The following is a 227,682-nucleotide window of genomic DNA, read 5'->3' on the forward strand; positions in this document are numbered from 1 at the left end:
GTCTGAGTGGAGTCGCGCGGCCCGCCCCCGGTCAGCACCAGCCCGAGCGTGAACAACTGCAGCCCCGCCGCGACGGTGGCGAGCGCGACGATCCCGGCGACCGCGAGCATGGCCGGGGTGACGGTGCCGCCGCGCAGGGCGGGCAGGAACGCCAGGACGGCCAGCGCGCACACCACGCCGAAGGTGGCCGCGGCGACGATGAGCCGGAGCGTTCCCGGGGCGGTCGCCGGTTCGGCGAGGGAGCGTGCCATGGCCGTCAGGCCCTCGGCGTCCGGCCGGAGCCCGCGCAGCCAGGAGACGGCGACGGCGGCCGGCGCGAAGGTCACCAGGGACAGCGACAGCAGGATGCGCCCGGCCCGCCTGACCCAGGCGCCGCCCCGGTCGAGGGCGAGCGCCAGCAGCGGCGCGACCACCAGGGCGACGAGCAGCGGCATGATCGTCACCGACAGGGTGAAGCCGAGCGCCGGCCAGAACGAGTCGTCGCCGAGCAGCCGGCCGTAGTTGCCGAGCCCGGCGGACGCGCTCGGCCCCACGAGCCCGCCCGAGCGCAGGCTGAAGCCGATCGTCAGGACCGTGGGCAGGAGCAAGGTGATCAGCATGCCCAGCACGGCCGGCATGAGGAGCAGCCAGCCCAGCACCGGGGCCGGAGAGTCAGGAGTGCGGGAGGTCACGACGCCCGACCCTATGCCGATTCCGGCCCGCCCTGCTACGCGTCCGGGAACGTGCCGAGCGGGAACGACGCCCCCCTGGGACGGCCCTCAGGAAGCCGCTGACGGCACGCTGTGAGCCCTCGGCTACCCAGGCCGGACGACGCGCCCGCCTCCGCGCGACGGCGCGCTGAGCGCCCGCGAGGAGCAGGCTCGCGACGGCGGCCCGTCAGGCGTCGAGCTTCTCCATGACCTCGTCGGAGACGTCGAAGTTGGCGTAGACGTTCTGCACGTCGTCGCTGTCCTCGAGCGCGTCGATGAGCCGGAACACCTTCTTGGCGGCCTCCTCGTCGAGAGGCACGCTCATCGTCGGCAGGAAGCTGGAGTCGGCCGAGTCGTAGTCGATGCCGGCGTCCTGCAGCGCCTTGCGCACCGGCACCAGGTCGCCCGCCTCGCACACCACCTCGAACGACTCGCCCAGGTCGTTGACCTCCTCGGCGCCCGCGTCGAGCACGGCCATGAGCACGGTGTCCTCGTCGAGCCCGTCGCCGGGCACGATCACGACGCCCTTGCGGTTGAACATGTAGGACACCGAGCCGGGGTCGGCCAGCGAGCCGCCGTTGCGGGTCAGCGCGACCCGGACCTCCGAGGCGGCGCGGTTGCGGTTGTCGGTCAGACACTCGATGAGCACCGCGACGCCGCCGGGGGCGTAGCCCTCGTACATGATGACCTGGTAGTCGGCGCCGCCGGCCTCCAGGCCGCCGCCACGCTTGCGGGCCCGCTCGATGTTGTCGTTGGGGACCGAGTTCTTCTTCGCCTTGAAGATCGCGTCGAACAGCGTGGGGTTGGCATCCGGGTCAGGCCCCCCAGTCCTGGCCGCCACCTCGATGTTCTTGATGAGCTTCGCGAACAGCTTGCCGCGCTTGGCGTCGAGCGCGGCCTTCTTGTGCTTCGTCGTCGCCCATTTGGAGTGGCCGGACATCGCCTATAGCTCCCTCACCATGTCTACGAAGTATCGGTGCACGCGCGTGTCTCCCGTCAGCTCGGGATGGAACGACGTCGCGAGCAACGGCCCCTGTCGGACCGCGACGATCCTATCCCCAGGCTCGGCCCGCCCCAGCACGTCGACTCCCGGCCCGACCGATTCGACCCAGGGGGCGCGGATGAAGACGGCGTGCACGGGGGCGCCGGCGAAGTCGAGGCCGGCCTCGAAGGAGTCGACCTGGCGGCCGAAGGCGTTGCGCCTGACCACCATGTCGATGCCGCCGATCGTCTGCTGGCCGGCGACACCGTCCTCGATGCGGTCGGCCAGCATGATCATGCCGGCGCACGAGCCGTAGGCGGGCATGCCTTCCTTGACCCGCATCCGCAGCGGTTCGAGCATGTCGAAGGTCTCGGCGAGCTTCCACATGGTGGTCGACTCGCCGCCGGGGATGACCAGGGCGTCGACGGCGTCGAGCTCGGCCGGCCGGCGCACGGGGCGGGCCTCGGCGCCCGCCTCCTGGAGCATGCGCACATGCTCACGCACGTCGCCTTGCAGAGCGAGTACCCCGATTTCGGGCACGGTCGTCCTTCCGTCAGCTTCAGGGTGTCGTCCGTTCAACACCGCACATACCTGACATCTTCCTACAGAGCCAGTTCGGCGTAGAGCGGCCGGTGATCGGAGAGCGTGACGCCGTGGCCGACGTGGCAGCGGCGGACGGCGCCGGGCGGCGCGAACACGTAGTCGAGTTTCTTGCGCCTGCCGCTGCCCAGGTGCGTCCATCGTCCGGTGCGGTCGCCGCCGCGCTGGTCGCACTCCTGGTGACGCCGGTAGGCGGGGGCGACCGCGCGGCGGCCGGCGGCGGCGCCGGTGCGGCTGTCCGGCGGCGCGGCGTTCAGGTCGCCGCCGAAGACGGCCCGGTGGCCCTCCTTGGCGGCGACGTCGAGCAGCCTTCTTATCTGTTTGGTGCGGTAGGGGGCGCCCGGCTGCCTGTCGTCATACGGGGTGCCGGCCGACAGGTGGGTGTTGCAGGCGTGCACGCGGATGGCCCGAACGGTGGCGCAGAGGACGGCGCGGCGTACGTACCAGGGCGGGGAGGGCAGCGGGTGGACGCGGAAGTCGGCGTCGTGGCGGGCGACGGCGACGGCGACGCTCTGCGCGCCGCGCGGGCGGCCGAGGCGGTCGGGATGGCACGGGTACGGGACGCCGGCGGAGTCCAGCAGGCTCCAGGAGCCGACCGTCCAGGCGCGGCCGGTGCGGATCTCCAGCGTGCGTTCGAGGGTGTGGGTCGCGCCGGAGCAGAACTCCTGCAGGAAGATCACGTCCGGGCGGACGGGGGCGCCGATCACGTGCCCGCTGATGTTCCAGGCCAGCTCCTGGGCTCCGGCCCGGTAGAGGGCGCACGCCGCGTTCGTGCCCGCGCACACGTTCCAACTGAGCGCCGACAACCGGACCCGCCCGTCCGCCGCGACGCCCGTGACGGTCAGGGCCAGCGTGAGGATCAGCCGTGCGACCACGAACGCATCCAACCAGATGGCCAGACTCCCGCGGATCCCGTACGAGCAGACAGCAACCCAGCCCCACCCCGGCGAAACGGAACCTGGGAACCCCCCGGCCCCGTCACCGGGCGAGACCCGCAAGTCCCGCTTCCGGGACGACGCCACGAGCGAGAGTCCGCGAACCCCCGACACGAACGTCACGAACCAGAGTCGGGAAAACCTAGTCTCGCGCGAGTGTCACCAGCCAAGGCCCGAAAACCCCGCCTTGGCACGGACGTCACAACTGCGGTCCCAGCCCACCTCCTGCGCGCACCATCACAACGCGCCCCAAAACTCCACCTCACGCGGTCATCACAACCGTCCGCGGCCCGAGAACCCTCCCCGCGCGAGCGTGACGCGCCAGACCCGAAAACCCCCACCTCGCGCGCGAGCGCCACGGGGCGATCCCACCTCCTGGAGGACCTCACGGGCGAGGCTCTGGGATCCGCGTCGGCGGAGAACGCCGCGCTCAGGATCTGCGGGTAACAGACCTCAGGCCTCACGGGCCGGCGTTGGGAATCCGCGTTGGAGGGAACGCCGCGCTCAGGACCCGTGGGGGCCAGCCCCCGGCCGCACGGGCGAGCGCCCGGGATCCGGTCGTCACGAAGGTGGCCTTGGTGTACGCCTCCGCGCCGGGTTCGCGTACGGTCGGCACCACCTTGCGGAGTGCGGCATCCCACCTCCTGGGAGGACCTCAGAGGCGAGGGTCTGGGATCGCCACGCGGGTAGCCGTCTCCGGGAGAGGAGGGCTGGGGGCGAGGTTCCACCCCCAGGAGGTTACGGGCGTTCGGTTTCCCAGCGGACGGTGTCCTCGGCCGTCATCTGGCCGCTGGAGCGGGCCGACGGGTCGAGCGGGCGCAGGTAGGTCTGCTGGACGCCCGGGACCCGGTCCTCGATCACGAAGGTGGCCTTGGTGTGCGCCTCCGCGCCGGGCTCGCGTACGGTCGGCACCACCTTGAAGTCGGCGGTGAGCCGCTCGCGCTCGACCCGGGTGATCACGTAGCCGCGCTGGTTGTTGTAGAAGCGCAGGTGGGGGTTGATGCCCAGGAAGGGGTGCGTGGCGGGGTCGGAGTCGGCGCCGTCGCCGCCGCTGGTGATGGAGGTGGCGACGAGTTCGGAGCCGACCGAGGGCCCGGTCGGGTCGTCGTAGTCGAGCTTGAGGTCGGCGGCCCAGTGGGCGTGCACGTCGCCGGTGAGCACGACCGGGTTGCGCACGCCGGCGTCGATCCAGCCCTGGGTGATGCGCCGCCGGGAGGCGACGTAGCCGTCCCAGGCGTCCTGGCTGGTGACCTTGGCGGGGCCGGCGTTGTTGTCGCGCTGGGCGAAGAACACCTGCTGGCCGAGGACGTCCCACTGGGCGCCGGAGCGGCGGAAGCCGTCGAGCAGCCACTCCTCCTGCCGGGCGCCGGTGATGGACCTGGCGGGGTCGGTGGCGTCGGGGCAGTCGCGGTAGCCGTCGCCGCAGCCCTGGTCGTCGCGGTACTGGCGGGTGTCGAGCATGTGGAAGGTGGCCATCCGGCCCCACCGCACCCGCCGGAACAGCTGCATGTCGACGCCGCGCGGGATGGAGTCGCGGCGCAGCGGCATGTTCTCGTAGTAGGCGCGGAAGGCGGCCTCGCGCCGGGCGAGGAAGTCCGGCTGCGGCCGGTCGGGGCGCTCGGGGATCTCGCCGGCCCAGTTGTTGTCCACCTCGTGGTCGTCCCAGACGACCAGCCACGGCGCGGCGGCGTGCGCGGCCCGCAGGTCGGGGTCGGTCTTGTACTGGGCGTGCCGGAGCCGGTAGTCGGCGAGGGTCTCGGTCTCCGGGCCCTCGTGGTCGCGGACGTTGCCGCCGGGGGCCTCGTAGCTGTTCCTGGCGTACTCGTACTGGTAGTCGCCCAGGTGCAGGATGAGGTCGGGGTGCTCCTCGGCGAGCCTGCGGTAGGCGGTGAAGTAGCCGTGCTCGTACTGGCTGCAGGAGACGAAGGCCATCGCCAGCGGGCCGCCGTAGGAGTGCGGGTGCGGCGCGGTGCGGGCGCGCCCGACAGGCGAGACGTACGGGCCGGCGCGGAAGCGGTACCAGTAGTCGCGTCCGGCGCTGAGGCCGTCCAGCTCGACGTGCACGCTGTGACCCCATTCCGGCGCGGCGACGGCGACGCCGGAGCGGACCGGGCGGCGGCAGCGCTCGTCGGCGTACACCTGCCAGCGCACCTGGACGGGCCGGGCCGGCATGCCGCCGAGGCCGTCCTCGGCCAGCGGCTGCGGGGCGAGCCTGGTCCACAGCACGAAGCCGTCGCTGCCGGGGTCGCCGCAGGCGACGCCGAGGGTGAAGGGATCGGTGCGCGGATCGCGTGAGGCGAGGGCCTGCGCGGTCCCTGGGTCCGCGTGCGCGGCGGCGGGGACGGCGGCGGGCACGGCGGCGGCCGCGCCGGCCGCCAGACCGGTGACGAGGAAGTGCCGGCGGTTGAGCTCGGGCATGGGAGGCTCCTGAGGAGGCGATCATGGCCAGGGGGACGTCCGTATCCTGACTGGTGATCCTGACTCCCGAGTGAACGCCGATCAACACAAAAATGGCGACATCCTTCGCGGATGTCGCCATTCTCGGAAATAAGCACCCACTGTACGGGTCACCCGCCGGACAAGATCGTCTCATCCGGCGGGCCCGGACACGGGGTGCGACGCGCCGGTTACCAGCCGCGCTCGGCCAGGCGGTGCGGCTGCGGGATCTCGTCGACGTTGATGCCGACCATGGCCTCGCCCAGGCCGCGCGAGACCTTGGCGATGACGTCGGGGTCGTCGTGGAAGGTGGTGGCCTTGACGATGGCGGCGGCGCGCTTGGCCGGGTCGCCCGACTTGAAGATGCCGGAGCCGACGAACACGCCCTCGGCGCCGAGCTGCATCATCATCGCGGCGTCGGCCGGTGTGGCGATGCCGCCCGCGGTGAACAGCACGACCGGCAGCTTGCCGGCCTTGGCCACCTCGGCGACCAGCTCGTACGGGGCCTGCAGCTCCTTGGCGGCGACGTACAGCTCGTCCTCGGGCAGCGAGGCGAGGCGCTTGAGCTCGCCGCGGATGGTGCGCATGTGGGTGACGGCGTTGGAGACGTCGCCGGTGCCGGCCTCGCCCTTGGAGCGGATCATGGCCGCGCCCTCGGTGATGCGGCGCAGGGCCTCGCCCAGGTTGGTGGCGCCGCACACGAAGGGCACCGTGAACTGCCACTTGTCGATGTGGTTGGCGTAGTCGGCCGGGGTGAGCACCTCGGACTCGTCGACGTAGTCGACGCCGAGCGACTGCAGCACCCGCGCCTCGAGGAAGTGGCCGATGCGGGCCTTGGCCATGACGGGGATCGAGACGGCGTTGACGATCCCGTCGATCATGTCGGGGTCGCTCATCCTGGAGACGCCGCCCTGCGCGCGGATGTCGGCGGGCACGCGCTCCAGGGCCATGACGGCGACCGCACCGGCGTCCTCGGCTATCTTCGCCTGCTCGGGGGTGACGACGTCCATGATGACGCCACCCTTGAGCATCTCCGCCATGCCTCGCTTGACGCGGGCGGTGCCGGTGCCGGTGGTCGACGGGGTTTCGGGCGTGCTGGTGGACAACGGTCTTCCTCACGAGCTAGGGGGGAACGGTAAGTTTTCAAACCCATCGTAGGTCCTGAGGCACTTCTCCCCCGCATGCCACCATGTCACGAATGGCGCGGAGTTTTGTACGTCACGGCGTCACGGGCTTGCGGCTGGCGAGCGCCACCCAGACCTGACCGGGCGCGAAGTTCATCGGCTCGCCGCTCTGTGTGGTGAACGTCGTGCCGCCCTCTTCGGATTCCCGCTCCCACCTCGCCTTGTACGCCTTGCCGTCGCGCAGCACGATGGCCGAGCCCTTGCCGACGGTCTTCACCAGCGGGGTGTAGCTCTGGTTGGAGTCGTGGAACTCGGAGCGCTCGGTCTTGGTGTACTGGATGACGACCGTGGACGCGCCGAGCTGGCCGCCCTCCGCCGCCACGTCCTTCTTGCCGTCCTGCCAGATCAGCCACTGCTTCTCGTCCTCCGACCAGCGGAAGGTGAAGCGGGCGGCGGGCCACTTGACGGTGTACGACGTGCGGTCGACGCCGCCCTCCGCGGGCGGGTCGCCGAAGGTGAAGCCGATGTCGCCGGCCTTGCTCGCCTGGCGGGCGGCGGCCAGCAGCTTCTTGGGCCTGGCGAACAGGTTGTAGGGGGCGTAGCGGCCGGGCTCGCGGTAGTAGGCGCCGGGCACCCGGCTGTCGGAGACGTCGTGCAGCGACGCCTCGGCGATGAACGGCAGCATCTTGGTCTGCGCGCCCGAGTACGCGAACGCGGGCTCGCCGAACATGGGCGCCACGTGCAGGTCGGTGATGCGGGCGCTGCGGACCGGCCCGATCTTGGCCGGGATCTTCGAGGAGAAGACCGCGATCAGGCGGGTCAGGCCGGCCTCGACCTGCGTGACGTACACGATGTCGGCGCTCTTGAGACCCATCTGCGGCTTGCCCGCCGCGGTGTTCTCGATCTTGACGGCGAGCACCGGCTTCATCTTGTCGGCGGGCTGCCCGGTGAAGGGATGCAGGTTCTCCGGCGTCGGCTCCTCGGTCGGCGTGGCCGGCTCGCTGGCCTGCGGGGCGGCGCCCCCCGCGGGCTCGTCCGACGAGCAGGCCGTGACGGGGAGCAGAACAGCCAGCCCGGCCAGCGTCACGGTGATCATCCGGGGTAGCCGCACCTGTACACTCCTCCGCTTTTGCCCAGAACGGATGGAAGCTTACCGGTCTCCCTCAAACCGGGTCATTCAGTTGCCATCGTCGCGGGCGGATTGTCATCGATCTCGAAGAATTGCGGATACTCCGTATGACCCGCCAGGCGCAGCGTGCGCGCCAGCCACCGCCGCTGCGCCGCCCGCGTGACCGCGACCGCGTTGTTGTAGAAGCGGCGCGAGTAGACCACCTTGGCCACCGCGGCGTCCAGCTCCTCCAGCAGGTCCTGGCCGCCGGGCGACTCGCCCAGCCTCTCCCTGAACCGCTCCTGGTCCACCACCGCGCGCAGCGCCCCCGACAGGTCGCTCTCGGCGTGCTCGCGCTCCTCGGGGCCGGCCATCCTGGCCTCGTGCGCGGCCGCCGCCAGCACCAGCGAGGTCGCCGGGTCGAGCAGCCGGGAGCCTGCCAGCTCCAGCACCACGGCCCGCCGCCGCACCAGCGCCGCCTCCAGCGCCTCGCGGGCCAGCTCCAGCCGGATGTGCAGCCGGTCCAGGCGGCCCGCCCGCCAGGAGATGTAGACGGCCGTGAGCACCACGACGATGCCCACGACCAGGACGATCATCGTGGGTGTCACAGGTCTTCCTCCACGCCGGCGCCGGCCGCCGTCACCGTCTCGTAGACGCGCACCACGTCACGCGCGACCGTCGACCAGTCGTACTTCATGACCGCGACCAGGGCCTCCTCGGCGAGCTTGGCCCGCCGGTCCGGCGCGTCGAGCAGCGCGCCCGCCTCGCGCGCCAGCGAGGCCGGGTCGCCGTTGGCGAACAGCGCGCCGGCCTGGCCCTCGCCGAGCACCTTGCGGAACGCCGGGATGTCGCTGGCCAGCACCGTCGCGCCGGAGGCCATGGCCTCGGCGAGGACGATGCCGAAGCTCTCGCCGCGGGTGTTGGGCGCGCAGAACACGTCGACCGAGTGGTAGGCGCGGATCTTGTCGGCCTCGCTCACCATGCCGAGCACGGTCACCCGGTCGCGGAACTCCTTGCGCACCCGGTCGTAGACGTCGCCGGTGTCGCCGGGCCCGGCGATCAGCAGTTTGACGTCGGGCCGCTCGGCCGCCAGCAGGTTGAAGGCGTCGAGCAGGATCGGCAGGCCCTTGCGCTCCTCGTCCATGCGGCCGAGGAAGCCGATCGTGGCGCCGCCGGGCCCCCAGCCGTCGAGCGGCTCGGCGTCGGTGTAGCGGCTGACGGTCACGCCGTTGGGGATCACCACGGTGTCGCCGCCGAACTGCTCGACCAGGCTCTTGCGGGCGGCGTCGGAGACCGCGATGCGGCCGCTCAGCTTCTCCAGCGCGCTCTGCAACAGCGGCTCGGCCATCGCGATCGCCCGGGAGCGGGTGAAGGAGGCGTGGAAGGTGGCCACGATCGGCCCCTTCGCCGCCCAGCAGGCCAGCACGCCCAGGCTGGGGATCAGCGGCTCGTGGATGTGGAGCACGTCGAAGCGGCCGTTGCGCACCCAGCGGCGCACCCGGGCGGCCGACAGGAAGCCGAAAGACATCCGGGCCACCGACCCGTTGTAGGGCACCGGCACCGCGCGGCCGGCGCCCGTCACATAGCCGGGAAGCTCGTCGTCGTCACTGGCAGGCGCGATGACGGAGACCTCGTGGTCCTGCGCCATGAGCGCCTGGGCCAGGTCGTCGACGTGCTGCTTGACACCGCCGGGCACGTCCCACGAGTAGGGGCAGACGATGCCGATCCTCACCGCGGGTCGTCCAGCCACAGGCGCTGCAGCATGTGCCAGTCTTCGGGGTGTTCGGCGATGCCCTTCTCGAAGACGTCTGCCAGGCCCTGCGCCACGGCCGCGACCTTCTCCTGGCGGGTGCCCTCCTCGGGCACCGGCACCTCCTCGTGGATGTGGATGCCCCAGTCGGCGCCGTCGAAGTAGACGACGGCGGGCAGCAGCGCGGCGCCGGTCTGCACGGCCAGCAGCGGCGGGCCGGCAGGCACCTTGGTGGTCGCGCCGAAGAACTGCACCTCGACGCCGCTCTTGGTGAGGTCGCGCTCGGCCGGCAGGCACACCACGCCGCCCTTGCGCACCCGGGAGGCGAGGGTGCCGAAGTTGTGGCCGTCGCCGCCGGTCAGCGGCAGCACCTCCATGCCCAGCCCTTCGCGGAAGCGCACGTAGCGGCGGAACAGCGACTCGGGCCGCAGCCGCTCCGCCACGGTGGTGAACGGATGGCCGACGCCGACCAGCCAGGCGCCCGCGGCGTCCCAGTTGCCCATGTGGGGCAGCGCCAGCACCACGCCGCGGCCCGCGGCGACGTTGCCGTGGACGTGTTCGGCGCCGACCACGTGGGTGCGCCGGACGATCTCCGCGCGGTCGATGGAGGGCAGCCGGAAGATCTCGTGGAAGTAGCGGAAGTAGGACCGCATGCCGGCCCTGGTGAGCTCGCCGAGCTCGCCGCTGCCGGGCCGCAGCCCGGTCACCCTGGCCAGGTTGGCCTCCAGGCGGCGCACCGACCTGCCGCGCCGCCGCCACACCCGGTCGGCCAGGAACCCGAACGCCGCGGCCGTCGGGCGTTCGGGCAGGTAGGGGACCAGCGTCCAGCCCGCCGCGAACCCCGCGGCGACGACGCGATCGGTGACTGACGGCTTGCCGCTCATCGCTCCCTCGTCTGCCGGTGGACATGGACCACGCGCTGTACAACGGTGACGGCTCCGGCCGCCGCGAGCAACCACATGCCGGCCGCCAGCAGGTAGGGCACCCCCAGCCCTGAGAAGCAGGCGGCGACCAGGACCACCACCAGCCGCTCGGGACGCTCGGCCAGCCCCACGTCGCAGGTCAGCCCGAGCCCTTCGGCCCGCGCCTTCGCGTAGGACACCAGCAGGCCCGCCACCAGGGCGAACAGCGTCACGCCCGCCAGCAGGGCGTCACCGTCGGCGATGAAGTAGAGGATCAGCCCGGAGAAGATGGCCGCGTCGGCGACCCGGTCGAGCGTGGAGTCGAGGAACGCCCCCCACGTGCTGCCCCCTCCCCCGCCGAGCCGCGCCACCACGCCGTCGAGCAGGTCGAACAGCACGAACACGGTGATCACCAGGGCTCCGGCGGTGAGCAGGCCCATAGGGAAGAAGAACAGGGCGGAGACCACCGTGCCGAGAGTGCCGATCGCCGTGACGGCGTCCGGGCCGATCCCGCGGCGGACCAGTGCCCTGCCCAACGGGGTGAGTAGCCGGGTCACGGCCGGGCGCAGGAGTTTCAGCATCGCGATGTCGATCGTAGGCCATCCCGGCACCGGCCACTTTCTTTGCCCCGGCCCCCTTGTGATATCCGCCACATGGGTATTTGGTGAACACACCGCGTCCATGCGGTTTTCTCACTCCCCGCGCGGGCGCGGCGTTGGCACGCAAACCGACGACGCGGGAGGCGTAGTGGCGGACAAGAACGCGGGCGGGGCCATGGGAGCCGCGGGCAGGGCACCAGCGGCCGACAAGGCGGATGCGATACGCAATGTCGTCCTGGTCGGCCACTCGGGAGCGGGCAAGACGACCCTGGTCGAGCAACTGCTGGCGGCGACCGGCACCATCCAGCGGGCAGGCCGGGTGGAAGACGGCAACACGGTCAGCGACTTCGACGAGGTGGAGGTGCGCCAGCAACGCTCGGTCAACCTGACACCGGCGCCGCTGACCTTCAACGGCATCAAGATCAACCTTCTCGACACCCCCGGCTACGCGGACTTCGTCGGCGACCTGCGAGCCGGGCTGCGCGCCGCCGACGCGGCGCTGTTCGTGGTGTCGGCCACCGACGGGATCGACGGGCTCACCCAGATGCTGTGGGAGGAGTGCGCCCAGGTCCGCATGCCCAGGGCCGTGGTCATCACCAAGCTCGACCACCAGCGGGCCGACTTCGACGGGGTGCTCGCCACCTGCCAGGAGGTCTTCGGCGACGGGGTCGCTCCCCTGTATCTGCCGGTCATCACGAACGGGAACGTGAACGGCCTGATCGGGCTGCTGACGCAGAAGTTCTACAACTACGCGGGCGGCACCCGTACGGAGAAGGAGCCGGGAGCGGAGTACGAGGCCCGCATCGAGGAGCATCGCGGCGTCCTGATCGAGGGCATCATCCAGGAGAGCGAGGACGAGTCGCTCATGGAGCGCTACCTCGAGGGCGAGCCCATCGACATCAAGGTGCTCGTCCAGGACCTGGAGAAGGCGGTCTGCGAGGGCGACTTCCACCCGGTGCTCTGCACCGGGCTCGGCGTGGGCGCGATCGAGCTGCTGGAGCTCGTCACCCAGGGCTTCCCCGCGCCCCACGAGCACCCGATGCCCGAGATCACCACCCTCGACGGCAAGCCGGTGGCGGACATCGCCTGCGACCCCGACGGCCCGCTGGTGGCCGAGGTCGTCAAGACGACCAGCGACCCGTACGTGGGCCGCATCAGCCTGGTGCGCGTCTTCTCCGGCACGCTGCGGCCCGACATGACCGTGCACGTCTCCGGCCACGGCCTGGCCGAGCGCGGCCACGAGGACCACGACGTCGACGAGCGCGTCGGCGCCCTGAGCTGCCCGCTCGGCAAGCAGCAGCGCCAGACCGCCAAGGGCGTGGCGGGCGACATCGTGGCCGTGGCCAAGCTGTCGCGGGCCGAGACCGGCGACACGCTGTCGGAGGTCGAGCGGCCGCTGCTGATGACGGCCTGGGACATGCCCGAGCCGCTGCTGCCGGTGGCGATCCGCGCCAAGTCCAAGGCCGACGAGGACAAGCTGGGGCAGGCGCTGGGCCGCCTGGTGGCCGAGGACCCGACGCTGCGCCTGGAGAACAACGCCGAGACCCGGCAGCTCGTGCTGTGGTGCATGGGCGAGGCGCACACCGACGTGCTGCTGGACCGGCTGGCCAAGCGCCACGGGGTCGAGGTGGAGCGGATCGCCCTGCGGGTGCCGCTGCGGGAGACGTTCGGCGGCCGGACGCAGGCGATGGGCCGCAACGTCAAGCAGACCGGCGGCCACGGCCAGTACGCCATCTGCCATCTGGAGGTGGAGCCGCTGCCGTCGGGCGGCGGGTTCGAGTTCGTCGACAAGATCGTCGGCGGCGTCGTGCCGCGCCAGTTCATCCCGTCGGTCGAGAAGGGCGTGCGGGCCCAGATGGACCGGGGGGTGCGCGCCGGCTATCCGGTCGTTGACGTCCGGGTCACGCTGTACGACGGCAAGGCGCACTCCGTCGACTCCTCCGACATGGCGTTCCAGATCGCCGGTCAGCTGGCGTTGAAGGAGGCGGCGTCGAAGGTGCCGACGCTGCTGCTGGAGCCGGTCGACGAGCTGTCGGTGCTGGTCTCCGACGAGCACGTGGGCGCCGTGATGTCCGACCTGTCGTCGCGGCGCGGGCGGGTGCTCGGCACCGAGCCGGTGGGCCGCGGCCGCACCCTGGTCAAGGCGGAGGTGCCGCAACTGGAGGTCACGAGGTACGCGATCGACCTGCGCTCCATGTCGCACGGCACCGGCACCTTCCAGCGCGCGTTCCTGCGCTACGAGCCGCTGCCGCCGCATCTCGCCGACAAACTGGCCGCGGAGTCGGGCTAGGGTCCCCGCCGGGTCGCCGGGAGGGCAGCCCCTCCCGGCCCACCGGTCACAATGGTGTCACGAGTCGATTTCTTTTTTCCGTACGGAGCATGCCGGCTCCGATGCGAGACTGGTTGGCACTATGCGAACCGGACGCCCACTCCTCGCCGCCACCGCCCTCGCCGCCGTGGCCGTCGGCGCTGCCTACACCTTCGGGCCCGCCGAGGCCGGCCAGCGCAAGGCGGAGGCGGCCAAGAAGAAGTCGACCGAGAGCGCGGTGGTCACCGCGGCGTGCACCCCCGACCCGCGCCACCCGAAACGCCAGTTGCGCGGGGTGTGGATCGCCACGGTCAACAACATCGACTGGCCCTCGCGCAAGGGCCTGTCGGCCGACCGGCAGCGGGCCGAATACACGAGGCTGCTCGACGCCGCCGCCAAGCGCAACTTCAACGCCGTCTTCGTCCAGGTCAGGCCGGCGTCCGACGCCCTCTACAAGTCGTCGATCGAGCCGTGGTCGCAGTTCCTCACCGGCACCCCGGGCAAGGACCCCGGCTGGGACCCGCTGCCGTTCCTCATCAAGGAGGCGCACAAGCGGGGCCTGGAGTTCCACGCCTGGTTCAACCCGTACCGCGCCGCCTACGACGCGAGCGTCGCCGAGCTGCCCGCCTCCCACCCGGCGCGCAAGAACCCCGGCTGGACCGTCAAGTACGGCGACCGCCTCTACTACAACCCGGGCCTGCCCCAGGTGCGCCGCCACGTGGTCAAGGTCGTCACCGACGTGGTCGAACGCTACGACGTCGACGGCGTCCACTTCGACGACTACTTCTACCCCTATCCCGCGCCCGGCAGCACGTTCGACGACCGCGCGGCCTTCAAGAAGCACGGCAAGGGCATGAAGCTGGCCGACTGGCGGCGGCAGAACGTCGACAAGCTCGTGGCCGAGGTCGACGAGGCCGTCCACGCCGCCAAGGGACACGTCAAGTTCGGCATCAGCCCGTTCGGCATCTGGCGCAACAAGGCGCAGGACCCGTCCGGCTCCGACACCTCCGGCATGTCCGCCTACGACTCGATCTACGCCGACGCCAAGGCGTGGATCGAGGCGGGCACCGTCGACTACGTGATGCCCCAGCTCTACTGGTCGCGCTCGCACAAGCTGGCCGGCTACGGCAAGCTGGCGCCGTGGTGGGCCGACGCGGTCGAGGGCACCGACGTCCACCTCTACATCGGCCAGGCGCTCTACCGGGTCGGCGCGAAGGACGAGGCCGCCTGGACCAAGCCGGGCGAGCTGCCGGCCCACCTCACGCTCAACCGCAAGCTCGACCGGATCAGCGGTGACGTGTACTTCAGCGCCAAGCAGCTGCTGACCAACCCGCTGGGCGCCATCGACCGGGTCGCCAAGGCCCACTACGCCCGCCCGGCGCTGCTGCCGCTGATGGAGGAGCGCGGCGGCGCCGCCCCGGCGAAGCCGTCGGGCGTCAAGGCGGCCGGCTCCGCCGTGTCGTGGGCACCGGTGAAGGGGGCCCGCGCGTACGCGGTCTACCGGGTGCCGAAGTCTGGCGACGACTGCCACACGACCGACGCCCGCAACCTCGTGGCCGTGGTCTCGGACCCGTCGTTCACCGCGAACTCGGCCGGCACCTACCTGGTGACCGCGCTCGACCGGCTCCACAACGAGAGCGGCGCGGCCCGGGTGAAGGTCGAAGCCGGCTAGTCGCGCCACGCGTCGGCGAGGAGCCGGCGGGTGTCGCGGAGCAGCTGCGGGAGCACCTTCGTGCGCGCCACCACGGGCATGAAGTTGGTGTCGCCGCCCCACCGGGGCACCACGTGCTGGTGCAGGTGGGCGGCGATGCCCGCGCCCGCGACGTGGCCGAGGTTCATGCCGACGTTGAAACCCTGGGCGCCGCTGGCCTCGCGCAGCGCGCGCAGCGCCCGCTGGGTGAACTCGCCCAGCTCGACGATCTCGGCGGCGGTCAGCTGGTCGTAGTCGGAGACGTGACGGTAGGGCACGACCATCAGGTGGCCGGAGTTGTAGGGGTAGAGGTTGAGCACCGCGTACACGACCTCGCCCCTGGCGACGACCAGGCCGTCCTCGTCGCTCATCTCGGGGATGGCGTCGAACGGGCACCCGTCGGGGCTGGTGTCGATCGGCTTGTTCTCGCCCTTGATGTAGGCCATGCGATGCGGGGTCCACAGACGCTCGAAGTTGTCGGGCTCCCCTGCCCCTGCCTGATCGTGCATATCTAGCAGCATAGGGCCCCCGTGCAACGGACCGACGAGGTGCTCATCAGGCCGGCTCCACGCCCTTCTAGCGGGTGTCGCGGATCCGGTCGGCGAGGTCCGTGACGGCGCCGACCATCCGGGGCCCGGACAGGAACACCGGGTCGTTGTGCCCGGCCCCGGCGATCTCGACGACCGTGACCGGGCCCGCGGCGGCCGCGGCGACCGCGCGGCTCTGGCCGGCCGGCACGATCGTGTCGGCGGTCCCGTACACCACCACGATCGGCGCCCTGATGGCCGCGACCCGCTCCGCGACCGGGAAGCGGTCGCGCAGCATGGCCCGTACGGGGAGGAAGGGGTAGTTGGCCTGCCCCGCCGCGGCCAGGTCGGTGAACGGCGAGCGGAGCACCAGCCCGTCCGCCGGGCGCTCGGCGGCGAGCCCGGCCAGCACGGCCGCGCCGAGGCTCTCGCCGAAGTAGATCACCGGCACCTCGCCGAGGAAGTCGCGCGCCGCCAGGACGTCCAGGCGCAGCCCTTCCTCGGTGGGGCTGCCGGGGTTGCCGCCGTAGCCCCGGTAGTCGACGAGCAGCACCGGCAGCCCGCGGGCGGCGAGCGCGCGGGCCAGCGGCGCCCGGTGCAGCCGGTTGCCGGCGTTGCCGCCTGCCACCAGCACGGTCACCGGGTGGTCTCCCGGCACGTGCCAGGCGCCGAGCCGCAGCCCGTCAGCGGTCGTCAGCGTCACCTCGCGCGCCCCCGGCACGACCTGCCCGGCCGGCGGCACCGGGGCCGGGTCGGGCAGGTAGATCAGCCGCCGCTGGAAGACCCACAGCAGCCCGAGCAGCAGCACCGCCACCACGAGGACCACGAGGGCGGCGCGCAGCGCGCCGGGCAGGTTCACGGGGCCAGTCCACCACAGGTGAAGCGGTCACTTCACCCGGGTCATGTTGGACTCGTAGCCGCCTCCGCCCGGGTAGACCCAGGCGCCGGTGACGGAGTCGCCGTCGAACGTGCCCCGGTAGTAGGCGGGCGAGCCCTTCTCGCCGCCCCAGATGGTGAGCGTGTCGCCCGCCATCTCGTAGACGTAGTCGAAGGTCTCGCCCTGGCTGCCGTAGTAGCGGGACTTGACGTCCTCGCCCGGCTCGCCGCCGAAGGGCCGCTCCCTGCCGATCATCTCCACGCCCTTGACCGCGTGGCCGTCCTGGACGAGGTCGATCTCCTGGATGAGGAAGAAGCCGCCGTCGAGCCAGCGGTACGTGACGGTGCCCTCGCTGCCGCCCGTCACCCGCCAGGTGCCGACCAGCCGGTCCAGGGCCTCAAGCTGCTTGTCGCCGGTGTTCATGTCGCCGTCCTTCACAGGTCGTCGTCGGTTGTGCCCGTATGACGGCGGTGGCGCGGAAAAGGAATCGGCGGGACTCAGATTTTCTCCGGAAGCCCGAAGGCGGCGAGCACCTCGGGCCCGAACGTGGTGATCTCGGCGATCAGGCCGTCCTCGATCCGCAGCACGTCGAGGTTGACCGCGGCGAACGACGTCTCGCCGGGGCGGCGCACGTAGCTCGCCACGGCGGGCTGCCGGTTGGCCCCGGTCTCGATCAGCCGCCACTCGCCCCACGCCTCGGGGCCCTCCATGACCGGGCGCCACATCTCGAGGATCGCGGCGCGGCCCGCGTACAGCAGGGTCGCGGGCGGCATGGCCTGGCGGGCGTCCTCGCGCAGCAGCGCGGCCAGCGTGTCCAGGTCGCCCTTCTGGGAGGCCTTGAGGTAGCGGCGCAGCACCTGCCGCTCCTCCGCGCTCGGTTCGGTGGCCGGCTTCCAGTCGGCGCGGCGTTCGGGCAGGTGGACGCGGAGGGTGGCGCGGGCCCGCTGGAGCGCGCTCTTGACCGCAGGCACGCTCAGCTCCAGCGCGTCCGCGGTCTCCTCGGCCCGCCATCCGGCCACGTCACGCAGGATCAGCACCGCCCGCTGGCGCGGCGGCAGATGCTGGATCGCCGCGAGGTAGGCGAGCTCGATCGTCTCCCGCGCGGCCGCCACCGCGTGCGGCTCGCCCTCCCCCGGGGCGGCCAGGTCGAGCACCCGGTCGGGAATCGGGCGCAGCCACGGCACCTCGGCCTGCGCCGACCGCTCGCCGCCCGCCATCGCCATGACCACCTCGCGCGAGCGGGCCGGGCCGGACAGCGCGTCGAGGCAGGCGTTGGTGGCGATCCGGTAGAGCCAGGCGCGCGGCGTGGCGCGGCCCTCGAACGTCTCGCGCCGCCGCCACGCCCGCAGCAGCGTCTCCTGCACCATGTCCTCGGCGTCGCTGTAGGACCCGAGCATGCGGTAGCAGTGGACCTCCAGCTCGTGCCGGTGGCGCTGGGCCAGCGCGGCGAACCGCTCCTGGTCGCCCGCCCGGATCGCCTCCGTCACCTCGCCGGTCTCGCTCACCGCTCCTCCCCTCGTCGCGCGGGTCATCGTACGCGCCGCCGCCGACAATCCGGGCGCCCGGCGTCTAGGGTGGCGGGCATGGCCGATCAACTCGAACCCATGCCCACCGACTGGCAGCGGGCGCTCGCCGTGGTGGCCCATCCCGACGACCTGGAGTACGGCTGCGCGGCCGCCGTCGCGACCTGGACCGCGGCGGGCCGCGAGGTCGCCTACCTGATGGCCACGCGCGGAGAGGCGGGCATCGACACGCTCGCCCCGGCCGAGGCGGGTCCGGTGCGCGAGCGGGAGGAGCGGGCCGGCGCCGCCGTCGTGGGCGTGACCACGGTGGAGTTCCTCGACCACGCCGACGGGGTGATCGAGTACGGTCCGGCGCTGCGCCGCGACATCGCGGCGGCGATCCGCCGTCACCGTCCCGAGCTGGTGGTGACCCTCAACTTCGACGACACCTGGGCCGGCGGCGCCTACTGGAACACCCCCGACCACAGGGCGGTCGGCCGGGCCGTGATGGACGCCGTCGCCGACGCCGGCAACCGATGGATCTTCCCCGACGCGGGCGAGCCGTGGGGCGGCGTGCGCTGGGTGGCGGTCGCGGGCAGCGACTCCCCCACCCACGCCGTCGACGTCACGGACGGGCTGGAGGCCGGTGTGCGCTCACTGGTGGCGCACCGCGCCTACATCGAGGCGCTCACCGGCGACGACCCGGAGAAGTACGCGCGCGAACTCGTCGAAGGCTTCGCCCGCGAAAGCGCCACCCGCTTCGCCGGCCGCCCCGCGATCCCCTTCAGACTGTTCAACCGCTGACCCGGACACTCCGACGCCTGCACATCCGGACACGTCCCGTGCGCGTCCGGGGTAAGCCGGACGCGTCCGGGGTTGGGTGTCAGACCTGGATGCGGCGTTCGATGGCGTCGGCGATCTCGGCGACCGCCCGGTCGACCGGTACGCCGTTGTTCTGCTCGCCGCTGCGGTAGCGGAAGGACACCGCGCCGCCCGCGACGTCGTCGTCGCCGGCCAGGAGCATGTAGGGCACCTTGGCCTTCTGGGCGTTGCGGATCTTCTTCTGCATGCGGTCGTCGGAGGCGTCGACCTCGACCCGGATGCCGCGCTCGCGCAGCTTCTTGGCGACGTCCTGCAGGTAGGGCACGTGCGTGTCGGCGATCGGGATGCCGACCACCTGGACGGGCGCGAGCCAGGGCGGGAAGGCGCCCGCGTAGTGCTCGGTCAGCACGCCGAGGAAGCGCTCGATGGAGCCGAACAGCGCCCGGTGGATCATGACCGGGGTCTGGCGGCTGCCGTCGGCGGCCTGGTATTCGAGCCCGAACCGCTGGGGCTGGTTGAGGTCGAGCTGGATGGTCGACAGCTGCCAGGTGCGGCCGATCGCGTCCTTGGCCTGCACGGAGATCTTGGGGCCGTAGAAGGCCGCGCCGCCCGGGTCGTCGACCAGCTCCAGGCCGGACTCCACGGCCGTCTCGCGCAGCGCCTCGGTGGCCTCGTCCCAGTGGGCGGGGTCGCCGATGAACTTCTCGGAGTCGTCGCGGGTGGACAGCTCCAGGTAGAACTCCGACAGGCCGAAGTCGCGCAGCACGCTGAGCACGAAGGTGAGCAGGCTCTTGATCTCGCCGACCATCTGCTCACGGGTGCAGTAGATGTGGGAGTCGTCCTGCGTCATGCCGCGCACCCGGGTCAGGCCGTGGACCACGCCCGACTTCTCGTAGCGGTAGACGCTGCCGAACTCGCACAGCCGCAGCGGCAGCTCGCGGTAGGAGCGCCCGCGGGCCCGGAAGATCAGGTTGTGCATCGGGCAGTTCATCGGCTTGACGCGGTATTCGACGCCCTCCAGCTCGAAGGGCGGGAACATGTCGTCGGCGTACCACGGCAGGTGGCCGGAGGTCTCGAACAGCGTCGACTTGGTGATGTGGGGGGTGTTGACGAACTCGTAGCCCGCCTCCGCCTGGCGGCGGCGCATGTAGTCTTCCATCTCCTTGCGGATGATGCCGCCCTTGGGGTGGAAGACGGGAAGGCCGCTGCCCAGTTCGGGCGGGAAGCTGAACAGGTCGAGCTCGGCGCCGAGCTTGCGGTGGTCGCGCTTCTCGGCCTCCTCCAGCAGCTTGAGGTATTCGTCCTGCTTGTCGCGGGACTCCCAGGCGGTGCCGTAGATGCGCTGGAGCTGCGGGTTCTTCTCGCTGCCGCGCCAGTAGGCGCCGCCGGAGCGCATGAGCTTGAACGCGGGGATGGACCGGGTCGACGGGACGTGCGGGCCGCGGCACAGGTCCTTCCAGTGCAGCTCGCCGGTCTTGGCGTCGAGGTTGTCGTAGATGGTGAGCTGGCCGGCGCCGACCTCGATCGACTCCTCGGCGTCCGCGCCGCCCTTCAGGCCGATGAGCTCCAGCTTGTAGGGCTCGTCGGCCAGCTCCTCGCGGGCCTCGTCGTCGCCGACGGGACGGCGGGAGAACAGCTGGCCCTGCTTGACGATCTCGCGCATGCGCTTCTCGATGCGCTTGAGGTCGTCGGGGTGGAAAGCCTCGGCCACGTCGAAGTCGTAGTAGAAGCCGTTGTCGACCGGCGGGCCGATGCCGAGCTTGGCCTCGGGGAACAGCTCCTGGACGGCCTGGGCCATGACGTGCGCGGTGGAGTGGCGGACGATCGCCCGGCCCTCCTCGCTGGAGATCTCGATCGGCTCGACCACGTCGCCGTCGGCGAGCGGGCAGGCCAGGTCGCGCGCCTCGCCGTTGACCCGGGCGGCGATCACGGTGCGGCCGTCGGCGTCGAGCGCCTGGCCGGCCGTCGTGCCGGCCGCGACCACACGCTCGGCTCCGGCGAGGGTGATGCGTAGCTCGGCTGACACGATGGCTCCCTTGGATAGCGCTCGTCGGTGACGGAAAACGATGCTATCGCGGGTCGAACCCCATCCTGGTCAGCCTTCTGCGGCTGCCCAGGAACACGTTCCGGTCGATCGGGCTGTTGGCGTGCTGGTGGATCGACCAGTCCCGCCACGGCCCCGGCACCGCAGGCCGGCCGCGCGGGCGGTGCGGGCTGGCGATCCACAGCGGATACTCGCCCAGGCCCGCGCAGTTGCCCTCCTCGGCGAAGGACTGGAAGGTATAGACGAACGGCCGCGTGCCGGTGCGCGCTTCCACGTACCGGCACCAGAGGCGGGCGAAGGCGGCGACCCGCTCGGGCTTGATGCCGTCGTCGGTCTCCAGGTCGAGCGCGATCAGGTCGCCCCGGCGCAGCCCGCCCGCCTCCCTGATCGTGCGCAGGAAGTGGCGCGCCTGCTCCACGGGATCACCCTTGGGTCGCGCGAAGTGGTAGGCGCCGCAGACGATCCAGTTCTCCCGCATGCGGTCCCAGTTGCGGGAGAACCAGTGATCGGTCCAGTCGCCGCCCTCGGTGGCCTTGGCGAAGGCGAACGCCACTCCACTGCGCGCGTGCTCGGCCCAGTCGACGGATTTCTGCCAGTTGGACACGTCGATGCCGTGCAGCAAGCGCTTGTCCATGTCGGAGTACACCCTGCCGGAGTTTATGGCGACTCCGGCTGATCAGCCCTTCGACGCGCCGATGAGCAGCTTGTGCGCGCGCTCGCGGTCGCCGTAGACCGCGGCCACGAAGTCGGTGACCCCGGCCTGGGCCAGGGCGTCGATCTGGGCGCGCACCGCGTCCTCGTCGCCGACCACGGCGACGCCGCCGGGGTTCTCGACGCCCTCCCTGTCGAGCATGGCCCGGTAGGACGGGAGCTGCCCGTACATGACGAAGATCTCGTCGGCCTTGGCCCTGGCGGCCTCCGGGTCGTCGGTGACGCAGACGGGCAGGGTGCAGACGACGCGCGGCGCGGGCCGGCCCGCCTCCTTCGCGGCGGCGGTGATGGTGGGCACGATGTGCTCGGCGACGGTCTTGCGGCCGGTCATCCAGAGGACGGTGCCGTCGGCGACGGTGCCCGCCAGCTTGAGCATGCGCGGGCCGAGTGCGGCGACCAGCACCGGCAGGCCGGCCCCCGGCGTGCTGAGCCGCACGTTGGCCTTGAGCGTCTCGCCGGTGTAGTCGACCTGCTCGCCGCGGGTGACGGGCAGCAGGACGTCGAGATACTCCTTCATGTGCCGGGCGGGCCGGTCGAAGCTGTAGCCGTACATGCCCTCGATGACGACCTGGTGGGACAGGCCGATGCCGAGGGCCAGCCGGCCGCCGAGCGCGGCGTTGACGGTCATGGCCTGCTGGGCGAGCACGACGGGATGGCGGGGGTAGGTCGGCACGACGCCGGTGCCGAACTCGATGTCGCGGCCCCCGGCCAGGGCGGCGCTGCCGGCCACGGCGAGCGAGGTGAGCGCGTCCAGCCCGAAGATCTGGGACATCCAGACCGAGTCGAAACCGTCGTCGGCCGCGCGGGCGATCCGGTCGCGCAGGTCGGGGAACGGATCCTGGCCGTTGGGCTCGTTGATCAGAAGTCCGAATCGCATGCTGACAGAACTCCATTCTAGTCGGCTGGGGCGAGTGTAACCCCGGTCGCGCCGGGTGGTGCCGAGGCCGGGCCGTACCCCCTTTGTAAAGTGGCTTCATGACCCACGAACGTGCGGGACAGCCCGCTCAGCCCGCGGATCTGGTGGACGTGGCCCGGCTGGTGACCGCCTACTACGCGTTGCGGCCCGACCCGGGCGACCCGGGGCAGCGGGTGACGTTCGGCACCTCGGGCCATCGCGGGTCGTCGCGGGCCTCGGCCTTCAACGAGGCCCACATCCTGGCCACCACCCAGGCCATCTGCGAATACCGGCTGACGCAGGGCACCGACGGCCCGCTCTACCTGGGCATCGACACGCACGCGCTGTCGGAGCCCGCGCGGGTGTCGGCGCTGGAGGTGCTCGCGGCCAACGACGTGCGGGTGCTGATCGACTCCCGCGACGGCTACACGCCGACGCCGGCCGTCTCCCACGCGATCCTCACGTACAACCGTGGCAGGAAATCGGGGCTCGCCGACGGGGTGGTCATCACGCCGTCGCACAACCCGCCGTCCGACGGCGGCTTCAAGTACAACCCGCCGAACGGCGGCCCGGCCGACACCGAGGCCACCACGTGGATCCAGGACCGCGCCAACCGGCTGCTGGCCCAGGACCTCGCCGGGGTGCGCCGGGTGCCCTACGCCAGGGCGCTGGAAGCGGCGGGCCGCTACGACTTCCTCGGCTCGTACGTGGACGACCTGCCCTCGGTCGTTGACCTGGACGCGATCAGGGCGGCCGGGGTGCGGATCGGCGCCGACCCGCTCGGCGGCGCCAGCGTGGCCTACTGGGGCGAGATCGCCGAGCGCCACCGCCTCGACCTGACCGTGGTCAACCCGCTAGTCGACCCGACGTGGCGGTTCATGACGCTCGACTGGGACGGCAAGATCCGGATGGACTGCTCGTCGCCGTACGCGATGGCCTCGCTCATCGACGGCCGCGACCGCTTCCAGATCGCCACCGGCAACGACGCCGACGCCGACCGGCACGGCATCGTCACCCCCGACGGCGGGCTGGTCAACCCGAACCACTACCTGGCGGTGGCGATCTCCTACCTGTACGAGCACCGCGACGGGTGGCCGCGAGACGCCGGGGTCGGCAAGACGATGGTCAGCAGCGGCGTCATCGACCGGGTGGCCGCCGCGCTGGGGCGGCGGCTGTACGAAGTGCCGGTGGGTTTCAAGTGGTTCGTGCCGGGGCTGCTCGACGGCTCGCTCGGGTTCGGCGGCGAGGAGAGCGCGGGCGCGTCGTTCCTGCGCCGCGACGGCTCGGTGTGGACCACCGACAAGGACGGCCTCATCCTGGCCCTGCTGGCGGCCGAGATCCAGGCGGTCACGGGCAGGTCGCCGAGCGAGCACTACCGGGGCCTGACCGAGCGGTTCGGCGAGCCCGCCTACGCGCGGGTGGACGCGCCGGCCACCCGCGACGAGAAGGCGGTGCTCGGCAGGCTGTCGGCCGACCAGGTGACGGCCTCCAGCCTGGCCGGCGAGCCGATCACGTCGGTGCTCACGGCCGCGCCGGGCAACGGGGCGTCGCTTGGCGGCGTCAAGGTCTCCACGGAGAGCGCCTGGTTCGCCGCCCGGCCGTCGGGCACCGAGGACGTCTACAAGATCTACGCCGAGTCGTTCCGCGGCCCGGACCACCTCGCCAAGGTGCAGGAGGAGGCCCGGTCGCTGGTCTCCGCGGCGCTGGGCTGATCAGGACCCTTCAGGACTTCGCGAGCACCCGGCCGTCGTCGTCGATGGCCGGGAACGCGCCGGTGTCGACGATGCCGTGCTGGTGGTAGAGCTGCTCGATGAGGGCGTGGGCCGCGGGCTCCAGCTTCCACAGCGCGCGCCACTCCCGGGCGACGGGCACCGGGATGCCGATCTCCTGGGCGATGTCCACGGTGCGCGGCACGATCCCCTTGGCGATCTGCCGGTTCCAGTAGGCGCGGGCCTGGCGCATGAGCACCGCGCGCTGGGCGGTGTCGACGATCTGCGGGGCCGCGTCGATGACCGCGATCTCCTCGTCGTCCTCCTCCCGCACCAGCTCGGCGAGCGCGGGCGGCAGCTCGGGCCTGGCGGGCACCGGCCGGTGGTCGCGCTCGGGCTCCCAGGGCACCCGCGGGTCGGCGTCGATGAGCGCGGTGGTGTTGTAGAGGGCGGCGATCTGGGCGAGCAGCGCCTCCTGGCGGCCCTGGTCGACGGCCAGGCCGGTGTGCTCGACCGCCTGGTCCATGGCCTTGTCGAGCTTGGCCAGGGCGGCGCGCATCTTGCGGTCGGGGGCGCCGGCCTCGCGCAGCGCCTTGGCGCGCTTGGCGGCCAGCGCGACCCGGGTGAGCCTGCGGTGCGCGTCGACCTCGCTGGCGGTGCGGTCGCTGACCTCGGCCAGGCCGAGCCGGACGAGCAGCCGCTCGGGGGTGAGCCGCCAGTTGATGCGGCCGGTGCCGCGGATGCGGTGGCGCTCGATGGCCATGCCGCGCTCCCAGAGCCAGGCGGCCACCAGCGGCGCGGCGAGCCGGAAAACCGCCTCGGGGAAGCTGCTGGCGTCCATGCTGGACAGCACCGCGGTCAGGCAGGTCAGCGCCCACACGGCGATGCCGTCGATGCCCGCGGAGAAGTTCTCCCGCATGTTGCGGCGGGCGCGCACGGCGGAGGTGATGATGGCCACTTCGATGAAGGCGAACAGCAGCAGCCTCAGCGGGCCGTCCAGGCCCAGCACGTCACCGGAGAAGCGCCACATGCCCTGGGCGGACACGCCCGTCGCGATGGAGGCGGCCACGATGGTCAGCACGTCCTCGATGGGACGGTTGGCGACGTAGCGGGCGAACAGCCAGGCGGTGACCCGCCAGGCGACGCGAAGCACCAGGAAGGCCAGGATGAGCCCGGCCAGGCTCAGCAGCGCGATCACGGCGGTCGCGAGCGGCTTCTCGGTGATGAAGGTAGTGATTTCCTCAAATGTGGGCATCAGTCACTATCCGTTGAGGCTCAGTCTCGGGGGGCTCGATGACGAGATCATCGCAGACTGTAGCCACCTTGTACGCCAAACTCCGGCTGCTGCCCAGTTTGCACTGATTTCCCCATACGTCCCACCAGCACCGGAGCTGTCGGGGAACGCGCCAAACGGACCCGGAGTGGTCAGTCCCGTGGACGCCACGGCGTCTCCCCGATCCTCACGGAGCGCACCCGGCTCGCCACCCGCTTACCCGGCGGTCGGGGCTCCGTCCGCGAACCCGCCCGTCTACGCTCATCACCGGACGGTTCCGCCCTGGGGGCGAGGTGACCAGGGCTCTTACCTGAGGCTGAGATGAAATCTCGTCCTTCGGGAGGTCACCAGCACGGCTTCCAGGATGGGACCATCTAGCGAGGGATTTATCCCAGCATCGTGCGATGTATCCCAGCAGGACGGAATCCATGTCAGAGTCAGAAGAGTTTCCTCTCGTCCAGTTCATGCGGGAACGGTTCGATCCAGCGGATGAACTGCTCCGCATCCAGGCGGATCACCCCGTCTACCCGATGGAGATCCCCGGCGGGCAGACGGTCTACCTGGTCACCCGCTGGGACGACGTCCGCGGCGTGCTCGGCGACCACGAGCGGTTCAGCAACGACTTCGCCGGCGTCATCGGCCTCGGCTCGAACCAGGAGGACCCGGGCGGCCTGGGCTTCCGCGACCCGCCCGAGCACACCCGGCTGCGCAAGTTCCTGACGCCGGAGTTCACCATGCGCCGGCTGCGGCGGCTGGAGCCGCGCATCGAGGCGCTGGTCACCGAGTGCCTGGACCGGATCGAGGCCAAGGGCTCCCCCGCGGACCTGATGGAGGACTTCGCGCTCCCCATCCCGTCCCTGGTGATCTCCGAGCTGCTCGGGGTCCCGTACGACGAGCAGGCCGACTTCGTCAAGGTGAGCACGAACCGGTTCGACTTCACCGCCGGGCCCGAGGCGTCGCTGCAGGCGATCAACGACGCGATGGCGTACCTCACCGACCTGGTCGCCCGCGAGCGGCGCGACCCCGGCGACGGGCTGCTCGGCCAGCTGCTGCGCGACCACGGCGACGCGCTGGACGACCGCACCCTGGCCAGCATGGCCGACGGCATGCTCACCGGCGGTCACGACACCAGCACGAGCATGCTCGCGCTCGGCTCCCTCTGGCTGCTGGAGAACCCCGACCAGGCCGCCAAGGTGCGCGAGGTCGACGGCTACATCGACGAGGTGATCGAGGAGCTGCTGCGCTACATGACCGTGGTGCAGGTGGCCTTCCCCCGCTTCGCCCGCGACGATCTGGAGCTGCACGGGCAGCAGATCAAGAAGGGCGAGCTGGTGCTCTGCTCGCTCGCCGCCGCCAACCGCGACCCGAACCTGGGCGAGGACATGAACCAGGTCAAGCCGGGCCGCCACACCGCCGGCTCCCACCTGGCGTTCGGTCACGGCATCCACCGCTGCATCGGCGCGCCGCTGGCGCAGATGGAGCTGCGCATCGCCTACCCGATGCTGCTGCGCCGCTTCCCGACGCTGCGCCTGGACGGGGAGATCCCGTGGCGCAAGCTGGCCATCGTCTACGGCGTGGAGAAGCTACCCGTGGCGTGGTGAAGCGGTTACGTTCGCAGGGTGAACGAGCTTGTCATCGACCTGAGCGCGATCGGCGCCGTGGTGTTCGACACCGACGGCACGGTCACCGACACCGCCCGCGGGCACGCGGCCGCGTGGAAGCACGTGTTCGACGGGTTCCTGCGCGGCCGCTCCGCGCCGTTCGAGCCGTTCGACGTCCGGGAGGACTACCTGCGGTACGTCGACGGACGGCCGCGACTCGACGGCGTCCGCGCCTTCCTGGCCTCACGGGGCCTCACCGCGCCGGAGGGCGCGCCGGACGACGAGCCTGGCGCGCCGACCGTGCACGGTCTCGGCCGGGCCAAGGAGCAGCTGTTCATGGAGCAGGTGAGGCTGCACGGGGTGGCCGCGTTCCCCGCCGCTGTGGCGCTGCTGCACGAGCTGCGCAACCGGGGCGCCCGCACCGCCGGGGTGTCCGCCAGTCTGCACGGGCGCACGCTGGTGGCCGCGGCGGGCGTGCTGCACCTGTTCGACACGCTGGTCGACGGCGGCGACGCGGCGCTGATGAACCTGCCGGGCAAGCCCGATCCGGCGCTGCCGCTGGAGGCGGCCCGCCGTCTCGGCGTGCCGCCCGGCAGGACCGCCGTGGTCGAGTCGGCGCCGGCGGGCGTCGAGGCGGGCAGGAAGGGCGGCTTCGCCCTGGTGATCGCCCTGGCGCCGGCCGGGGAGGGCGCCGACCTGGTGGTGAAGGACCTCGGTGAGCCGGTCGTGCGCGGCCGCGTTCTACCCTTGACCTCGTGACGGTGCTCATCGATCCCCCGCAGTGGCCGGGGCCGCGCGGCCTGATGTGGTCACATCTGGTCAGCGACACGTCCCTGGACGAACTCCACGTTTTCGCCGCCCGGCTGAGCGTGCCCGTGCGCGCGTTCGACCGCGACCACTACGACGTGCCCGAGACCGTGCACGCGTTCGCCGTGTCGCTGGGCGCGCAGGCGGTCACCTCCCGCGAGCTACTGCAGCGGCTGGTCGCGGCCGGGCTCCGCCGCCGGAAGGTGCACGCCGTACGCGCTGGGGAATGACGCCCCGCCCAGAGAGGCGTACGCGTCCTCGGGCACCGGCTCCTCTTCCTCACCCGGCTCACCCGACCCGAGCAGGGTGCGGGTCAGCGCCGCGCGCTCGTGCAGCATCCCGTCGAGCGCCCGGTTCAGCAGGTCGCCGGTGATCGCGGGCGTCCCGCCGTCGTGCGCGAGCGCGTCCAGCACGGCCCGGCGCAGCAGCTCCTTGAAGAACGAGGCGGTCGCGCCCTCGGTACGCGCCACGATCGGCTCCAGGTCGGCCCGCAGGGGCAGGTCGCGGGCGTAGAGGCGGAGCAGCGCCGCCCGCCCGGCGGCGTCGGGCCTGGGGATCTCCACGGCCAGGTCGACCCGGCCGGGACGGTCGGCCAGCGCGCGTTCGAGCACGTCGGCCCGGTTGGTGGTGAGCACGAACGTCACGTCGGCGTCCGCGCCGACCCCGTCCATGGCGTCGAGGAGCGCGAACAGCAGCGGGTTGCCGTCGTCGCTGAACGACCGGTCGCGCGCCACCAGGTCGACGTCCTCCAGCACCACGATCGCCGGCTGCAGCCGCCTGGCGAGCCCGGCCGCCTGCGACACGAACCGGATCGCCCCGCCGGTCATCACGATCACCGTGCAGCCGGTCATCCTGGCCATGAGGTAGCGGACGGTGTGGGTCTTGCCGGTGCCGGGCGGGCCGTGCAGCAGCAGGCCGCGCTTGAGGTGCTGGCCGTGCGCGCGCAGCCGCGGCGCCTGCTCGGCGACTCCGACGATGTGCCGTTCGATCGTCTCCAGCACGCCGTCGGGCAGCACCACCTGGCCGGGCCTCAGGTCGGGGCGGGGCAGGAAGGTCACCAGGTCGTTGCCGCGGTACTCGCTCCACGCGAACGACAGGATCTGCCCCCGGTAGACGTCGTGCTCGCGCATCAGGCGCTCGATCTCGTCGCGCGACTCCTTGGCGGCGGCCCTGTCCGGCGCCAGCACGACCACCTGGCAGTCGGTCGACATGTGCTCCTGGGCGCCGCGCAGCGCCAGCACCACGGGCGTCCCGCCGGGGGCCCGGGTGAGCACCATCCCCAGCGAGATCACCTCGGTCGTCTCGTCGGGGCCGATCGCCACGGCCTCGTAGTCGACCGCGCCCGGCTCGTACCGCTCCCAGCCCCGGGCGGCGCGGGCCAGCATGTTGACGATGTCGTCGTGCTCACGGCCCTGACCGGCGATGCCGAACCACTCGGCGCCGGGGGTGTGCGCGGCGAGGTAGGCGTCGACGCCGCGCTGCAGGTTGACGTGCTCCCAGCCGGGGAACGCGGCCACCACGTTGACCACGTGTCTCAGCTCGCAGCCGAGGTGGCCGGTCACGCGGGTCACCAGCTCGGGTGGCGTGTCGAGGGCGAGGGTGTGGTGGGCGTCCTGGATCAGCTCTCTCAGCGACCGGGCCAGTGACCGGGCGTCGTCGGTGTCCATGACCGCCCACACTGACAGATCGCCGGGCCGCGCGCCGCTCCTTACCCGTCAAGCGCGGTCATGCCGCTCGTCAGCGCTCCAGCTCGGCCAGCTCCGCGCTCACGGCCTCCCGGGCGCGCGCCTCCCACAGCTCGCGCGCCGGCGGTGTCCTGTAGAGCCGGGGTACGGCCAGCAGGCGGCGGAGCACCTGGGCCCGGCCCCGCCTGAACAGCTCGCCGGGGACGTGCGCGTACTCCTGCCTGATCTTGGCCGCGTAGTCCGCGTACCCGTCGCCGCCCAGCACCGCCAGGTCGGCGTCGCAGAGCACGGCCCCGTCGCGGTCTCCCTCGGCCAGCGTGTCGTGCGCCGCGGTCAGCCGTACCAGCCTGGCCACCTCGGCCACCCGCCGCGCCGGCACGCCGCAGCGGGGCAGGCGGGACCGGGCGAGCTGCGCGCTGCGCTCCTCGTCCCACCCGGGCCTGCCGTCGTAGACGGCGTCGTGGAACCAGGCGGCCAGGCGCACGGCCACGGGGTCCGCGGCCCACTCCTGGATCAGGCCGACGGCGCGCAGGACTGCCCGCAGGTGGTCGAGGTCGTGGTAGCGCCGGTGCGGCTCGGACCACCGGGCGACCAGCTCGGCTCCCACCGCGTCCCCGGCCCGGGACCCGCCCACCAGCGCACGCCACTCCTCCAGCACCCGGCCACCCTAGCCGCGCGCCGTGACCGCCGGGAAGGTTCACGGGTCGCCGCCCGCTTGTTAGCGTGGCGGCATCGAGCAGGGTCAGGGTGCGGGCCGGCGGCTGCCGCGGTGGCGGGAGCTGCGCGCGTTCGTGCCCCGGAGGCGGGCGCGCGGCGGGCTGGCCGGGGCGGCTGACGTGGCTGACGTGCGCCGGCTGGCGCGGCGGCGGGCGCCCCGGGTGGTGTTCGACTACGTCGACGGCGCGGCCGAGGGCGAGCTGTCGACGGCCAGGGCGGCGGAGGCGTTCGCGGGGGTGGAGTTCCGGCCGCACGTGCTGCGGGACGTGTCCCGCGTCGACACCGGGACCGAGATCCTGGGGCGGCGGGTGGCGATGCCGGTGGTGCTCGGGCCCACCGGGTTCACCCGGATGATGCACCCAGCCGGTGAGCGGGCCGTGGCCAGGGCCGCCGCCCGCGCCGGGGTCCCGTACGCGCTCTCCACGATGGGCACCACGAGCGCCCGGGACGTGGCCGCGGCGGCGCCCGGCGGGTGGAACTGGTTCCAGCTGTACGTGGTGCGTGACCGGGGGCGGGTCAGGGAGTGGCTGCGGCAGGCCCGTGAGGCGGGCATGGACGTGCTGGTGGTCACCGTGGACGTGCCGGTGGCCGGCGGGCGGCTGCGTGACGTGCGCAACGGCATGACCATGCCGCCGTCGCTGCGCTGGGGCGGGCTGGCGCAGGCGATGACCCGGCCGGCCTGGTGGTTCGGCTTCCTGACCGGCGAGCCGTTGCGGTTCGCGACGGTGGAGGGGGCGCCGGACGACCTGGCGGGGATCACGAACCTGATGTTCGACCCGGCGGTGACCCTTCGCGACCTGGAGTGGATCCGCGCCGAGTGGGGCGGGCGGCTGCTGGTGAAGGGCGTGCAGCGGGTCGACGACGCCGAGGAGCTGGTGGCGGCGGGGGTGGACGGCCTGGTGGTGTCGAACCACGGCGGCCGGCAGCTCGACCGCTCCCCCACGCCGCTGGAGCTGCTGCCGGAGGTGGCGGCGGCGGTGGGCGACAGGACCGAGGTGTTCCTCGACGGCGGCGTGCGCAGCGGCGCGGACGTCGCGGCGGCGGTGGCGCTGGGCGCGCGGGCCTGCCTCGTCGGCCGCGCCTACCTGTACGGCCTGATGGCGGGCGGGGAGGCGGGCGTGGACCGGGTGCTCGCGATGCTCCGCGGCGAGCTGGTGCGCACGCTCGCGCTGCTGGGCGCGTCCGGGGTGGACGGTCTGGACGCGGACGTGGTGCGGCTGCGCTGAGCCTGGGCGGACTACCTGAGCCGGGACAGCCGGTGCTCCATCAGCTCGTCCTCGGCCTGCTCGGCGGCGGTCCGCAGCTTGCGGACCGCCCGCAGCGCCTCCTCGACGCCGGTGCCGCTCCGCTCGACCTCCGCGGCCGCCTCCCGGACCCGGCGGAGCGTGGTGGCGATGAACGTGTCATTCATGACCCGACGGTACGCCGGACATATCTCCCCGAACAGGGCCCCTAGGCGGGCTGTTGAACCCGGGCCGCGCGCTGCGCGTATCCCCGCGTGTGAGTGGTGTTCGCGCACGCGGCGCCCGGGAGGCGCAGGCGATCGGCCGGTCCGCCGTGCGGCTCCTGGGCGCCGCCGTGTTCGCGACGGTCTGCGTGTACGCGGCGCTCGGGACGCACGTGCTGGCCGGTGGTTCCGGGGCCTCCCTGGGGGTGGTGGCCGCGACGACCGTGGCCGCCGGGGCGGGCGCTTACCTGCTGGGCCGGCGCCGCCGGGGCAGGGGTGTGCTGGTGGCGGCCTCGTTCGCCGCCCAGTACGGCATGCACCAGGTGTTCAGCGCGGACATCCCCGGTGCGGCGCACGTCCTGGGCCACGACGCGGGCCACCATGGCGGGGGCCCGCTGCCCGGGGTGGCGATGCCGCTCGCGCACGTGCTGGCCGCCGTGCTGTGCGCCTGGTGGCTGGAGCGGGGCGAGACGGCGCTGGTGACCGTGCTCGTCCTGCTGGGCTGCTCGCTGGCCGGGCTGTCGCGGCCGTCGCCACGCGGCCCGCTGACTCCTGCGCCTCTCCGGATCGTGCCCGCCGCCGGAGAGCCACCGGTACGCGGGCCACAGGTGCTCGCGTGGGCCGTGAGCCATCGGGGACCGCCCCGCTAGAGCAGGGAAAGACATCGTCCGCCGACGGTGCCGCGCCCTGACCACGGCGACGGAAACCCGCCGTCGGTCCATCGCGCCGTGATCACGGCGCCGGAACCGCCGTCGGTCCGATCGTGCCGCGGGATGCCCGCCGCTGTGACCGGTCGCCGTCGCGCGGCCTGATCGTCATGGCCGGATGCCGGCCGTGGCGGCCCCCCTCGCTCTCGTTCTTCCGGAGTTGACCATGACCACTGTCCACGCGCGCCCGGAGACCGTCACCGTCCGGCCCGCCCCGTCCTCCTCCCGGCGGTACCGCGCCTTCTGGCGCTGGCACTTCTACGCGGGCCTGTTCGTCGCCCCCGTCCTGCTCGTCCTGGCCGTCACGGGGTCCGTCTACCTGTTCAAGGAACCGTTCGAGGAGTGGCGCTACCAGGACGTGCGCACGCTCGCCGAGCCCGTCACCACCGCCCGCCCGCTGTCGGAGCAGATCACGGCCGCGCAGCGGAGCATGCCAGGCGCGCCCGTCATGTCGGTGATCCCGCCGGCCGCTCCCGACCGCACGACCCGGATCATCTTCCAGGGCGAGGACGCCGGCCCGTGGGCGGAGGGCGTCTCGGTGTACGTCGATCCGGGGTCGGCCACGGTCGTCGGCACGATCGACGACGCGGCCACGTTCATGCGGGTGGTGCGCACCATCCACGGCGAGCTGATGGCGGGCACCGCCGGCGACCGGGTGGTGGAGACCGCGGCGTGCTGGTCGCTGATCCTCGTCGCGACCGGCACGTACCTGTGGTGGACCAGCCGCGGCAGGCGCCCGGCCCGCTCGCCGAGGGCCAGGCTGCGCCGCGTGCACGCGCTGACCGGGGCGGGCGCCGGCGTCGTCATCGTGTTCCTGGTGATCTCGGGCCTGCCCTGGTCGGGCGTGTGGGGTGACGTACTGCAGCGGATCCAGGAGCGGACCGGCTCCACCTACCCCGACGCCGGCGACTACCCGAACCGTTCGGCGGACCTGTCGGACAACCCCGACGCCAAGGTGCCGTGGGCCGCGGAACGGCTGCCGGTGCCGACCTCCCAGGACGGCGGGCACGCGGGCCACGACACGGGAGGCGGAAGCGCCTTGCACCCGGACGCGCTCCCCCTGGAGCAGGCGCTCGCCGCCGCCCGGCCGGCCATCCGGGACTGCTCGCCGGCCGAGTGCGACCTGAAGATCCTCCTGCCGAAGGACCACGAGGGCGTCTACACGGTCGTCACCGCCCCGCGCCGCGACCCGTCGGCCGCCCAGACCCTGCACGTGGACCAGTACAGCGGCCGCGTGCTCGTCTCGTACGGGTGGGACGAGTACGGGGTGCTGGCCAAGGCGGTGGAGCAGGGCGTGGCGCTGCACGAGGGCCGCCGCTACGGCACGGTCAACCTGCTGGTGATGCTGGGCGCCTGCCTGGCGCTGATCACGCTGGTCGTCTCGGGGGCGTGGATGTGGTGGAAGCGCCGTCCGAAGGGCCGGATGGGCGCGCCCGCCCGGCCGATGGACAGGCGCGCCGCGTACGGGGTGACGGCGATCATGGTGGTGCTGGGGGTGATGTTCCCGCTGGCGGGCGTGACGATGCTGGCGGTGCTGCTGCTGGACCGGCTGGTGCTGCGCCGGATCCCGCGCCTGGCCGAGATCATCGGCTGACGGCGCGGGCCCGTCCGGGCGCTCAGCCTCGGCGGACGGGGACTTCCAGCCGGGCGGCCAGCTCGTCGAAGCCGATGCCGTACGTCTCCGCCACCGTGACGCCGTCCGGGCCGAGGTGGAAGATCGCCTGGTCGGTGTAGAGGCGGCTCACGCAGGCCAGGCCCGTCAGCGGGTACGTGCACTCGGGGACGAGCTTGGCCGTGCCGTCCTTGGCGAACAGCGTCATCATGACGAACACCTGCTTCGCCCCGATGGCCAGGTCCATGGCGCCGCCGACGGCCGGGATGGCGTCGGGGGCGCCGGTGTGCCAGTTGGCCAGGTCGCCGCGCCGCGACACCTGGTAGGCGCCGAGCACGCACACGTCGAGGTGACCGCCGCGCATCATGGCGAAGGAGTCGGCGTGGTGGAAGTAGGACGCCCCCGGCAGCTCGGTGACGGGCAGCTTGCCGGCGTTGATGAGGTCCGGGTCCACCTCGTCGCCCTTGGCGGCGGGGCCCATGCCGAGCATGCCGTTCTCGGTGTGCAGGATGACGCCCGAGTCGGCCGGCAGGTGGTCGGCGACCGTGGTGGGCTGGCCGATGCCGAGGTTGACGAACGCGCCGCGCGGGATGTCGCGGGCGACCACGGCGGCCAGCTCCTCGCGGCCGAGCGGGCCGCGGCCCAGATGCTCGACGGTGCTCATGCTGCCTCCCCCGCCTTCGTGTCCAGGATCCGGTCGACGTAGACGCAGGGGGTGACGACGGTCTCGGGGTCCAGGTCGCCGACCTCGACCACGTGGCTCACCTGCGCGATCGTGAGGGCGGCCGCGGTCGCCATGACCGGGCCGAAGTTGCGCGCGGTCTTGCGGTAGACGAGGTTGCCGAGCCGGTCGCCGGCGTGCGCGGCGATGAGCGCCACGTCGCCCTTGATCGGGTACTCCAGCACGTGGTCCCGGCCGTCGATGGTGCGCGTCTCCTTGCCCTCGGCCAGCGGCGTGCCTGCGCCGGTGGGGCAGTAGAACGCGCCGATGCCGGCCCCGGCGGCGCGCATCCGCTCGGCGAGCGTGCCCTGCGGCACCACCTCCAGCTCGATCTCGCCCGCGCGGTAGAGGCCGTCGAACACCCACGAGTCGCTCTGCCTCGGGAACGAGCAGATCATCTTGCGTACCCGGCCGGCGGCGAGCAGCGCCGCCAGGCCGGTGTCGCCGTTGCCCGCGTTGTTGCTGACCACGGTCAGGTCCTTGGCGCCCTGCCGGATCAGCGCGTCGATGAGCGTGACCGGCATGCCGGCCATGCCGAAGCCGCCGATCAGGACGGTCGAGCCGTCCTCGACGCCCGCGAGCGCCTCGTCCGGGTCGGTGAGTATCGCGGTCATGCGGCGCTCACGTTCTCCAGGACGACCGCCAGGCCCTGGCCGACGCCGATGCAGATGGCGGCGACGCCCCACCGCTCGCGCCGCTCGCGCAGCACGTGGGCGAGGGTCCCGAGGACGCGGCCGCCGGAGGCGCCCAGCGGGTGGCCGATGGCGATGGCGCCGCCCTTGACGTTGACGATCTCCGGGTCGATCCCCCAGGCGTCGACGCAGGCCAGCGACTGCACGGCGAAGGCCTCGTTCAGCTCGACCGCGCCGACGTCGTCCCAGCCGATGCCGGCCCGTCTCAGGGCCTGGTTGGCGGCCTCGACCGGCGCGTACCCGAACGCCTGGGGTTCGAGGGCGGCGGCACCGCGGCCGGCGACGCGCGCGATCGGCTCGGCGCCCAGCCGCCGGGCGGCCGTCTCGGAACCGAGGACCAGCGCCGACGCGCCGTCGCTGAGCGGAGAGGCGTTCCCTGCGGTGATCGTGCCGCCGGGCCGGAAGGCGGGCTTGAGCCCGGCCAGCACCTCGGGCGTGGAGCCGGGCCTGACGCCCTCGTCGCGCGCGAGCTCTGTGCCCTCGACCGGGACCGCCAGGTCGTCGTAGAACCCGGCGCTCCAGGCGGCGTCGGCCAGCGCGTGCGAGCGGGCCGCGAACGCGTCCTGCCGCTCCCTGGAGATGGAGAACTTCTCCTGCAGCTGTTCGTTGGCCTCGCCGAGCGAGACCGTCCACTCCTTGGGCATGCGCGGGTTGACCAGGCGCCAGCCGAGCGTGGTCGACACGGCGGTGACGTCGCCGGCGGGGAAAGCCCGCGACGGCTTGGGCAGCACCCACGGCGCCCGCGTCATCGACTCCACCCCGCCGGCCACCACGACGTCGGCGTCGCCGCTCTCGATCGTGCGCGAGGCCATCATGGCGGCGTCGAGGCTCGACCCGCACAGCCGGTTGACGGTGGTCGCCGGGATCGTCACCGGCAGCCCCGCCAGCAGCACGGCCATCCGGCCCACGTTGCGGTTGTCCTCCCCGGCGCCGTTGGCGTTGCCCCACACCACGTCGCCGATGCCGGCCGGATCCAGCTCGGGCACCCTGGCCAGCACGCCGCGCAGCGCGGCGGCGGCCAGGTCGTCCGGTCGGACACCGGCGAGCGCGCCGTTGAACTTGCCGAACGGCGTGCGCGCGGCGGCGTAGACGAAGGCCGAACCCATCACGTCCTCCCCTTCTGTTCGCTATACGAACACACGTTCCTTATGCGAACAGTGTGTAGCTTAGCGCAGCACCCGCACCTACCGAAGAGGCATGAGATGTTGCCTTTGTCAGGGTGTCCGCACTTCCCACCGCGGCACCAGAGGGAGCGCGACACAGTGATCTGGGACGGCATCACCCTCCGGCCGGGCCACCACGAGGCCGGGGAACGCGACGCGCTCGCCGACGCCGCGCGGCACGGCGACTGGGACGCGGTCTTCGCCCTGCTCGGCGAGCACCCCGGCTGGGTGAACAGCGGCAGACCCGGCGGCGCGGCCTGGTACGCCCCGTTGCACCAGGCGGCCTGGCGAGGGGCCGCGCCGGAGGTCGTGGAGCGGCTGGTGGCGTTCGGCGCCTGGCGGACGCTGCGCACCGCCAGCGGGGAGCGTGCCGTGGACGTCGCCCGCCGTAAGGGGCATCGGCACCTGGTCGAACCGCTCACGCCCGCGATCCTCCACCCGGTGCCGGAGGGCACGCTGGCGACGATCCAGCGCCACTTCCACGGCCTCATCCGCCAGCGCGCCGAGGACCTGGTCACCCTCCACCGGCTCCGGCTGCCCGAGCTGGAGCCGCTCACCGAGCAGGCGGACCCGTCCTGCTGGTTCCCCGTGCCCGGCATGTACGGCGGGTTCGGCTACCGCCTGGAGCCGCCCGGGCTCGTCGTGGAGAGCTGGTGTCGCGTGGTGGGCGGGTCGGGGCAGAGGCACGCGATAGACGAGGGCGGCGTACGGCTCCTCGACGAGGGCTTCGTCTGAGGCGGTCAGGGCTTCGCCGAGCCCGCCAGGGCCGCTTTGTCGACCTTGCCGGTGGCGTTGCGGGGCAGGGTGCCGACCAGGACGATCTCGCGGGGCACCTTGAAGCCGGCCAGCCGCTCCCGGCAGTGGCCGATCAGGTCCTCCGGCGTGACGGCCAGGCCCGGGCGGGGCACCACGTAGGCCCGCCCCACCTCGCCCATCCGCGCGTCCGGCACGCCGGTGACCACGGCTTCGGCGACCGCGTCGTGCCCGGCCAGCGCCTGTTCGACCTCGGCCGGGTAGACGTTGAAGCCGCCGGTCACGTACATGTCCTTGGAGCGGCCGGTGATGGTGAGGTAGCCGCGCCCGTCGAGCCGGCCGCGGTCGCCGGTGACCAGCCAGCCGTCCCGCACGGCGTCCGCCGTGGCGGCCTCGTCGCCGAGGTAGCCGAGCATCACGTTGTGGCCGCGCACGAGGATCTCGCCGTCCTCCCCCGCGGGCACCGGCTCGCCGTCGGCGCCGGTCACCCGTACCTCGACGCCCTCGATGGGCCTGCCCGAGGTGGTGGCCACGGTCCGGTCGTCGTCGTCCACGGAGCAGGCGGTGACCGTGCCGCACGACTCGGTGAGCCCGTACGCGGTGACGACCTCGGGGAACAGCTCGGCCCGCATCCGGCGGACCAGCGCGACCGGCACCACCGACGCGCCGGTGACCGCGAGGCGCAGCGACGACAGGTCGTGCCGCGCGCGTTCCGGGGCGTCGAGCATGGTGATGTAGATGGTCGGCGCGCCGGGCAGGACGGTGATCCGCTCGGCCTCGATCAGCCGCATCGTCTCGCCCGCCTCGAAGACCGGCTGCAGCACCATGGTGGCGGCCCTGATCAGGCAGGCGAAGACGCCGGCCTTGTAGCCGAAGGAGTGGAAGAGCGGGTTGACGATCAGGTAGCGGTCGCCGTGGCGCAGCCCGGTCCTGTCGGCCCAGGCGCGGTTGGTCCTGACGTCCTGGGCGTGGGTGCACATGGCGCCCTTGGAGCGGCCGGTGGTGCCCGAGGTGAAGAGGATGTCGGCCACGTCGCCGGGCCGGACGGCGGCGGTGCGGGCGTCCAGTTCCTCGTCGCCGGCCGAGGCGCCGGCGGCGAGGAAGTCCTCCCAGGTGGTGGCGCCCGGACGCGGTCCGGCGTCGTACGTGACAGCGGTCAGGCCGGGCGGGGCCGGGACGTCCGCGCCGGGCGTGAGGCCGAGCATGGCGAGATAGCCGTTGCCGAGGAAGCCGTCCTCGGTGAAGAGCAGCCGCACGCCGCCGCGGCCGAGCATCCAGCGGGCCTCGTCGCCCTTGTAGCGGGTGTTGACGGGCACGACGACGGCGCCGGCGGTCAGCGCGCCGAGCGCGGTCACCACCCAGCGGTGGCTGTTGGGCGCCCAGATGCCGATCCGGTCGCCGTGCCGGACGCCGGCCGCGACGAACGCTTTGGCCGCCTCCCGCACGCGGGCGCCGAGCCGGGCGTAGGTGAGCCGGACCGGGCCGTCGACGACGGCCTCGGCGTCCGGGTGCTCGCGGACCGCCCGGGCCAGGACGCCGGGGATCGTCAGGTCCTCGTTCATCGGTCCGTTCCCAGCATCAGGCCGCTGGTCGGCACGCCGGTCCCGGCCGTGACGAGGACGTGCCGTACGGACGGGGGCTGGTTCACGGAGGTGCCGCGGACCAGCCGCACGCCCTCGGCGATGCCGTTCATGCCGTGGATGTACGCCTCGCCGAGCTGGCCGCCGTGGGTGTTGACCGGCAGCCTGCCGCCGACCTCCAGGTGGCCGTCGGCGATGAAGTCCCGGGCCTCGCCCCTGCCGCAGAAGCCGAGCTCCTCCAGCTGCGGCAGCACCAGCGGCGTGAAGTGGTCGTACAGGACGGCCGCGTCGACGTCGGCGGGGCCGAGCCCGCTCTGCCCGTAGAGCTGCCGTCCGACCAGGCCCATCTCCGGGATGCCGGTGATCTCGGGACGGTAGTAGCTGGTCATCATGTGCTGGTCGTCGCCGGAGCCCTGGCCGGCCGCGAGGATGAGCGCGGGCGGGTGCGGCAGGTCGCGGGCGCGTTCGGCGGAGACCACGACCAGGGCCTGGCCGCCGTCGCTCTCCTGGCAGCAGTCGAGCAGGCGCAGCGGCTCGGCGATCCAGCGCGAGGCCTGGTGGTCGGCGAGGGTGATCGGCCGCCCGTAGAACCAGGCCGCCGGGTTGGTCGCGGCGTGCTTGCGGTCGACCACGGCGACCCGGCCGAAGTCCTCGCCGGTGGCCTTGTACTCGTGCATGTAACGGCGGGCGAACATGGCCACCCACTGGGCCGGGGTGAACAGCCCGAACGGGCTGACCCAGGCGAAGGCGGCGTCGTCGGCCCCGGCGCCGGAGGGCGCGTCGGCCCTGCCGAGTCCGAAGCGCTGACCGGACCGTTCGTTGAAGGCCCGGTAGCAGACGACCACCTCGGCGACGCCGGTCGCCACCGCCATCGCGGCCTGCTGGACGGTGCCGCAGGCCGCGCCGCCGCCGTGCGGGACGCGGGAGAAGAACCTCAGCTCGCCCATGCCGGTGCTGCGGGCGATGTGGATCTCGGAGCTGGAGTCGGCGGTGAACGTCACCATCCCGTCCACGTCGGACGGCCGCAGCCCGGCGTCGGCGACGGCGGCGAGCACGGCCTCGCAGGCCAGCCGGAGCTCGCTGCGGCCGGAGTCCTTGGAGAACTCGGTGGCGCCGATCCCGGCGATCGCCGCCCGCCCGGACAGCCCGCTCACGACTCCGCCCCGCCCGGCAGCCGCACCGCGACGGTGCCGGTGACGTGCGCGCCGAGGCGGTTGGCGCCGCGTACGGCGATCTCGACCCGGCGGTCCTCGTCGTGCTTGGCGGTGACCGTCCCGGTCAGCACCATGGTGTCACCGGGGTAGTTGGGCGCGCCGAGCCTGATCTTGATGGCCTTGACCTCGGCGGCCGGTCCCGCCCATTCCGTGACGTACCGGTCGATGAGGCCGTTGGTGGTCAGGATGTTCATGAACACGTCCGGGGAGCCGCGCTCGGCGGCCAGGCCGGGGTCGTGGTGCACGTCCTGGTAATCACGACTGGCGATCGCCGTCGCCACGATCAGCGTGCGGGTCAGCGGGACGGGCAGCTCGGGCAGCGTCTCGCCGACCGTCACCTCGTCGTACGCGCGGCTCCTCATGCCGTCACCGGCCGGAACACCGGGAGCGACAGCTCCGGGTCCGGGTCGAGCCATTCGAGGGCGACCGGCATGTCGATCTCGACCTCCTCGGGGGCGACGCCGACCAGGTTGGTGACGAGCCTGGTGCCTTCCTCCAGTTCCACGAGCGCAACCACGTACGGGGGCTCGAAGGCCGGGTGGCGCGGGTGGTGGCTGACCACGTAGCTGTAGACGCGTCCCCGGCCGGACGCCTCGGCGGTGTCCCATCCGTACGAGCCGCACCGCGGGCAGCAGGGGCCGGGCGGGTGGCGCAGGGCGCCGCAGGCGTCGCAGCGCTGGATGACCAGGCGGTGCTCCCGCGCGGCCTCGAACCAGAACGCGTTGTCCCGGTTGACGGCGGGCCGCGGGCGCAGGGCCGCCGGCTCCCGGCCTCCGGGCGGCGTCCGAGCGGGGCGGAACCACAGCATGCGCCAGCGCTGGACGGCCACGGTCTCGCCGTGCTGGTCCAGGTACGTGCGCTCGGTGGTCACGAAGCGCCCGGCGCCGAGCGCGGTCTTCTTCTCCGGCGAGATCGACTCGATGATCTCACGCACCCCGACGTGGTCGCCCACGGTCAGCTCCCGGTGGAAGGCGAACTCCGAGTCCGTCGCCACCACCGAGGTGTAGCCGCCCTCGGCCAGCAGCGCGATCAGCTCGCCCAGGCCGGACCCGTCGTCCTGCCCGGCGGTCGCGGCGGCGTACCCGCGCATGGTCCAGGCCTGCATCATCGAGGCGGGGGCGACGATCCCGGCGCGGCCGGTCCGGCGGGCGGCCTCCTCGTCGAGGTAGACGGGGTTGCGGTCGCCCATCGCCTCCACCCAGTGGCGGATCATCGGCACGTTGACCGGGTCGGGTCCGGGCCGCGGCGGCGCCGCCTCCCGGCCGGCGAACTCCCCCAGCCGTTTCTCGTAACCGTCCTGCTCTGTCTGGGCCAACGGGGTCCCTCCCTGAGCAACGCCTGCCGGCCTCCGACGTTAACCATCCGGGAGCCCCGGCAGGAGGGCGAATCCCGCTGAACGGGAGCGACGTCAGGCGTTCGAGCGACCGGCGAGCAGGAGGCGGCAGGCGATGCGCAGGTCGCCCTCCATCCGGGGGATCGGCAGCCGCCCGTTGAGCCCGGACTGCAGCACTCCGTACCAGCACTGGACGAGCAGCCGCACCAGCGTGACGTCCATCGGGGTGGGCTCGTCGACGGCCAGCGTCCGTAGGATGATGTCGCGGGAGGTGTCCTCGACGCGCGCGGCGTCGGCGACCACGGACGGGTTGGCGGTGCTGGCCGACTGGAGCATCGCGGCGGCCAGCGCGGGCCGGCGCAGGAGCTGGCGGCTGGCCTGGACGAGCACGTCGGCGACCGCGTCCTCGGGGCTGGTGGCGGGCTCCGGGCGGCCGATGCTCTCGCTGAACCGGTCGATCTGCTCGGCCAGCACCGCGGTGAACAGGTGGGTCTTGGACGGGAAGTAGCGGTAGAGGGTGGCGATGGCGACCCCAGCCTCCTTGGCCACCTCGTGCATCTGCACGCGCTCCAGGCCCCTGTCGGCGCCGATCCGCGCCGCCGCTCCGAGGATGCGCAGGTGGCGGGCCCGCTGCTCCGGCGAGCTGGGCTCGGCCGGTGTCCTGACCTCGGCGATCCTCGGCACCTTCGCCCCCCGACCGGTCTGTGGGATGGCACGACCCTACACACCCGCGCGCCCGTGGACCTGGGAGTCTTCCACTCAACGGGATCCCGGGGGTGGAATGCCGGAGGGGGGTTTGTAGGTTCGAGTCGTCAAGCGCACGTTGAGGGGAAGCGATGACAGCCGAGTTCGCCGACGCCGAACCCCTGATCGACCCACCTACCACGGCCGAGTTCCGCAGGGCGATGGGCATGTTCGCCAGCGGGGTGACCGTGGTCACCGGCCTCGACGACGGCGAGCCGGTCGGGTTCACCTGCCAGTCGTTCGCGTCGGTGTCGCTGGAGCCGCCGCTGATCCTGTTCTGCGCCGATCACCGGGGGCGCGCCTGGCCGCGCATCAGGAAGAGCGGCCGCTTCTGCGTGAACGTGCTGGGCGAGGACCAGGTCGAGCTCTGCGGCCGGTTCGGGTCCAGCACCGGCGGGAAGTTCGACGGCCTCGGCTGGGATCTGTCCCGCTGGGGCGTCCCCGCCCTGCGCGACGTGCTGCTGCGGGTGCACGGCGAGGTGCGCGACGTGCACGTCGCGGGCGACCACGACGTGGTCATCGGTCTGGTACGGGAGCTCGAACCGGTCACCGAGCAGCAGCCGATGCTGTTCTACCGCGGCCGGTTCGGTCTCGGCGAGCGCCGGCCCGGTGAGCCCGGCGCCAACCTGTGGAGCTGGGGCGACTACTGAGTCCGGCCCGCGAACCCCTGGACAGGAGCAAGGACCGGCGCACGACGACCGTTCGGGCAGGAGCGTGGGCTGCCGCGGGGATCAGGATCGGTCGCCTCGTCCGGCGGTGAGCAGCCGGTCGATCGGTCCGGGGAGCCGTCCCCGGTGCGGCACGCGGGCGGCGTGCCGGAACGGCTCCGGCTCGGGGAACAGCGCGCGCGACGTCTGACGCGCGGCGTCGCGCACCAGCGGCGCCACCCGCTCCAGCGGCGCGCGGGAGTCGCCCGCCAGCGAGATGGCCGCGACCGGCCCCTCGGGCCCGCGGATCGCCGCCGCGACCGACGTGATGCCGGGGAAGCAGTCGCCGCGTTCGAAGGCCAGCCCGCGGCGCTGCCGGACGCGGTGCAGCTCCTGGTGCAGCGAGCCGGGGTCGCCGATGAGCGCCTCCACCCGTTCCGGCTCCAGCCAGGCGAGGATCGCCCGGCCGAGCGCGGTGGCGCGGGCGGGCGCCCGGCCGCCGACCCTGGACGGCACCGACCGCGCGAACGGGCCGCCGGCCTTGTCCAGGAAGCGCACGTCGGCACCGTCGAGGACCGCGAGGTGGACGACCAGGCCGGTGCTCAGCTGGAGCTCGTGCAGCAGCGGCGCGGCGGCCTCGCGGATCCGGCCGTGGCCGCCGTCGCCGCCGAGCCCGAGCGCGCGCCGGCCCAGGCGGTAGCCGGACGAGGTGTGCTCCAGCCAGTCGAGCCTGACGAGCTGGTCGAGGATGCGGTGCGCGGTGGAGCGCGGCAGCCGGGTGCGGCGGGCGACGTCCTCCAGGGTGAGGAGGGCGGCGCGGCCGGCGAACGCGTCCATGATGAGCGTCATCCGCTCGACCATGGACGGCGGCGGCTCCGCGCCCGCGTTGAGAGGGGTCATCACACCTCCCAAATCTGAAATGAATTCTTGCGTGGACCCTAACAACGGGACGTACCCGTGGGAAGGCCCGGCGCCGTCACGCGCCGGGCCCGGGACACCCGTGGGGTCAGGAGGCGCTGTGGCCCACCGCCCTCGCGTAGAACGAGCGGTCCACGTACCGGTCCTCCGCGATGACGTCCGCGTACTTCACGGTCTTGAAGGCGATGAACACCTTCTGCTCCGACTCGCCGGTCCCCTGGCGGATCTCCCAGTCGAAGGTGAGCGACGGCGTGCGGGTCAGCGAGTCGCGCGGCTGCTGGGTGCCCTCCGCCATGGCGTCCAGCACCTTGTCGTCCTTGATGTAGTCGCCGTCCAGGTAGGTGTTGACCGTGCGGATGTACGCGCGGACGAACGCCTGGAGCACCTCGGGCCGCTCCTCGATCATCGACTTGCCCGCGTAGAAGCCGCCGAGCGTCTCGCCCGCCGGCTGCCCGCCGACGAGCACGTAGCTGTCCGGCTGGTCGGCCGCGGTCAGCCAGTACGGGTCCAGCAGCCAGGCGGTGTCGATGGCCTTGTTGGACAGCGCGGTCATCAGGTCGGCGGCCGGGAGCTGCTTGATCTCCATGTCCCCCAGCGTGATGCCGTGCTCGCGCAGGGCCTTGTCCATCGGGTAGGCGATCGCGGAGGCGGCGCCCACGGTGGAGCCGAGGGTCTTGCCCTTCAGCTCCTTCAGGTCCGGATCGGCCGGATCGGAGAAGATGTCGCGGCGGGCCCACAGCCCGGTCTGCGGCTGGGACAGGTCGGCCGCCTTCGGCTCGACGAAGTTGCCCAGCACCCACTTGATGTCCAGCCCCTGGCTGACCGCGTTGAACAGGCCCGCCTCGGTGCCGCCGTACGAGACGTCCACCCGGCCGGCGGCGAGCTGCGGCATCGCGTCGGCGAACGGCAGGACGGAGAACTCGATCTTCAGGTTCTCCTTCTCGAACTCGCCCTGCGCCATCCCGACGAAGATCGGCGCGAGGCTGCTGGAGCGGGACGCGGAGGTCATGCGGATGGTCGCGGGCTCCTTGAGCGGCTGCGCCTCGGGAGTGCCCGCCTCGCACCGGGCGATCTTGCGGTCCGGGCTCAGGTCGGCGGGGTCGACGTACGAGTCCGGCCCGCAGCCCTCGACGGGCACGACCGCGCCGAGGTCGGTGGCGGGCGCGGCCGACGGCTCCCCGCCGCCACCGCCGCACGCCGCGGCGGACAGTAACAGCAGCGCGGCGCCCAGGACGCGGAATCTGGACATGGGTTCCTCCAGGATGAACATGCGGAAGGGGGGGTCAGGTCGGGATGATCGCGTTGTCGTCGGACGTCCACCGGATGAACAGCCGGCCGATGGCCTTCACCAGGAGCGCGAACAGGTAGCCGATGAGGGCGACGAGCACGATGCCGACGTAGCTCTGCTCCAGCAGCAGCAGGGTGCGGCCCTGCTCGATGAGATAGCCGAGACCCTGGTCGCTGATCACGAACTCGATGCCGACGAGCATCAGGACGGAGACGCCGGCGGAGATCCGCAGGCCGACGAAGATCTCCGGCAGCGCGGCGGGGAGCAGCACGTGGCGGAACATCTCCCACCGGTTGGCGCGCAGCATCAGCGCGGCCTCGCGGTAGCCGGTGGGCACCGCCATGACGGCCGACATGACCGAGATCCAGACGAAGAAGTAGACGGTCGCCGCGATCAGGACCACGACCGAGGTGTCGCCGAAGCCGAAGATGGTCAGGAAGATCGGCAGCAGCGCCAGCTTGGGCACGGTGTACCAGGCCCAGGAGAACGGTTCGAGCGCCGCGCGCAACACCCGCGACATGCCCATGAGCAGGCCGACCACCAGCCCTCCCGCGGCCCCCAGCAGGTAGCCGAGTATGACCCGGCGGACGCTGGTGACGGTGGCCTCGACCAGCTTGCCGTCCTCCCACAGCGCGACGAGGCCCGGGATCAACCGGCTCGGCGGCGGGTAGAGGAACGGGTCCACCCATTCGAGCACGGCGCTGAGCTGCCACAGCACCACGAACCCCACGGGCACCGAGACGCCGAGCACGACCTTGGTCGCGTTCCAGCGGCGGCGGGTCCGTACGGGATGCAGTTCGGCCACCCCGGGACGGCGGTACAACGTCGTGCTCATCGCGGGTCCTTCCCGGCGTCGAACTGGGCGACGACCTCGGAGTGCAGGCTCGACCAGAGCTCGCCGCGCAACTTGGCGAACAGGGGATCGGTGCGGATGGCGCTGGAGCGGGGGCGCTCGAACGGGACGTCGATGTCGGCGATGACGCGGCCGGGCCGCGCGCTCATCACGACCACCCGGTCACCGAGCAGCAGCGCCTCCTCCAGGCTGTGGGTGACGAACACGACCGTGCGCCGCCTGGCCTGCCAGATGGCCAGCAGCTCGTCCTGCAGCACCTCGCGGAGCTGGGCGTCGAGCGCCGCGAACGGCTCGTCCATGAGCAGGACCTCGGGGTCGATGGCCAGCGCGCGGGCGATGGAGACGCGCTGGCGCATGCCGCCGGACAGCGCGCTGGGGTAGACGTCGGCGAAGTCGGTCAGCCCGAGGCGGCCGAGCCAGTCGTCCACCGCCTCACGCCGTTCGGCGGGAGGCCGGCCGCTGAGCCGGAGCCCGAGCTCGACGTTGGCGCGGACGGTCTTCCACGGGTAGATGCCGTAGTCCTGGAAGACCATCGCGATGGGGATGCGGTTGTCTCCGGAGATCTCGACCGCGACCTCTCCCGAGGACGGCGCCAGCAGGCCCGCGATGATCTTCAGCAGGGTCGACTTGCCGCAACCTGACGGCCCCACCACGCAGAGGAACTCGTCATCGCCGATCGACAGGTCGACTGGTCCCAGGGCGTGCACGGTCGAGCGGCCGGTCGTGACGAAGGAGCGGGTGACGTCGCGGGCGGCGATGCGCCGGCCAACGTGATCCATGGGTCTCCCTGTCGGCGAGGGGATATTAGATTTAGCATTGCTATTATTTACAAGATAGTAATGAGAATAGAGACAAGTCAACGATCAGGAGGCAACGTGGCGGTCCGGCTGCTCGAAGGTGTCCGCGTGGTGGAGTTCGCTCTCCTCGAAGCGGGGGGTGTCGGCACCGTCCTCGCCGACCTCGGCGCCGACGTGGTCAAGGTGGAGCGTCCCGGCGGGGGCGACTACATCCGCCGGGTCGGGTGGCCGTTCGTGAACGGCGTCTCCCTCATGCACCACCACCTCGGCCGGGGCAAGCGCAGCCTCGCCCTCGACATCCAGCGGCCGGAGGGCGCCCGGCTGGCCGCCCGCCTCGTCGAGGCGAGCGACGTCGTCATCGAGGGCATGCGGCCGGGCGTGCTCGCCCGGCGCGGGCTCGGCTCGGCCGAGCTGCGCGAGCGCCATCCCGCGCTGGTGTGGTGCACGGTCTCCGGGTACGGCACCACCGGCCCGTACGCCGGGCTGGCCGCGCACGGGGTGGCGTTCGACGCCTGGGCGGGCGGGCTGCGGCTGGGGACCGACGAGCGGGGGTTCGCCTCGGCCGAGCTGAACGTGCCGCTCGGGACCCGGGTGGCGCCCCTGCTGGCGGCGAGCGCCATCCTGGCCGCGGTGCTGCGGGCGGCGCGCACCGGGCGGGGGTGCGCGATCGACATCGCCCAGGCCGAGGCGGCCGCGTCGGTGGACTGGCTGACGATCGAGGGGCACCGGGCGCATCTGCGGCCGGCGACCGAGGTGACCGGCAACCCGTCCGACGGCGGGGTGCGCCGCGAGCCGGGCACGGCGGGGATGGGCGACAGCGTGCGCTACCAGGTGTACCCGAGCGCCGACGGGCACGTCCTGATCATGGCGACGGAGCGGAAGTTCTGGGAGCGGTTCTGCCACGCGGTCGAGCGGCCCGACCTGCTCGGCGACACCCCTGGCGGCGAGGTCGCCGACCACGCGCTCGGCGACCACCGGCTGCGCGCCGAGCTGACCGAGATCTTCCGCACCCGTGACACGGCCGGCTGGATCCGGCTCGGGCTGACCGCCGACGTGCCGATCGCGCCGGTGAACTCGCCCGCGACCCTTCCCGCCGATCCGCACTTCGCCGCCCGCACCCCGTGGCTGCCCGCCGCCGAGTACGGCGCCGACCTGCTGCCGCTCCCCGTCCACCTGGAGGACGAGGAACTCGCCCGCCCTTCCCCCGCCGCCACCCCCGGTCAGCACACGGACGAGGTCCTGACCTCCCTGGGCGTCCCGGCGTCCGAACTGGCCGAACTCCGCGAAGCCGGCGTTCTGGGCTGACCTCCAGCGGTCCCTGAAGACGACGCACCGCGAAACCGCCACCCTGGGTCTATTCAGGGCGGCGGACCGCGCCGTGAGGTCGGGGCGTCGTGGCCGGCGGTGACGGAGCCCGCCTGATCTGGACGCCCTTGCTCGGCGAGCTCAGAGCACCTCGATGGCCGCCAGGACCGGGTCGCCCGTGCGGCAGACCTGGACGTCGATCTGGACCGCGCAGGCCGGGCAGTAGAGGCGCCGCAGGACGAAACGGTCAGCGCCCTCGTACACGGCGCCGAGCGGGCTGCGCTCGGCCGGGGACGCGTCGGACACGACAAGGTGCTCGTGCACGTTCCCGGCCGCGCCGCACAGCACGGTGCCGCACCGCCCGCACGCCACGACACCCTCCCGGTGCGGCGCGTCGCCGGCCGGTGGGAGGAGGTCGAGGACGGCCGAGAGAGGACGGCCCTGGCGGGAGGGGGCAGGGGGCGCGGGCGGGCGGCCGATCCTGGCGTGCCTGCGGTCGTCGCGGCACCGGGACGTGGCGGGATCGTCGACGCGCAGCCCGTCCGGCCGCCGCGGGTCGCCGGTGACGACGACGCCGTAGTCGCGCAGCGCGCCGCGTACCGACACCAGGCCGTCCAGGACGTCGTCCAGCACGGCGGCCGGGTCGCGGTCCAGCGGGTCGCCCAGCCCGCCGCCGCCCTGGGAGACGGAGACCAGCAGCTCGCCCGTCCGGATCGGCACGGTCGCCGACGGCATGGGCAGCCGCCGCTCCCCTTCGTCCGCCAGCCCCGCGAGATCGGGCACGACGGCCACGACGCTCTGCCCGCCGTACTCGCCCCCGCACACCCCCGCCGCCAGCGGATGCTGCAACCCCTGGCCGAACGACATCATGGTCATCGAGGCCCCGTCCCCGTGCGGGGTCAGCGCGTGCAGGGTGCCGACGCCGCCGCGGTGCCGGCCGGGTCCGCCGGTGTCGGCCAGTTCGGCGCGCCGCTCGTACAGCAGCGGCAGGTACGCCTCGTTGACCTCGACGTTCGCGCACGAAGCGCCGGGCGAGGTGGTGTAGCCGGAGGAGTCCGCGCCGTCGCCGGACCAGGTGGCGCCGCCGCCGCCGGTGATCTCGTCGAGCGTCATGGTGGCGTACGAGGTGCCGTCGCCGCGCTCCCCGTGCACCGTCCCGCCCCCGCCGCCCGCGGCCTGGCAGCTCGCCATCACCAGGTGCGCCAGGTCCCGCGACGCCTCCAGCATCCTGGCGAGGCACGCGTTGACGGAGACCCGGACCGCCTGACAGGTGGCGGCGGTGCTCATGGCCACCCCGGCGGGCCACCGGGCGTGCACGACGGTGCCCTCGCGGCTGCGGATCCGCACGACCGGCCACACCCCGCCGGGCACCCAGGGCAGGCCGCCGCACAGGTAGATGAGCACGCCGCCGATCGCGAACCCGGCCAGCGCGGGGTAGGCGGCGTTGATCGTGCCGGGTGCCTGCGGGTCGCTTCCGGTGAAGTCCAGCTCCAGGTCGTCGCCGCGCTTGGTCATGGTCAGCCGCACCGCGTACACGGCCTCGGTGGTGCCGCCGTGCGGGCGGTACTCGACGTAGGCGACGTGCCGCCAGCGGCCGTCCGGCAGCGCGCGCAGCCGCTCGCGCAGCAGCGCCTCGGTACGCTCCAGCAGCCGGTCCATGACGGCCGCCACCGCGTCCGCGCCGTACTGCCCGCACAGCCGGCCCACCTCGGCGGTGACGCTCCGGTTGGCGGCGACCTGGCCGACCAGGTCCAGCCGGTTCAGTTCGGCCGTACGGGAGCGTACGAGATATTCGCGTTCGAGGTCGCGGCGCAGCCGGCCGCCCTCGACGATCCGCACCGGAGGCATGGGCACGGCCTCGTCGAAGATGGAGCGGGCGTCATACGTGATGCCGCCCGGGTTGGGGCCGCCCACGTCCGCCTGGTGGGCGGTGGAGCCGCACCAGCCGACGAGCTCGCCGTCCACGAAGATGGGCGCGACCACGACCACGTCGGGCTGGTGCAGGGTGCCGATGTAGGGGTCGTTGGTGACGAACTGGTCGCCGGGGCCGAAGCCGGGGTTGTCCGCGTAGTTCTCCAGGATGTCCCGGACGACCAGGTGCATCGAGACGACCTGGGCGAGCACGTACCGGCCGCAGCAGACGACCCGCCCGTCCGGCGCCATGATCGCGGTGTTGAGGTCCCTGGCCTCGGCGGCCAGGTGCGAGCCGGACAGCCGGGCCAGCACCGCGGCCGCGTCGTCGTTGATCGTGTCGAGCCGGTGCCTCAGCACCTCGAACGTGATCTCGTCGATCATCGCTGTTCCTTGTCAGCTCGGGGATCAGGTCAGGTGGAGGTGGCCGCCGGCGTCCATGCGCGCCCGGCGCCCCGGGGGGAGCACGACGGTGGTCTGGCCGGACTCGACGAAGGCGGGCCCGGTGATCTCGCAGCCGGCGCTCAGGCGGCGCCAGTCGTAGACGGCGCAGCGGTGCTCGGCTCCGGCGAACCAGGCGGCCCGCTCGTCCACCGGCTCGGCCGCGCCGCCCGGCCGCGTGACCGGGGGCGGCACCGGCACCGGGGCCACCAGCTCGACCCGGACGCCGACCGCCTCGACCGGGGTGCCGTCGGCGGCGGTGCCGGCGCCGACGATCTCCTCGTACCGCTTGCGGAACTCCGACTCCAGCCGCGCCAGCTCGGCGGCGTCCACCGGCACGGCGACCGGCAGCTCGATGCGGCGCTGCTGGCGGTAGAAGCGCAGGGCCACGGTGTGGCGCAGGACGGGGGCGCGGCCGGACACCGCCGTGACGCTGTCCACCGCGCCGGGCAGGTCCGCCTCGATGCCGCCGGCCAGCTCCGCCAGCGTGGCCGCGACGGCCGGGCCGGCCTCGGCGACGGGCCCGGGGACGAGGCCGCGCTCGACGCCGATGCTCAGGTCGCTGGACACCGCTCCGTACGCGGACAGCTCGGCGGCCAGGTTCGGGATGATCACATCCGTCGCGCCGAGCCCGTCGGCGTACCAGCTCGCGTACTGCGGCCCCGCGCCGCCGAAGGCGACCAGCGCGAACGCGGACGGGTCGTGCCCGCGCTGGATCGTGGTGCGGCGGATCAGGTCGCGCATCTGGTCGGCGGCGATGCGGACGATCCCCTCGGCGGCGGCCACGACGCCGATGCCGAGCGGCTCGGCGATGTGCGCGCGGATCGCCTCGCGGGCGGCCGCCACGTCGAGCGGCATCGACTCGCCGAGCCTGCTCAGGTAGCCGAGGACGGCGGAGGCGTCGGTGAGCGTCGGACGGGTGCCGCCCCGGCCGTAGCAGGCCGGTCCTGGGTCGGCGCCCGCGCTGCGCGGGCCGACCCGCAGCGCGCCCAGTCCCTGGTCGAGCCAGGCGAGGCTGCCGCCGCCGGTGCCGATGGACTCGACCTCGACCACCGGGATGGCCAGCGCGTGCCGGTGCACCATCGGGGTGCTCGCCCGCTGCATGGCGCCGCCGATGACGAGCCCGACGTCGAAGCTGGTGCCGCCGACGTCGGTGGCGACGACGTTGGCGTGCCCCAGCTCGGCGGCGAGCGCGGCGGTGGCGGCGAGCCCGGCGACGGGGCCGGAGCGCAGGGTGTTCACCGGGGCGCGCAGGGTGTGCTCGACGGGTTCGGCGCCGCCGCCGGTGCGCAGGATCATCAGCACCCCGCCGAAGCCGTCCTCGCGCAGCCGTTCCTGCAGCGCGCGCAGGTAGGTGGCGACGACCGGGGCCACGTACGCGTCCAGCACGGCGGTGGACGTGCGCTCGTACTCGCCCACCACCGGGGCGATGGCGGAGGAGCAGGAGACGTGCACGCCGGGCAGTTCCTCGGCGACCAGGGCGGCCAGCCGCCGCTCGTGCCCGTCGTTGACCGGCGACCAGAGCAGGCAGACGGCGACCGAGTCGGCGCCGCGCGCGGCGAGGCGCCGGATGGCGGCCCGGGCCTGCCCCTCGTCGAGCGGCCGCACGACGGCGCCGGACACGTCGACGCGCTCGCTGACGCCGGCGATGCGGGCGCGGGCGACGAGCTGGTCCGGCTTGCGCCAGCGGACCGGCATGGTGACGTCCAGCTCGTCCAGGCCGTGCAGCTTGTTGGCCTTGGCGATGGGCAGCGTGGACTCGAACCCGGCGGTGGTGAGCAGGCCGACGCGGGCGCCGCCGCCGGTGAGGAGCGCGTTGAGCCCGACCGTGGTGCCGTGGGTGAGGATCACCGTACGGGACAGCAGTTCGGACAGGGTGAGGCCGAGCGCGGCGGCGGCCTGCCCGATGGAGTCGAGCACGCCCTGCTCGACCCGGCCGGGGGTGCTGAGCGCCTTGCCGACGCCCAGGCGGCCGTCGGAGAGGGTGACCACGGTGTCGGTGAAGGTGCCGCCGGTGTCGACGCCGATGAACGCCTTGACGCCGCTCGTCTCCGTCTGGATCATGCGGCGGCCCCGCCCGCGACCGGGAGGTTCACTCCGCTGACGAACGAGGCGGCGTCGGACACGAGGAACTCGACGGCGGCGGCCACCTCGTCCGCCGACTGGCCGCGGCCGAGCGGGATGGTGCGGGCGAGCCAGTCGGCCAGCGGGAGCCCTTCGCGTTCGGCGAGCCTGACCAGGCCGGGGTTGGGGAACCGGGGGTCGCCCGGGTGGACGCCGAGCGGGCAGACGGTGTTGACCCGGATGCCGAGCGGGCCCAGCTCGCCGGCGAGCGCCGCGGTGAGGTGGTTGACCGCGGCGCGGGCCACGCCCACCACGCCGGCGTCGGCGACCGGGGTCAGGCCCGCGTACGAGGAGAGGGTGACGATGGCGCCGCCGCCGGCCGCGGTGAGCGGGGGCACGCAGGCGCGGGCGATGAGCCAGGCGGCGGTGAGGTTCCAGTCCAGGCCGCGCTGCCAGGCGTCCGGGCCGGTGGCCGCGAGCGGACCGTCACCGAGCGCCGGGCCGGTGGCGCCGACCAGGTTGCAGCAGGCGTCGAGGCGGCCCAGCTCCCCGACGGCACGGGCCACGAGCTCCTCGACCGAGGCCGGGTCGGTGGGGTCCACCGGGAACGCGGCCACCGGCCGCCCGGCCGCCTCCGCCACCTCGGCCGCGACCTCCTCCAGCTTCGCCGCCGCCACCCTGCCGGTGCCCGCGTCTCCCTGGGACACGTCCACGGCGTCGGCGAGGACCAGCCGCGCGCCGGCCCTGGCCAGCCGTAGCGCCGTGGCCCGGCCGATGCCGGGCGGGCGGGCCGCTCCCACCACCAGGATCGCCTTCGCGCTGAGGTCCATGCCACCTCCACTGATATTATTGTCTTATCAATCTTAACCATGATTGCTCTCTTTGAGCTAGGCTTGATCACATGACTTCACCCCCACTCGACGTCAGCGGCCGCCCGCTCGCCCTGCGGGCCATCGACTGGGACCCCCTGTTCGCCCCGCGCTCGGTCGCGGTCATCGGGGCCACCGACACCGAGGGCAGCCCGCAGCGGGCCCAGTGGCGCCAGGCCAGGGAACGCCTGCTCGCCAGGGGGGCCCACGCCGTCCACCCGGTCCACCCGGTCAAGCCCGCCATCGACGGCGTCCCCGCGTACCGCAACGTCCTGGACGTCCCCGGCGACGTCGACGTGGCGATCGTGCTCGTCCGCGACCCGCTGCCGGTGCTGGAGGACTGCCTGGCCAAGGGCGTGCGGTTCGCGTACGTGTTCGCGGCCGGCTTCGCCGAGCTGGGCACCGAGGAGGGGCACGCGGCGCAGCGGCGGCTGGAGGAGGTCGCCCGCGGCCCGATGCGGATCATCGGCCCCAACACGAACCTCAACCTCATCGAGCCGTGGCGCGAAGGCCTGCCCGGCCGCAAGCTCGCCGTGGTGACCCAGTCGGGCAACCAGGGGCGGCCCGTCGTGCAGGGGCAGGAGCTGGGCATCGGCGTCCACGCCTGGGCGACCGTCGGCAACGAGGTGGACCTGGAGTTCGCCGACTTCGCCGCGCACTTCGCCAGGACGCCGGGCGTCGGCGCCATCGCCGCGTACGTCGAGGGCTTCGTCGACGGCCGCACCATGCGGCTGGCCGCCGACGAGGCGGTGCGCGCGGGCGTGCCCATCGTCTGCATCAAGGTCGGCCGCAGCGACCAGGGCCAGGCCATGGCCAAGGCGCACACCGGGCACCTGACCGGCCCCGACGCGGTGCACGACGCCGTGTTCCGCCAGTCCGGGGTGATCCGGGTGGACGACATCGACGAGGCGATCGAGGTCTCCGGCGCGTTCTGCCACACGCCGCCGCTGGCCGGGGACCGGGTGGCGCTGTGCGTCATGTCAGGCGGCACCGGCTCGCACGTGGCCGACCTGTGCGGCCTGGCCGGGGTGCCGCTGCCCCGGCTGGAGGAGCGTACGATCGCCCGGCTGCGCGAGCTGCTGCCCGGCTACCTGCACCTCGGCAACCCGGTCGACACGGGCGGCGTCGCGACCGCCCGGCCCGAGGGCCGCAAGGTGCTGGAGGCGCTGATCGAGGACGCGAACACCGACGTCCTGCTCGCGCCGATCACCGGCGTGTTCCCCGGCATGAGCGACGCCATCACCCGCGACCTGATCGCGCTGCACGAGCGGGGCGGCAAGCCGATCGTGGTCGCCTGGACGTCGCCGATCAGGGACGCCGACCATCGGGCGCTGTGCGAGGCGGGCATCCCGGTGTTCCACTCCTTCCGCACGGCGGTCCGCGGCATCCGGGCGATGGCGGACTTCTGGGCGCTGCACCGCGGCTACCGGGGCCCGTTCGCGGACGCGCCGCGCGAGCCGTCCGCCGCCTTGGCCGCCGTCCGTGACCGGCTCGTGCCCGGCTCGACGCTGGACGAGGTGGCCGCGAAGGACGTGCTGCGCGCGTACGGGATCCCGGTGGTGGAGGAGGCGGTCGCCGCGTCGCCGGACGAGGCGGTGGCGGCGGCGGCCCGCTTCGGGTATCCCGTGGTGCTCAAGGCGCTCGCCGACGGGCTGGCCCACAAGTCCGACCTCGGGCTGGTCCGGGTGGGGCTCCGCGACGCGGACGGGGTACGGGACGCGTACGCGGAGATCGTGGCCGGGGCCTCGGGGCTGCGGCTGACGGGGGTGGTGGTCCAGCCGCAGGTGACCGACGCGGTGGCCGAGCTCATCCTGGGGGTCAGCCACCAGGCGCCGTTCGGGCCGACGCTCACGTTCGGGCTGGGCGGGGTGTTCACCGAGGTGGTGCGGGACGTGTCGTTCCGGGTGCCGCCGTTCTCCCGGGAGGAGGCGCTGCGGATGATCGGCGAGACCCGCGCGCCGGCGCTGCTCGCCGGCGTCCGCGGCCGGCCCGCCGGCGACCTGGACGCGGTCGCCGACGCGGTGATGCGCCTGCAGACGCTGGCGCTGGAGCTCGGCGACTCCATACGCGAACTGGACGTCAACCCCCTGCTGGTACGGCCGGGCGGCCTCGGAGCGGTGGCCGTCGACGCCCTGGTGATCACGTCCTGACGTGAACCCCCGCACGACGCGGGGCCTGGCCGGGCTCCCACACCCGGCCCGGCCCCGCGCACGGTGCGGCGGCCTGGTCTGGTTACTCTGCCCAGTCCTCGGTGCGGTCGGAGCGGGCCGGTTGGCGGCCGATGCGCATGGGGGACAGCGGGGCGTCGACCAGGAGGATGCGCTGGAAGGACCGGGCCGTGTCGCGGAGGCGGGTCTTCCAGCCGCCGGAGGCCCGGTCGGCGTCGTTCGCGGCCTCGAAGGCGGCCCACCGCTCGTAGTCCGGCACGGCCCAGAGCAGGAAGCACTCGGAGTCGTCGCCGAGCGCGGTCCGCCAGGCGCCGGCCAGGTCCCAGCCGAAGCGCCCATAGTGCGGGACGGCCTGGTCGCGGACCCGTTCCAGAAAGCCGGCCGCGTCCCCCGGCGGCACCGTGATCCGCTCGTGCGCGTACACCTCGCCGCGCACCCCGTCGGCGCACAGCTCCTCGATGGTGCGCGTCCACGGCGCGGGCAGGAGCAGGCGGTCGACGCCGCCGGAGCGCATCTCGGCGGCGGCCGCCCACCAGGCGGCCAGCTTCGGGTCCTGCAGCGACGGGTGGCCCAGCTCGTGCCGGAACGACGACGCCAGGCCGTCCCACCCGTCCTCCTCCCAGAGGTTGACCACGCCCGGCCACCAGGCGGTCGAGCCGACGACGCCCCACACCCCGAAGCAGAGCTGGTCGCGCTCCTCCTGGGCGATGGGGCTGAAGTTGGCGGTCATGTGGTGCATGTAGCGGGCGCGGTTGTGGCCGGTGACGTCGATGAACTCGTGGATGTACATCTTGTCGTTCACGGGGACCCTCCGGAGGTTCAGGCGCTGAGGCGCATGGTCTGCTCGGCCACCCCGGCCAGGGAGGCGCCGTCCTGCCACAGCGCCACCCGGCCGGCGGCGGTGCGGCCGGCGCGGGCCACCAGGCTCACGTCGAGCAGGACCCACTCGGCGACGGGACCGCCGAACAGCCGGAGCGACGCGCTGACGGTGGTCACCCGGGGCCGTTCCGGCAGGGTCCGGCGCAGCAGATAGGGGACGTGGTCGCTGACCACCGCGAGCCGCACCTCATCAGGCACGTCGCAGAGCACCCGCGCCCACAACAGCACCGACCCGGGCGACCCACCGGCCACCCGGACATCGAGCATCATCGCTGCACCCGGCCCGGACTCGTAGGACCGCTCGGGACACTCCAGCGGCCCGGGAACCTGCGGCGGGCGAGCGACGCCGCCACCCGACGCCACCGCCTCAGAGCCCGCGACCTCAGAACGCGCGACGCCGTTCGGGGTCACCGTCCCAGGGCGCGCGACGACCCCGCCCGGGGCCGCCGTCTCGGGTGGCGCGGCGGGGGCCGCCTCGACCACGGCGGTGCCGGTGAGGGCCGGCCGGTCGCCGTCGGTGGCGTCGAGGCGGCAGTGGGACAGGGCCCGGCCCTCGGTGAGCACGTCGCACCGTACGGAGAGCCGGGCGCCACGCGCGACGGGCCGCAGGAAGGCCGCGGACAGGTCGCGCAGCCGCCGCCCGGTAGCGCGCTGGGCGGCGTCGGCGAGCAGCCCGAGCCCCCAGCCGCCGAAGAGCGCGCCGGTCCCGGAGCAGATCTCGCGGGACACGGGCACGTCGGACGGCGGGCCGCCGAGCGGCCAGGTCATCGCCTGATCACGGGTTTGGTCACCGAGTTGGTGCCGCCGAAGCAGAACTGGCTGCGCCCCGCCTTGGCCCCGACCACGAACAGCTCGAAGCAGTCGGCCGACGGGTTGACGGTGACCGGCGTCTCGGGGGCGTCGAGCAGCCAGCGCAGCTCGGGGTGCGAGGTCTCGAAGGCCGGCATCGACTGGTTGAGCATGAGCTGGCGGAAGGGCAGCTTGGTGCGCCGGTGGATGGCCTCCTTGATGTCGGCGGGCGTCCACCCGGCGGCGGCGAACGCGGCGGCGTGGTCGGGCGCCATCAGCAGCAGGTTGGAGAACGTGCCGTGGAACGGGTAGCCGGCCTCCAGCGGCGCGTCCTTCTTGATCAGCCACGCCCCTGCGGACGGGGTGCCGACCGCGTGGGAGGTGAGCGTGGACCAGCTCTCGATGAGCTTCTCCGGGTCGGAGTTCTGGAAGTCGAAGAACTCGGTCATCCCGTACGGCACGTTCACGGTGACCGTGGATTCTTCGAGGGAGTGGCCCTGCTGCACCCGCCACGGCGCCCACGGGGTGCGCTCCTCGTTCTCCGCCACGCAGGCGGAGAACTTCATCGGCGTGCCGATGGTGTCCATGTCGGTGATGCCGGGGTAGGACAGGCCGACGTTCATCATGATCAGCCGCAGGGCGCGGCCGATGGCGACGTTGACCTCGGAGACGGAGCCGGGGCCGAGGGCGCACATGCCGCGGTTCATGCCGATCTCGTCGGCGATCGGGCCGGACACCAGCACCACGGGCGCCTGCGGGCCGGTGGACATGGCCCAGGTGCGCAGCCCGATGGACGGGTCCAGCACGCACTCCATCATGGCCATGATCACCGGCATGGTCTCGGGCCGGCAGCCGGCCATGACCGCGTTGGCCGCGATCTTCTCGACCGTGCCGATGCCGAAGCCGGGGGCGAAGTCGCCCACGACGTGGCCGCCGTCCAGCCCGGACGCCGCGACCATGGCGTCGACCTTGGCCCGGGTGGGCGGCACCAGCGGCATGCCGTCGCTCCAGCCGTTGGCCACGAACCGGCGCTGCATCTCGTCGAACGCCTCCAGCAGGTCGCCGCCTCCGTAGTGCAGCTCGGGGGCGCTCTCCAGGACCATCGAGGCGAACTCGGGCAGCACGTCGAACACCGGCCGCGGCTTGGTCAGGCACTCGACCACCTCGGCGAACGACTCCTCGACCATGCGGTGGATCTCGGCGGTGTCCTTGTTGGAGAAGCACTCGGGCACGATGACCGGGCAGGCCTCGGGCACGCCGAAGGTCTTGGCGCTGAACCGGGCGTCCTCGTCGAAGATCGCCGCGGTGTAGCCGATCGCCGGCACGCCGCGCCGCTCCACCTCGCACAGGTCGCGGATCAGCCAGGAGGTGCAGCTGCCGCAGTCGGCGGAGGTGCCCACCAGGGCGTCGACCTTCTCCTCGATGAGCGTGAGCTGCTCCTCCGACAGGTAGCGGGTCGTGCCGCCGAGCGCGCCGGTCATCTCGACGAACGTGACGTCCTCGTACGCGGCCTCGATCAGCTCGCGGGCCTTGACCAGCGCGTCGAGGCCGTTCTGCTTGCCGTTCCAGTAGAGCGCCACCGTGGCGCCGTCGAGCGTCTCCGGCCGCGGCGCGGGCGGGAACCGGTCGCCGTCGGCGTGGGAGCGTGGCGTGGCCACCGGGTTGACGATGCTCAGCCGGGCACTCATGTAAGGACCTCCACCACGATCTCCGTTCCTGGGCTGCGGCGGCGCAGTGTCTCCGCCATGAGCTGGCTCAGCTCGTGCTGCGGCAGGACGCACACGTCGTCCGCGCAGTCGGGACCCGCGCTGCCGGGCCGGTAGCCGACCCGGATCGTGCCGGCGTCCTCCGCCAGCAGGACGAGCTCGCCGCCGTCACGGCTGACCATCCGCTCGAACTCCGCCACCAGCCGCGCTCCGGTCGACGTCACGGCCATCACCACCCTTGCTTCCATAACCAGGTACCTAGTCTTACAGCCCGTCCGAGCGGCCGACAAGAGACCTGAAGCGAATTCAGGTACCTAGTTTTTCTCAGCTATGTTTTCTATCATTGCTACGATAAATTGAAACGGTGGCAACCCTCAAGCGGGTGCGCGCGGGAAAGTCAGGACGGCTCGCGCACGTCCGACCAGTCGATCACCTGGGCGATCTGCCGGGGGTAGCCCTCGCGCAGCCGCCGCCCGAACTCCTCCTCCAGCTCGCGCATCGCGTCGCGGGCCGCCTGCGCGTCACGCGCCGCCACCGCCGCGTGCACCGTGCGCAGCCGGCCCAGCACCTGCGCGCGGTAGCGCTCGTCCGGCACGAACCCGGCGCTGTTCACGATCGCCCGCAGGGCCGGGCTGAGGAAGGCGAACAGCTCGTTGTGGCAGCTCTCGGCCAGGTGGCGCCAGTAGGACTCGTAGGCCGCGGAGAAGGCCCGGTAGGAGCCGAGCCCGCGCTCGATCGCGTCGAGGTCGCCCGCCATCGCGGCCAGCTCCTCGTCGGTGGCGTTGCGCGCGGCCAGCTCCGCCAGGCCGGGCTCGATCATCACCCGGGCGTCCAGCACCGAGCTCAGCGGCGCCCCGGCGAACTGCAGCAGCAGGGCGACGGTGGAGGCGAGGTTGGGCCAGCCGGGCTGCACGATCTCCGGCCCGCCGTTCGGCCCCGGCCGCATCACGATCAGCCCCTGGTGCTCCAGGAACCGGAGCGCCTCCCGGTAGGTGCCCCGCCCCACGCCGTGCCGCCGCATCGCCTCGGCCTCCGGCAGGTAGCGGTCGCCCGGGCCCATGCCGCTGTCGCGCATCGTCTCCACGATCTGCCTGGCGACCTCGAGAGACAGCTTCGGTCGGCGCTCACCGGGATCAACTCGCACCCGCAGATTGTACGCAGCACGCACAGGAGGACCCGATGACCGATCTCGGCCTGCTCGGACTGTGCCACGTGGGCATCGCCGTGCCCAGCGTGGCGGAGTTCACCCGTACCTGGGGCACGCTGCTGGGCGTCTCCGACTGGCTGGTCACCGAGATCGACCAGCCGGCCGGCCTCCTCCAGCTGCACGGCGAGCGGCAGGGCCCGTCCCGCTCCAGGATCGCCATGGCCCGCCTGGCGGACACGGCGATCGAGCTGGTCGAGCCGCTGGAGGGCCGCACCCGCACCTCGGCCTGGCTGGAGACCCGCGGCCCCGGCATCCACCATCTGGCCTTCTGGGTGCGCGACCTGGACCACGCCGTCGCCGCGCTCGCCGACCACGCCGACGTCACCTACTCCCCCGCCGCCCGCCTCCGGCCCGGGCCCGCCGGGACGCCGGTGTCCGCGGTGGCCCGCGGCAGCGGCCCGCTTCCCGTCGATCCGGGGTTCTGGCTGTACTCGGAGTCGCGTGACGCCCAGGTGCCCTGGTGCCTGGAACTCCTGGACGCGCGCCGGGCGGACGTGGTGCGCGCCGCCTTCGGCGACCACGTCGTGTACCCCTCTTGATGATCGGCCGCACCAGGGTCTTGCCGGAGGTGTGACGTAGGCGACAATATAAGTCGCTATACGTCTAACGACGCGCCCCTGGCACCAACGGAGGTGGCCTGTGACGATGATCGGCTCGGCAGTACCACGCAAGGAGGACGCCGCGTTGCTCACCGGGCGCGGCACGTTCGTGGACGACATCCATCGTCCCGGGCTGCTCCACATGGTCTACGTGCACAGCACGGAGGCCCACGCGCTCATCACCGGCGTCGACGCCGAGGAGGCCCGCTCGCTGCCCGGCGTGGTCGGCGTCTGGACCGCGCGGGACTTCGCCGGCCTGCCGCCCCGCCCGTCCGTGCCCGGCCTGGAACGCGGCTACCTGGCCGCCGGCAAGGTGCACTACGTCGGCGAGCCGGTGGCCGTCGTCGTCGCCGCCGACCGGTACGCCGCCGCGGACGCGGCGCGCGCCGTGCGCGTGGCGTACGAGCCGCTGCCGGTGATGGCCACGGTGGCCGACGCGCTCGCGCGGGACTCGGTGCCCATCTTCGCGCCGCTGCCCGGCAACCTCGCCCTGGAACAGCAGGTGACACCGGACGACGTGACGGCCGATCTGGAGGCCGCCCCGCACCGGCTGCGCGCCCGCCTGGTCAACCAGCGCTGCGCCGGCGCGCCGATGGAGCCGTACGGGGTGCTGGCCGACTGGACCGGGGCCGGGCCGACCGTGTGGGCCACGGTGCAGGCGCCGCACCGGGTCCGGGCGGAGATCGCCGAGCGGTTCGGGCTCGCCAGGCACCTGGTCCGGGTGGTCGCGCCCGACGTCGGCGGCGCCTTCGGGGTGAAGTCGTCGTTCATGCCCGAGCTGTTCCTCGCGCCCGAGCTGTCGCGCCGGCTCGGCCGGCCGGTCAAGTACGTCGAGACCCGCGGCGAGCACATGGTGCACACCTACCACGGCCGCGACCAGCTGCAGGACGTCGAGGTGGGCTTCGACGACGAGGGCCGCATCCTCGCCCTGGACGTGACGCTCACGGTCAACATCGGCGGCGTGCCCGACCCGGTGGGCATCGGTCTCGCCACGCTCACCTCGTACATGCTGGGCGGCTGTTACAAGATCCCGAAGATCGCCGCGCGCTACCGGAGCGTCGTTACCAATACCACGCCTACCGCGTCCTACCGGGGAGCGGGACGGCCCGAGGCGAGCTTCCTGATCGAGCGGGTGGTCGACCTGGTCGCCCGCGAGCTCGGCAGGGACCCCGCCGACGTCCGGAAGGCGAACCTGATCCAGCCGGGCGAGATGCCGTACCAGACCCCGTTCGAGGGGATCGTGTACGACGAGGCCGACTACCCGGCCGCGCTGGACCTGCTGCTGGACCGGCTCGGCTACGCCGGGTTGCGCGAGGAGCAGGCGCGGCGGCTCGCCGACCCGCGCGCGCCGCTGCTCGGCGTCGGGCTGTCCACGTTCGTGGAGATGGGCGGGTTCGGGCCCACGCCGCTGTTCGAGCAGTTCGGCTACCTCGGCGGCTGGGAGTCGGCGAACGTCCGGATGCAGCCGGACGGATCGGTGATCGTCCTGGTCGGCACCGCCCCGCACGGGCAGGGCCACCAGACCGCGCTGGCCCAGATCGCCGCCGATCAGCTGGGCGTGCCCTTCGACGCCATCAGCGTGCTGTACGGGGACACCGCGGTCGTGCAGGAGGGCACCGGCACCATGGGCAGCCGCGGCATGCCGGTCGCGGGCAACGCCGTGCGGATGGCCGCGGTGGAGGTGGCGGACAAGGCCAGGCGCGTCGCGGCCCACATGCTGGAGGCCGACGCGGACGACCTGGTGCGGATCGGCGACGGATTCCAGGTCAAGGGCGTGCCCGACGCGACGGTGACGCTGGCGGAGGTGGCGGAGCGCGCCTTCAAGCCGCACCTGCTGCCCGAGGGCACCGCGCTCGGCCTGGAGAACACCTCGTACTTCGAGCCGAAGAACCTCAGCTACCCGAGCGGGGCGCACGGGTGCGTGGTGGAGATCGACCGCGACACCGGGCGGGTGTCGATCCTGCGGTATGTCTGCGTGGACGACTGCGGCACCGTCATCAACCCGATGACGGCCCGCGGGCAGATCCACGGCGGGGTCGCCCAGGGCATCGCGCAGGCGCTGTTCGAGAAGGTCGCCTTCGACGCCGGCGGCCGGCCGCTCACCGCCTCCTTGGAGGACTACATGGTGCCGGGCGCGCTGGACCTGCCCCCGTACGAGACCCACCACATCGAGACGAGGTCCAGCTTCAACCCGCTCGGCGCCAAGGGGCTCGGCGAGGCGGGCGCGACGGCGGCGCCGCAGGCCGTGGTGAACGCCGTGGTGGACGCGCTGGCCCATCTCGGCGTGCGCGACGTGGAGATGCCCTGCACGCCGGAACGAGTCTGGAAGGTCATGCACGATGCGAGTTGAGATCACCGTCAACGGGCAGGCGCACAGCCGGGAGATCGAGCCCCGGCTGCTGCTCGTCCACTTCCTGCGCGACACGCTGTCCCTGACGGGCACGCACGTCGGCTGCGACACCTCCAGCTGCGGCGCCTGCACGGTCCTGCTCGACGGCGAGGCCGTGAAGTCCTGCACCGTCCTGGCGGCGCAGGCCGACGGCCTCGCGGTCACCACGGTCGAAGGGCTGGCCGGTGAGGACGGGCTGTCGCCCGTGCAGGAGGGCTTCCGGCAGTGCCACGGGCTGCAGTGCGGGTTCTGCACGCCGGGCATGGTGATGGCGGCCACCGCGCTGCTCGCCGAGAACCCCGACCCGACGGAGCAGGAGATCCGCGGCGGGCTCAAGGGCAACATGTGCCGGTGCACCGGCTACCAGATGATCGTCGAGTCGGTCCAGTGGGCGGCCGCGAACGGAGGCGCGAAGTGATCCCGGCCGGCTTCTCCTACGTGCGCGCCGGCTCCGTCGAGGAGGCGCTCGACGAGCTCTCCCGGCACGGCGGCGCCGCCAGGCCGCTCGCGGGCGGCCACTCGCTGCTGCCCGCGATGAAGCTGCGGCGGGCCGAGCCGGGCGTCCTGGTCGACATCGGCCGGCTCCGCGAGCTGTCGTACGTCAGGGCGGACGGCGACCGGATCGCGGTCGGCGCGCTCACCAGCCACCGGACCCTGGAGCGCGACCCGGTGGTGGCCGCGCAGGTGCCGTTGCTGGCCGCCGCCGCGCGCCGGATCGGCGACCCGCAGGTGCGCAACCGGGGCACGATCGGCGGCTCGCTGGCGCACGCCGATCCGGCGGCCGACCTGGCCGGCGCGGTGCTCGCGCTGGACGGGGTGCTGGTGGCGCGCGGCCCTGCGGGCGTACGGGAGATCCCGGCGCGGGAGTTCTTCACCGGCCGGTGCCGTAACGCGCTGGCGCCGGGCGAGCTGCTCACCGAGATCCGGCTGCCGGCCGCGCCCGGCCGGTCGTACGCGTTCGAGAAGTTCAGCCGCCGCGCCCTGGACTGGGCCGTGGTCGGGGTCGCGGCCCAGGCGCGGCCCGGCGGGGGCGTGGCGATCGCGCTGATCGGCATGGGGCCGACGCCGGTGCGGGCGACGGCGGTGGAGGAGGCCCTGGCGGCGGGCGAACCGGCCGCCGAGGCTGCCCGGCTGGCCGCGTGGGGCTGCGAGCCGCCGGACGACGCGGTGGCGAGCGCGTCCTACCGCACCCACCTCGCCGAGGTGCTGGTGACCCGCGCCCTGGCCGCGCTGTAGAAGCCCCGGGGCCCTGTCGGACCCGGGGCCTTCGTGCTCGCCTATGTCTGCTAGCGCAGCGCTAGGTGGCGAACGGTCCGACCGATGGGTCCGTCGCCATACCAAAACAGGAACGCGGTGCGCATAGTGCCGCAATAGTACCCCACCTCGACCCGCTGCCGAGCCGCACACCGACCGGTGGGAGGATGGCACCCGACCGCGATACCGGTGAGGGGAGCAGTAATCGTGGAGGAGACGCGCCTGCCGCCAGGCCAGTACGTCCCCCGCGGCCTACCTGTGATCCACTACGGCCGGGTGCCCCCGTTCAAGCCGGAGTCGTGGGACTTCCAGGTGTTCGGCGCCACCGCCTCGGGCGAGGAGCGCCGCTTCGGCTGGGAGGAGTTCGCCGGCCTGCCCCGCGTGACCCGGGTCGCCGACTTCCACTGTGTGACCAAGTTCTCCGTGCCGGGCCTGGAGTGGAGCGGCGTGCCGCCGGCCGCCCTCGCCGCAGCCGTGCCGCCCGACCCGGGCGTGCGCCACGTGATGATCTGGGCCGAGTACGGCTACAGCGCCAACCTCCGGTGGTCCGACTTCACCGCGCCCGCCACGCTCTTCGCCACCGAGCTGGCCGAGAAGCCGCTCTCCGCCGAGCACGGCGCGCCCGTCCGCCTCGTGGTGCCCCATCTCTACGGGTGGAAGAGCGTCAAGTGGGTGCGCGCGATCGAGTATCTCCTGGAGGACCGCCGGGGCTTCTGGGAGGAACGCGGCTACCACAACGTCGCCGACCCCTGGCGCGAACAGCGCTACTCCTACCAGGAGGATCCGGGCGACGGCCCCCCATGAGGTGACCTGCGGGTTTCCGCCCACGCCTGGGTGGTTGTTGGCTACGGTTGCCCGCATGCTGACCACCGCCTGCGTGGTGCTCCCCTGTCTCGCCTTCATCCTCGGCCACACCCTTGCCCGGCGCCGCGCCGTGCCCGAACGCCGCCCGGACCGGGAGGCGACCTTCACGACCCTGCACCTCGCCGCCCTGGCGGCCCCCGCCCTGCGGGCCGGGCTCAACCGCGACTCCGCGCGCAAGGCCGTACGCCATCTGCACGCCCTGCTCGGCACGTACGCGGTCGCGATCACCTCCACCGAGGCCGCGCTGGCGTGGGACGGCCCCTGCACCGACGAGGTCCTCACCTACGCCAGGTCGGCGCTCGCCTCGGGGCGGGTGCAGGTGTTCGCCGGCGAGCCGTACGGCGCGGTCGTGGTGCCGCTGACCGTCGACGGCAGGATCGTCGGGACGCTGGCGGCCTTCGACGACGAGCTCAGCGCCGGCCTGGTGCGCACCGTCGGCGAGGTCGGCCGATGGATGTCGGGCCAGCTGGAGCTGGCCGAGCTGGACTCCTCGCGGCGGCGCGCGCTGGAGGCCGACAGGCGGGCGCTGCGCGCGCAGATCTCGCCGCACTTCGTCTACAACGCGCTCACCACCATCGCCTCGTTCGTCCGCACCGACCCCAAGCGCGCCCGGGAGCTGCTGCTCGACTTCGCGGACTTCGCCCGGTACGCGCTGCGCCGGGCGCACGACTTCACCACCCTCGCCGACGAGCTCACCTGCGTCGACCGCTACCTGCTCCTGGAACGTGCCAGGTTCGGCGACAAGCTGCGCTTCAGCCTCCAGGTGGCGCCCGAGGTGCTGCCCGTGCCCGTCCCGTTCCTGTGCCTGCAGCCGCTGGTCGAGAACGCCATCAAGCACGGCATGCGGGGCCGCGCCGGCGAGGTGCGGATCGTCGCCCGCGACGCCGGGCCGGAGGCGCACATCACGGTCGAGGACGACGGCGCCGGGATGGACCCCGAATGCGCCAGGCGCGTCCTGGACGACGACCCCGGCCGCGAGGGCACCGGCATCGGCCTGGCCAACGTGGACCTGCGCCTGCGCCAGATCTACGGCGACGGCTACGGGCTGGTGGTCGAGACGGCGCTGGGCGCGGGCACGAAAGTGCGGCTGCGGGTGCCCAAAGCACAGTTGACCTCTCTGTGACGCAATTGTGACGCAGCGTGTTCTTGGGCCTTGTGGGGCTGGCGTTTCTGGTGCAGCGTAGTGACATGCTTCGTGTTCTGGCCGTCGACGACGAGGTGCCCGCGCTGGAGGAGCTCGCCTACCTGCTGCGCCAGGACAGCCGCGTCGAGCAGGTGCTGACCGCCTCCGACGGGGTCGCGGCGCTGCAGGACATGGTCCAGATGGTGGCCTCGGGCGAGCGGCTCGACGCCGTGTTCCTCGACATCCGCATGCCCGGCCTCGACGGCCTCGACCTGGCCCGGCTGGTCGGCGGCTTCCCCAGCCCGCCGAAGCTGGTGTTCGTCACCGCCCACGACGAGTGCGCGGTGCAGGCCTTCGAGCTGGAGGCCGTCGACTACCTCCTCAAGCCCGTCAGGGCGGAGCGGCTGTCGGAGGCGGTGCGCAGGCTGGAGGTCTCCTCCTCGCCGCCCGCCGACCCCTGCCACGACGACGTGATCCCGGTCGAGCTGGGCGGCCGCACCCGGTTCGTGCCGCAGCAGGCGGTGCGCTTCGCCGAGGCGCAGGGCGACTACGTGCGCCTGCACACCGTGGACGGCAGCTACCTCGTCCGCATGTCCCTGGCGGCGCTGGAGCGCCGCTGGGCGGACGCCGGGTTCATCCGGGTCCACCGCAGCACACTGGTCTCCAGCCGCCACGTGAGCGAGCTCCGGTTCGAGGGCGGCCGCGTCACCCTGACCGTCGGCACCGAGACCCTCCAGGTCAGCCGCAGGCACAGCAGGCAGGTCCGCGAGCAGCTGGTCCGCCAGCACCGCGGCGTCATGTCCTGACCCCCCGCTCGTCCCCGGGCGGGCGTGAACGAGGAGCCGCCGCACACCCGTCCGCCGGGCTGCCGGGGTCCGTTGACGATCGTGATTTCCCAGGTCACACGGCCTCGCGCGGCCTCATTGCGGATCCACCGGGAACCCCAGGGGAGACCCGGGGCGGGCACGGAGCGACCGCTCGGCGCGCCCCGGTGACCGCTCGTCGTGTGCGCACTCTCCGCACATCGATGGCTACACGCCGTTCAGCGAGCTGTCAGCCAAGGGGGTTTCCCCAGGTAGATCACGACCGTAGTGTTTCGGCATCGGAAGCCACCCGGCGCATCTGGGGGGACGAGCCGGAAGGCTCACCGCATGTGCCGGATCCATGGTGACCACCAGGTCACCTCGGCTGTCGGGCCCTCAACCGGGGGGTTGGGCCCGCCGGCCGGACACGTGCAGGGGCGCCCGCCGGGGCCGCGGCCAGACCGCGATCCGGCCACACGGGGGCGGCCGGATCCCACCGGCGGGCGCCCCTTGCACGTAAGACGCCCCTCGTCAGCCCTCGTCGCGCAGGCGCTTCAGAGTGGCGATGTCCTCGCGGTGCTTGTCGGCCTTGCCGGGGGTCTCGATGCACAGGGGCACGCCCGCGGCCGCCGGATGACGCATCAGCTCGGCGAAGGGGCGGGTGCCGATGTGGCCCGCGCCGATGTTCTCGTGACGGTCCTTCTTGGCGCCGCACGCGTCCTTGGAGTCGTTGGCGTGGACGAGCTTCAGCCGGCCGGGCGCGATCTTGTGGAGCAGGTCGAGCGTGGCGCCGACGCCGCCCTCCGCGGCCAGGTCGTGGCCGGCGGCGAAGGCGTGGCAGGTATCGAGGCAGACGCCGGCCCGCGGATGCCAGTCGAGCGCCGCCAGGTAGGGCTCCAGGTCGTCGACCGTGGCGCAGAGCATCGCACCCTGCCCCGCCATCGGCTCCAGCAGCAGGTCGGGACCGCCGTCGGGGATCTCGTCGAGCAGCGGCAGCAGGTGCTCGCGGAGCTGGCGCATCGCGTCGTCGCGCGGCTGCGACACCGCCGACCCGGTGTGCACCACGACGCCCTTGGCCCCGATGTCGGCGCCGCGCCGCAGCGTGTGGCGGACCACCGCCACCGAGTTGGCCAGCGTCTCGGCGCTGGGCGAGCCGAAGTTGGCCAGATACGGGACGTGGACGAAGGTCTCGACACCGGACTCGGCGAGCGCCGCGTCCTGGTCGGGCTTGCCGGGATTGAGCGCCCAGCCGCGCGGGTTGGTGACGAAAACCTGGATCATCTCGGCGCCGATGTCGGCCATGTAGGCGAGGCCGCCCTTGGCCAGGCCGCCGGTGACGAGCACGTGGCCGCCGATGAGAGAGCGTGAGGTCATGATGCCCCCAGTCTACGGGCGGGGGGAGTCCGCGCTGGTCAGCGGCCACGAGCCCGCCGGGGTTGGAGCATGACACGAAAAGTCTTGGCCAACCCGGGCGCCGGTTCGGAGTTCTCGCGGATGGACCGGGCACGACCGGCGTGTGTGTACTCGTCTCATGCCGCACACGCCCGCGGGTCTGGCCGCCTTCAACGCCCTGGACCGGGAGGGCGCGGAGAAGGAGCTGCTCGCCTGCTGCGCCTCCCGCGCCTTCGCCCGGGAGGTCGCCGCGGGCCGCCCGTACCCGGACCAGGACAGGCTGGCCGACGCCGCCGGGCGGGCCGTGCTGGCGCTCGGCTGGCCCGACGTGCTGGAGGCGCTGGGCGCGCACCCGCGCATCGGCGAGCGGCCGGCCGGCGACTCGCGCGAGGCCGCCTGGTCCCGCCGCGAGCAGGCGGGGGTCGAGGACGGGCTGCGCGCCACGCTCGCCGAGGGCAACCGCGCCTACGAGGACCGCTTCGGGCACGTCTACCTCGTCTGCGCCACCGGCCTGACCGGCGCCGAGATGCTCCGGCTGCTGCGCGAGCGCCTCGGCCACGACGAGGAGACCGAGCGCCGCACCGTACGGGAGGAACTCGCGAAGATCACCCGGCTGCGGGCCGGCAAGCTGGCGGAGGGCGTCCGATGAGCTTCTCGACGCACGTGCTCGACGCGACGACCGGCCGGCCGGCGGCCGGGATGCGCGTACGGCTGGAGCACGAGGGCGCGGTCGTGGCCGAGGGCGTCACCGACGCCGACGGCCGGATCAAGGGCTGGCAGCCGGGGGCCGGGGTGCACCGGGTGGTGTTCGACACCGGCGCACACCTGGCCGACACCTTCTACCCGGAGGTCGTCATCACCTTCACCGTGGCCGACCCCGGTGACCACTACCACGTGCCGCTCCTGCTCAGCCCGTACGCGTACTCGACCTACCGAGGGAGCTAGATGGCGATCGTTCTCGGACCCAACCGCTACGGCAAGGCGGAGACCAGGCTGGTGCGGGTCGTCAGGGACGGCGGCGTCCACCACGTCAAGGACGTCAACGTCAGCACCTCGCTGTCCGGCGCCATGAGCGAGGCGCACCTCACCGGCGACAACGCCGCCGTGCTGCCGACCGACACGCAGAAGAACACCGCGTACGCCCTGGCCCGCGAGCACGGCGTCGGCCAGATCGAGGACTTCGCCCTGCTGCTGGCCCGCCACTTCACCGGGCACGACACGATCCACCACGCCAGGGTCGCGGTCGAGGAGTACGGGTGGAACCGGATCGGCGGCACCGGCCACTCCTTCGCCCGCGACGGCGGCGAGGTGCGCACCTGCGTGGCGCACCACGACCGCGACGGCCGCGCCAGCGTGGTGTCCGGGCTGACCGGGCTGGTGGTGATGAACACGACCGGCTCGGAATTCCACGGCTTCCTCACCGACCCCTACACCACGCTGGAGCCGGCCACCGACCGCATCCTCGCCACCGCCGTGGACGCCCGCTGGCGGCACGCGGGCACGAGCGCCGACTTCGCCGCGTCCTTCGCGCTCGTACGCGGCCGCCTGCTGGAGGCGTTCGCCGGCACGCACAGCCTGTCGTTGCAGCAGACCCTGTACGCGATGGGGGAGCGGGTGCTGAACGCCTGCCCGGACATCTGCGAGATCAGGCTCACCCTGCCGAACAGGCACCACTTCCCCGTCGACCTGGCCCCGTTCGGGCTGGACAACGAGAACGAGATCTTCTACGCGGCCGACCGGCCCTACGGCCTGATCGAAGGCACGGTGCTGCGCGACGACGCGCCCGGCGCCGGATTCGCCTGGGAGTGAGAGCGATGGAATTCCTGCGCCCCACCACGTGGGCCGAGGCGCTGGCCGCCAAGGCGGACCAGCCGGACGCGGTGCCCATCCAGGGCGGCACCGACGTCATGGTGGAGATCAACTTCTCCGTGCGCCGCCCGCCGGCCCTGCTCGACCTCACCGCCGTGCCCGAGCTGGCCACCTGGTCCCTGGACGGGGGCCGGTACCGGATCGGCGCCGCCGTCCCGTACAGCACGATCATCGGCGAGCTCGGCGGCGCGCTGCCGGGGCTCGCGCAGGCGGCGCGGACGGTCGGCTCGCCGCAGATCCGCAACCGGGGGTCGGTCGGCGGGAACCTCGGCGCGGCCTCGCCGGCGGGCGACAGCCACCCGCCGCTGCTCGCCGCGGGTGCCGCCGTCGAGGTGGAGTCGCGCGGGCGCGGCGTCAGGATGATCCCCGCCGACGCGTTCTACCTGGGCGTCAAGCGCTCCGCGCTGCTCCCGGACGAGCTGATCAGGGCCGTGCACGTCGAGCCCGCGGCCGGGCCGCAGTACTTCTCCAAGGTCGGCACCCGCAACGCCATGGTGATCGCCGTCTGCTCGTTCGCCGTCGCGCTGCACCCGGACGAGCGGCGCGTCGGCACCGGGCTCGGCTCGGCCGCGCCCACCCCGCGCCGGGCGCGGGAGGCGGAGGAGTTCCTGGCCGCCGAGCTCGACTGGTCGGCGCCGCTCCAGCCGGCGCTGCTGGCGCGGTTCGGCGAGCTGTGCGCGGGCGCCGCCGCGCCGATCGACGACGTGCGCGGCACCGCCGGCTACCGCCGGCACGCCATCGCGGTGCTGGCCCGCCGCACGCTCACCTGGGCGTGGCACGACCATCTGGAGAGGAGGGCGGCCTGATGAGGGTGACGTTCACGGTCAACGGCCGCGAGGAGACGGCCGAGGACGTGTGGGAGGGCGAGAGCCTGCTGTACGTGCTGCGCGAGCGGCTCGGCCTGCCCGGCTCCAAGAACGCCTGCGAGCAGGGCGAGTGCGGCTCCTGCACGGTCTACCTCGACGACGCGCCGGTGTGCGCCTGCCTGGTCGCCGCGGGTCAGGCCCAGGGCCGCCGGGTCCGTACCGTCGAGGGCCTGGCCGAGCGGGGGCTCGACCCGGTGCAGGAGGCGTTCGTGGAGACCGGCGCGGTGCAGTGCGGCTTCTGCACGCCCGGCCTCGTCGTGCAGGCCCACGACCTGCTCGAACGCGTCGAGCGGCCGTCCGACGCGGAGATCCGCGAGGCGCTGGCCGGCAACCTGTGCCGGTGCACCGGCTACGAGAAGATCCTCGACGCCGTCCGGCTGGCGGCCGAACGCAAGGCGGCGGCCCGGTGAGCATCCTCATCGAGAACGCGTACGTCGCCCCCGTCGCCGGCCAGGAGATCGAGCGCGGCTGGATCCTCGTCGACGGCGACCGGATCACCGCGCTCGGCCCCATGGACCGGCCGCCCGCCGCCGACGGCGCGACCAGGATCGACGCCACCGGCTGCCTGGTCACCCCCGGCCTGGTCAACACCCACCACCACCTCTACCAGTGGGCCTCACAGGGGCTGGCCCAGGACGCCACCCTGTTCGAGTGGCTGGTGGCGCTCTACCAGGTATGGGCCGCGATGGACGCCGAGGTCGTCAAGGGCGCCGCCGGGGCCGGGCTCGGCTATCTCGCGTTGTCCGGCTGCACCACCTCCAGCGACCACCACTACGTCTTCCCCAAGGGCCGCGGCGACCTGCTCGCCGCCGAGATCGAGGCCGCCCGCGAGCTGGGCATCCGCTTCCACCCGGCCCGGGGCTCCATGGACCGAGGTCAGTCGAGGGGCGGGCTGCCGCCGGACGTGGTCGTGGAGGAGCTGGACGAGATCCTCGCCGCCACCGCCGACGCCGTGGACGCCTACCACGACCCGTCCCCGTCCTCGATGCTGCGGATCGCGGTCGCGCCCTGCTCGCCGTTCTCCGTCAGCGGCGAGCTGATGACCGAGGCCGCCAGGCTCGCCCGCGACAAGGGCGTGCGGCTGCACACCCACCTGGCCGAGACGCTCGACGAGGAGGAGCACTGCCTGGCCCAGCTCGGCATGCGCCCGGTCGACTACATGGACAAGCTCGGCTGGCTCGGCCCCGACGTGTGGGTGGCGCACGCCGTGCACCTCAGCGACGCCGACATCGCCAAGCTCGCCGCCACCGGCACCGGCTCCGCCCACTGCCCGTCGTCCAACGGCCGGCTCGGCGCCGGCATCGCCCGCGTGTCGGAGATGCTGCGGCGCGGCGCCAACGTCGGGCTCGGCGTCGACGGCAGCGCCTCGTCGGAGCTGACCGGCCTGGCCGGGGAGATGCGCCAGGCGCTGCTCTTCCAGCGGGCCCGCTACGGCCCCGCGGCGCTCACCGCCCGGCAGGCGCTGGAGATCGCCACCCTCGGCGGCGCCCGCAACCTCGGTCGCCAGGACGAGCTCGGCACGCTGGAGCCCGGCAAGCTCGCCGACCTGGCGCTGTGGCGGGTGGACGGGCCGTTCACCGCCGCCGTGGCCGACCCGGTCTGCGCGCTCGTCTTCGGCCCGCAGCCGCCGCTGGCCCGGCTGCTGGTCGGCGGGCGCACCGTGGTCGAGGACGGCGAGCTGCGCACCGTCCCGCACGACGCCACCGGCCGGGCCGGCGCCGACGCCCACCGCCGCCTGCTGCGGATGGCGCGCGAGCAGGGCTTCGCCGCCTCGCGTGAGCTCCCCGGCGCGCGGATGTGATGGCGGATGTGATGATGGTGGATCTCGCCGCCATGTCGCCCAAGACAGGAGTTCCCCAGTGGTCCAGCACGTCCTCGTCGCCCCGGACAAGTTCAAGGGATCGCTGACCGCGGCCGAGGTGGCCGCGACCGTCGCCGCCGCTCTCGGCGTCCCCGCCGTCGAGCTGCCCGTCGCCGACGGCGGTGACGGCACCGTCGACGCCGCCGTGGCCGCCGGGTTCGACCGCGTGACGGTACGGGTGACCGGGCCCACCGGTGAGCCCGTCGACGCCTCGTACGCCAGGCGCGGCGAGACCGCCGTCGTCGAGCTCGCCGAGGCGTCCGGCCTGCGCCGCCTCCCCGCGGGGCCCGAGCCGCTCACCGCCACCAGCCACGGCACCGGCGAGCTGATCGCCGACGCCGTCAAGCAGGGCGCCACCCGGGTCGTGCTCGGCCTTGGCGGCAGCGCCTGCACCGACGGCGGCGCGGGCATGGTCCAGGCGCTCGGCGCGCGCCTCCTCGACGCCGGTGGCCGCGAGCTGCCGCGCGGCGGCGCCGCCCTGCGCGACCTCGACCGCGTCGACGTCTCCGGCTTCCTCGACGTCTCCGGCGTCGCCTTCGTGGTGGCGAGCGACGTCGACAACCCGCTGCTCGGCCCGCACGGCGCCGCCGCCGTCTACGGGCCGCAGAAGGGCGCCACCCCCGAGCAGGTCACGCTGCTCGACGCCGCGCTCGGCCGGCTCGCCGCCGTCGCCACCCGCACCCACGGCCTGGCGGGGGCCGTCGAGCACGACGACACGCCGCGCGCCATGGGCGTCGCGGGAGCGCCCGGCGCGGGCGCGGCCGGCGGCGTCGGCTTCGCCGCGCTCGCCTTCCTGCACGCCGACATCCGGCCCGGCATCGACTACCTGCTCGACCTGCTCGGCTTCCACCAGCACGTCAAGGGCGCCCGGCTGGTGATCACCGGCGAGGGGTCGCTCGACGAGCAGACCCTGCGCGGCAAGGCCCCCGCCGGCGTCGCCCGCGCCGCCGCCGCGGCGGGCGTCCCCGTCGTGGCCGTCTGCGGCCGCCGCACCCTCACCGACGAGCAGCTGCGCGAGGCCGGCATCGAGGCCGCGTACGCGCTCGCCGACCTGGAGCCCGACCTCGGCCGCTCCATGGCCGAGGCCCGCCCGCTCCTCGGGCGCCTCGCGGCCCGGCTGGCCGCCGACCGGCTCTCCTGAGGCGGGCCCGGCAGGAGCCCGCGTCCAGGGAGCCCAGAACGAGCCCAGAACGAGCCCAGAACGAGCCCAGAACGACCCCAGAACGAGCACAGGACGAGCAGCGAACGAGCGCTGAAGGAGCACGCCCGTGTACGACCTCGTGGTCCGATCGCGCAGGACCGTCACCCCGGACGGCGAACGGCCGCTCGCCGTCGCCGTCCGCGACGGCCGGATCGCGTCCCTGCACGACCACGCCGCCCCGCTGGACGCCGCCGAGGACGTCGACCTGCGCGACCTCGCCCTGCTGCCCGGTCTCGTCGACACCCACGTGCACGTCAACGAGCCCGGCCGCACCCACTGGGAGGGGTTCGCCACCGCCACCAGGGCCGCGGCGGCCGGCGGCGTCACCACGATCGTCGACATGCCGCTCAACGCGCTCCCGCCCACCGTCAGCGTCGCCGCGCTGGAGGCCAAGCTGGCCGCCGCCGGCGGGCGGTGTCACGTCGACGTCGGCTTCTGGGGCGGCGCCGTGCCCGGCAACCTCAAGGAGCTCCGGCCGCTGCACGACCGGGGCGTGCGCGGGTTCAAGTGCTTCATGTCGCCGTCCGGCGTGGACGAGTTCCCCGAGCTGGGCCTCGGGGAGATCCGGCAGGTCATGGCCGAGCTGGCCGGGTTCGGCGGGCTGCTGGTCGTGCACGCGGAGGACCCCGCCCTGCTGACCGGCTGCGCCGGGCCCGGTTACGCCGCGTTCCTGGACTCCCGGCCGGAAGCGGCCGAGCGCGGCGCCGTCGAACAGGTCGTCCGGCTCGCCCGCGAGACCGGCGCCCGCGCGCACATCCTGCACGTCTCCGGCGCCGGCTGCCTCGACGTGCTGGAGGCCGCGCGGGCCGAGGGCCTCCCGGTCACCGCCGAGACCTGCCCCCACTACCTGACCCTCACCGCCGAGGACGTGCCCGACGGCGACACGGCCTACAAGTGCTGCCCGCCCATCCGCTCCGCCGCCAACCGCGACCGGCTCTGGGACGGCCTCGCCCGGGGCGTGCTCGACTGCGTCGTCACCGACCACTCGCCGTCCACGGCCGACCTCAAGGTGCCCGACTTCGCCGCCGCCTGGGGCGGGGTCTCCTCACTCCAGCTCGGGCTGCGCGCCGTCTGGACCGAGGCGTCCCGGCGCGGGCACGGCCTCGGCGACGTCGTGCGCTGGATGTCGGCCGCCCCCGCCCGGCTGGCCGGGCTGCGCGGCAAGGGCGGCATCGAGCCCGGCAACGACGCCGACCTGGTGGCCTTCGATCCCGACTCCGCCGAACCCGTCGACGCCCGGCGGCTGCACCACAAGAACCCCGTCACCCCGTACCAGGGACGCCGCCTCAGGGGCGCCGTGCTCACCACCTGGCTGCGGGGCAGGCCCGCCGACGACGTCCCGCACGGGACCTTCCTGCTGGGAGCGTAGATGCGCGACTTCACCCGCCTGCCCGACCTCGCGCTGCGCCGCCACGGCGGGTCCGTGATCGCCGCGAGCGACGAGTCGTTCGCCGGGAAGGAGAACCTCATCCGGCCCGGCAAACCCGCCTTCCAGCCCGCGACGTTCGCCGGCACGGGCCAGGTCTACGACGGCTGGGAGACCCGCCGCCGCCGCGGCCCCGGCCACGACTGGGCGATCGTCCGCCTCGGCCTGCCCGGCGTGATCCGCGGCGTGGTCGTCGACACCGCCTGGTTCACCGGCAACCACCCGGCGCACGCCGCCGTCGAGGCCGCCCACGTGCCCGGCCACCCGTCCGCGGCCGAGGTGGAACGGGCCGGCTGGGTCACGATCGTGCCCATGAGCCCGCTCAAGGGCGACAGGGAGCACCCCTTCGAGGTGGCCGATGAGAGCCGCTACACCCACGTACGGCTGAACATGTATCCCGACGGCGGCATCGCCCGGCTGCGCGTGCACGGTGAGGCCCGCCCCGACCTGTCCGTGTGGGACGGGCTCGGCCTCGACCTCGCCGCGCTGGAGAACGGCGGGCTGGTCACCGCCTGCTCCGACGAGTTCTACTCCTCACCCGGCAACGTCATCGCCCCCGGCACGGCCCGCAACCAGGCCGAGGGCTGGGAGACCGCGCGCCGCCGCGACGGCGGCAACGACTGGCTTGTCATCCGCCTGGCCGGACGCGGCCGCGTCAGCCTCGCCGAGATCGACACGACGAACCTGGTCTTCAACGCGCCCGCCGCCGTGACGCTCACCGGCCTCGACGGCGACCGCGAGGTCCCGCTGCTGCCCGGGACGCCGCTCCGGCCCGACGCGCCGCACCGCTTCCGGCTCGGCCCGCACGACCCCGTCGACCACGTACGCGTCGACATCCACCCCGACGGCGGCCTGGCCCGTGTGCGGCTCTGGGGCCACCTGGCCTAGTGCCAGAGGTGGACCTCCGAGCCCGGCGGCCGCTCGGAGTTGGGCCCCGGGCGCTGGAACCGCACCACGCCGCTGTTGGACAGGTTGTGCACCCGCACCCGGAAGCCCTGCGCCTGCAACTCGTTCTTGGCGTCGTTGATGCCCTTGCCCATCACGCCTGGCATGATCCGGAACTCCTGGTCGTCGCGGGCCTCGTTGTCGCCCCGGAACCAGTGCCAGAAGTCCGTCTCGCAGCGCGCCACCGTGACCATCGCCGGGATGCCCTGGTCGACCTCGGACTTGGGCTTCGGCGACTGCGCGATCACGGTGCACGGCTCGGCGTCGTCGTCGACCTCGTTGACCTGCACCTGGAAGCCCTGCTGCGTCAGGAACGCGGCCGCCTCGTCCTTCGGCATGCCGGACACGTCGGGCATGACCAGGCCGGCGCTCACGTAGATGTCGACCTTGGCGCCTTCCTTGACCTTCTCGCCCACCTGCGGTGAGGTGCGGATCACGTGGTTGCGCTGCACCTCGAGGTTCTTGACGCGGCGCATCTTGCCGACCGTCAGCCCGGCCTCGCCGATCGCCGCCCTGGCGTCGTCCTGCGTCAAACCGGCGGTCTTCGGCACCAGCACCCGCTTCGGGCCCAGCGAGGGCACCAGCGTGATCGTGGTGCCGGCCTCCACCTCGGTGCCGTGGACCGGCTCCATGGCCAGCACCGACCCTTCGGCGACCTTCTCGTCATGGCGGCCCTCGACCCTGGCCACCTGGAAGCCCTGCGCCCTCGCGCTCTGCTCGGCCACCGCGAGGTTCTTGCCCACGAGATCGGGCACGATCTTGTAGCTCTTCTGCGCGAAGTAGAGCCCGGTCGCCGCCACCGCACCCACCATGATCACGGCCAGCGCCGCCAGGAACCAGACCGGCTTGACCCGGCCGCCCCGCGAGCGCGCCGGCGGAGGCGTGGGGACCTCCGCGCGCGGCTGGATCAGGGTGTGGGCCGGAGCCGCCGGCGGGCTGGTGAACGCGCCGGTCGGACGCGCCTGCTGCGCGCCCGACAGCCTCGGCAGCGTCCGGTGCGCCTCCACCGCCTGCACCAGCATCGCCGTCGCGTCCGCGGGGCGGTCGTGCGGCTCGCGCGCCGTCGCCTGCGCCACCAGCGTGTCGATCAACGCCGGCACGTCTGACGCCAGCGACGACGGCGCGGGCACCGTGTCGTGCACGTGGCGGTAGGCCACCGACATCGGCGTCTCGCCGTCGTACGGCTGCCGGCCCGTCACCAGCTCGAACAGCATGATGCCGGCCGCGTAGACGTCACTGCGCACGTCGGCGCCGCCGGTCGTCACCTGCTCGGGCGACATGTAGCCGATCGTGCCGATCATCACGCCGGTGCGCGTCTGGTTGGTCGCCTCGATCGCGCGGGCCAGGCCGAAGTCGACCACCTTGATGCGGCCGTCGTCGGCCAGCAGCACGTTCTCGGGCTTCACGTCACGGTGGACCATGCCCGCCTGGTGGGCGGCGCCGAGCGCCGCCAGCACCGGGATCATGATCTCCAGGGCCTCTCGGGCGGGCAGCCTGCCACGGTCGCGCAGCACGTCACGGAGCGTCTTGCCGGGCACGTACTCCATCGACAGGTAGACGACGTCGCCGTCGGTGCCCTGATCGAAGACGTGCACCACGTTCGGGTGCGAGAGGCTGGCCACCGACTTCGCCTCGCCTATGAACCTGCGCACGAACGCCGGGTCGTCGGCCAGCGAGCGGTGCATCACCTTGAGCGCGACGGTCCGGTCCAGCCGGATGTCGAGCGCCAGGTAGACAGTCGCCATGCCACCCCGGGCGATCCGGGACTCGACGCGGTAGCGCCCGTCGAGCAGCCGACCTACCAGAGGGTCCGCAGTCGTCGTGTCCACCCGGCTGAGTTTACGGGCGTTTCGCCCCCGGGAGGGCCTGACCATCCGAAAGTGATGCCGACCCGTGCCGTTCCGTGACGCAAGCGTACTCCTGGGCCGGTGGAGAACCGCATTTCCGGGGCTCGTACCGCTCCCGGAAGTCCCTGAGAAGAAGTTCTCCTGGAAGGCCCGTGGGCTTTCCAGGAGAACCGGCACCGTCAGGGAGACATCGGGGACGAAGCCTCCGCGTACCGGCGGCGGGGGATCCGGCCCGCTAGCCGGGCCGCCCGCCCGGCCTGGACGGCCGACCGCATCGCCGAGGCCATCAGCCCGGGCCGCTGCGCCCGGGTGACCGCCGTCGCCAGCAGCACCGCGTCGCACCCCAGCTCCATCGCCAGCGCCGCGTCGCTGGCCGTGCCGATGCCCGCGTCCAGGACCACCGGCACCCCGGCCGCCTCCACGATCAGCTCGATGCTGTGCGGGTTCCTGATCCCCAGCCCGGAGCCGATCGGCGAGCCCAGCGGCATCACCGCCGCGCACCCCGCCTGCTCCAGCCGCCTGGCCAGCGCCGGGTCGTCGCCGATGTACGGCAGCACCACGAACCCGTCGGCCACCAGCCGCTCCGCCGCGTCGAACGTCTCGATCGGGTCCGGCAGCAGCGTCCGCTCGTCGGCGATGACCTCCAGCTTGACCCAGTTCGTGCCCAGCGCCTCGCGCGCCAGCCGCGCCGTCAGGACGGCGTCGCCGGCGGTGAAGCAGCCGGCCGTGTTGGGCAGCACCTTGATGCCGCGCCGGCGCAGCACGTCGAGCACCGACCCGCGGGCGTGCGGGTCGAGCCGCCGCATCGCCACCGTGGTCAGCTCGGTGCCCGACGCCTCCAGCGCCTGGTCCAGCACCTCCAGCGAGGGGGCGCCGCCGGTGCCCATGATGAGCCGGGAGCCGAACTTCTCCCCGGCGATGACCAGATCATCCACCTTGCACCGCCGTCAGCACCTCCACGCGGTCGCTGTCGCGCAGCGCCGTCGTCTCCCACGCGCTGCGGGTGACCACCTCGTCGTTCACGGCCACCGCCACGCCGGTGGCGGACTCGGTCAGGGACCGTACGGCCTGCGCGACAGTCATGCCCTCGGCCACCTCGCGGGCGGCCCCATTGATCATCACATTCATGAAACATCCTTGAATCTCGCCGGTGAGCACAATGTCGCGAGGTCGGCCTCCTCGCCTTCGAGGATCGCGGCGGTCAGCGGCGTCAGCAGCACCCCGCCACGATGGTGACCGGTCGCCAGCACCAGCCCCGGGATCCCGCTCGGCCCGATGACCGGCAGGTTGTCCGGCGTGCCGGGCCGCAGCCCCGCCACCACGTCGGCCACCTCCAGCTCCGTGACGCCCGGCACCAGCTCCCTGGCGTCCCGCAGCAGCTCGTAGACCCCGCCCGCGGTCACCCTGGTGTCGAAGCCCAGCTCCTCCTGGGTGGCTCCGACCACCAGCTCCCCGTCGCCCCGCGGCACCAGGTAGACCGGGTTGCCGTGCACGGTCCCGCGCACGCACCGTCCGATCAGCGCCTGGGGCGACCTCAGGCGCATGATCTGCCCCTTGACGGGCCGTACCGGCACATCCGCCAGCTCCCCGCTCCACGCCCCCGCCGCCAGCACCACCCGCTCCGCGACCAGCGTCTCGGGCTCCCGTCCGCGCGGCACACCCGGCGAGATCCCGGGGACTGCGCCCGACTCCGGAGGGGTCAGCCGTACGCCGGACACCCGGTCGCCGTCACGCAGCAGCTCGGTCACCCGGGCGCGCACCACCGGGACGCCGAGCCGCTCCAGCGCGGCGAGCAGCGCCGCGGTGACGCGGCGAGGATCCACCCACGCGTCCGTACGGGCCAGCAGCCCGCCCCGGACGGAGGGCGCCAGCATCGGCTCCAGCCGCCGGCACCCGCGCCCGGTCAGGCGCTCGACCGGCAGCCCCAGCTTCTCCATGAACCCGGCCTGCTCGTCGAGCATCGCCAGGTCGTCGGGACCGAACGCGACGTCGAGCGTCCCGTCGTCCCGCAGATCCAGCCCGGCCCGCGCGGCCGCCAGCCGTTCGCTCCCCTCGCCGGATTCCCCGAACCCCCAGGGTGACGCGGCGGCCCGCCCGTCCTCGCCGCCGGCCGACGGACGCCTCCCGCCGGCGGACGAGGGGTCGAAGGCCGGGAAGCGCCCGTCGCCGGGGACGGCGGACGCAGCCGCCGGGCCGGCGCCCGTGGGCGCGGAACCGGCGTGCCCCGTCTCGCCGTGAGGGGCGGCCACGTGGGTGCTCGCGGGAGGAGCGGCGGAGCTCGTGCGCCCGGTCTCGCCGTGAGGGGTGACCACGTGGGTGTTCGTGGGAAGCGTGCCCTCGGCGGGGACGGCCGAGCCGGACTGCCCGGCGTAAGTGTTCGGGGTGGTGGTCGTCCGAGGGGCGGAGACGGTCGTGTCGGACTGAGCGGTGAGGGTGGTGGCCGGTCCGTCGGATCCGGGAGCGGTGAGTCCGGCGTCGGCGGCGAGGGCGGCGGCGAAGGCGGGCCAGCGGCGCAGGGAGGCGACGCCGAGACGGAGAAGGGGCTCTTCGGTGTAGGCGACCTCGCTGATCGGGGCCAGCATGCCCGCCGCCGCGTAGGAGGCGCCACGGGCGGGGGACGGATCCACCACCACGACCTCGCGGCCCTGCCTGGCCAGCCGCCAGGCGATCGACAGGCCGACGACGCCGCCTCCGACGATCACATCCATGTCCGCTCCCTTCGCCGGCATGATCCGGATCAGGTGTCTTGCGGTCGAAGGCCCGGTGAAGCCTTCCTCTCAGCCCGGTGACGGCCGGACTCCCGCGCGTCGTGCACCCCCACCTTACGACCTCCCACGACAGACCGGCACGCCGGTGCCGCAGGAGGTCGCCCCACCCGCGCGCCGCCACCGCCGAGACCGCGAAGATCGCAAGCGGGCCCCTCGGAGAGGCGCCGGGTGCCTAGGTCCCGCCCCTCACCGACGGGCGGCCGACCGGCCATGGATCCACCGGGTGCGGATCTACCGGGCGCGGTTCCACCGGGCGGGCTACCCACGCTTTCCGGGCGGTCCCGGGCCTTTCGGGTGGTCCCGGGCCCTTCGGGTGGTCTCGGGCCCTTCGGGTGGTTTCGGGATCTCGTGGGGATATCGGAGCTTCTCGGGCGGCACCGGCGTTCTTCGGGTGGGTCCTGCGGCAACCCTCGGCTGGGCTACTCCGGCAGGGCGCGATCACGCTCGCGGACGTAGGAGAGCGGGTAGCTGTCCCGAACCGCCCCCTACCCCCGCGAGTTCCGTGGGTGCGTATGTCGTCCGTCCAACCGCCACGGATGATCTTCGGTGGCGAGGAGGTGGAGCGCCAGGTGGGGGAGGAATCGGGGCTCGGGGCGACGCTGTGGGGCGGCCCCCGTTATGGTCGCTTACGTGAATCATGTCGTGGTGGTGGGAGCCGGACTGTCAGGCGTCAGGAGCGTCGAGGCACTGCGCGCACGCGGGTTCGGCGGCAGGATCACGCTGATCGGGCAGGAGCGCCACCGGCCCTACGACCGGCCGCCCCTGTCGAAGTCCGTGCTGCTGGGCGACGCCGACTCCAGCTTCGTCGACTCCGACCTGGCCGCGCTCGAAGTGGACTTCTGGCCGGGCGTCGCCGCCAAGGCGCTGCGCGAGGGCGCCGTGGAGACGACCGAGGGCGAGCTGGGCTACGACGGGCTGGTCATCGCCACCGGGGCCGAGCCGATCCTGCTCCCCGGTGACGGCCCCCAGCACGTCCTGCGTACCCTCGACGACTCGCTAGAGCTGCGCGCCCGGCTGGTTCCGGGCGCGCGGGTGGCGGTCATCGGCGCGGGCTGGATCGGCGCCGAGGTGGCCACCGCCGCACGCCGGGCAGGCTGCGCGGTGACGGTGGTAGAGGCCGGCCCCGCCCCGCTCACGCACGCCGTCGGCGCCGAGCTCGGCGCCCGCACCCAGCACTGGTACGAGGGCATCGACCTGCGCCTGGACACCATGGTCGCCTCCGTCGAGGAAGGCGGCGTGTCGCTGGTCGGCGGCGGGTTCGTGGACGCCCACGTGGTGGTGACCGGCATCGGCGTCCGCCCGGCCGTCGAGTGGCTCGCCGACGCCGACCTCGACCTGCACAACGGCGTCGTCACCGACGAGCACCTGCGCACGTCGCTGCCGAACGTGGTCGCCGTCGGCGACTGCGCCGCCTGGTGGTCGCGCCGCTTCGGCACGCGGCTGCGGGTCGAGCACTGGGACACCGCGCTGGGCGCGCCCGAGGTGGCCGCCGCGACGCTGCTGGGCGAGGAGGCGGTGTACGACCCGGTCCCGTACTTCTGGTCGGAGCAGTTCGGGCACATGGTCCAGTACGCCGGCCACCACCAGGCCGGCGAGCGGCTGGTCTACCGGGGCGAGCCGACGGGCAAGTGGTCGGCCTGCTGGCTCGCCGGCGACGACACTCTCGCCGCGGTGCTGGCCGTCGACCGGCCGCGCGATCTCGTCCAGGGGCGCCGGATCATCGAGGCGGGCCACCGGCTCGACACGGAACGCCTGGTAGATCCGGACGTGCCCCTACGGGATTGTGTTGTTTGAGCAAGCGCGGCATGTGGTAGTTGTGGTTTCGTGACGCTTTCTGTTGCACAGATCGACCGGGAGACCGATGCCCTCGTCGACGAGTGGCTCACTCTCCCCGAAGTGGCCGACCGCATGGGTCTCACCATGGGTCGCGCCAAGCAGCTCCTCAAGGACCACAAGCTCCTCGGCGTGCGCCGGGGCAGCGGCGGGCCACAGGTGCCCGCGGTGTTCCTCGACGGCCGAGATGTCATGAAGGGTTTGCCTGGCACACTCACCGTCCTGCAAGACGCGGGCTACGACGACGTCGAGTCGCTGCGCTGGCTCTTCACCCCCGACGACTCACTGCCAGGCTCGCCCGTCGAGGCGATCAGGGCGGGCCGCCACACCGAGGTCAAGCGACGTGCCCAGGCCCTCGCTTTCTGACGCCCGCCTCTACCTCTGCACCGACGGACGGCGCGAGCGCGGTGACCTCGCCGAGTTCCTCGACGTGGTGCTCGCCGGCGGCGTGGACATCGTCCAGCTCCGCGAGAAGGGGCTGGAGGCCCGCGAGGAGCTGGAGCTCCTTGAGGTGTTCCGCGACGCCTGCGACCGCCACGGCAAGCTGCTGGCGGTCAACGACCGGGCCGACATCGCCTACGCCGCCCGGCCCGACGTGCTCCACCTGGGGCAGGACGACCTTCCGGTGACGGTCGCGCGAGAGATGCTTGGCGACGACATCGTCATCGGCAGGTCCACCCACTCCGTCGCCGAGGCTTCCGCCGCGGCGGTGGAGGAGGGCGTCGACTACTACTGCTGCGGCCCCATCTGGCCCACGCCGACCAAGCCCGGCCGTCACGCGCCCGGCCCGCCGCTGCTCCGGCACGCGGCGTCGCTCGGCGCGGATCGGCCGTGGTTCGGCATCGGCGGCATCGACCTGGCCAACCTGGACGAGGTCATGTCGTACGGGGTCAGGCGGGTCGTCGTGGTGCGCGCGATCACCGACGCCGAGGACCCGGGCGCGGCAGCGGCCGAGTTCGCCAAGCGCCTGACCGACGGCCCCGGCTGACCCCGGCCGGCGCTCTCGCCGGGTCATGGCTGGCGTGTTCGGCCTGGGCCGGGAGGCTCAGGTTTTGCGCGCGGTGGCGGCCACGGCCAGTTCGGACAGGGCTGTGCGGGCCTCGGCGATGATCGGCGCCTGCTCCAGCGAGGCCAGGGCCTCACCGAGGTAGTCGGCGATCATGTCTTCGCACTCCCGCAGCGCGCCCGTACCCTCGATGATGTCGCGGAGGGCGGCGACGCCGTCGCCGTCGAGCCCGGGGTCGCCGAGCAGGCGCCGCACGGTCGCCGCGCCGGCCGGGGAGGCGGCCGCGAGCGTGCGCGCCACGAGCATCGTCCGCTTGCCCTCGCGCAGGTCGTCGCCGGCGGGCTTGCCGGTCGTCGCCGGGTCGCCGAACACGCCGAGGATGTCGTCACGCAGCTGGAAGGCGATGCCCACGCGGGTGCCGTACGTGGTGCAGAGCTCGTCCACCCACGGCACCCGCCCGCCGGCCGCCAGCACCAGGCCGAGCCTGAGCGGCTGCTCGACGGAGTACTTGCCGCTCTTGTAGAGGGCGACCCGCAGGGCCGAGTCGAAGGTGTTCTCGCCGTTCGCCTGCTCCAGCAGGTCGAGATACTGGCCGCACATCAGCTCGGTGCGCATGTGGTCGTGCACCGGCTGGGCCGCCGCCAGCGCCCGCGCGGGGAGCCCGCTGGTGCGCCACATCTCGCCCGACCAGATCAGCAGCAGGTTGCCCAGCAGGATCGCCGCGCCCTCGCCGAACTGCTCGGCCGACCCGTGCCAGGCCGACTTCTCGTGCAGCGCCTGGAAGCGGCGGTGCGCGGCCGGCATCCCGCGGCGCAGGTCGCTCTTGTCCATCACGTCGTCGTGCACCAGCGCGCTCGCCTGCAGCAGCTCCAGCGAGGCGGCGGCGGAGAAGACGCCGGGCTCGTCGCCGCCGCCCGCGGCCCGCCAGCCCCAGTAGCAGAAGGCGGGGCGCAGGCGCTTGCCCCCGGCCAGCAGGTCCTCCGCCGCGTCGCGGAGCGGCCGGAAGTCGGGCTCGCCGTCGGAAGGGAGGCGCCGTTCGACGAACTCCCTGAGGCGGAGGTCCACCTGGGATCGCAGGTCGTCCATGCTCGCGGCGTCAATGGTCATGCTCTGAAGACTAGTGGCCCAGCAGGGAAAGGCCAGCGACCAGGTTGGGGCGGGTCACGAGTGGGCCTGCGGGTACGCTTGGGCCATGGCGCTTGGTCAACCCTCCATCCTGCCCGGCCGTGTCCCCACCGTCCGCGAGTTGCTCGCCTCCGGTGGCCGGTCGTTCTCCTTCGAGTTCATGCCGCCGAAGACCGACGAGGGCCAGCGGCAGCTGTGGAAGGCGATCAGGGAGCTGGAGTCGCTGCGGCCGACGTTCGTCTCGGTGACCTACGGCGCCGGCGGCTCCAGCCGCGACCGCACGGTCGACATCGTCGAGCGGCTGGCGCACGGCACGACGCTGACCCCGGTCGCCCACTTCACCGCGGTCAACCACTCGACGCGCGAGCTGCGCCACCTGATCGGCCGATTCGCCGACGCGGGCGTGCGCAACATCCTCGCCGTGCGCGGCGACCCGCCCGGCGACCCCACCGGCGAGTGGATCCCCCACCCCGACGGCGTCCTGTACGCGGAAGACCTGGTCAGGCTGATCCGCCAGTCGGGCGACTTCTGCGTGGGCGTGGCCGCGTTCCCCTACAAGCACCCGCGCTCTCCGTCGATCGAGTCCGACACCGAGTACTTCGTGCGCAAGTGCCAGGCCGGCGCCGACTACGCGATCACGCAGATGTTCTTCCGCGCCGACGACTACCTGCGGCTGCGCGACCGGGTCGCGGCCCGCGGCTGCGACACCCCGATCATCCCGTGCGTCATGCCCGTCACGCAGATGAGCACGATCGCCCGGTCCGAGCAGTTGTCGGGCGCGCCGTTCCCGCCGGAGGTGGCCGCCCGGTTCGAGAAGGTCGCCGACGACCCGGCGGCGGTGCGCGCGCTCGGCATCGAGCACGGCGCCGAGCTGTGCCAGCGGCTGCTCGACGAGGGCGCGCCCGGCATCCACTTCATCACCTTCAACCGGTCGAGCGCCTCGCGGGAGGTGTTCCAGCGGCTGCGGCACGCACCGGCCCTGACCGTCTGACGCGCGGGCGCGACGGGTGTTGACTGGGAGCGTGATCGCCGACTTCTGGTTCGACCCGTCCTGCCCGTACACCTGGCTGACCTCGCGGTGGCTCCTGGAGGTGACCGGGGTCCGCCCGGTCGAGGTGCGCTGGCACGTGCTCAGCCTCGCCGTGCTCAACGAGGGCCGCGACGACGATCCCGAAGGTGACCCGGAGGGCTACCTGTGGGTGCCGGCGCGGATCGCGGCCGTGGTGGCCGACCGCTACGGCCAGGAGGCGCTCGGCCGCTTCTACACCGCGCTGTGGACCACCGGCGGCGCCGACCAGGACTGGATCGGCGACCTGCGCACGGCGCTGACCTCCGCGGGCCTGCCCGCCGACCTGGCCGAGGCCGGGCTCACCGGCGAGCACGACCATCTGGTACGGGCCTCCCACGCCGAGGGCATGGCGCTCATCGGCGGCGAGGCCGGCACCCCCGTGGTCGCGGTCAGCGGGGCGGGCCAGGACCGGGTGGTGTTCTTCGGCCCGGTCATCTCGCGGGTGCCGGAGGGCGAGCAGGCGGGGCGGCTGTGGGACGGCACGCTCCTGGTCGCCGGCACCCCGCACTTCCACGAGCTGAAGGGCCTGCCCCACGAGGAGCCCGCCACCTCATGACCTACGAGCCGACGCTCCCGCCGGAGCACGTCGAGCGCATCCGCCGCTGGCACGAGCGGGCCTACGCGGCCGCCAGGGCGGAGGCCGGCGACGACGGCCGGACCTTCCACCATCTCGGCCTGACCCTGCACGTGCCCCCGCAGGTCCAGCCGATCGCCGGCATGTCGCACCCGCTCGGCGAGGCGGTCCTCGCCGAGGCGCGCGACGGCGACCGGGTGCTCGACATGGGCACCGGCTGCGGGGTCAACGCCATCCTGGCCGCCTCGCGGTCTCGCGACGTGGTCGCGGTGGACGTCAACCCGCACGCCGTCGAGGCGGCCCGGGGCAACGCCGCGCGCAACGGCGTGGCGGACCGGGTCACGGTGCTGGAGAGCGACGTGTTCGCTGCCGTCGAGGGCGACTTCGACCTGATCGTCTTCGACCCGCCGTTCCGCTGGTTCGCGCCCCGCGACCTGCTGGAGAGGGCCACGACCGACGCGGGCTACGCCGCGCTGACGAGGTTCTTCCGTGACGTGCGGGGATATCTGCGGCCGGGCGGGCGGGTGCTGCTGTTCTTCGGCACCACCGGAGACCTGCCGTACGTGCGGCGGCTGGTCGGCGAGGCGGGGTTCGCCGCCACGGAGGTGAGCCGGGAGGAGCTCGTCAGGGACGGCTGGCGGGTGGAGTACGTGACCTTCCGGCTGACTCGGGACGCCACCCGCCCGCAGGGGGACCGAGCGGGTGGCGTCGGGGATGGGTGTGCGGAAGGTAGCGGGTGAGTAACTTTCCGTAAAGGTCATGCCCTCCGTAATGACCCGCAAAACCTCAGGTCATGACCCGGTCAGAGGGAGTCGCCTGCCGACGATCGCGTACTCCTCGAACCCTCCGGGGAAGACGAACCGGGACAGCAGGTCCATGAACCCCATGGACGCGTAGAGGTGGCGGGCGATCGTCGGCCGGTCGTGGGTGGAGAGCACGGCCGTGCGTTCCGCCCGGCCCGCGCACAGGGTGGTGATCATGGCGCGGCCGATGCCCTTGCGCTGGAAGTCGGGATGCACGTGGATCTCGGCCAGCTCGAACGCGTGGCCCAGCCACGCGTCGGCCGCGTCGACGCCGGCCCGGTCGGCCAGCGCGCGGTGGACGACGTCGTGCCACCACTGGCCGGGCGCGCCGCGGAAGCCGTACGCGAAGCCGACGATCTTCGGCCCCTCCGGAGCGTCACGCCATTCGGCGAAATAGCACTGGAAAAATGGATATGTCCCGTGATTGCGCATGATGGCGGTACGACCGGCGATCTGTTCCTCCGGCGTGCGCATGGCGGCGGTGTAGATGTCGATCACCGTGTCCAGCCGTTCGGTGAACTCGGCGGGTCCCGCGCCGCGAAACTCGATCACCGTCGCACCCTATTCCCTGCCGCCCACGGTCATTCCACATCCACGGGCGTGCCGCCGGTGATTCGCAGGAGCTCGTCGAACGTGGTCGGGAAGACGGTATGCGGATGGCCGCCGGCGGCCCACACCACCTCGTGCTTCTCCAGCCAGGTGTCGACCAGTGTGCGCACCGGCGCCGGATGCCCCACCGGGGCGACTCCGCCGATCGGCTGCCCGGTCGCCTCTCTGACGAACTCCGGCGTCGCCCGCCGTACCTTCGAGACCCCCGCCGTGCGGGCGACGAGTTCCACGTCGACCCGGTGCGCGCCGCTGGTCAGCACCAGCAGCGGCGCCCCGTCCGCGTCGAAGATCAGGCTGTTGGCGATGGCGCCGACCTCGCAACCGAGCTGCGCGGCGGCCGTGGCCGCGGTGGGCGCCTTCTCGGGCAGCACCACGATCTCGCCGGTCGCGCCCAGGCTCCGGAGAACGTTTTCCACTCTTACCGCGTTGGCGGGCAACTTCTCGGGCATGCGGACACTCTAAACAGATTGACTCCCGCATTACCCCGTTGAGCGGTGGTGTAGGGTCTTTTGATTCGCTTGTTACCTGCTTGAGAGGTGATACCGGTGAGGGCTCGACGGCTTCCGGGAGTGCTCGCCCTCCTCACCGCCGGGGCGGTCGCGCTCGCCGGTTGCGGAGTGGCACCCGCCGAGACGGCGTCCCACTCGATCACCGCCGCCGCGGGCCGGCTCGCCGAGCCTCCCCCGGCCGTGACCGCGCCGGACAAGAAGCTGAAGCTGGGCGCCAAGGGCAAGGCGGTCGTCTGGCTGCAGAAGCGGCTGCGCGAGCTCGGCTACCGGCCGGGCAAGGCCGACGGGCGCTACGGCGGCACCACGCTCGGCGCCGTGTGGGCGTTCCAGAAGGTCAACGGCATCAAGCCGACCAGCACCATCGGCAAGGCCACCTGGCGGGCGCTGGAGCAGCCCAGGACCCCCAAGGTCCTGGCCCGGAACGGCAAGCGGACCCGCGCCGAGGTCAACCTGAGCACGCAGATCATGACCCTGTACGTCGGCGGCGAGCTGAAGCTGATCAGCCACATGTCGTCCGGCAGCGGCGTGCCCTACTGCGAGACCACCGTGTGGCAGGGCAAAGAGCAGCGCTTCTGCGGCTCGGCCACCACGCCCACGGGCACGTACAAGACCACCTGGCGGCGCGACGGCTGGCACAAGTCCTACCTCGGCGAGCTCTACAACCCGATCTTCTTCAACGGCGGCATCGCCTTCCACGGCGCGCTCTCGGTGCCGCTGTATCCCGCCTCCCACGGCTGCGTGCGGCTGCCGATGAACGTGGCGGAGGAGCTGCCCGGCCTGCTGGGCACCGGGGTCCCGGTCCACGTGCGGGGGAAGTTCAGGCGGTGACCGCGCCGGGCCCGTCGGCTCAAACGTTCGACAGCCCGCGCATCGAGATCTCCGCAGCGGCCGTGATGGCCTCCCACACCTGTTCCTGCGAGTCGCCCCTGGTCAGGCTCATCACGGCGGTCAGCTTGACCGCGCCGACCAGCGAACCCACCATGGCGGCCGCCTCCAGCGCGCCGAGCTCGCCCTCGTAGGCCCGCTCCACCGCCTCGGCGAGCTGGAGCTGCTGCTCGAACAGCACATGCAGGGCGCGTGCCTGCAGCGAGGGCACGGTCAGCATGAGCTCCATGCGGGCCGCGGCCTCCGCCAGGTCGAAGTTGCCGGGGTCGACGGCCCATTCCAGGCTCGCCCGGATCACCCGCACCAGCAGCTCGGCCACCGGCTCGCCGGGCCGGCGCCCGGCCACCAGGCCGAGGACGTAGCGCATCCGCTCCGGGCCGTCATAGAAGATCACGTCTTCCTTGCTGGCGAAGTAGCTGAAGAAGGTGCGCGCCGACACCTCGGCCCCGGCGGCGATCTCAGCGATCGTCGTCTCCTCGAACCCCTTCTCCTGGAACGACCGGAGCGCGGCGGTCACCAGCGCCCGGCGCGTGCGCTGCTTCTTGCGCTCCCGTAGCCCCGTCATGCACGAAAGGATACCTCTGCTGCACACATTGCAAAATTGCATTCAATGAGGTTTTCTTGGTGGCGTCCTGGAGAAGGAGGCAGCCATGACCGACCTGACCCTGACCACGCGGCGGGAACGCCCGTTCGATCCGCCCGAGACGTACGCGAGGCTGCGCGAGCGCGGCGACGTGCACCGGATGAGGTACGCCGACGGCCACGAGGGCTGGCTCGTGACCGGCTACGCGGCCGCCCGCGCGGTGCTGGCCGACCAGCGCTTCAGCAACCGGCCCGAGCTGGCGCACCCGCCCCTCGCGGCGCGCGCCGACCTCGCCGAGGAGATCCGCTCGCAGGAGTTCGAGGTCCCGCCCGGGTTCTTCCTGCGCACCGACGCGCCCGAGCACACCCGCTACCGCAAACTGCTCACCGGGCAGTTCACCGTACGCAGGATGAAGCAGCTCGAAGCCAGGATCGAGGAGATCACCGAGGCCCGGCTTGACGAGATGGAAGCCTCGGGCGGGCCGGTCGACCTCGTCGACGCCTTCGCGCTGCCCATCCCCTCACTGGTCATCTGCGAACTGCTCGGCGTCCCGTACGAGGAGCGGGCGGCCTTCCAGGAGGACACCAAGATCCTGGTGAGCCTGGACGCGCGGGCCTCCGACGCCCTCGCGGCCATCGGCCGCGTCTTCACCTATCTGTACGGGCTCGTCTCGCGCAAACGCGAGCACCCGGGGGAGGACCTGCTCAGCGGCCTCATCGAAGGCGGCGAGCTGACCGACGACGAGCTCACCGGCGTCGCGTTCCTGCTCCTGGTCGCCGGGCACGAGACCACCGCCAACATGCTCGGTCTCGGCACCTACGCGCTGCTCGCCGACCCCGCCCAGCTCACCGCGCTGCGCGACGACCCGTCGCTGATCGGCAACGCGGTCGAGGAACTGATGCGCCACCTCACGATCATCCACGTCGGCCCGGTCAGGACCGCCCTGGAAGACGTCGAGATCGACGGCCACCTCATCAGGAAAGGCGAGTCGGTCACCCTCCATCTGCCGGTGATCAACCGCGACCCGTCCCGGTTCCCCGGCGGCGACCGGCTCGACGTCACCCGGCCCGCGACCGGCCACCTCGGCTTCGGCCACGGCATCCACCAGTGCCTCGGCCAGCAGCTCGCCCGCGCGGAGATGCGGATCGGGTTCGCGGCCCTGCTGCGCCGCTTCCCCGGCCTGCGGCTCGCGGTGCCGGCCGACGAGGTGCCGCTCAGGGCGGACATGGCCATCTACGGCGTGCACCGGCTGCCCGTCACCTGGTAAGCAGGGATTCATGAAGATAGAAGCCGACACGAACGTGTGCATCGGTGCGGGCATGTGCGCGCTCACCGTGCCAGAGGTTTTCGATCAGAGCGAGGAGGACGGGACGGTCGTGCTCCTGCAGCCCGTGCCGCCCGCCGAGCTGGAGGAGGGGGCTCGGCGAGCCGTGACGCTGTGTCCTTCGGGCGCGCTCAAGGCTGTCTGAGAGCGTAGACGCGGGTCGTGCCGAACACGCCGTCGCCCGTCCCGCGCCGCACCGTCCGCACGTGGCGGAAACGGCCCGTGCCGAGCAGGCAGGCATCCTCGACGGGGTTGAAGTAGACGACGGTGACGGGGCGCGGGCTGCGGTCGGCGGAGGCGATCAGCCGGTCCACGGCGGCGGCGAAGATCCGCCCGCGGAACGGGTTGTTCAGGAACACCACGCTGACGTCGTCCGGGATGTCGTACTCCAGCACGTCCGAGTGCACGAACTCGACACCGCCGGCACGCAGCCGCAGCCGCGTGCCGGCCAGGTTGGACCGCGCGATCTCCGTCAGCTCGGGCGACAGCTCCACCCCGATCACCCGCCCGAACGGGTAGCGGCTGGCGGCCTCCAGCGCCATCCGGCCCTTGCCCGCGCCGAGATCGAGGAACACGTCGTGCTCGCTCACGTCGCTCACGGGCAGCGCCCGGCGCAGCGTGCCCCAGTGGGCGGGGGAGTAGTAGACCCGTTCCGGGTGATCGAGGCCGAACTCGCTCAGGTCGGCGAAATCTGCCGTGTTCACCCCGTACCGGCCGTCGTACACCAGCCGCGCCAGCTTCTGCCGCAGCCCCCGCAGGACGACCGGGCCGCCCACGTGCAGGACGTCTTCGCCCAGCGGCAGTTGCGCCTCCCACGCGAACCCGACGGCGGCGGCCGCCCCGGCGACCAACGCCACGGGCCGCGCCACCCACCCGAACGACCCACCGCCCTCCCGCGTTCCGGCCTCGACGGTCTTCCGTCGTCCGCGACCGCCTTGCGCCTGGCCGAGGCGGTGTTCTGAGGGGCCGGGGAGTCGTTGTGGGAGGAGTGCCGGGGCTGCGCCGGCTCGGCCGATCATGCGGGCCGGCCTGCGAGTTCGCGGTTCACGCGTGCGGCCACGCGGTGAGCGCGCCAGCCGATCAGGCCCAGTCCGCCTATGAGCAGCCCGGCCTGCGCCAGGATCGTGGCCACCTGGACACCCTCCGGCAGCCCGAGCGCCAGCTCGGCGGCGGCTGACACCACCAGCACCCCCGCCATGGCCGCGGCCAGCATGCGCATCGGGACCTTGGCCCAGGTGTGCGCCGCGTCCCATGCCTCGCGCGAGGCGAGCGTCTCCCGAGTGCGCAACCCGGCCAGGCCGTTGCGGCTGTCGACGGCACCGGATTCGTCATGGAACGGGATGAGGAGGAGCGCCAGGGCGGGAGCGGTGAGGATGGCGTTGATCAGGATGGGCCCCATCCCGCCATCGTAACCATGACCCGCGATCTCGGGAACGCCGCCGGAGCGGGCTCTCTTCACTTGCGAAACGGCGCTGAGCCGACTCCTCCCGCTCCGAAAGCACGACCCCGTCCACCTCGTACACCTGCCCGAACATCCCGCCGTCTCCGTAGTGCAGGTCTTGAAGTTTCCGTTGAGAACGCCCTGTGGCATGCCGTCCGCGGCCAGGAGCGGCGGCGGGTCGGAAACCTCGGATGCGCCGGAGGTGCGGTGGTTCCGGGGCATCGACAGGTGAGGTGAGCGGCGTTGCAGCCCGCCGGTGACACCGTCATGGTCATCGAACCTGTGTTCGTGGAAGCAGTTGACACCGCGCGTGATCGAAATTATGTTCGACCATGTGACGTGAGGCTCGCGGCTCACGTCGGAAGGACCTGGTCGCGGGCCATGCGCTCCCCCAGCGCGGACCCGCGGTCAGGCTCCGAGGGCGAAGGGCGCGTCCTCGTCGTCGGCGGAGACGAGTGGGCGCGTCCTGGCCGGACGGGGAGAGGGGAAGCTCCTCGTCCGGCCGGCCCGGCGGAAATGTCGGTGGGGTCTGCGATCGTTGACCTCAACGGCGGACACGCCGGGAGTCGCCACGACTCTAGGAGGCGAACGACATGGCACCACGGCCCAGAGAAACGCCCGGGCCCCGGCTATCGCCTGCGGTTCGGGCTCACCTGACGGATTCACGTTCCTGCCTGGCGGAGGCGGCGACGGCTCGCTCCCCGGCATCGCGCTACGTGTCGGCCCACCTGGCCGCCCTGCGCGCCGCCGCGGCGATCCTGGCCGCCCGCCCGCAGCCCACCCAGGGTCGCAGGCGCCGCCTGCGGAGCGCATGGGAGCTGCTGCCCGAGACCGAGCCGTCGCTCGCCGAATGGGCGGCCTACTTCGCGGCCAGCGCGGCCAAGCGGGCCGCCGCCGAGGCCGGCCTGGTGCGCGGCGTCAGCGCCGCGGACGCCGACGAGCTCCTGGCGGAGGCCGAGACCTTCGTCTGCACGGTCGAGGACATCCTGGGCGTCCCTGCCCAGCCCCAGCTCCCCGTGGACGTGCCCCTGGCGGGTTGACATCCCACCCACCCCCTACGAGCGCCCCGGTCTCCCTGCCGTCCACGCCCTCGCAGAAGGAGACGTAACGGGGCCAGGCGCCGGCCGTTCCGGCGGTCACCGCGCCGGTGGGATGTCCGCCGCTCTTTCCGGCACGTTGCTCGCCTTGCCGAGCCGCAGCCGGCCTGCTGTGGGTCCCGAGCCCGCAGTCCCGCGTCCTGCAGACGCCCGCAGTCTGCGTCCCGCAGACGCCCGTTGAGCTGGAACGCCCCGGTGCCCTGCGCTGCGCACGCGAGCTGCTCGATACACCCGATGGCGGCGAAACCCGCCTCCTCCGCCGTCCGGACGACCCGGCGCATCCCGTAGGGGCGGACGAGGGCGGTCGTAGCGCGCGTGTTGAGGGGGTAGCGCCTGCCGACGCCCGTGAGCCGACGCCCGTGAGGCGTCCCCGCGTCGCGACGCTCGTGGGTCGACGCTTGAGCCCGGGACGGGCAAGCCCGATGAAGACACCCCAGATGGGCGGCTCCTGCCAGGCGCTCGCCGAGGTCATAGGCATGTGGTGCCTCATCCTGCTCTGCGTCGGTGTCGTCGAGCCGATGTCGCGGCGAAGCTGTGACGAAGGCGGCCCTGGTTACCGTGTCGGCTTCGAAAGGGGAGCCGCATCGCCGGAAGCGTCGGCGGTCATGAGCAGGGAGACAGTATGGGAAAGCGCAGAGCCGGGTTCGCCACCGCTGTGGCGGCCACCGTCCTGGTGGCCGGAGCGGTGTTCCCGGGCGCCGCGCCGGCGGCGGAGCCCGTCGTGTGCACGTACAAGATCACTGCTGGTCATTGGTTCGTGGACCTGGGCAGGAACAAGGTCCGCTGGGCCGTGAAGGGCCGGTTGGAGTCCGGCTACCGGTACAACACCCGCTACTTCGGGTCGGTGCTGTACCGCGCCATGAGGATGAGCCCGGTGTGGGGAGAGGCGGCCAAGATGTCGCTGCAGGCGGGCTCCTGCCGTGAGTAGCGGCACTTCTCCCGTCTCGCGCCCGGGTGGCGATGGCCCGGCGCCGTGGCCGCCGGAGGGCCGCGTTTCCCGCGCCCCGCACGGGAGCGCGAGGTTGACAGGCGAGTGAAGGGCCCCGGGGACTAAACACGAGGTTTGTTGGATTATCGAGAACCCCGCTGAGGGAATGGCGGCGGACCGCTTTTGGGCCCGGCGAAATGTCTGTTGTGCGGGGCTTTGTCAGAAAACAAGCAAGGGGCACGCCCGGATGGGCGCGCCCCTTGCCGCGGCTGTGGGAGCCGGGTCAGAACGTCTCGACCGCCCGGCGGGCCTCGGCGTCGAGGACGCCCCAGCTGATCAGCTCCTCGGTGAGCTCACTCGGCGACTTGTCATAGATCACGGCCAGGGAACGCAGATCCTCCTGGCGGATCGACAGCACCTTGCCGTTGTAGTCGCCCCGCTGGCTCTGGATCGTGGCGGCGTAGCGGGCCAGCGCCCCCGCCTTCTCCTTGGGCAGCGTGGCCAGCCTCTCCAGGTCGATCACAAGCTTGGGCGTCGGCCCGAGCGGGCTCGGCGCGGCACCGCCGGGCAGCAGCTCGGAGACGGGCACCCCGTAGAAGTCGGCAAGCTCGGCAAGCTTCTGCACCGTGACCGCACGGTCGCCGCGCTCGTACGAGCCCACGACCACGGCCTTCCACCTGCCACGCGACTTCTCCTCGACTCCATGCAGGGACAGGCCCTGCTGGGTGCGGATCGCGCGGAGTCGTGCACCAAGCGACTTTGCGTACTCAGACGGCATCCTGTGGCCCCCCGGCTCCTCGTATCTATAGCTCTCAGTAGATTGTGCTCCCTTGCGGCGAATGCCGTTGCCACCGGGGGTCCGATGCCGCTCGGGCACCAATCGGTAGCGATGGCCCTGGGTCCACCCCAGGACGCCGCGCAGGTGCTGGTTACGCACAGTGACGGTAAAGGGGTCGACGCCTAAGGTCAAGCTGATTGGAAAAAAGATGCCGAATCCGGTCCAGCATGGAACGCCTCATTAGCCCCTTCTGTCCCCGTAGTAACTGTACTTCGTCATAGTTTGCCGAGTAACCACAGCGGTTTCGGCACCGGGGGCGAAGAAGTCAGGCCTGGCGTGTCAGAACCAGGACGGGACAGGTCGCCGCCCGTACGATCTTGATGCTGGTGTCGCCCAGGAACACCCGCCTGAGCGGCCCGGTGCCGCTGGAGGCGCAGATGATCAGCTCGCCCCGCTCCCAGGTGCCCGCCCGCATGGCCGCGGCGACGCTCCGGCCCTCCAAGACCTCCACGTCCACGCGGGTGCGCAGCCGCTGCCCGCGGGCGGCGGCGGTCAGGTCGGCCATGGCCTGGTCGCGCATCCCCGTCAGCATCTCCTCGCCCAGCGGGTGCCGGCGGTGAGCCGCCTCGACCAGGGTGACCAGCCGCAGCGGCAGGTCCAGCGCGGCCGCGATCCCGGCCGCCCCCTTGACCGCCGCGTCGGCGCAGCGGCCGCGCCGGTAGGCGAGGGTCAGCCGGGTCAGCTCGGCGGGCGGGTCCTCGGCGTACCCGCGCGGAGCCAGCAGCACGGGCACCGGCGAGGAGTGCAGAAGCTGGTCGGCGGTGCTGCCCAGCGAGATGCGACCCCGCCGGCCGCGCGGCGCCGAGCCGATCACCACCACGTCCGCGCCGCGCTTGCGGGCCAGCTCCACCAGGCCGCGCCCGCTGCCCCGATGGGTGTAGGCGACCAGGCCCGCTTCGTCGCCGGCGAGCTCGGCCGCCTGCGCCAGCGTGGCCTCGGCCTGCTCCTGGAGGAACGCCGCCCACGCGGTCGCCTCCGCCCGGGCGGGCCCCGGCGTGCTCCACGCGGGCGCCTTCACGAACGCCACCTCCAGGCGGGCGCCGGCCTGCCGGGCCAGCAGTACGGCCACCGCCAGGCCGTCGCGGCCACGAGGCTCGGGGACGAACCCGCTCAGCACATTCTCGATCTTCATCTAGGGCACCTCGGCGTTCAGCCGCGAGTGGCGGTAGCCGTACAGGAAATAGCAGAGCAGCCCGGCCAGCATCCACAGCCCGAACGCGACCCAGGTGACGCCGGCCAGCCCGCCCATCACCAGGAAGCAGAACACCACCCCCAGCGCCGGGGTGACGGGGAAGAACGGCGTGCGGAAGCCGCGCGGCAGGCCGGGGCTGCGGTAGCGGAGCACCAGCACGCCCGCGTTCACGATCGCGAACGCGAACAGCGTGCCGATGCTGGTCGCCTCCACGAGATGGCCGAGCGGCAGAAGCCCGGCCAGCACGCAGACGAAGGCGGTGACGATGAGGGTGTTGGCCGCGGGCACCTGCCGCCTGGGGCTCACCCGCTGGAACACGCGCGGGACGAGCCCGTCGCGGGACATGGCGAACAGGATGCGCGTCTGCCCGTACATGACCGTGAGCACCACGCTGGCGATGGCGATGACCGCGCCGAAGGAGATGATCAGGCCCGCCCAGGTCGAGCCGGTGGCCAGGTCGGCGATGAGCGACAGGCTGGCCTCTGTGCCCTCCGGGTTGAAGTCGGTCCACGGCATCGCGCCGATCGCGGCCACGGCCACCAGCACGTAGACGACGGTCACGATGACCAGCGACAGCACGATGGCCAGGGGCAGGTCGCGCCTGGGGTTCCTGGCCTCCTCACCGGCCGTCGAGGCGGCGTCGAAGCCGATGTAGGAGAAGAACACCTGCGAGGCGGCCGCCGTGATGCCGGCCACGCCCATCGGCGCGAACGGCGCGAAGTTCCCCGCGCTGAAGCCGGTGAACGCCACCAGGCAGAAGAACAGCAGCACCGCTATCTTGATCAGCACGAACACCACGTTCGCCGCCGCGCTCTCGGAGGCCCCGCGCAGCAGCACCCAGGTGGCCAGCACCACGATGAGGATGGCGGTGAGGTTGACCACGCCGCCGTCCTGGCCGGGTGACCGGGTGATCGCGTCGGGCAGCGTCCAGCCGGCCAGGCTCCGCAGGAACGCGTTGAGATACTCGCCCCAGCCGACCGCCACGGCCGCCACCGAGACCGCGTACTCCAGCATCAGGCACCACCCGCACACCCAGGCGACCAGTTCGCCCAGCGTCGCGTACGCGTAGGAGTAGGACGACCCGGACACCGGGATGGTCCCGGCGAGCTCCGCGTACGAGAGCGCGGAGAACAGCGCGGTGATCGCGGCCAGCACGAACGCCAGGACCACCGACGGGCCCGCCTTGGGCACGGCCTCGCCCAAGATGACGAAGATGCCGGTGCCGAGGGTGGCGCCGACGCTGAACAGCGTCAGCTGCCACAGCCCCATCGTGCGGCGCAGCTCGCCGCCCTCGCCGCGGCCGCTCTCGGCGACGAGCCGCTCGGTGGGCTTGGTCCTGAAGAGCCGTCGCACGACCGCCATGGCTGCCTCCTAGAGTGTGCCGGTCCGCGGCCAGCGCGCGTTGGGCGTCACGATCGTGCCGGCGTCGCCGGCCAGGATCCGCTCGGCCTGGTCGAGCCGGCCGATGGCGGCCATGTCGCCGGTGTGCTCCACGAACCGGCAGGCCGCCTCCACCTTGGGGCCCATCGACCCGGCCGGCAGGTCCAGCGCGCGCAGCTCGTGCGGGGTGGTGTGCGCGATCCCGGACTCACGCGGGGTGCCGAAGTCGCGCATCACGCGGGGCACGTCGGTCAGGCTCAGGAACGCGTCGCACTCCAGCGCCTCGGCCAGGAGCGATGCGGTCAGGTCCTTGTCGACGACCGCCTCGACGCCGGTGAGCCGGCCGCGCTCGTCGCGGATCACCGGGACGCCGCCACCGCCCGCGCAGACCACCACCACGCCCTCGCGCGCCATCCGGCGGATCAGCCGGGTCTCCACGACCCGTTGCGGGGTGGGGGAGGGGACCACCCGCCGCCAGTGCTCCCCGTCGGGCTTGACCGTCCAGCCGTGCTCGCGGGCCAGCTTCTCGGCCTCGTCCCGCTCGTACACCTGCCCGACGAACTTGGCGGGGTCGCGGAAGGCCGGGTCGACGGCCGACACGAGCGTCTGCGTGACCATGGCGATGACCTGCCGGCCGGGCAGCGCGTTCTGCAGGGCCTGCAGGATCCAGTAGCCGATCATGCCCTGGGTCTGCGCGACCAGCGTGTCGAACGGGTAGGGCCGGCTCAGGCCGGGGTCGGCGGCGCTCTGCAGGGCCAGCATGCCGACCTGGGGTCCGTTGCCGTGGGTGATGATCAGCTCGTGCCCGGCCGCGAGCCCGGCCAGTGTCCTGATCGAGGAGTTCACCTCGGCGATCTGCGTGTCGGCGTCGGGCCGCCGCCCTCGCCGCAGGACCGCGTTGCCTCCCAGCGCGACGATGACCCGCACGGCTCAGATCCCGTCCCGTTCGAGGGGGCAGCTCATGCAGCGCGGGCCGCCCCGGCCGCGCCCCAGCTCGCTCCCGCGGATGGTGATCACCTCGACGCCGTTCTGGCGCAGGTGGTTGTTCGTGGTGGTGTTGCGCTCGTACGCGATCACCACGCCGGGCTCGACGGCCAGCACGTTGCAGCCGTCGTCCCACTGCTCCCGCTCGGCGGCGTAGACGTCCTGGGTGGCGGTGAGCACCTTGATGTCGTCGAGGTCCAGGGCGCGGGCGATGGCCCGGTGCATGTCGCGCGGCGGGTGGTCGGTGACCTTCAGCTCCTTCTCGGTGTCGCCGGGCTCGATCGTGTAGGAGGGCAGCATGCCGAGGCCCGCGTACTTGGTGAACACGCCGACGTCCACCATCGTCATCACCGTGTCCAGATGCATGAACGCGCGGGTGCGGGGCATCCGCAGCGCCACGATCCGGCTCGCCGAGCCCGTCCGGAACAGCCGCCTGGCCAGCATCTCGACCGTCTGCGGCTGGGTGCGCTCGCTCATCCCGACCAGCACCGCGCCGCGCCCGATCACCAGCACGTCGCCGCCCTCGATCGTGGCCGGCGCGATCGCCTGCCCCGGCAGCCAGACCCGGAAGCCGCCCGGCCGGTCGAAGCCGGAGGCGAACATCGGGTGGAAGGCGTAGACCGCCTCCATGTGCACGGTCTCGCGCATCCGGGCCTTCTTGCGCATCGCGTTGACCGACACCCCGTCGTACACCCAGCAGGACGGGTCGCGGGTGAACAGGTGGTTGGGCAGCGGCGGCAGCACGAAGTCGTCGTCGTCGAGCGAGTGGTAGGCCACCGACGTGGGGTCGCAGTCGCGTTCGAGCAGGTCCCGCTTGGTGATGCCGCCGGTCAGGAACAGCTGCAGGGTGGCCGCGTCCATCGCGTCCAGCGTGTTGCGCACGTCGTCGACCGCCAGCGGGCCGAGGAAGCGCTCGTCCACGGTCTTGTCCAGGATGTGGCGGCGCGCCTCGGGGATCTCGACCGTCTCCCTGATCAGCTCGTCCAGCAGATGGACCCGCACGCCCCGCTCGCGCAGCACCCGCTGGAACTCCTCGTGCTCCTCCACCGCCCGCTGCACCCACAGCACCTCGTCGAACAGGAACGCTTCCTTGTTGGAAGGCGTGAGCCGCTTCAGCGCGAGGTCGGGCCGGTGCAGCAGCACCTGCCGGAGGGCGCCCACCTCGGAGTCCACATGGAAGGTCATTGTGTCTCTATCCCCAGGCTCGTCCCGGGATCACCTCGATCGGCGGGGTGGGGCGTCCCGTTCCGGCAGGTGGCGCCTGGTACTGTGTGTCGCGACCAACACCCTTTAAGACCCGTCCAGTGAGGCGGGAAAGGTGGTGAGATTCCGGCATGTCCGAATCCAGGGCCGTTCTCGAGGGCCCGGACATCCATCGGGCGCTGACCCGCATCGCCCATGAGATCCTCGAACGCACCAAAGGCGCCGACGAAGTCGTCCTGATCGGCGTCCCCACCCGCGGCGTGACCCTCGCCCGCCGGCTCGGGGAGCGCATCGAGCAGTTCGAAGGGGTCAAGATCCCCGTCGGCTCGATCGACATCACGATGCACCGCGACGACCTGCGCCAGGGCCCCGCCCGGCCGCTCGGCCGCACCGATCTCCCGCCCGACGGCGTCGACGGCAAGATCGTGGTGCTCGTCGACGACGTCCTTTACTCCGGCCGCACCGTCCGCGCCGCGCTCGACGCGCTCAGCGAGTTCGGGCGCCCGGCCGCCGTCCAGCTCGCCATCCTGGTCGACCGCGGCCACCGCGAGCTGCCCATCCGCGCCGACTACGTCGGCAAGAACCTTCCCACGGCCAAGAGCGAGAAGGTGAAGGTGTCCCTGCGGGAGACCGACGGACGCGACGCCGTGATCCTCAGGAAGGGGGACGCCAGGTGAACCGCGACCTCATCTCCGCCGGCGACCTCACCCGTGACGACGCGCTGCTCATCCTCGACACCGCCGAGGAGCTGGCGAGGGTCTCGGAACGTTCCATCAAGAAGCTGCCCACGCTGCGCGGCCGCACGGTCGTCAACCTGTTCTTCGAGGACTCGACCCGGACCCGCATCTCCTTCGAGGCGGCGGCGAAGCGGCTGTCCGCGGATGTGATCAACTTCTCGGCCAAAGGGTCCAGCGTCTCCAAAGGAGAGTCGCTCAAGGACACCGCGCTCACCCTGGAGGCGATGGGCGCCGACGCCGTCGTGATCCGTCACGCCGCCTCCGGCGCCCCCCACCGGCTGGCCACCTGGGTCCACGGCAGCGTGGTCAACGCCGGCGACGGCACCCACGAGCACCCCACCCAGGCGCTGCTCGACGCCTTCTCGATGCGCCGCCGCCTGGGCGGCCTCGACGGGCGCAAGATCGCCATCGTGGGCGACGTGCTCCACAGCCGGGTCGCCCGCTCCAACGTGCTGCTGCTGCACACCCTCGGCGCCGAGGTCACGCTGGTGGCGCCGCCCACCCTGCTGCCCGTCGCGGTCGACATCTGGCCGTGCGCGGTCTCGTACGACCTCGACGCCGTGCTGCCCAAGTCCGACGCGGTCATGATGCTGCGGGTGCAGAAGGAGCGGATGAACGCCTCCTACTTCCCGAGCGAGCGCGAATACTCCCGCCGCTACGGCCTCGACCGCGACCGGTTCGCCAAGATGCCCGACGACGCCATCGTGATGCACCCCGGCCCGATGAACCGGGGCATGGAGATCGCCGCCGAGGTGGCCGACTCGCCGCGCTCGACCATCGTCGAGCAGGTCGCCAACGGGGTGACCATCCGCATGGCCGTGCTCTATCTGCTACTCGGGGGAGACACAGCGTGAGTGAGCGAAGCGAGCGAACAAATAGGCACAGCATCATCATGATCGTCGTGCCGACGAAGGAGGCATGATGATCATCCGTAACGTACGCATCCTGGGCGGTGAGCCGGTCGACGTCCGCGTCGGCGACGGCGTCATCGCCGAGGTCGGCGCGGGCCTGACCGGCGGGGGAGAGGAGATCGACGGCGGCGGCGCGATCGCCCTGCCCGGCCTCGTCGACCTGCACACCCACCTGCGCGAGCCCGGCCGCGAGGACGCCGAGACCGTCGAGACCGGCACCCGTTCGGCCGCCCGCGGCGGCTACACCGCCGTGCACGCCATGGCCAACACCTCCCCGGTCGCCGACACGGCCGGCGTGGTCGAGCAGGTGTGGCGGCTCGGCCACGAGCACGGCCACTGCGATGTGCAGCCCGTCGGCGCCGTCACCCTCGGGCTGGAGGGCCGCCAGCTCGCCGAGCTGGGCGCGATGGCCGACTCCGCGGCCCGCGTCCGCGTCTTCTCCGACGACGGCAAGTGCGTCTCCGACGCGGTGCTCATGCGCCGCGCCCTGGAGTACGTCAAGGCGTTCGACGGAGTCGTCGCCCAGCACGCCCAGGAGCCCAGGCTCACCGAGAGCGCGCAGATGAACGAGGGCGTCGTCTCCGGCCGGCTCGGCCTCACCGGCTGGCCCGCCGTCGCCGAGGAGGCGATCATCGCCCGCGACTGCCTGCTGGCCGCGCACGTCGGCTCCCGCCTGCACGTCTGCCACGTCTCCACCGCCGGGTCGGTCGAGATCCTGCGCTGGGCCAAGTCCAAGGGCTGGGACGTCACCGCCGAGGTGACCCCCCACCACCTCCTGCTCACCGACGAGCTGGTCGAGGACTCGCCGGTCGGCGCCTACAACCCCATCTACAAGGTCAACCCGCCGCTGCGCACCCGCGCCGACGTCGAGGCGCTGCGCGAGGCCCTCGCCGACGGCACGATCGACGTCGTCGCCACCGACCACGCCCCCCACCCGGTGGAGGACAAGGAGAGCGAGTGGTCGGCCGCCGCCATGGGCATGATCGGCCTGGAGACCGCGCTCAGCGTGGTGCAGGAGACCATGGTCGACACCGGCCTGCTCGACTGGCCCGGCGTCGCCGAGCGCATGTCGTACGCTCCCGCCCGCATCGGCCGGCTGACCGGCCACGGCCACCCGATCGAGGCCGGCGCCCCCGCCAACCTCACCCTCTACGACCCCTCCCACCGCAGCCCGGTGGACCCGTCGTCCTTCGCCTCCAGGAGCCGCAACACCCCCTACACCGGGCTGACCCTGCCCGGGCGGGTGGTGGCGACGTTCCTGCGCGGCAAGCCCACCGTCCTCGAAGGGAAGCTGGTGTGACCAGAGCCGTGCTCGTACTGGAGGACGGTCGCGTCTTCCACGGAACCTCCTACGGCGCCGAAGGCGAGACGTTCGGCGAGATGGTCTTCAACACCGGCATGACCGGCTACCAGGAGACGCTCACCGACCCGTCCTACCACCGCCAGATCGTCGCCATGACCGCCCCGCACATCGGCAACACCGGCGTCAACGACGAGGACCCGGAGTCCGGCCGCGTCTGGGTCGCGGGTTACGTCGTGCGCGAGCCGTCGCGGGTGGTGTCCAACTGGCGGGCCACCCGTTCGCTCGGCGACTACCTGAAGGACCAGGGCGTCGTCGGCATCGCCATCCCCGGCACCCGCGCGCTGACCCGCCACCTGCGCGAGCGCGGCGCCATGCGGGCCGGCATCTTCTCCCGCCCGGCGAGGCCGGTCGAGGAACTGGTCGAGCGGGTGCGCACGGCGCCTTCGATGGTGGGCGCCGACCTGACCGGCGAGGTCGCCACCACCGAGCCGTACGTCGTGCCCGCGATCGGGCCGAAGCTGTACACCGTGGCCGCGATCGACCTCGGCATGAAGGCCATGACCCCGCAGCGGATGGCCGAGCGCGGCTGCGAGGTGCACGTGCTGCCCGCCACCGCCACCTTCGACGACATGATGGCCGTCGGCCCCGACGGCGTGTTCTTCTCCAACGGCCCAGGCGACCCGGCGACCGCCGACGTGAGCGCGCTGCGGAAGGTGCTGGAGGCGAAGGTCCCGTTCTTCGGCATCTGCTTCGGCAACCAGCTCTTCGGCCGGGCGCTCGGCCTGTCCACCTACAAGCTGCGCTACGGCCACCGCGGCGTCAACCAGCCGGTCCAGGACGTCCGCACCGGCAAGGTGGAGATCTCCTCCCACAACCACGGGTTCGCCGTCGAGGCGCCGCTCGGCGGGCCGTTCGAGACCCCCTACGGGCTCGCCGAGGTCAGCCACGTCAACCTCAACGACCGCTGCGTGGAGGGCCTGCGCCTGCTCGACGGGCGCGCCTTCAGCGTCCAGTACCACCCCGAGGCCGCCGCCGGGCCCCACGACGCCGCTTACCTGTTCGACGAGTTCTGCGAGGTCATGAACCGTGCCCAAGCGTGACGACATCAGGTCCGTGCTGGTGATCGGCTCCGGGCCGATCGTGATCGGGCAGGCGTGCGAGTTCGACTACTCGGGCACCCAGGCCTGCCGCGTGCTGCGGGCCGAGGGCTTCCGGGTGATCCTGGTCAACAGCAACCCGGCCACGATCATGACCGACCCCGAGTTCGCCGACGCCACCTACGTCGAGCCGATCACCCCCGAGTTCGTCGAGAAGATCATCGCCAAGGAGCGGCCCGACGCGCTGCTGCCCACCCTCGGCGGCCAGACCGCGCTCAACACCGCGGTCGCGCTGCACGAGGCGGGCGTCCTGGAGCGCTACGGGGTCGAGCTGATCGGCGCCGACTTCGACGCCATCCAGGCGGGCGAGAACCGCGAGCGGTTCAAGGAGATCGTCGCCAAGGTCGCCGCCGAGCGCGGCCTGAACGCCGAGTCGGCCCGCTCGGTCATCTGCCACACCATGGACGAGGTGCTGGCCGGGGCCGGAGAGCTGGGCTACCCGCTGGTCGTGCGGCCGTCGTTCACCATGGGCGGCGCCGGGTCCGGGTTCGCCTACGACGAGGCGGGCCTGCGGCGCATCGCCGGGGCCGGGCTCGACGCCTCCCCGACCACCGAGGTGCTCCTGGAGGAGTCCATCCTCGGCTGGAAGGAGTACGAACTTGAGGTGATGCGCGACAAGAACGACAACGTGGTCATCGTGTGCTCCATCGAGAACATCGACCCGATGGGCGTCCACACCGGAGACAGCGTCACCGTCGCGCCCGCGCTCACCCTCACCGACCGCGAATACCAGAACATGCGCGACGTGGCCATCGCGGTCATCCGCGAGGTCGGCGTCGACACCGGCGGCTGCAACATCCAGTTCGCGGTCGACCCGCGCACCGGCCGGATGATCGTCATCGAGATGAACCCGCGCGTGTCGCGCTCCTCGGCGCTGGCCTCCAAGGCGACCGGCTTCCCGATCGCGAAGATCGCCGCCAAGCTGGCCATCGGCTACACGCTCGACGAGATCCCCAACGACATCACCAAGGAGACCCCGGCCTCCTTCGAGCCCACCCTCGACTACATCGTGGTCAAGGTCCCCCGGTTCGCGTTCGAGAAGTTCAGCGGCGCCGACCGCACCCTCACCACCCACATGAAGTCGGTGGGCGAGGCCATGGCCATCGGCCGCTCCTTCACCGAGGCGCTGCAGAAGGCGCTGCGCTCGCTGGAGAAGAAGGACTCCTCCTTCTCCTGGACCGGCGACCCCGGCGCCAAGGACGAGCTGCTGGCCGCCGCCGGCACTCCGCACGACGGCCGGCTGCGCACCGTGCAGCAGGCCATCAGGGCCGGCGCCACGGTGGAGGAGCTCTACGAGTCCACCGGCATCGACCCGTGGTTCCTCGACCAGCTCTACCAGCTCGACGAGCAGGCCCGCGCCGTCGTCGGCGCGCCCGAGCTGACCGCCGACGTGCTGGCCACGGCCAAGAGCCACGGCTTCAGCGACGCCCAGATCGCCGAGATCCGGGGCATCGACGAGGCCCGCGTCCGCGACCTGCGCCACGCGCTCGGCCTGCGGCCCGTCTACAACACCGTCGACACCTGCGCCGCCGAGTTCGCCGCCAAGACGCCCTACCTCTACTCCACCTACGACGAGGAGAGCGAGGTCCCGACCGGCACCCGGCAGAAGGTGATCATCCTCGGCTCCGGGCCCAACCGCATCGGCCAGGGCATCGAGTTCGACTACGCGTGCGTGCACGCCTCCTTCGAGCTGTCCAGGGCCGGGTTCGAGACCGTCATGGTCAACTGCAACCCGGAGACCGTCTCCACCGACTACGACACCTCCGACCGGCTCTACTTCGAGCCGCTCACCCTGGAGGACGTCCTGGAGGTGGTGCACGCCGAGCAGCAGACCGGCCCCGTCGCCGGCGTCATCGTGCAGCTCGGCGGGCAGACGCCGCTCGGCCTGGCCCAGGCGCTCAAGGACGCCGGCGTGCCCGTCGTCGGCACCTCGCCCGAGTCCATCCACCTGGCCGAGGAACGCGGCGCGTTCGGGCGGGTGCTGGCCGAGGCCGGGCTGCCCGCGCCCAGGCACGGCGTCGCCACCACCGTCGCCGGGGCCGTCGAGGTCGCCGCCGACATCGGCTACCCGGTGCTCGTGCGTCCCTCGTACGTGCTCGGCGGCGCCGGCATGGCCATCGTGTACGACGACGAGACGCTCACCCGCTACATGGCCGCCCAGGAGGGCGGCCACCCGGTGCTCGTCGACAAGTTCCTGGACGAGGCCGTCGAGATCGACGTCGACGCCCTCTACGACGGCGAGGAGCTCTACCTCGGCGGCGTGATGGAGCACATCGAGGAGGCCGGCATCCACTCCGGCGACTCGGCGTGCGCGCTGCCGCCCATCACGCTGGGCAGCGCCGACATCAAGCGCATCCGCACCGCCACCGAGTCCATCGCCCGCGGCGTCGGCGTGCGGGGCCTGCTCAACGTCCAGTACGCGATCTCGGCCGGGGTGCTGTACGTGCTGGAGGCCAACCCGCGCGCCAGCCGCACCGTCCCGTTCGTGTCGAAGGCGACCGCGGTGCCGCTGGCCAAGGCGGCGGCCCGGATCATGCTCGGCGCCACGCTGCGCGAGCTGCGCGCCGAGGGCATGCTCCCGGCCGGGGGCGACGGCGGCACGCTCCCCCTGGACGCGTCCATCGCGGTCAAGGAGGCGGTGCTGCCGTTCAACCGGTTCCACGGCGTCGACATCGTGCTCGGGCCCGAGATGCGCTCCACCGGCGAGGTCATGGGCATCGACGCGTTCTTCGGCGTGGCCTTCGCCAAGTCCCAGGCGGCCGCCTACGGCGAACTCCCGACGAAGGGACGCGCGTTCGTATCCGTGGCCAACAGGGACAAGCGTGCCATGATCTTCCCTGTGAGGGCGCTGGCCGACCTCGGTTTCGAGATCCTCGCCACCGAGGGCACCGCCGAGGTGCTGCGCCGCAACGGCGTCCATGCCAAGATCGTGCGCAAGCACGGCGAGGGGACCGGTCCAGGAGGTGAACCCACCAGCGTGCAGGCCATCCTCGACGGGGAGATCGACCTGATCGTCAACACCCCGTTCGACAGTCCAGGCCAGGCCGGGTCGCGGCTCGACGGCTACGAGATCCGCACGGCCGCCGTGCTGCGCGGCATCCCGTGCATCACCACGGTGGCGGGGCTCGCCGCCGCCGCGGCCGGCATCCAGGCCATCGTGCGGGGCGACGTCGGCGTACGGTCCCTCCAGGAGCACGCGAAGGCACTACGGGGCTGACACCCCCGGGAGGTGAAGCAGACTGGCCGGCACTCCGGTGCAGGTGACGGGCACGGTGCTGACGACGCGCCGGGTCGACGCCTACCATGCGCTGACCGTGGTGGCGCCCGGCATCGCCGAGCGTCACCGCCCCGGCCACTTCGTCTCCGTCGCGGTCGGGGGCGCGCACTCGTCCATGGTGACGCGGCGCGCCCTGACCGTCCACGACGTCAAGGCCGACTACGGCGGCACCGTCGAACTGGTCTTCACCGTGCGCGGCCCGGGCACCGCGTGGCTGGCCGAGCGCCGCGCCCGCGACACGCTCGACCTGGTCGGGCCGCTCGGACGGCCGTTCCCGCTGCCGCGCGACCCGGTCCACTGCGTGCTGGTCGGCGCCGAGTACGGCTCGGCCGTGCTGTTCCCGCTGGCCGACATGCTGCTGGAGCGAGGCTGCCGGGTCGACTTCGTGCTCGGCGCGGCCAGCGCCGACCGGGTGTTCGGGGCCATGCGGGCCCGGCGCCTGGCCGAGACCACCACGCTGACCACCGAGGACGGCTCGCTCGGGCTGCGCGGCAGGGTCACCGACGCGCTCCCGTCGGTGATCGCCGACACGCGGGCCGACGCCGTCTACGCGTGCGGGCCGATGGAGTCGCTGCGCGCCGTCACGGCCGTCGCGATGGAGTTCGACATCCCCGTCCAGGTGGCGGTCGAGGAGTCCATGGCATGCGGCATCGGCGTCTGCATGACGTGCGTGCTGCCGGTCATCGGTGACGACGGCGCCACCCGGATGGTCCGCGCCTGCGCCGAGGGCCCGGTGTTCCGCGGTGAGCGGGTGCGCTTCGAGGACGTCGGGACGATCCCGTTCGACGCGCTCGGCGCCCCCGGAGGCGGTGCCCGCCATGCCGGATAGCGGGTGATGGCCGTGGCCGTCGACATGCGCACCTTCCTCGCCCACGTGGAGCTGGCCAACCCGGTCACCACGGCGGCGGGCTGCGCCTCAGCGGGCCGTGAACTGGCCCAGTTCTTCGACCTGCACCGGCTGGGCGCGCTCACCACGCGCTCGGTCACCATGGCGCCGCGCGCCGGGCGGCCCACGCCCCGGATGGCCGAGACGCCCTCCGGCATGCTCAACGCCGTCGGCCTGCAGGGGCCGGGCATCGACGTCTTCCTCGAACGCGAGCTGCCCTGGCTGGCCCAGCGCGGCATCAGGACCATCGTGTCGATCGGCGGCGGCTCCGTCGCCGAATACTCCGAGCTGGCCCGCAGGCTGGCCGACGCGCCCGGCGTGACCGCGCTCGAGGTCAACCTGTCGTGCCCCAACATGGAAGACCGCGGCCGCGTCTTCGCCCGCGAGGGCGGCACCGCCGCCGAGGTGATCGCCTCCGTCCGGTCGATCATGCGCTACGACGTCCCGGTCGTCGCCAAGCTGGCCCCCGACGTGGCCGACATCGTGGCCGTCGCCCGCTCCTGCGTCGACGCCGGCGCCGACGCCCTCTGCATGATCAACAACCCGCTCGGGATGGCCATCGACACCGAGACGCTGCGGCCGTCGCTGGCCGCCGTCACCGGCGGGCTGTCCGGCCCCGCCATCCTGCCGCTCGCCGTGCGCTGCGTCTGGCAGGTGCACGCCGCGCTGCCCGGCGTCCCGCTCATCGGCGTCGGCGGCGTCATGACGGGCAGGGACGCCTTCCAGCTCGTCCTGGCCGGCGCCTGCGCGGTCGGGGTGGGCACGGCGCTGTTCAACGACCCGTACGCTTGCCTGCGCATCGAGCGCGAGCTCGAAGACCTGCTGCAGGCGCGCGGCTTCCAGCGGCTGGCCGACGCGGTCGGCCTGGCCCACCGCCCGCCGGGCGGCGCCGCCCGGCACCTGCTCGTCGACACCGAGGAGAGCACCTCTTGACTCCCGCACCCATCGCCGTCGCCCTCGACGCCCCCGACCTGGAGACCGCCGCCCGGTGGGCCGGGCTGGTGACCCCGCACGTCACCACGGTGAAGGTGGGCCTGGAGCTCTACCTGCGCTACGGGCCCGACGTGATCGCCTCCGTGCGCGGGGCCAGTGGGGTCAGGGTCTTCCTCGACCTCAAGCTGCACGACATCCCCAACACCGTCGCGGGGGCCGCCGGGGCCGTCGCCCGGCTGCGGCCCTCCATCCTGACCGTGCACGCCGCCGGTGGCCCCGCCATGATCCGCGCGGCGGTGGAGGCGGCCCCGCACACCCAGATCGCCGCCGTCACCGTGCTCACCTCGCTCGCCGAGGAAGACCTGGAACGCATCGGCCTCGCCGGGCCGGCGTCCGACGCGGTCCGCCGCCTGGCCGCCCTGTCCGTGGCGGCGGGCGCCACCGCGCTGGTCTGCTCACCGCACGAGCTGCGCGCGGTCCGCGCCGAGGTGGGCGACGACATCACCCTCATCACCCCAGGCGTCCGGCCGGCCGGAGCGGCCACCCAGGACCAGGCCCGGGTCGCCACCCCCGAACGCGCCCTCGCCGACGGTGCCGACCTCCTCGTGATCGGACGGCCCATCACCGGCTCCCCGGACCCCGGCGCCGCGGCCGCCGCCATCGCCGCCTCCCTCCGCCGCACCAGCCACGCCTGACATCCGGCGCCGCTCGTACGAGCCGTCAGGCGGGCAGCCCTGTCGCGTCCTTCACGGGATGGCGGACCGCCTCTCCGCCGCGCCTGACTGCCGTTGGGCGGCTGTCGGCCGGAGTTGCTCGTACGGGCCCGCAGTCGGGCGGCCTTGCCGTGTCCGTCACGGAAGGAGGGGGCCGCCTCTTTCCGCCGTGCCAGCCAGGCCTGATGCTGAGGGGCGTACGGCGGCCGGTGGCGCCCCGGACGGCACGGCCGCCGTGTCCTTCACCGAAGGGCGGACCCCACCGGCGTTGAGCGCCTAAGGCTGTGTGAGCGGGCGGCCCCGCGGTCCCCGCATGCGGGTTTGCGAGCTGGGTGACTGGTCTGAGGCCCGCGCTTCGGAAGACCGGGTGCTCCCGCATGGCGGGCGATTCTGTGGGGGTGCGGGAGGTGTCTTGTCTGAGGGCTCGCGGGGGTTCGCGTTGATGGCGGGGCGCCCGGAGGTCGCCTCCCTTCGCTGCACCAGCCACGCCTGACGGCCGGTGGGCGGCTGTCGGCCGGTGCTGCCCGTACGGGCCTGAAGCCGGGCGCCCTTGCGGCGTTCTTCACGGAATGAGGGCCGCCTCTCTCCGCTGCGCAAGCCGCGCCGCATGCTGACGGGCGTACGGCGGCCGGTAGCGCCCGTATGAGCACCTCCGCCGCCCCTCACCGTGGGGCGGACACCATCGGTGGTGAGTGCTTAAGGCCGCGTGAGCAGGTGGCCCCCCGATCTCCGGGTGACTGGGAGGTCTCTTGTTTGATGGCCCGCGCGTCGAAGGGCCGTAGGACCTGATGCCCTGTGGCTTCCCGCATGGCGGGCGATTCTGTTGGGGTGCGGGAGCGTCTTGTCTGAAGGCACGCGCGGGCTCGCGTAGAAGGCGGGGCGCCGGAGGTTCTCGTAGGGGGACGGGGTGATGCGGCGTACCGGAGGCGTGCTGCGGGCGGTCTTGACACGCGATTCCACAAGGGAGCTCCGGATGGCGGGGGAGGGGCGTGAGGGGGTGCGGCGCGACAGCCTCGGGAGCCGAGATCGTCAACGCCGTGCCGGACCGCCGCCGGACCCCGCCGGGCATGGCACGGTCCAGGTTTCGGACACAGGTCAGCCCCGCTTTCGGACATGGCCGGCGGCTCCGTACGTGATCATCGTAGCGCCCCTCGCGACCTCCGGGGGCGCGGTCGAGAACAGGGAAGTGGAGGCGATTTGATCAGCACTGTGTGATTTTACGGTCACCCAAAGTGATGAAGTGGATTTTGTGGCGAGAGAAACCGCTCTTGGCGTTGCTAAGGGGGCGATGACCAGCTAGTTTCCCTTCCCGTCCGAGTACATCGACAGAAATTCGAGGTGACCCGGCGTGGCTCTTCCTCCCCTGACCCCCGAGCAGCGCGCCGCAGCCCTGGAGAAGGCTGCAAAGGCCCGTAAAGAGCGTGCCGAGGTCAAGAACCGGCTCAAGCATGGCGCGGTTTCTCTGGCCGAGGTGCTCAAGGATGGGCAGACCGACGACGTCATCGGCAAGATGAAGGTGTCGGCATTGTTGGAATCGCTTCCCGGCGTGGGCAAGGTCCGCGCCAAGCAGCTGATGGAGAAGCTTGCCATCGCCGAGTCCCGCCGCGTGCGGGGCCTCGGCGCGAACCAGAGGGCCTCCCTCGAGCGCGAGTTCGGTGGCAACGAGAGCTAATCTCGATTCCACAGGAAGCGCTGGTTCGACGGGGGGTAGGAAGTGGCCGACAGGTCCTGGTCCGGCGGTGTGACGGCCCACGAGGCGGCCGGAGCCGGAAGTGGAGTCGGAGACTTCCTCCCCTCGAGCGAGAGGCGGCTGACGGTCCTGTCGGGGCCGTCGGGCGTGGGCAAGTCAACGGTCGTAGCCGAGCTCCGGCGGGCGCACCCCGAGGTGTGGCTGTCGGTCTCGGTGACCACCAGGCGACCCCGTCCGGGCGAGGTGGACGGGGTCCACTACTTCTTCGTCGACGGCGAGGAGTTCGACCGGCTCGTGGAGCGGGGCGAGCTGCTCGAGTGGGCGGAGTTCGCGGGCAACCGCTACGGCACGCCGCGCCGGCCCGTGCTCGACAAGCTGGCCGCCGGCGTGCCGACCCTGCTGGAGATCGACCTCGAAGGCGCCCGGCAGGTGCGGCGCAGCATGCCGGAGGCGCTGCTGATCTTCCTGGCCCCGCCCAGCTGGGCCGAGCTGGAGAAGCGGCTGCGCGGCCGCGGCACCGAGCCCGAGGACGTCATCGCCCGCCGCCTGGACGCCGGGCGGATCGAGATGGCGGCCGAGAAGGAGTTCGACCTCTCACTCGTTAACACGGACGTCAAACTCGTGTGCCACCGGCTGATAGCCTTGATGACTGACCCTCAGGGGGTCACCGCAACCACCAACCGAGAGGTCTGATCAATCGTGGCAGGAATTGCCCCGGTCGCTGAGGGCATCACCAACCCGCCGATCGACGCGCTGCTCGACATCGTCGACAGCAAGTACTCCCTGGTGATCATGGGTGCCAAGCGCGCCCGCCAGATCAACGCCTACTACTCGCAGCTCGGCGAGGGCCTCCTCGAATACGTCGGTCCGCTGGTCGAGACCCACGCGCAGGAGAAGCCGCTGTCGATCGCGCTGCGCGAGGTCTCCGAAGGCCTGCTCAACGCCGAGCCCATCGAAGGCGCGGCCTGACCCTTTCGATGAAGGTCGTTCTTGGTGTCAGTGGCGGCATCGCCGCCTACAAGGCGTGTGAGCTGCTGCGCCTGTTCACCGAATCCGGGCACGAGGTGCGGGTGGTCCCCACCCGCGACGCCCTGAGGTTCGTCGGAGAGCCCACCTGGGCCGCCCTGTCGGGCAACCCGGTGACGACCGACGTCTGGGAGTCCGTCCACGAGGTGCCCCACGTGCGCATCGGCCAGGCGGCCGACCTCGTCGTGGTCGCGCCCGCCACGGCCGACGTGCTGGCCAAGGCGGCCCACGGGCTCGCCGGTGACCTGCTCACCAACACGTTGCTGACCGCGCGCTGCCCGGTGGTGTTCGCGCCCGCGATGCACACCGAGATGTGGCAGCATCCGGCCACCCGCGCCAACGTCGCCACCTTGCGCGAGCGCGGCTCGGTCGTGATCGACCCGGCCGTCGGCCGGCTCACCGGCGCCGACACGGGCCCCGGACGGCTGCCCGACCCCGCCGAGATCTTCCAGGTCTGCGTGCGCGCGCTGCGCGGCCGCCCGCTCGACCTCGCCGGCCGCAGGGTCGTCGTCTCCGCCGGCGGCACCCGCGAGGCCATCGATCCGGTCCGCTACATCGGCAACCGCTCCTCCGGCCTTCAGGGGTACGCGCTCGCGCGCACCGCCGTGGCCAGGGGCGCCGAGGTGACGCTGGTGGCCGCCAACGTGACGCTGCCCGACCCGGCCGGCGCCGCGGTCGTGCGCGTCGGGTCGGCCGCCGAGCTGCGGGAGGCGGTGCTCGCCGCGGCCGACGACGCCGACGTGGTGGTGATGGCCGCCGCGGTCGCCGACTTCCGGCCCGCCGAGCGCCACGACGCCAAGATCAAGAAGACGGACGGCGAGCCCGCCCCCATCCACCTGGCCAAGAACCCCGACATCCTGGCCGAGCTGGGCAGCCGACGCAAAGAACGGGGCGGGGATTCGCCCCGGGTGCTCGTCGGGTTCGCCGCCGAGACCCACGACGTGCTCGCCAACGGCCAGGCCAAGCTCGCCCGCAAGGGCTGCGACCTGCTCGTCGTCAACGAGGTCGGCGAGAGTCTCGCCTTCGGCACCCCCGACAACGCGGCCACCATCCTGGTGGCGGGGGGCGAGCCGGTCGAGGTCCCGCGCGGTCCCAAGGACGACATCGCCGACGCCGTCTGGGACGCCGTCGCCCCCCGGCTGCGCTGATCTCTTTTCCGCCCGTGCGGCGCCGGGGAAGGTGACCGTTCCTACGCGCGGGACGTACGGGACAAATGGGTTAGAACGATTGCCCTATCACCTGTTGCAGCTTTCCGGAATGCCTGCTGATACTGGGGCGAAGGGGGGCGGCATGCCGGTGAATTCTGCTGTCAGAGACCGCTGCAGGACTGTTATGGGACACAAAGGCGCGATCCGCTACGTGTTCCCCGCGCTGTCCGTCGGGCCGGGCGGCTCGGCCAACTTCCTGATCGTGGTCACGGACCTGGCCGTGGCGGTGCTGTCCACGCGGATGTTCCGCGGCGACCGGCCGATCTCGGTGTACGCGATGTACCCGCGCGACACGCGGCTCGGGCCGATCACGCTGGCGCCGGGGCCCGTCATCGAACTGGGGGAGATGACCTTCGAGTTCGACGACGAATACGCCGCCGTGGTCGCCGCCGCCGACGCGGAGGTGTTCGCGCCCGAGACGCTTCCCCCGGATCCCCTTCCCCACCTCTGACCGGGGCGGGCTCCTTTTCGTACGTACGCTGGCTCCCTCGTCCGTACGCGGGCTCCTTCGTTCGTACGCTGGCTCCTTCGTCCGTACGCGGTCGGCCGCCTCGCCGCCGGGCGGGCCGAGCGCTCGCGGAGTGCCTGCGGGACCACCGCCCGCGGTGACACGCCCGATGGAGCGGAACCGCTGGAGCGTGGCATGGGCCGCGCAGGAGGGATCCCCGGCGTAACGATCGTGGACGGTTTCGCGGCGAGGCGCCGGGTACGGCTAGACTTCTGCGAGGCTCTGGCGTGCCAACCCGTCTTGAGCCCTTAAATCCGTCAGCAGCCGCTGCATGAGGAGCCACTGAGTTGTCACGTCGCCTGTTCACCTCCGAGTCGGTCACCGAGGGCCATCCGGACAAGATCGCCGACCAGATCAGTGACGCGATCCTGGACGCCATGCTCAAGGACGACCACAAGAGCCGGGTCGCCGTCGAGACGATGATCACCACCGGCCAGGTCCACGTCGCGGGCGAGGTGACGACCGAGACCTATGTCGACATTCCCGGCGTCATCCGGGAGAAGATCCTGGAGATCGGCTACGACGCTTCCTACAAGGGCTTCGACGGCGCCTCCTGCGGCGTGTCGGTGTCCATCGGAGCGCAGTCGCCCGACATCGCCCAGGGTGTCGACGACGCCTACGAGCACCGCGTCGAGGGTGACGTCGACGAGCTCGACCGCCAGGGCGCGGGCGACCAGGGCCTGATGTTCGGCTACGCCTGCCGCGAGACGCCCGAGCTGATGCCGCTGCCGATCATGCTCGCCCACCGCCTGGCCCTGCGACTGTCCGAGGTCCGCAAGTCCGGCACCGTGCCCTACCTCCGCCCCGACGGCAAGACCCAGGTCACGGTCGAGTACGACGGCGACCGGCCGGTCCGGCTCGACACCGTGGTGGTCTCCACCCAGCACGCCGCCGAGATCGACCTCAAGGAGATGCTGACCCCCGACATCAAGGAGCACGTCGTCGACGTCGTGCTCACGGGGCTCGACATCGAGACCGACGGCTACCGCCTGCTGGTCAACCCGACCGGCCGCTTCGAGATCGGCGGCCCGATGGGCGACGCCGGCCTCACCGGTCGCAAGATCATCATCGACACCTACGGCGGCGCGGCCCGTCACGGTGGCGGCGCGTTCTCCGGCAAGGACCCGTCCAAGGTCGACCGTTCGGCCGCCTACGCCATGCGCTGGGTCGCCAAGAACGTCGTGGCCGCCGGGCTCGCCGACCGCTGTGAGGTCCAGGTCGCGTACGCGATCGGCAAGGCCGAGCCCGTCGGCCTGTTCGTCGAGTGCTTCGGCACCGAGAAGCTGCCGGTGGAGAAGATCCAGACGGCCGTCCTCGACGTGTTCGACCTGCGTCCCGCGGCGATCATCCGCGACCTCGACCTGCTGCGGCCGATCTACTCCGAGACCGCCGCCTACGGCCACTTCGGCCGCGAGGGCTTCTCCTGGGAGTCCACCGACCGCGCCGAGACCCTCCGCACGGCCGCCGGCCTCTGACACCCGGCACCTCGGGAGCTCCCGCGCCCTCCCGGCGCAGGCGCTCCCGCAGGGCCGCCTCCCTTCCCGGGCCTGGCGTTCTGTAAGGGTTGCTCCGGTCCTGTGCCTGGCGCTCCGGGAAGGTTGTTTCCGTCCTGTGCGTCGTGCGGCGGGAGGGTTGCTTCCGGCCTGCGCCCGGCGCTCCCGAACGGATGCCGGGCCTTCGGCGCTCGATGCAACCGGGTCGCTCTCGTGCTTTCGGCGTAGGGGTGCTTCCGCCAGGTTCGTCGCGCCTTCGGTGCTCGGTGGGACTGAGGGAAGCTCCTTCGGGGCTCGGGCTCTGTCGTGCGGTTCGATGCCGCCGTCTCCGTGGTCTGCCCCGCGATGTCGCGGCGGGCGGATCATGTGATGTGCGCGACCGTTCGTGCAGGGTCCGCGCCGTCGAAGGAAGTCCATCCCCTTAATGCCTCCGCGCGGCCACCCTGTCATGAGCGGCTGACCGCGAGGCTGCGCCGCCCGGCTTGCTTCGTCCTCGCCGTCGGGTCACGGCCAGGATCGGCGCCCGCTCCCGAGTGGGGTCCTTGGACGAGGGCTGGTCGGGGCAGGCAGGTCTGGGGGAAGGGGCGGGCGTTCCCGGCCGTCGCGTCTGGTAGACGTAGTGCGTGACCGACTCCGACGACGCGCTCCTGCCGCTCGACGCCGTGCGGCCCGCGGCGTCGCCGAAAGGGGCCAAGGGAGCCGTCGTCCCCGCCGCCGAGCTGCCCGTCGCCCGGGTGGCGGTGGACAACCCGCTGCCCCACCTGGATCGGCCGTTCGACTACCTGGTGCCCGCCGCCATGCACGACACGGCGCGGCCGGGGGTGCGGGTGCGGGTGCGGTTCGCGGGCAAGCTGGTCGACGGGTTCCTGCTGGAGCGGGCCGGTCAGAGCGACCACGCGGGCAAGCTGACGCCGCTCGAACGCGTCGTCTCACCTGAGCAGGTGCTGACGCCCGAGGTCGCGGGGCTGGCCAGGGCTGTGGCCGACCGCTACGCGGGCACGCTGGGCGACGTCCTCCGCCTCGCGATCCCGCCCCGCCACGCCAGGACGGAGGCCGCCACCCGCCCCGTTCCCGAGACCTCCGGCGAGCAGGCCGCGTCCGAGCGGGAGCCCGAACCCCAGGATGTTCCCGATGCGGGGACGTGGGCGGAGTATCCGATGGGCCCGTCGTTCATCGACGCGCTGCGCAACGGGAGGGCGCCGCGTGCGGTGTGGACGGCGCTGCCCGGCGGGGGCGGATGGGCGACGGGGTTCGCCGAAGCGGTGCGGGCGACCCTGGAAGGGGGCAGGGGCGCGCTGGCCGTGGTGCCCGACGGCAAGGATGTGGCGCTGCTAGACGAGGAGCTCAGCCGGGCGCTGGGGCCCGGACGGCACGTGGCGCTCACCTCGGACCTGGGCCCGGCCGAGCGGTACCGGCGGTGGCTGAGCGTGCTGCGCGGGCAGGCGCGGGCGGTGGTGGGCACGCGGGCGGCGATGTTCGCGCCCGTCGAACGGCTCGGGCTGGTGGCGGTCTGGGACGACGGGGACGACCTGCACGCCGAACGCCTGGCCCCGTACCCGCACGCCCGTGAGGTGCTCGGGCTGCGCGCGCACCGGACCGGCGCGGCCATGCTGATCGGCGGGTACGCGCGTACGGCCGAGGCCACACAGCTCATCGCGGCCCGGTGGGCGCGGCCGATCGTGGCCGCGAGGCAGGAGATCAGGCGCAGGGCGCCGCGCGTGCGCGCCGCGGGGGAGGACGCCGAGCTGGCCAGGGACCAGGCGGCGCGGGCGGCGAGGCTGCCCAGCGTGGCGTGGCGGGTGCTGCGTCAGGGCCTGGAACACGGGCCCGTCCTGGTGCAGGTCCCCAGACGGGGATACCTGCCCGCGCTGGCGTGCGCGCACTGCCGCGCCCCCGCCCGGTGCGCCCTCCCGCCGACCCGCATGAGCGCCCTGGAATGGGCCGGCCCGCCCTCCGGTGAGGGACAGCTCCCGTACGAGGAGACCGGGGAGGGCGCGGCCGGATCGCGTCAGGACACGTACGGCGAGGCGGGGCGCGGGTCGCGGGACGCGGCTCCGGGCGGGTCACGCCGTGGCGTGCCCGACGGCGGAGAAGCGGGTGTCGGGTCGCGGGACGCGGTTCCGGGTGGCTCACGTCATGGCGGGGAAGCACCGGCTCCGGACGGGGCGCGTCGCGGCGGGCTCGACGGCGGGGAGGCGGGGCCTGGGGAGGGGGGCCGGGGGGCCGAGGAGTTCTGTCACGGGCCGCTGGCGCTGCGCACCGGGCATGCGGCGCCCTACTGCCGCTGGTGCGGGCGGGTCGACGCCGCCTGGAAGTGCCCGGCCTGCGGGAGCCACCGGCTGCGTGCCGTGGTGGTGGGAGCCCGGCGCACCGCGGAGGAGCTGGGCAGGGCGTTCCCGTCGGTGCCGGTGCGGACGTCGGGGCGGGACGGGGTGCTGGCCCGGCTGCCCGCCGGTCCCGCGCTGGTGGTGGCCACGCCGGGGGCGGAGCCGGTCGCCGAGGGCGGGTACGCGGCGGCCGTGCTGCTCGACGGGTGGGCGCTGCTGGGCCGGGCCGACCTGCGGGCGGGGGAGGAGGCGGTGCGCCGGTGGATGAACGCCGCCGCCCTGCTCCGCCCGGCCGCCGAGCTCGTGGTGCTCGCCGACGCCGCGCTGCCCGCCGTGCAGGCGCTGGTGCGCTGGGACCCGGTCACGCACGCAGAACGCGAACTCGCCGACCGCGCCGAGCTGGGCTTCCCGCCCGCGGTGCGGATGGCCACGCTCACCGGCGCCGCCTCGGCCGTGCGGCAGATGCTGGAGGAGTCCCGCCTGCCCGGGGGAGCGCAGGTGCTCGGCCCGGTGCCGGTCGACGACGCGGGCCGGGAACGCGCCATGGTACGGGTGCCGCGCGGCGGAGGTGCCGCTCTGGCCGCCGCGCTCAAAGGGGCCAGCGGGGTGCGTGCCGCGAGAAAGGCAGCAGAGGTGGTGAAGGTGTGTGTCGACCCCCTCGACCTGATTTAGACCGTTTCCCCGATTCGCTCATCCGTAAGCCAGCCGTTAGCGTGCCTGTGTGTCGATCGAATGGGTGAACTCGGCCATCGACGACCTGCGCGCCTGGGGGCGCGCCCGGGGCGTCGAGGTGGACGCGGACGAGGTCCGCTTGCTCTGCGACTACGCCAGCGACTACCTGAACGTCAACAAGCTCGCCGACTTCACGCCCGCCACGTTCGACGAGCTGCTGCTGTCCATCTATCCGCGCAAGGTCATCGCGCCCCCGGAGAGCGCCGAGGAGACCGTGGCCGCCGGGCGCACGCTCGTCCGCTACCTGCAGGAGTCGGGCGAGGTCGGCGACGAGACCGCCGCCGCCATGCGCGAGCGGCTGGCCGACATCGAGACCCGCATGCCCGACGCCCTGGCCGACACGGCCAACTTCGGCATGGCCAAGAGCCTGTTCAGCTCCATCGGGCCCGAATCCCTGGAGCAGTCCATCGCCATCCCGTCCGGTGAGGTGCCCGATCTGGGGGAGGCGCCCTGCGACTGCCCCGGCTGCACCCCGCGTCCCGCCGTCCGGCCGGCCGCGCCCGAGGAGCTGGAGGCGGAGCTGCGCGGCGTCCCGCTCCTGGCCGCGCTCGACCGCGGCGCGGTCCCCTACCTGGAAGGGCTGCGCGCGCCCGGCGACCCGCTGGGCAGGTGGGCGGCCGTCGTGGCCCACCTGATGGAGGGCGACACGGGCGGCGGGGTCACCGGCTCGGCGGGCGTCGACGAGGAGCTCTACGACCTGTTCGACATGCTCTACCGGGTGCAGGCCCCGGTGCCCGCCGAGGTGATCGGCGAATACCTGGAGGAGCTCGTCGAGGACGAGGTGGACGTGCCCGCCGTGCTCGCCCGCCTCGCCTGGTGCGGCCTCGTACGCCTCACCGGAGACGGCGCCCACCCTGCGGCCGGGCTCACCCCCGCCGCCGTGTGGGCGCTGCGCGAGCACTACCTCGCGCTCGGACTCGACGCGCCGCAGGCGCCCGACCTGGCCGAGGCCGACGCGCGCGGGCTCATCGAAGGGCTGCTCGACGGCGTGCCTGCCGAGCTGGCCGAGTCCGACATCGACCGCTGGCTGGCCGCCAGGAGCCCCGAGGAGGCCGCGGCCGAGCTGTTCGACGCCGCCTCGGGCGCGCCCGCCGTCGCCCGTGGGATCGCCGTCACCATCGTCGACCGGCTCGGCGCCGGGGCCGAGCCCGCGGTGCGCGGCGGCCTCGACGACCCCGAGCTCCGGCCGCACGCCATCCACTGGCTCATCTCGCGCGGCCTGCCCGCCCCGCACCTCACCCACGACGAGCTTCTCTGGGTCAGCGTCGACATGCTCGCGCTGGCGATGCCGCACGCCCAGGAGGCTCCCGAGATCTTCGCCGAGAACATGGGCGCCTCTGGTCCGCCCGCCCACCTGATCGAGGAGATGTGGCAGGTGGACCATCCCGACGTGGTCGAGGTCCTGGAGCTGCTCGGGCGCTCGCTGCCCGACACCACGACGGCCAAGGCCGCGCGCAAGGCCGCGTTCAAGGCACGCTCGCGGGCCATCCGTTGAGTACGCCTCTGTGACTCACGTGCAGTAAGTTTCGTGGGTGGCAAACAACGTCTTCGACCTCGCCGAGCTGCGCAAGCTGATCGATGAGCAGGCCGCTCCGCCGGGGCCGCCTGAGGAGACGCCCGTGGAGCACGAGGCGCTCACCTTCCCGCCTGTCACTCTGGCCGACGACGCCGAGCTGGCGAGGGCGGTTCCCCAGGTGCCGCTCGTCGCCGACGCGGTGCGCCTGGCCGGCTGGACGGGCACCCGCCCCGTCACCCCCGAGGGCCTGCCGACCGAGGCCGACGCCGCGGCCGCCGCCGCCGAGCTCGGGCTCGACCCCTCCCGCCTGCGCCTCGTCTGGATCGTCGCCGTCAACACCGGCCTGCTCCAGATCCTCGGCGGCCGCGCCTCCCGCGGTCCGCTGCCGCAGCGGCTGACCGTCGAGGCCACGCTCGAGTTCTGGGACGGCGTGGTCATGGACGTCCTCGACCGCGCGGACGAGGGCCTGACCGGCTCCGCCGTCGTCGACGGCCACCTGGCCGAGATGCTCGCCACGATCTACTCCGTACGGTCCGGCGTCGCGGTCGCCAACCTGGCCCGCGGCATCCTGCAGTCCCACGAGGTCGCCTGCGCCCCCGGCGAGACCGGGATGCGCCGCATGGCCGCCGACCTGCCCGGCGAGCTGCTGCAGGCGCTGTCACTGCTGGCCTACTGCGGCGTGGTCGAGCAGACCGCCGCCGGCCGCACCGCGCTCACCCCGCTCGGCGTCTGGGCCATCAGGCGCGACCTGCTGCGCGAGGGCCACGACGCGCCCACCTCCGCGGAGGTCGAGGTGTTCGCCGACCTGACCGCGGCCGAGCTGGTCGACGCCCTGGTCAGCGGGTCCGCCACGCAGAGCGCGGTGGCGGGGTGGCTGGAGCGCCGCCCGCCCGAGGAGGCCGCGCGCGAGCTGATCGCCATCGCCGCCGAGGGCACCGCCGGCCGGCGCGGCGCGGTGGGAGCCGTCCTGGAGGAGCTCGGCCCCGAGGCCGAGTCGCCCCTGCGCGAGGCGCTCGATCTGCCGCTCATGCGCCGCTACGCCGCCTCCTGGCTGCACATCCGCGACCTCGACGCGCCCCCGCTCAGCCCTGAGGACCACACCTGGATCGCCGTCGACTCGCTGGCCGCCCTCATGCATCTGTCCGGTCACGCCGCCGACCGGCTCGACACGCCCGAACCCCGCGAGGACCTCATCCGCCTCGTCGCCGAGATGCCCTCCGTCGGCCACCCCGACACCGTCGCCGTGCTCGACATGCTCGCCCGCGCCCACGGCGACGAGGCCGTCGTCAAGGCCGCGCGCAAAGCGGCGATGAAGGCTCGCTCGTTCGCCCACTAAACTGAGCTGATCCCTCGAAGAAACGGAGTGACCCTTGGCGATCCAGGCGATCCGGCTGTTCGGAGACCCGGTGCTGCGCACGCCGGCGGCTCCGGTGGTCGACTTCGACAAGGAGCTCCGCAAGCTCGTCAAAGACCTCACCGACACGATGATGGACGCGCCGGGCGCCGGCCTCGCCGCCCCTCAGATCGGCGTCGGGCTGCGGGTGTTCACCTACTACGTGGACGACCAGCTGGGCCACCTCATCAACCCCGACCTCGACCTGTCCAGCGAGCTCGACGAGGAGGGCGAGGAGGGCTGCCTGTCCTTCCCCGGCCTGTCCTTCCCGACGCCCCGCGCGATCCGCGCCGTCGCCAAGGGCTTCGACATGCACGGGGAGCCGGTCGTGCTGGAGGGCACCGACCTGATGGCGCGCTGCTTCCAGCACGAGACCGACCACCTCGACGGCATCCTGTTCATCGACCGGATGGACCCCAAGCAGCGCAAGCTCGCGATGAAGGCCGTGCGCGAGGCCGAGTGGAGCGGGCTGCAGGCGCCCGCGGTCAAGTTCTCGCCCCACCCGACCGGCGGAAAGGCTCTCTGACGATGCGGCTGGTCTTCGCCGGCACCCCGGAGACGGCGCTGCCGTCGCTGCGCGCCCTGCTCGACTCGCCGCGTCACGAGGTCGTCGCGGTCGTCACCCGCCCCGACGCCCAGTCGGGGCGCGGCCGCAAGGTGCACCCGTCGCCGGTGGCCGAGCTGGCCGAGGAGAGCGGCATCGAGGTGCTGCGCCCGGTCAAGGCAGGCGACCCCGCCTTCCTCGACCGGCTGCGCGCCCTGGAGCCCGACTGCTGCGCCGTCGTCGCGTACGGCGCGCTGCTGCCGCAGGCCGCGCTCGACATCCCCCGGCACGGCTGGGTCAACCTCCACTTCTCGATCCTGCCCGCCTGGCGCGGCGCCGCCCCCGTGCAGCACGCCGTGCTCCACGGCGACGAGATCACCGGCGCGACCACGTTCCGCATCGTCAAGGAGCTCGACGCCGGTCCGGTCTTCGGCGTCGTCACCGAGGAGGTCAGGCCAGGCGACACCAGCGGCGCGCTGCTCGAACGGCTGTCGGTCTCCGGCGCCGGGCTGCTCGCCGCCACCCTCGACGGCATCGAGGACGGCAAGCTGGAGGCACGCCCGCAGCCGTCCGAAGGGGTGAGCCTCGCTCCCAAGATCAGCGTTGAGGACGCCCGCGTCGACTGGTCCGCCCCCGCCATGAGGATCGACCGGCTCATCCGCGCCTGCACCCCCGGCCCGGGGGCGTGGGCCGAGTTCCGCGGCCAGCGGGTCAAGCTCGGCCCGGTGCGCGTCGCCGCCGGAGAGGAGCGCCTCGCCCCCGGCGAGCTGGCGGCCGGCAAGCACCGCGTCCTGGCCGGCACCGCCACCGACCCGGTCGAGCTGGGCGAGGTCCAGCCCCAGGGCAAGCGCCTGATGAGCGCGGTCGAGTGGGCCCGCGGCGTTCGCCCGGAGGCCCGGGAGTGCCTCCGGTGAGCGACCAGATCTGTCGAGACGGTGCGCCCGGCCGTGAGGCGGACGCCCCGCGGGGCGTGACCGCCGGGTTCGCGGAGCTCGGAGCGAAGGAAGCCCGGCCTCGTCCATGCGCGGGCATCGCCGGCCGAGGCGTTACGGAAAGTCGGAGGGCATGAGACCACGGGGTGCCGCGGGCAGGGGCGGTGCGGGAAGGCCGCGCAGGCCGGTGCGCGACCAGGCGCGCAACACCGCCTTCGACGTCATGCGCGCCGTGGCGGAACGCGACGCGTACGCCAACCTGCTCCTGCCGCGGCTCCTGCGGGAGCGCGGCATCGGGGGGCGCGACGCGGCGCTCGCCACGGAGCTGACCTACGGGACGCTGCGCGGGCTCGGCACCTACGACGCGATCATCGAGGTGTGCGGCGACCGCGCGCCCGACCCGGCGGTGCGCGACGCGCTGCGGCTGGGCGCCCACCAGCTGCTGAAGATGCGAGTCCCGCCGCACGCCGCCGTCGGCACCAGCGTCGACCTGGTACGGCTGCGCGTCGGGCAGGGGGCGGCCAAGTTCGTCAACGCGGTGCTGCGCAAGATCGCCGGGCGGACGCTGGAGGAGTGGGTGGCGATCGTCGCGCCCGACCCCGACCGTGACCCGGCGGGTCACCTGGCCGTCGCCCACAGCCACCCGCGCTGGGTGGTGACCGCCTTCCGCGACGCGCTGGGCGAGGACGCCGCGGAGACCGCGGATCTGCTGGCCGCCGACAACGACCGTCCGCTGGTGACGCTGGTGGCGCGTCCCGGGCGCTCCTCGGCGAAGGAGCTGCGCGACGCGGGGGCCGAGCCCGCCCGCTACTCCCCGTACGGGGCCTACCTGCCCGAAGGCGATCCCGGCCAGATCGCGGCGGTGGCCGAGACCCGGGCCGCGGTGCAGGACGAGGCCAGCCAGCTCGTGACGCTCGCCCTCACCCGCGTCCCGCTCGACGGCCGCGACGAGCGCTGGCTCGACCTGTGCGCGGGCCCGGGCGGCAAGGCGGGCCTTCTCGACGCCATCGCGACCCACGGCGACCTCGAAGGACTCGCGGCCCCGTCGGCCCAGCGAGGCGAGGAGGGGCCGGGTGGCGGAGCGCCCCGCGCGTTCCCCGGTGGGGCGTGGGTGATGGCCAGTGACGTGCAGCATCATCGGGCGCGGCTGGTGTTGCAGACCACGGACGACGCGTTGGTGATCACCGCTGACGGCACCGCGCCGGCGTGGCGGCCGGGGGCGTTCGACCGGGTCATGCTCGACGCTCCCTGCACCGGGCTGGGGGCGCTGCGGCGCCGGCCGGAGGCGCGGTGGCGGCGCGAGCCGTCGAGCGTCGCCGAGCTGAGCCGGCTCCAGCGGGAGCTGCTCGGCACCGCGCTGGACTCGGTCAGGCCCGGCGGGGTCGTCGCCTACGTCACCTGCTCGCCGCACCTGGCCGAGACCCGGGTGGTGGTGGGCGACGTGCTGGCCCGCAGGGACGACGTGGAGCAGCTCGACGCACGCGACTACCTGCCCGGGATCGGCGGGCTCGGCGAGGGGCCGCACGCGCAGTTCTGGCCGCACCGGCACGGCACCGACGCGATGTTCCTGGCCCTGCTCCGCAAGCGCCCGTGACCGGCGAGGTCCTCTCGCCGCGGAAGTGAGACGGCCCGCTGGGCGGGGCAGGGACACCGGCACCCAATAGACTCGGGGCATCATGGCCGTACAGATCTCTCCCAGCATCCTCTCCGCCGACTTCGCGCGGCTCGCCGACGAGGCCGCCGCGGTGCCGAACGCCGACTGGCTGCACGTGGATGTCATGGACTACCACTTCGTCCCCAACCTGACCCTCGGGCTGCCCGTGGTCGAGGCGCTGCGCAAGGCGACCTCGCTGCCGCTCGACTGCCACCTCATGATCGACGACCCCGACCGGTGGGCGCCCTCGTACGCGGAAGCGGGGGCGGGGAGCGTGACCATCCACGCGGAGGCGTCCTCGGCCCCCGTGCGCACCCTGCGGGAGATCCGGTCGCTGGGCGCCAGGGCGGGGCTCGCGCTCAACCCGGCCACCGCCGTGGAGCCGTACGAGGATCTCCTCCGCGAGATCGACATGCTGCTGCTGATGACGGTGGAGCCCGGGTTCGGCGGGCAGTCGTTCCTCGACATGGTGCTGCCGAAGATCCGGCGGGCCCGGGACCTCATCGAGCGGCACGGCGGCCAGGTGTGGCTCCAGGTCGACGGCGGCATCGCCGGCGACACCATCGAGCGGTGCGCGGTGGCGGGAGCCGACGTGTTCGTGGCGGGCAACGCCGTCTACGGCGCCGACGACCCGGCCGCGGCGATCGACTCGCTGCGCGCCCTGGCCGACGGGGCGTCCTGACCGGCCCCCGCCACGAGGCGGGGGCTTCTGGTCAGTCCTGGAGCGCGGGGTCGAGGACGATGTCCTCGCCCTCCGTCGTCGGCTCCTCGGGGAAGTGACAGGCGGTCAGGTGGCCGTCGCGGTTGCCCGACAGCCGCAGCAGCGGCGGCTCCTCGGTCGCGCACTTGTCCTGCGCCTTCCAGCAGCGGGTGCGGAAGCGGCAGCCGGACGGCGGGTCGACCGGGGAGGGCACGTCGCCCGCCAGGCGGATGCGCTCGCGGGGCGGGGCGTCCAGGTCGGCGTCGGGCACGGCCGACAGCAGGGCGTGCGTGTACGGGTGCCGGGGCCGCTCGTACAACGACTCCCGGTCGGCGATCTCCACCACCTTGCCGAGATACATCACCGCGACCCGCTGCGAGAAGTGCCGCACCACGGCCAGGTCGTGCGCGATGAACAGGAACGCGATGCCCAGCTCCCGCTGCACCCGCTGGAGCAGGTTGATCACCTGGGCCTGGATCGACACGTCCAGCGCCGACACCGGCTCGTCCGCGATGATCAGCCTGGGGTTCACCGACAGCGCGCGGGCGACGCCGATGCGCTGGCGCTGGCCGCCGGAGAACTCGTGGGGGAAGCGGTTGTAGTGCTCCGGGTTGAGCCCGACGATCTCCAGCAGCTCACGGACCCTGGCCTCCCGGCCGCCCGGCGGGTCGATGCCGTTGACCTCCATCGGCCCCTTGATGATCGACCCGACCGTGTGGCGCGGGTTGAGCGACGAGTACGGGTCCTGGAAGATCATCTGGATCTGGGAGCGGATCGGCTTCAGGTCGCGCCGGGAGGCGTGGCTGATGTCGCGGCCCTGGTAGCTGACCGTGCCCTTGGTCGGTTCCAGCAGCCGGGCGGCCAGCCGGCCGGTGGTGGACTTGCCGCAACCCGACTCGCCGACCAGGCCGAGCGTCTCGCCGCTGTGCACGGTCAGGTCGATGCCGTCCACCGCGTGCACGGCGCCGACCTGGCGCTTGATGAACGCGCCGCCTCTGACGGGGAAGTGCTTCTCCAGGCCGGACAGCTCCAGCAGCTTCTCCGTCACGTCGTCTCCTTACCGGCCGCTCGTTCGCGGATCTCCGTCTTCTGCTTCAGCGGCAGGTAGCAGGCGTCCCCGTGGCCGCGGTGCGGCGACAGCTCCGGCCGCTCACCCGTGCACACCTCGCGCCCCAGCAGTTCCATGAAGTCGCAGCGGGGGTGGAACGGGCAGCCGCGCGGGACGTTGATCAGGCTGGGCGGCGTGCCGCGCACCGGGCGCAGCGGCTCGTCCACCGCCTGGCGCAGGCTCGGCATGGACCCGAGCAGCCCCCACGTGTACGGGTGGCGGGGCTCGCGCAGCACCTCGCGCATCGTGCCCCGTTCCACGGCGCGGCCCGCGTACATGACCAGCACCTCGTGCGCCGTGCTGGCCACCACGCCCAGGTCGTGCGTGACCAGGATGATCGCGGTGCCGGTCTGCTCCTGCAGCTCGCGCAGCAGGTCGAGGATCTGCGCCTGTACGGTGACGTCCAGCGCGGTCGTCGGCTCGTCGGCGATGAGCAGGCCGGGGTCGCAGACCAGGGCCATCGCGATCATCGCCCGCTGCCGCATGCCGCCGGAGAACTGGTGGGGGTACTCGTCGACGCGGAGCTTCGGCTGCGGGATGCCGACCCGGTCGAGCATCTCGATGGCCCGGTCCCGCGCCACCGACCTGGAGACGCCCTTGTGCTTGCGGTACACCTCGGCGATCTGCGCGCCGACCGTGTGGAACGGGGACAGCGAGGTCAGCGGATCCTGGAAGATCATCGCGATCTTGTTGCCGCGCAGCCGCTCCATCGTGGACCGGGACGCCGTCAGCAGCTCCTGGCCGTCGAGCGTGATGCTGCCGGAGATCTGCGCGGTCTCCGGGTTGTGCAGGCCGAGCACGGCCAGGTTGGTCACCGACTTGCCGGAGCCGGACTCGCCCACGATGCCCAGCGTGCTGCCCCGTTCGACCTCGAAGGAGAGCCCGCCCACGGCGTGCACGACGCCGTCCTCGGTGTGGAAGTCGACGGTGAGGTCGTTGACTTCGAGATACATCAGCTCAGCCTCACGCGGGGGTCGATGACGGCGTACAGGGAGTCGACGACCACGTTCATCAGCACGATCGCGCCGGCCGCGAGCACCACCGTGGCCATCAGCGTCGGCAGGTCGGAGTAGTCGACCGCGCGCACCGCCAGCCGCCCGATGCCCTGCAGGCCGAACGTGGTCTCGGTGATGATCGCGCCGCCGATGAGCGTGCCCAGGTCGACACCGAAGATCGTGATGACCGGGGTGAGCGTTCCGCGCAGCGCGAACCGCAGCACCACGCTCCGCCCCGACATGCCCTTGGCCCTGGCCGTGCGGACGTAGTCCTCGTTGAGGTTCTCCACCATGGTGGAGCGGGTGATGCGGGTGTAGTTCGCGGTGAAGATGAGCGCCAGGACCAGCCAGGGCAGCAACAGCCCGTTGAACCAGCCGAGCGGATCTTCCGTGATCGGCACGTACTTGGGCTGGGAGAAGACCTGTGTCTGGTAGACGAACAGGTACATGGCCAGGGTGCCGACGAAGTAGATCTGCACCGACGCGCCGATCAGCGACGCCACGCTGGCGACCTTGTCGAGCGGCTTGCCCTGACGCAGCGCGGCGACGATGCCGGTGGCCACGCCGAAGATCAGGAAGATCACCGCGGCGCCGAGCGTGAGCGCGATCGTGACCGGCATCCGGTCCATGATCGTCTCGAACACCGGGGCCTTGTTGACGAACGAGAAGCCGAGACAGGGCGCCGGGCAGTGGCCGAGGCCCTCGTAGTCACGGCCGACGAAGATTCCGGACAGCCATGACACGAACTGCACCAGGAGCGGCTGGTCGATGCCCAGGTTGCGGCGGGCCTGCTCCAGCGTCTCCGGCGGGCACACCTTGCCGCAGGCCAGCCGGGCCGGGTCCGCGGGAATCGCGTAGAACAGGAAGAAGGTCACCGCCGAGATGACCAGCAGGATGACCGCCGCTCCCAGCACGCGGCGGATGAGGAATCGAAGCACGAGATCTCCAAGAGGGTGCCCCGGGCGCCCGCACGGACGCCCGGGGCGGTGGCACTACGGCTTCACGAAGATGGTGTTCGGGGAGACCACCCACATCTGCGGGTCGATCTCGGCGCCGCCCACCTTCGAACCGTGCAGCGTGGTCGCGATCCGGTTCTCGGCGACGACCAGCGGCGCGTGCTTCTCCTGGATCTCCTTGTCCAGCGCCATCCAGGCGGCGTTGGCCGCGTCGATGTCCGGGTTCTCGGAGATCTCCTTCATCTTCGCGTCCAGCTCAGGGTCGCGAAGGTGCGTCATGTTCTGGCCGCCGTCGCTGACCGGGCCGAAGATGATCGGCATGACCGTCGAGCCCGACGGCCAGTCGGAGCCCCAGCCGCCCCAGTACAGGTCGAACTCGTTCTTGGTCTGGCTGATCGAGTCGTAGTACGTCTTGCGGTCCAGCGGCTTGGTCACGACCTTGATGCCGGCCTTCTCCAGGGCGTTCTTGATCACGACGGTGATCTGCTCCTGGGTGGGCGTCTGGTTGTACGCGTAGACGATGGTGGGGTTCGGGTCGCTCGACTCGGCCAGCAGCTGCTTGGCCTTCTCGATGTCGCCCTCGGGCTTGGCCGTCTTGCCGTACAGGTCGTACGACTCGTACCCGACCGTGGTGTTCTCGTTCAGGATCGTCGTCGGCAGCGCCGCGGCGGCCGGGCCGCCCATCGTCTGCTGGATCTGCTTCGACGGCCACGCGTGGTTGATCGCCTGGCGGACCTTGATGTCCTTCACCCGGTCGAGGTTGAAGTAGTAGTAGTTGCCGTACGGCGAGGGGCTGACCATGCGGCGGTCGGCCAGGCTCTGGTCCTGCAGCACCTGCTGCAGCCGCTCCGGCGGCGTCGTCGCGTAGAAGGTGAACGCCTGCTGGTCAGGGCCGTTGTCCGCGATGAAGCGGTCGGTGATCTGCAGGGCCTCCTGGCCGAACTCCAGCTTCCAGGTGTCCGGGTAGGCGCCGCGGATCGGGTCGGTGGCGGCGTCCCAGTGCGGGTTGCGCTCCAGCTCCATCGACTTGTCGACGGTGTGCGACTTGATGATGTACGGGCCGGAGGCGACGGGCTCCTTGTCGTACTTCTCCTTGGTGTCCTTGGCCTTGGGCACGATGGCGTAGCCGCCCATGGCGAAGGCGTAGTTGGCGTCGGCGTGCGGCGTCTTGAACTTGAAGACGATCGTCTTGTCGTCCGGGGTCTCGATGGTGTCGAGCCGCTTGCCGTCGTACGGGCCCTCGTAGGCCTTCCGGTAGTCCTCCTCGGTCAGCCACTGCTGGATGTAGGAGGGACCGAAGGTGACGAACGGCGCGAACATCCGCTCGATCGTCCACTTGACGTCCTCGGACGTGATCGCCGAGCCGTCCTGCCACTTCACCCCGTCCTTGAGGGTGAAGGTCCAGGTCTTGCCGCCGTCGGACACCTGGCCCGCGTCCGTGGCGAGGTCGCCGACGAGCTTGTACTCGCCCTTGGCGACCCGCTTGTACCCGGTCAGGCCGCGGTGGATGAGCAGGCCGAAGTTGGACTCGGTGTTGACGTAGATCTGCGCCGGGTCCAGGTGGCTGAAGTCGTCGCGGTCGATCATGGTGACCGTGCCGCCCTTGACCACGCCCTCAGGCTCGATGGCCGGGCCCTTCGAGTCCTCGGCCGTGCCCAGGGTGATCACGGCCGGCTTGTACTCCGCCTGCGGCGGCGCCGACTCTCCGGAGCTGGGGGCGGCCGACGGCGCGCCCTGGTTTCCCGGCGCGCAGGCGCCGACCAGGGTCAGCGACGCCGCGGCGAGCACCGCGAGCACCGACCTCGTACGGTGGTTCATCTCTCTCCTCTAGCGCTTGATCTTGGGGTCGAAGGCGTCACGCACGGAATCGCCGAGCAGGTTGAAGGCGATCACGAAGATCAACAACGCGACGCCGGGGAAGATGAGGTACGTGATGTCGTTCTGGTAGACCTGGGTCGCCCGCAGGAACATGCGCCCCCAGTCGGGCACCAGCTCACCCATCCCGACGCCGAGGAACGACAGCCCCGCCTCGGCCGTCACCATGGCGGGCAGCAGCAGCGTCGACTGGATGAGGATCGGCGTCCACAGGTTGGGCAGCAGCTCCTTGAACACGATCCGGGCCGGCGAGGCGCCGGTGACCTTGGCGGCCTCGACGAACTCGCGCTCGCGCAGCGACAGCACGTAACCGCGCAGCAGCCGGGCCAGCCCCGCCCAGCCGAAGGCGCTGAGCATGATCGTGAGCGAGACGGCGCGCAGCCAGATCGGCGTCTCCTCGTCCGGCGGCACCAGCAGGCTCTCCACCACCGGGGTGAACGCGATGATGAAGATCGTCGACGGGAAGGACAGCGTCAGGTCGATGATCCGGCCGATGAAGTAGTCGGTCCTGCCGCCGATGTAGCCGGCCACGATGCCGATCACGATGCCGAGCGCGGTGATGATCAGGGTCGCGGCCAGGGCGATGCCGAGCGACGTCCTGATGCCGTACACCAGTTGCATGAACACGTCCCGGCCGAGGCTCGGCTCCAGCCCGAACCAGTACTCGGAGCTGATGCCGCCGTTGGGCAGGATCGGGTAGCCGTAGTCGTTCAGCAGTCCTGGGATGTCCTGCCCGTACAGGGTGTACGGGTCCTTGCCGTACAGCCACGAGATCACGGGCGCGAAGATCGCCACCAGGAAGAAGAAGATGACGATCACCGCGGAGGTGACGCCGACGCGGTCGCGGCGGAAGCGCGTCCACATCAGCCGGCCGGGTGACCGGCCGGCGGTGTCCTGGGTTTCGGTCACGGACGTCGCGTCGGTGGTGATCGCGGTGGACGTCGGTGTCGTCATGTGGTCGGGGTCCCTCAGCACGTACGAAATCCGGAAATTCCGGGCCACAGGCGACGTTCTCAGGTCATCTCACTCTGTGACAATGCCTCCACGGTTTTTCGTAAGTTTGTTGTAAAAAATAGACTTTGTCGTATTCGCAAAGTCATTGACCTGCCATATCGCCGGATGCAAGAATCAGAACCGTTTATACGCTCAGTAATCACGGAATCGCGGCACAACCACGACAGTCCTGTGACATAGCCCCCGGCCCTGGCGGGTAGGCCCTTACTCATGGAAGACCACGGGCTGTTCGGGCCGGAGTCCGTGACGTGGCGGGTGATGGGTGAGCCGATTCTGCTGGTCGGCGGGTTCCGCGCGCTTCTCATGCAGAGCCTTCACCCGCGCGCGATGCGCGGCGTCATACAGAACTCCGCCTTCATGAATCCCGACGAGGCGTGGTCGCGTTTCGTCCGGACCACAGAATTCGTCCGCGTGCGCACGTACGGGACCCGAGCCGAAGTCGAGCAGGCCGGCCGCCGCGTACGCAAGATCCACGCCACGCTCACAGGCTGTGACCCCGACACCGGCGAGCGGTTCCGGCTCGACGAGCCCGCGTCGCTGCGCTGGGTGCACGTCGGCGAGGTCGACTCCTACCTGACGGTGGCCCGCCGGGCGGGCGTGCGGCTCAGCGACGCCGACGCCGACGCGTTCGTCGCCGAGTGGCGGCGCGCCGCCGAGGTCGTCGGCCTGGACCCGCTGAGCGTGCCCGGCTCGGTCGGCGGGCTGCGCGCCTACATCGAGGCCGCCCGCCCGGGGCTGCGGCTCGTCCCCGAGGCCGCGAACCCGCTCCTGGCGTCCCTGCACACGCCGCTGCCCGGCCTGCTCGCCACGCTGCGGCCGGTGGTGCCGGCCCTGACCGTCCTCGCCTTCGCCACGCTGCCGCGCTGGGCCAGGCGGATGTACGGGCTGCCCGCCACGCCGGTCGGCGACCTGTGGGCGACCGCCACGCTGCGGGCCCTGCACGCGGGCATCGGCCTGGTGCCCGCGAACGTCCGCTACAGCCCCGACGCCCGCCGCGCCCGCAAGCTCATGGCCGCCTGAGCCGATCACGGGGAGGCCCCGGTCGCGCGCATGAATTCGGACATGGCACACTGGGATGGACAGAGCTAGCGTGCTCCGGGGTCGGTGAAAGTCCGAACCGGCGGTGACAGTCCGCGACCCGGCCGATGCCATCGGCCGGTTGACCCGGTGAAATTCCGGGACCGACGGTGAAAGTCCGGATGGGAGGCAGCACGCGGGTGCCCGGCATTGCGCCGGGTGCCCCACGGTGCGTTCGCGTACCGTGTTCGACCCCCCGGGGCCCGCCACGGCTTGGAGCTACTGGCGAGTAGGAGGCCCCCGGTGGCGGGATCCCCGCAGGACGCGGTCCACATGGCGCGCGCCGTCGAGCTGGCCGCCCGCGGTCACGGTCACACCAGCCCCAACCCCGTCGTGGGCTGCGTCGTGCTCGACGCCGCCGGCCGGGTCGCGGGGGAGGGGTTCCACGCGTACGCGGGAGGGCCGCACGCCGAGGTCGCAGCCCTGCGCGAGGCGGGGGAGCGGGCCAGGGGCGGCACCGCTTACGTCACCCTCGAACCCTGCGACCACACCGGCCGGACGGGCCCGTGCAGCGGCGCGCTGCTGGAGGCGGGCGTGGCCCGCGTCGTCCACGCGGTCGCCGACCCCAACCCGAAGGCCGCCGGCGGCGCCGGGCGGCTGCGCGCGGCCGGGGTCGCCGTGACGGCCGGGGTGCTGGCCGAGGAGGCGGAGCGGGTCAACGCCGAGTGGCTGACCTGGGCCAGGCTCGGCCGCCCGCACGTGACGTGGAAGTTCGCCGCCACCCTCGACGGCCGCTCGGCCGCCGCCGACGGCACCAGCCAGTGGATCACCTCTCCCGAGGCCAGGGCCGACGTGCACCGGCTGCGCGCCCGCAGCGACGCGATCGTGGCCGGCATCGGCACCGTGCTGGCCGACGACTCCCGGCTCACCGCCAGGCCGGCCCTGGCCGAGGGCCGCCCGCTGCGCGTGGTCGTCGACCCGGACGCCAGGACGCCGGCCACCGCGCGGGTGCTCGACGGCGCGGCCCCCACGCTCGTCGCCGTGGCCGCCGACACCGTCACGACCCTCGGCGCCGACCTGCTGCGCGTGCCCCGCGACGGCCGCGGCCTCGACCTGCACGCCCTGCTCAAGGAGCTCGCCGCCCGCGAGGTGGTCAGCGTGTTCCTGGAGGGCGGCCCCACGCTGGCCGGGGCGTTCCTGGCCCGCGGGCTGGTCGACCGGGTCGTCGCCTACGTCGCGCCCGCCCTCCTCGGCGCCGGCGCCGCCGCGCTGGGCGAGGCCGGAGTGCGCACCATCGGCGAGGCGCACCGCCTGATCTTCGACGAGGTTTCCCCCATCGGGCCGGACGTGCGCCTCGTCGCACGCCCCGCGCCCCCGCACCCCCGCAGGGAGAAGTGAATGTTCACCGGAATCATCGAGGAGAAGGGCGAGGTCGTCGCCGTCGAGGCGGCCGGCGGCGGCGCCAGGATGTCCGTACGCGGCCCCGTGGTCACCTCCGACGCCCGTCACGGCGACTCGATCGCCGTCAACGGCGTCTGCCTCACGGTCGTGGACGTGCGCGGCGACGTCTTCACCGTGGACGTGATGAAGGAGTCGCTCGACCGCAGCTCGCTCGGCGCCCTGTCGGAGGGCGGGGCGGTCAACCTGGAGCGCGCGGTCCGGGCCGACCAGCGGCTCGGCGGCCACATCGTGCAGGGCCACGTCGACGGCACCGCCGAACTGCTGTCCAGGGAGCCCGGCGACAACTGGGACGACCTGCGCTTCGGCCTGCCCGCGTCCCTGAGCAGGTACGTCGCGGAGAAGGGCTCGATCGCCGTCGACGGAATCAGCCTGACGGTGACGACTGTTGACGACGGAAGCTTCGGCGTGAGCCTCATCCCGACCACGCTCAAGCTGACCACCCTGGGCGAGCGCCGGGTGGGCGACCTGGTGAACCTCGAGGTCGACGTGATCGCGAAGTACGTGGAGAGGCTGGTGGGCGCCCGATGAGCTGGGCGGACGCATCGATCGACATCTTCGGCCTGCCCGTGAGGTGGACCGACCTGATCGGCAACATCTGCGCGCTGGCGACCGTGGTGTTCGCCATGCGCAAGTCCATCTGGACCTGGCCGGTGCAGTTCACCGGCGCCGTCCTGCTCTTCGCCGCCTCCATCAGCGCGCACGTCACCGGCAACGCGCTCAAGCAGGCCCTGTTCGGCCTGCTGGCGATCTACGGCTGGTGGAAGTGGCGCCAGGGCACCCAGCAGCACGAGCTGGCCGTGCGGCCCGCGACCGGGCGCGAGCGGCTCGTGCTGATCACCGCGGCCGTGCTCGGCACGATCGTGGTGGCGGCGCTGTTCAAGACGTTCAACCTGTCGTGGTACCCGGACGCCCCGCTGGCCGTGGTGGCCGCGGACGCCTACATCTTCGTCGGCGGCGCGGTCGCCACCTGGGCGCAGGGCCGGGCGCTGGTCGACTTCTGGATCGTCTGGGTGGCCGTCGACCTCGTGGGCGTGCCGGTCGCGTTCAACTCCGGGCTGTACGTCTCGGGCGCGGTGTACGCGATCTTCTTCGTGATGGTGCTGGTCGGGTTCGTCAAGTGGCTGCGCGAGTACCGCGCCTCCGCTCCGGCCGTGGCGGTGGCGTCATGACCGGGGGCATCCTCGACCAGGTCGAGCGGGCGATCGAGGACATCAGGGCGGGCCGGCCCGTCGTGGTCGTCGACGACGAGAACCGCGAGAACGAGGGCGACATCATCTTCGCCGCGGCCAGGGCCACGCCCGAACTGCTCACCTTCACCATCAGGCACACCAGCGGCGTCATCTGCGTGCCGATGGAGGGCCGCGAGCTCGACCGGCTCGGCCTGCCGCTCATGGTCCACCAGAACCGCGAGCGGCTGCGCACCGCGTACACGATCAGCGTCGACGCCCGCGACGGCGTCACGACCGGCATCTCGGCCGCCGACCGGGCCAGGACGATCCGGGCGCTCGCCGACTCCGCGACCGAGCCGTACGAGCTGGTACGTCCCGGCCACGTCTTCCCGCTGCGCTACCACGAGGGCGGCGTGCTGGTCAGGCGCGGCCACACCGAGGCGGCCGTCGACCTGGCCAGGCTCGCCGGGCTCAGCCCCGCGGGCGTGCTGGCCGAGGTGGTCAACGACGACGGCACCATGGCCAGGCTGCCCGAGCTGCGCGTCTTCGCCGACGAGCACGACCTCGCGCTCATCTCCATCGAGCAGCTCGCCGACTACCGGCGGCGCACCGAGAGCATGGTCACCCGGGTCGCCGAGACCAACCTGCCCAACGCGTACGGGATGTGGCGGGCGTACGGCTACTCCAGCTCCATCGACGGCGGCGAGCACGTGGCGCTGGTCTTCGGCGACCTCGGCGACGGCGAGAACGTCCTGGTCCGCGCCCACTCCGAGTGCCTGACCGGCGACGTGTTCGGCTCGCTGCGCTGCGACTGCGGGGTGCAGCTCGACCACGCCATGGCCGGCATCGCGGCCGAGGGCCGCGGCGTGGTCGTCTACCTGCGCGGACACGAGGGCCGCGGCATCGGGCTGCTGGCCAAGCTGCGCGCCTACAGCCTCCAGGACGCCGGGGTCGACACCGTCGACGCCAACGTCGAGCTGGGGCTGCCGATCGACGCCCGCGAGTTCTCCAACGCCGCCCAGATCCTCGCCGACCTGGGGGTCAAGGGGGTGCGGCTGCTCACCAACAACCCGGTCAAGGTCACGGGCATGGACGGCTACGGCATCAAGGTGCTCGGCCGCGAGCCGATGCCCGTCGCGGTGAACCCGTACAACGCCCGCTACCTGCAGGCCAAGCGCGACCGGCTGGGCCATTCCATCGAACACTCGGACATCGACGGCACCCAGGAGGCCTCATGAGCGGCGAAGGACGTCCCGCGATCACCACGGCGCCCGACGCCTCCGGGCTGACCGTCGGGGTGGTGGCCGCGAGCTGGCACGCCGACATCACCGACCGGCTGGTGGACCGGGCGGTGCGGGCCTGTGAGGACGCCGGCGCCACCGCCACCGTGGTGCGGGTGCCCGGCTCGCTCGAACTCCCGGTGGTCGCCCAGGCGCTGGCCCGCCGCTGCGACGCGGTGGTGGCGCTGGGCGCGGTCATCCGCGGCGAGACGGCCCACTTCGACTACGTGTGCGACTCGGTCACGGCCGGGCTGACCAGGGTCTCGCTCGACGAACGCACCCCGGTCGGCAACGGCGTGCTCACCTGCGAGAACCTTGGCCAGGCGCTGGACCGATCGGGGCTGCCGGACAGCAAGGAGGACAAAGGCTACGAGTCCGCGATCGCCGCGCTGGAGACCGCACTCCTCCTGCGGACCCTCGGCTGACCTGCGGTACATTCTCGACCGTGCCTGAGCTCGTGCCACCTCCCCCGCTGCCCGTCGTCTGGCGCCCGCGCCGGGGGAGGATCGTCGCCTACACCTTCGCCACCCTGATCGTGCTCGGCGCGGTGGTGATGGCGATCCTCATCGCCCCGCCGTTCCAGCTGGCCGACCGCATCGCGATCGTCGCGTTCGGCTGCGCGGTGGCGTTCGTGCTCCACCTGCTCGGCCGGGTGCGGGTGGAGGCCGACGACGAGGGCGTCACCCTGGTCAACGCGGCCCGCACCCACCGCTACACCTGGCCCGAGGTCCTCGACGTGACCTTCGTGCAGGGCGACCCGTGGCCCCGTGTCGACTTCTCCGACGGCCGGACGATCGGCGCGATGGGCATCCAGGGTTCAGAGAAGCCCGCGGCCCGCCGCGCCATCGCCGAGCTCACCGCCCTCATCCACGACCGCGGCGAGGCCCGCGAAGACTGACGTGAGACCTCACTTCACGTCATAGAGGGCGTCGATTATCAGGAAAACGGTGTGACCCGTAGCCTGAAAGCGTGCGTCGGCGGACAATGAGGGCGATGGACATCGAGTCGCCGGAAAAGCTCATCGAGCTGCTCGACCGGCATGCGTATCTGGCCGACGAAGGTCTGGCCACGGCCGCGTTCCTGGCGCTGCGGATGCGGCGGCCGCTGTTCCTGGAAGGGGAGGCGGGCGTCGGGAAGACCGAGCTGGCCAAGACCCTGGCCGGACTGCTCGGGGCGCCGCTGATCCGGCTGCAGTGCTACGAAGGGCTGGACGCCGCGCAGGCCCTGTACGACTGGGACTTCGCCCGGCAGCTGCTGCACCTGAAGGCGGCAGAGGTCGCCGGCGTGACCGACGTGCGGCGGCTCGAAGGGGAGATCTACGAGCGGCGCTTCCTCATCGCGCGGCCGCTGCTCAAGGCGCTGGAGACGCAGCCGAGCGTGCTGCTGGTCGACGAGATCGACCGGGCCGACGACGAGTTCGAGGCGTTCCTGCTGGAGGTGCTCTCCGACTTCACCATCTCCGTCCCGGAGCTCGGCACGATCAGGGCGGAGTCGCCGCCGGTCGTGGTGGTGACCTCCAACCGGACGCGGGAGGTGCACGACGCGCTCAAGCGCCGCTGCCTCTACCACTGGCTGGAGCATCCGAGCTTCGAGCGGGAGGTGGCGATCCTGCTGCGCCGCCTGCCCGCCTGCACCGAGACACTGGCCCGGCAGGTCGCCGGGGCCGCCGAGCGGCTGCGCGGGGCCGACCTGGTCAAGCCGCCGGGCATCGCCGAGACCCTCGACTGGACCGAGGCGCTGCTGACGCTCGGCGCCGACGAGCTCGACCCTGGCCGGGCGGCCGCCACGCTGGGCGCCGCGCTCAAGTACCGGGAGGACGTCGAACGCGTCCTGGGCAACGGGCTGCTCCGACATGACTGATTTGGCCGCCACGATGACCGGGTTCGCCCGTACCCTCAGGGCGGCCGGGGTCGCGGCCGACCACGAGCGCACCCAGGGCTTCCTGCGCGCGCTGGAGCAGCTGGACATCGCGGTCCCCGGCGACGTCTACTGGGCGGGCCGCCTCACGCTCTGCGCCGGCCCCGACGACCTGCCCCGCTACGACCGTTGCTTCCACGCGTACTTCGGCGGCGCCAAGGCCACCACCGCCCCGGCCGCCGTCACCTCCGTCACCCGCTACACCGCGGCGGGCGAGAGCGCGGAGGGCGGGCGCGAGGGCGAGGCCGCGCCCGCCACCGCCAGCAGCACCGAGGTCCTGCGCCACCGGGACGTCGCCAGGCTCACCGAGGCCGAGCGCGCCGAGGTGCACCGGATGCTGACCATGCTCAGGGCCAGGCGGGCCACACGCCGCTCGCGCCGGTACGAGAGCGCCCACCGTGGCGTGCTCGACCAGCGCCGCACCATCCGCGACGCGCTCAGGAAGGGCGAGGTGGCCAGGCTGCGGCGCCGCCGGCACACCACCAGGCCGCGCCGCGTCGTGCTCTTCGTCGACGTGAGCGGCTCGATGTCGCCGTACGCCGAGACGCTGCTGCGGTTCGCGCACGCCCTGGTGCGCAGCGAGCCGCGGGCCACCCGCGTGTTCTCGGTCGGCACCCGGCTCACCGCCGTCACCGCCGAGCTGCGCCACCGCGACCCGGGCACCGCGCTCGACGCGGTGTCGCGGGCCATCCCCGACTGGAGCGGCGGCACCCGGCTGGGGGAGGAGCTGAAGGAGTTCCTGTCCCGGCACAGCGCGCGCGGCGCGACCGTGGTCATCGCCTCCGACGGCTGGGAACGGGGCGACCCCGAACTGCTGCGCGCCCAGATGGCCCGGCTGGCCCGGCAGGCGCACCGGGTGATCTGGGTCAACCCACACAAGGGGTACGAGGACTACCAGCCGCTCACCGGCGGCATGCGGGCCGCCCTGCCCTACCTCGACGCCCTGGTGGCCGGGCACAGCCTGGCCGCCTACGAGGAACTCACCGAAAGGCTCGCCCATGCGTGACGTGCTCCCGGAGATCATGCGCTGGTGGAGGTCGGGGCTCGAGTTCGGGCTCGCGACGGTGGTCGGCACGTTCAACAGCGCGCCCAGGCCACCGGGCGCCGCCATGGCGGTGCGCGGCGACGAGGTGGTCGGCAGCGTGTCCGGCGGATGCGTCGAGGGCGCCGTGTTCGAGCTCGCCACCGAGACCCGCCGCCCGGTGCTGCAGAGGTACGGGGTCAGCGACGACGACGCGTTCGCCGTCGGGCTCACCTGCGGCGGCATCATCGACATCTTCGTCGAGCCGATCTCCCGCGACACCTTCCCCGAGCTGGGCGACGTGGCCGCCTCGATCGAGGAGCACGAGCCGGTCGCCGTCGCCACCGTCCTCTCCGGCCCCGGCGAGGTCGGCGCCCGCCGGATCATCTGGCCCGGCCGCTCCTCCGGCTCGCTCGGCCCCGGCCGCCTCGACGACGCGGTGGACGACGACGCCCGCGGCATGCTCGCCCAGGGGCTGACCGGCATCCGCCACTACGGCGGCGAGGGCGAGCGGCGGCTGGACGACCTGGCCGTGTTCGTGCACTCGTTCGCGCCGCCGCCGCGCATGCTGGTGTTCGGCGCGATCGACTTCGCCGCGGCCGTCGCCCGGGTCGGCAAGTTCCTCGGCTACCACGTCACCGTGTGCGACGCCCGGCCCGTCTTCGCCACCCCCAAGCGCTTCCCCGACGCCGACGAGGTCGTGGTCAAGTGGCCGCACGACTATCTGGCCTCCGTCTCGGTGGACGAGCGCACCGTGATCTGCGTGCTCACCCATGATCCCAAGTTCGACGTGCCGCTGCTGGAGGTGGCGCTGCGCACCCCCGCCGGGTACGTGGGCGCCATGGGTTCGCGGCGCACCCACGAGGACCGGCTGGACCGGTTGCGCGAGGCCGGGATGACCGGCGAGGAGCTGGCCCGGCTGCGCTCGCCCATCGGGCTGGACCTGGGGGCGCGCACTCCGGAGGAGACGGCCGTCTCCATCGCCGCCGAGCTGATCCAGCTCCGCTGGGGCGGGTCCGGCCGGCCGCTGTCGACCACCCGGGGCCGCATCCACCACGACGGGTAGGGGACGGCCATATGAAGGGGAGCGGGGTGGCGGGGCTGCTGCTCGCGGCCGGCGAGGGCTCCCGGCTGGGCAGGCCGAAGGCGCTGCTGGAGCTGGCCGGGGAGCGGCTGGTCGACCGGGGGGTGCGGCTGCTGGAGGAGGGCGGCTGCCACCCGGTCGTGGTGGTGCTCGGGGCGGCGACCGTGCAGGTGCGGGGGGCGGTGGCCGTGCGCAACCCGGACTGGCGGTCCGGCATGGGGTCCTCCCTGCGGGCCGGCCTGGCGGCGCTGCCCGCCGAGTCGCGGGCCGTGGTGATCGCGCTGGTGGACCAGCCGCTGGTGCGGGCCGAGGCGGTGCGCGCGCTGATCGCCTCCGGCGCCGGGGTGGCCGTCGCCACGTACGGCGGCCGGCGCAGGAACCCGGTGCTGATCGAGCGCCGCCACTTCGCCGAGGTCGCCGCCCTGGCCCGCGGCGACGTGGGCGCCCGCCCGTTCCTGGCCGCCCATCCGGAGCTGGTGACCGAGGTGCCGTGCGCCGGCGACCCCGCCGACATCGACACCCCCGGCGATCTGGCCAGGCTGGAGCCTCGGCTGCTGGAACCTGAGTGAGCGGCCGCGGTCGCGTCGTCGTCAGAGGCGGAACGAGGCGACGGCGGCCCGGTGGTCGCTGCCGGTGGCCGGGGCCACCTCGGCCCGCGTGGCGGTCATCCCGCGGAACAGGATGTGGTCCGGCCGCGTCACCGGGAACCCGGCCGGCCAGGTGAACCCGAACCCGTCGCCCGCGACCTCCTGCGCGTCGGTCAGCGGCGGCGTCAGCCCGCGCATGCCCCGGTCGGTGGTGGCCGTGTTGAGGTCGCCCAGCAGCAGGATCCGCTTGCTGCCGTCGCGGTCGATCAGCTTGCGCGCCTGCGCCAGCGAGGCGTCCCTGGAGGTGGTCTCGCCCGGCCGCGCCGAGGCGAGGTGCATCACGTACACGGTCACGTCGCCCTTGGGGGTCCGCACGGTCGCGCGCAGGGCGCGCACCCAGCCCATGCCGACGTCCAGCGGGCGCTCGCGGCTGATCGGGTAGCGGCTCCACAGGCCGACGGTGCTCACCGCGTAACGGTGCTCGAACATCCGGTTGAGCTGCTTGGCCGCCGGGCCGCCCGGGGTGAGCTCCTGCGCCGCCAGCAGGTCGAGGTCCTCGGCGACGGCGCGTACGGCCTCGCCCGAGGCGTCGTTGCGCACGCCCACGTTCACCGTGCCGACCGCCAGGTCGCTCGGCCCGCCGGGCGGGGTGCGCAGCAGCGCGGGACCGAACATGACGCCCCACACGGCCGCCGGAGCCAGCACGGCGCCGACGGCCGCGGTGGAGCGGGCCAGGGCCGCGCCCAGCAGCAGGACCGGCACGGCCAGGCCCAGCCACGGCAGCAGGCTCTCCATGACCGTCGTGAAACCGCCCAGGGCCGGCACGTAGCGGTGTCCGGCCAGGACCACGGCGAGGACGGCGGACACGACGACGACGACGCGCTTCAGCACTCTGACCAAGGTAGCCCCTCGCTGGCTCCAGCGCGGACACGCTAACCTGACGGCATCGGAACGGAACATCATTCTGTGGTGGGAGCGGGCATGCGGATCGGAATGACACTGGGCTACTCCGGGGGATTCAAGGAGACGGTGGGAGAGCTCGCCGACTACGAGAAGGCCGGGCTCGACATCGTCTTCGTCGCGGAGGCCTACAGCTTCGACGCGGTCAGCCAGATGGGATACATCGCGGCCGTCACCGAGCGGCTGCAGATCGCCTCCGGCATCCTGCCGATCTACTCGCGCACGCCCGCCCTGATGGCCATGACGGCCGCGGGCCTCGACTACATCTCCGACGGCCGCTTCACCCTCGGCCTCGGCTCCTCCGGCCCGCAGGTCATCGAGGGCTTCCACGGCGTGCCCTACACCGCCCCGATCGGCCGCACCCGCGAGGTCATCGAGATCTGCCGCAAGGTGTGGCGGCGCGAGCGCCTGCAGTACGACGGCCGCCACTACACCCTGCCGCTGCCGCCCGACCAGGGCACCGGCCTGGGCAAGCCCCTCAAGATCATCAACCACCCGGTACGTTCCCGCATCCCGATCGTGCTCGCCGCCATCGGCCCCAAGAACGTCGAGCTGGCCGCCGAGCTGGCCGAAGGCTGGGAGCCGATCTTCTACGTGCCGGAGAAGGCCGCCGACGTGTGGGGCGCCGCGCTGGCCGCCGGCAAGGCCAGGCGCGACCCCGAGCTGGGCGAGCTGGACGTGGTCGCCCAGGCGTCCCTCTACATCGGCGACGACGCCGACGGCCTGCTGGACCTCGGCCGGCCGATGGCCGCCCTCTACATCGGCGGCATGGGCGCCAAGGGCAAGAACTTCTACAACAACCTCGCCAGGCGCTACGGCTACGAGAAGGAGGCCGAGCAGATCCAGGAGCTCTACCTCGACGGCAAGAAGGACGAGGCGGCGGCGCTGGTGCCGCGCGAGCTGCTGGAGAAGATGTCGCTGATCGGCGACGAGGCCTACGTCCGCGACCGGATGCAGGCGATGAAGGAGTCCGGCGTCACCACGCTGAACGTCACCCCGCTCGGCCGCACCCATGAGGAGCGCGTCCGCCTGATCGAGACCATCAAGGACATCGCCTCCTGATCACCACCGCACCGGTACGCACCCGTCGAAACGCCCGTCTTCCCCGTGCTGGAGGAGGCGGGCGTTTCCGTTGGGGCCTAAGGTTGGTCGAAAACTGAAGTTTGAGCATTGGCGGAGATATGTCCGACGCGACGCCGTCCCTGGTCGCCGGGCGGTACCGGCTTGATGAGCGCATCGGCAGCGGTTCGATGGGCGAGGTGTGGCGGGGGTACGACACCCGCGCCGACTGGACCGTGGCTGTGAAGATGCTGGGAGCCAAGGCGGTTGGGGCGGCCACCAGGGAGGTGCTGCGCCAGCACGCCCAGGCCGTGGCCCGGGTGATCCATCCCAACGTCGCCATGGTGCTGGACGTGGGGGAGCACGAAGGGTCCCCGTTCCTGGTGACGGAGTTCCTCACCGGGCCGAGCCTCGGCGAGGAGCTCGCCGGGCGCGGGCCGCTCAAGGTGGTGGAGGTGTGCGACCTGGCCGGGCAGGCCGCGGCCGGCCTGGACGCGGCGCACCGCGCGGGCCTGGTGCACGGCAAGGTCGGGCCCGACAGCTTCCGGATGGCCGGCAGCGGCGTGCTCAAGGTCGTCGGGTTCGGCCTGACGGGCCGCCCCGGCGGCGACCCCCGCTACCAGGCGCCCGAGCGGCTCGCCGGAGGCGACGGGCAGGCGTCGGCCGACCTGTACGGGCTCGGCGCGGTCTGCTACGAGCTGCTCACCGGCCAGGCGCCCGCCAGGGAGGGCGCGATCGCGCCGCCCAGTACCCTGCGCCAGGGCGTGCCCGCCGAGCTGGACCGGTTACTGCTCGCCATGCTCGACCCCGAGCCCGCCAAGCGGCCCGCCAGCGGCGAGGCGGTGCGCCGCGCGCTGGCCGTCATCGCCAGGCCCAGGGCCGCCGCGCCCGCGCCATCCGCCCCCGCCGCGACCCCGGCCGCGCGGGCCGGGGACACCGCGATCTACGACGCGTCCGAGCTGGCGCCGCCCCCGCCGTCCGGCCGCGAGAACCGCCGCCTGTTCGTCCAGGCCGGCGTGGCCCTCGCGGCCATCGTGGCGGTCACCATAGTCATGATCTTCCTGGCGAGCGGGGACGAGGACCCGCCAGAGGCCGCCCCCACCACGCAGGCCACCGGCGAGGCGCCGCCCTCACCGACCCCCACGCCGACCCCGACCCCCACGCCCACTTTCACGGCCGAGCCGGAGCCCACCGAGCTCCGCGGCACCGACGCCCTGCCCATCCCGAAGGGCACCGTCGGCCAGTCGGTCCCGCCGGGCGGCTGGGAGACCTGGGTGAGGAGGTTCGACGAGGCGGTCAATGGCCAGATGGCCGTGGACGGCATGGACCCTCGTGTGGCGGGCAAGGCTCAGGACCGGCTCGGGAAAGCCGGGCGGAAGTTCGCCGAGGGCGACGAGAGGGGCGGCGTCAAGGAGGTCACCCACGTCATCCGCGACCTGCGCAAGGCACGGGACAAGCGCGAGATCGACCTGTCCGGCCCGCTGGCCGACTGGCTCAACGACTGGCAGATCTAGCGGATAGTGGACCAACCGGAGATCCGCGTACATTAAGCGCGTGACCGTCAACTACGCACAGCGGCGAGCTCGGCTCGCGGCCCTGCTGCCCGCCCACGAGGTCGACGCCATGCTGGTCACCTCGACCGTCAACGTCCGCTACCTCACGGGACTCGTCAGCTCCAACGCCGCCGCCCTGATCAAGGCCGACGGCTCGGCGCTGCTGGTGACGGACAACCGCTACATCGAGAAGACGCACGGCCTCGACGTCCAGGCGGTCGAGGCCGCCGACGTGGCCGGGGAGCTCGCCGCCCCAGGCGTCGGCATCGAGGCCGCCCACATGAGCGTCGCCACCTACGAGCGGCTCGGGCCCGGGCTCGTGCCGCTCGGCCCGCTCGTCGAAGGGCTGCGCGCGGTCAAGGACGACGACGAGCTGGAGCTCCTCCGTACCGCCTGCGCCATCACCGACCAGGCCTTCGCCGACGTGCTGCACACCATCCGCCCCGGCGTCACCGAGCGCGACGTGGCCCGCCTCCTCGAAGCCCGCATGATCGAGCTCGGCGCCGCCAAGCCCGCCTTCGACACCATCGTCGCCGCAGGCCCGAACGGCGCCATCCCGCACCACGCCCCCACCGACCGCGAGCTGCGCTCCGGCGAGCTGGTCACCATCGACTTCGGCGCCGCCTACCAGGGCTACCACGCCGACATGACCCGCACCGTCTGCCTGGGCCCGCCCGCCGACTGGCAGAGCGAGGTCTACGACCTGGTCGCCGAGGCCCAGCGGGCCGGCCGGCACGCCGTCACCCCCGGCGCCACCGCCAAGGAGGTCGACGCCGCCGCCCGCTCCCTCATCGCCGCCGCGGGCCACGGCGACCATTTCCGGCACGGCCTCGGCCACGGCGTCGGGCTCGAGATCCATGAGGAGCCGTTCCTGGGCCCCGCACGTACCGGTAGACTTGAGGATCGAGTTCCGATCACCGTGGAGCCGGGGATCTACCTCCCGGGCCGGGGCGGTGTTCGCATCGAGGACACCCTCGTCACACGACAGGGCGAGCCGGAACTTTTCACCAAGACGACCAAGGAGCTGCTCGTCCTTTAGAGCGGCCACACGCGGGAGAGAACGAGTGGCGACAACCAACGACCTCAAGAACGGCATGGTGCTGAAGCTCGACGGTGGCGAGCTGTGGTCCGTTGTCGAGTTCCAGCACGTCAAGCCGGGCAAGGGCGGCGCGTTCGTGCGCACCAAGCTCAAGAACGTGCTCTCCGGCAAGGTCCTCGACAAGACCTTCAACGCCGGCGTCAAGGTCGAGGTGGCCAACGTCGACAAGCGCGAGATGCAATACTCCTACCGCGACGGCGACGACTTCGTGTTCATGGACACCGAGACCTACGACATGGTCAACGTGCCCTCCTCCACCGTCGGCGACGCCGCCAACTACATGCTGGAGAACACCCTGGCCACCGTGGCCTTCCACGAGGGCTCCGCGCTCTACGTCGACCTGCCCGCCGCGGTCGAGCTCACCATCGCCAGCACCGAGCCCGGCCTGCAGGGCGACCGCTCCACCGGCGGCACCAAGCCCGCCACGCTGGAGACCGACGCCGAGATCAAGGTGCCGCTCTTCATCACCACCGGCGAGCGGGTGAAGGTCGACACCCGCACCGGCGAATACCTCGGCCGGGCCTGAGGTGTCGGCACGGGGCAAAGCACGCCGGCGTGCGCTCGACATCCTCTTCGAGGCCGAACTCCGCGGTGAGGATCCGCTGAAGATCCTGGCCGAGCGGGTCGAGCGCCAGGAGCCCCCGGTCAACGAGTACACCTCCACCCTCGTCGAGGGGGTCACCCGCCATCTCGCCCGCATCGACGAGCTGATCACCACCTACTCCGAGGGCTGGACCCTCGAACGCATGCCCGCCGTCGACCGCAACCTCCTGCGCGGCGGCACCTACGAGCTGCTGTGGATGCCCGACGTCCCCGAGGGCGTGGTCATCAGCGAGTGGGTCCACCTGGCCGGCGAGCTGTCCACGGACGAGTCCCCCCAGTTCGTCAACGGGCTGCTGGCGCGTTTCAAGCAGCTCAAGCCCAGCCTGACGCTCTAGCTCCCGTACGGGCCGGTCACGGCGTCCCCCTGACCGGCTCCTCCGCACGGCGAGCCCGCCGCCACATCCAGCTTTCGCGCCGGGCGTAACCCGCACCGCGGCGTCCGCGCCGTGCTAGCGCCGTGCTCGTGCTGGGTGTGAGCCGGCCGCCGTGTCGGTCACGCGCTGGGCGTAACCCCGCCCGGGCCCGAGCGGGCCCCGCCGGTGCCAGCATGGGCGGCGTGCCTCCCGTGCCAGAGCCACGTGGCTGATCGGGTGTTCCGTCCAGCCGCGCTCGGCAACCCCCGGTTCCGCCTGCTGCTGCCCGGCCAGGTGGCCGCGGTCGCGGGCGAGCAGATGTTCGCCGTCGCGATCACCGTCTCCGTCCTCCAGGCGGGTGGTGACGCGGTCGCGCTCGGCCTGGTCCTCGCCGCGCGCGGGGTCACGCTCGTGGTGTTCCTGCCGGTCGGCGGCGTGTGGGCCGACCGGCTGCCGCGGCAGCGGGTCCTGATGGCCGCCTACGGACTCCAGGCCCTCCTGGCGGCGGCTCTCGCCGTGACCGGCACGTTCCCGATCTGGGCGGCGGCCGGGGCCGTGCTGCTGTCGGGGCTGGCCGAGGCGTTCGTCCGCCCCGCCTTCAACGCTCTGCTGCAGGGCCTGCTCGGCGACCACGAGCGCGTCTCCGGCAGGTCGCTGATCAGCGTCGCGATCCGTACCGGCGTCATGGCCGGGCCCGCCGCGGGCGCCGGGGTGATCACCCTGTCCGGCACCGGGGCCGCGTACGGGATCACCGCGATGACCTTCGCCGTCGCGGTCCTGACCCTCTGGCGGGCCGGGGAACCCCGGCGGGAGCCCGCCCGCAGGGCCTCGTTCGTCCAGGACGTCCGCGCCGGCGTCGCCGAGGCGCGGCGGCTCCCGTGGGTGCGCGCCATTCTGATCTTCTCCGCGGTCAACCTCATGTTCGTCATCGCGCCGACGCGAGTCCTGCTGCCGGTCGTGACCACCGCCGCGTTCGGCTCGCCCGCCGTGTACGGGCTGGCGCTCACCTGCTACGGGGCCGGCGGCCTGGCAGGCGGCCTGGTCACGATGGCGTGGCGGCCGCGCGCCCCCGGGGCCGTGGCGCTGACCGCGATCGCCCTCTACGCCGCGGCGCCCCTCTCTCTGGTCCTCGCTCCCTCGCCGGCCGCGATCTTCCTGGCGTTCGCGATCGCCGGGGCGGGGGTGGAGACGTACGCGATCCACTGGGAGGTCGCCCTGCAGCGCGAGATCCCCGAGCACCTGATCGGGCGGATCAGCTCGTTCGCCTGGCTGTGCGGCTTCGGCCTGATGCCGTTCGGGCAGGCGCTGACCGGGCCGCTGGCCGCCCTCGCCGGGCCGGCGGCGGTGCTCGCGTCGGCGGCGGCCGTCATCCTCCTCCTGCCGCCGGCGCTGCTCCTGGTCAGGGGCATGCCGCGATTCCGGGACCCGCCGTGACCGGTTGCCCCGGCGGGACGGGCGGGGCGAGGATCGGGACATGGCCACCGAAGACGACGTGCGCAGGCTGGCGCTCGCGCTGCCCGAGACCGGCGAGAAGAGCATGTACGGCACGCCCGCGTTCTACGTCCGCGGCAAGTGGTTCGCCAGGATGCGGGAGGAACCGGACGTGCTCGCGGTGCCGGTGCCCAGCGAGGAGGAGAAGCTGGAGCTCACCGCCGCCCGGCCCGGGGCGTTCTTCACCACGCCGCACTTCGACGGGTACGCCGTTGTGCTGGTCCGGCTGCCGGAGGTGGACGAGGAGGAGCTGGGCGAACTGCTCACCGACGCGTGGCGGCTGCGCGCCCCCAAGCGGCTGGTGGCCGCCTTCGACGCCTGACGACCCGTACGGGAGCGGTCCAGATCGCAGGGGAGCGGGCGGCACCCGTACGGCGTAGGCTGGGGCGGACCACGAGAAGAGGGAGGCGAGCCGACGTTGCGAGCTGAAGGCGTCACGAGGACCCCGGCGGTGCGGACCGCCGTCGTCTGGGACGCGCTGCGCGAGGTGCTGGCGGAGCTGGCCGGCGCCACCGGGCGCGACGCGCTCGACATCGTCGACGCGGGCGGCGGCACCGGAGGGTTCGCCGTGCCGCTCGCGGCGCTGGGCCACACCGTGACCGTGGTCGATCCCAGCCCCGACTCGCTGGCCGCGCTCGAACGCCGGGCCAAGGAGGCGGGCGTGGAGGTGCGCGGCCTCCAGGGCGACACCGCCGACCTGGGCGAGCTGCTCAGCCCCGGCTGCGCCGACCTGGTGCTCTGCCACAGCGTGCTGGAGTACGTGGAGGATCCCGTCGGCGCCCTGACCGAGATGGCCGGGCTGCTGCGTCCCGGCGGTGCGGTCAGCGTGCTGGCCGCCAACCCGGTGGCCGCCGCCATCCACCGCGCGCTGGCCGGGCAGTTCGACGAGTCCAGGGCCGCGCTGGCCGACCCGCTCGGCAGCTGGGGCGACCGCGACCCCACGCCCCGCCGCTTCACCGGCGAGACCCTCACCGGCCTGCTGTCGGCGGCCGGGCTCGGGGCCGGGCCGGTCCACGGCGTGCGGGTCTTCGCCGACCTGGTGCCCAGCCGGCTCGTCGACGGGGAGCCGGGCGCGGCGGAGGCGCTGGTGGCGCTGGAGAAGGCCGCCTCGGCCCATCCGGTGCTGCGCGACATCGCGACCCAGTTGCACGTCGTCGGCCGCAGGCCATCGGCCTAGAACGCCTGTTCGGATAGAATCGGCGGCGTGGCACGCAAGCAGATCACGGGCATCGGCCCCGCTCCGCGGACCGGGGCCGACGACACCGGCTGCCCGATCCTGCACGTCGACATGGACGCCTTCTTCGCCAGCGTCGAGCTGCTGGAGCGGCCCGAGCTGCGCGGCCGACCGGTGATCGTGGGCTCGCCCGCCGGGCGCGGCGTCGTGCTCAGCGCCACCTACGAGGCCAGGGCGTTCGGCGTCCACTCCGCCATGCCGATGAGCCGGGCCCGCCGGCTCTGCCCTCAGGCGACGGTCATCCCGCCCAGCCACGGAAAATACTCCGAGGTCTCCAGAGGCGTCATGGAGATCTTCCATTCGATCACCCCGATGGTCGAGCCCATCGCGTCCGACGAGGCGTTCCTCGACGTCGGCGGCGCGCTGCGCCGGCTGGGGCCGCCCGCCGCGATCGCCGCCGCGATCAGGGCGGAGGTGCTGGAACGCTTCGGCATCACGTGCTCGGTGGGCGTGGCCGGCAGCAAGTTCGTCGCCAAGCTCGCCTCCAAGCAGTGCAAGCCCGACGGCCTGCTGGTGGTGCCGCGGGAGGAGGTGGTGGCGTTCCTCCACCCGCTGCCCGTCTCCGCCCTGTGGGGCGTCGGCGAGCGCACCGAGCAGGCCCTCGTGCGCCTCGGCATCCGCACCGTCGGCGACCTGGCCCGGGTGCCCGTCGCCACGCTCCAGCGCGAGCTCGGCCCGTCCGCGGGCGGCCACCTGGCGGCGCTGGCGTGGGGCCGCGACGAGCGGCAGGTGAGCCCGCACGTCCCCGACAAGAGCATCGGCAACGAGGAGACGTTCGCCGCCGACGTCGACGATCCCGAGATCATCAAGCGCGAGCTGCTCCGCCTGTCCGAACGGGTCGCCGCGAGGATGCGTAAGGGCGGCCACGTGGGCAGGACTGTAAGTGTGAAGCTGCGCCGCGCTGACTTCTCCACCATCACCCGGTCCCGGACCCTTCCGGAGCCCACCGATGTCGCGCAGGAGATTTTCGCCACAGCCTGCGAGCTCTACCACGCCGCCGGGCTCGAGCGGGTGCGCCTGCGCCTGGTCGGCGTCAGGATGGAGAACCTCCGGCCCGCCGATTCCGCCTCCCGTCAGCTCACTCTCGGTGAGCGCGAGACCGGCTGGCGTGAGGCCGAGCAGGCGATGGACCGGGCGATCCGGAGATTCGGTCCCGATGCCGTGCTCCCGGCTTCGCTAGTTCGGGGCAAACTTGATGAAATGGAGGCGTGAGGCGATGTCACGACTTCGGGGGAGGAGACCAAGATGGCCCAGAATGAAGCCATGACGTCACCTCCGGTTTGGTCTGCCTTGGACGTTTGCTTTCGCCTACGTCTACAGCCTCGTATTCTGGGGATAACCGACCGCGAGGTCCGGACACCCCGTGTCGTCCGTTGCCGTCTTCCCCGTCCTGGGGCCGTCCTTGGGAGGCGCCGTGCCGCTCTCTGAGCACGAGCAGCGCTTGCTCGACCAGATCGAGCAGGCCCTCTACGCCGAGGACCCGAAGTGGGCCAACACCGTAAGGATCAGTGACCCACGCAGCCATTACAAGCGGCGCCTGGTCAAAGCCACGATCGGCTTTGTCCTCGGCGTCGTCCTGTTGATGGTCGGCGTGGTGATCAACTTGATCCCGCTCGGCGTCGGCGGTTTCGTGGTCATGCTCGCTGCGTGTCTGTGGGGCCTGTCCAGCTGGAAACGAATGAATGGGTTCGGTGGTGACTCCTCGGCTCAGGGGGCTCCACCGCAGGGCAAGCAGGTCCGCCGGGGCAACCGGGGCACCTTCATGGAGCGCATGGAGGAACGCTGGCGTCGTCGTCACGACGAGCGCTGACACACATCCCCCGATCAAGGCGTCCCCTAGACGAAGGTGCGGCCGTCCCCCTCCGGGAGACGACCGCACCTTCGGTCAGATCCTCACGTCCCCTTCTGCGTCGCAGTCCTCCGCAGCCTGATGTTCTCCAGGCGGTCGAAGCCGTCCAGCAGCCGCTCGCCCACGAGCCGCAGCCGCCGCACCGTCGACGGCGGCAGCAGCACCGCCCGCACCCTCCTGGCACGTGACACGGTCGCCGCGAGGGCCTTGCGCACCCGGCGCAGGTCCCCGCCCATCGGCGGGATCTCGCCGGGCTCCCGCGAGTAGAGCACCCGCTCCACCGCCGAGGCGATCGCCGTGACGGCCGCCGCCGGTTCGGCCCCGAACTCGTACTGCTCGGTCAGCCGCCGCGCCAGCTGGCGCGGTGTCTCGCTGGGCTCGCGGGCCATCCCGTAGTCGTAGAGCGCGTCGTCCAGCTCCGCCCAGGCCGCCGCCACCGCCGGATGGCGGCCCGCCACGACCCTGGCCGTCGTCTCGTCCGACGGCTCCGACACCTTCCAGCCCAGCGCCCGGACCCGCCTGCTCCTGGTGATCAGCCTGGCCGCGGCCGGGATCAGCAGCACCAGCAGCAGCACCGCGGCGCCGATGCCGATCTGCGCGGCGAGCGGCGTCGACTCCTCCGGCGGCAGCCCGCCGTTGGCCAGCAGCGCCTCCCGGTCCAGCTCGCGCACGTTGCCCCGGTTCTGCGGGCCCAGCTCCTCCTCCGCGCTGCCGCTGGAGGTCCGGTCCGGCGTCGGGGAGGAGGGGTCGGCCGTGGCCTCGGGCCGCGGCTGGGTGTACTCCGGCACCCGGGCGCTGCCCTGGCCCAGCGTGCCCGAGGGCGTCGGCTCGAACGGCAGCCAGCCCACGCCCTCGAAGTACAGCTCCGGCCACGAGTGGGAGTCGTTCGTGGCCACCGTCCACTGGCCGCCGAGCTGCGTGCCGCCCGTGTAGCCGATCGCCACCCGCGACGGGATGCCGACGACCCTGGCCAGGATCGCCATCGAGGCGGCGAACTGCTCGCAGTAGCCGGCCCGGCTGTGCAGCAGGAAGTCGGCCAGCGCCGAGTTGCCGTGCCCCTGGGTGCGCAGGCTGTAGGCGAAGCCGCCGGTGTCGGTGAAGAACCTCTGCAGCCGCACGGCCGCCTGGTAGGCGGTCCTGGCGTCGCCCGCCTGCTCCCGCGCGAGCTCCCTGATCTCCTCCGGCAGGTCGTCGGGGAGTTCCAGGTAGCGCTCGTCGATGCTCTGCCGGGACGACGGCGCCGACTCCAGCACCTCGGCCGTGGGCTCCGGGTCGCTGGTCGCGACCTGGTACTCCAGGCCCGCCGCCTCGTCGCGGGTGGAGAAGACCATCAGCGTTCTGACGTCGGCCCGCCAGTCGCCCTCGACGCGGATCTCCCGCGGCGGGTACGGCAGCGGCAGGAACGACAGCTTGGCGATCTCGTCGCTGATGGTGATCGTGGACGTGACGTTCTTCAGCTTCACGCCCCCGCCCAGGCCGGGCGGCGGCGGGAGCGGGCCGTTGTCCGTCCTGTTCTCCGGCGCGCCCTCCGGCTGCGTCATGCCGAACTGGTCGCCGTCGAAGGTGTCGAGGGAGTAGATGCGCAGGTACCGGGGCTGGTTGTCGGAGTTGGAATAGGTCAGCACGGTCCGCTGCTCCGGCAGCTCCAGCTGGCCCTTCAGGTTCGCGATCGGGTTCGGGATGCTGATCGAGTTGCCCCGGCCGGGCCCGCCGCCCCCCACGCCGAAGGTGAAGAACGAGACCGGCTCCATGGCCGGCAGCATGGCCGGCACCAGCACGGCCAGCGCGATCGCGGCGAACCCGATGCGCTTGCCCGACAGGCGCAGCCCGCTCGTGTCGGCGGACGCGCCGGGGCCCCGCCTGTCCGGCCGCAGCTCCGCCGCGGTCGTCCGGGTCCGGCGCACCAGCACCGCCCGGCCCCACTGGCCGACCCGCTCGCGGCCGTCCGCGAGGAGCAGGCCGGTGAACCCGAACGCGGCCACGATGAACGCCGGCCAGCTGATCGGGTCGGACAGGATCGTGGCCGGCACCGTGGCCAGCGCCAGCAGCGGCAGCCCGGCCAGCGCCGCCTTGCGCAGCCTGGTCGCGAACAGGTCGACGACGATCGCGATCAGGCCCACGCCGCCCGTAGTGAGCAGCGTGATGGCCTCGTTGGCCGGGACCGGCGCCGCGTACCGCTGGATGTCGGCCCAGCCGGTGGCCAGCAGGCGCGCCACCTCCACCACGGAGTCCTCGGTCGGCACGAACAGCGCCCAGGCCTCCTCCGCCGCGAACGACACGGTCAGATAGACGAACAGCACGCCCACGCCGAGCAGCGGCGCCGCCCACGACGGCAGCGACAGCCGCCCGCTGACCAGGCTCGCCAGCATGACCGAGAGGACCGCGCCGAGCGAGCCCCAGAACCAGGCCCCGCCCTCGAACAGCGGATAGAGCAGGATCGCGGCCGTGAACGTCGCCACCGCGGCGGCGATCGAGAGCCTCATGAAGCCGTACCTCCGCTCACGGCGAACCGGCCGCGGCTGCCCGCGTCCTGCCACACCGACGCGATCGACACCCCGGCGGGCAGCCGGACGATCCGCCATCCGTATCCGGCCAGCACGGTCTGCACCGCCTGGTAGTCCTCGTCGGCCTCGCGGCCGTTCCACGTCTCCACGTCCAGCAGCACCGCCACGCCGGTGATGCCGCTGTGTCTCAGCCTGGCCAGGTCTCTGGCCTCCTCCGGGTCGAGCGAGCCGAGCACGGCCACGATCAGTCCGTCGCCGCCGCCCGCGCGCAGCGCGGAGACGCCCATCTCCAGCGAGCGCGCCGACGAGCCGCGCACCATCGCGAGCGTGTCCAGCAGCGACCAGCTCAGCCCGGTGTCGGTCAGGTGCTCGGGCCCCTGGTCGGTGACCAGCCGCAGGCCCAGGCCCTCGCGGGCGAGGTGGACGCCGATCGAGGCCGCGGCCGAGACCGCCACCTCGAACGACGAGCGCGGGCCCTCGCCGCGGTGGGCGTACTTACGGGTGTCGAGCAGGAGAGCGCCGCGGCTCTGCCACTGCTGCTCCTCGCGCCGTACCATCAGCTCGCCGCGCCGGGCCGTCGAGCGCCAGTGCACCCGGCGCAGGTCATCGCCCTGCCGGTACTCGCGCGGGGCCACGTCGTCGTCGCCGGCCGCCGCCACGCTCCTGGTGCGGCTGTCGCCGCCACCCGTCCACTCGCCCGACAGCCGCACGTGCGGCAGCGCCACCACCTGCGGCGTCACCACGAGCGTGTCGGTGATCGTGAACGCACGGGTCAGCTCCACCAGCCCGAACGGGTCCGCGATGCGCACCGACAGCGGCCCGATGGGGTACCGGCCGCGCAGATCCGAGCGCACCTTGTAGTCGATCTCCCGGATGCCCCGCGCCTCCACCCGGTCCAGCACGAACCTCGGCCGCACGCCCAGCGCGTACGGGACCGTGTCCTCGATCAGCAGCAGGCCGGTGGGCAGCCTGGTCACGTTCTCCAGCCGCAGCGTCACCGTGGCCTCGCCGCCCGCCTCGGCCCTGGCCGGGTCCAGCCGCCTGGCGCAGCTCAGCCGGTAGCGGGTGCGCGCCACCACCATCGCCGCCAGCAGCGGCAGCGCCGCCACCAGCACCCCGATCCTGAACAGGTCGTTCTCGCCGAGCAGGAACGCCATCAGCAGCGCCGCGACGCCCGACGCCAGGAAGGACCGTCCCCTGGAGGTGAGCGCTCGCAGTCCCGCTCTCACGACGCCCGGGTCTCCGGCACAGGGACGCGCCTGACGAGCTCCATCACCACCTGCTCGGGCAGCCGCCGCTGCCCCTGCGCCTCCACGCTGGGCAGCAGCCGGTGCGCCAGCACGGGGACGGCGAGGTCCTGCAGGTCGTCGGGGATGACGTAGTCGCGGCCCGACAGCGCCGCGTGCGCCCGCGCCGCCCGCACCAGCTGCAGCGTGGACCGGGGCGAGGCGCCCAGGCGCAGGTCGGGCGAGTGGCGGGTGGCCACCGCCAGGTCGATGGCGTACTTCTTGACCGGCTGCGACACGTACACGCCGCGCACCGCCTCGATCAGCGCGCGCACCTCCGACGTGGTGGCCACCGGCTCCAGCTTGTCCAGCGGCGAGGTGCCGCCGTGCACGTCCAGCATCTCCAGCTCGGCCGTCGGCTCCGGGTAGCCCATCGCCACCCTGGCCGTGAACCGGTCGCGCTGCGCCTCGGGCAGCGGGTAGGTGCCTTCCATCTCGATCGGGTTCTGGGTCGCGATCACCATGAACGGCGCGTCCAGCTGATAGGTGTGCCCGTCGACGGTGACCTGCCGCTCCTCCATGCACTCCAGCAACGCCGACTGGGTCTTGGGGGAGGCGCGGTTGATCTCGTCGCCCACCACGATGTTGGCGAACACCGGCCCCGGCTTGAACTCGAACTCGCGCGTCTGCTGGTTGTAGGCGCTCACTCCGGTGATGTCACTGGGCAGCAGGTCGGGGGTGAACTGCACGCGGCGCACCGGGCAGTCGATCGACCGCGCCAGCGCCTTGGCCAGCATCGTCTTGCCGACCCCTGGAACGTCCTCGATCAGCAGATGGCCCTCGGCGAGCAACACGGTCAGTGTGAGGCGGACGGCGTCGCCCTTTCCCTCGATCACCGATTCGATGGCCTCGCGGATGCGGTGAGCGGTGGTGACCAGCTCCCCGAGCTGGTGAGGGACGTCATGGGTTACTGCCACCAGGCCTCCATGCGAAGTGCGACGGCCACCTCGCGCGAGGCTGCGCATTGCGGGAGGCATGCCATTGTTTTCCATTATCTGTACGACCCTACGACTCTGTGCGTTCTTGGGCGACTTTTGTGGATATTCCAGAGAAGCCTGCTCCTGTTCGCGTTCTTGTCGCATAGCGGTGCGAATGCCGTAACACACTGGGCCGCGCGCCGCGCCACTTTCCCCCACCTCCGCCCCGCCCGTCACAGGGCCTCCTTATTGGCCCGGCTTTCGCGCGCCCCGACACGCCCGCCGCCGGTCCGCGGGCGCTTCCCCGGCCCCACTCCGCACCACCCGCTATGACCTGCGACAACGCCTCCCAGTTGAGCGGCGGACAAGGTTCGAATCAGTTGACGGTGGGGAGAAGTGGAGTATGGTGGTGCGCAGTGGAGAGCGCGGTGCACCAGCGCCGAGCGCTTCACGAGGCACGGGAGGTGGCGCCGATGTTCCTCGGCACCCATCACCCGCGTCTGGACGACAAGGGACGGCTGTTCCTGCCGGCTAAGTACCGTGAGGAGCTGGCGGAGGGTCTTGTGATCACCAAAGGCCAGGAGCGATGCCTCTACGTCTTTCCTGTGGAGGAGTTCCAGCGCATCACCGAGGCTCTCAGGACCGCCCCGGTTACCGCCAAAGCGGTGCGTGACTACAGCCGCGTCTTCTTCGCCAGCGCGTCCGACGAGAAGCCAGACAAACAGGGGCGCGTCACCATTCCGCAGGGCCTGCGCCAGTACGCCGGCCTGGAGCGTGACTGCGTCGTCATCGGGGCCAACACCCGTCTGGAGATCTGGGACGCACAGGCCTGGGACACCTATCTCAACGAGCAGGAACAGGCGTTCGCCGACCTCTCCGAGGAGGTGTTGCCAGGGATCTTGTAAACAAACGGTCGAGCCGTCGGAGATGTCGTTCGGCGAGGTCTCCACCCGCAACCACTGCCGGCCAGCTGATGCACCTTCCCCGGTGTCAGATGGCAGGCGTCCACGAAGAGGGTGCGGATGGGGACCTGGCCGGGCGGCGCCGGGGTGGGGACCCAGGACAACCGACACATCGACCGGCCGCGTCATCCGCGAGCCAGGACGCGAAAGGGGGGGTGGAGATGCACGACGACGCCGACACGACCGGTCACGTTCCGGTCATGCTCGAACGCGTTCTGGAGCTGCTGGAGCCCGCGATCACCGCGTCCGCCTCCGGCCCCGCCCCCGTCGTCGTCGACGCCAATCTGGGGCTCGGCGGCCACACCGAGGCCCTGCTCGCCGCACACCCCTCACTCCACGTGATCGGCATCGACCGCGACCCTTTCGCGATCGAGTACGCCACGCGCAGGCTCGCGCCGTACGCCGGGCGCACGACGCTGGTCCACGCCTCGTCCGACGAGCTGGACGCCGTGCTGGCCGGGGCGGGGCGCACCACCATCGACGGGGCGCTGTTCGACCTCGGCGTCTCCTCGCCGCAGCTCGACGAGGCGGCGCGCGGGTTCGCCTACTCCTATGACGCCCCGCTGGACATGCGGATGGACACCGAGCAGGAGCTCACGGCGGAGACGGTGGTCAACACCTACTCCGCGGCCGAGCTGATCCGGATCCTGCGCGACTACGGCGAGGAGCGGTTCGCGGCACGGGTCGCGCACCTCATCGTCAAGGAACGCGCCAAGGACCCCATCACGTCGACGAAGCGGCTCGCGGACCTCGTGAGGGACGCGATCCCCGCCGCTACCCGGCGCACCGGGGGAAACCCCGCCAAAAGGACTTTCCAGGCGCTGCGCATCGAGGTCAACGCGGAGCTCGCCGCCCTGGAGGTGGCGCTGCCCGCCGCGCTCGACGCGCTGGCACTGGGCGGGAGGGTCGTCGTGCTCTCCTACCACTCGCTGGAGGACCGGCTCACCAAGCAGGTCCTCACCGCGCGGACCAGGGACACCAGCCCGCCGGGGCTGCCCGTCCCGCTGCCGGCCCACCAGCCGCGGTTCCGCACCCTGACGAGGGGAGCCGAGCTCCCGAGCGAAGAAGAGCTGGCCCGCAACCCGCGGGCGGCTTCGGCCCGGCTCAGGGCCGCAGAGAGGATCCGTGTTGACGACCAGGACTGAGCAGGAGACCAGGCGGGGCGCGCCCGTCCGCGGCGCTGTGCCCACGACTGGGGCCAAGACCGGCCAGCGCAGGCCCGAGCCGCCGCACCCGGCCAAGCCCGTCCCGCAGCCGCGGCCCGACGCGGCCAGGCGCCGCCCGCGCGCCGACGACGAGCCGGCGCCCCGCGCGGCCCGCCCGGCGTCCTCGCGCGGCGAGACAGGCGCGCGCGCGAGCCGCGGCGCGGCCGGCGTGCGCGACCGCGCCACCCGCGTGGAGACCGACGAGCGCGCGGCCGGGACCGGCGTGCGCGGGTCGCGCACCGTCACCGAGCCGCGCAGGGCGCGTCCCGGCGTGCGCAAGCCGCGTCCCGAGGCCGCTCGGCCCGAGCAGGCGCGCCCGCGGCGCCCCGCCGCCGGGCGGCCCGCGCGGCGCCAGCGCGCCCCGTTCGTGCTGCTCGTCGTCGGGCTGCTGTGCGGTGGCCTGGTCACCCTGCTGCTCCTCAACACCGTCCTGGCGCAGGACTCGATGACCGCCTCCAACCTGGTCGACGAGATCTCCACCGCCCGCCAGCAGAACGAGGACCTCCAGCGCAAGATCGAGGAGGAGAAGCTCCCCGGCAGGGTCGCCGAGCGGGCCGAGGACCTCGACATGCGCCGCGACTGGGACTCGGTCAACAACTACGACGGCTCCGCCTCCAGTCAGGCGGGCCCGGCACGGTGAGAGACTCCGGCGGCAGGGGGCAGGGCCCCGGTCGCGGCGGGGGCGGCGCCGGCTCTCAGGGAGGGCCCGGCGCCGCTCGTCGTACGCCGGGCGGTCCCGGACGGGCGGGGCGCCCCGGCACGGGCCGTGCCGCGTCCCCGGACGACCCCTTCCACCTTCCCTTCGGCGACACTCCCCGCTCCCGGGGCGGTTCCCCGGCCGACGACGACGTCCCCGACGACGACCCCGCTCCCGGCGGCCCACGCCGGCCCCGCCCCGGGCAGGGGAGACCACGCCGCGGCGATGACGACCTCCCCGCTGGAGGCCCGCACGCCGACGAACGGTCGCGCGGCCGTACCTCCCGGCGGGGCGGTTCCCGCCGGGGGGAGGACGACCTCCCAGCGGGTGGACCGCACGCGGAGGAACGGTCGCGCGGCCGGGCCGGGCAGCGCGATGGTGAGGCGTCTCCCGGAGGCGCGCGCGGGGGGTCCGCCCGGGGAGAGCGGTTCCGCCGCGACGAGAGCGACCACCGGCGCGACGCCGGCCCCTCGCGCGGCCGGGCCGGGCAGCGTGACACGGAGGCGCGGCAGGGCGACGCGTTCCGCCGCAGGCCCTCCGACACCGCCCGGCGCCCCCCGCACGACCGATCACGCGGCGACGGCGACGCGCGCGGCCGGGACGACGGCTCGGCGCGCCGCACCCAGGCCGACAACCCCGTACGGCGTCCCCGGGACGAGGACGCCGGACGCGCGCGCCCCGGAGAAGGGCCACGCGCGGCGACACGTGCCGGCACGGACGCGGGCGGCCGTGGGGGCACCCGCGTCCGCGCCGGCGAAGGCGCGCGGCGCGACCCCCAGGACGGGGCGCGGCCGCGCGCGGGCGGCGGAGGCCGCAAGCCGCCCCCGCCGCCGAAGCCGCCGCTCGTGCTCCGCCTCGGCAGCCCGAAGCGGCGCATCAGCATCGGCCTCATCGCCATGACCTTCATCCTGTCGATCTTCGCCGGCCGCCTCATCCAGATGCAGGGCCTCGACTCCAAGGTCTACGAGGCCGCGGCCACCAAGCAGCGCCTGCACGTCGAGAAGATCCCCGCCAAGCGCGGCTCCATCACCGACGTCAACGGGCACAACCTGGCGCTCACGGTCGAGGCGCGCGACATCTCCATCGACCCGTCCAAGATCCCCGCCGAGGTCAGGCAGGGCGTGGCCTCGCTGCTCGCCCGCACCCTCGGCAGGCCCGTGGAGGAGATGGCCGCCAAGCTGGCCAGGACCGACACCCGCTACCAGCTGCTGGCCAGGGGCGTCGCCCCGCCCGTGGCCGACCGGCTGCTCAAGGAGCCGGTGCCGTCGCTCAACGCGACCAGCACCTTCCGCCGCGTCTACCCGGGCGGCGACCTGGCGGGCAGCCTGATCGGCTTCGTCGGCGACGACAAGGACGGCCTGACCGGGATCGAGCAGGTGAAGAACACCGCGCTGGCCGGGACCGACGGCGAGCTGCAGATCGAGACCGGCCGCGACCTGCAGCGCATCCCGATGACCGGCAGCCAGCGCACACCCCCCGTCGACGGCCGCGACGTGCGCCTGACGATCGACCGCGACATCCAGTGGGCCGCCCAGAAGGCGATCGGCGAGCAGGTCGAATCCGCCGGCGCGAGCAGCGGCACCGTCATCGTCATGGACGTGCGCACCGCCGACGTCATCGCCATGGCCAACGCCCCCGAGCTCGACCTGGCCAACTGGCGCGAGGCCCCGGAGTCTCACTACCTCAACCGGGCCGCCGCCGACGTGTTCGAGCCCGGCAGCACCAACAAGGTGATCACCGCCGCGGCCGCGCTGGAGGCCGGCGTGGTCGACTCCGACACGGTCTTCCACGTCAAGGACAACATCCAGTGCTACGACCGGGTGCTGCGTGACGCCCACGCCCACCCGCCGGAGGACATGACCTTCGCCCAGGCCATGGCGCAGTCCAGCAACGTCGCCACGGTCATGGCGGCGCGCAGGGTCGGCAGCGAGGGCCTGTACGACATGCTCAAGGCGTTCGGGTTCGGCACCAAACCCGGCGGCGACATGCCGGGCGCCGGGGCCGGCCTGCTGCCGCACCACGACAAGTGGTCGGGCAGCCAGAGCTGCACGATCGCCTACGGGCAGGGCGTGTCGGTGACCGCGCTGCAGATGGCCAGCGTCTACCAGACGATCGCCAACGGCGGCGTGAAGGTCGAGCCCAGGATCGTCGCCGGCACCACCGCCCCCGACGGCACGTTCACGCCGGCCAAGCCCGGAAAGAAGACCAGGGTCATCAGCACGGCCACCGCCAAGGAGATCACCGCCATGCTCGAGGACGCGGTCGGCGCGCAGGGCACCGGCGAGCTGGCCGCCATCCCGGGATACCGGGTGGCGGGCAAAACCGGCACCGCGAACCGCTACGATGCCGAACTCGGCCGCTACGACGGCTACACCGCCTCGTTCGCCGGTTTCACGCCCGCCGACGCGCCCCGCCTGGTGGTGCTGTCGGTGCTGCAGAACCCGAAGAACGGCCACTACGGCGGTCAGATCGCGGCCCCGGTGTTCAAGGATGTGATGACGTTCGCTCTCAAGAGCAGGAAGATCCCGCCTACAGGCTCTGCCGCGTCTCCGGCGCGCGCAGGCGCGGAGCAGTGAGAGGGGAGGGTACGCTGCCGCCGTGCGTCCCCCGTCCATGCGTCCCACCGACAGCCCGCCGCGCCCGCTGACCGCGCTGGCGACCATGCTCGATGCCGAGACCGGCACCGCGCGGTCGCCGCACGCCGCGCTCACCGGCGTCACCCACGACTCCCGCCAGGCGCGGCGCGGAGACCTCTACGTCGCGCTGCGCGGTGAGCGCGCGCACGGCGCCGACTTCTCCGCCGAGGCGATGGCGCGCGGCGCCGTGGCCGTCCTGACCGACGCCGCGGGCCGCGACGCGGCCGTCGCCACCGGCCTGCCGGTGCTCGTCGTGCCCGATCCGCGCGCTTTGCTCGGCCAGGTCGCCGCCTGGGTCTACGGTCACCCGGCCCGCGACATCACGGTCCTCGGCGTCACCGGCACCAGCGGCAAGTCCACCACCACGTTCCTGCTGGAGGCAGGGCTGCGCGCGGCGGGCCTGCGCACCGGCCTGGTGGGCGGCGTCGAGATCCACGCCGGCGACCTGTGCTTCGAGGCCGGGCTCACCACCCCGGAGGCGTCGGATCTGCACGGCCTGTTCGCGCTCATGCGCGAGCAGGGCGTCACCGCGGCCGCCATGGAGGTCTCCAGTCACGCGCTCGCGCTCAACCGCGTCGACGGCGTCTTCTACGACGTGGCGCTGTTCACCAACCTGTCGCAGGACCACCTCGACTTCCACAAGGACCTCGACGACTACTTCGCCACCAAGGCCAAGCTCTTCCAGCCCGAGCTGAGCCGGATCGGCGTGACCAACGTCGACGACCCCTACGGCCGCGAGCTGCTGCGCCTGGCCAAGGTGCCGATGACCACGTTCTCAGCCCAGGGCGACCCAGGCGCCGAGTGGCGGGCGCTCGACGCCCGGCTGGGCGCCGACGGCAGCGCCTTCAGGATCGTCGGCCCCGGCGGCGTCGAGGCCGACGCGCAGATCGCGCTGCCCGGCCCGTTCAACGTCGCCAACGCCCTCGGCGCCGTCGTCACCCTGGTCGAGGCCGGCGTGCCGCTGCAGACCGCGGTCCACGGCGTCGGCACCCTCACCGGGGTGCCCGGCCGGATGGAGCGGGTCACCGGCTCCGGCGACGAGTTCCAGGCCGTCGTCGACTACTCGCACAAACCCGGCGCCGTGGAGTCGGTGCTCCGCTCGCTCCGCGAGGTCACCGCGGGCCGGCTCACCGTCGTGCTCGGCTGCGGCGGCGACCGCGACAGGGGCAAGCGGCCGCTCATGGGCGAGGCCGCCGCGCGGCTGGCCGATGTGGCGGTTCTCACCAGCGACAACCCCCGCTCCGAGGATCCGCTGGCCATCCTGGCCGAGATGATGGAAGGGGCGCTGAGCGTGCCCCGCGAGGAGCGCGCTCATGTGATCATTGAGCCCGACCGCGCGGCCGCCATCGACCTCGCGGTGAACCGCGCCACGCGCGGTGACGTCATAGTCGTGGCAGGCAAGGGCCACGAGCAGGGCCAGTACGTTTCAGGCGAGGTGATCCCCTTCGACGACAGGGAGGTGGTCGCCGCAGCGATCGACGCACGCAAGGAAAGCAGGAAGTACGAATGATCCCGTTGCCTCTGGCCAGGATCGCCGAGATAACCTCGGGCGCGCTGTCGGGCATGGCCGACCCCCGCGCCGTGGTGCGCGGCCCCGTCGTGATCGACTCGCGGGCCGTCGAGCCGGGATCCCTCTTCGTCGCGTTCAGAGGCGCCCGCGTCGACGGGCACGACTACGCGGCGCAGGCCGTGCGGGCCGGCGCCGTCGCGGTGCTGGCCGGCCGCCCGGTCGAGGCGCCCGCCGTCATCGTGCCCGACACCACGGCCGCGCTGGCCGAGCTGGCGACCGCGCAGGCCGCGTCGCTGCCGAACGCGACCGTGATCGGGGTGACCGGCTCGGCGGGCAAGACCACCACCAAGGACCTCCTCGCGCGGCTGACCGCCAGGATCGGCCCGACGATCGCCCCGGCCGGAAACCACAACAACGAGATCGGCCACCCGCTCACCGTGCTCAAGGCCGGCCTCGACACCCGCTACCTGGTGCTGGAGCTGAGCGCCCGCCACATCGGCAACATCGCCGACCTGGCCCGCATCGCCCCGCCCACGATCGGCGTGGTCCTCAACGTCGGCACCGCCCACATCGGCGAGTTCGGCGGCAAGGAGGCCATCGCCAAGGCCAAGGGTGAGCTGGTCGAGGCGCTGCCGCGCACCGGCGTCGCGGTGCTCAACGCCGACGACCCGCTGGTCCACGCCATGGCCACGCGCACCGACGCGCGCGTCACCCTGTTCGGGCGGGGCGAGCACGCGGCCATCCGCGCCGAGGACGTCGTCGCCGACGAGCGCGGGCGCGCCTCGTTCACGCTCCGCACCCCCTCCGGCGCCGCCCCCGCCAGGCTCAGGCTGTACGGAGCACACGCGGTCGACAACGCGCTGGCCGCCGCCGCCGCGGGCTACGAGCTGGGCCTGCCCGTCGCCGCCATCGCCGAGGAGCTGTCGGCGGCCGAGCCCCGCAGCCGGTGGCGGATGGAGGTCACCGACCGCCCCGACGGCGTGACGATCGTCAACGACGCCTACAACGCCAACCCCGACTCGATGCGGGCCGCGTTCGAGACGCTCGCCGTGCTCGGGCGCGACCGGCGGCGGTTCGCGGTCATCGCCGCCCTGCGCGAGCTGGGCGAAGACAGCGAGGCGCTGAACACCGAGGTCGGCCGCCTGGCCGGCGCGGGCGGCCTGACCGGGCTCATCGTGGCCGGCCCCGACGCGGGCCCAGTGCTCCAAGGCGCCCACGCGGGCGCCGAGCAGGCGCAGCGGGGCGGGCCCCCGGGCACCCCGCTGCCCCGCATCGTGCACGTGCCCGACGCCCAGGCCGCCGCCGGCGAGCTCGGCCCGTGGCTGCGCCCCGGCGACGTCGTGCTCGTCAAGGGCCCGCGCGCCATGGGCCTGGAGCGCACCGCCGAGCTCCTGCTGGGAGGTGCAGGCCGGTGACCAACATCATCATCGCCGGCGCCGTCGGGCTCGTCCTGTCGATGCTCGGCACCCCCCTGGCCATCCGGGTGTTCTCCAGGCGCGGCTACGGCCAGGAGATCCGCGAGGAGGGTCCGTCCGGCCACCACGGCAAGCGCGGCACCCCCACCATGGGCGGCACCGTCATCGTGCTCGGCTCGCTGCTCGCCTACGGCGCCTCCCACCTGGCCACGCTGGAGCCGGTCACCGCCTCCGGCCTGCTCGTGCTGTTCCTGATGACCGGGCTCGGCGCCGTCGGCTTCCTCGACGACTTCATCAAGATCTACAAGCAGCGCAGCCTCGGCCTGCGCAGCGGTGCCAAGGCGTTCGGCCAGCTCATCGTGGGCGCGATCTTCGCCGTGCTGGTCACCCAGCAGCCGAACATCTACCAGATCACCCCCGCCGACACCCGGCTCTCCTTCCTGCGCGACTTCGGGCCGTCGATCGGCATCGTGGGGTTCACCATCTGGGTGCTCATCATGATCGTCGGGTTCTCCAACGCGGTGAACCTCACCGACGGCCTCGACGGCCTGGCCAGCGGCGCCACCGGCGTGGTGCTCGGCGCGTACGTGCTCATCGGCAACTGGCAGCTCCGCAACAACTGCATCGACCAGCTCGGCCCCAACTGCTACTGGGTGCGCGACCCGCTCGACCTGGCCGTGGTCGCCGCCTCGGTGCTCGGCGCGCTCGTCGGCTTCCTGTGGTGGAACGCCCCGCCCGCCAAGATCTTCATGGGCGACACCGGCTCGCTGGCCCTCGGCGGCGTGCTGGCCGGCCTGGCCATCGCCACCCGCACCCAGCTGCTGCTCATCCTCCTCGCCGGGCTCTGCGTGGTCATCACGCTGTCGGTGATCATCCAGGTCGGCTTCTTCAAGATGACCGGCAAACGGGTGTTCCGGATGGCGCCGCTGCAGCACCACTTCGAGCTCAAGGGCTGGGCCGAGACCACGATCGTGGTCCGCTTCTGGCTGATCGCCGGCCTGTGCGCGGCGCTCGGGCTCGGCCTGTTCTACGTCGAATGGATGCCCCGCTGATGAGTCTCACCTGCGTCGCCGGGCTGGGCGTGTCCGGCACCGCCGTCGCCAGGGCCCTCGCCGGGCGGGGCGAGCGCGTGGTGGTCGTGGAGTCCGGCGGGGGAGAGCGGCAGCTGGCCGCGGCGGCGGAGCTGTCCGGCCGCGGCGTGGAGGTCCGGCTCGGCCCGCTGTCGCTGCCCGAGGGCACCACCCGGCTGGTCACCACCGGCTGGGCGCCGCACCACCCGCTGATCGCAGCCGCCCTGTCGGCGGGCGTCGAGGTGATCGGCGAGGTGGAGCTCGCCTGGCGGCTGCGGCCCGCCGAGCCCGCCCCCTGGCTGGCGCTCACCGGCACCAACGGCAAGACCACCGCCGTGCGCATGCTCACCGCCATGCTGACCGCCGCCGGTCACAAGGCCGCCGCCGTCGGCAACGTGGGCGTGCCCGTCGTCGAAGCCGTGCGCGAGCCGTACGACGTGCTCGCGGTCGAGTTGTCCAGCTTCCAGCTCCACTGGTCGGCCACGCTCGCCCCGCACGCCGCGGCCGTGCTCAACGTGGCGCCCGACCACCTCGACTGGCACGGCTCGATGGACGCCTACGCGGCCGCCAAGGGGCGCGTCTTCGAACGGGCCGGCACCGTGATCTACAACGCCGACGACCCGGAGTGCGCCAGGCTGGCCGGGCCGTACCCCGGCGCGGTCGGGTTCACGCTGCGCGTCCCCAGGCCGGGCCAGGTCGGCCTGGTCGAGGACCTGCTGGTCGACCGGGCCTTCGTCGGCGACCCCGTGGAGGCGGCCGAGGAGCTCGCCACGCTCGCCGACGTGCGCCCGCTCGCGCCCCACAACGTCGCCAACGCCCTGGCCGCCGCCGCGCTGGCCCGCGCGTTCGGCGTGCCGGCGGAAGCGGTGCGGCAGGGCCTGCGGGACTTCACGCCCGACCCGCACCGGCTGGCGCACGTCGCCAGGGTCGCCGAGGTCGACTACGTGGACGACTCCAAGGCCACCAACCCGCACGCTGCCGCGGCCGCGCTGGCGTCCTACCCGTCGATCGTGTGGGTGGCCGGCGGGCAGCTCAAGGGCGCCGACGTGGCCGACCTGGTCAGCCAGGCCGCGCCGCGGCTGCGCGGGGCCGTCCTGCTCGGCGCCGACCGGGCCAGGATCGCCGAAGCTCTCGCGCGACACGCGCCGAATGTCCCCGTCGTGGACATCGAAGGTCAGGACACTGGTGTGATGGACCGTGTCGTGACCGAAGCCTCCCGCCTCGCCTCCCCCGGGGACACCGTGCTGCTCGCCCCGGCGGGCGCCTCGCTGGACATGTTCCCCGGCTACCCGGCCCGAGGGGAGGCCTTCGCGCGAGCCGTACGCGCCTTGGCGGCGGGCACGTGAGCACGGCCACCGGCGAACGCGCCGAGCCCGCCCGCCCGGCCGCCACGCAGCAGCCGTCCACCTGGGCCCGCGAGCGGCTCGGCACGCTCAAGGAGCTCCTCGACAAGCCGCTGGCGACCTACTACCTGATCCTCGGGTGCAGCCTGCTGCTGCTCGCGCTCGGGCTGATGATGGTGCTCTCCGCCTCCAGCATCGAGGCGATGCAGGAGACCGGCAACCCGTTCTACTGGTTCATCAAGCAGTCGCTGTCGGCGGCCGTCGGGCTGCCCATCATGTGGTTCTTCACGCAGCTGCCCTACCGGTTCTTCCGGTGGATGGGCTATCCGCTGATGGCGTTGTCGATCATCGCGCTGGTCCTGGTGCTGTTCATCGGCTCGTCCGAGCTGGGCGCGCAGCGGTGGATCTACTTCGGCCCGTTCACCGTCCAGCCGTCCGAGCCGGCCAAGCTCGGGCTGGCGCTGTGGGGGGCCGACCTGCTGGCGCGGCGGGTGCGCAAGGGCCGCATCGAGTGGCGGCAGATGCTCATCCCGCTGCTGCCGGGCACCGCCATCCTGGCCATCCTGGTCATGCTCGGCAGCGACCTCGGCACCACGCTCGTGCTGTTCCTGATCTTCCTGGCGCTGCTGTGGGTGGTGGGGGCGCCGGTCAAGCTGTTCGGCGGCATCCTCTCGCTCGCCGTGCTGGCCGCCGTCATCATGATCACCGTGGAGCCCTACCGGCTGGCCCGCGTCGGCGCCTTCCTCGACCCGTGGGCCGACGCGCAGGGCGCCGGCTACCAGGCCGTGCAGGGGCAGATCGCGATGGGCTCGGGCGGCTGGTTCGGGCTCGGGCTCGGCAGCAGCAGGCAGAAGTGGGACTGGCTGCCGCACGGCGAGAGCGACTTCATCTTCGCCATCCTCGGCGAGGAGCTCGGGCTGATGGGCACGCTGCTGGTGGTGGCGCTGTTCGGCCTGCTCGGGTACGCCGGGCTGCGGGTGGCCTCCCGGGTCAACGACGCGTTCGTCCGGCTGGTCTCCGTCGCGGTCGTGGCCTGGGTCGTCGGGCAGGCCATCGTCAACATGGGCGCGGTGCTCGGGGTCCTGCCGATCACCGGCATCCCGCTGCCGCTGGTCTCCTACGGCGGGTCCGCGCTGCTGCCCACGCTGGCGGCGCTGGGCATGCTGCTGTCGTTCGCCAAGCGGGAGCCGGGGGCGCGTGAGGCTCTGGCCGCGCGTGGCCCCGGACCGGCCGTGCGGGCCCTAAGCTGGCTTGGCCTGGGGGGTATGACCAGAGGCCGAGGAAGACGTTAGGGAGTGACCGACATGAGGGTGGTCCTCGCCGGTGGCGGGACGGCCGGGCACATCGAGCCGGCGCTCGCCCTGGCCGACGCGCTGCGCCGCCTCGACGCGAGCATCGGCGTGACCTGCGTGGGCACCGAGCGGGGGCTGGAGACCCGTCTCGTCCCGGCCAGGGGCTACGAGCTGGAGCTGGTGCCGGCCGTGCCGCTGCCCAGGGCGCTCACGCCGCAGCTGCTGACCGTCCCCGGCCGCCTCGCCGGGGCGGTCAACGCGGTCGCCGCCGTCCTCGACCGGACGCGGGCCGACATCCTGGTCGGTTTCGGCGGCTACGTCGCCACCCCCGCCTACCTCGCCGCCAAGCGGCGCGGCCTGCCGATCGTGGTTCACGAGGCCAACCCGAAGCCCGGCCTGGCCAACCGGCTCGGCGCCAAGCTCACTGACCACGTCTTCACCGGCTTCCCCGACGCCTCGATCGCCAAGGCCGAATACATCGGCACCCCGCTGCGCCGCCAGATCGTCGAGCTCGACCGGCTGTCCATGGGCGACAGGGCCCGCTCCTGGTTCGGGCTGCAGACCGACCGGCCGACGCTGCTGGTGTTCGGCGGCTCCCAGGGCGCCAGGTCGATCAACGACGCCGCGCTGGCGGCCGCGCACGCCCTGCGCGCCGCGGGGGTGCAGGTGCTGCACGTGGTCGGCGCCAAGAACACCGTCGAGCACGAGCCGCCGCCCGGCGACCCTCAGTACGTCCTGCTGCCGTACCTCGACCGGATGGACCTCGCCTACGCGGCCGCCGACGTGGCGCTGTGCCGCAGCGGCGCGCTCACCTGCGCCGAGCTCACCGCCGTCGGCCTGCCCGCCGCGTACGTGCCGCTGCCGCACGGCAACGGCGAGCAGCGGATGAACGCCGAGCGCGTCACGGCGGGCGCGGGCGGCATGTTGGTGGACGACGCCGAACTGTCATCTGATTGGATCATTGATCACGTGCTGCCCCTTCTCCACGACCCCGAACGGGTCGCCGTCATGTCAGAGGCGGCCTCGGCGCTGGGCACGAAGGACGCGGACGTCACGCTCGCCAGGAAAGTGTTGGAGATAGTCCGATGAGTCTCGTCAAGCTGGTCGATCCCGTCGCCGCGGAAGAACTGGGCAGGGTCCACTTCATCGGCATCGGCGGTGCGGGCATGTCCGGCATCGCGCGCATCCTTCTCAAGCGCGGCGTGCGCGTGTCCGGGAGCGACGCCCGCAGCGGCGAGCTGGTCACCGAGCTGCGCGAGCTGGGCGCGACCGTGCACATCGGCCACGCCGCCTCGCACATCAAGGACGTCGACACGGTGGTCGTGTCCACCGCCATCCGCGATTCCAACCCCGAGCTGGGCGAGGCGCTCAAGCAGCGGCTGCGGGTCATCCCGCGGGCCGCCGCGCTCGCCGCCGTGATGTCCGGCCGCACCGGCGTGGCGATCGCCGGCACCCACGGCAAGACCACCACCACCTCGATGCTCACCGTCGCCCTGCAGAAGTGCGGCGCCGACCCGTCCTACTGCGTGGGCGGCCAGCTCGTCACGACCGGCCTGGGCGCCGACGAGGGCTCGGGCCAGGTGTTCGTGGCCGAGGCCGACGAGAGCGACGGCTCGTTCCTCATGCTGGCCCCGGAGATCGCCGTGGTCACCAACGTGGAGGCCGACCATCTCGACAACTACGGTGACCCGCGCGCCGTGCACGACAGCTTCGCCCGGTTCGTCGACCGGGTCGGCGAGCTCCTCGTGGTCTGCGCCGACGACCCGGGCGCGGCCGAGGTGGCCGAGGTGGCCCGCCGCCGCGGCAAGCGCGTGGTGACGTACGGGACCGCCGCCGACTACCGGATCTCCGGGGTCAGGCCCGACGGGTTCGGCACCGTCTTCACCATCGAGGGGCCGGGCGCGAGCAAGGGCGAGGTGCGGCTGGCCGTCCCCGGGGCGCACAACGCGCTCAACGCCACCGCGGTGATCGCCGTGGCCGATGAGCTGGGCCTGCCGTTCGAGGAGATCAGAGACGGGCTGGCGGCCTTCACCGGGGCCAAGCGGCGCTTCGAGGCCAAGGGCGAGGCCGGCGGGGTCGTGGTGTTCGACAGCTACGCCCATCACCCGACCGAGCTGGCCGCCGACCTCAGAGCGGCGCGCGACGTGGTCGCCTCCTACTCCGGCGACGGCCGGGTCATCGCGATCTTCCAGCCGCACCTCTACTCGCGCACCCGCTTCTTCGCCGACGAGTTCGGCACCGCGCTCGGGCTGGCCGACGAGGCGATCGTGCTGGACGTGTACGGCGCCCGCGAGGATCCCGAGCCGGGCGTGTCCGGGGCCCTGGTGGCCGGTCTGGTCCCGCTGCCCGCCGAGCGGGTGGCGTACGTGCCGGACCGGTCGGCGGTGGCCGACTTCGTCGCGGGCCGGGCCAGGCCGGGCGACCTCGTGCTCACCATGGGCGCCGGAGACGTCACCGAGCTGGGGCCGCGGATCGTCGCGGCCCTGTCGCGCTGAGCCGGGGGCGCGGTGACCGCTCGCAAGGTCTTCCTGGTCCTGCTCACCGCCGGCGTGGTGGGCACGGCGGCGTGGCTGGTGTTCTTCTCGCCGGTGCTCGGAGTCCGGACGGTGGAGATCGTGGGAAATGTCACACTAGCGCCCGATGTGGTGAGGAAAGCCGCGGCGGTGCCCGATCTGCACCCCCTGGCCACCGTCGACCTGGCACAGGTCGAGGACCGGGTCCGCGGCATCCGTCAGGTCGCCTCCGCGAAGGTCGACCGCGTCTGGCCCGCCACGCTCCGGATCGAGGTGGTGGAGCGGGAGCCGGTCGCGCAGATCCCGGCCGGAGACAAGATCGCCGTCATCGACAAGACCGGGGCGGTCATCGAGTTGCGCGACGTGGCGCCGCCCATGCTGCCGGTGCTGAAGGTGGCCAGTCCGGCCGTCGGCGACCCCGCCACCATGGCGGCGCTGGACGTGGTGCGCGGCCTGCCGGCGAGCATCTCGGGGCGGGTTCGCCAGGTCAGCGCCACGACGGGGGAGGACGTCACCCTGGGCCTGTCCGACGGGCGCACCGTCGTCTGGGGCGGCACCGACCGGCCCGAGGCCAAGGCGCGCATCCTGCGGAGCCTGTTGAAGCGTAAGGCCGAGGTGTACGACGTGAGCTCTCCGGACGTGGTGACCCTCAAGTGATCCAATTCCGGATAAGACGCCGCGAAGCATCGCGCGTACCCGGGAAACACGGCGACTTCCCGCCAGGCGTGTCGCCGAGCCTGTGCCGGGCAGCAGGCGCGACGTGAGAGCCTGTAGATCGGGTAGAGCGGCAGGGAGTACCCGACCAGGCAAGACGTCAGAGCGAAACGGACAGCCCGCGACACGCCGGACGTGCTTGCGGCGCGGTTAGTTGACCCGCCCGGAGCGTAACTCCTACTGTCCGTATCAATCCTCAGGTTGACATAAATCTAAATCTCAACTTGAGGTTGAGAGTTACCCGAACTGACAAGACGCGGAGACAATCCGCACCGAAATGGCAAGTCAACGAGCGGAAAGGCCCCTCGTCGTGGCAGCACCGCAGAACTACCTCGCGGTCATCAAGGTCGTCGGCATCGGCGGCGGCGGAGTCAACGCCGTCAACCGGATGATCGAAGAGGGACTCAAGGGCGTCGAGTTCATCGCGATAAACACCGACGCCCAGGCGCTGCTGATGAGTGACGCCGACGTCAAACTGGACGTGGGCCGCGAGCTCACGCGCGGCCTCGGCGCGGGGGCCAACCCCGACGTGGGGCGCAAGGCGGCCGAAGACCACCGCGAGGAGATCGAGGAGGTCCTCAAGGGGGCCGACATGGTCTTCGTCACGGCGGGTGAGGGCGGCGGCACCGGCACGGGCGGCGCGCCCGTCGTGGCCAACATCGCGCGCTCCCTGGGCGCCCTGACCATAGGCGTGGTCACCCGGCCGTTCAGCTTCGAGGGCCGCCGCCGGGCCATGCAGGCCGAGGCCGGCATCGAGACGCTGCGCGACGAGGTCGACACCCTCATCGTGATCCCCAACGACCGGCTGCTGTCGATCTCCGACCGGCAGGTCAGCGTCCTCGACGCGTTCAAGGCCGCCGACCAGGTGCTGCTCTCCGGTGTGCAGGGCATCACCGACCTGATCACCACGCCCGGTCTGATCAACCTCGACTTCGCCGACGTGAAGTCCGTCATGTCCGGCGCCGGCTCGGCGCTCATGGGCATCGGCCACGCGCGCGGCGACGACCGCTCGGTGGCCGCCGCCGAGATGGCCGTCTCCAGCCCGCTGCTGGAGGCCAGCATCGACGGCGCCCACGGCGTGCTGCTGTCGATCGCGGGTGGCTCCGACCTCGGCCTGTTCGAGATCAACGAGGCGGCGCAGCTCGTGTCCATGGCGGCCGCGCCCGACGCCAACATCATCTTCGGCACGGTCATCGACGACGCGCTGGGCGACGAGGTGCGGGTCACCGTGATCGCCGCGGGGTTCGACGACGTGCCGCAGAACGACAAGCAGGCGCCGCGCCCGCAGACCCGCCCCGCCACCGCCGCGAGCGGCACCGGCGCCGCCTCCAGCGTGCCGCCGTCCGGGCTGCGCTCCAGCGCGCCGACGCCGCCCAAGCCGGAGCCCGCGCGCCCCGAGGCGCGCTCCGACTTCAGGCCGGAGCCCCGTACGGACTTCCGCCAGGAGCCGCGCTCCGACTTCCGCCAGGAGCCGCGTCCCGAGCCCCGTCCCGAGCCGCGCTCCGACTTCAGGCCGGAGCCCCGCACGGACTTCCGCCAGGAGTCCCGTACGGAACCGCGCCCCGAGCCGCGCCCGGAGCCCCGCCCCGAGCCGGTGCGCCCGGCGGAGAGCGTCCAGGACCCCGCCCCGGCCTCCTCCGCCGACGAGACGCCGGCTGACGGGCCTTCCGGTCCGGTGTCGATCCCGCGCCCCGCTCCGGAGCCTGCCAATCCGCCCACGCCCATCACCTCCCGCATGTCGGAGCCCGGCAAACGTCGTCCGGTGGTCTTCGAAGAGCAGGAGGAGGAACTCGACGTCCCCGACTTCCTCAAGTAACCGTTCCACCCGGCCGCCGCTCCCTCCGCTTCCGCACCCGTGACGCGGTACGGGAGCGGCGCCGCCATGTCAGGCCCCGTTCGCGGGGCTGCCGGTGGAGGGCGGGGCGACAGGGCGTCCCGGGGGTCCTCCCCCCAGGCGGGTGCGTGGTGTGCGGGGGAAAATGGGCTGACAGGAAGGAGAGGCGTGCGGAAGGAAGAGATCGCCTCGCGCGTGGCCGAGGTGGACGAGCGGATCGCCGCGGCGTGCCGGGCGGCGGGGCGGGACCGGGACGAGGTGACGCTGATCGCCGTGACCAAGACGTACCCGGCCGACGACGTGCGGATCCTGGCCGGGCTGGGCCTGCGCGACGTGGGCGAGAACCGCGACCAGGAGGCCGCGCCGAAGGCGCGCGAGTGCGCCGACCTGCCGTTGACCTGGCACTTCGTCGGTCAGTTGCAGACGAACAAGGTCCGCTCCGTGGTGGGGTACGCCGACGTGATCCACTCGGTGGACCGGCCCCGGCTGGCGAGGGCGATCAGCGGGGAGGCCGTCAAGCGGGGCAGGGAGGTCTGCTGCCTGGTGCAGGTGGCGCTCGACGACGACCCGGGGCGCGGCGGCGCCGTCCTGGCCGACGTGCCGGCGCTGGCCGACCTGATCGCCGGCGCTCCCGGTCTGCGGCTCGGCGGGGTCATGGCGGTGGCGCCGCTGGGCGAGGATCCGGCCAAGGCGTTCGCGAGGCTGCGTGATGTCGCGGTGGCCGTACAGGAGGGGCACCCACGTGCCACGATGATTTCCGCGGGGATGAGCGACGATCTGACGGAGGCCATCGCCCACGGCGCGACACACGTGCGGGTCGGTACGGCGTTGCTCGGCCGTCGGAAGCTCTTCGTCAGGTAATGTCCCCTCAAGTGGGTCTTCAGGCCCATGATCCGGTAGAGGTCGATCAGCGGTGAGCTCCAAGGGGGTACGGCTACCGCCTCGGACCCGGCGACAGGCCCGAGCGAGTGCGACCATGAGCAGGAGGACGACTTAGCGATGGCCGGCGCGATGCGCAAGATGGCGGTCTACCTCGGTCTCGTGGAGGACGACCGCTACGAGAGGTACGAGACCTACCCCGACGACTACCCGTACGAGGACGACGTCCAGCGCGCGGGCGAGGACCGGCCTGTCACGGTCCAGGACCGGGAGGAGGACACCGATCCGTCCGTTCCCGCCCCCAGGCCGGCCACCACTGTCCTTGAGCGCCGTACCACCGACCTGGCCCGGATCACCACCCTGCATCCCCGCACGTACAATGAAGCCCGAACCATCGGCGAGCACTTCCGTGACGGCACCCCCGTCATCATGAACCTGACTGAGATGGTCGACAGCGACGCAAAACGGCTCGTCGATTTCGCGGCAGGTCTGGTCTTTGGCCTACATGGAAGCATTGAACGTGTTACCAACAAGGTGTTCCTGTTGTCCCCTGCCAATGTCGAGGTGACCGCCGAGGACAAGGCTCGAATCGCGGAACGCGGGTTCTTCAACCAGAGTTAGAGTGCTCTGTATGTCAATCGGACTCAACCGGGTCTCGCCGAGACCGGGGGAGTACATCAGAAGTGGAGGCGCGGCCGGACCGTGGGGATAGTCAGCCAGATCTTGGTCGTAGTCCTGTCTCTCTACCTGGTGCTTCTCATCGGCAGGATGATCTTCGAGACGGTGCAGGCGTTCGCCCGCTCGTGGCGGCCCACCGGGGTCGTGCTCGTGCTGGCGGAGGTCACGTACACCGCGACCGACCCGCCTCTCAAGTTCCTCCGCCGTTTCATTCCCCCACTGCGGTTGGGTACGGTGGCCTTTGACCTAAGCTTCACAGTCCTCTTCATCGTCGTGTTGATCTTGATCAACGTCGTAGGATCGTTCGGTCCGTGACGAGGTCTGCAGGGCACCCGGTCATGATCCAACTCGTGTCCGCGCTGAAGTGATTCGGGTGACCGTCCCTCCGGACAGACTCCAAGCGCGCCAAGGAGACCAAAATGCCGCTTACGCCCGCTGATGTGCGGAACAAGCAGTTCAGTACCACCCGGCTCCGACCGGGCTACGACGAGGAAGAGGTCGACGCCTTCCTCGACGAAGTCGAGGCTGAGCTTGACCGCTTGATCCAAGAGAACGAAGAGCTGCGTGCCAAGCTTTCCGAGTGCATGCGCGGCAAAGTGCCTGGTGGCATGAACATGCCCATGGCCTCCGCGCCCGTGCAGGAGCAGCCCAAGCCTGAGATGATGGCGCCGCCCCAGCCGGAGCCCATGCGCGCGCCGGAGCCGCCGCAGCATCAGCAGCCGCAGCCGGTCCCGGTGGGCATGAACATGCCGCCCGCCGAAGACAACATGGACACCGCCGCCCGCGTGCTCGCCCTCGCCCAGCAGACGGCCGACCAGGCGATCGCCGACGCCCGCCGGGAGGCGGACGAGACGGTGACCCGCGCCCGCCGCGAGGCCGACGAGATCCTCACCAAGGCCCGCCGCCAGGCCGAGCAGGTCATCGGCGACGCCCGCGCCCGCGCCGAGACGCTCGAGCGCGACGCCCAGGAGCGGCACCGCCAGGCGATGGGCTCCCTCGTCCAGACCCGCGACGAGCTCGAGCGCAAGGTCGAGGAGCTGCGCAGCTTCGAGCGCGAGTACCGCAGCCGCCTCAAGCTCTACCTGGAGAACCAGCTCGCCGAGCTGAACGTCTCAGCGGAGGGCAGCGGCGGGTTCCCGGTCATGTCGGGCGGTCCCTCCGGCGCGCCGGCCATGTCGCACGCCGTGCCCCAGGGCGGTCAGCAGCCTCTGCCCGGCAACCCCAACCCGTTCGGCGGCGAGGCCCCGCAAGGCGCCTTCCCCGGCAGCGACGGCCCCCACAACGAGCGCCGGTAAGGTGTAGCGGGTCACACCAAGGACCCGTCACTCGAAAGAGCCCCTAGTGATCCTTATCAGTGCTGGTTTGGTGCTCGCGGCAGTGATTCTGCTGATCGCGGGCTTCGTACTGGCAAAGCCGTTCCTGATCATGTGGTCCATCGTGGTCAGCGTGCTGTCCGCGCTGTTCCTCGTGATCGGAGCGCTGCTGCGGCGTCACGAGCTGTTTCCCGGTGGTGGGCAGGCCGCGATGCCGGCCACCCCTCCTCCGCCGGCAGGGCTCGTGCCTCCTGGCGTCCCGCCGTACGCCCAGACCGGCCCCATGGGCGCGCCGCCGTCCCGTCCGCAGCCCTACCCGCGGACGGCGACCGTGCCGTCGCCCGCGCCCGGCGTCCCCACGCCGCACCGGCCCGCGGCCGGGGGGATCTCCCCCGACGCGATCGTGCTGGTGATCCCCGGGCGCAAGCGATACCACGTCCGAGGCTGCCGCCAGCTGGCCGGGCGGGATCACGAGGAGCTCACCTACGAGGAGGCTCGCGAAGAGGGCTTCACGCCCTGCACCGCCTGCCTGCCCGACGCCGCGCTCGGCGGGCGGCAACTGCCCCCCGCCGACGACTCGGCGCCCGCGGTCCCCGCTGAGAGCCTCGCAGACCCCTCCGAGCCGACCCGTGACCTCCGGCCGCCGGTGCTTCCGCCGGAGCCCGCCACCCCCGCTCAGGAGTCCGCCGCGTCGCCCGCCGAAGCGGGCTGGTTCGGCCGCACCACCGAGGACGCGCCGCCGCCCGCGGGCAAGGGCGAACCGTCCGCCGCCGCGCCGGAGCCCGAGGGTTCCCGTCCCGGCGCCCCCACCGCCGAGCAGACCCGCCCCGTCCAGCAGCGCGGCCGCCCGTCCGAGGGCCGTCCGTCTGGTCCGTCCGCGGAGAGCCGCTCGTTCGAGGGTCGTCCTTCTGGTCCGTCTGCGGAGAGCCGCTCGTCCAGGCAGGACCGTCCGGAGCGCGACGACCCGGAGCCCGGGCGCGGTTCCCGGTCCCCGCACGAGCCGGGTCGTCCGGCGTCGGGATCCGGCTCCTCGCCGCAAGGGCCCGGTCGTGGTACCCAGAGTGCGGGCCGGTCGTCCCAGGAGCAGGGCAAGCGTCCGTACGCGACTTCCGCGCAGGCGGACGAGCCGGACTCCGGGCCTGACACCCGCCCGCAACCCCGCGTGACCGCCGCCGGCACGCCGGTGCCTCCCGCGCCCGCGTCGGGTTCCCGTGAGGGCTCGGGTGACCGGCCCGCACAGGGGAAGCCCTCCGGTACGGGGGATCCCGCCACAGGCGGTACCCCGTCGGGGAGAGGGGACCAGGCTACGCCCCGTAAGGAGAAGTCCGGGAGCGGTGGCTCTGTGAAGGGTGATCGGGCTGCGTCTGCTAAGTCCGGGAGCGGTGCCTCGTCTGTGACCGGTGCCGGCCGGGATGATCGGGCCGAGTCTCGGGAGAAGAAGCCTGGTGCCTCGGCTGTGGGTGGTTCCGCCAAGGGTGATCGGGGGGCGTCTCGGGACGACGCGGGTGAGAAGGGCGTGTCACGTGAGAAGGGCGGAGGCGACTCGTCCGTAGCGGGTTCCTCCGAGGGGGAGTCGGCTTCCGCGACGGAGAAGACTGTCAGGACGCGTTCCCTGTTCGAGGCCGCGTCCCCGGCTGGGGCGCAGCGGCCGCCGTCGTCGGCCGAGTCCGCCAAGGCTCAGGGGCCGTTGCCCAAGGGCGCCGCTTCTCGTGACACCCGTCCGTCCGAAGACAAGGCGGAGAACGGCAGGACCGCGCCAGGTGACAGTTCGGACGCCGACGATGCGCGCGACCAAGAGCCTGCCGAGGCGGCGAACGGTGACAGCGGGGCCAAGGGGTCCGGCACGGTCAAGGTCATCGTCGGCACCCGTCGCTACCACAGCACCGCCTGCCCGCTGATCAAGGGGGCGGGTGACTCGGGTGTGGAGACCATGACCCGCAACCAGGCGGAGGCGGCGGGTCTGACCCCCTGCTCCGTCTGCCAGCACGCTCACGAGACCGTCAGCTGACCGTAGGTCATCCCCGCGACAACGTCCGGACCGCTCCGACGGGGTGCCCCAGAGTGAGTCGGGGCGTTGTCCGCGCAGTGCCCGTGTCGGGGGAGTCCGGACGGCGCGGCGCTGTGCGGGCCTTGAACTGGCAGAGCCGATCCTGCGGGACCGGTCGGCTGGGGGGTGATCCTGCGGGACAGGTTGGCTCGGGGGTGATCTTGCGGGACTCGTCGGGTCAGGGGATGATCTTGCGGGTGCGGAGGTCGGTGAGGATGTCGAGGAACATCTTCTCCGTGTCGACGAACTCGTGGAAGCCGAAGCGGCGGGCCTTGGAGCCGTCGGCGATCACGTCGTAGTCCCAGGAGAAGACGGCGTCGCCGAACGCCCACGACGACACCTCCTCGTAGGAGTGCGGTTCGAGCCCGTACTTCCCGGTCATCTCACGCCAGAGCGGCTCCTTGTCCGCCATGACCACCTGGAGTGACATGGGCAGCGGATCGGCCACCTCCAGGTCGAAGAAGCGGGCGATCTTCGGCCACATCTCGTTCCAGCGGAAGAGGTCGCCGTTGTTGATGTTGAACGCCTGGTTGGCGCAGCGCGGGTCCGTCGCCGCCCAGACGGTGGCCTTGGCCAGCAGGCCGGCGTCGGTCATCTCCAGCAGCTTGTCGTAGGCGCCCGGGCGGCCGGGGAAGCGCAGGGGCAGGCCGAGTTCCTTGGAGACGGCCGCGTAGACGGCGATCACCATGGCCAGGTTCATCGGGTTGCCCAGGGCGAATCCGCACACGACCGACGGGCGGAGGGCGCTCCACGTCCAGCCCGCCCCTCGCTGCCGCCTCTCCAGGAACGCCTGCTGGTCGACGTTGAACTCCGGCGGCATGTGGCCCGGGTCGGACTCGCGGGCCGGGGTCTTGAAGGGACCCAGGTGCGCCCCGTACACCTTGTAGCCCTGCATGAGGCTGACATGGGTCAGACCGGGCGCCACCGGCTCGATCGCGTCGACCACGTTGACCAGCATCGCCAGGTTGGGCGGCACGAGCTCGGCCCACGTCGGGCGGTCCTGGTAGGCGGCGTAGAAGACGTGGGTCACCTCGGTGAGCCCGCTGAGCTTCTTGGCGGTGTCGTCCCGGTCGAGCAGGTCGACGGACACCTGGCGGACCCGGCCGGTGGTCTCGCCGCCGCGACGCGAGAGCCCGATCACCTCCCAGTCGCCGAGGGCGTCGAGATGCTGTACCAGGTTGCGGCCGATCACCCCTTGGGCGCCGACGACGAGGGCGACCTTCCGCTGGACGCTGTTCATCTTTTCTCCTCTTCATGATGGTGTCGCCGCCCTTGGCGGCCTTTCGGAGCAGCGGCCCCAGGCCGTGCTCGCGCTGGGTGTGAGCCGGCCGCCGCGTCGGTGCCGTCATGGGCCCATTCCGCCTGTCCGGTACAAGTCTGGGGCGAGTGTCCTCTATAGGGCCAACTCATAGTTTCTATCGTCCTGATAAGTTCTGTGCATGATCAGCTTGCGGCAACTCGAATACCTGGTCACGGTCGTGGACGAAGGGTCCTTCACCCGCGCCGCCGAGCTCCTGCACGTCACGCAGCCCGCCCTGTCCCACCAGGTGCAGGCGCTGGAGCGGGCGATCGGGGCCGCGTTGCTCGAAAGGTCGCCGCGCGGCGTCACCCTCACCCCGGCCGGGCGGGCCATGCTGCCCCACGCGCGGGCCGCGCTGGCGGACGCGGCCGGTGCGGTGTCCGCGGTGCGCCGGGCCGCCGGGCTCAGCGGGGGTGAGTTGCGGCTGGCGGCCGTCTACTCGGTCAGCCTGGGCGTGCTGCCCGCCGCGCTGCGGGTCTGGAGCCGCCGCCATCCGGGCGTCGACGTGCGGCTGTTCGAGCACCGGCACGCCGACGAGCTCGCCCAGGCGATGGCCGGCGGGCAGGCCGACCTGGCCATCGGCCCCCGCCCGCACGGCTGGTCCGGGCCGGTGCAGACCCTCGGCGAGGAGGAGTTCGTCATCGCCGTCTCGCGGGACGACCCGCTGGCCGGCCGGCAGGCGGCCGAGGCCCGCCTGGAGGAGTTGCGGGAGCGGCGCTGGGTCCACTACGCGCCCGGCAACGGCCTCGCCGACATCCTCGACCGCGCCTGCGCCGCGGCGGGTTTCCAGCCGAAGATCGCCGTCAGGGCCGAGCAGACGGCGTCCGCGCCGATCCTGGCCGCCGCGGGGCTCGGGCCCGCGCTGATCCCCGCCAATGTGGTGCCGGCCGGCTACGACGGCCACACGCTCAAGCCGGTGCCCGGGGTGACCCGCGAGCTCACCGCCTACACCCGCGCCGCTCCCGACGCCCTCAGCGCCGCCTTCCTCGACCTGCTGCTCGACACCACGCGCGAGCGGCTGGCCCGCCCCTGGTAGCGGACGCGCGACCAGGGTGAAAGGGCGGCAGGATGGGTCGATGAGGATCACCAAGTACGGTCACGCCTGCGTACGGCTGGAGAAGGGCTCCCGGGCCCTGGTCATCGACCCGGGGGTGATGACGCCCGAGCCCGAGGCGCTGGAGGGCGCCGAGGCGGTGCTGATCACGCACGAGCACTTCGACCATTTCGCCCCCGAGCGGCTGCGTGAGCGTCCCGACCTGCCCGTGTACACCTGTCCGGGGGTGGCGCGGCACCTGACGGAGCTCGGCGACCGGGTGCGGGTGGTGAAGGACGGCGACGTGCTGGACGTGGCCGGGTTCCGGGTGGCGGTCCTGGGGGAGAAGCACCACGTCAGCCATCCCGACGTGCCGCCGGTCGACAACGTGGGGTTCCTGGTCGACGGGGAGGTGTTCCACCCGGGCGACGCGCTGACCGTCGTGGAGGTGCCGACGCTGCTGGTGCCGGGCCAGGCACCGTGGATGACGGTGCCCGACCTGATCCGCTACCTGCGGGCGGTACGGCCGCGGCGCGCGTACGCGATCCACGACGGGCTGCTCAACGAGTGGGGGCTCAAGGTCCTCGACGGCGTGCTCGCCGGCGAGGGTGAGCGGGCCGCCGCCGAGTTCCGGCGGCTGCCCGTCGGCGGCTCCGCCGAGGTTTGACGCGCCCGGCGGGGAAGGACACCTTCCCCGCCGGACTGGGTCCTGCACCGTCAGGCGCGGCGGAGCCGGAAGGTGAGGCCGAGATCGGCGTCGGTGTGTTCCGGGAGGCCCGGCTCGTCGCCTTCCGTCACCGACGTGGCCAGCACCTCGTCGGCGACCACCTGGGCGCCCGCGCGCAGCGCCTCGGCCAGGTCGGGGTCGGACGAGCGCCACCAGAGGGAGATCCGGTCGGTGATCGACAGGCCCGTCGCCTTGCGGGCCTCCTGCACCAGGCGGATCACCTCGCGCAGCAGCCCGGCCCGGCGCAGCTCGTCGGTCAGCTCCAGGTCGAGCGCCACCGTCTCGCCAGTGCCGGTGTCGAACGCGCCGGTCTCCACCGCCCAGCCGGAGCGCGGCTGCTCGGTGACGATCACCTCGTCGGGGCCGAGCGTCACCTCGCCCAGCTCGCCCGCCGCCAGCGTCACGGTCGCGCCGGAGCGGAGCGTGCGCGCCACCGACGCGGCGTCGGCGGCGCCGACCGCGGCGGCCACCAGCTTGGTCCGCGACCCGAACCGCTTGCCCAGCGCCCGGAAGTTCGGCTTGACCGTGTAGGAGACCAGGTCGGCGCTGAAGCCCGACATGTCCTCCAGCGCCTGGACGTTCAGCTCGTCCGCGACCAGGCCGCGCAGCTCGCCCGGCAGCGCCGGCCAGCCGTGCGCCCCCACCAGGGCGCGGCGCAGCGGCTGGCGGGTCTTCACGCCGGAGGAGGCGCGGGCCGAGCGGCCCAGCTCCACCAGCCGCCGCACCAGCGCCATCTGCTCCGACAGCGCCGGGTTCAGCAGCTCCTCGCGCACCGCCGGCCAGGAGGTCAGGTGGACCGAGGACGGCTGGTCCTCGGCGCGCAGGACGTCCCACAGGTAGTCGGTGACGAACGGCGTGAGCGGCGACATCAGCCGGGTGACCGTCTCCAGGCACTCGTACAGGGTGGCGAAGGCCTCCCGCGACCCCTGCCAGAACCGGCGGCGCGAGCGGCGCACGTACCAGTTGGACAGGTCGTCCAGGAAGTCGGCCAGCCTGCGCCCGGCCCGCTGCGTGTCGTACACGTCGAGCGCGGCCGTCACCTCGGCGACCGTGCGGTGCAGCTCGGCCAGCGCCCACCGGTCGAGCAGCGGCCGCTCGGCCGCGGGCGGCGCCGAGGCCAGATCGGCCGGCGACCACTCCTCGGCGTTGGCGTAGAGCGTGAAGAAGGAGGCGGTGTTCCAGTAGGTCAGCAGGACCTTGCGGACGATCTCCTCCAGCGCGCCGTGCCCCACCCGGCGGGCCGACCAGGGCGAGCCCGCGCAGGCCATGAACCAGCGCAGCGCGTCGGCGCCGTGCTGGTCCATCAGCGGCATCGGCTCCAGCACGTTGCCCAGGTGCTTGCTCATCTTGCGGCCGTCCTCGGCCAGGATGAGCCCGAGGCAGAGCACGTTCTCGTACGAGGACTGCCCGAACACGAGCGTGCCCACGGCCATCAGCGAGTAGAACCACCCGCGCGTCTGGTCGGTCGCCTCGCAGATGAACTGCGCCGGGTAGACGCCCTCGGGCTTGCCCGCCTCGCCCCACTGGGCGAACGGCATGGAGCCCGAGTCGTACCAGGCGTCGATCACGTCGGGCACCCGGCGTGCCTCGGCCGAGCAGGACGGGCAGGGGAAGGTCACGTCGTCGACGAACGGCCGGTGCGGGTCGAGCGACGAGAGGTTCCGGCCCGCCAGCTCGCCCAGCTCCGCCAGCGAGCCGACGCAGGTCACGTGGGACTCGTCGGCCGAGCAGACCCAGAGCGGCAGCGGCGTGCCCCAGTAGCGGGAGCGCGACAGCGACCAGTCGACGTTGTTGCGCAGCCACTCGCCGTAGCGGCCCCACTTGATCGTGTCGGGGAACCAGTTGGTCCTGGAGTTCTCCTCCAGCATCTGGTCCTTGACCGCGGTGGTGCGGATGTACCACGACGGCAGCGCGTAGTAGAGCAGCGGCGTGTGGCAGCGCCAGCAGTGGGGGTAGCTGTGGTCGAAGTGGCCGCCGCGGAACAGCAGCCCGCGCTCGCGCAGGTCGTCGGTGAGCCGCTCGTCGGCGTCCTTGAAGAACACCCCGCCCACCATGGGCACGTCGTCCAGGAAACGCCCGTCGGGGCCGATCGGGTTGACCACCGGCATCGCGTACTTCTTGGTCACCGCCAGGTCGTCGGCGCCGAACGCGGGCGCCTGGTGGACCAGGCCGGTGCCGTCCTCGACGGTCACGTAGTCGCCGAGCACCACGTAGTGGGCGCCGGGGATGTCGACCAGCTCGAACGGGCGCTCGTACGGGGTGCGCTCCAGCTCGCGGCCGGTGAAGCGGGCCACCTCGGTGACGTCGTCGCCCAGCACCGCGGCCAGCAGCGGCTCGGCCACCACCAGCACCTCGCCGTCGCCGGTGCGGGCGGCGACGTAGGTCACGTCGGGGTGGACCGCCACGGCCGTGTTGGACACCAGCGTCCACGGCGTGGTCGTCCAGATGAGCAGCTTGGCGCCCAGCTCGGCCAGCGGCCCTGAGGTGACCGGCATCCGCACGAACACCGACGGGCTGGTCACGGTCTCGTAGCCGCCCGGCTGGCCCAGCTCGTGGTCGGACAGGCCGGTGCCGCAGCGCGGGCAGTAGGGGGTGATCCGGAAGTCGCGGAACAGCAGCCCCTTGTCGAAGATGACCTTCAGCGACCACCAGACGGCCTCGACGTAGTCGGGGTCCATCGTCCGGTAAGCGGTCGACAGGTCGATCCAGTAGCCCATCCGCTCGGTGAGCTGCTCGAACGCGTCGACGTGCCGCAGCACGGACTCGCGGCAGCGGGCGTTGAACTCGGCGATGCCGTAGGACTCGATGTCACGCTTCCCGGAGAGGCCGAGCTCCTTCTCCACGCCGACCTCGACCGGCAGGCCGTGGCAGTCCCAGCCGGCCTTGCGCGGCACGCTGAAGCCGCGCATCGACTTGTAGCGGGGGAAGATGTCCTTGAAGACGCGGGCCTCGACGTGGTGGACACCGGGCAGGCCGTTGGCGGTGGGCGGGCCCTCGTAGAACACCCACGCGGGGTTGCCCTCGTTCTGCTGGACGGAGCGCTCGAAGATCTTCCCATCGCGCCAGCGGTCCAGGACCTCACGCTCAAGCGCGGGCAGGTCGACCTGCGCGGGAAGGGAGCGGAACGGTGGCGAAGACATGTCGGGCGGGACCTCCACGCGTCTCTGATCTGCAGACAGGTTGCGTGAAGGGACGAGGCCGACGGCCCCGCGGTACCACCCTTCTTGGCCTCACTCTGGGTGAGACCCTCTTCTTTCTGGCTGCTGCCGGGTCTAGTGAGCTCGATCGAGCCGTTCTTCCGGCGGCTCCGGGGTGATGCCCCTCGCGAGAGGGCCCCATCAACGCCTTGCAGGTTCACACCATAACGCAGAGCGGAGACTGAAGCTTCCGGGTTTCGAGGCTGCGCACCAGGCAAGGGGGAGAAGTCCTGGAAGTGACAAATTTGTGGGAATGGAGTCGCCTGGGCAGGAGTTAGAAGGGCGAGGCGGGATAGTACGGGAGGGGTAATCCGTCCGGCGGGTCGTTTGCCGTTCCGTTATGAGGAACCTAGGCTGCCCGCACCAATCACGGCCTTGACCAGCCCGAGATCGGCATCGCCCAACAGCATGGAGGCAACCATGGCGGCAGTCACGCAGACCGCGACCCCGTCGATGTGGTCGGACGAGGAACTGGCCGAGGTACGCGGCAGCCTGCGAACCGAGATAGACGAGCTGAACGCGGACATCCTGCGCCACGAGAGCGAGATCGCGTCCGGAGACGTCACCCAGGGCGCCGGCGACGATACGGCGGACGCCGGCGCCAAGACGTATGAGCGGGAACGCGAGATCGCCCTTACCCTGAATGCACGCGACCTGGTCGCGCAGAACGAACGTGCGATCGCCAGGATCGACGCAGGGACCTATGGAGTGTGCGAATCGTGCCACAAGCCGATCGGCAAGGAACGCCTTCAGGCGTTCCCGAGGGCGACGCTGTGCGTGACGTGCAAGCAGAGGGAGGAACGCCGGTAGCGGCGGGCGGGCGGCGGGGCCGGGTCCTCGCCGTCCTCACCTCACTCGCGGCCGTCATCTACGTGGCCGACCTCGTCACCAAGACCGTGGTGCTGGAGGCGCTGGAGGGGGAGCCGCCGCTGGTGGTGATCCCCGGCGTCCTCCAGTTCAGGGTGATCTTCAACTCCGGAGCCGCCTTCAGCATCGGCACCGGGATGACGTTCATCTTCACCCTGATCGCCGCCGGTGTGGTCGCCGCCATCATCCGCACCGCGCGCAAGCTGGTGAGCATGCTGTGGGCGATCACGCTGGGGCTGCTGCTCGGCGGGGCGCTCGGCAACCTCACCGACCGGCTGCTGCGCTACCCGTCCGGCTTCGGCCGGCCGACCCAGCTGCAGGGGCACGTGGTCGACTTCGTCGAGGTGCTGCCGGGCAACTTCCCGGTCATCGACTACTTCCCGGTGTTCAACGTGGCCGACTCGGCCATCGTGTGCGGCGGCATCCTGGCGGTGATCCTGGCCTGGCGCGGCTACCAGATCGACGGAACGAGGGAGGGCAAGAGTGGCCGAGCAGCGTAGCCTGCCCGTGCCCGACGGGCTGGAGGGAGAGCGGCTCGACGCCGCGCTCTCCCGGCTGTTCGGATTCTCGCGCACCCGCGCGGCCGAGCTGATCGCCGCCGGGGAGGTGATGGTCGACGGCAGGCAACCGGCCAAGTCCGACCGCGTGCGCGGCGGATCCTGGCTGGACGTGACGCTCCCGCCGCCGGTCGTCACGCCGATGCCGGTCGCCGAGCCGGTGCCCGGCATGCGGGTGGTCTACGAGGACGACGACATCATCGTGGTCAACAAGCCCATCGGGGTGGCCGCCCACCCGACCGTCGGCTGGACCGGCCCCACCGTGATCGGCGGGCTGCTCGGCGCCGGCCACACGATCGCCACCAGCGGCGCCGCCGAGCGGCAGGGCATCGTGCACCGGCTCGACGCCAACACCACGGGCGCGATGGCCGTCGCCAAGAGCGAGCACGCCTACTCCCACCTCAAGCGCGCCTTCAAGGAGCGCACCGTCGACAAGCGCTACCACGCGCTGGTGCAGGGCCACCCCGACCCGTTCAGGGGCACGGTCGACGCCCCCATCGACCGCCACCCGTCGGGCGACGGCAGGTTCGCGGTGGTCGCGGGCGGCAAGCCGTCCGTCACCCACTACGACACCATCGAGGCGTTCCGGGCGGCGTCGCTGCTCGACATCAACCTGGAGACCGGCCGGACCCACCAGATCCGGGTCCACATGTCCGCGCTGCGTCACCCGTGCGTGGGCGACATGCTGTACGGCGCCGACCCGACGCTCGCCGCCCGGCTGGGCGTCACCCGCCAGTGGCTGCACGCGGTCTCGCTCGCCTTCGAGCACCCGTCGACGGGGGAGTGGATGTCGTTCGGCACCGACTATCCCGAGGATTTGCAGAAGGCGCTGGACCTGGTACGCGCCGAGTCCTGACCGGCTACTCCCAGGCGTGCCAGTGCTCGGCCTGGGCGCCGCCGCCGCGTGACGGCTCCACCTCGCCGGGCTCGTCCTCGTCCGGCTCGGGTTCCGGCTCGGGCTCCGGCTCCGGCTCCGCGGATCGGGTGGGCGCGGCCGACCTGGTGGGCCTCTCCTCGGGCGTGGGGTCGGCCCGCCTCTGGGCGCGGCGGTCGGGGCCGGGGTCCCGGTCGGGGCGCGACGTCTCGTACGCGGCGGGCGGTGAGTCGTCACGGCGGGCGTCGGAGCGGCCGGGCGGGTCCCCGGCCTCGCGCCCGTCGCCGTCCTTGGACCCGGTGCTGGGCGGCGGGCCGGAGACGGTCGCGGTCTGCTGCGGCGTGTGCACCACGGCAGGCGGGCCCGATGTCTCGGGCGGCCGGTGCGACCACCACGCCGCGCCGCCTGTGACCAGGGCCGTGACCAGCGCGCCGAGGCCCAGGGCGAGCAGCGGCTGCCTGCGCCTGCCGGGCAGCGTCCGCGCCGCCGGCGCGATCGCCGCCGCGTCGCCGCCGGTCACCTCCGCGATCGGCACCGGCCCGGTCGGCTCCGGCCCGATGCCCCTGATGATCGCGGTCAGGCGTTGCTCCGCCTCGTCCACCGTCATCCGGTCGGCCGGGTTCTTCCGCAGCAGCCCCAGCAGCACCGGCCCGAGCACGCCCGCCCGCGACAGCGGGGCGGGCTCGGCGTGCATGACCGCGCCCAGCGTGGCCAGCGCGTTCGACCGGTGGAAGGGCGAATGGCCCTCGACCGCCACGTACAGGGTCACGCCCAGCGACCACAGGTCCGAGGCCGTCTCGGCGGGGCCGCCCGCCGCCCGCTCGGGAGCCATGAAGGCGGGGGTGCCGATCAGGATCCCGGTCCTGGTGACCGGCGCCTCGTCCTCGGTGGTGGCGATGCCGAAATCGGTGAGCACGGCCCTGCCGTCGTCCGTCAGCAGCACGTTGTCCGGCTTGACGTCCCGGTGCAGCACCCCGGCCGCGTGCGCCGCGCGCAGCGCCTCCAGCAGTTGCAGCCCGACGTTCGCGGCCTCGGCCGGCCGCATCGGCCCGTTCTCGCGCACCAGCTCGCCCAGCGTCCGCGACCGGACGAGCTGCATGACGATCCACGGGTGCCCGTGCTCCTCCAGCACGTCGTACACGGCGGCCACGCACGGGTGCGCGACCCGGCCGGCCGCACGCGCCTCCCTGAAGGTGCGCACGGTGAACAGGTCGCGTTCCGGTCCTGTCAGATCAGGGGGCGGGAGGACCTCCTTGACGGCCACGTCCCTGCCGAGCACCTCGTCGTGGGCCTGCCAGACGGTACCCATGCCGCCACGCCCGATCGTCCTGACCAGCCGGTAACGGCCCCCAACAATCCCCACAGAATCGGACATGCGGGGCGACTACCCCAGAAAGACCCGGGCAACCGCTGTCACGGCGGCGGCCGCCGCCAGAACCACCAGGAACGGAGCACGCAGCAGCAACGCGACGATCGCCGCCCCCAGACCGGCCGTGCGGGCCAGGTCGAACGCCAGCGCGCCGTCCTGCGTGAACATCTGCACCCCGATGAGCGCCGCGAGCAGCGCCACCGGCACCAGCTCGGCGAAGCGGCTCACCACCGGGTGGTCGAGCACCTGGCGCGGCGCGGCCAGCCCGGCCAGCTTGAGCGCGTAACACCCCAGGCACACCCCGGCGATCGCCCACCACAGCGCGGTCATCGCAGCATCACCACCAGCACCGCCACGGCCGCCAGCAGCACCGGCACGCCCGGCGGGAAGAACGGAGTCGCCGCCAGCGCGATGGCCATGCCGCCGGCCGCCAGCGCGCGCAGCTCGGCGCGCTCCTTCAGCCGCGGCCACAGGATCGCCAGGAACGTGGCGGGCCCCACCACGTCCAGCCCGAGCATCCCCGGGTCGCCGAGCGAGCTCGTGCCGATCGCCCCGAGCAGCGTTGTCACGTTCCAGCCCACGTAGACCGCGGCGAAGGTGGTGAAGAAGCCCGCCCTGGCCGCCTCGGGGGTCGGCTGGGCCAGGGCGACGGCGGTCGTCTCGTCGATGACCCCCTGCGCGGTGCCCAGCTTGCGTGCTCCGCGCACCCGCAGCACGTCGGCCATGCGCAGCCCGTACAGCGTGTTCCTGGCGCCGAGCAGCAGCGCGCCCGACGCGGCCGAGACCAGGTCGCCGCCCGCCCCCACCGCGCCCGCGAACGCGAACTGCGAGGCGCCCGTGAACGCCAGCAGGCTCAGCACGCACGCCTGCGGCACGGTGAGCCCGGCCGTGACCGCCGCGGCGCCGAAGGCGACCCCGGACAGCCCGACGGCCAGACCCACACCCAGACCGTCCCGGATGGCGGCGGAACGGAGTGTCGTCTGTTCCATGGGATATGAGGATATGCGCAGGTCACTACCGTTTCTTGTACGTTCCTGCGGTGCGTTGATAGGCAGCCGGTGGTACCCCTACCACGCGTTTGAAGTGACGGTTCAGGTGTGCCTGGTCGGTGAAGCCCACCTCGGCGGCCACGTCCGCGGGCCGCACGCCGGAGCGCAGCAGGTGCCGGGCCCGCCGCACCCGCAGCGAGTTCAGATAGGCGTGCGGCGGCAGCCCGGTCGCCGCCTTGAACGCCCGCAGCAGCGGGAACGGCCGCGCGCCGACCATCCGCGCCAGGTCGTCCAGCGCCGGCGGGTCGGTCAGCCGCTCGTGCAGCACCTCCATCGCCTGCCGCACCGCCCGCCGCCCCTCGGGCGACAGCGTCACCGCCGGGCGCGGCACCGCGTACCGGGCGAGCAGCCGCCCGAACAGCGTGCGGGTCAGCGTGGACGCCGCCAGGTCGTCGCCGCGCTCGGTCGCCTGGTGCGCGCGCGCCATCAGCGCCGCCACCTCCGGGTCGCGCACCACCTGCTCGGGGAAGTACGGGGTGCCCTTCGGCAGGCCCAGCTCGGCCGCCACCTCGCCGACCGCCGCGACCGACGGGTAGAGCATCCGGTACGCCCACCCGCCGTCCACACCGGCCTGGCCCGTGTGCACCGAGTCCGGGTTCACCAGGACCACCTCGCCCGCCGCGGCCCGGTGCAGGTCGCCCCGGTACTCGAACTCCTCCACGCCGTCGAGGATGATCCCGATCGCGTACCCCTCGTGCACGTGACGGGAGAAGCGGTGGGTCACGTAGCGGGCCTTGAGCAGGTCCACCTCGGGCACCGCCGGATGACGCCAGAAGCGGGCCCGCTCCTGCGGCCGCCCGCTCATCGCGCCGGCCGGAACGTGGCGGTGAACGTCTCGAAGAAGCGCCTGTCGCGCTCCCAGCGGGCGCCGGTGGTCTCCCAGTAGAGCGCGAACGGGCGGCCGCCGGCGGTGGTGAAACCGCGGTTGATCACGTGGATCGCGGTGCCGTCGCGGGAGCGGGTGAACTCCCAGTCGGCGGCGGGGCGGCCCTGGTACTCGATCGCGCGGATGGCGACGCGTTCGTAGCCGGGGAACTCGCCCTTGCGGAGGATCTCCCGCTCCAGCGCCCGCCAGTGGTCGGACGGGGTCGCGTGGTCGCCCTCGGGGACGGTCCATTCGACGATCATCACGCCGGGGGTGCCGGGGCCGCTGAAGGTGACGCTGTCGCGCTGCGGGTTCTTGACGGCGCGCCAGCCGCGCGGCACGGCGACCGAGAACCCCCCGGCCGCGTTCCGATACGCCCGCCAACCAGCGGGGACCGGGTGCCCGGTGGGGGTCACGTTCCCGGTGGGCTCGCCGGTCGCGTTGCCGGTGGGCTCTCCGGTCGTGTTCCCGGTCGGCTCGCCCGTCGGATCACCGGTACCGCCCGCTGTCGGGTCCCCACCAGGTTCCCGGGTCGGCTGGCGCGGAGGCTCTCCGGACGGCCCGTGGGTGCTCTCCGTCGGCCCGACGGCACCGATGCCCGGTTCGCTCCCCAGCAGATTGACGAGCACCACGCCTCCGCCGCCGACCACCACGAGCGCGGCCACGGCCGCCGCCACCACGACCCACCGCTTCCCGCCCGACCGCCCACCGCCGGTCACCGTCCCATACGGGGACCTCTGCGGGCCCGTCCCCTGCGGCGGCATCCCGTACGAGCCGGAGCCTCCGTGAGAGTCGAGCAGGGCGGGATCCCCTCCGCGCGGACCCGAATGCCCGTGCGGGACGCCGACGTGATGGGGCGCTGGGCCTGCGCCGTGGGGCCCCGGGCTCACGTCGTGAGGGCCCGAGGTTCCGTACGGGGTGCCGGCGTGATGGGGCGCTGGGCCCGCGCCATGTTGGGCTGCGGGGGCGTGGGGTGCGGGGTCTGCCGGTGGGCTTGCGTATCGGCTGTCAGGGTTGAGCTGTCCTGGTTGCTGGTGGAATGCGCTGTACGGGCCGGGCGGCTGGTGTCCGTGGCCGGGGAAGGGCCGGTCCATGGACGCGGCGTCGAGGAGCTGGGCGGCCTGGCCGGCGGGCAGGCGGGTGCCCGGGTCCCGCTGGAGCCAGCCCATGATCACCGGTGTCAGCGCCCCGGCCCGGCGGGGCGGCTCGACCGCGTCGCGGAGCACCGCCGCCACCGTCGCCGCCCACGAGTCGCGCCGGAACGGCGGCCCGCCCTCCACCGCCGCGTACAGGGTCGCCCCCAGCGACCACAGGTCGGACTCGGGCCTGGCGGGCTCGCCGTTCAGCCGCTCGGGAGGCATATACGCGGGCGTGCCCACGAGGCTGCCGGTCGCCGTCAGCCCCGCCTCGGACTCCATGGTGGCGATGCCGAAGTCCGTCAGCACCACCCGCCCGTCGTCGGCCAGCAGCACGTTCTCCGGCTTGACGTCGCGGTGCAGCACCCCGGTGGCGTGCGCGGCGCGGAGCGCGTCGAGCACCCGCGCGCCGATCGCCGCAGCCCGCGCCACCGGCAGCGGCCCGTCCGCGCGGATCGCCTCCGCCAGGGAGCGGGAACGGACGAGCTGCATGACGATCCACGGCCGCCCGCCCTCCTCGACGACGTCGTGGATGACCACCACCGACGGGTGGTCCAGACGGCCCGCGGCCCTGGCCTCGCGGATGGTCCTGCGGTTGAGCTCGGCCCGCTGCCGCTCGCCGACCCCGCTGTAGCGGACCTCCTTGATCGCGACCGTACGGTCGAGCAGCTCGTCGTAGGCACGCCACACCACGCCCATGCCGCCCTCACCGAGCGGCTCGACGAGGCGGTAGCGATTGCCGACCTGCCTGTCCACGCGGGGCAGCCTACTGGTCGGGTTTGAAGGTCGCGCAGAACGTCTCGAAGAAGTGGTAGTCCTTCTTCCAGCGACTTGCGAGGTTGTGCCAGTAGATGGCGTAACCACGGCCGTTGTCGGTGATGAATCCCCGGTTGCGCACCCTCGTCTTGCCGGTGTTGGTGTTCCAGGTGAAGTCCCAGTCGGCGGCGGCCTTCTGGTAGTCGACCGCCTTGATGTCGATCAGCTGGTAGCCGCCGAACCCGTACTTGGCCGTCTTCTCCTGCTTCCGCCAGTCCTTGACCGGGTCGCTGCCGGGCTTCGAGGCCCGGTCGACCGACACGAACGCGTTGGAGCCCGCGCCGGGGCCGCGGAAGAACACCTGGGAACCCTCACGCTTGTAGACGTCCCAGCCCTTGGGCAGCCCTATGGTGAAGTCGAGCTGCTTGTCCTTGTACCACTTCCAGCCCGAGGGCAGCGTGGCGGCCTGTGCCGTCTCCTCCTCGGTGGGCGTGGGGGAGGGCGTGGCCGACGGGGACTCGCTGACCGTGGGAGAAGGGCTCGACGACGGCTCGGCCGCGTCCGTGGTCGCCGCGCCGGTCGGCTCGGAGGTGGCGGCGGTGCTGGCCGCCGTCGTGGGGCCGGGGCCGCCGGACGGGTCCTCCGGGGTGGCCCGCAGGCCGAGGTAGCCGCCGACGCCCGCGACCAGGAGCACGGCCGTCACGGCCGCGATCACCGGCAGCGCCTGGCGCCTGCCGGCCGAGTCGGCGTTCATCGTGGACTCGGCGTCGTAAGGCGGCGTCGGCGGGTGCTCGGTCGCCGGCGTGATCCGCGCGCCGGTCTCGGGCGGCGGCGCCACGGCGGGACGGGGCGCGGGCTTGGACACCGGCTGAGGAGCGGGACGGGGCGGGGGCACCGGCATCAGGTTGGGGTCGGTCGGCATGTCGTCCTCGACCGGCGGCACCTTCGGCATCTTCGCCGTCCGCACGGCCGGGGGCTCGCTCGACGCGGCGATCGTCTGCCGCAGCAGCCGCTCCGTCTCCTCGTACATGAGCCGCTGCACCGGCTCCTTGGCCAGCAGCCCGTCGATCACCGGCGCCAGCGGCCCGGCGTGCGTGGCCGGGTCGGGCTCGTCGGTGAGCACGGCGTGCATGGTGGCCAGGGCGTTGCCGCGTTCGTGCGGCGAGCGGCCCTCGACGGCGGTGTAGAGCGTCGCGCCCAGCGCCCACAGGTCGGACTCGCGCCGCGCGGGCAGCCCTTTCAGCCGCTCGGGGGCGATGAACGCCGGCGTGCCGGCCAGGCCGGTCACCGTCAGCTGCGTCTCGGTCTCCAGCGTGGCGATGCCGAAGTCGGTCAGCACCACGCGGCCGTCGTCGGCCAGCAGGACGTTCTCCGGTTTGACGTCGCGGTGGAGCACCCCCGCCTCGTGGGCGCGGTGCAGCGCGTCGAGCACCGCCAGGCCGATCTCGGCCACCCGCTTGGGAGGGAGCGGCCCGTCGTTCTTGATCACGGCGCCGAGCGACCGTGACTGCACGAGCTGCATGACGATCCAGGGCCGGCCGTCCTCCTCGATCACGTCGTGCACGACGATCACGTTGGGATGCTCGAACCTGGCCGCGGCCCGCGCCTCACGCATCGTGCGCCGGTTCAGCAGTTGCACCTCGTCGCCCAGAGCGGCCGCGTATCTGACCTCCTTGACCGCGACGGTGCGGTCGAGCAGTTCGTCATGGGCTCGCCACACGATGCCCATGCCACCCTTGCCAATGGGTTCTTGCAGGTGGTAACGACCGGCGATGCGGCGTCCGCCCGGCTTGTGATCCGACATCAACGGCCTCAAACCCTCCCTCTAGGCCAAGAAATACTCCCATAGCCGGGGATCAACGGCGACTCGCCGCGAGGACAGTCCGCTATTCGAGAAGCCCGTCCCACTAGGTGGAGTGAGCCGTGTAAAGTGCGAACATGACTCGTCGCTACGTGTTTACCGAGCCGGCTCCGGGAGGGCCGGTCGTCAGCTAGCGACCACCTGGAGCCGGCAACAAAGGCAGAGACGCCTCGTCTCTGCCTTTTCACGTTCTTTGCCGGCTCCCGGTGAGCCGGCCGAGTGGGGAGCCGAGATGTCATCGACCTTGGAACGCCACGTGGTCCCGCTGGGCGGCCATCCCGTGGGCGAAGGGCCCGCCGTGGTGATCAGTGACCGGGTGAGCCTGCGCGAGCCTGACGCGGTGCTGCCCGCCGCCGTCACGCTCGCCGAGCCCGCGAGCGCCGCCGACCTGCCCGCCATCGCGGCCAGCGCGCAGGGCGTGGTCATCGGCGGCGCGTGGACCAGGGACATCCCGCTGGTGCGCGCGGTGGCGGGGCTGGGGCTGCCGGTGGTGGTGGAACGCCGCCGCACGGCCACCCTGGAGGAGTGGCTGGGCGTGGCCGACTACTGCGAGGCGGAGGGCGGCGTCCAGGTGATCCTGTGCGAGCACGCCGACCTGGGGCTGCTGCGTGAGGCGCGCGCCGTGTCGGGCCGCCCGGTGCTGGCGGACGTCACCGCCGACCCCGGCCTGTCGACGGCCGCCGTCGCTGCGGGCGCCGACGGCCTGATCGTGTCCGCCGACGGGCGGCACGAGGCGGAGGAGGCGGCCGCCCTCGTCGGCGCCCTGCTCCGGCCGGAGGACCCGGCCACGCTGGCCGAGTGCCGTCAGGCGATCGACCGCGTGGACGCCGCCCTGGCCACCCTCCTGGAGCGCCGCGCCGCCCTCGCGGGCCGCGTCCAGCGGCTCAAGCCGGTCGGCGGCTTCGCGGGCCGCGACCCCGGCCGCGAGCGCGCCCTGGTGGCCCGGATGGCCGAACGCGCCCCCAGCCTGGGCGAGGCCAGGCTGGCTCCCGTCATGAACGCGGTCATCGAGGCCGGCCTGCACCTCGCGGAGGAACGCGCGGCCGGATGAGCAGCCGCCCGGCCCACTCCCCGCAGACGGTCCGCGACGCTCCCGGGGAGACACCGGCCGCCGGGGGCCTCCGGGGCGCGGGAGGGTCTTCCCTCAGGGGGTGCTGAGGTGGAAGTTGTTCAGCGGGCGGCCGGGGCCCGTCGTGATCTGGGCGTTGATGAGTTCGGCGAAGCGGCGGTAGCCGTCGGCCGTCGGGTGGAAGCTGCGCGGGTCCACGGTGAGCTCCTCCATGTCCACGATCACCCCGTTGAGGTACGGGCGCGGCCGGCCCACCTCGTGGCCGTCGAACGCCTCGTACGCGTCCACGTACTCGACGCTGCCGGGCCCGCCGAAGGCGACGATCGCCCGGTCGAACTCGTCGGCCACCTCGCGCACGACGCCGTTCAGCCGCTCGGTCATCGAGTTGAGCCAGCGCTGGTCGGCGACGCCGAGGTTGTCGACCCGCCCCGGCGGCGAGGCGGGGAACGGCCGCGGGTAGCCCAGCAGCACCACCCTCGCCTCGGGCGCGCGCGTCCTGATCTCGGCCAGCACGGCCCGCATGCTGCCGCGAAGCTCCCCGATCCGGCGCCGCACCTCGGCGTCCTGGTCGACGCAGGCCGACGACCACGGGAACTTGACGATGCACTCGGTGAGCACCGGCGCGAACCCCGCGTCGTTGCCGCCGATGCTCAGCGTCACCAGGCTGGTGCCGGCGCCGACGCGCTCGATCTGCGGCTGCTGGCCGTGCTGGCCGCGCAGCAGGTTGCCCGTGGTCGCGCCGCTGCACGCCCAGAACCCCGTCTCGCCGCCGAACGCGTGGGCGCCCGCCACGAGCGGCACGTACGAGCCGCCGGCGCGGTGGCAACGGTCGGCGCCGCCGTCCAACGGCGCCTCCCCGCGCCGGTAGACGCCCTCGCCGGACGAGTAGGAGTCGCCCAGCGCCACGTAGGCCCCGCCGAGCGCGACTTCGGCGGCGGTCAGCCTGGTCACCTGCGGGAGCCGGCCCGCCGGCTCCCCGGTCGCCGGACAGCCGGCGTCCAGCAGCGCGCACGCGAGCCCCGTGTAGACACCCGCCGGCAGCCCCGCGACGGCCAGCGCGACGCCGAGCAGCACCGCCGCGACGACGCCCGCCGCCTTCCTCACCCCAGTCAGCGCGACCTCCCCCGAGACTCCGCCTTCGAGGGTAGATCAGGAGACGGCTTACGGTCACGGTCGTTTTGTGTACGTTCCCGGCCCCGCGGTGATCTTCAGCCGCCCGGACTGCTAAGATTCCGGTGATCGCCTGAGCCTTCCCGGCGCGGACCACGTCCGCCGGGGAGGCTTTTCTCGTGTCCGGATCCCCTTTCGACGACGTGAGGCCCCGCATGACCACGCAGACCCCCGCCGCCGGCACCTGGAAGCTCGGCGACCTGACCGTCAACCGCATCGGCTTCGGCGCGATGCGGCTCACGGGCGGCGCCGCCTTCGGCCTCGGCACGCCGAGCGACCGCGACCGTCCGATCGCCGTGCTGCGCCGCGCGATCGACCTCGGGGTCGACCACATCGACACCGCCGCGTTCTACTTCTCCTCGACGCGGTCCGCCAACGAGCTGATCAACCGGGCGCTGTCGCCTTACCCGGAGGGCCTGGTCATCGCCACCAAGGTCTGGGCGGGCAGGGACCCGTCGGGCGAGTGGATCTGGGCCACGCCCGGACAGCTGCGCGGCCAGGTGGAGGAGAACCTGCGCCAGCTGGGCCGGGACCACATGGACGTGGTGAACCTGCGCATCCCGCGGAGCCACGTGACCGGCTCGATCGCCGAGCACTTCGGCGCGCTGGCCGAGCTCCGCGACGCCGGGCTCGTACGCCATCTGGGCCTGTCCAACGCCACACCGGCCCAGCTGGCGGAGGCCGTGGCCATCGCGCCGGTGGTCTGCGTGCAGAACGCCTACACCGTGGGGGCGCCGGCCGCCGAGCAGGAGTTCCTGCGGGCCTGCGGCGAGCAGGGCATCGCGTACGTGCCGTTCTTCGCGATCGCCGGCGCGGGGCGCGAGCGGGGAGCGGTCGCCGGGGAGCAGGAGTCCGTGCGCGCCGTCGCGCGCGCCCACGGCGCGACGCCCGCGCAGGTCCGGCTGGCCTGGACGCTGGCGCAGGGGCCGCACGTGCTGGCCATCCCCGGCACCGGGAACCCGGACCACCTCGCCGAGAACGTGGCGGCGGGGGAGCTGCGGCTGACCGGCGAGGACCTGGCACGCCTGGCCGGTGTCACTCGGCTGGACTGACCGCGGGGGAGGCCGGATCGGCCGCGGCCGCGAGGCGCTTCCTGCGGAGGCGGAGCAGGAACCATCCGGCGGCGATGCCGGCGGCGACGACCGGGAGCAGGTAGAAGGCGACCCGCTGGTCCCGGTCGGCGAACGGCATCAGGAAGACCACCAGGGCGAGGAAGGCCAGGGTGAGCCAGTTGGTGTAGGGGGTGCCGGGCATCGGGAAGGCGGAACGGTGCCCGGTGCGCCGCAGGCGGAGCTGGCAGTAGACCAGCGTGCCCCAGGTGGTGACCACGCCCAGCGAGGCGCACGCGGTGGCGATGTTGAAGGCGCGCTCCGGCACGAAGGAGAACAGGGCGATGCCCGCCAGGAACATCGACGCGGTGAACAGCACCCCGCCGATCGGGATGCGGCGCCGGCTGAGCGCGGCGGTGAAGCCGGGCGCCTCGCCCTTGAGTCCCATCGACCGGACGATGCGGCCCGTCGCGTACAGGCCGGAGTTGCATGACGAGAGCGCGGCGGTGATCACGATGAGGTTCATGGCGTCGGCCGCCCACGGCACGCCCAGACCGGCGAACACCGTGACGAACGGGGACGTGCCGGCCTCGTAGGCGGTCCACGGCAGGACCATCGACAGCAGCAGCACCGAGCCCACGTAGAAGAGCGCGATCCGCCACACCACGCCGTTGACCGCCTTCGGCATCACCTTCTCGGGCCGGGCCGTCTCGCCCGCGGCGATGCCGACCAGCTCGATCGACGCGTACGCGAACACCACCGACTGCAGGCTCATCAGCACCAGCGGGAACCCGGTCGGGAAGAACCCGCCGTGGGCCACCGCGTTCGCCGGCGTGGCCTGGCCGACGGTGAACACCACCAGCACCAGCCCGACCACCAGGAACGTGACGATGGCCAGCACTTTCAGCAGCGCGAACCAGAACTCCAGCTCACCGAAGAGCTTCACCGACAGGAGGTTCACCACGAGCACGAAGGCCAGCGCGAGCAGCGCCGTCAGCCACTGCGGGAACGCCGGCGCCCAGTAGTGGACGTAGGTGGCGATCGCGACCAGCTCGGCGACGCCGGTGAACGCCCAGTTGAACCAGTACATCCACCCGCTGGCGAAGGCGGCCCACGGCCCGATGAACTCGTGCGCGTACACCACGAAGGAGCCCGAGGCGGGCCGGTAGAGCGCCAGCTCCCCGAGCGCCCGCATGACGAAGAACGCCGCCACCCCCGCGGCCGCGAACGACAGCACCAGGGCCGGTCCCGCGGCGGCCAGCCGCCCGCCGGCGCCCAGGAACAGCCCCACGCCGATCGCGCCGCCGATGGCGATCATCTGGACCTGGCGGTTGCCCAGGGCGGGCCGGTATCCCTCGTCGGACTCCGTGTGCACTGAGTGTCTCCTTCGTGACTTTCCGTCACGGAGAGGGTATAGGCGCTGATCGAGGGAGAGGGATCCGGCACGCCGTCCCCTGCCACGCCCCGGAGTGTCGGTGCGGACCACTAGAGTCGGAGCGCACACCACACGTTCAGACCGGGAGGCGCCGCTCCATGTCGTCCAGCGACTCGTTCGTCCATCTGCACGTGCACACCGAATACTCCATGCTCGACGGGGCCGCGCGGCTCAAGCAGATGTTCAAGCAGGTCGGCGAGCTGGGCATGCCGGCGATCGCGATCACCGACCACGGCAACATGCACGGCGCCTACGACTTCTACCGGCAGGCGACCGGCGCGGGCGTCAAGCCGATCATCGGCATCGAAGCCTACGTCGCCCCCGCCTCGCGCTTCAACAAGAAGCCGGTGCTGTGGGGTGAGCCGCACCAGAAGAAGGACGACGTCTCCGCGGGCGGCTACTACACCCACATGACGATCTGGGCGCGCAACAAGACCGGCCTGCACAACCTGATGCGGCTGTCCTCGCGCGCCTACACCGAGGGCTTCGTCCGCAAGTGGGCGCGGATGGACGCGGAGATCCTCGCCGAGCACGCCGACGGGCTGATGGCCACCACCGGCTGCCCCTCCGGCGAGGTGCAGACCAGGCTCAGGCTCGGCCAGTACGACGAGGCGGTCAAGGCCGCCGCCAAGTTCCAGGACATCTTCGGCAAGGACAACTTCTTCCTGGAGGTCATGGACCACGGCCTCGACATCGAGCGCCGCGTCCGCGACGGGCTGACCCGCATCAGCAAGGAGCTGGGCATCCCGCCGCTGGTCACCAACGACTCCCACTACACCTACGAGTCCGACGCCTCCTCCCACGACGCCCTGCTCTGCATCCAGACCGGCAAGCAGCTGTCCGACCCCGACCGGTTCCGGTTCGACGGCAGCGGCTACTACATCAAGACCGCCGACGAGATGCGCGCCGTCGACTCCTCCGACCTGTGGGCCGAGGGCTGCCGCAACACGCTGCTGGTGGCCGAGAAGGTCGACCCCGCCGGGTTCTTCGAGCACAAGAACCTCATGCCGACCTTCCCCGTGCCCGAGGGCCTGACCGAGGAGGAGTTCTTCCGCCAGGAGGTCTGGAGAGGGCTTGAGCGCCGCTTCCCCGAGGGCGTCGACGAGGAGCACCGCGCCTGGGTCGAGAACGAGCTGCGGGTCATCGTCCAGATGGGCTTCCCGAGCTACTTCCTCGTGGTCGCCGACTTCATCATGTGGGCGAAGAACAACGGCATCCGCGTCGGCCCCGGCCGTGGCTCAGCGGCCGGCTCCCTGGTGGCGTACGCGCTCGGCATCACCGACCTCGACCCGATCCCGCACGGCCTGATCTTCGAGCGGTTCCTCAACCCCGAGCGCGTCTCCATGCCCGACGTCGACATCGACTTCGACGAGCGCAGGCGCGGTGACGTGATCCGCTACGTCACGGAGAAGTGGGGCGCCGACAAGGTCGCGATGATCGCCACGTTCGGCACCATCAAGGCCAAGGCCGCCATCAAGGACGCCGGCCGCGTCCTGGGCTACCCGTACGCCCTCGGTGACAAGGTCTCCAAGGCGTTCCCGCCCGCCGTGATGGGCAAGGACATCCCGCTGTCGGGCATCTTCGACAGCGACCACCCCCGCTACGCCGAGGCGGGCGAGCTGCGCAGGCTCTACGAGGAGGACGTCGACGTCAAGGCGACGATCGACCTCGGCAAGGGCCTGGAGGGCCTGATCAGGCAGACCGGCGTGCACGCCGCCGGCGTGATCATGTCCGCCGAGGTGCTGACCGACCACATCCCGATCATGCGCCGCGACTCCGACGGTGTGATCATCACGCAGTTCGACTACCCGACCTGCGAGACGCTCGGCCTGCTGAAGATGGACTTCCTGGGCCTGCGCAACCTCACGATCATCGACGACTGCCTGAAGATGATCGAGGCCACCACCGGCGAGCAGATCGACCTGCTGGCGCTGCCGCTCGACGACCGCAAGGCCTACGAGCTGCTGGCCCGCGGCGACACGCTGGGCATCTTCCAGCTCGACGGCGGCGGCATGCGCTCGCTGCTGCGGCTCATGCGCCCCGACAACTTCGAAGACATCTCCGCCGCCCTCGCGCTCTACCGCCCCGGCCCGATGGGCGCCAACTCCCACACCAACTACGCCCTGCGCAAGAACGGCCAGCAGGAGATCACCCCGATCCACCCTGAGCTCGAAGAGCCGCTCAAGGAGATCCTGTCCACGACCCACGGCCTGATCGTCTATCAGGAGCAGGTCATGGCCATCGCGCAGAAGGTCGCCAACTACTCGCTGGGCGGCGCCGACCTGCTGCGGCGCGCGATGGGCAAGAAGAAGAAGTCCGAGCTCGACAAGCAGTTCGTGACCTTCGAGCAGGGCATGAAGGACAACGGCTTCTCCGCCGCCGCCATCAAGGCGCTGTGGGACATCCTGCTGCCGTTCTCCGACTACGCCTTCAACAAGGCCCACACCGCCGGCTACGGCCTGGTGTCCTACTGGACGGCCTACCTCAAGGCCAACCACCCCGCCGCCTACATGGCCGCGCTGCTGTCGTCGGTCAAGGACGACAAGGACAAGTCGGCCCTCTACCTCAACGAGTGCCGCCGGATGGGCATCAAGGTGTTCCCGCCGGACGTCAACGACTCCGACTTCGACTTCACCCCGCGCGGCACCGACATCCGCTTCGGCCTGTCGGCCATCCGCAACGTGGGCGCCAACGTCGTCGACGGCATCATCAACGCGCGCAAGGAGAAGGGCCGCTTCGCCGACTTCAAGGACTTCCTGCGCAAGGTGCCGGCGCTCGTCTGCAACAAGCGCGTCATCGAGTCGCTGATCAAGGCCGGCGCGTTCGACTCGCTCGGCCATGTCCGCAAGGGCCTGGTCATGGTGCACGAGCAGGCCGTCGACGCGATCATCGACATCAAGAAGAACGAGGCCATCGGCCAGGACTCGCTGTTCGGCGCGATCGAGGGCGGCGAGGACCAGACCTTCGACGTGCAGATCCCGGTGGGCGAGTGGGACAAGACCACGCTGCTGCAGTTCGAGCGGGAGATGCTCGGCCTGTACGTGTCCGACCACCCGCTGTTCGGCGTCGAGCACATCCTGGCCGCCGGGGCCGACTGCTCGATCGCGGCGCTGCAGGACGACAGCCGTCCCGACGGCCAGGTGGTCACCGTCGGCGGCATCCTGTCGGGCGTGCAGCGCAAGGTCACCAAGAAGGGCGACACGTGGGTGCTCACCCAGCTTGAGGACCTGGAGGGCGCCATCGAGGTGATGATCTTCCCGTCGGCCTACCAGCTCTGCTCGACGATCCTGGCCGAGGACGCGATCGTGTTCGTCAAGGGCCGCATCGACAAGCGCGAGGACATCGGCAAGATCATCGCGATGGAGGTGACGGCGCCCGACCTCACCCAGGAGGCCGGCGGGCCGCTGCTGGTGAGCCTGCCGCTCAACCGCTGCACCGCCCCCGTGGTGAGCAGGCTCAAGGAGATCCTGACCACCCACCCCGGCACCTCCGAGGTCCATCTCCAGGTCCACAACGGCCCCAAGACGACCGTCCTGCGGGTCGACGACCGGCTGCGGGTGGCGCCGTCACCGGCGCTGATGGGCGATCTGAAGCAGCTGCTCGGCCCGGCCTGCCTGGGGGCCTGACCCGTCCCCGGTGGCGGAGTTCGACCAGGCCGGGGCCGCTGCCTGGGCAGACCTCGCCATCGTGGGCCGCCCCCGGGTGGGGGAGGATCACGGGGTGAGCGAACTGCACTACCTGAGCGCCACCGAGCTCAGCCATCTGATCCGTACCCGCCAGGTGAGCGCGGTCGAGGTGCTCCAGGCCCACCTCGACCGCATCGAGCAGGTCAACCCCCGGGTCAACGCCGTCGTCACCCTCGTCGCCGAACAGGCCATGGACGCCGCCAAGGCCGCCGACGCCGTCGAGCCGGTCGGCCCGCTGCACGGCGTCCCGGTCGCGCACAAGGACCTCACCGACACCGCGGGGATCCGGACCACGTACGGCTCGCCGCTGTTCGCCGGCCACGTGCCGGAGCGCGACGACCTGGTGGTGCGGCGGCTGAAGGCGGCGGGCGCGATCACCGTGGGCAAGACGAACACGCCCGAGTTCGGCACCGGCTCCCACACCGTCAACGATGTGTTCGGCCTCACCCGCAACCCGTACGACCTGACCAGGTCCGCCGGCGGCAGCAGCGGCGGCGCGGCGGCGGCGCTGGCCACCGGGATGGTGCCGCTGGCCGACGGCTCCGACATGGGCGGGTCGCTGCGCAACCCCGCGTCATTCTGCAACGTGGCCGGGCTGCGGCCCACGCCGGGGCGGGTGCCGGCGGTCTCCGAGATCGCGGCCTGGTACACGCTGTCGGTGCAGGGGCCGATGGCCAGGAACGTCGACGACCTGAGCCTGATGCTGTCGGTCATCTCCGGGTTCGATTCGCGCTCGCCGTACGCGATCAAGGAGGCGTACGCGCCCGAGCCGGAGGAGGGGGTGGCCGGGCTGCGCGTGGCGTGGAGCCCCGACCTCGGCGGGCTGCCGGTCGACGCCGCGACGGCGGCGGTCACCGCGACCGCGCCCGCGGTGTTCGAGCGGCTCGGCGCCCGCGTGGAGGAGGTCGAGCTGGACCTGGAGGACGCCGAGGTGGCCTTCCGCACCTACCGCGCGTGGTTCTACGCGCTGGCCTACGGCGACCTCGACGGGCTCGGGGCCAACACCGCGTGGAACGTCGAGCGGGGGCGCGAGGTCACCGGCGCCGGCCTGGCCCGCGCCGAGCGCGCCCGCAGCCGTCTCTACCAGCGGATGGCCGACTTCTTCGACTCCTACGACGTGCTCATCGCCCCGGTCAGCCAGGTGCCGCCGTTCCCGGCGGAGGAGCCGTACGTGCGCGCGATCGACGGCGTGGAGCTGCCCGACTACCTGGCGTGGATGCGGTCCGCCTACTGGGTCAGCGTGCTGCACGCCCCGGCCGCGTCCGTCCCCGCCGGGTTCACGCCGTCGGGGCTGCCGGTGGGGGTCCAGATCATCGGCCGGCCCTTCGCCGACGCCCGCGTCCTGCGGGTGGCCCGCGCCTTCGAACAGGCCACCGGCCACGCCTCGCACCACCCGCCCCTCTGACGGCCTCAGCCGGGCGGGGGAGCGCCGTCCCCGGTGGGCGGGTGGGGCTTGCGGAGGGGGGACTCGCGGTAGCCGTGCATGCCCTCCAGGAACCCGAAGAGCCCCACCGCGAGCATCGGCCACGACACCAGGACGCCCTTGGCCGTCAGATCCAGCGGGCCGGGGACGAACGTGACGCCGGGGAAGGCCGAGGCCTCGACGGTGACGACGCCCACGGTGACGGTCGTGCCGATCCACCAGGCGGCCAGGGCGCCCGCGGCCCCGCCCAGGCAGAGCCCCAGGAGGACCGGGAGCTGGACGCGGCGGCTGAGGAACCAGGCCAGCGCCCCGCACGCCAGTCCCAGCCCGCCGGTGATCGTGGCGAACCAGCCGTCCGCCGCGATGAGCGCCTGCGTGGACGGGTCCGCCAGCGCCGGCGTCTGCTCGAAGACCCGGTACGGGGGCCGCGGCGACAGGGCGGACCACAGGAGGCCGGCGGGAAGCCCGAGGGCGGCGAGTGCGAGGACAGTGATCGCGAACGCGCGTACTTCCCTCGTCACGCCACGCCCCTTCAATCGCCGGCAGGACCAGATCGATGGTATCTCCCGGTTAGGCTCACTTCGTGATTGAAGAGAAGGTCTGGGTGATAGAACCCTCTGGCCCGCTTCGCGGCGATGTCGTGGTGCGCGGGTCGAAGAACGGGGTCTCCAAGCACATGGTCGCCGCCATGCTCGGCGGCGGCGAGAGCACCATCCACAACGCCCCCGAGGTGGGCGAGGTCGGCATCACCGCCGCCATGCTGGAGGCGCTCGGCATCCACGTCGAGATCAGCAAGACAGAGATCCGCATCGGCCGGGGCCAGGAGATCAGGCCGCGGGTGCCCGACGCGTTCACCGGGCTGAACCGCATCCCGATCCTCATGCTGGGCCCGCTGCTGCACCTGGCGGGGGAGGCGTTCGTGCCGCTGGTCGGCGGTGACCCGATCGGGCGGCGGCCGATCAACTTCCACGTGGAGGCGCTGCGCGCGATGGGTGCCGAGGTGGAGGTCGGTGACACCGGCGTGTTCGCCAAGGCGGGACGGCTCCACGGCACCCGCCTGGAGCTGCCGTACCCGAGCGTGGGCGCGACCGAGACGATCCTCATGTCCGCGGTCCTGGCCGAGGGCAAGACCGTGCTGAAGAACGCGGCCACCGAGCCCGAGGTGGTGGAGCTGGCGCTGTTCCTGCAGCGGATGGGCGCCATGATCGAGCTGTCGCCGGACCGCCGGATCGTCATCGAGGGCGTGGAGCGGCTGCGCGGCGCCTCGACCTGGCTGGCCGGCGACCGCATCGAGGCGTTCTCGTATCTCGCGGCGGGGCTGATCACCGGCGGCGAGGTGCGCGTGCACGGCTGCCCGCAGGACCGGCTGGTCACCGCGATCACCACGCTGGCCAGGATGGGCGCCCGGTTCGACATCAACGACGAGTACCTGTGCGCCACCGCGCCGCCGGAAGGGCTGCGGGCGGCGGCCGTGCAGACCGACACCCATCCGGGGTTCATGACCGACTGGCAGACGCCGCTCATGGTGCTGTTCACGCAGAGCCAGGGGATGTCGGTGCTGCACGAGACGGTGTTCGAGAACCGCCTGGTGTACGTGCCGGCGCTGAAGAGCATGGGCTGCGAGATCGAGGTGTTCGACCAGTGCCTCGGCGGCCCCGCCTGCCGCTACCACGACACCAACGCGCGCCACTCGGCCGTGGTGCGCGGGGTGTCCCAGCTGCGGGGCGCCGACGTGACGCTGCCCGACATCCGGGCCGGGTTCTCCGCGGTGCTGGCCGCCGCCGTGGCCGACGGGCGCTCGACGCTGCGCGGGGTGCACCACATCGAGCGCGGCTACCATCACCCGTTCGAGCAGTTCCAGTCCCTTGGTCTGAACATCAGCAGAGGTTAGTAAAGAGACAGGAATCGGGCGTTTGCCGGGGATCGGGCGGTCGCACATCAATGTCGTGACTGTCCGCACATCCATCGCCACGCTCGGCATGGTGGGCGCCCTCGGCGGGGTGCTGGTCGCGGCGTTCGCCGCGCCCGTCGTCGCCGGGGCGGGCCTGGCCGCGAAGGGCACCGCCGACACCTTCACGCACCTGCCGCCGGCGCCGCGCGAGGAGCCGCTCAGCGAGGTGACGCGGCTGGTGGACGCGAGCGGGCACACCTTCGCCCAGTTCTACCAGGCCAACCGGACCACGGTACGGCTGGACCAGGTGGCGCCGGTGATGCGGCAGGCCATCGTGGCGATCGAGGACGCCCGCTTCTACGAGCACGGCGGCATGGACGTCATCGGCACGCTCCGGGCGCTCATCGCCAACACCCGGGCTGGCTCCATCAAGCAGGGCGGTTCCTCGCTCACCCAGCAGCTGGTGAAGAACATCCTGGTGGAGAGCGCCAAGACCGAGGAGGAACGGGACCGGGCCCGCGCCCCCAGCGTCTCCCGCAAGATCCACGAGCTGCGGCTGGCGCTGGCGATGGAACGCAAGTACCGCAAGGGCGAAATCCTGGAGAAGTACCTGAACATCGCCTACTTCGGCGCCGGCGCGCACGGCGTCGAGGCGGCGGCCAGGCGCTTCTTCTCCACCTCGGCCGCCGAGCTGACCCTCACCGAGGCGGCCACCCTGGCCGGCGCCGTGCGCACCCCGTACTCGACCGACCCGTCGATCGGCCGTGCGCAGCGCGCGCGCCTCAAGGAGCGCCGCGACCTGGTGCTCGACCGCATGGCGGGGCTGAAGCTGATCACCCGGGAACAGGCGTCCGAGGCCAAGGCGAGCCCGCTCGGGCTGAAGCTGAAGCCCGAGCCCGGCGGCTGCTCGCAGAGCGAGCATCCGTACTTCTGCATGTACGTGCACCGCGAGCTGCTGACGAACGAGGTCTTCGGCAGCACGGCGGCGGTACGGCGGGCCCGCATGGAACGCGGCGGGCTGGTGATCAGGACCAGCCTGAACCCGAAGGCGCAGAAGGCCGCGGAGCGGGCCATCAGGGAACGGGTGAACCCCGAGGACACCGAGGTGGCCGCCGAGGCGATGGTGGAGCCCGGCACCGGCTGGATCCGGGCGATGGCCGCCAGCAAGAAGGTCGGGCCGGGCAAGAAGGGCGGCGCGCGCACCACCTACAACCTGGTCGCCGACGTCCGGCACGGCGGCGGGCAGGGGCTGCAGGCGGGCTCCACGTTCAAGGTGTTCACGCTGGCCACCGCGCTGAAGGAGGGCTGGCGGTTCGGCGACGGGTTCGACACCCCGGGGTCGCTGGTGCCCTCGAAGGGTTACCGGGACTGCGCGGGCAAGCCGGTCAACGACCCGTCGGCGCAGGTGTTCAACGCCGGCGGCGAGGGCAGCGACGGCGGCCCGCACAGCCTGGAGACCGGCACCTGGAAGTCGGTCAACATCTTCTACATGATGCTGGAGCGCAAGGTCGGCCTGTGCGACGTGGTCAAGACCGCCAGGGAGCTCGGCGTCGTCAGGGCCGACGGGCGGCCGCTGCGCGAGGTGCCGACGTTCACGCTGGGCGTCAACGAGATGGACCCGCTCACGGTCGCGGCCTCCTTCGCCGCGCTCGGGGCCCGCGGCCGGTACTGCCGCCCGCTGGCCATCGTGGAGATCGCCGACAGGAACGACCGGCGCACCCGCGTGCGGCCCGACTGCCACCAGGCGATCGAGCGGGCCGTCGCCGACGCGGTCAGCCACGTGCTGACCGGCGTGTTCGACAAGGGCACGATGCGCGGCCAGGACCCCGGCATGCCCGCCGCCGGCAAGACCGGCACCAACAACGGCTACACCTCGGCCTGGTTCGCCGGCTACACGCCCCGGCTCGCCGCCGCGGTCAGCGTCGGCGACATCCGCGGCTCCTACCGCCACCCGCTGAGGAACGTGGAGATCGGCGGCCAGTACTACGGCTCGGTGCAGGGCGCCTCACTGCCGGGACCGATCTGGGTGGACTCGATGCGGCGGGCGCTGCGGGGCGAGGAGAACCGGGGCTTCCACAGCCCCGACATGTCGCGCTTCGGCGGCGGTCACACGCCGGGCCTGGAGGAGGCGCTGGCGGAGGAGCGGGGGGAGACGCGCGAGAGGGGCGACCGCCGCGGCCGCGACCACCCGATCTCCAAGCGGCACCGCAAGATCATCGAATGGCTGCTCGGCGAGCGGCGGCACCCGCCGCGCGACCGGTGGTGAGGCGTCAGGCGGGCTTGCCGATGGGCGCCGTCACGGCCCCGGTCAGCTCGATCAGGCGGGCCGGCGCGGTCTCGATCTGCAGCCCGCGCTTGCCGGCCGAGAAGTAGACCGTCGCGAACTCCAGCGCCGAGGAGTCGACCACGGTCGGCAGCCGCTTGCGCTGCCCGAGCGGGCTGATGCCGCCCACCACGTAGCCCGTCACCCGCTCCACCTTGGCCGCGTCGGCCATCGCCGCGCGCTTGCCGCCGAGCGCCGAGGCCAGCGCCTTGAGGTCGAGCTTGCCCGCCACCGGCACCACCGCGACGGCCAGGCCGCCCTCGGTCTCGGCCACCAGGGTCTTGAAGATCCGCTCGTAGGGGACGCCGAGCGCGTCGGCGGCCTCCTCGCCATAGGCCTGCGCGGCGGGGTCGTGATCGTACGGGTGGAGCGTGAACTCCGCCTTGGCCCGCTCCAGCGCGACGGTGGCGGGGGTGCCGCCCTTGGTCTTCGACTTGCCCACAGGACGATTGTAGCGAATCTACAATGTAAAGGCGCGGCCGGGGGTGTACCCGAGCGCCCGCCGGAACACGTCGATGAATGCGCTCGCCGACGACCAGCCGCACCGGTGCGCCACCTGGGTGACGGTGCCGCCCTCGGCCAGGAGCAGCAGCGCGTGGTGCAGCCTGAGCTGGGTGCGCCACTGCGGGAACGTCATGCCGAGCTCGGCCCGGCAGAGCCTGGCCAGGGTGCGGTCGCTGGTGCCCGCGTCGGCGGCGTGCCGGGCGAGCGTCCGCGGGTCCGCCGGGTCGGCGTGCAACGCGGCGCAGACGGCCGCCAGGCGCGGGTCGCGCGGCGTGGGCAGGTGCAGCGGCTGCTCGGGGGAGCGGCGCAACCGGTCGAGCAGCACGGCGAGCAGTCGCCCGCGCTCCCCGCCGTCCGGGCCCGCGTCTGCCGTCTCGCCGGTGTAGGCGATGATCAGCTCGCGGAGCAGCGGGTCGACGGCGAGGACGGCGGGGCGGCCCAGCCCGAGCGGGTTGGCGGTGAGGCCGACCAGCCGCACCTCGGTGGCGCCGTGGGCGCGGTGCTCGTGCACGGTGCCGGCCGGGATCCAGATGGCGCGGTTGGCCGGGGCGGCCCAGGTGCCGGCGCCGGTGGTGACGGAGAGCACGCCGTGGCGGGCGTAGACGATCTGGTGGGTGTCGTGGCGGTGGGCGTCGATGCCGCTTCCCGGCGCCAGGGGGCGGAGGCCGGTGGGCGCCAGCGGCAGGTGGCGGATTTCCATGACAAGTTGGCACTTTATCGGAAGCGCGCCATCCGGGTCCCCGGCGATGATCGGGGGCGTGCGGGCGAACAAGGTGGGGATGCTGGCGGCCGGCCACGCCGGGGTGGACGTCTACCAGGGGGCGGTGCCCGCGCTGGTGCCGTTCCTGGTGGCCGAGCGCGGTTACGGGTACGTGGCGGTGTCGGGCGTGGTCTTGGCCGCGACGCTGCTGTCGTCGGTGGTGCAGCCGGTGTTCGGGGCGCTGGCGGACCGGTGGCGGATGCCGTGGCTGATCCCGGCCAGCATGGTGACGGCGGGGCTCGGGGTGGCGCTGAGCGGGGTGACGGACTCGTACGCGCTGACCTGGCTGGCGGTGGCGCTGTCAGGGCTGGGCGTGGCCGCGTACCACCCGGAGTCGGCGCGGCTGGCGAGGATCGCCAGCGCGGGCAGCCACGTGCGGATGAGCTGGTTCTCGCTGGGCGGGACGCTGGGGTTCGCGTCGGCGCCGGTGCTGGTGACGCCGCTGCTGGCGGTGGGCGGGCTGGGCGCGTCGCCGTGGCTGGTGGTGCCGGGGGTGGTGGGCGCGCTGGTGACGCTGCCGGTGATCCTGGCGCTGTCGGGGCGCGGTGCGGCGCGCGGCGCGGCGGCGGAGGCGTCGGGGCGCGACGACTGGGCGTCGTTCGCCCGGCTGACGCTGGTGATCGTCTTCCGGTCGGTGGTGTACGTGGGGCTGAGCGCCTTCGTGGCCCTGTACGCCGGGGGCGGGGCGGCGGGGGCGGTGGCGCTGTTCGTGCTGTTCGGGGGCGGGGCCGTGGGCACGGTGCTGGGCGGCAGGCTGGCCGCGCGGTGGGGCCGGGTGCGGGCGATGCGGGCGGCGTACGCGGCGAGCGTGCCGGCGGTGGCCGGGGTGGTGCTGGCGCCGGGGCCGCTGATGTACGTGTTCGTCGCGGCGGCGGCGATCACCCTGTACGCGCCGTTCTCGCTGCACGTGACGCTGGGCCAGGACTATCTGCCGCGGCGGGTGGGCACGGCGGGCGGGGTGACGCTGGGGCTGGCGGTGAGCGCGGGCGGGCTGGCCAGCCCGCTGGTCGGCTGGGTGGCGGAGACGGCGTCGCTCCGGGTGGCGCTGGGCTGCCTGGCGCTGGTCGCGATACCGGCCTGGCTGCTGTCGCGCACGCTGGCGGAGCCGTCCAGGCCCGCCGTCACGAGCGAGCCCTGACGGCCGCCCCGGTCAGCCGACGGCGGAGGCGCCGCCCGGCGAGCCGGGACCGATCAGGCGGACCTCGCCAGGCCGCCGGTCGGGGCGCAGGCCGCGCCAGGAAGGGTGGCGCAGCCGGTGGTCGCCGGTCACCTCGGCGTACTGGACCTCGCCGACCATGACGGGCCGCACCCAGTGGGCGTCGCGGGCGTGCTCGCGCGGCACCGGTTCGGCGAAGGGCGGGTCGTCCTGCTCCAGCGGGGCCAGGCGCCGGCGCAGGTCGCCCAGCATGGCCTCGGTGAAGCCGGTGCCGACGTGCCCGATGAACAGCAGGCGCCCGGCGTCGTCGTACGAGCCGAGCAGCAGGGAGCCGATGGTGCCGGCGCGCCGCCCGGAGCCGGGCTTCCAGCCGCCGATGACGACCTCGACGGCGCTGACGTTCTTGACCTTGGTCCACTCGCCGGTCCGCCTGCCGGGCCGGTAGGGGGAGGCGAGCCGCTTGCAGACGACGCCTTCGAGGCCGAGGCGGCGGGAGGAGGCGAAGGCGTCCTCGGCGTGGTCGTGGAAGCGGACGGGTACCTGCCAGCGGTAGCCGGGGGTGAAGACGGTCTCCAGCAGCTCGCGGCGTTCGGTGTAGGGCAGCTGGATGACGGGGTCGTCGTCGAGGTGCAGCAGGTCGAAGGCCATGAAGGTCACGGGCACGGTGCGGGCGAGCTCGGCGACGCTGACCGGGTTGCGCTGGTGCATGCGCGGCTGGAGCGCGCCGAAGCTGGGGCGGCCGGCCTCGTCGAAGGCGACGATCTCGCCGTCGACGACGGCCTGGCGGCGTCCGGTGGCGCCGGCCATGAGCTGGAGCTCGGGATAGGCGGAGGTGATGTCCTTGGCGTTGCGCGACATCAGCCGGACGGTGCCGCCGGCGATGTAGGCGATCGCGCGGACGCCGTCCCATTTCATCTCGACGGCCCATTCGTCCTGGTCGGCGGAGGGCAGCGCGCCGGCCTGGGCCAGCATGGGCGCATAGGTGGGCAGCGGCGCCATGACCGGTGCCATACCCCGGCTGGGTCGTGGACGTAACCCGAAATAACCTGACAGTTCGGTCAAGCCGGGGCGTGGCCGTCCTCGACGAGCTGGCCCAGGTCGACCCCGTGCAGGGCGAGCTCGGTCACGCTGGCGCAGTATCCCTGCAGGTAGAGGCGGCCGCCGATGTCGTGTGAGATGCGGAGGAGCGGCCGGTCGTCGAGCACGATGGCCTCCACCACGATGCCGCCCGGGGCACGCCAGATCGCCATGCCAGGATCGTACAAAGGTGTAGGTAAAGCACAAGTAATGACAAAGTAGACATAAAGTCCGATGGCCGGAGGGAAAGGCTCGTCAAAGGGCGGGTGTGTCAGTTCCCTCGGATCATGGGGAGGCGTCAGCGCCGAGTTTTACCCGGCCGTCCCTCTTGGGCTCGCCCGGAGTGTCCGCATGCTGGACGGAAGCGGATTCAGGGGTTGGACTCCGTAGACTGTGGGGGTGATTTCCCGTATCGACATGCGCGGGTCCCTTCCTGCGGACCTGCGCGACGTGCTGCCCCGCGCCGAGCTCGACGTCGAGGCCGCCCTGGAGAAGGTGCGGCCCATCTGCGAGGACGTGCGCCATCGCGGGGCGGCAGCCGTACGGGAGCTGACCGCCAGGTTCGACGGTGTCGAGATCGCCACCACCCGGGTGCCCGCCGAGGCGATCGCCGGGGCGCTCGCCGGGCTCGACCCGAAGGTCAGGGCCGCGCTGGAGGAGTCCATCCGCCGCACCAGGCTGGTCCACCGCGACCAGCGCCGCACCGAGGTCACCACCCAGGTGGTGCCCGGCGGCACCGTCACCGAGCGGTGGGTGCCGGTCGACCGCGTGGGCCTCTACGTGCCCGGCGGGCGCGCCGTCTACCCGTCGTCGGTGGTGATGAACGTCGTCCCGGCCCAGGAGGCCGGGGTGCCCTCGCTGGCGGTGACCAGCCCCGCCCAGCGGGAGTTCGGCGGCCTGCCGCACCCGTCGATCCTGGCCGCCTGCGCGCTGCTCGGCGTCGACGAGGTCTACTCCGCGGGCGGCGCCCAGGCCGTGGCCATGTTCGCCTACGGCACCGAGGAGTGCCCGCCCGCCACCATGGTCACCGGCCCCGGCAACATCTGGGTGGCCGCGGCCAAGCGGCTGCTCAAGGGCCGCATCGGCATCGACAGCGAGGCCGGCCCCACCGAGATCGCGATCCTGGCCGACGCCACCGCCGACCCGGTGCACGTCGCCGCCGACCTGATCAGCCAGGCCGAGCACGACGTCATCGCCGCCGCCGTCCTCGTCACCGACAGCGAGGAGCTGGCCGAGGGCGTGGAGAAGGAGCTGCCCGCCCAGGTGGCGGCCACCCGCCACAGCGAGCGCATCGCCGAGGCGCTGCGCGGCCGCCAGTCCGCGATCGTGCTGGTCGACGACCTCGAGGCCGGCCTGAAGGTGGTCGACGCCTACGCCGCCGAGCACCTGGAGATCCAGACCGCCGACGCCGCCGCCGTGGCCGCCCGGGTACGCAACGCCGGCGCGGTCTTCGTCGGCCCGTACGCCCCGGTCTCGCTGGGCGACTACCTCGCGGGGTCCAACCACGTGCTGCCCACCGGCGGCTGCGCCTGCCACTCCGGCGGGCTGTCGGTGCAGACGTTCCTGCGCGGCATCCACGTCGTCGACTACACCCGTGAGGCCCTGGCCGAGGCGGCCGCCCACGTGTCGGTGCTGGCCGACGCCGAGGACCTGCCCGCCCACGGCGCCGCGATCCGCGCCCGCTTCGACTGGCAGGTGCCGTCATGAACCTGGACGACCTGCCCATCCGCGACGACCTGCGCGGCAAGAGCCCCTACGGGGCGCCGCAGATCGACGTCCCCGTGCGGCTCAACACCAACGAGAACCCGCATCCTCCGTCCGCCGAGCTGGTCGCCGACCTGGCCGAGGCGGTCGGCAGGGTCTCGGGCGAGCTCAACCGCTACCCCGACAGAGACGCCGTCGAGCTGCGCGCCGCGCTGGCCGACTACCTGGGCCACGGCCTGACCACCGCGCAGGTGTGGGCGGCCAACGGCTCCAACGAGATCATCCAGCAGATCCTGCAGGCGTTCGGCGGCCACGGCCGCAGCGCGCTGGGGTTCGAGCCTTCCTACTCGATGCACCCGATCATCACGACCGGCACCAGCACCGAGTGGATCCACGCCGCCCGCGAGGAGGACTTCTCGCTCGACCCGGGCAAGGTCGTGGCGGCGATCGGCGAGCACCGGCCCGACGTCGTGTTCGTGGCCTCGCCCAACAACCCGACGGGCACCGCCCAGCCACTGGAGACGATCGAGGCGATCCTGGACGCGGCGCCCGGCATGGTCGTGGTCGACGAGGCCTACGCCGAGTTCGCCCGCGAGGGCACGCCGTCGGCGCTCACCCTGCTGCCGCGCCACCCCAGGCTGATCGTCACCCGCACCATGTCCAAGGCGTTCGCCATGGCCGGCACCCGGCTGGGCTACCTGGCCGCCCACCCCGCCGTGGTGGAGGCGCTGCTGCTGGTGCGGCTGCCGTACCATCTGTCGACGCTCACCCAGACGGCGGCGCTGGTGGCGCTGTGCCACCGCGCGGAGCTGCTGGGCACCGTCGACGCGCTGCGGCGGGAGCGTGACGCTACGGTTGACTGGCTGCGGTCCAAGGGGCTGGCGGTCGCCGACTCCGACGCCAACTTCGTGCTGTTCGGGCGTTTCCCCGACCGGCGCGCGGTGTGGGAGGGGCTGCTGGCGAGGGGCGTGCTCATCCGCGAGGTGGGCCCGCCCGAATGGCTGAGGGTGTCGATCGGCACCGGTGAGGAGATGGCGGCGTTCCGCGCCGCCATGGAGGGAGTTCTGTGAGTCGCGTAGGCCGCGTCGAGCGCACGACGAAGGAGACGTCCGTCCTGGTCGAGGTCAACCTCGACGGCACGGGCGCCGTGGACGTGTCCACCGGGGTCGGCTTCTTCGACCACATGCTGGCGCAGATCGGCAAGCACGGGCTGATCGACCTGACCGTCAAGACCGAGGGCGACCTGCACATCGACTCCCACCACACGATCGAGGACACCGCGCTCGCGCTGGGCGCCGCGCTCCGCGAGGCGCTGGGCGACAAGTCGGGCATCAGGCGGTTCGGTAGTGCGTCGTGCCCGCTCGACGAGGCGCTCGCCGAGGTCACCGTCGACCTGTCCGGCCGCCCCTACCTGGTCCACTCCGAGCCCGAGGGCATGGCCCCGATGATCGGCCCCGACTACGACACCACGATGACGCGCCACATCCTGGAGTCGATCGTCGCCCAGGCCGCCATCTGCCTGCACGTCCGCGTCCCGTACGGCCGCAACGCCCACCACATCGTGGAGGCGCAGTTCAAGGCGCTGGCCAGGGCGCTGCGCGCGGCGTCGGAGCGTGACCCGCGGTCGACCGGGGTGCCGAGCACCAAGGGCGTGCTATGACCGAAAACGCGATCGCCGTCATCATGGTGTTCCTCGGCCTGTTCCTCATCGGCGGCGTGGTGTCGCTGATCAAGCAGGGCATGAAGGTCGGGGCCGCCGTGTGCGGGCTGGGCGCGGCGATGGCACTGTTCGCGGGGGTGATGTGGTGGTGAGCAAGAACGTCGTGGTGCTCGACTACGGGTCCGGCAACCTCCGCTCGGCCGAGCGGGCGCTGGCCAGGGTCGGCGCCGATGTGACCGTCACCTCCGACTTCGACGCCGCGCTGGAGTGCGACGGCCTGGTGGTGCCGGGCGTCGGCGCGTTCGCCGCCTGCATGGCCGGTCTCAAAGGCGTGCGCGGCGACCAGATCGTCGGCAGGAGGCTGGCCGGCGGCCGGCCGGTGCTGGGCATCTGCGTCGGCATGCAGATCCTGTTCGCCCGCGGCGTCGAGCACGGCGTGCAGACCGCCGGCTGCGACGAGTGGCCGGGCACGGTCGAGCGGCTCGACGCGCCGGTGCTGCCGCACATGGGCTGGAACACCGTCAAGGCGCCGGCGGGCAGCGTGCTGTTCGCCGGGATCGACCCCGCCACCCGCTTCTACTTCGTGCACTCCTACGGGGTGCGCGAGTGGGAGCTGCGCACCGGCGACGGCTTCGCCGAGCCGGTGGTCACCTGGGCCGAGCACGGCGTGCCGTTCGTGGCCGCGGTCGAGAACGGCCCGCTGATGGCCACCCAGTTCCACCCGGAGAAGTCCGGCGACGCCGGCGCCGCGCTGCTGAGCAACTGGCTCGGCACCCTTGAGTAAGGAGCGGGCGCGCCGCCGCGCCGAGCGCGAGGCCGCGCGGGCGCGGGCCATCCGCCTCAACGAGGAGCGCCAGGCCCGCCGCGCCCGTCGCAGGGCGGCACTGGCCCGCCTGGTGCCGCGCCCGGTCCGGGTCGCGCGGCAGGGCGGGCTGCTGGCCCGCCGCCACCGCGCCCAGAACGCCGCGGTCGCGCTGGGCTTCCTCCTCGTGCAGGTGCTGGCCTGGCTGATGTGGGGCTCGCCGCTGGTGACCTTCGGCGTGTTCGTCTGCTCCCTGCTCCTGCTCCCCGTACTCGTCACACTCGCTTTCGACCGGAGGACCTGATGTCGCTCGTTTTGCTCCCCGCCGTGGACGTCGCGTACGGCGAGGCCGTACGCCTCGTCCAGGGTGAGGCCGGGACCGAGACCGGCTACGGCGAGCCGCTGGCCGCCGCGCTGGCCTGGCAGGAGGCGGGCGCGGAGTGGATCCATCTGGTCGACCTGGACGCGGCCTTCGGCCGCGGCTCCAACCGCGAGCTGATCACCGACCTGATCGGCCGGCTGGACGTGAACGTGGAGTTGTCGGGCGGCATCCGCGACGACGAGTCGCTGGCGGCGGCGCTGGCCACCGGCTGCCGCCGGGTCAACATCGGCACGGCCGCGCTGGAGAACCCCGAGTGGTGCCGCAAGATCATCGCTGAGCACGGCGACAAGATCGCGGTCGGCCTGGACGTGCGCGGCACCACGCTCGCCGCCCGCGGCTGGACCGAGGACGCCGGTGACCTGTGGGAGGTGTTCGACCGGCTGGAGGCCGACGGCTGCCCCCGCTACGTGGTCACCGACGTTACCAAGGACGGCACGCTCAAGGGCCCCAACCTCGACCTGCTGAAGCAGGTCTGCGCACGCACCGACAGGCCCGTCGTGGCCAGCGGCGGCATCTCCTCGCTCGACGACCTGTCCGCACTGGCTTCTCTCGTCCCCGACGGCGTGGAAGGTGCCATCGTGGGAAGGGCCCTGTACGCCCAGGCGTTCACGCTGGAGAGCGCACTGGCCACTGTCCGCAGTTAGATCCCTGTCGGGAGGGGGCGTGATGGGCACCATGAGCATGGACAGCATCGGCACGCGGGTGTTTTCGGGCGGCGTCTGGGAGGAGAAGTACGGATACGCGCGAGCGGTCATCGCCGGAGACCGGGTCATCGTGTCGGGCTGCACCTCCACCGTCGAGGGGGAGGTCCGCCACGTCGGCGACCCCTACCATCAGGCGCTCACCGCGATGGAGATCGCGCTGGAGGCCGTGGTGAAGGGCGGGCTGTCGCGCGAGGACGTCGTCATGGTGCGCTACTACGTGGTGGATCAGCGCCACTTCGACCAGGTGGGCAAGGCCATCGCGGAGGTGTTCGGCAAGGTCCGTCCGGCCTGCACCGGAGTGCGGGTGGCCGGCCTGGTCGACCCGAGGATGCTGGTAGAGATCGAGATAGAGGCACAACGAGCATGACCGTAGCCGTCAGAGTGATCCCCTGCCTGGACGTCGACGCCGGGCGGGTGGTCAAGGGCGTCAACTTCGAGAACCTGCGCGACGCGGGCGACCCGGTGGAGCTGGCCAGGCGCTATGACGAGGAGGGCGCCGACGAGCTGACCTTCCTCGACATCACCGCCTCCTCAGGTGAGCGCGACACCATGCTGGACGTCGTGCGCCGCACGGCCGAGCAGGTGTTCATCCCGCTCACCGTGGGCGGCGGGGTTCGGTCCGCCGACGACGTCGACCGGCTGCTGCGCGCGGGCGCCGACAAGGTGTCGCTCAACACCGCGGCGATCGCCAGGCCGGAGCTGCTCACCGAGGCGTCGCGCCGGTTCGGCGCGCAGTGCGTGGTGCTGTCGGTCGACGCCCGGCGGGCGCCGGGCACGCCGAGCGGCTTCGAGGTCACCACCCACGGCGGCCGCCGCGGCACCGGCATCGACGCGGTGGAGTGGGCGGCCAGGGGCGAGGAGCTGGGCGTGGGCGAGATCCTGCTCAACTCGATGGACGGCGACGGCACCCTCGACGGCTACGACCTGGAGATGATCCGCGCGGTCCGGGCCGTCGTGCGGGTGCCGGTGATCGCCAGCGGCGGGGCCGGGCGCCTGGAGGACTTCCCTCCCGCCGTGGCGGCCGGCGCCGACGCGGTGCTGGCCGCCAGCGTGTTCCACTTCGGCACGCTGAAGATCGCCGAGGTGAAGGACACCCTCCGGGCGGCCGGCCACCCGGTCCGCTAGAACACCCGCATGTGCTGGAAGCACTCGTAGGAGGCGTCCCGTCCGGCGAACGCGGCCGCCTCCGAGCGCTTGACCGCGAGGAAGGCGTCGCGCCGCAGCGGGCCCAGCGCCTCCGTCAGCGTCTCGTCCGCCTCCAGCGCGTCGAGCGCCTCGTCCAGGGAGGCGGGCAGGCGCGGGTAGAGGCCGGGGCGGGTGTCGGGGTCGACCGTGACCGGCTCGCCCGGGTCGAGCTTGCGGCGGATGCCGTCCATCCCCGCGTGGATGACCGCGCCGAGCGACAGGTAGGGGTTGGCGGAGGAGTCGGACGGCTTCAGCTCCAGATTGGGCTCGCCGAGCTCGCCCAGCGGCGAGCAGACGCGGACCGCCGCCTCCCTGTTGTCGGGGCCGTAGACGGCGTACGCGCTCGACCACCTGCGCGGCGCCAGGCGGCGGAAGCTGTTGACGCTGCCGCAGGTGAGCGCGGTCAGCGCGGGCAGGTGGGCGAGGAGCCCGCCGATGAACCAGGCGCGCACGTCGCCGTCCTCGCCGAACACGTTCGTGCCGTCGCGCCACAGCGACAGGTGCAGATGGGCGCCGTTGCCCGCCTGGTCGGCCAAGGGTTTGGGGGCGAGCGACGCCCACATCGCCATGCGCATGGCGACCCCGCGCACGGTCTCGCGGTAGAGCACGTGGTTGTCGGCGGCGCGCAGCGCGGGCGCGTGGCGTACGGACAGCTCCTGCTGGCCGGGGCCGAGCTCGGGATGGCAGTGCTCGACCCGTAGCCCCTGGGTCTCCAGGGCGCGGATCAGCTTGATCGTGTAGTCGTGCGCGGTGTCGAAGCCGGTGCCCGCGTAGCAGAGGGAGTCGTCGATCGGGACCAGGCGGTCGGGCCCGCCGGACGGATCGGGGAGCCGGCGGCCGAGCGTGAACTCCGGCTCGAAGGCCGCCAGCAGCAGGTAGCCCTCGGCCGCGAGTGAGGCCACCGCGTCCTTGAGGAAGGAGCGCGAGCAGGCCTCCCAGGGGGAGCCGTCGGGCAGGCGCAGGTCTGACAGCATCGCGGCCGCGCCGGGCGCGTGGGGGAGGGTGACGTAGGTGGAGGGGTCGGGAACGATGCGCACCTCGCCCACCGGACCCATGTGCTCGACGTCCTGCAACTGGTCGAGCATGTTCATCGCCATCATGGCCACCGTGTGCCCGATGCCGGACGTGAGCCGCTCCGCGAGACGCGACCGGGAGGCGGCCTTGCCGCGGACGACGCCGCCGTGGTCGACGTACAGAAAGCGGATCAGCTCCACGCCTTCGAGCTCCGCTCGCTCGAGGATGCGCCCGACCCCGGGGTCGGGCTGGTGGAGCGTGTTGGCGCCTGGACGATCTGTCATCCTGCCTGCGTAACACGTCTGGGCGGCGCGGGGAAGCATCTTCCGCAGACAGGACCGACTATCAGGTCAAGACATTGGTAAAGAAGACAGCCAACTGGTTGGCTCCGTTGATGATTCCGTCAAATACTCCGTTGACCGCGGCGGCGGCTTCGGCCGGCCGGGTGAACAGGTAGAAGACCACGAACGCCACCAACACGTACGTGAGCACCTTCTTGACCTGCATGGGGGGCCTCCTGCAGTCCGTTCCCAGCCGTATATACCCGGATCTGGGCGATCACCTTGCATCTTCTGTGAAGATGTTCATGATCCTAACCGGGGGGCTTGTCTCTGGCCCATGGTACGGCCTGCCGGCGCCGCGGGAGCGCCTTCCGCGCAAGGGTTTTCCGGCGTCGCAGGTGAGGGTGTGCCGTGACCCTCGTCACCATGCCCCGCCCCTGGTCAGACGCCCAGCCGGGCGCTCCTCAGCCGCTCGATCGCGTCGGCGTCGCCGCTCAGCTCGGCGCGGGAATGCGCCTGGCGGCCGAAGCAGAAAAGCAACAGTTCGCTCGCCGTTCCGCTCACCTCGACCTTGGGACCCTGCTGGGCGCCGCCCAGGACCACGGACCTGGCCCCGCCGCCGCCCCGGCGGTGGAGCACCACGCCGACGGGGGCGCGGCGCAGCATCATCTTCGCCATGGCCGACAGCCGCTTCCAGATCAGGTCCTCGAAGTCGGCGGGCAGCTCGCGCGGCTCCCAGCCCGGCTGGGCGCGCCGCACGTCCTCGTGGTGGACGAAGAACTCCATGGTGTTGACCGCCGTGTCGAGGAACGGCAGCAGCCCGTACACGCCGCCGGGCTTGCGCACCAGGGCGACCAGCGCGGGGAACGGGTGCTTGGCCTTCAGCCCGCGCTGCACCGAAGCCGTGTGGCCGGCCAGCGCGCGCACCGCGATGCCCGGCATCGCGTCGGGCCGGCGCTCGCGCAACGCCAGGTGCGCGGCCAGGTCGTAGGTGTCCCAGCCCTCGCAGAGGGTCGGCTCTCCGGGGCCGAGCTGGTCGAGCAGGTCGCAGAGTGCGGCGCGTTCGCTACGGGCGTGAGTCACATCGTCAACCCTACCTGTGGGAATAACGGGGCGATCAGACGTGATAGTGACTTACGTAGAAACGTCGGGTGTGAAAGGAATTTTCCGAGTGGCGAACAAGGTCACCTCGGCCGTCATGCGTCAAGGGCTTCGCGTCCTTGGGGTGGCCATTCGCACCGAGAAGGTGGTGTTCACCTTCGCCGTGCTGGCGAGCGCCGTCTACGGCGGGATGACCGTCGCCTCGGCCTGGGCGCTCGGCTGGGCGACCCAGAACGTCGTGCTCGCCGCGTTCGACCGGGGGGAGGTCACCACCGGCGCGCTCTGGACCGGCGTGCTGCTCATCATGGGGACCGCCCTGCTCAAGGCGCTGGGCGTGGCCGGGCGGCGCATCCTGGCCGGGCTGATGCAGTATCGCATGCAGGCCCGCTCCCGCCGCGACGTCACCAAGCAGTATCTGCGCCTGCCGTTGTCCTGGCACCACCGCCACCCCACCGGCCAGCTGCTGTCGAACGCCAGCTCCGACGCCGAGGCCGCGTGGGCGCCGCTGGCGCCGCTGCCGATGGCCGTCGGCGTGGTCGTCATGCTGTTCACCGCGGCGATCGGCATCCTGTTCACCGACCTCATGCTCGCCCTGGTCGGCTTCTTCATCTTCCCGGCCATCGCGCTGCTGAACCTCGTCTACCAGCGCCGGCTCAGCCCTCTCGTGACTCGCGCCCAGCAGCTCCGGGCCGAGGTGAGCGAGATCGCCCACGAGAGCTTCGACGGCGCGCTCGTCGTCAAGACCCTCGGCAGGGAGGAGCTGGAGACCGACCGGTTCCGCCGTCGCGCCCACGAGCTGCGCGACGCCAACATCGCCGTCGGCAAGGTGCGCGGCCTGTTCGACCCCCTGCTGGAGGCGCTGCCGACGCTCGGCGTGCTCGCCGTCCTGGCCGTCGGCGCGCTGCGGCTGTCCACCGGCTCGATCGACTCCGGGCAGCTCGTCCAGGTCGCCTACCTGTTCACGCTGCTGTCGTTCCCGATCAGGGCGCTCGGCTGGGTGCTGGCCGAGCTGCCGCGCAGCGTCGTCGGCTGGGGCCGGGTGCAGGCCGTGCTGGACGCCGAGGGCTCCATGACCTACGGCGAGACCGCGTCCCGGCCCGACGGCCCCGCGTCCCTGGAGGTCAAGGACGTCTCCTACGCCTACGGCGACACCGAGGTGCTGCACGAGGTCAGCTTCGACGTGCCCGCCGGGCGCACCGTCGCCCTGGTCGGGCCCACCGGCTCCGGCAAGTCCACGCTGGTGCAGCTCCTGGTCCGGCTCGTGGACCCCGCCTCGGGCCAGGTCCGGCTCGACGGCGTGGACCTGCGCGACCTGCCCTACGGCGGCATCGCCGAGTCGGTGGCGCTGGTGCCGCAGCAGACGTTCCTCTTCGACGACACCGTACGCGGCAACATCGCGCTCGGCCTGCCCGTCGACGACGAGCGGGTGTGGCGGGCGCTGCGCCTGGCGCAGGCCGACGGCTTCGTCGCCGGGCTCGGCGACGGCCTCGGCACCCACGTTGGCGAGCGCGGCACCACCCTGTCCGGCGGCCAGCGCCAGCGCCTCGCGCTGGCCAGGGCGGTCGTCCGCGAGCCCCGCCTGCTCATACTCGACGACGCCACGTCCAGCGTCGACCCGCAGGTCGAAGCCAGGATCCTGTACGGGCTGCGAGACCGGTCGCAGGCGTCGACCGTCGTGGTCGTCGCCTACCGGATGGCCACGATCGCGCTCGCCGACGAGGTCGTCTTCCTCGACCGGGGCCGGGTCGCCGACCGCGGCACCCACGCGGAACTGCTGGACCGCTGCCCCGGCTACCGCGACCTGGTGACCGCCTACGAGCGCGAGGAGCTGGAACGGGCCACGCTCGACACGGACACGGACACGGACACGGACACGGACACAGACACGGACACCGACCGGCGGCCCGGTCTCGAAGAGGAAGAGATCCGCGCATGACCGTCGAAAGCGGGCGCATCGGCGCCGGTGCCGAGAGATCCGCCTGGGGCGTGGTCCGGCAAGGACTGTCGCTGACCCCCGAGTTCCGCAAGGGCCTGGGGGTCACGCTGGTGCTGGCCGTGATCGCCACCAGCGGCAAGATCATCGTTCCGCTGGCCGTGCAGCAGACCATCGACACCGGGATCGCCACCGGCCATCCGGATCTGCCGTACATCACCCGGATGGTCGCGGTGTGCGCCATGGCGGTGCTGCTGACCGCGGCGGCCGCGTACCTGATGAACGTCCGGCTCTACAAGGCGACCGAGTCGTCGCTGGCCACGCTGCGGGTGCGCGGCTTCCGGCACGTGCACGACCTGTCCGTGCTCACCCAGAACACCGAGCGGCGCGGCGCCCTGGTCTCCCGCGTCACCAACGACATCGACCAGATCAGCACGTTCATGCAGTGGGGCGGGCTGATGATCATCATGGCCTTCGGGCAGCTGATCATCGCCTCCGTGCTGATGTTCGTCTACTCCTGGCAGCTCACGCTGCTGGTGTGGGCCTGCTTCGTGCCGTTGATGATCGCGTTGCCGCGCTTCCAGCGCTGGCTGTCGGCCGCCTACACCCGGGTACGTGAGCGCACCGGCGACATGCTGGCCGCGGTCAGCGAGTCCGTCGTGGGCGCCGCCGTGATCCGCGCCTACGCCACCGAGCGGCGCACCGCCGAGCGCATCGACCAGGCCGTGGACGCCAACAAGGCCGCCCAGGTCAAGGCGCAGACCATCGTCGGGTTCGTGTTCCCGCTGACGGAGATCGTGGCGGCCCTGGCCATCGCCGGGATCGTGCTGCTCGGCGTGCGGCTCGGCCTGTCGGGCGACATCACCGCCGGCCAGCTGGTCGCCTTCCTGTTCCTCATCACGCTGTTCGTGGCGCCGATGCAGACCGCCACCGAGGTGCTCAACGAGGCGCAGAACGCCATCGCGGGCTGGCGGCGGGTGCTCGGCGTCATCGACACGCCCGCCGACGTGGCCGACCCCGGCGACGACGGCACCGCGCCGCCGCGCGGCCCCATCTCCGTCGCCTTCGAGGACGTCACCTTCGCCTACCCCGGCGGCCCGCCCGTGCTGCGCGAGGTCACCGTGGACATCCCGCCCCGCTCACGCCTCGCCGTCGTCGGCGAGACCGGCTCGGGCAAGACCACCTTCGCCAAGCTGCTCACCCGCCTCATGGACCCGGTCTCGGGCCGCGTCCTCGTCGACGGGCACGACCTGCGCGGCGTCCGCTTCTCCTCGCTGCGCGAGCGCATCGTCATGGTGCCGCAGGACGGCTTCCTGTTCGACGGCACGCTCCAGGAGAACATCCTGTACGGCAAGCCGTCGGCCACCCGTGAGGAGATCACGCTCGCCCTCACCGAGCTGGGCCTGGCCGACTGGCTGGAAGGCCTGCCCGCCGGCCTCGACACCCCGGTCGGCCAGCGCGGCGAGTCGCTGTCGGCGGGCGAGCGCCAGCTCGTCGCGCTGGCCCGCGCCTACCTGGCCGACCCCGACCTGCTGCTGCTCGACGAGGCGACCTCGGCCGTCGACCCGGCCACCGAGGTGCGGCTGGCCCGCGCCCTGGAAGGCGTCACCCGCGGCCGCACCGCCGTCACCATCGCGCACCGCCTGTCCACCGCCGAGAACGCCGACGAGGTCCTCGTCTTCGACGGCGGCCGGCTCGTCCAGCGCGGCCCGCACGCGGAGCTGGTGGGCGAGCCCGGCGTGTACGCCGACCTGCACGCCTCCTGGATCTCCGCCGCCCGCTCCTGACCGGCTCACGACGCCGCGAAGGTCACCGTCGTACCGCCGGGACCCGACACGATCGTGAGCTGCTCGCACAGGAGCCGCGTGAGCCACAGGCCCCGCCCGCCCGCCTCGAACGCGGTGGGCGGGGGCGAGGCGGTGGACCAGCCCGGCGGCAGGCCGGGGCCCTCGTCGGCGACCTCGCACCACAGCCGCCCGTGCTGCCACCACAGGCGCAGCCGCCCGCCGCCCCCGCCGTGCAGGACCGCGTTCGTGGTCACCTCGTTGACCGCCACCACGAAGTCCTCCAGCCGCCGGCCCGCCAGCCCCTCCTGGGCGGCGCGGGCCGTGACCATCTTGCGCAGCAGCGTGATCCGGCCGCGCGCGAAAGTCTGCGAGAGTATCTGCCTACACATCACCGGCCGGGCGCACGCCGAGGGCGTCGCCCGCCTTCAGCAGGCGCAGCAGCCGCGCCAGCGGGCCGCCGCACGCCACCACCGTCCGCCCCGGCCTCCTGGCCAGGGCCATCGCCACCAGCAGCTGCGCCGAGCCCGCGTCGATGAAGTCCAGCTCCGTGGCGTCGATCACGACCTCGTCCCGCTCGGCCCGCAGCGGCGCCAGGATCGAGGCGAACGCCTGGCGGTTCGTCAGGTCGACGTCGCCCCGCAGCCGCAGCCCCGGCGGCGACGACGTGGCGGCGTACCGCAGCAGCGCCTGCTCCGGCGAGATCGGGTGTACGCCCGTCACCCTGTCGAGCGCCTCACACGGGAACAGCGCCCGGTCGTACTGGCAGACGGCCGCCAGCCCGCACCGCCCGAACAGCGCGTTCACCGCCGACTCGGACGCCACCTGCCCCGGCGGGTCGTGCACTCCCCACGAGGCGTCGACCAGCGCGTACAGCCCCCGGTAGCCCTGGGCGAGAGCCCGCTCCCGGGCGGCCTCCAGCCGGTCGAGCGCCCGGCAGGGATCCGGCCGGCCGCCGGTCAGACGCGTGCCGGCGATCTCGATCCGCCCGGCCGACTCCGCCTCGCGGAACCCCGGCACCAGCGGCGTCAGCCACGCCCGCGTGCGGTCGGGGGAGTCGGCGTGCGTGATGATCAGCACCTTGGTGCGGCGGCGCAGCCCGTTGAGCGTGAACAGCCGGGTCGCGGCCCGCCGCTCCCGGTCGCCGAGGAACGGCAGGCATACGTGGTCGCCCAGGTCGGGGTCGAGGGCGGAGCCGGTGACACGGACCACGATGCGCTCCCTATCGGCGTGGTCTCGAAGATACCGGTCGGAGCGATATCACGCAGTGCGTTCTCCGTAAAACAGTCAGTGACGGACCAAGGAAAGGTGTAGCTTCGACGCGGGCCGCCTTGTCACAGGGCGTGAGGAGCATGGCGTTGGAACTGCTGCAGATGACTCGCCGGAAACACGGCGAGCGGACCGTGGTCAGCCTGGCCGGCGAGGTCGACGCGGACAACGTGTCGGAGGTGCGCACGTGCCTCGCCGAGGCGGTGCGGGCGCACGGCCCGCGCCTGGTCGTCGACCTCAGCAGGCTGACCTTCATCGACACCACGGGCCTGGGCGTGCTGGTGCGCCAGCTCGCCGCCCTGCGCGAACGCGACGGCACCATGGCGCTGGTCGCACCGGACGGCCAGGTCCTGCGCCGGCTCCGCCGCACCAACCTGGCCCCGCTCTTCCCCATCTACGACACCCTCTCCCAGGCCCTCGACTGACCTTCGCGCGCGTCCTGGAGCTCACGGGGAGGGCGCACGGCACGGGGGAGTGCGGGAGCGCGCCGCGGGGCTGGTTGAATGGCGGCATGCCGCTTGATCCCGAGATCGCCGCGAGACTGAAGCGCGACGGCGACGGGCTGGTGCCCGCGATCGTCCAGCAGCACGACACCGGTGAGGTGCTCATGCTCGCCTGGATGGACGACGAGGCGCTGCATCGCACGCTCACCACCGGCAGGGCCACGTACTGGTCCCGCAGCCGCCAGGAATACTGGGTCAAGGGCGACACGTCCGGTCATGTCCAGTACGTGCGAGAGGTCGCGCTCGACTGCGACGGCGACACCTTGCTGGTCCGGGTCGACCAGGTCGGCGCGGCGTGCCACACCGGCGACCGCACCTGCTTCGACGCCGACCGGCTGCAGGCCGTCCAGGGCGCCGCCGCCGCGCCCGCGGAGCGGTAGATGGGCTCCGGGCAGGGCGCGGGCCGGCGGGAGCTGTGGCTGTGGGTGGCGCTCACGGCCGCGGGCTGCCTCCTGGTGCTGCTCGCCGCGGGCCGCCCCTGGGTGGACGGCGTACGGGCGAGCGGCGAGCTGACGGTCCCCACCGGCGGCGACCTGAGCCCGGTGCTGACCCCGCTCGCCCTGGCGGGGCTGGCCGGGGTCGTCGCCGTGCTGGCCACCAAGGGCGCCGGACGGCGCGTCGTCGGCGCCCTGCTGGCGCTGTGCGGCATCGGCGCGGCGGCCGCGGCGTGGGGCGCCACCGGCCGGGCCGGGATCGAGACCTGGCTGCGCGAGCACAACGTGCTCAGCGCGGCGGGCCCGCTGGAGTGGGACGTCGTGACAGCGTGGCCCGCCGCCGCCGGGCTGGGCGCGCTGCTGATGCTCGCCGGCGGGGTCCTCGCCGTCATCCGCGGCGGCAGGTGGGCCGGCATGTCCGACCGGTACGAGCGAGCGGCCGACCGCCCCCGGCCCCGGGCCGACGGTGACAGGGCCCTGTGGGACGCGCTCGACCGCGGGGACGACCCCACCGAATCGCGCTGAGTTCGTTCACGTACGGATGTCTTTCCGGGCCTGTCCGCCCAGGCCGCCGGCGGCATGATGGTGACGCTGCCCGGTCTCGCCGCGACCGCGTCGGCCGGTTACTGAAGTTTTGCAGGCGGATTACAAGTTGTCCGCAAGCTGAACGTTATTGCATGTCGCCCATGGTTTGTCGCTAGGCTGCCGCGCGCACCTCACCACGAACTAACGATATGAGGAGTTAAAGGGACATGAGTTACGGAAACCAGGGCGACGGCGGATATGGCGCCCAGCCGCCCGGTGGCGGTTACGGTCAGCAGCCCCCGAGCGGTGGCGGCTACGGTCAGCAGCCGCCCAGCGGCGGTGGTTACGGCCAGCAGCCGCCCAGCGGTGGCGGCTACGGCCAGCAGCCCCCGAGCGGCGGCGGCTATGGTCAGCAGCCCCCGAGCGGTGGCGGTTA

General features: G+C 72.5%; 215 protein-coding genes and 2 riboswitches (2 of these 217 cut by a window edge). Of the genes, 128 read left to right on the forward strand and 87 right to left on the reverse strand.

Going from position 1 to position 227,682, the window contains the following annotated elements:
- From KME79_RS03720 to pgsA, 11 genes are all read right to left on the reverse strand, one after another.
- Positions 1-671, reverse strand: partial view of a carbohydrate ABC transporter permease gene (locus KME79_RS03720; RefSeq protein ID WP_219543324.1) — the 5' portion only. 1,135 nt of this gene lie to the left of the window's left edge; only the first 671 of its 1,806 coding nucleotides appear in the window; its start codon is at positions 669-671; its stop codon lies beyond the left edge, outside the window.
- Positions 672-876: 205 nt separating this feature from the next.
- Positions 877-1,629 carry a YebC/PmpR family DNA-binding transcriptional regulator gene (locus tag KME79_RS03725; RefSeq protein WP_148031186.1) on the reverse strand — a complete coding sequence of 251 codons (753 nt, stop codon included), beginning with the start codon at positions 1,627-1,629 and terminating at the stop codon, positions 877-879.
- A gap of 3 nt (positions 1,630-1,632) precedes the next feature.
- The gene (gene pdxT, locus KME79_RS03730) at positions 1,633-2,211 is read right to left on the reverse strand and encodes a pyridoxal 5'-phosphate synthase glutaminase subunit PdxT (protein WP_148031185.1); all 579 of its coding nucleotides are present in this window, start codon (positions 2,209-2,211) and stop codon (positions 1,633-1,635) included.
- 62 nt (positions 2,212-2,273) lie between these two features.
- Positions 2,274-3,146, reverse strand: coding sequence for an endonuclease/exonuclease/phosphatase family protein (locus KME79_RS03735; protein WP_219543325.1), 873 nt, complete (start codon positions 3,144-3,146; stop codon positions 2,274-2,276).
- A gap of 798 nt (positions 3,147-3,944) precedes the next feature.
- The gene (locus KME79_RS03740) at positions 3,945-5,624 is read right to left on the reverse strand and encodes an alkaline phosphatase D family protein (protein WP_219543326.1); all 1,680 of its coding nucleotides are present in this window, start codon (positions 5,622-5,624) and stop codon (positions 3,945-3,947) included.
- 209 nt (positions 5,625-5,833) lie between these two features.
- On the reverse strand, positions 5,834-6,748 hold the full coding sequence (pdxS, locus tag KME79_RS03745) for a pyridoxal 5'-phosphate synthase lyase subunit PdxS (RefSeq protein WP_148031182.1): 915 nt from the start codon (positions 6,746-6,748) through the stop codon (positions 5,834-5,836).
- A gap of 112 nt (positions 6,749-6,860) precedes the next feature.
- Positions 6,861-7,877, reverse strand: a complete 1,017-nt coding sequence (locus tag KME79_RS03750; RefSeq protein ID WP_308248773.1) for a DUF3048 domain-containing protein — start codon at positions 7,875-7,877, stop codon at positions 6,861-6,863.
- Between the two features lie 62 nt (positions 7,878-7,939).
- Positions 7,940-8,470: a LemA family protein gene (locus tag KME79_RS03755; protein WP_219543475.1), complete on the reverse strand. Its 531-nt coding sequence runs from the start codon at positions 8,468-8,470 to the stop codon at positions 7,940-7,942.
- Between the two features lie 8 nt (positions 8,471-8,478).
- A complete protein-coding gene (locus KME79_RS03760) occupies positions 8,479-9,606 on the reverse strand; it encodes a glycosyltransferase family 4 protein (protein ID WP_148031180.1) in 1,128 nt (375 codons plus the stop codon).
- A complete protein-coding gene (locus KME79_RS03765) occupies positions 9,603-10,508 on the reverse strand; it encodes a phosphatidylinositol mannoside acyltransferase (protein WP_219543327.1) in 906 nt (301 codons plus the stop codon). The genes KME79_RS03760 and KME79_RS03765 overlap by 4 nt, the downstream gene beginning before the upstream one ends.
- Positions 10,505-11,107, reverse strand: a complete 603-nt coding sequence (gene pgsA, locus KME79_RS03770; RefSeq protein ID WP_219543476.1) for a phosphatidylinositol phosphate synthase — start codon at positions 11,105-11,107, stop codon at positions 10,505-10,507. Before pgsA ends, KME79_RS03765 begins: the two co-directional genes overlap by 4 nt.
- 166 nt (positions 11,108-11,273) lie before the next feature.
- On the opposite strand from pgsA, the gene KME79_RS03775 reads away from it, so the two are divergent.
- Both KME79_RS03775 and KME79_RS03780 read left to right on the forward strand, forming a co-directional pair.
- Positions 11,274-13,415, forward strand: a complete 2,142-nt coding sequence (locus KME79_RS03775; protein ID WP_219543328.1) for an elongation factor G-like protein EF-G2 — start codon at positions 11,274-11,276, stop codon at positions 13,413-13,415.
- Between the two features lie 121 nt (positions 13,416-13,536).
- On the forward strand, positions 13,537-15,105 hold the full coding sequence (locus tag KME79_RS03780) for a glycoside hydrolase family 10-like protein (protein ID WP_219543329.1): 1,569 nt from the start codon (positions 13,537-13,539) through the stop codon (positions 15,103-15,105).
- Here the strand turns inward: KME79_RS03780 and KME79_RS03785 are convergent.
- The 4 genes from KME79_RS03785 to KME79_RS03800 form a co-directional block, all read right to left on the reverse strand.
- Positions 15,102-15,632 carry an HIT family protein gene (locus KME79_RS03785; protein WP_308248775.1) on the reverse strand — a complete coding sequence of 177 codons (531 nt, stop codon included), beginning with the start codon at positions 15,630-15,632 and terminating at the stop codon, positions 15,102-15,104. The genes KME79_RS03780 and KME79_RS03785 overlap by 4 nt on opposite strands.
- Positions 15,633-15,699: 67 nt before the next feature.
- A complete protein-coding gene (locus tag KME79_RS03790; RefSeq protein ID WP_308248776.1) occupies positions 15,700-16,509 on the reverse strand; it encodes an alpha/beta hydrolase in 810 nt (269 codons plus the stop codon).
- Positions 16,510-16,536: 27 nt separating this feature from the next.
- A complete protein-coding gene (locus KME79_RS03795) occupies positions 16,537-16,950 on the reverse strand; it encodes a hypothetical protein (RefSeq protein ID WP_219543331.1) in 414 nt (137 codons plus the stop codon).
- 74 nt (positions 16,951-17,024) lie between these two features.
- Positions 17,025-18,032 (reverse strand): RNA polymerase subunit sigma-70, encoded by a 1,008-nt coding sequence (locus KME79_RS03800; RefSeq protein ID WP_308248777.1) that lies wholly within the window; start codon positions 18,030-18,032, stop codon positions 17,025-17,027.
- Between the two features lie 78 nt (positions 18,033-18,110).
- Here KME79_RS03800 and KME79_RS03805 point away from each other — a divergent pair, with 78 nt between their 5' ends.
- Positions 18,111-18,833 carry a PIG-L deacetylase family protein gene (locus KME79_RS03805; RefSeq protein ID WP_148031173.1) on the forward strand — a complete coding sequence of 241 codons (723 nt, stop codon included), beginning with the start codon at positions 18,111-18,113 and terminating at the stop codon, positions 18,831-18,833.
- 79 nt (positions 18,834-18,912) lie between these two features.
- Here the strand turns inward: KME79_RS03805 and thrS are convergent, their stop codons facing one another.
- From thrS to KME79_RS03820, 3 genes are read right to left on the reverse strand one after another with little or no spacing between them, the layout of a single operon-like run.
- Positions 18,913-20,877 carry a threonine--tRNA ligase gene (gene thrS / locus KME79_RS03810; protein WP_219543333.1) on the reverse strand — a complete coding sequence of 655 codons (1,965 nt, stop codon included), beginning with the start codon at positions 20,875-20,877 and terminating at the stop codon, positions 18,913-18,915.
- Positions 20,878-20,920: 43 nt separating this feature from the next.
- Complete coding sequence (locus KME79_RS03815) at positions 20,921-21,529, reverse strand: glycoside hydrolase family 25 protein (protein ID WP_219543334.1); 609 nt, start codon at positions 21,527-21,529, stop codon at positions 20,921-20,923.
- 42 nt (positions 21,530-21,571) lie between these two features.
- The gene (locus tag KME79_RS03820) at positions 21,572-22,483 is read right to left on the reverse strand and encodes an LLM class F420-dependent oxidoreductase (protein WP_148031170.1); all 912 of its coding nucleotides are present in this window, start codon (positions 22,481-22,483) and stop codon (positions 21,572-21,574) included.
- Positions 22,484-22,581: 98 nt separating this feature from the next.
- On the opposite strand from KME79_RS03820, the gene pgm reads away from it, so the two are divergent.
- Positions 22,582-24,213 carry a phosphoglucomutase (alpha-D-glucose-1,6-bisphosphate-dependent) gene (gene pgm / locus KME79_RS03825; RefSeq protein WP_219543335.1) on the forward strand — a complete coding sequence of 544 codons (1,632 nt, stop codon included), beginning with the start codon at positions 22,582-22,584 and terminating at the stop codon, positions 24,211-24,213.
- A 10-nt stretch (positions 24,214-24,223) separates the two neighbouring features.
- On the opposite strand, the gene KME79_RS03830 is transcribed toward pgm, so the two are convergent.
- Positions 24,224-25,465, reverse strand: a complete 1,242-nt coding sequence (locus KME79_RS03830; RefSeq protein ID WP_148031168.1) for a hypothetical protein — start codon at positions 25,463-25,465, stop codon at positions 24,224-24,226.
- Positions 25,466-25,911: 446 nt separating this feature from the next.
- Between KME79_RS03830 and KME79_RS03835 the strand changes: the two genes are divergently transcribed.
- From KME79_RS03835 to KME79_RS03845, 3 genes are read left to right on the forward strand one after another with little or no spacing between them, the layout of a single operon-like run.
- Positions 25,912-27,084, forward strand: a complete 1,173-nt coding sequence (locus tag KME79_RS03835) for a cytochrome P450 (RefSeq protein ID WP_219543336.1) — start codon at positions 25,912-25,914, stop codon at positions 27,082-27,084.
- An 18-nt stretch (positions 27,085-27,102) separates the two neighbouring features.
- A complete protein-coding gene (locus tag KME79_RS03840; protein ID WP_148031166.1) occupies positions 27,103-27,843 on the forward strand; it encodes an HAD family hydrolase in 741 nt (246 codons plus the stop codon).
- Positions 27,840-28,121, forward strand: coding sequence for a DUF4031 domain-containing protein (locus KME79_RS03845; RefSeq protein ID WP_148031165.1), 282 nt, complete (start codon positions 27,840-27,842; stop codon positions 28,119-28,121). Before KME79_RS03840 ends, KME79_RS03845 begins: the two co-directional genes overlap by 4 nt.
- Here KME79_RS03845 and KME79_RS03850 read toward each other — a convergent pair.
- The gene (locus KME79_RS03850; RefSeq protein ID WP_219543337.1) at positions 28,053-29,558 is read right to left on the reverse strand and encodes an AAA family ATPase; all 1,506 of its coding nucleotides are present in this window, start codon (positions 29,556-29,558) and stop codon (positions 28,053-28,055) included. The genes KME79_RS03845 and KME79_RS03850 overlap by 69 nt on opposite strands.
- Before the next feature lie 70 nt (positions 29,559-29,628).
- Positions 29,629-30,234: an HD domain-containing protein gene (locus KME79_RS03855; protein ID WP_219543338.1), complete on the reverse strand. Its 606-nt coding sequence runs from the start codon at positions 30,232-30,234 to the stop codon at positions 29,629-29,631.
- 178 nt (positions 30,235-30,412) lie between these two features.
- On the opposite strand from KME79_RS03855, the gene KME79_RS03860 reads away from it, so the two are divergent.
- Positions 30,413-31,519, forward strand: coding sequence for an alpha-hydroxy acid oxidase (locus KME79_RS03860; protein ID WP_308248778.1), 1,107 nt, complete (start codon positions 30,413-30,415; stop codon positions 31,517-31,519).
- Between the two features lie 11 nt (positions 31,520-31,530).
- Here the strand turns inward: KME79_RS03860 and KME79_RS03865 are convergent, their stop codons facing one another.
- Positions 31,531-31,704 (reverse strand): hypothetical protein, encoded by a 174-nt coding sequence (locus tag KME79_RS03865; RefSeq protein WP_187281127.1) that lies wholly within the window; start codon positions 31,702-31,704, stop codon positions 31,531-31,533.
- A gap of 89 nt (positions 31,705-31,793) precedes the next feature.
- Between KME79_RS03865 and KME79_RS03870 the strand changes: the two genes are divergently transcribed.
- Together KME79_RS03870 and KME79_RS03875 are read left to right on the forward strand one after the other, a co-directional pair.
- Positions 31,794-32,390 carry a hypothetical protein gene (locus KME79_RS03870; protein ID WP_219543339.1) on the forward strand — a complete coding sequence of 199 codons (597 nt, stop codon included), beginning with the start codon at positions 31,794-31,796 and terminating at the stop codon, positions 32,388-32,390.
- A 223-nt stretch (positions 32,391-32,613) separates the two neighbouring features.
- Positions 32,614-34,041 (forward strand): PepSY-associated TM helix domain-containing protein, encoded by a 1,428-nt coding sequence (locus KME79_RS03875; RefSeq protein ID WP_219543340.1) that lies wholly within the window; start codon positions 32,614-32,616, stop codon positions 34,039-34,041.
- 22 nt (positions 34,042-34,063) lie between these two features.
- Here the strand turns inward: KME79_RS03875 and KME79_RS03880 are convergent, their stop codons facing one another.
- The 3 genes from KME79_RS03880 to KME79_RS03890 are packed head-to-tail and all read right to left on the reverse strand — an operon-like array spanning position 34,064 to position 36,578.
- Entirely contained in the window at positions 34,064-34,723 is a 660-nt protein-coding gene (locus tag KME79_RS03880) for a 3-oxoacid CoA-transferase subunit B (RefSeq protein ID WP_219543341.1), read from the reverse strand.
- Complete coding sequence (locus KME79_RS03885) at positions 34,720-35,394, reverse strand: 3-oxoacid CoA-transferase subunit A (protein ID WP_148031159.1); 675 nt, start codon at positions 35,392-35,394, stop codon at positions 34,720-34,722. Before KME79_RS03885 ends, KME79_RS03880 begins: the two co-directional genes overlap by 4 nt.
- On the reverse strand, positions 35,391-36,578 hold the full coding sequence (locus KME79_RS03890; RefSeq protein WP_219543479.1) for a thiolase family protein: 1,188 nt from the start codon (positions 36,576-36,578) through the stop codon (positions 35,391-35,393). The genes KME79_RS03885 and KME79_RS03890 overlap by 4 nt, the downstream gene beginning before the upstream one ends.
- Positions 36,579-36,734: 156 nt before the next feature.
- On the opposite strand from KME79_RS03890, the gene KME79_RS03895 reads away from it, so the two are divergent.
- Complete coding sequence (locus KME79_RS03895) at positions 36,735-37,370, forward strand: ankyrin repeat domain-containing protein (protein ID WP_219543342.1); 636 nt, start codon at positions 36,735-36,737, stop codon at positions 37,368-37,370.
- Between the two features lie 5 nt (positions 37,371-37,375).
- Here the strand turns inward: KME79_RS03895 and KME79_RS03900 are convergent, their stop codons facing one another.
- From KME79_RS03900 to KME79_RS03920, 5 genes are all read right to left on the reverse strand, one after another.
- Positions 37,376-38,950: a FadD3 family acyl-CoA ligase gene (locus tag KME79_RS03900; protein WP_219543343.1), complete on the reverse strand. Its 1,575-nt coding sequence runs from the start codon at positions 38,948-38,950 to the stop codon at positions 37,376-37,378.
- Positions 38,947-40,122, reverse strand: a complete 1,176-nt coding sequence (locus tag KME79_RS03905) for a lipid-transfer protein (protein WP_219543344.1) — start codon at positions 40,120-40,122, stop codon at positions 38,947-38,949. The genes KME79_RS03900 and KME79_RS03905 overlap by 4 nt, the downstream gene beginning before the upstream one ends.
- Positions 40,119-40,544 (reverse strand): MaoC family dehydratase, encoded by a 426-nt coding sequence (locus tag KME79_RS03910; RefSeq protein WP_148031154.1) that lies wholly within the window; start codon positions 40,542-40,544, stop codon positions 40,119-40,121. The genes KME79_RS03905 and KME79_RS03910 overlap by 4 nt, the downstream gene beginning before the upstream one ends.
- A complete protein-coding gene (locus tag KME79_RS03915; RefSeq protein WP_246639246.1) occupies positions 40,541-41,497 on the reverse strand; it encodes a bifunctional MaoC family dehydratase N-terminal/OB-fold nucleic acid binding domain-containing protein in 957 nt (318 codons plus the stop codon). The genes KME79_RS03910 and KME79_RS03915 overlap by 4 nt, the downstream gene beginning before the upstream one ends.
- A 93-nt stretch (positions 41,498-41,590) precedes the next feature.
- Complete coding sequence (locus KME79_RS03920; RefSeq protein WP_219543345.1) at positions 41,591-42,199, reverse strand: TetR/AcrR family transcriptional regulator; 609 nt, start codon at positions 42,197-42,199, stop codon at positions 41,591-41,593.
- Positions 42,200-42,351: 152 nt separating this feature from the next.
- Here KME79_RS03920 and KME79_RS03925 point away from each other — a divergent pair, with 152 nt between their 5' ends.
- The gene (locus KME79_RS03925; protein WP_148031152.1) at positions 42,352-42,909 is read left to right on the forward strand and encodes a flavin reductase family protein; all 558 of its coding nucleotides are present in this window, start codon (positions 42,352-42,354) and stop codon (positions 42,907-42,909) included.
- Positions 42,910-42,990: 81 nt separating this feature from the next.
- Here KME79_RS03925 and KME79_RS03930 read toward each other — a convergent pair whose 3' ends face one another.
- From KME79_RS03930 to KME79_RS03945, 4 genes are all read right to left on the reverse strand, one after another.
- Positions 42,991-43,806, reverse strand: a complete 816-nt coding sequence (locus KME79_RS03930; RefSeq protein ID WP_219543346.1) for an IclR family transcriptional regulator — start codon at positions 43,804-43,806, stop codon at positions 42,991-42,993.
- 106 nt (positions 43,807-43,912) lie between these two features.
- Complete coding sequence (locus tag KME79_RS03935; RefSeq protein WP_219543347.1) at positions 43,913-45,073, reverse strand: ABC transporter substrate-binding protein; 1,161 nt, start codon at positions 45,071-45,073, stop codon at positions 43,913-43,915.
- Positions 45,074-45,107: 34 nt separating this feature from the next.
- Positions 45,108-45,947 (reverse strand): ABC transporter permease, encoded by an 840-nt coding sequence (locus KME79_RS03940; RefSeq protein WP_148031150.1) that lies wholly within the window; start codon positions 45,945-45,947, stop codon positions 45,108-45,110.
- Entirely contained in the window at positions 45,944-46,744 is an 801-nt protein-coding gene (locus KME79_RS03945; RefSeq protein WP_219543348.1) for an ABC transporter ATP-binding protein, read from the reverse strand. The genes KME79_RS03940 and KME79_RS03945 overlap by 4 nt, the downstream gene beginning before the upstream one ends.
- 96 nt (positions 46,745-46,840) lie before the next feature.
- Between KME79_RS03945 and KME79_RS03950 the strand changes: the two genes are divergently transcribed.
- A complete protein-coding gene (locus tag KME79_RS03950; RefSeq protein WP_219543349.1) occupies positions 46,841-48,067 on the forward strand; it encodes a CaiB/BaiF CoA transferase family protein in 1,227 nt (408 codons plus the stop codon).
- A gap of 141 nt (positions 48,068-48,208) precedes the next feature.
- On the opposite strand, the gene KME79_RS03955 is transcribed toward KME79_RS03950, so the two are convergent.
- Genes KME79_RS03955 through KME79_RS03965 form a run of 3 tightly spaced genes read right to left on the reverse strand, consistent with a single transcriptional unit; the run spans position 48,209 to position 53,313 of the window.
- A complete protein-coding gene (locus tag KME79_RS03955; RefSeq protein ID WP_219543350.1) occupies positions 48,209-50,362 on the reverse strand; it encodes a hydantoinase B/oxoprolinase family protein in 2,154 nt (717 codons plus the stop codon).
- A 24-nt stretch (positions 50,363-50,386) separates the two neighbouring features.
- Positions 50,387-52,483: a hydantoinase/oxoprolinase family protein gene (locus KME79_RS03960; RefSeq protein WP_219543351.1), complete on the reverse strand. Its 2,097-nt coding sequence runs from the start codon at positions 52,481-52,483 to the stop codon at positions 50,387-50,389.
- Positions 52,480-53,313 (reverse strand): SDR family NAD(P)-dependent oxidoreductase, encoded by an 834-nt coding sequence (locus KME79_RS03965; protein ID WP_219543352.1) that lies wholly within the window; start codon positions 53,311-53,313, stop codon positions 52,480-52,482. The genes KME79_RS03960 and KME79_RS03965 overlap by 4 nt, the downstream gene beginning before the upstream one ends.
- Before the next feature lie 71 nt (positions 53,314-53,384).
- On the opposite strand from KME79_RS03965, the gene KME79_RS03970 reads away from it, so the two are divergent.
- Complete coding sequence (locus KME79_RS03970; protein ID WP_219543353.1) at positions 53,385-55,502, forward strand: acetate--CoA ligase family protein; 2,118 nt, start codon at positions 53,385-53,387, stop codon at positions 55,500-55,502.
- An 82-nt stretch (positions 55,503-55,584) separates the two neighbouring features.
- Here KME79_RS03970 and KME79_RS46835 read toward each other — a convergent pair whose 3' ends face one another.
- From KME79_RS46835 to KME79_RS03995, 5 genes are all read right to left on the reverse strand, one after another.
- Entirely contained in the window at positions 55,585-56,322 is a 738-nt protein-coding gene (locus tag KME79_RS46835; RefSeq protein WP_219543354.1) for an NIPSNAP family protein, read from the reverse strand.
- Positions 56,323-56,339: 17 nt separating this feature from the next.
- Positions 56,340-57,167: an acyl-CoA thioesterase domain-containing protein gene (locus tag KME79_RS03980; RefSeq protein WP_219543355.1), complete on the reverse strand. Its 828-nt coding sequence runs from the start codon at positions 57,165-57,167 to the stop codon at positions 56,340-56,342.
- On the reverse strand, positions 57,164-58,876 hold the full coding sequence (locus tag KME79_RS03985) for a UGSC family (seleno)protein (RefSeq protein WP_219543356.1): 1,713 nt from the start codon (positions 58,874-58,876) through the stop codon (positions 57,164-57,166). Before KME79_RS03985 ends, KME79_RS03980 begins: the two co-directional genes overlap by 4 nt.
- Complete coding sequence (locus tag KME79_RS03990; RefSeq protein WP_148031141.1) at positions 58,873-59,118, reverse strand: hypothetical protein; 246 nt, start codon at positions 59,116-59,118, stop codon at positions 58,873-58,875. The genes KME79_RS03985 and KME79_RS03990 overlap by 4 nt, the downstream gene beginning before the upstream one ends.
- Before the next feature lie 173 nt (positions 59,119-59,291).
- Positions 59,292-60,038, reverse strand: coding sequence for a FadR/GntR family transcriptional regulator (locus KME79_RS03995; protein WP_148031140.1), 747 nt, complete (start codon positions 60,036-60,038; stop codon positions 59,292-59,294).
- Between the two features lie 35 nt (positions 60,039-60,073).
- On the opposite strand from KME79_RS03995, the gene KME79_RS04000 reads away from it, so the two are divergent.
- From KME79_RS04000 to KME79_RS04030, 7 genes are all read left to right on the forward strand, one after another.
- On the forward strand, positions 60,074-60,640 hold the full coding sequence (locus KME79_RS04000) for a VOC family protein (protein WP_219543357.1): 567 nt from the start codon (positions 60,074-60,076) through the stop codon (positions 60,638-60,640).
- A gap of 106 nt (positions 60,641-60,746) precedes the next feature.
- Entirely contained in the window at positions 60,747-63,050 is a 2,304-nt protein-coding gene (locus KME79_RS04005; RefSeq protein ID WP_246639273.1) for a xanthine dehydrogenase family protein molybdopterin-binding subunit, read from the forward strand.
- Positions 63,040-63,507, forward strand: coding sequence for a (2Fe-2S)-binding protein (locus KME79_RS04010; RefSeq protein ID WP_148031137.1), 468 nt, complete (start codon positions 63,040-63,042; stop codon positions 63,505-63,507). Before KME79_RS04005 ends, KME79_RS04010 begins: the two co-directional genes overlap by 11 nt.
- Positions 63,504-64,325 (forward strand): FAD binding domain-containing protein, encoded by an 822-nt coding sequence (locus KME79_RS46840; RefSeq protein ID WP_219543359.1) that lies wholly within the window; start codon positions 63,504-63,506, stop codon positions 64,323-64,325. The genes KME79_RS04010 and KME79_RS46840 overlap by 4 nt, the downstream gene beginning before the upstream one ends.
- Before the next feature lie 225 nt (positions 64,326-64,550).
- A complete protein-coding gene (locus KME79_RS04020) occupies positions 64,551-65,147 on the forward strand; it encodes a molybdopterin-dependent oxidoreductase (protein ID WP_219543360.1) in 597 nt (198 codons plus the stop codon).
- A 55-nt stretch (positions 65,148-65,202) separates the two neighbouring features.
- Positions 65,203-66,330 (forward strand): sensor histidine kinase, encoded by a 1,128-nt coding sequence (locus KME79_RS04025; RefSeq protein WP_219543361.1) that lies wholly within the window; start codon positions 65,203-65,205, stop codon positions 66,328-66,330.
- Positions 66,331-66,395: 65 nt separating this feature from the next.
- Positions 66,396-67,136: a LytR/AlgR family response regulator transcription factor gene (locus KME79_RS04030; RefSeq protein ID WP_148032762.1), complete on the forward strand. Its 741-nt coding sequence runs from the start codon at positions 66,396-66,398 to the stop codon at positions 67,134-67,136.
- Between the two features lie 528 nt (positions 67,137-67,664).
- On the opposite strand, the gene KME79_RS04035 is transcribed toward KME79_RS04030, so the two are convergent.
- Positions 67,665-68,507: a deoxyribonuclease IV gene (locus KME79_RS04035; RefSeq protein WP_219543362.1), complete on the reverse strand. Its 843-nt coding sequence runs from the start codon at positions 68,505-68,507 to the stop codon at positions 67,665-67,667.
- A 157-nt stretch (positions 68,508-68,664) separates the two neighbouring features.
- On the opposite strand from KME79_RS04035, the gene uraD reads away from it, so the two are divergent.
- From uraD to alc, 9 genes are all read left to right on the forward strand, one after another.
- Positions 68,665-69,174 carry a 2-oxo-4-hydroxy-4-carboxy-5-ureidoimidazoline decarboxylase gene (gene uraD, locus KME79_RS04040; protein ID WP_219543363.1) on the forward strand — a complete coding sequence of 170 codons (510 nt, stop codon included), beginning with the start codon at positions 68,665-68,667 and terminating at the stop codon, positions 69,172-69,174.
- The gene (uraH, locus tag KME79_RS04045; RefSeq protein ID WP_148032759.1) at positions 69,171-69,470 is read left to right on the forward strand and encodes a hydroxyisourate hydrolase; all 300 of its coding nucleotides are present in this window, start codon (positions 69,171-69,173) and stop codon (positions 69,468-69,470) included. Before uraD ends, uraH begins: the two co-directional genes overlap by 4 nt.
- Positions 69,471-70,334 carry a factor-independent urate hydroxylase gene (gene pucL, locus KME79_RS04050; protein WP_219543364.1) on the forward strand — a complete coding sequence of 288 codons (864 nt, stop codon included), beginning with the start codon at positions 69,471-69,473 and terminating at the stop codon, positions 70,332-70,334.
- Between the two features lie 5 nt (positions 70,335-70,339).
- Positions 70,340-71,200 carry an FAD binding domain-containing protein gene (locus KME79_RS04055; RefSeq protein ID WP_219543365.1) on the forward strand — a complete coding sequence of 287 codons (861 nt, stop codon included), beginning with the start codon at positions 70,340-70,342 and terminating at the stop codon, positions 71,198-71,200.
- Complete coding sequence (locus KME79_RS04060) at positions 71,200-71,670, forward strand: (2Fe-2S)-binding protein (protein WP_148032756.1); 471 nt, start codon at positions 71,200-71,202, stop codon at positions 71,668-71,670. Before KME79_RS04055 ends, KME79_RS04060 begins: the two co-directional genes overlap by 1 nt.
- The gene (locus KME79_RS04065; RefSeq protein WP_219543366.1) at positions 71,667-73,061 is read left to right on the forward strand and encodes an 8-oxoguanine deaminase; all 1,395 of its coding nucleotides are present in this window, start codon (positions 71,667-71,669) and stop codon (positions 73,059-73,061) included. The genes KME79_RS04060 and KME79_RS04065 overlap by 4 nt, the downstream gene beginning before the upstream one ends.
- Positions 73,062-73,119: 58 nt before the next feature.
- Entirely contained in the window at positions 73,120-74,262 is a 1,143-nt protein-coding gene (locus KME79_RS04070; RefSeq protein WP_219543367.1) for a glycerate kinase, read from the forward strand.
- Positions 74,263-74,389: 127 nt separating this feature from the next.
- The gene (gene allB / locus KME79_RS04075; RefSeq protein WP_219543368.1) at positions 74,390-75,691 is read left to right on the forward strand and encodes an allantoinase AllB; all 1,302 of its coding nucleotides are present in this window, start codon (positions 74,390-74,392) and stop codon (positions 75,689-75,691) included.
- Positions 75,692-76,636, forward strand: a complete 945-nt coding sequence (gene alc / locus KME79_RS04080; protein ID WP_219543369.1) for an allantoicase — start codon at positions 75,692-75,694, stop codon at positions 76,634-76,636.
- Here alc and pknB read toward each other — a convergent pair.
- The 4 genes from pknB to KME79_RS46845 form a co-directional block, all read right to left on the reverse strand.
- Positions 76,633-78,522 carry a Stk1 family PASTA domain-containing Ser/Thr kinase gene (pknB, locus tag KME79_RS04085; protein ID WP_308248779.1) on the reverse strand — a complete coding sequence of 630 codons (1,890 nt, stop codon included), beginning with the start codon at positions 78,520-78,522 and terminating at the stop codon, positions 76,633-76,635. The two genes, alc and pknB, sit on opposite strands and share 4 nt — an antisense overlap.
- Before the next feature lie 197 nt (positions 78,523-78,719).
- Positions 78,720-79,475 (reverse strand): thiazole synthase, encoded by a 756-nt coding sequence (locus KME79_RS04090; protein ID WP_219543371.1) that lies wholly within the window; start codon positions 79,473-79,475, stop codon positions 78,720-78,722.
- A complete protein-coding gene (gene thiS / locus KME79_RS04095; protein WP_148032749.1) occupies positions 79,468-79,668 on the reverse strand; it encodes a sulfur carrier protein ThiS in 201 nt (66 codons plus the stop codon). The genes KME79_RS04090 and thiS overlap by 8 nt, the downstream gene beginning before the upstream one ends.
- Positions 79,665-81,248 carry an FAD-dependent oxidoreductase gene (locus tag KME79_RS46845; protein WP_308248780.1) on the reverse strand — a complete coding sequence of 528 codons (1,584 nt, stop codon included), beginning with the start codon at positions 81,246-81,248 and terminating at the stop codon, positions 79,665-79,667. Before KME79_RS46845 ends, thiS begins: the two co-directional genes overlap by 4 nt.
- A riboswitch (TPP riboswitch) is annotated at positions 81,238-81,354 on the reverse strand. It overlaps the preceding gene by 11 nt.
- Before the next feature lie 584 nt (positions 81,355-81,938).
- On the opposite strand from KME79_RS46845, the gene KME79_RS04110 reads away from it, so the two are divergent.
- The 3 genes from KME79_RS04110 to thiE are packed head-to-tail and all read left to right on the forward strand — an operon-like array spanning position 81,939 to position 84,129.
- Positions 81,939-83,102 (forward strand): NAD(P)/FAD-dependent oxidoreductase, encoded by a 1,164-nt coding sequence (locus KME79_RS04110; RefSeq protein WP_308248781.1) that lies wholly within the window; start codon positions 81,939-81,941, stop codon positions 83,100-83,102.
- A 30-nt stretch (positions 83,103-83,132) separates the two neighbouring features.
- The gene (locus tag KME79_RS04115) at positions 83,133-83,507 is read left to right on the forward strand and encodes an Rv2175c family DNA-binding protein (RefSeq protein ID WP_148032747.1); all 375 of its coding nucleotides are present in this window, start codon (positions 83,133-83,135) and stop codon (positions 83,505-83,507) included.
- Positions 83,485-84,129 carry a thiamine phosphate synthase gene (gene thiE, locus KME79_RS04120; RefSeq protein ID WP_148032746.1) on the forward strand — a complete coding sequence of 215 codons (645 nt, stop codon included), beginning with the start codon at positions 83,485-83,487 and terminating at the stop codon, positions 84,127-84,129. Before KME79_RS04115 ends, thiE begins: the two co-directional genes overlap by 23 nt.
- A 57-nt stretch (positions 84,130-84,186) precedes the next feature.
- Here thiE and KME79_RS04125 read toward each other — a convergent pair whose 3' ends face one another.
- Entirely contained in the window at positions 84,187-85,254 is a 1,068-nt protein-coding gene (locus KME79_RS04125; protein ID WP_219543373.1) for a polyprenyl synthetase family protein, read from the reverse strand.
- Between the two features lie 85 nt (positions 85,255-85,339).
- Between KME79_RS04125 and metF the strand changes: the two genes are divergently transcribed.
- From metF to KME79_RS04140, 3 genes are read left to right on the forward strand one after another with little or no spacing between them, the layout of a single operon-like run.
- Entirely contained in the window at positions 85,340-86,263 is a 924-nt protein-coding gene (gene metF / locus KME79_RS04130; protein ID WP_219543374.1) for a methylenetetrahydrofolate reductase [NAD(P)H], read from the forward strand.
- A 31-nt stretch (positions 86,264-86,294) separates the two neighbouring features.
- Complete coding sequence (locus KME79_RS04135) at positions 86,295-86,897, forward strand: mycothiol-dependent nitroreductase Rv2466c family protein (protein WP_308248782.1); 603 nt, start codon at positions 86,295-86,297, stop codon at positions 86,895-86,897.
- Positions 86,894-87,655, forward strand: coding sequence for a methyltransferase (locus tag KME79_RS04140; RefSeq protein ID WP_219543375.1), 762 nt, complete (start codon positions 86,894-86,896; stop codon positions 87,653-87,655). Before KME79_RS04135 ends, KME79_RS04140 begins: the two co-directional genes overlap by 4 nt.
- A 51-nt stretch (positions 87,656-87,706) precedes the next feature.
- Here the strand turns inward: KME79_RS04140 and KME79_RS04145 are convergent, their stop codons facing one another.
- Positions 87,707-88,270 carry a GNAT family N-acetyltransferase gene (locus tag KME79_RS04145; protein WP_308248783.1) on the reverse strand — a complete coding sequence of 188 codons (564 nt, stop codon included), beginning with the start codon at positions 88,268-88,270 and terminating at the stop codon, positions 87,707-87,709.
- A gap of 29 nt (positions 88,271-88,299) precedes the next feature.
- Complete coding sequence (locus KME79_RS04150; RefSeq protein WP_219543376.1) at positions 88,300-88,776, reverse strand: YbaK/EbsC family protein; 477 nt, start codon at positions 88,774-88,776, stop codon at positions 88,300-88,302.
- A gap of 96 nt (positions 88,777-88,872) precedes the next feature.
- Here KME79_RS04150 and KME79_RS04155 point away from each other — a divergent pair, with 96 nt between their 5' ends.
- A complete protein-coding gene (locus tag KME79_RS04155; RefSeq protein WP_261808674.1) occupies positions 88,873-89,664 on the forward strand; it encodes a L,D-transpeptidase family protein in 792 nt (263 codons plus the stop codon).
- Between the two features lie 19 nt (positions 89,665-89,683).
- Here KME79_RS04155 and KME79_RS04160 read toward each other — a convergent pair whose 3' ends face one another.
- A complete protein-coding gene (locus KME79_RS04160) occupies positions 89,684-90,286 on the reverse strand; it encodes a TetR/AcrR family transcriptional regulator (RefSeq protein WP_219543377.1) in 603 nt (200 codons plus the stop codon).
- 85 nt (positions 90,287-90,371) lie between these two features.
- On the opposite strand from KME79_RS04160, the gene KME79_RS04165 reads away from it, so the two are divergent.
- Complete coding sequence (locus tag KME79_RS04165; protein ID WP_219543378.1) at positions 90,372-91,571, forward strand: cytochrome P450; 1,200 nt, start codon at positions 90,372-90,374, stop codon at positions 91,569-91,571.
- A gap of 10 nt (positions 91,572-91,581) precedes the next feature.
- Entirely contained in the window at positions 91,582-91,773 is a 192-nt protein-coding gene (locus KME79_RS04170; protein WP_148032739.1) for a ferredoxin, read from the forward strand.
- On the opposite strand, the gene KME79_RS04175 is transcribed toward KME79_RS04170, so the two are convergent.
- Both KME79_RS04175 and KME79_RS04180 read right to left on the reverse strand, forming a co-directional pair.
- Positions 91,760-92,485 carry a class I SAM-dependent methyltransferase gene (locus tag KME79_RS04175; protein ID WP_308248784.1) on the reverse strand — a complete coding sequence of 242 codons (726 nt, stop codon included), beginning with the start codon at positions 92,483-92,485 and terminating at the stop codon, positions 91,760-91,762. The genes KME79_RS04170 and KME79_RS04175 overlap by 14 nt on opposite strands.
- Positions 92,486-92,643: 158 nt before the next feature.
- Positions 92,644-93,027: an SdpI family protein gene (locus tag KME79_RS04180; protein WP_219543380.1), complete on the reverse strand. Its 384-nt coding sequence runs from the start codon at positions 93,025-93,027 to the stop codon at positions 92,644-92,646.
- Between the two features lie 635 nt (positions 93,028-93,662).
- Between KME79_RS04180 and KME79_RS04185 the strand changes: the two genes are divergently transcribed.
- Together KME79_RS04185 and KME79_RS04190 are read left to right on the forward strand one after the other, a co-directional pair.
- Positions 93,663-94,109: an SAV_6107 family HEPN domain-containing protein gene (locus KME79_RS04185; RefSeq protein ID WP_148032736.1), complete on the forward strand. Its 447-nt coding sequence runs from the start codon at positions 93,663-93,665 to the stop codon at positions 94,107-94,109.
- A 679-nt stretch (positions 94,110-94,788) separates the two neighbouring features.
- On the forward strand, positions 94,789-95,094 hold the full coding sequence (locus KME79_RS04190; RefSeq protein ID WP_219543381.1) for a hypothetical protein: 306 nt from the start codon (positions 94,789-94,791) through the stop codon (positions 95,092-95,094).
- 283 nt (positions 95,095-95,377) lie between these two features.
- Here KME79_RS04190 and bldD read toward each other — a convergent pair whose 3' ends face one another.
- The 5 genes from bldD to KME79_RS04215 all read right to left on the reverse strand — a co-directional run bounded on the left by bldD (position 95,378) and on the right by KME79_RS04215 (position 100,673).
- Positions 95,378-95,872, reverse strand: coding sequence for a transcriptional regulator BldD (gene bldD, locus KME79_RS04195; protein ID WP_148032734.1), 495 nt, complete (start codon positions 95,870-95,872; stop codon positions 95,378-95,380).
- 325 nt (positions 95,873-96,197) lie between these two features.
- Positions 96,198-97,064, reverse strand: a complete 867-nt coding sequence (locus KME79_RS04200) for a universal stress protein (RefSeq protein WP_219543382.1) — start codon at positions 97,062-97,064, stop codon at positions 96,198-96,200.
- Positions 97,065-98,486: an amino acid permease gene (locus tag KME79_RS04205; protein ID WP_219543383.1), complete on the reverse strand. Its 1,422-nt coding sequence runs from the start codon at positions 98,484-98,486 to the stop codon at positions 97,065-97,067. It abuts the gene before it with no gap.
- A 9-nt stretch (positions 98,487-98,495) separates the two neighbouring features.
- Positions 98,496-99,431 (reverse strand): carbamate kinase, encoded by a 936-nt coding sequence (gene arcC, locus KME79_RS04210; protein WP_219543384.1) that lies wholly within the window; start codon positions 99,429-99,431, stop codon positions 98,496-98,498.
- Positions 99,432-99,434: 3 nt separating this feature from the next.
- Entirely contained in the window at positions 99,435-100,673 is a 1,239-nt protein-coding gene (locus KME79_RS04215; RefSeq protein ID WP_148032730.1) for an arginine deiminase, read from the reverse strand.
- A gap of 149 nt (positions 100,674-100,822) precedes the next feature.
- Here KME79_RS04215 and pyrR point away from each other — a divergent pair, with 149 nt between their 5' ends.
- From pyrR to rpe, 21 genes are all read left to right on the forward strand, one after another.
- A complete protein-coding gene (gene pyrR / locus KME79_RS04220) occupies positions 100,823-101,368 on the forward strand; it encodes a bifunctional pyr operon transcriptional regulator/uracil phosphoribosyltransferase PyrR (protein ID WP_148032729.1) in 546 nt (181 codons plus the stop codon).
- Positions 101,365-102,282 carry an aspartate carbamoyltransferase catalytic subunit gene (locus KME79_RS04225; RefSeq protein WP_148032728.1) on the forward strand — a complete coding sequence of 306 codons (918 nt, stop codon included), beginning with the start codon at positions 101,365-101,367 and terminating at the stop codon, positions 102,280-102,282. The genes pyrR and KME79_RS04225 overlap by 4 nt, the downstream gene beginning before the upstream one ends.
- A 64-nt stretch (positions 102,283-102,346) precedes the next feature.
- Entirely contained in the window at positions 102,347-103,639 is a 1,293-nt protein-coding gene (locus tag KME79_RS04230; protein WP_219543385.1) for a dihydroorotase, read from the forward strand.
- Positions 103,636-104,742, forward strand: coding sequence for a glutamine-hydrolyzing carbamoyl-phosphate synthase small subunit (carA, locus tag KME79_RS04235; protein WP_219543386.1), 1,107 nt, complete (start codon positions 103,636-103,638; stop codon positions 104,740-104,742). The genes KME79_RS04230 and carA overlap by 4 nt, the downstream gene beginning before the upstream one ends.
- On the forward strand, positions 104,729-108,016 hold the full coding sequence (gene carB, locus KME79_RS04240) for a carbamoyl-phosphate synthase large subunit (RefSeq protein ID WP_219543387.1): 3,288 nt from the start codon (positions 104,729-104,731) through the stop codon (positions 108,014-108,016). The genes carA and carB overlap by 14 nt, the downstream gene beginning before the upstream one ends.
- Before the next feature lie 22 nt (positions 108,017-108,038).
- The gene (locus KME79_RS04245) at positions 108,039-108,905 is read left to right on the forward strand and encodes a dihydroorotate dehydrogenase electron transfer subunit (RefSeq protein WP_246639286.1); all 867 of its coding nucleotides are present in this window, start codon (positions 108,039-108,041) and stop codon (positions 108,903-108,905) included.
- A gap of 6 nt (positions 108,906-108,911) precedes the next feature.
- A complete protein-coding gene (locus KME79_RS04250; protein ID WP_148032723.1) occupies positions 108,912-109,895 on the forward strand; it encodes a dihydroorotate dehydrogenase in 984 nt (327 codons plus the stop codon).
- Positions 109,892-110,590: an orotidine-5'-phosphate decarboxylase gene (pyrF, locus tag KME79_RS04255; protein WP_148032722.1), complete on the forward strand. Its 699-nt coding sequence runs from the start codon at positions 109,892-109,894 to the stop codon at positions 110,588-110,590. The genes KME79_RS04250 and pyrF overlap by 4 nt, the downstream gene beginning before the upstream one ends.
- A 1,366-nt stretch (positions 110,591-111,956) precedes the next feature.
- Positions 111,957-112,280, forward strand: coding sequence for an integration host factor, actinobacterial type (mihF, locus tag KME79_RS04260; protein ID WP_148032721.1), 324 nt, complete (start codon positions 111,957-111,959; stop codon positions 112,278-112,280).
- Between the two features lie 69 nt (positions 112,281-112,349).
- Positions 112,350-112,991: a guanylate kinase gene (gene gmk, locus KME79_RS04265; protein WP_148034746.1), complete on the forward strand. Its 642-nt coding sequence runs from the start codon at positions 112,350-112,352 to the stop codon at positions 112,989-112,991.
- 6 nt (positions 112,992-112,997) lie between these two features.
- Entirely contained in the window at positions 112,998-113,267 is a 270-nt protein-coding gene (gene rpoZ / locus KME79_RS04270; protein WP_049577463.1) for a DNA-directed RNA polymerase subunit omega, read from the forward strand.
- A gap of 8 nt (positions 113,268-113,275) precedes the next feature.
- Positions 113,276-114,472 carry a bifunctional phosphopantothenoylcysteine decarboxylase/phosphopantothenate--cysteine ligase CoaBC gene (gene coaBC / locus KME79_RS04275; RefSeq protein WP_219543389.1) on the forward strand — a complete coding sequence of 399 codons (1,197 nt, stop codon included), beginning with the start codon at positions 113,276-113,278 and terminating at the stop codon, positions 114,470-114,472.
- Positions 114,473-114,656: 184 nt separating this feature from the next.
- Complete coding sequence (locus KME79_RS04280) at positions 114,657-114,983, forward strand: hypothetical protein (RefSeq protein WP_246639248.1); 327 nt, start codon at positions 114,657-114,659, stop codon at positions 114,981-114,983.
- 344 nt (positions 114,984-115,327) lie between these two features.
- Positions 115,328-116,515: a methionine adenosyltransferase gene (metK, locus tag KME79_RS04285; protein WP_219543390.1), complete on the forward strand. Its 1,188-nt coding sequence runs from the start codon at positions 115,328-115,330 to the stop codon at positions 116,513-116,515.
- A gap of 641 nt (positions 116,516-117,156) precedes the next feature.
- A complete protein-coding gene (locus KME79_RS04290) occupies positions 117,157-119,532 on the forward strand; it encodes a primosomal protein N' (RefSeq protein WP_219543391.1) in 2,376 nt (791 codons plus the stop codon).
- A gap of 49 nt (positions 119,533-119,581) precedes the next feature.
- The gene (locus tag KME79_RS04295; protein ID WP_219543392.1) at positions 119,582-121,087 is read left to right on the forward strand and encodes a serine/threonine-protein kinase; all 1,506 of its coding nucleotides are present in this window, start codon (positions 119,582-119,584) and stop codon (positions 121,085-121,087) included.
- Between the two features lie 37 nt (positions 121,088-121,124).
- Positions 121,125-122,444 (forward strand): hypothetical protein, encoded by a 1,320-nt coding sequence (locus KME79_RS04300; RefSeq protein ID WP_148032715.1) that lies wholly within the window; start codon positions 121,125-121,127, stop codon positions 122,442-122,444.
- 34 nt (positions 122,445-122,478) lie between these two features.
- Positions 122,479-123,027 (forward strand): peptide deformylase, encoded by a 549-nt coding sequence (gene def, locus KME79_RS04305; RefSeq protein ID WP_148032714.1) that lies wholly within the window; start codon positions 122,479-122,481, stop codon positions 123,025-123,027.
- A 2-nt stretch (positions 123,028-123,029) separates the two neighbouring features.
- A complete protein-coding gene (gene fmt, locus KME79_RS04310) occupies positions 123,030-123,959 on the forward strand; it encodes a methionyl-tRNA formyltransferase (RefSeq protein ID WP_219543393.1) in 930 nt (309 codons plus the stop codon).
- A gap of 151 nt (positions 123,960-124,110) precedes the next feature.
- Positions 124,111-125,571: an RsmB/NOP family class I SAM-dependent RNA methyltransferase gene (locus KME79_RS04315; RefSeq protein WP_219543394.1), complete on the forward strand. Its 1,461-nt coding sequence runs from the start codon at positions 124,111-124,113 to the stop codon at positions 125,569-125,571.
- Positions 125,572-125,653: 82 nt separating this feature from the next.
- Positions 125,654-126,313, forward strand: a complete 660-nt coding sequence (gene rpe / locus KME79_RS04320; protein WP_148032711.1) for a ribulose-phosphate 3-epimerase — start codon at positions 125,654-125,656, stop codon at positions 126,311-126,313.
- Between the two features lie 31 nt (positions 126,314-126,344).
- On the opposite strand, the gene KME79_RS04325 is transcribed toward rpe, so the two are convergent.
- From KME79_RS04325 to KME79_RS04345, 5 genes are read right to left on the reverse strand one after another with little or no spacing between them, the layout of a single operon-like run.
- Positions 126,345-127,379, reverse strand: a complete 1,035-nt coding sequence (locus KME79_RS04325) for an ABC transporter ATP-binding protein (RefSeq protein WP_219543395.1) — start codon at positions 127,377-127,379, stop codon at positions 126,345-126,347.
- Positions 127,376-128,392 (reverse strand): ABC transporter ATP-binding protein, encoded by a 1,017-nt coding sequence (locus KME79_RS04330; RefSeq protein ID WP_219543396.1) that lies wholly within the window; start codon positions 128,390-128,392, stop codon positions 127,376-127,378. The genes KME79_RS04325 and KME79_RS04330 overlap by 4 nt, the downstream gene beginning before the upstream one ends.
- Complete coding sequence (locus KME79_RS04335) at positions 128,392-129,372, reverse strand: ABC transporter permease (RefSeq protein WP_148032708.1); 981 nt, start codon at positions 129,370-129,372, stop codon at positions 128,392-128,394. The genes KME79_RS04330 and KME79_RS04335 overlap by 1 nt, the downstream gene beginning before the upstream one ends.
- Positions 129,373-129,426: 54 nt before the next feature.
- Positions 129,427-131,208 (reverse strand): ABC transporter substrate-binding protein, encoded by a 1,782-nt coding sequence (locus KME79_RS04340; protein ID WP_148032707.1) that lies wholly within the window; start codon positions 131,206-131,208, stop codon positions 129,427-129,429.
- Positions 131,209-131,217: 9 nt separating this feature from the next.
- A complete protein-coding gene (locus tag KME79_RS04345) occupies positions 131,218-132,219 on the reverse strand; it encodes an ABC transporter permease (protein ID WP_148032706.1) in 1,002 nt (333 codons plus the stop codon).
- A 270-nt stretch (positions 132,220-132,489) separates the two neighbouring features.
- On the opposite strand from KME79_RS04345, the gene KME79_RS04350 reads away from it, so the two are divergent.
- The 11 genes from KME79_RS04350 (at position 132,490) to KME79_RS04400 (ending at position 141,797) form a co-directional block, all read left to right on the forward strand.
- Positions 132,490-133,299 carry an oxygenase MpaB family protein gene (locus KME79_RS04350; RefSeq protein ID WP_148032705.1) on the forward strand — a complete coding sequence of 270 codons (810 nt, stop codon included), beginning with the start codon at positions 132,490-132,492 and terminating at the stop codon, positions 133,297-133,299.
- Between the two features lie 66 nt (positions 133,300-133,365).
- Positions 133,366-133,496: riboswitch (FMN riboswitch) on the forward strand.
- Between the two features lie 103 nt (positions 133,497-133,599).
- Entirely contained in the window at positions 133,600-134,694 is a 1,095-nt protein-coding gene (gene ribD / locus KME79_RS04355) for a bifunctional diaminohydroxyphosphoribosylaminopyrimidine deaminase/5-amino-6-(5-phosphoribosylamino)uracil reductase RibD (protein WP_261808672.1), read from the forward strand.
- On the forward strand, positions 134,695-135,285 hold the full coding sequence (locus KME79_RS04360) for a riboflavin synthase (RefSeq protein ID WP_219543397.1): 591 nt from the start codon (positions 134,695-134,697) through the stop codon (positions 135,283-135,285). It abuts the gene before it with no gap.
- The gene (gene pnuC / locus KME79_RS04365) at positions 135,282-135,926 is read left to right on the forward strand and encodes a nicotinamide riboside transporter PnuC (RefSeq protein WP_148032703.1); all 645 of its coding nucleotides are present in this window, start codon (positions 135,282-135,284) and stop codon (positions 135,924-135,926) included. The genes KME79_RS04360 and pnuC overlap by 4 nt, the downstream gene beginning before the upstream one ends.
- The gene (locus tag KME79_RS04370) at positions 135,923-137,164 is read left to right on the forward strand and encodes a bifunctional 3,4-dihydroxy-2-butanone-4-phosphate synthase/GTP cyclohydrolase II (protein WP_246639249.1); all 1,242 of its coding nucleotides are present in this window, start codon (positions 135,923-135,925) and stop codon (positions 137,162-137,164) included. The genes pnuC and KME79_RS04370 overlap by 4 nt, the downstream gene beginning before the upstream one ends.
- Positions 137,161-137,631, forward strand: a complete 471-nt coding sequence (ribH, locus tag KME79_RS04375) for a 6,7-dimethyl-8-ribityllumazine synthase (protein WP_219543398.1) — start codon at positions 137,161-137,163, stop codon at positions 137,629-137,631. Before KME79_RS04370 ends, ribH begins: the two co-directional genes overlap by 4 nt.
- Before the next feature lie 20 nt (positions 137,632-137,651).
- A complete protein-coding gene (locus tag KME79_RS04380; RefSeq protein WP_148032700.1) occupies positions 137,652-138,104 on the forward strand; it encodes a PH domain-containing protein in 453 nt (150 codons plus the stop codon).
- A gap of 95 nt (positions 138,105-138,199) precedes the next feature.
- Positions 138,200-139,066: an AAA family ATPase gene (locus KME79_RS04385; protein ID WP_219543399.1), complete on the forward strand. Its 867-nt coding sequence runs from the start codon at positions 138,200-138,202 to the stop codon at positions 139,064-139,066.
- A complete protein-coding gene (locus KME79_RS04390; protein ID WP_219543400.1) occupies positions 139,059-140,129 on the forward strand; it encodes a vWA domain-containing protein in 1,071 nt (356 codons plus the stop codon). Before KME79_RS04385 ends, KME79_RS04390 begins: the two co-directional genes overlap by 8 nt.
- Positions 140,122-141,210 (forward strand): XdhC family protein, encoded by a 1,089-nt coding sequence (locus KME79_RS04395; RefSeq protein ID WP_219543401.1) that lies wholly within the window; start codon positions 140,122-140,124, stop codon positions 141,208-141,210. Before KME79_RS04390 ends, KME79_RS04395 begins: the two co-directional genes overlap by 8 nt.
- A gap of 11 nt (positions 141,211-141,221) precedes the next feature.
- On the forward strand, positions 141,222-141,797 hold the full coding sequence (locus KME79_RS04400) for a nucleotidyltransferase family protein (protein ID WP_219543402.1): 576 nt from the start codon (positions 141,222-141,224) through the stop codon (positions 141,795-141,797).
- A gap of 21 nt (positions 141,798-141,818) precedes the next feature.
- Here the strand turns inward: KME79_RS04400 and KME79_RS04405 are convergent, their stop codons facing one another.
- Positions 141,819-142,706: an endonuclease/exonuclease/phosphatase family protein gene (locus KME79_RS04405; protein WP_148032696.1), complete on the reverse strand. Its 888-nt coding sequence runs from the start codon at positions 142,704-142,706 to the stop codon at positions 141,819-141,821.
- Between the two features lie 90 nt (positions 142,707-142,796).
- Here KME79_RS04405 and KME79_RS04410 point away from each other — a divergent pair, with 90 nt between their 5' ends.
- From KME79_RS04410 to KME79_RS04455, 10 genes are all read left to right on the forward strand, one after another.
- Positions 142,797-143,837 carry an LLM class F420-dependent oxidoreductase gene (locus KME79_RS04410; protein ID WP_219543403.1) on the forward strand — a complete coding sequence of 347 codons (1,041 nt, stop codon included), beginning with the start codon at positions 142,797-142,799 and terminating at the stop codon, positions 143,835-143,837.
- A gap of 119 nt (positions 143,838-143,956) precedes the next feature.
- Positions 143,957-145,348 carry a serine/threonine-protein kinase gene (locus KME79_RS04415; protein ID WP_219543404.1) on the forward strand — a complete coding sequence of 464 codons (1,392 nt, stop codon included), beginning with the start codon at positions 143,957-143,959 and terminating at the stop codon, positions 145,346-145,348.
- A gap of 40 nt (positions 145,349-145,388) precedes the next feature.
- Complete coding sequence (locus KME79_RS04420) at positions 145,389-146,426, forward strand: M24 family metallopeptidase (RefSeq protein ID WP_148032693.1); 1,038 nt, start codon at positions 145,389-145,391, stop codon at positions 146,424-146,426.
- A gap of 25 nt (positions 146,427-146,451) precedes the next feature.
- Positions 146,452-147,012, forward strand: coding sequence for an elongation factor P (gene efp / locus KME79_RS04425; protein WP_148032692.1), 561 nt, complete (start codon positions 146,452-146,454; stop codon positions 147,010-147,012).
- 1 nt (position 147,013) lies between these two features.
- On the forward strand, positions 147,014-147,424 hold the full coding sequence (nusB, locus tag KME79_RS04430) for a transcription antitermination factor NusB (RefSeq protein WP_148032691.1): 411 nt from the start codon (positions 147,014-147,016) through the stop codon (positions 147,422-147,424).
- Between the two features lie 243 nt (positions 147,425-147,667).
- On the forward strand, positions 147,668-148,876 hold the full coding sequence (locus KME79_RS04435; protein ID WP_219543405.1) for an MFS transporter: 1,209 nt from the start codon (positions 147,668-147,670) through the stop codon (positions 148,874-148,876).
- A 40-nt stretch (positions 148,877-148,916) separates the two neighbouring features.
- The gene (locus KME79_RS04440; protein WP_219543406.1) at positions 148,917-149,255 is read left to right on the forward strand and encodes an MmcQ/YjbR family DNA-binding protein; all 339 of its coding nucleotides are present in this window, start codon (positions 148,917-148,919) and stop codon (positions 149,253-149,255) included.
- A gap of 129 nt (positions 149,256-149,384) precedes the next feature.
- Positions 149,385-150,110, forward strand: coding sequence for a methyltransferase domain-containing protein (locus tag KME79_RS04445; protein WP_308248785.1), 726 nt, complete (start codon positions 149,385-149,387; stop codon positions 150,108-150,110).
- 27 nt (positions 150,111-150,137) lie between these two features.
- Entirely contained in the window at positions 150,138-151,379 is a 1,242-nt protein-coding gene (dinB, locus tag KME79_RS04450; RefSeq protein WP_219543408.1) for a DNA polymerase IV, read from the forward strand.
- Between the two features lie 202 nt (positions 151,380-151,581).
- Positions 151,582-151,977: an SCO2097 family morphological protein gene (locus tag KME79_RS04455; protein ID WP_148032686.1), complete on the forward strand. Its 396-nt coding sequence runs from the start codon at positions 151,582-151,584 to the stop codon at positions 151,975-151,977.
- Positions 151,978-152,060: 83 nt separating this feature from the next.
- On the opposite strand, the gene KME79_RS04460 is transcribed toward KME79_RS04455, so the two are convergent.
- The 3 genes from KME79_RS04460 to KME79_RS04470 are packed head-to-tail and all read right to left on the reverse strand — an operon-like array spanning position 152,061 to position 156,771.
- A complete protein-coding gene (locus KME79_RS04460; protein WP_219543409.1) occupies positions 152,061-154,499 on the reverse strand; it encodes a transglutaminase TgpA family protein in 2,439 nt (812 codons plus the stop codon).
- Positions 154,496-155,749: a DUF58 domain-containing protein gene (locus KME79_RS04465; protein WP_148032684.1), complete on the reverse strand. Its 1,254-nt coding sequence runs from the start codon at positions 155,747-155,749 to the stop codon at positions 154,496-154,498. The genes KME79_RS04460 and KME79_RS04465 overlap by 4 nt, the downstream gene beginning before the upstream one ends.
- Positions 155,746-156,771, reverse strand: a complete 1,026-nt coding sequence (locus KME79_RS04470; protein ID WP_372452399.1) for an AAA family ATPase — start codon at positions 156,769-156,771, stop codon at positions 155,746-155,748. Before KME79_RS04470 ends, KME79_RS04465 begins: the two co-directional genes overlap by 4 nt.
- 425 nt (positions 156,772-157,196) lie before the next feature.
- Between KME79_RS04470 and mraZ the strand changes: the two genes are divergently transcribed.
- From mraZ to KME79_RS04560, 18 genes are all read left to right on the forward strand, one after another.
- Positions 157,197-157,628, forward strand: coding sequence for a division/cell wall cluster transcriptional repressor MraZ (mraZ, locus tag KME79_RS04475; protein ID WP_148032682.1), 432 nt, complete (start codon positions 157,197-157,199; stop codon positions 157,626-157,628).
- A 218-nt stretch (positions 157,629-157,846) separates the two neighbouring features.
- Positions 157,847-158,830, forward strand: coding sequence for a 16S rRNA (cytosine(1402)-N(4))-methyltransferase RsmH (gene rsmH, locus KME79_RS04480; protein ID WP_148032681.1), 984 nt, complete (start codon positions 157,847-157,849; stop codon positions 158,828-158,830).
- The gene (gene ftsL, locus KME79_RS04485; protein WP_219543410.1) at positions 158,814-159,530 is read left to right on the forward strand and encodes a cell division protein FtsL; all 717 of its coding nucleotides are present in this window, start codon (positions 158,814-158,816) and stop codon (positions 159,528-159,530) included. The genes rsmH and ftsL overlap by 17 nt, the downstream gene beginning before the upstream one ends.
- 902 nt (positions 159,531-160,432) lie before the next feature.
- Entirely contained in the window at positions 160,433-162,163 is a 1,731-nt protein-coding gene (locus KME79_RS46850; RefSeq protein ID WP_465263310.1) for a peptidoglycan D,D-transpeptidase FtsI family protein, read from the forward strand.
- 37 nt (positions 162,164-162,200) lie between these two features.
- Entirely contained in the window at positions 162,201-163,733 is a 1,533-nt protein-coding gene (locus tag KME79_RS04495; RefSeq protein ID WP_219543485.1) for a UDP-N-acetylmuramoyl-L-alanyl-D-glutamate--2,6-diaminopimelate ligase, read from the forward strand.
- On the forward strand, positions 163,730-165,148 hold the full coding sequence (locus KME79_RS04500; RefSeq protein WP_219543411.1) for a UDP-N-acetylmuramoyl-tripeptide--D-alanyl-D-alanine ligase: 1,419 nt from the start codon (positions 163,730-163,732) through the stop codon (positions 165,146-165,148). The genes KME79_RS04495 and KME79_RS04500 overlap by 4 nt, the downstream gene beginning before the upstream one ends.
- A complete protein-coding gene (mraY, locus tag KME79_RS04505; RefSeq protein ID WP_148032678.1) occupies positions 165,145-166,200 on the forward strand; it encodes a phospho-N-acetylmuramoyl-pentapeptide-transferase in 1,056 nt (351 codons plus the stop codon). The genes KME79_RS04500 and mraY overlap by 4 nt, the downstream gene beginning before the upstream one ends.
- On the forward strand, positions 166,200-167,564 hold the full coding sequence (gene murD, locus KME79_RS04510) for a UDP-N-acetylmuramoyl-L-alanine--D-glutamate ligase (RefSeq protein ID WP_219543412.1): 1,365 nt from the start codon (positions 166,200-166,202) through the stop codon (positions 167,562-167,564). Before mraY ends, murD begins: the two co-directional genes overlap by 1 nt.
- Positions 167,561-168,853 carry a putative lipid II flippase FtsW gene (gene ftsW, locus KME79_RS04515; RefSeq protein ID WP_219543413.1) on the forward strand — a complete coding sequence of 431 codons (1,293 nt, stop codon included), beginning with the start codon at positions 167,561-167,563 and terminating at the stop codon, positions 168,851-168,853. Before murD ends, ftsW begins: the two co-directional genes overlap by 4 nt.
- Positions 168,854-168,865: 12 nt before the next feature.
- On the forward strand, positions 168,866-169,942 hold the full coding sequence (gene murG / locus KME79_RS04520; protein ID WP_219543414.1) for an undecaprenyldiphospho-muramoylpentapeptide beta-N-acetylglucosaminyltransferase: 1,077 nt from the start codon (positions 168,866-168,868) through the stop codon (positions 169,940-169,942).
- Positions 169,939-171,348 (forward strand): UDP-N-acetylmuramate--L-alanine ligase, encoded by a 1,410-nt coding sequence (gene murC, locus KME79_RS04525; RefSeq protein ID WP_219543415.1) that lies wholly within the window; start codon positions 169,939-169,941, stop codon positions 171,346-171,348. The genes murG and murC overlap by 4 nt, the downstream gene beginning before the upstream one ends.
- A gap of 12 nt (positions 171,349-171,360) precedes the next feature.
- On the forward strand, positions 171,361-172,023 hold the full coding sequence (locus KME79_RS04530) for a cell division protein FtsQ/DivIB (RefSeq protein ID WP_148032673.1): 663 nt from the start codon (positions 171,361-171,363) through the stop codon (positions 172,021-172,023).
- Positions 172,024-172,390: 367 nt separating this feature from the next.
- On the forward strand, positions 172,391-173,896 hold the full coding sequence (ftsZ, locus tag KME79_RS04535) for a cell division protein FtsZ (protein WP_219543416.1): 1,506 nt from the start codon (positions 172,391-172,393) through the stop codon (positions 173,894-173,896).
- Positions 173,897-174,082: 186 nt separating this feature from the next.
- Positions 174,083-174,775, forward strand: a complete 693-nt coding sequence (locus KME79_RS04540; RefSeq protein ID WP_308248787.1) for a YggS family pyridoxal phosphate-dependent enzyme — start codon at positions 174,083-174,085, stop codon at positions 174,773-174,775.
- 138 nt (positions 174,776-174,913) lie between these two features.
- Entirely contained in the window at positions 174,914-175,414 is a 501-nt protein-coding gene (locus tag KME79_RS04545; RefSeq protein WP_148032670.1) for a cell division protein SepF, read from the forward strand.
- Positions 175,415-175,495: 81 nt separating this feature from the next.
- Positions 175,496-175,786: a YggT family protein gene (locus KME79_RS04550; RefSeq protein ID WP_148032669.1), complete on the forward strand. Its 291-nt coding sequence runs from the start codon at positions 175,496-175,498 to the stop codon at positions 175,784-175,786.
- A 104-nt stretch (positions 175,787-175,890) separates the two neighbouring features.
- Positions 175,891-176,766 (forward strand): DivIVA domain-containing protein, encoded by an 876-nt coding sequence (locus tag KME79_RS04555; protein WP_148032668.1) that lies wholly within the window; start codon positions 175,891-175,893, stop codon positions 176,764-176,766.
- An 82-nt stretch (positions 176,767-176,848) separates the two neighbouring features.
- Positions 176,849-178,792: a hypothetical protein gene (locus KME79_RS04560; protein ID WP_219543418.1), complete on the forward strand. Its 1,944-nt coding sequence runs from the start codon at positions 176,849-176,851 to the stop codon at positions 178,790-178,792.
- A gap of 217 nt (positions 178,793-179,009) precedes the next feature.
- On the opposite strand, the gene KME79_RS04565 is transcribed toward KME79_RS04560, so the two are convergent.
- Positions 179,010-180,071, reverse strand: a complete 1,062-nt coding sequence (locus KME79_RS04565) for an SDR family oxidoreductase (protein WP_219543419.1) — start codon at positions 180,069-180,071, stop codon at positions 179,010-179,012.
- Between the two features lie 199 nt (positions 180,072-180,270).
- Here KME79_RS04565 and KME79_RS04570 point away from each other — a divergent pair, with 199 nt between their 5' ends.
- Together KME79_RS04570 and KME79_RS04575 are read left to right on the forward strand one after the other, a co-directional pair.
- Entirely contained in the window at positions 180,271-181,167 is an 897-nt protein-coding gene (locus tag KME79_RS04570; protein ID WP_219543420.1) for a LysR family transcriptional regulator, read from the forward strand.
- Between the two features lie 40 nt (positions 181,168-181,207).
- Positions 181,208-181,831 (forward strand): MBL fold metallo-hydrolase, encoded by a 624-nt coding sequence (locus tag KME79_RS04575; RefSeq protein ID WP_219543421.1) that lies wholly within the window; start codon positions 181,208-181,210, stop codon positions 181,829-181,831.
- A 50-nt stretch (positions 181,832-181,881) separates the two neighbouring features.
- Here KME79_RS04575 and ileS read toward each other — a convergent pair whose 3' ends face one another.
- Positions 181,882-185,031 carry an isoleucine--tRNA ligase gene (ileS, locus tag KME79_RS04580; RefSeq protein WP_219543422.1) on the reverse strand — a complete coding sequence of 1,050 codons (3,150 nt, stop codon included), beginning with the start codon at positions 185,029-185,031 and terminating at the stop codon, positions 181,882-181,884.
- Between the two features lie 465 nt (positions 185,032-185,496).
- Between ileS and KME79_RS04585 the strand changes: the two genes are divergently transcribed.
- Genes KME79_RS04585 through KME79_RS04595 form a run of 3 tightly spaced genes read left to right on the forward strand, consistent with a single transcriptional unit; the run spans position 185,497 to position 187,368 of the window.
- Positions 185,497-185,898, forward strand: coding sequence for a TraR/DksA family transcriptional regulator (locus tag KME79_RS04585; RefSeq protein WP_148032663.1), 402 nt, complete (start codon positions 185,497-185,499; stop codon positions 185,896-185,898).
- Complete coding sequence (locus KME79_RS04590) at positions 185,862-186,455, forward strand: signal peptidase II (RefSeq protein WP_372452400.1); 594 nt, start codon at positions 185,862-185,864, stop codon at positions 186,453-186,455. The genes KME79_RS04585 and KME79_RS04590 overlap by 37 nt, the downstream gene beginning before the upstream one ends.
- Positions 186,439-187,368 (forward strand): RluA family pseudouridine synthase, encoded by a 930-nt coding sequence (locus tag KME79_RS04595; protein WP_219543423.1) that lies wholly within the window; start codon positions 186,439-186,441, stop codon positions 187,366-187,368. Before KME79_RS04590 ends, KME79_RS04595 begins: the two co-directional genes overlap by 17 nt.
- 4 nt (positions 187,369-187,372) lie before the next feature.
- On the opposite strand, the gene KME79_RS04600 is transcribed toward KME79_RS04595, so the two are convergent.
- From KME79_RS04600 to KME79_RS04625, 6 genes are read right to left on the reverse strand one after another with little or no spacing between them, the layout of a single operon-like run.
- A complete protein-coding gene (locus KME79_RS04600) occupies positions 187,373-188,761 on the reverse strand; it encodes a serine/threonine-protein kinase (RefSeq protein WP_281429283.1) in 1,389 nt (462 codons plus the stop codon).
- A gap of 9 nt (positions 188,762-188,770) precedes the next feature.
- Complete coding sequence (locus tag KME79_RS04605; protein WP_219543425.1) at positions 188,771-189,085, reverse strand: AzlD domain-containing protein; 315 nt, start codon at positions 189,083-189,085, stop codon at positions 188,771-188,773.
- On the reverse strand, positions 189,082-189,744 hold the full coding sequence (locus KME79_RS04610; protein ID WP_148032658.1) for an AzlC family ABC transporter permease: 663 nt from the start codon (positions 189,742-189,744) through the stop codon (positions 189,082-189,084). Before KME79_RS04610 ends, KME79_RS04605 begins: the two co-directional genes overlap by 4 nt.
- Positions 189,745-189,769: 25 nt before the next feature.
- Positions 189,770-190,609: an AraC family transcriptional regulator gene (locus tag KME79_RS04615; RefSeq protein ID WP_219543426.1), complete on the reverse strand. Its 840-nt coding sequence runs from the start codon at positions 190,607-190,609 to the stop codon at positions 189,770-189,772.
- Positions 190,606-192,561 carry a serine/threonine-protein kinase gene (locus KME79_RS04620; RefSeq protein WP_219543427.1) on the reverse strand — a complete coding sequence of 652 codons (1,956 nt, stop codon included), beginning with the start codon at positions 192,559-192,561 and terminating at the stop codon, positions 190,606-190,608. The genes KME79_RS04615 and KME79_RS04620 overlap by 4 nt, the downstream gene beginning before the upstream one ends.
- 10 nt (positions 192,562-192,571) lie before the next feature.
- Positions 192,572-194,365, reverse strand: a complete 1,794-nt coding sequence (locus KME79_RS04625; protein WP_271279066.1) for a serine/threonine-protein kinase — start codon at positions 194,363-194,365, stop codon at positions 192,572-192,574.
- 289 nt (positions 194,366-194,654) lie between these two features.
- On the opposite strand from KME79_RS04625, the gene KME79_RS46855 reads away from it, so the two are divergent.
- Positions 194,655-195,473, forward strand: coding sequence for a chorismate mutase (locus tag KME79_RS46855; RefSeq protein WP_148032655.1), 819 nt, complete (start codon positions 194,655-194,657; stop codon positions 195,471-195,473).
- Positions 195,474-195,566: 93 nt separating this feature from the next.
- On the opposite strand, the gene KME79_RS04635 is transcribed toward KME79_RS46855, so the two are convergent.
- Positions 195,567-196,595, reverse strand: coding sequence for an SGNH/GDSL hydrolase family protein (locus KME79_RS04635; protein ID WP_219543429.1), 1,029 nt, complete (start codon positions 196,593-196,595; stop codon positions 195,567-195,569).
- A 221-nt stretch (positions 196,596-196,816) separates the two neighbouring features.
- Here KME79_RS04635 and KME79_RS04640 point away from each other — a divergent pair, with 221 nt between their 5' ends.
- Positions 196,817-197,713: an oxidoreductase gene (locus KME79_RS04640; RefSeq protein ID WP_219543430.1), complete on the forward strand. Its 897-nt coding sequence runs from the start codon at positions 196,817-196,819 to the stop codon at positions 197,711-197,713.
- On the opposite strand, the gene KME79_RS04645 is transcribed toward KME79_RS04640, so the two are convergent.
- Complete coding sequence (locus KME79_RS04645; protein WP_219543431.1) at positions 197,697-199,085, reverse strand: amino acid permease; 1,389 nt, start codon at positions 199,083-199,085, stop codon at positions 197,697-197,699. The two genes, KME79_RS04640 and KME79_RS04645, sit on opposite strands and share 17 nt — an antisense overlap.
- Before the next feature lie 158 nt (positions 199,086-199,243).
- On the opposite strand from KME79_RS04645, the gene dnaE reads away from it, so the two are divergent.
- Together dnaE and KME79_RS04655 are read left to right on the forward strand one after the other, a co-directional pair.
- The gene (gene dnaE / locus KME79_RS04650; protein ID WP_219543432.1) at positions 199,244-202,771 is read left to right on the forward strand and encodes a DNA polymerase III subunit alpha; all 3,528 of its coding nucleotides are present in this window, start codon (positions 199,244-199,246) and stop codon (positions 202,769-202,771) included.
- Positions 202,772-202,865: 94 nt separating this feature from the next.
- Complete coding sequence (locus KME79_RS04655; protein WP_219543487.1) at positions 202,866-204,236, forward strand: amidase; 1,371 nt, start codon at positions 202,866-202,868, stop codon at positions 204,234-204,236.
- Positions 204,237-204,241: 5 nt separating this feature from the next.
- On the opposite strand, the gene KME79_RS04660 is transcribed toward KME79_RS04655, so the two are convergent.
- Positions 204,242-204,775: a hypothetical protein gene (locus KME79_RS04660; RefSeq protein ID WP_219543433.1), complete on the reverse strand. Its 534-nt coding sequence runs from the start codon at positions 204,773-204,775 to the stop codon at positions 204,242-204,244.
- A 62-nt stretch (positions 204,776-204,837) separates the two neighbouring features.
- Here KME79_RS04660 and murA point away from each other — a divergent pair, with 62 nt between their 5' ends.
- Both murA and KME79_RS04670 read left to right on the forward strand, forming a co-directional pair.
- Positions 204,838-206,145 (forward strand): UDP-N-acetylglucosamine 1-carboxyvinyltransferase, encoded by a 1,308-nt coding sequence (gene murA, locus KME79_RS04665; protein WP_271279071.1) that lies wholly within the window; start codon positions 204,838-204,840, stop codon positions 206,143-206,145.
- 55 nt (positions 206,146-206,200) lie between these two features.
- Positions 206,201-208,411, forward strand: coding sequence for a transglycosylase domain-containing protein (locus tag KME79_RS04670; RefSeq protein WP_308248789.1), 2,211 nt, complete (start codon positions 206,201-206,203; stop codon positions 208,409-208,411).
- Positions 208,412-208,415: 4 nt separating this feature from the next.
- Here the strand turns inward: KME79_RS04670 and ybaK are convergent, their stop codons facing one another.
- A complete protein-coding gene (ybaK, locus tag KME79_RS04675) occupies positions 208,416-208,910 on the reverse strand; it encodes a Cys-tRNA(Pro) deacylase (protein ID WP_219543434.1) in 495 nt (164 codons plus the stop codon).
- 18 nt (positions 208,911-208,928) lie between these two features.
- Entirely contained in the window at positions 208,929-209,672 is a 744-nt protein-coding gene (locus KME79_RS04680) for an AraC family transcriptional regulator (protein WP_219543435.1), read from the reverse strand.
- Positions 209,673-209,730: 58 nt separating this feature from the next.
- On the opposite strand from KME79_RS04680, the gene KME79_RS04685 reads away from it, so the two are divergent.
- Positions 209,731-210,870: an MFS transporter gene (locus tag KME79_RS04685; protein ID WP_308248790.1), complete on the forward strand. Its 1,140-nt coding sequence runs from the start codon at positions 209,731-209,733 to the stop codon at positions 210,868-210,870.
- 12 nt (positions 210,871-210,882) lie between these two features.
- On the opposite strand, the gene ligD is transcribed toward KME79_RS04685, so the two are convergent.
- The gene (gene ligD / locus KME79_RS04690) at positions 210,883-211,887 is read right to left on the reverse strand and encodes a non-homologous end-joining DNA ligase (RefSeq protein ID WP_219543436.1); all 1,005 of its coding nucleotides are present in this window, start codon (positions 211,885-211,887) and stop codon (positions 210,883-210,885) included.
- Positions 211,888-211,946: 59 nt separating this feature from the next.
- Positions 211,947-212,138 carry a hypothetical protein gene (locus KME79_RS04695; RefSeq protein WP_148032647.1) on the reverse strand — a complete coding sequence of 64 codons (192 nt, stop codon included), beginning with the start codon at positions 212,136-212,138 and terminating at the stop codon, positions 211,947-211,949.
- A 226-nt stretch (positions 212,139-212,364) separates the two neighbouring features.
- Between KME79_RS04695 and hisD the strand changes: the two genes are divergently transcribed.
- The 9 genes from hisD to hisF are packed head-to-tail and all read left to right on the forward strand — an operon-like array spanning position 212,365 to position 218,342.
- Entirely contained in the window at positions 212,365-213,672 is a 1,308-nt protein-coding gene (gene hisD, locus KME79_RS04700; RefSeq protein ID WP_219543437.1) for a histidinol dehydrogenase, read from the forward strand.
- Entirely contained in the window at positions 213,669-214,739 is a 1,071-nt protein-coding gene (locus tag KME79_RS04705) for a histidinol-phosphate transaminase (protein WP_219543438.1), read from the forward strand. The genes hisD and KME79_RS04705 overlap by 4 nt, the downstream gene beginning before the upstream one ends.
- A complete protein-coding gene (gene hisB / locus KME79_RS04710) occupies positions 214,736-215,329 on the forward strand; it encodes an imidazoleglycerol-phosphate dehydratase HisB (protein ID WP_148032644.1) in 594 nt (197 codons plus the stop codon). Before KME79_RS04705 ends, hisB begins: the two co-directional genes overlap by 4 nt.
- Positions 215,326-215,481, forward strand: a complete 156-nt coding sequence (locus KME79_RS04715) for a CG2302 family histidine operon protein (RefSeq protein WP_187281249.1) — start codon at positions 215,326-215,328, stop codon at positions 215,479-215,481. Before hisB ends, KME79_RS04715 begins: the two co-directional genes overlap by 4 nt.
- Positions 215,478-216,113, forward strand: coding sequence for an imidazole glycerol phosphate synthase subunit HisH (gene hisH / locus KME79_RS04720; protein WP_187281248.1), 636 nt, complete (start codon positions 215,478-215,480; stop codon positions 216,111-216,113). The genes KME79_RS04715 and hisH overlap by 4 nt, the downstream gene beginning before the upstream one ends.
- Positions 216,106-216,435 (forward strand): hypothetical protein, encoded by a 330-nt coding sequence (locus KME79_RS04725; RefSeq protein WP_148032642.1) that lies wholly within the window; start codon positions 216,106-216,108, stop codon positions 216,433-216,435. Before hisH ends, KME79_RS04725 begins: the two co-directional genes overlap by 8 nt.
- Positions 216,435-217,157 (forward strand): bifunctional 1-(5-phosphoribosyl)-5-((5-phosphoribosylamino)methylideneamino)imidazole-4-carboxamide isomerase/phosphoribosylanthranilate isomerase PriA, encoded by a 723-nt coding sequence (priA, locus tag KME79_RS04730; protein ID WP_148032641.1) that lies wholly within the window; start codon positions 216,435-216,437, stop codon positions 217,155-217,157. Before KME79_RS04725 ends, priA begins: the two co-directional genes overlap by 1 nt.
- A gap of 31 nt (positions 217,158-217,188) precedes the next feature.
- Positions 217,189-217,584, forward strand: a complete 396-nt coding sequence (locus KME79_RS04735) for a Rid family hydrolase (protein WP_246639251.1) — start codon at positions 217,189-217,191, stop codon at positions 217,582-217,584.
- Positions 217,581-218,342 carry an imidazole glycerol phosphate synthase subunit HisF gene (gene hisF, locus KME79_RS04740; protein ID WP_148032640.1) on the forward strand — a complete coding sequence of 254 codons (762 nt, stop codon included), beginning with the start codon at positions 217,581-217,583 and terminating at the stop codon, positions 218,340-218,342. The genes KME79_RS04735 and hisF overlap by 4 nt, the downstream gene beginning before the upstream one ends.
- Here the strand turns inward: hisF and KME79_RS04745 are convergent.
- The 3 genes from KME79_RS04745 to KME79_RS04755 all read right to left on the reverse strand — a co-directional run bounded on the left by KME79_RS04745 (position 218,339) and on the right by KME79_RS04755 (position 220,780).
- Positions 218,339-219,700: a glutamine synthetase family protein gene (locus tag KME79_RS04745; RefSeq protein WP_219543439.1), complete on the reverse strand. Its 1,362-nt coding sequence runs from the start codon at positions 219,698-219,700 to the stop codon at positions 218,339-218,341. The genes hisF and KME79_RS04745 overlap by 4 nt on opposite strands.
- Before the next feature lie 61 nt (positions 219,701-219,761).
- Positions 219,762-219,923, reverse strand: a complete 162-nt coding sequence (locus tag KME79_RS04750; protein ID WP_187281247.1) for a hypothetical protein — start codon at positions 219,921-219,923, stop codon at positions 219,762-219,764.
- A gap of 215 nt (positions 219,924-220,138) precedes the next feature.
- Entirely contained in the window at positions 220,139-220,780 is a 642-nt protein-coding gene (locus KME79_RS04755; protein ID WP_219543440.1) for a TIGR03085 family metal-binding protein, read from the reverse strand.
- Between the two features lie 115 nt (positions 220,781-220,895).
- Here KME79_RS04755 and KME79_RS04760 point away from each other — a divergent pair, with 115 nt between their 5' ends.
- The gene (locus KME79_RS04760; protein ID WP_219543492.1) at positions 220,896-222,734 is read left to right on the forward strand and encodes an ABC transporter ATP-binding protein; all 1,839 of its coding nucleotides are present in this window, start codon (positions 220,896-220,898) and stop codon (positions 222,732-222,734) included.
- A complete protein-coding gene (locus KME79_RS04765) occupies positions 222,731-224,518 on the forward strand; it encodes an ABC transporter ATP-binding protein (protein ID WP_148032636.1) in 1,788 nt (595 codons plus the stop codon). The genes KME79_RS04760 and KME79_RS04765 overlap by 4 nt, the downstream gene beginning before the upstream one ends.
- Before the next feature lie 5 nt (positions 224,519-224,523).
- On the opposite strand, the gene KME79_RS04770 is transcribed toward KME79_RS04765, so the two are convergent.
- Positions 224,524-224,907, reverse strand: coding sequence for an ATP-binding protein (locus KME79_RS04770; protein ID WP_219543441.1), 384 nt, complete (start codon positions 224,905-224,907; stop codon positions 224,524-224,526).
- A complete protein-coding gene (locus KME79_RS04775; protein ID WP_219543442.1) occupies positions 224,900-225,727 on the reverse strand; it encodes an MEDS and STAS domain-containing protein in 828 nt (275 codons plus the stop codon). The genes KME79_RS04770 and KME79_RS04775 overlap by 8 nt, the downstream gene beginning before the upstream one ends.
- Before the next feature lie 140 nt (positions 225,728-225,867).
- Between KME79_RS04775 and KME79_RS04780 the strand changes: the two genes are divergently transcribed.
- From KME79_RS04780 to KME79_RS04795, 4 genes are all read left to right on the forward strand, one after another.
- Complete coding sequence (locus KME79_RS04780) at positions 225,868-226,209, forward strand: STAS domain-containing protein (protein ID WP_148032633.1); 342 nt, start codon at positions 225,868-225,870, stop codon at positions 226,207-226,209.
- Positions 226,210-226,295: 86 nt separating this feature from the next.
- Positions 226,296-226,667, forward strand: a complete 372-nt coding sequence (gene hisI / locus KME79_RS04785; protein ID WP_219543443.1) for a phosphoribosyl-AMP cyclohydrolase — start codon at positions 226,296-226,298, stop codon at positions 226,665-226,667.
- Positions 226,668-227,246, forward strand: coding sequence for a Trp biosynthesis-associated membrane protein (locus tag KME79_RS04790; RefSeq protein WP_219543444.1), 579 nt, complete (start codon positions 226,668-226,670; stop codon positions 227,244-227,246).
- A 227-nt stretch (positions 227,247-227,473) separates the two neighbouring features.
- On the forward strand, positions 227,474-227,682 hold the beginning of the coding sequence (locus KME79_RS04795; protein WP_148032630.1) for a CD225/dispanin family protein. 361 nt of this gene lie beyond the right edge of the window; 209 of the gene's 570 nt are visible here — the first part of the coding sequence; the start codon lies at positions 227,474-227,476; its stop codon lies beyond the right edge, outside the window.

The sequence above is a fragment of the Nonomuraea harbinensis genome (assembly GCF_019396385.1).
In the GTDB taxonomy this organism is placed as follows: Bacteria; Actinomycetota; Actinomycetes; order Streptosporangiales; family Streptosporangiaceae; genus Nonomuraea; species Nonomuraea ferruginea.

Bases quoted from the DNA above. Each gene is read 5' to 3' on its own strand.
- KME79_RS03725 (WP_148031186.1), bottom strand. From the start codon at position 1,629: ATGTCCGGCCACTCCAAATGGGCGACGACGAAGCACAAGAAGGCCGCG.
- KME79_RS03740 (WP_219543326.1), bottom strand. From the start codon at position 5,624: ATGCCCGAGCTCAACCGCCGGCACTTCCTCGTCACCGGTCTGGCGGCC.
- KME79_RS03755 (WP_219543475.1), bottom strand. From the start codon at position 8,470: ATGATCGTCCTGGTCGTGGGCATCGTCGTGGTGCTCACGGCCGTCTAC.
- KME79_RS03765 (WP_219543327.1), bottom strand. From the start codon at position 10,508: ATGAGCGGCAAGCCGTCAGTCACCGATCGCGTCGTCGCCGCGGGGTTC.
- pgsA (WP_219543476.1), bottom strand. From the start codon at position 11,107: ATGCTGAAACTCCTGCGCCCGGCCGTGACCCGGCTACTCACCCCGTTG.
- KME79_RS03780 (WP_219543329.1), top strand. From the start codon at position 13,537: ATGCGAACCGGACGCCCACTCCTCGCCGCCACCGCCCTCGCCGCCGTG.
- KME79_RS03785 (WP_308248775.1), bottom strand. From the start codon at position 15,632: ATGCACGATCAGGCAGGGGCAGGGGAGCCCGACAACTTCGAGCGTCTG.
- KME79_RS03795 (WP_219543331.1), bottom strand. From the start codon at position 16,950: ATGAACACCGGCGACAAGCAGCTTGAGGCCCTGGACCGGCTGGTCGGC.
- KME79_RS03805 (WP_148031173.1), top strand. From the start codon at position 18,111: ATGGCCGATCAACTCGAACCCATGCCCACCGACTGGCAGCGGGCGCTC.
- KME79_RS03815 (WP_219543334.1), bottom strand. From the start codon at position 21,529: ATGGACAAGCGCTTGCTGCACGGCATCGACGTGTCCAACTGGCAGAAA.
- KME79_RS03820 (WP_148031170.1), bottom strand. From the start codon at position 22,483: ATGCGATTCGGACTTCTGATCAACGAGCCCAACGGCCAGGATCCGTTC.
- pgm (WP_219543335.1), top strand. From the start codon at position 22,582: ATGACCCACGAACGTGCGGGACAGCCCGCTCAGCCCGCGGATCTGGTG.
- KME79_RS03830 (WP_148031168.1), bottom strand. From the start codon at position 25,465: ATGCCCACATTTGAGGAAATCACTACCTTCATCACCGAGAAGCCGCTC.
- KME79_RS03835 (WP_219543336.1), top strand. From the start codon at position 25,912: ATGTCAGAGTCAGAAGAGTTTCCTCTCGTCCAGTTCATGCGGGAACGG.
- KME79_RS03850 (WP_219543337.1), bottom strand. From the start codon at position 29,558: ATGGACACCGACGACGCCCGGTCACTGGCCCGGTCGCTGAGAGAGCTG.
- KME79_RS03865 (WP_187281127.1), bottom strand. From the start codon at position 31,704: ATGAATGACACGTTCATCGCCACCACGCTCCGCCGGGTCCGGGAGGCG.
- KME79_RS03875 (WP_219543340.1), top strand. From the start codon at position 32,614: ATGACCACTGTCCACGCGCGCCCGGAGACCGTCACCGTCCGGCCCGCC.
- KME79_RS03880 (WP_219543341.1), bottom strand. From the start codon at position 34,723: ATGAGCACCGTCGAGCATCTGGGCCGCGGCCCGCTCGGCCGCGAGGAG.
- KME79_RS03885 (WP_148031159.1), bottom strand. From the start codon at position 35,394: ATGACCGCGATACTCACCGACCCGGACGAGGCGCTCGCGGGCGTCGAG.
- KME79_RS03890 (WP_219543479.1), bottom strand. From the start codon at position 36,578: ATGGGTTCGGCCTTCGTCTACGCCGCCGCGCGCACGCCGTTCGGCAAG.
- KME79_RS03900 (WP_219543343.1), bottom strand. From the start codon at position 38,950: ATGAACGAGGACCTGACGATCCCCGGCGTCCTGGCCCGGGCGGTCCGC.
- KME79_RS03910 (WP_148031154.1), bottom strand. From the start codon at position 40,544: ATGAGGAGCCGCGCGTACGACGAGGTGACGGTCGGCGAGACGCTGCCC.
- KME79_RS03925 (WP_148031152.1), top strand. From the start codon at position 42,352: ATGACAGCCGAGTTCGCCGACGCCGAACCCCTGATCGACCCACCTACC.
- KME79_RS03930 (WP_219543346.1), bottom strand. From the start codon at position 43,806: ATGACCCCTCTCAACGCGGGCGCGGAGCCGCCGCCGTCCATGGTCGAG.
- KME79_RS03935 (WP_219543347.1), bottom strand. From the start codon at position 45,073: ATGTCCAGATTCCGCGTCCTGGGCGCCGCGCTGCTGTTACTGTCCGCC.
- KME79_RS03940 (WP_148031150.1), bottom strand. From the start codon at position 45,947: ATGAGCACGACGTTGTACCGCCGTCCCGGGGTGGCCGAACTGCATCCC.
- KME79_RS03945 (WP_219543348.1), bottom strand. From the start codon at position 46,744: ATGGATCACGTTGGCCGGCGCATCGCCGCCCGCGACGTCACCCGCTCC.
- KME79_RS03955 (WP_219543350.1), bottom strand. From the start codon at position 50,362: ATGATCGACGAGATCACGTTCGAGGTGCTGAGGCACCGGCTCGACACG.
- KME79_RS03960 (WP_219543351.1), bottom strand. From the start codon at position 52,483: ATGATCCAGACGGAGACGAGCGGCGTCAAGGCGTTCATCGGCGTCGAC.
- KME79_RS03965 (WP_219543352.1), bottom strand. From the start codon at position 53,313: ATGGACCTCAGCGCGAAGGCGATCCTGGTGGTGGGAGCGGCCCGCCCG.
- KME79_RS03970 (WP_219543353.1), top strand. From the start codon at position 53,385: ATGACTTCACCCCCACTCGACGTCAGCGGCCGCCCGCTCGCCCTGCGG.
- KME79_RS03980 (WP_219543355.1), bottom strand. From the start codon at position 57,167: ATGACCTGGCCGCTCGGCGGCCCGCCGTCCGACGTGCCCGTGTCCCGC.
- KME79_RS03985 (WP_219543356.1), bottom strand. From the start codon at position 58,876: ATGAGTGCCCGGCTGAGCATCGTCAACCCGGTGGCCACGCCACGCTCC.
- KME79_RS04000 (WP_219543357.1), top strand. From the start codon at position 60,074: ATGACCGATCTCGGCCTGCTCGGACTGTGCCACGTGGGCATCGCCGTG.
- KME79_RS04005 (WP_246639273.1), top strand. From the start codon at position 60,747: ATGATCGGCTCGGCAGTACCACGCAAGGAGGACGCCGCGTTGCTCACC.
- KME79_RS04010 (WP_148031137.1), top strand. From the start codon at position 63,040: ATGCGAGTTGAGATCACCGTCAACGGGCAGGCGCACAGCCGGGAGATC.
- KME79_RS04025 (WP_219543361.1), top strand. From the start codon at position 65,203: ATGCTGACCACCGCCTGCGTGGTGCTCCCCTGTCTCGCCTTCATCCTC.
- KME79_RS04030 (WP_148032762.1), top strand. From the start codon at position 66,396: ATGCTTCGTGTTCTGGCCGTCGACGACGAGGTGCCCGCGCTGGAGGAG.
- KME79_RS04035 (WP_219543362.1), bottom strand. From the start codon at position 68,507: ATGACCTCACGCTCTCTCATCGGCGGCCACGTGCTCGTCACCGGCGGC.
- uraD (WP_219543363.1), top strand. From the start codon at position 68,665: ATGCCGCACACGCCCGCGGGTCTGGCCGCCTTCAACGCCCTGGACCGG.
- uraH (WP_148032759.1), top strand. From the start codon at position 69,171: ATGAGCTTCTCGACGCACGTGCTCGACGCGACGACCGGCCGGCCGGCG.
- pucL (WP_219543364.1), top strand. From the start codon at position 69,471: ATGGCGATCGTTCTCGGACCCAACCGCTACGGCAAGGCGGAGACCAGG.
- KME79_RS04055 (WP_219543365.1), top strand. From the start codon at position 70,340: ATGGAATTCCTGCGCCCCACCACGTGGGCCGAGGCGCTGGCCGCCAAG.
- KME79_RS04060 (WP_148032756.1), top strand. From the start codon at position 71,200: ATGAGGGTGACGTTCACGGTCAACGGCCGCGAGGAGACGGCCGAGGAC.
- alc (WP_219543369.1), top strand. From the start codon at position 75,692: ATGCGCGACTTCACCCGCCTGCCCGACCTCGCGCTGCGCCGCCACGGC.
- thiS (WP_148032749.1), bottom strand. From the start codon at position 79,668: ATGAATGTGATGATCAATGGGGCCGCCCGCGAGGTGGCCGAGGGCATG.
- KME79_RS46845 (WP_308248780.1), bottom strand. From the start codon at position 81,248: ATGGATGTGATCGTCGGAGGCGGCGTCGTCGGCCTGTCGATCGCCTGG.
- KME79_RS04125 (WP_219543373.1), bottom strand. From the start codon at position 85,254: ATGACCATTGACGCCGCGAGCATGGACGACCTGCGATCCCAGGTGGAC.
- metF (WP_219543374.1), top strand. From the start codon at position 85,340: ATGGCGCTTGGTCAACCCTCCATCCTGCCCGGCCGTGTCCCCACCGTC.
- KME79_RS04140 (WP_219543375.1), top strand. From the start codon at position 86,894: ATGACCTACGAGCCGACGCTCCCGCCGGAGCACGTCGAGCGCATCCGC.
- KME79_RS04150 (WP_219543376.1), bottom strand. From the start codon at position 88,776: ATGCCCGAGAAGTTGCCCGCCAACGCGGTAAGAGTGGAAAACGTTCTC.
- KME79_RS04160 (WP_219543377.1), bottom strand. From the start codon at position 90,286: ATGACGGGGCTACGGGAGCGCAAGAAGCAGCGCACGCGCCGGGCGCTG.
- KME79_RS04165 (WP_219543378.1), top strand. From the start codon at position 90,372: ATGACCGACCTGACCCTGACCACGCGGCGGGAACGCCCGTTCGATCCG.
- KME79_RS04170 (WP_148032739.1), top strand. From the start codon at position 91,582: ATGAAGATAGAAGCCGACACGAACGTGTGCATCGGTGCGGGCATGTGC.
- KME79_RS04180 (WP_219543380.1), bottom strand. From the start codon at position 93,027: ATGGGGCCCATCCTGATCAACGCCATCCTCACCGCTCCCGCCCTGGCG.
- KME79_RS04185 (WP_148032736.1), top strand. From the start codon at position 93,663: ATGGCACCACGGCCCAGAGAAACGCCCGGGCCCCGGCTATCGCCTGCG.
- KME79_RS04190 (WP_219543381.1), top strand. From the start codon at position 94,789: ATGGGAAAGCGCAGAGCCGGGTTCGCCACCGCTGTGGCGGCCACCGTC.
- bldD (WP_148032734.1), bottom strand. From the start codon at position 95,872: ATGCCGTCTGAGTACGCAAAGTCGCTTGGTGCACGACTCCGCGCGATC.
- KME79_RS04200 (WP_219543382.1), bottom strand. From the start codon at position 97,064: ATGAAGATCGAGAATGTGCTGAGCGGGTTCGTCCCCGAGCCTCGTGGC.
- KME79_RS04205 (WP_219543383.1), bottom strand. From the start codon at position 98,486: ATGGCGGTCGTGCGACGGCTCTTCAGGACCAAGCCCACCGAGCGGCTC.
- KME79_RS04215 (WP_148032730.1), bottom strand. From the start codon at position 100,673: ATGACCTTCCATGTGGACTCCGAGGTGGGCGCCCTCCGGCAGGTGCTG.
- pyrR (WP_148032729.1), top strand. From the start codon at position 100,823: ATGTCCGAATCCAGGGCCGTTCTCGAGGGCCCGGACATCCATCGGGCG.
- KME79_RS04230 (WP_219543385.1), top strand. From the start codon at position 102,347: ATGATGATCATCCGTAACGTACGCATCCTGGGCGGTGAGCCGGTCGAC.
- KME79_RS04250 (WP_148032723.1), top strand. From the start codon at position 108,912: ATGGCCGTGGCCGTCGACATGCGCACCTTCCTCGCCCACGTGGAGCTG.
- coaBC (WP_219543389.1), top strand. From the start codon at position 113,276: ATGAAGGTCGTTCTTGGTGTCAGTGGCGGCATCGCCGCCTACAAGGCG.
- KME79_RS04280 (WP_246639248.1), top strand. From the start codon at position 114,657: ATGGGACACAAAGGCGCGATCCGCTACGTGTTCCCCGCGCTGTCCGTC.
- fmt (WP_219543393.1), top strand. From the start codon at position 123,030: ATGCGGCTGGTCTTCGCCGGCACCCCGGAGACGGCGCTGCCGTCGCTG.
- KME79_RS04315 (WP_219543394.1), top strand. From the start codon at position 124,111: ATGAGACCACGGGGTGCCGCGGGCAGGGGCGGTGCGGGAAGGCCGCGC.
- rpe (WP_148032711.1), top strand. From the start codon at position 125,654: ATGGCCGTACAGATCTCTCCCAGCATCCTCTCCGCCGACTTCGCGCGG.
- KME79_RS04330 (WP_219543396.1), bottom strand. From the start codon at position 128,392: ATGTATCTCGAAGTCAACGACCTCACCGTCGACTTCCACACCGAGGAC.
- KME79_RS04340 (WP_148032707.1), bottom strand. From the start codon at position 131,208: ATGAACCACCGTACGAGGTCGGTGCTCGCGGTGCTCGCCGCGGCGTCG.
- KME79_RS04345 (WP_148032706.1), bottom strand. From the start codon at position 132,219: ATGACGACACCGACGTCCACCGCGATCACCACCGACGCGACGTCCGTG.
- KME79_RS04350 (WP_148032705.1), top strand. From the start codon at position 132,490: ATGGAAGACCACGGGCTGTTCGGGCCGGAGTCCGTGACGTGGCGGGTG.
- KME79_RS04360 (WP_219543397.1), top strand. From the start codon at position 134,695: ATGTTCACCGGAATCATCGAGGAGAAGGGCGAGGTCGTCGCCGTCGAG.
- pnuC (WP_148032703.1), top strand. From the start codon at position 135,282: ATGAGCTGGGCGGACGCATCGATCGACATCTTCGGCCTGCCCGTGAGG.
- KME79_RS04370 (WP_246639249.1), top strand. From the start codon at position 135,923: ATGACCGGGGGCATCCTCGACCAGGTCGAGCGGGCGATCGAGGACATC.
- ribH (WP_219543398.1), top strand. From the start codon at position 137,161: ATGAGCGGCGAAGGACGTCCCGCGATCACCACGGCGCCCGACGCCTCC.
- KME79_RS04385 (WP_219543399.1), top strand. From the start codon at position 138,200: ATGGACATCGAGTCGCCGGAAAAGCTCATCGAGCTGCTCGACCGGCAT.
- KME79_RS04390 (WP_219543400.1), top strand. From the start codon at position 139,059: ATGACTGATTTGGCCGCCACGATGACCGGGTTCGCCCGTACCCTCAGG.
- KME79_RS04395 (WP_219543401.1), top strand. From the start codon at position 140,122: ATGCGTGACGTGCTCCCGGAGATCATGCGCTGGTGGAGGTCGGGGCTC.
- KME79_RS04400 (WP_219543402.1), top strand. From the start codon at position 141,222: ATGAAGGGGAGCGGGGTGGCGGGGCTGCTGCTCGCGGCCGGCGAGGGC.
- KME79_RS04410 (WP_219543403.1), top strand. From the start codon at position 142,797: ATGCGGATCGGAATGACACTGGGCTACTCCGGGGGATTCAAGGAGACG.
- KME79_RS04415 (WP_219543404.1), top strand. From the start codon at position 143,957: ATGTCCGACGCGACGCCGTCCCTGGTCGCCGGGCGGTACCGGCTTGAT.
- KME79_RS04440 (WP_219543406.1), top strand. From the start codon at position 148,917: ATGGCCACCGAAGACGACGTGCGCAGGCTGGCGCTCGCGCTGCCCGAG.
- KME79_RS04460 (WP_219543409.1), bottom strand. From the start codon at position 154,499: ATGAGGCTCTCGATCGCCGCCGCGGTGGCGACGTTCACGGCCGCGATC.
- KME79_RS04470 (WP_372452399.1), bottom strand. From the start codon at position 156,771: ATGCGCAGCCTCGCGCGAGGTGGCCGTCGCACTTCGCATGGAGGCCTG.
- mraZ (WP_148032682.1), top strand. From the start codon at position 157,197: ATGTTCCTCGGCACCCATCACCCGCGTCTGGACGACAAGGGACGGCTG.
- rsmH (WP_148032681.1), top strand. From the start codon at position 157,847: ATGCACGACGACGCCGACACGACCGGTCACGTTCCGGTCATGCTCGAA.
- KME79_RS04495 (WP_219543485.1), top strand. From the start codon at position 162,201: ATGCGTCCCACCGACAGCCCGCCGCGCCCGCTGACCGCGCTGGCGACC.
- KME79_RS04500 (WP_219543411.1), top strand. From the start codon at position 163,730: ATGATCCCGTTGCCTCTGGCCAGGATCGCCGAGATAACCTCGGGCGCG.
- murD (WP_219543412.1), top strand. From the start codon at position 166,200: ATGAGTCTCACCTGCGTCGCCGGGCTGGGCGTGTCCGGCACCGCCGTC.
- murG (WP_219543414.1), top strand. From the start codon at position 168,866: ATGAGGGTGGTCCTCGCCGGTGGCGGGACGGCCGGGCACATCGAGCCG.
- murC (WP_219543415.1), top strand. From the start codon at position 169,939: ATGAGTCTCGTCAAGCTGGTCGATCCCGTCGCCGCGGAAGAACTGGGC.
- KME79_RS04545 (WP_148032670.1), top strand. From the start codon at position 174,914: ATGGCCGGCGCGATGCGCAAGATGGCGGTCTACCTCGGTCTCGTGGAG.
- KME79_RS04555 (WP_148032668.1), top strand. From the start codon at position 175,891: ATGCCGCTTACGCCCGCTGATGTGCGGAACAAGCAGTTCAGTACCACC.
- KME79_RS04565 (WP_219543419.1), bottom strand. From the start codon at position 180,071: ATGAACAGCGTCCAGCGGAAGGTCGCCCTCGTCGTCGGCGCCCAAGGG.
- KME79_RS04570 (WP_219543420.1), top strand. From the start codon at position 180,271: ATGATCAGCTTGCGGCAACTCGAATACCTGGTCACGGTCGTGGACGAA.
- KME79_RS04575 (WP_219543421.1), top strand. From the start codon at position 181,208: ATGAGGATCACCAAGTACGGTCACGCCTGCGTACGGCTGGAGAAGGGC.
- ileS (WP_219543422.1), bottom strand. From the start codon at position 185,031: ATGTCTTCGCCACCGTTCCGCTCCCTTCCCGCGCAGGTCGACCTGCCC.
- KME79_RS04585 (WP_148032663.1), top strand. From the start codon at position 185,497: ATGGAGGCAACCATGGCGGCAGTCACGCAGACCGCGACCCCGTCGATG.
- KME79_RS04600 (WP_281429283.1), bottom strand. From the start codon at position 188,761: ATGTCCGATTCTGTGGGGATTGTTGGGGGCCGTTACCGGCTGGTCAGG.
- KME79_RS04605 (WP_219543425.1), bottom strand. From the start codon at position 189,085: ATGACCGCGCTGTGGTGGGCGATCGCCGGGGTGTGCCTGGGGTGTTAC.
- KME79_RS04610 (WP_148032658.1), bottom strand. From the start codon at position 189,744: ATGGAACAGACGACACTCCGTTCCGCCGCCATCCGGGACGGTCTGGGT.
- KME79_RS04615 (WP_219543426.1), bottom strand. From the start codon at position 190,609: ATGAGCGGGCGGCCGCAGGAGCGGGCCCGCTTCTGGCGTCATCCGGCG.
- KME79_RS04625 (WP_271279066.1), bottom strand. From the start codon at position 194,365: ATGTCGGATCACAAGCCGGGCGGACGCCGCATCGCCGGTCGTTACCAC.
- KME79_RS46855 (WP_148032655.1), top strand. From the start codon at position 194,655: ATGTCATCGACCTTGGAACGCCACGTGGTCCCGCTGGGCGGCCATCCC.
- KME79_RS04640 (WP_219543430.1), top strand. From the start codon at position 196,817: ATGACCACGCAGACCCCCGCCGCCGGCACCTGGAAGCTCGGCGACCTG.
- dnaE (WP_219543432.1), top strand. From the start codon at position 199,244: ATGTCGTCCAGCGACTCGTTCGTCCATCTGCACGTGCACACCGAATAC.
- KME79_RS04680 (WP_219543435.1), bottom strand. From the start codon at position 209,672: ATGGAAATCCGCCACCTGCCGCTGGCGCCCACCGGCCTCCGCCCCCTG.
- ligD (WP_219543436.1), bottom strand. From the start codon at position 211,887: ATGGCGCCGCTGCCCACCTATGCGCCCATGCTGGCCCAGGCCGGCGCG.
- KME79_RS04695 (WP_148032647.1), bottom strand. From the start codon at position 212,138: ATGGCGATCTGGCGTGCCCCGGGCGGCATCGTGGTGGAGGCCATCGTG.
- KME79_RS04705 (WP_219543438.1), top strand. From the start codon at position 213,669: ATGAACCTGGACGACCTGCCCATCCGCGACGACCTGCGCGGCAAGAGC.
- KME79_RS04715 (WP_187281249.1), top strand. From the start codon at position 215,326: ATGACCGAAAACGCGATCGCCGTCATCATGGTGTTCCTCGGCCTGTTC.
- priA (WP_148032641.1), top strand. From the start codon at position 216,435: ATGTCGCTCGTTTTGCTCCCCGCCGTGGACGTCGCGTACGGCGAGGCC.
- KME79_RS04735 (WP_246639251.1), top strand. From the start codon at position 217,189: ATGAGCATGGACAGCATCGGCACGCGGGTGTTTTCGGGCGGCGTCTGG.
- hisF (WP_148032640.1), top strand. From the start codon at position 217,581: ATGACCGTAGCCGTCAGAGTGATCCCCTGCCTGGACGTCGACGCCGGG.
- KME79_RS04745 (WP_219543439.1), bottom strand. From the start codon at position 219,700: ATGACAGATCGTCCAGGCGCCAACACGCTCCACCAGCCCGACCCCGGG.
- KME79_RS04750 (WP_187281247.1), bottom strand. From the start codon at position 219,923: ATGCAGGTCAAGAAGGTGCTCACGTACGTGTTGGTGGCGTTCGTGGTC.
- KME79_RS04760 (WP_219543492.1), top strand. From the start codon at position 220,896: ATGCGTCAAGGGCTTCGCGTCCTTGGGGTGGCCATTCGCACCGAGAAG.
- KME79_RS04765 (WP_148032636.1), top strand. From the start codon at position 222,731: ATGACCGTCGAAAGCGGGCGCATCGGCGCCGGTGCCGAGAGATCCGCC.
- KME79_RS04770 (WP_219543441.1), bottom strand. From the start codon at position 224,907: ATGTGTAGGCAGATACTCTCGCAGACTTTCGCGCGCGGCCGGATCACG.
- KME79_RS04780 (WP_148032633.1), top strand. From the start codon at position 225,868: ATGGCGTTGGAACTGCTGCAGATGACTCGCCGGAAACACGGCGAGCGG.
- hisI (WP_219543443.1), top strand. From the start codon at position 226,296: ATGCCGCTTGATCCCGAGATCGCCGCGAGACTGAAGCGCGACGGCGAC.
- KME79_RS04790 (WP_219543444.1), top strand. From the start codon at position 226,668: ATGGGCTCCGGGCAGGGCGCGGGCCGGCGGGAGCTGTGGCTGTGGGTG.